This window comes from Shewanella metallivivens (genome assembly GCF_028750675.1).
In the GTDB taxonomy this organism is placed as follows: domain Bacteria; phylum Pseudomonadota; class Gammaproteobacteria; order Enterobacterales; family Shewanellaceae; genus Shewanella; species Shewanella metallivivens.
In genome coordinates this window covers 346,029-576,714 of the sequence record NZ_JAQQPZ010000013.1, presented here as the reverse complement: position 1 = coordinate 576,714, position 230,686 = coordinate 346,029, and the positions used below count along the sequence as shown (strand labels likewise).

At 42.1% G+C, this 230,686-nt stretch carries 182 protein-coding genes, 3 tRNA genes, 7 rRNA genes and 3 pseudogenes (2 of these 195 only partly in view); 126 read left to right on the top strand and 69 right to left on the bottom strand.

Annotated features, from left to right (window positions below):
- From PQR79_RS15160 to PQR79_RS15150, 3 genes are all read right to left on the bottom strand, one after another.
- On the bottom strand, positions 1–563 hold the beginning of the coding sequence (locus PQR79_RS15160) for a DUF2339 domain-containing protein (protein ID WP_368389132.1). It extends 2,524 nt beyond the left edge of the window; 563 of the gene's 3,087 nt are visible here — the first part of the coding sequence; its start codon is at positions 561–563; its stop codon lies off the left edge, out of view.
- A gap of 146 nt (positions 564–709) precedes the next feature.
- The gene (locus tag PQR79_RS15155) at positions 710–1,894 is read right to left on the bottom strand and encodes a flagellar assembly protein T N-terminal domain-containing protein (protein ID WP_238107809.1); all 1,185 of its coding nucleotides are present in this window, start codon (positions 1,892–1,894) and stop codon (positions 710–712) included.
- 3 nt (positions 1,895–1,897) lie between these two features.
- Complete coding sequence (locus PQR79_RS15150) at positions 1,898–2,626, bottom strand: flagellar basal body L-ring protein FlgH (protein WP_238107808.1); 729 nt, start codon at positions 2,624–2,626, stop codon at positions 1,898–1,900.
- 594 nt (positions 2,627–3,220) lie between these two features.
- On the opposite strand from PQR79_RS15150, the gene PQR79_RS15145 reads away from it, so the two are divergent.
- On the top strand, positions 3,221–4,015 hold the full coding sequence (locus PQR79_RS15145; protein WP_238107807.1) for a hypothetical protein: 795 nt from the start codon (positions 3,221–3,223) through the stop codon (positions 4,013–4,015).
- 70 nt (positions 4,016–4,085) lie between these two features.
- Positions 4,086–4,541: an LPP20 family lipoprotein gene (locus PQR79_RS15140; RefSeq protein WP_238107806.1), complete on the top strand. Its 456-nt coding sequence runs from the start codon at positions 4,086–4,088 to the stop codon at positions 4,539–4,541.
- 83 nt (positions 4,542–4,624) lie between these two features.
- Here the strand turns inward: PQR79_RS15140 and PQR79_RS15135 are convergent, their stop codons facing one another.
- From PQR79_RS15135 to argE, 3 genes are all read right to left on the bottom strand, one after another.
- On the bottom strand, positions 4,625–5,164 hold the full coding sequence (locus PQR79_RS15135; protein ID WP_238107805.1) for a YceB family lipoprotein: 540 nt from the start codon (positions 5,162–5,164) through the stop codon (positions 4,625–4,627).
- Entirely contained in the window at positions 5,161–7,809 is a 2,649-nt protein-coding gene (gene ppc, locus PQR79_RS15130; RefSeq protein ID WP_238107804.1) for a phosphoenolpyruvate carboxylase, read from the bottom strand. The genes PQR79_RS15135 and ppc overlap by 4 nt, the downstream gene beginning before the upstream one ends.
- Before the next feature lie 152 nt (positions 7,810–7,961).
- Positions 7,962–9,113, bottom strand: coding sequence for an acetylornithine deacetylase (gene argE / locus PQR79_RS15125; protein ID WP_238107803.1), 1,152 nt, complete (start codon positions 9,111–9,113; stop codon positions 7,962–7,964).
- Positions 9,114–9,379: 266 nt separating this feature from the next.
- On the opposite strand from argE, the gene argC reads away from it, so the two are divergent.
- The 8 genes from argC to mdoH all read left to right on the top strand — a co-directional run bounded on the left by argC (position 9,380) and on the right by mdoH (position 20,910).
- Positions 9,380–10,360: an N-acetyl-gamma-glutamyl-phosphate reductase gene (gene argC, locus PQR79_RS15120; RefSeq protein ID WP_238107802.1), complete on the top strand. Its 981-nt coding sequence runs from the start codon at positions 9,380–9,382 to the stop codon at positions 10,358–10,360.
- A gap of 30 nt (positions 10,361–10,390) precedes the next feature.
- Positions 10,391–11,170 (top strand): acetylglutamate kinase, encoded by a 780-nt coding sequence (gene argB, locus PQR79_RS15115; protein WP_238107801.1) that lies wholly within the window; start codon positions 10,391–10,393, stop codon positions 11,168–11,170.
- 15 nt (positions 11,171–11,185) lie between these two features.
- Positions 11,186–12,103, top strand: coding sequence for an ornithine carbamoyltransferase (locus PQR79_RS15110; RefSeq protein ID WP_238107800.1), 918 nt, complete (start codon positions 11,186–11,188; stop codon positions 12,101–12,103).
- A 64-nt stretch (positions 12,104–12,167) separates the two neighbouring features.
- Positions 12,168–13,391: an argininosuccinate synthase gene (locus PQR79_RS15105; RefSeq protein WP_238107799.1), complete on the top strand. Its 1,224-nt coding sequence runs from the start codon at positions 12,168–12,170 to the stop codon at positions 13,389–13,391.
- Positions 13,392–13,576: 185 nt separating this feature from the next.
- The gene (argH, locus tag PQR79_RS15100) at positions 13,577–14,941 is read left to right on the top strand and encodes an argininosuccinate lyase (protein ID WP_238107798.1); all 1,365 of its coding nucleotides are present in this window, start codon (positions 13,577–13,579) and stop codon (positions 14,939–14,941) included.
- Between the two features lie 211 nt (positions 14,942–15,152).
- Positions 15,153–16,556, top strand: coding sequence for a methyl-accepting chemotaxis protein (locus PQR79_RS15095; protein ID WP_238107797.1), 1,404 nt, complete (start codon positions 15,153–15,155; stop codon positions 16,554–16,556).
- A gap of 488 nt (positions 16,557–17,044) precedes the next feature.
- Positions 17,045–18,715, top strand: a complete 1,671-nt coding sequence (locus tag PQR79_RS15090; RefSeq protein ID WP_238107796.1) for a glucan biosynthesis protein G — start codon at positions 17,045–17,047, stop codon at positions 18,713–18,715.
- 11 nt (positions 18,716–18,726) lie between these two features.
- Positions 18,727–20,910: a glucans biosynthesis glucosyltransferase MdoH gene (gene mdoH / locus PQR79_RS15085; protein WP_368389135.1), complete on the top strand. Its 2,184-nt coding sequence runs from the start codon at positions 18,727–18,729 to the stop codon at positions 20,908–20,910.
- Between the two features lie 72 nt (positions 20,911–20,982).
- On the opposite strand, the gene PQR79_RS15080 is transcribed toward mdoH, so the two are convergent.
- The gene (locus PQR79_RS15080) at positions 20,983–21,864 is read right to left on the bottom strand and encodes a hypothetical protein (protein WP_238107794.1); all 882 of its coding nucleotides are present in this window, start codon (positions 21,862–21,864) and stop codon (positions 20,983–20,985) included.
- Between the two features lie 482 nt (positions 21,865–22,346).
- On the opposite strand from PQR79_RS15080, the gene PQR79_RS15075 reads away from it, so the two are divergent.
- Entirely contained in the window at positions 22,347–23,795 is a 1,449-nt protein-coding gene (locus tag PQR79_RS15075; RefSeq protein ID WP_238107793.1) for an MFS transporter, read from the top strand.
- A gap of 5 nt (positions 23,796–23,800) precedes the next feature.
- On the opposite strand, the gene PQR79_RS15070 is transcribed toward PQR79_RS15075, so the two are convergent.
- Complete coding sequence (locus PQR79_RS15070; RefSeq protein WP_438270831.1) at positions 23,801–24,505, bottom strand: sulfotransferase; 705 nt, start codon at positions 24,503–24,505, stop codon at positions 23,801–23,803.
- Between the two features lie 594 nt (positions 24,506–25,099).
- Between PQR79_RS15070 and PQR79_RS15065 the strand changes: the two genes are divergently transcribed.
- From PQR79_RS15065 to PQR79_RS15040, 6 genes are all read left to right on the top strand, one after another.
- Positions 25,100–25,456, top strand: coding sequence for a hypothetical protein (locus tag PQR79_RS15065; RefSeq protein WP_238107792.1), 357 nt, complete (start codon positions 25,100–25,102; stop codon positions 25,454–25,456).
- A 75-nt stretch (positions 25,457–25,531) separates the two neighbouring features.
- On the top strand, positions 25,532–26,881 hold the full coding sequence (locus PQR79_RS15060; protein ID WP_238107791.1) for a TolC family protein: 1,350 nt from the start codon (positions 25,532–25,534) through the stop codon (positions 26,879–26,881).
- Positions 26,878–27,804: an efflux RND transporter periplasmic adaptor subunit gene (locus PQR79_RS15055; RefSeq protein ID WP_160056945.1), complete on the top strand. Its 927-nt coding sequence runs from the start codon at positions 26,878–26,880 to the stop codon at positions 27,802–27,804. The genes PQR79_RS15060 and PQR79_RS15055 overlap by 4 nt, the downstream gene beginning before the upstream one ends.
- 90 nt (positions 27,805–27,894) lie before the next feature.
- Entirely contained in the window at positions 27,895–31,020 is a 3,126-nt protein-coding gene (locus tag PQR79_RS15050) for an efflux RND transporter permease subunit (protein ID WP_150139015.1), read from the top strand.
- 82 nt (positions 31,021–31,102) lie between these two features.
- Positions 31,103–31,417: a P-II family nitrogen regulator gene (locus tag PQR79_RS15045; protein WP_160056947.1), complete on the top strand. Its 315-nt coding sequence runs from the start codon at positions 31,103–31,105 to the stop codon at positions 31,415–31,417.
- Positions 31,418–31,447: 30 nt separating this feature from the next.
- Positions 31,448–31,807, top strand: a complete 360-nt coding sequence (locus PQR79_RS15040) for a DUF6488 family protein (RefSeq protein ID WP_160056949.1) — start codon at positions 31,448–31,450, stop codon at positions 31,805–31,807.
- A gap of 174 nt (positions 31,808–31,981) precedes the next feature.
- Here PQR79_RS15040 and PQR79_RS15035 read toward each other — a convergent pair whose 3' ends face one another.
- The 3 genes from PQR79_RS15035 to PQR79_RS15025 all read right to left on the bottom strand — a co-directional run bounded on the left by PQR79_RS15035 (position 31,982) and on the right by PQR79_RS15025 (position 33,568).
- On the bottom strand, positions 31,982–32,662 hold the full coding sequence (locus PQR79_RS15035; RefSeq protein WP_206194594.1) for a transglutaminase-like domain-containing protein: 681 nt from the start codon (positions 32,660–32,662) through the stop codon (positions 31,982–31,984).
- 31 nt (positions 32,663–32,693) lie between these two features.
- Positions 32,694–32,876, bottom strand: coding sequence for a hypothetical protein (locus tag PQR79_RS15030; RefSeq protein WP_238107790.1), 183 nt, complete (start codon positions 32,874–32,876; stop codon positions 32,694–32,696).
- A 65-nt stretch (positions 32,877–32,941) separates the two neighbouring features.
- Positions 32,942–33,568, bottom strand: a complete 627-nt coding sequence (locus PQR79_RS15025) for a helix-turn-helix transcriptional regulator (protein ID WP_238107789.1) — start codon at positions 33,566–33,568, stop codon at positions 32,942–32,944.
- An 869-nt stretch (positions 33,569–34,437) separates the two neighbouring features.
- Here PQR79_RS15025 and PQR79_RS15020 point away from each other — a divergent pair.
- The 16 genes from PQR79_RS15020 (at position 34,438) to PQR79_RS14945 (ending at position 51,413) form a co-directional block, all read left to right on the top strand.
- Positions 34,438–34,872: a DUF2057 family protein gene (locus PQR79_RS15020; protein WP_238107788.1), complete on the top strand. Its 435-nt coding sequence runs from the start codon at positions 34,438–34,440 to the stop codon at positions 34,870–34,872.
- 120 nt (positions 34,873–34,992) lie between these two features.
- Positions 34,993–35,463 (top strand): MerR family transcriptional regulator, encoded by a 471-nt coding sequence (locus tag PQR79_RS15015; protein ID WP_160056747.1) that lies wholly within the window; start codon positions 34,993–34,995, stop codon positions 35,461–35,463.
- A complete protein-coding gene (locus tag PQR79_RS15010) occupies positions 35,463–37,709 on the top strand; it encodes a heavy metal translocating P-type ATPase (protein WP_238107787.1) in 2,247 nt (748 codons plus the stop codon). The genes PQR79_RS15015 and PQR79_RS15010 overlap by 1 nt, the downstream gene beginning before the upstream one ends.
- Positions 37,710–37,719: 10 nt before the next feature.
- Positions 37,720–38,070 (top strand): cupredoxin domain-containing protein, encoded by a 351-nt coding sequence (locus PQR79_RS15005; RefSeq protein ID WP_011918418.1) that lies wholly within the window; start codon positions 37,720–37,722, stop codon positions 38,068–38,070.
- 193 nt (positions 38,071–38,263) lie between these two features.
- Positions 38,264–38,647: a cation transporter gene (locus PQR79_RS15000; protein WP_438270823.1), complete on the top strand. Its 384-nt coding sequence runs from the start codon at positions 38,264–38,266 to the stop codon at positions 38,645–38,647.
- Between the two features lie 170 nt (positions 38,648–38,817).
- Positions 38,818–39,204, top strand: a complete 387-nt coding sequence (locus PQR79_RS14995) for a hypothetical protein (protein ID WP_238107786.1) — start codon at positions 38,818–38,820, stop codon at positions 39,202–39,204.
- 123 nt (positions 39,205–39,327) lie between these two features.
- Complete coding sequence (locus PQR79_RS14990; RefSeq protein WP_188926857.1) at positions 39,328–40,761, top strand: TolC family protein; 1,434 nt, start codon at positions 39,328–39,330, stop codon at positions 40,759–40,761.
- Positions 40,758–42,296 (top strand): efflux RND transporter periplasmic adaptor subunit, encoded by a 1,539-nt coding sequence (locus tag PQR79_RS14985; protein ID WP_150138785.1) that lies wholly within the window; start codon positions 40,758–40,760, stop codon positions 42,294–42,296. Before PQR79_RS14990 ends, PQR79_RS14985 begins: the two co-directional genes overlap by 4 nt.
- Positions 42,297–42,298: 2 nt before the next feature.
- Positions 42,299–45,427, top strand: a complete 3,129-nt coding sequence (locus PQR79_RS14980) for an efflux RND transporter permease subunit (RefSeq protein ID WP_160056759.1) — start codon at positions 42,299–42,301, stop codon at positions 45,425–45,427.
- Between the two features lie 194 nt (positions 45,428–45,621).
- Entirely contained in the window at positions 45,622–46,008 is a 387-nt protein-coding gene (locus PQR79_RS14975) for a hypothetical protein (RefSeq protein WP_238107785.1), read from the top strand.
- 137 nt (positions 46,009–46,145) lie between these two features.
- Entirely contained in the window at positions 46,146–46,661 is a 516-nt protein-coding gene (locus tag PQR79_RS14970; protein WP_011711622.1) for a DUF411 domain-containing protein, read from the top strand.
- Entirely contained in the window at positions 46,658–48,721 is a 2,064-nt protein-coding gene (locus PQR79_RS14965) for a copper resistance system multicopper oxidase (protein WP_274408562.1), read from the top strand. The genes PQR79_RS14970 and PQR79_RS14965 overlap by 4 nt, the downstream gene beginning before the upstream one ends.
- Before the next feature lie 11 nt (positions 48,722–48,732).
- Positions 48,733–49,446, top strand: a complete 714-nt coding sequence (locus PQR79_RS14960) for a copper resistance protein B (protein ID WP_160056767.1) — start codon at positions 48,733–48,735, stop codon at positions 49,444–49,446.
- A 114-nt stretch (positions 49,447–49,560) separates the two neighbouring features.
- Positions 49,561–49,983 (top strand): copper resistance CopC family protein, encoded by a 423-nt coding sequence (locus PQR79_RS14955; protein ID WP_160056769.1) that lies wholly within the window; start codon positions 49,561–49,563, stop codon positions 49,981–49,983.
- A gap of 14 nt (positions 49,984–49,997) precedes the next feature.
- Positions 49,998–50,894 carry a CopD family protein gene (locus PQR79_RS14950; protein WP_160056771.1) on the top strand — a complete coding sequence of 299 codons (897 nt, stop codon included), beginning with the start codon at positions 49,998–50,000 and terminating at the stop codon, positions 50,892–50,894.
- Between the two features lie 75 nt (positions 50,895–50,969).
- Positions 50,970–51,413: a YybH family protein gene (locus tag PQR79_RS14945; RefSeq protein WP_160056779.1), complete on the top strand. Its 444-nt coding sequence runs from the start codon at positions 50,970–50,972 to the stop codon at positions 51,411–51,413.
- 185 nt (positions 51,414–51,598) lie between these two features.
- Here PQR79_RS14945 and PQR79_RS14940 read toward each other — a convergent pair whose 3' ends face one another.
- Positions 51,599–52,144 carry a CueP family metal-binding protein gene (locus PQR79_RS14940; protein WP_160056773.1) on the bottom strand — a complete coding sequence of 182 codons (546 nt, stop codon included), beginning with the start codon at positions 52,142–52,144 and terminating at the stop codon, positions 51,599–51,601.
- Between the two features lie 436 nt (positions 52,145–52,580).
- Between PQR79_RS14940 and PQR79_RS14935 the strand changes: the two genes are divergently transcribed.
- Both PQR79_RS14935 and PQR79_RS14930 read left to right on the top strand, forming a co-directional pair.
- Positions 52,581–53,801, top strand: coding sequence for an OprD family outer membrane porin (locus tag PQR79_RS14935; RefSeq protein WP_238107783.1), 1,221 nt, complete (start codon positions 52,581–52,583; stop codon positions 53,799–53,801).
- 814 nt (positions 53,802–54,615) lie between these two features.
- A complete protein-coding gene (locus PQR79_RS14930) occupies positions 54,616–54,882 on the top strand; it encodes a hypothetical protein (protein WP_160054376.1) in 267 nt (88 codons plus the stop codon).
- 57 nt (positions 54,883–54,939) lie between these two features.
- On the opposite strand, the gene PQR79_RS14925 is transcribed toward PQR79_RS14930, so the two are convergent.
- Together PQR79_RS14925 and PQR79_RS14920 are read right to left on the bottom strand one after the other, a co-directional pair.
- The gene (locus tag PQR79_RS14925; RefSeq protein ID WP_238107781.1) at positions 54,940–56,355 is read right to left on the bottom strand and encodes a DEAD/DEAH box helicase; all 1,416 of its coding nucleotides are present in this window, start codon (positions 56,353–56,355) and stop codon (positions 54,940–54,942) included.
- Positions 56,352–56,861: a VspR family transcription factor gene (locus tag PQR79_RS14920; RefSeq protein WP_238107779.1), complete on the bottom strand. Its 510-nt coding sequence runs from the start codon at positions 56,859–56,861 to the stop codon at positions 56,352–56,354. Before PQR79_RS14920 ends, PQR79_RS14925 begins: the two co-directional genes overlap by 4 nt.
- A gap of 101 nt (positions 56,862–56,962) precedes the next feature.
- On the opposite strand from PQR79_RS14920, the gene PQR79_RS14915 reads away from it, so the two are divergent.
- Positions 56,963–57,199 (top strand): helix-turn-helix domain-containing protein, encoded by a 237-nt coding sequence (locus tag PQR79_RS14915; protein WP_150139088.1) that lies wholly within the window; start codon positions 56,963–56,965, stop codon positions 57,197–57,199.
- Between the two features lie 192 nt (positions 57,200–57,391).
- Here the strand turns inward: PQR79_RS14915 and PQR79_RS14910 are convergent, their stop codons facing one another.
- The 3 genes from PQR79_RS14910 to PQR79_RS14900 all read right to left on the bottom strand — a co-directional run bounded on the left by PQR79_RS14910 (position 57,392) and on the right by PQR79_RS14900 (position 59,421).
- A complete protein-coding gene (locus PQR79_RS14910; RefSeq protein ID WP_229785903.1) occupies positions 57,392–57,754 on the bottom strand; it encodes an AbrB/MazE/SpoVT family DNA-binding domain-containing protein in 363 nt (120 codons plus the stop codon).
- A 103-nt stretch (positions 57,755–57,857) separates the two neighbouring features.
- Positions 57,858–58,409 carry a hypothetical protein gene (locus PQR79_RS14905; RefSeq protein WP_238107777.1) on the bottom strand — a complete coding sequence of 184 codons (552 nt, stop codon included), beginning with the start codon at positions 58,407–58,409 and terminating at the stop codon, positions 57,858–57,860.
- A gap of 484 nt (positions 58,410–58,893) precedes the next feature.
- The gene (locus PQR79_RS14900) at positions 58,894–59,421 is read right to left on the bottom strand and encodes a DUF4377 domain-containing protein (protein ID WP_238107776.1); all 528 of its coding nucleotides are present in this window, start codon (positions 59,419–59,421) and stop codon (positions 58,894–58,896) included.
- Between the two features lie 201 nt (positions 59,422–59,622).
- On the opposite strand from PQR79_RS14900, the gene PQR79_RS14895 reads away from it, so the two are divergent.
- Complete coding sequence (locus PQR79_RS14895) at positions 59,623–60,678, top strand: M12 family metallopeptidase (RefSeq protein ID WP_223419428.1); 1,056 nt, start codon at positions 59,623–59,625, stop codon at positions 60,676–60,678.
- Between the two features lie 655 nt (positions 60,679–61,333).
- Here PQR79_RS14895 and PQR79_RS14890 read toward each other — a convergent pair.
- The 7 genes from PQR79_RS14890 to PQR79_RS14860 form a co-directional block, all read right to left on the bottom strand.
- Positions 61,334–62,311, bottom strand: a complete 978-nt coding sequence (locus PQR79_RS14890) for a transposase (protein ID WP_188740194.1) — start codon at positions 62,309–62,311, stop codon at positions 61,334–61,336.
- A 652-nt stretch (positions 62,312–62,963) separates the two neighbouring features.
- Positions 62,964–69,539, bottom strand: a complete 6,576-nt coding sequence (locus PQR79_RS14885; protein WP_188923216.1) for an FG-GAP-like repeat-containing protein — start codon at positions 69,537–69,539, stop codon at positions 62,964–62,966.
- Positions 69,540–69,585: 46 nt separating this feature from the next.
- Positions 69,586–69,930 (bottom strand): hypothetical protein, encoded by a 345-nt coding sequence (locus tag PQR79_RS14880; protein ID WP_188741251.1) that lies wholly within the window; start codon positions 69,928–69,930, stop codon positions 69,586–69,588.
- 351 nt (positions 69,931–70,281) lie between these two features.
- Positions 70,282–70,407: a hypothetical protein gene (locus tag PQR79_RS14875; protein ID WP_268237051.1), complete on the bottom strand. Its 126-nt coding sequence runs from the start codon at positions 70,405–70,407 to the stop codon at positions 70,282–70,284.
- 739 nt (positions 70,408–71,146) lie between these two features.
- Positions 71,147–71,851, bottom strand: a complete 705-nt coding sequence (locus PQR79_RS14870; protein ID WP_238107775.1) for a Clp protease/crotonase-like domain-containing protein — start codon at positions 71,849–71,851, stop codon at positions 71,147–71,149.
- Complete coding sequence (locus tag PQR79_RS14865) at positions 71,823–72,929, bottom strand: pepsin/retropepsin-like aspartic protease family protein (protein ID WP_238107774.1); 1,107 nt, start codon at positions 72,927–72,929, stop codon at positions 71,823–71,825. The genes PQR79_RS14870 and PQR79_RS14865 overlap by 29 nt, the downstream gene beginning before the upstream one ends.
- Before the next feature lie 175 nt (positions 72,930–73,104).
- Positions 73,105–73,623 carry a hypothetical protein gene (locus PQR79_RS14860; protein ID WP_238107772.1) on the bottom strand — a complete coding sequence of 173 codons (519 nt, stop codon included), beginning with the start codon at positions 73,621–73,623 and terminating at the stop codon, positions 73,105–73,107.
- Between the two features lie 651 nt (positions 73,624–74,274).
- Here PQR79_RS14860 and PQR79_RS20305 point away from each other — a divergent pair.
- The 4 genes from PQR79_RS20305 (at position 74,275) to tnpC (ending at position 76,804) form a co-directional block, all read left to right on the top strand.
- Entirely contained in the window at positions 74,275–74,472 is a 198-nt protein-coding gene (locus PQR79_RS20305) for a transposase (RefSeq protein WP_368389134.1), read from the top strand.
- Positions 74,473–74,542: 70 nt separating this feature from the next.
- A complete protein-coding gene (locus tag PQR79_RS14855; protein WP_238107813.1) occupies positions 74,543–74,884 on the top strand; it encodes an IS66 family insertion sequence element accessory protein TnpB in 342 nt (113 codons plus the stop codon).
- Positions 74,881–75,231, top strand: a complete 351-nt coding sequence (tnpB, locus tag PQR79_RS14850) for an IS66 family insertion sequence element accessory protein TnpB (protein WP_238107771.1) — start codon at positions 74,881–74,883, stop codon at positions 75,229–75,231. Before PQR79_RS14855 ends, tnpB (PQR79_RS14850) begins: the two co-directional genes overlap by 4 nt.
- 91 nt (positions 75,232–75,322) lie before the next feature.
- Entirely contained in the window at positions 75,323–76,804 is a 1,482-nt protein-coding gene (gene tnpC, locus PQR79_RS14845) for an IS66 family transposase (protein WP_238107812.1), read from the top strand.
- On the opposite strand, the gene PQR79_RS14840 is transcribed toward tnpC, so the two are convergent.
- On the bottom strand, positions 76,723–77,115 hold the full coding sequence (locus tag PQR79_RS14840) for an IS66 family insertion sequence element accessory protein TnpB (RefSeq protein WP_274408561.1): 393 nt from the start codon (positions 77,113–77,115) through the stop codon (positions 76,723–76,725). The genes tnpC and PQR79_RS14840 overlap by 82 nt on opposite strands.
- Before the next feature lie 591 nt (positions 77,116–77,706).
- Here PQR79_RS14840 and PQR79_RS14835 point away from each other — a divergent pair.
- The gene (locus PQR79_RS14835) at positions 77,707–78,969 is read left to right on the top strand and encodes an SIR2 family anti-phage-associated protein (RefSeq protein WP_238107769.1); all 1,263 of its coding nucleotides are present in this window, start codon (positions 77,707–77,709) and stop codon (positions 78,967–78,969) included.
- Positions 78,966–80,798, top strand: a complete 1,833-nt coding sequence (gene herA / locus PQR79_RS14830; RefSeq protein ID WP_238107768.1) for an anti-phage-associated helicase HerA — start codon at positions 78,966–78,968, stop codon at positions 80,796–80,798. Before PQR79_RS14835 ends, herA begins: the two co-directional genes overlap by 4 nt.
- A 14-nt stretch (positions 80,799–80,812) precedes the next feature.
- Here herA and PQR79_RS14825 read toward each other — a convergent pair whose 3' ends face one another.
- The 3 genes from PQR79_RS14825 to PQR79_RS14815 form a co-directional block, all read right to left on the bottom strand.
- Positions 80,813–81,064, bottom strand: coding sequence for a hypothetical protein (locus tag PQR79_RS14825; protein WP_150138997.1), 252 nt, complete (start codon positions 81,062–81,064; stop codon positions 80,813–80,815).
- A gap of 466 nt (positions 81,065–81,530) precedes the next feature.
- On the bottom strand, positions 81,531–82,481 hold the full coding sequence (locus PQR79_RS14820) for a hypothetical protein (protein ID WP_238107767.1): 951 nt from the start codon (positions 82,479–82,481) through the stop codon (positions 81,531–81,533).
- A gap of 112 nt (positions 82,482–82,593) precedes the next feature.
- The gene (locus PQR79_RS14815; protein ID WP_160054391.1) at positions 82,594–83,097 is read right to left on the bottom strand and encodes a hypothetical protein; all 504 of its coding nucleotides are present in this window, start codon (positions 83,095–83,097) and stop codon (positions 82,594–82,596) included.
- Between the two features lie 166 nt (positions 83,098–83,263).
- On the opposite strand from PQR79_RS14815, the pseudogene PQR79_RS14810 reads away from it, so the two are divergent.
- Positions 83,264–83,414 (top strand): annotated as a pseudogene (locus PQR79_RS14810) (IS110 family transposase); the annotation flags it as partial.
- Here PQR79_RS14810 and PQR79_RS20315 read toward each other — a convergent pair.
- From PQR79_RS20315 to PQR79_RS14780, 7 genes and pseudogenes are all read right to left on the bottom strand, one after another.
- Positions 83,409–83,656: pseudogene (locus tag PQR79_RS20315) on the bottom strand (IS3 family transposase); the annotation flags it as partial. The pseudogenes PQR79_RS14810 and PQR79_RS20315 overlap by 6 nt on opposite strands.
- 437 nt (positions 83,657–84,093) lie before the next feature.
- Complete coding sequence (locus PQR79_RS14800; RefSeq protein WP_160054393.1) at positions 84,094–84,549, bottom strand: hypothetical protein; 456 nt, start codon at positions 84,547–84,549, stop codon at positions 84,094–84,096.
- Positions 84,542–86,344 carry a tyrosine-type recombinase/integrase gene (locus PQR79_RS14795; RefSeq protein ID WP_160054394.1) on the bottom strand — a complete coding sequence of 601 codons (1,803 nt, stop codon included), beginning with the start codon at positions 86,342–86,344 and terminating at the stop codon, positions 84,542–84,544. Before PQR79_RS14795 ends, PQR79_RS14800 begins: the two co-directional genes overlap by 8 nt.
- A gap of 4 nt (positions 86,345–86,348) precedes the next feature.
- On the bottom strand, positions 86,349–88,379 hold the full coding sequence (locus PQR79_RS14790; protein ID WP_238107765.1) for a site-specific integrase: 2,031 nt from the start codon (positions 88,377–88,379) through the stop codon (positions 86,349–86,351).
- A complete protein-coding gene (locus tag PQR79_RS14785; protein WP_188919566.1) occupies positions 88,369–89,487 on the bottom strand; it encodes a tyrosine-type recombinase/integrase in 1,119 nt (372 codons plus the stop codon). The genes PQR79_RS14790 and PQR79_RS14785 overlap by 11 nt, the downstream gene beginning before the upstream one ends.
- A 509-nt stretch (positions 89,488–89,996) precedes the next feature.
- A pseudogene (locus PQR79_RS20310) lies at positions 89,997–90,107 on the bottom strand (nucleotidyl transferase AbiEii/AbiGii toxin family protein); the annotation flags it as partial.
- Positions 90,108–90,112: 5 nt separating this feature from the next.
- A complete protein-coding gene (locus PQR79_RS14780) occupies positions 90,113–90,886 on the bottom strand; it encodes a type IV toxin-antitoxin system AbiEi family antitoxin domain-containing protein (RefSeq protein ID WP_238107764.1) in 774 nt (257 codons plus the stop codon).
- 413 nt (positions 90,887–91,299) lie between these two features.
- Here PQR79_RS14780 and PQR79_RS14775 point away from each other — a divergent pair, with 413 nt between their 5' ends.
- Positions 91,300–92,421 (top strand): Fic family protein, encoded by a 1,122-nt coding sequence (locus PQR79_RS14775; RefSeq protein ID WP_238107763.1) that lies wholly within the window; start codon positions 91,300–91,302, stop codon positions 92,419–92,421.
- 143 nt (positions 92,422–92,564) lie between these two features.
- On the opposite strand, the gene dcm is transcribed toward PQR79_RS14775, so the two are convergent.
- Entirely contained in the window at positions 92,565–94,241 is a 1,677-nt protein-coding gene (dcm, locus tag PQR79_RS14770) for a DNA (cytosine-5-)-methyltransferase (protein WP_238107762.1), read from the bottom strand.
- A gap of 155 nt (positions 94,242–94,396) precedes the next feature.
- Here dcm and PQR79_RS14765 point away from each other — a divergent pair, with 155 nt between their 5' ends.
- Positions 94,397–95,590 (top strand): type II restriction endonuclease, encoded by a 1,194-nt coding sequence (locus PQR79_RS14765; RefSeq protein WP_238107761.1) that lies wholly within the window; start codon positions 94,397–94,399, stop codon positions 95,588–95,590.
- Between the two features lies 1 nt (position 95,591).
- On the opposite strand, the gene PQR79_RS14760 is transcribed toward PQR79_RS14765, so the two are convergent.
- The 5 genes from PQR79_RS14760 to PQR79_RS14740 form a co-directional block, all read right to left on the bottom strand.
- Positions 95,592–95,774 (bottom strand): hypothetical protein, encoded by a 183-nt coding sequence (locus PQR79_RS14760; RefSeq protein WP_238107760.1) that lies wholly within the window; start codon positions 95,772–95,774, stop codon positions 95,592–95,594.
- A gap of 246 nt (positions 95,775–96,020) precedes the next feature.
- Positions 96,021–96,350 carry a hypothetical protein gene (locus PQR79_RS14755; protein ID WP_238107759.1) on the bottom strand — a complete coding sequence of 110 codons (330 nt, stop codon included), beginning with the start codon at positions 96,348–96,350 and terminating at the stop codon, positions 96,021–96,023.
- Between the two features lie 247 nt (positions 96,351–96,597).
- Positions 96,598–97,914, bottom strand: coding sequence for an anaerobic C4-dicarboxylate transporter (locus PQR79_RS14750; RefSeq protein ID WP_238107758.1), 1,317 nt, complete (start codon positions 97,912–97,914; stop codon positions 96,598–96,600).
- Between the two features lie 196 nt (positions 97,915–98,110).
- Positions 98,111–99,295 (bottom strand): winged helix-turn-helix domain-containing protein, encoded by a 1,185-nt coding sequence (locus PQR79_RS14745; protein WP_238107757.1) that lies wholly within the window; start codon positions 99,293–99,295, stop codon positions 98,111–98,113.
- 181 nt (positions 99,296–99,476) lie between these two features.
- Positions 99,477–100,340 carry a YicC/YloC family endoribonuclease gene (locus PQR79_RS14740; protein ID WP_238107756.1) on the bottom strand — a complete coding sequence of 288 codons (864 nt, stop codon included), beginning with the start codon at positions 100,338–100,340 and terminating at the stop codon, positions 99,477–99,479.
- A gap of 242 nt (positions 100,341–100,582) precedes the next feature.
- On the opposite strand from PQR79_RS14740, the gene rph reads away from it, so the two are divergent.
- Positions 100,583–101,296, top strand: a complete 714-nt coding sequence (gene rph / locus PQR79_RS14735; RefSeq protein WP_238107751.1) for a ribonuclease PH — start codon at positions 100,583–100,585, stop codon at positions 101,294–101,296.
- 71 nt (positions 101,297–101,367) lie between these two features.
- A complete protein-coding gene (gene pyrE, locus PQR79_RS14730; RefSeq protein WP_238107750.1) occupies positions 101,368–102,009 on the top strand; it encodes an orotate phosphoribosyltransferase in 642 nt (213 codons plus the stop codon).
- A 168-nt stretch (positions 102,010–102,177) separates the two neighbouring features.
- Here pyrE and folE read toward each other — a convergent pair whose 3' ends face one another.
- The 5 genes from folE to coaBC form a co-directional block, all read right to left on the bottom strand.
- Positions 102,178–102,828 carry a GTP cyclohydrolase I FolE gene (folE, locus tag PQR79_RS14725; protein ID WP_101088524.1) on the bottom strand — a complete coding sequence of 217 codons (651 nt, stop codon included), beginning with the start codon at positions 102,826–102,828 and terminating at the stop codon, positions 102,178–102,180.
- A 177-nt stretch (positions 102,829–103,005) separates the two neighbouring features.
- Entirely contained in the window at positions 103,006–104,955 is a 1,950-nt protein-coding gene (locus PQR79_RS14720; protein ID WP_238107748.1) for an alpha/beta hydrolase family protein, read from the bottom strand.
- Between the two features lie 157 nt (positions 104,956–105,112).
- Positions 105,113–105,706 (bottom strand): nucleoid occlusion factor SlmA, encoded by a 594-nt coding sequence (gene slmA, locus PQR79_RS14715; protein WP_160054458.1) that lies wholly within the window; start codon positions 105,704–105,706, stop codon positions 105,113–105,115.
- Positions 105,707–105,741: 35 nt separating this feature from the next.
- A complete protein-coding gene (gene dut, locus PQR79_RS14710; protein WP_238107747.1) occupies positions 105,742–106,200 on the bottom strand; it encodes a dUTP diphosphatase in 459 nt (152 codons plus the stop codon).
- Entirely contained in the window at positions 106,184–107,389 is a 1,206-nt protein-coding gene (coaBC, locus tag PQR79_RS14705) for a bifunctional phosphopantothenoylcysteine decarboxylase/phosphopantothenate--cysteine ligase CoaBC (protein ID WP_438270822.1), read from the bottom strand. The genes dut and coaBC overlap by 17 nt, the downstream gene beginning before the upstream one ends.
- A 218-nt stretch (positions 107,390–107,607) precedes the next feature.
- On the opposite strand from coaBC, the gene radC reads away from it, so the two are divergent.
- The 5 genes from radC (at position 107,608) to PQR79_RS14680 (ending at position 111,117) form a co-directional block, all read left to right on the top strand.
- A complete protein-coding gene (gene radC / locus PQR79_RS14700; RefSeq protein WP_188919513.1) occupies positions 107,608–108,285 on the top strand; it encodes a RadC family protein in 678 nt (225 codons plus the stop codon).
- Between the two features lie 121 nt (positions 108,286–108,406).
- Positions 108,407–108,643 carry a 50S ribosomal protein L28 gene (rpmB, locus tag PQR79_RS14695; protein ID WP_160054466.1) on the top strand — a complete coding sequence of 79 codons (237 nt, stop codon included), beginning with the start codon at positions 108,407–108,409 and terminating at the stop codon, positions 108,641–108,643.
- 6 nt (positions 108,644–108,649) lie between these two features.
- Positions 108,650–108,823 carry a 50S ribosomal protein L33 gene (gene rpmG / locus PQR79_RS14690; protein ID WP_055025224.1) on the top strand — a complete coding sequence of 58 codons (174 nt, stop codon included), beginning with the start codon at positions 108,650–108,652 and terminating at the stop codon, positions 108,821–108,823.
- A 361-nt stretch (positions 108,824–109,184) separates the two neighbouring features.
- On the top strand, positions 109,185–110,504 hold the full coding sequence (gene argA / locus PQR79_RS14685; RefSeq protein WP_238107745.1) for an amino-acid N-acetyltransferase: 1,320 nt from the start codon (positions 109,185–109,187) through the stop codon (positions 110,502–110,504).
- Positions 110,505–110,577: 73 nt separating this feature from the next.
- On the top strand, positions 110,578–111,117 hold the full coding sequence (locus PQR79_RS14680) for a PH domain-containing protein (protein ID WP_238107744.1): 540 nt from the start codon (positions 110,578–110,580) through the stop codon (positions 111,115–111,117).
- Here the strand turns inward: PQR79_RS14680 and rarD are convergent.
- Together rarD and PQR79_RS14670 are read right to left on the bottom strand one after the other, a co-directional pair.
- Positions 111,114–112,031 (bottom strand): EamA family transporter RarD, encoded by a 918-nt coding sequence (gene rarD, locus PQR79_RS14675; protein ID WP_238107743.1) that lies wholly within the window; start codon positions 112,029–112,031, stop codon positions 111,114–111,116. The two genes, PQR79_RS14680 and rarD, sit on opposite strands and share 4 nt — an antisense overlap.
- Positions 112,032–112,163: 132 nt before the next feature.
- Positions 112,164–112,628: a thioesterase family protein gene (locus PQR79_RS14670; RefSeq protein ID WP_238107742.1), complete on the bottom strand. Its 465-nt coding sequence runs from the start codon at positions 112,626–112,628 to the stop codon at positions 112,164–112,166.
- Between the two features lie 188 nt (positions 112,629–112,816).
- On the opposite strand from PQR79_RS14670, the gene recQ reads away from it, so the two are divergent.
- Positions 112,817–114,664 carry a DNA helicase RecQ gene (gene recQ, locus PQR79_RS14665; RefSeq protein ID WP_238107741.1) on the top strand — a complete coding sequence of 616 codons (1,848 nt, stop codon included), beginning with the start codon at positions 112,817–112,819 and terminating at the stop codon, positions 114,662–114,664.
- A gap of 46 nt (positions 114,665–114,710) precedes the next feature.
- Here recQ and PQR79_RS14660 read toward each other — a convergent pair whose 3' ends face one another.
- The gene (locus PQR79_RS14660; protein WP_238107740.1) at positions 114,711–116,531 is read right to left on the bottom strand and encodes a hypothetical protein; all 1,821 of its coding nucleotides are present in this window, start codon (positions 116,529–116,531) and stop codon (positions 114,711–114,713) included.
- 530 nt (positions 116,532–117,061) lie between these two features.
- Here PQR79_RS14660 and leuA point away from each other — a divergent pair.
- From leuA to glpK, 6 genes are all read left to right on the top strand, one after another.
- A complete protein-coding gene (gene leuA / locus PQR79_RS14655) occupies positions 117,062–118,630 on the top strand; it encodes a 2-isopropylmalate synthase (protein WP_238107739.1) in 1,569 nt (522 codons plus the stop codon).
- Complete coding sequence (gene leuB, locus PQR79_RS14650) at positions 118,627–119,721, top strand: 3-isopropylmalate dehydrogenase (RefSeq protein ID WP_238107738.1); 1,095 nt, start codon at positions 118,627–118,629, stop codon at positions 119,719–119,721. The genes leuA and leuB overlap by 4 nt, the downstream gene beginning before the upstream one ends.
- Positions 119,721–121,133, top strand: a complete 1,413-nt coding sequence (gene leuC / locus PQR79_RS14645) for a 3-isopropylmalate dehydratase large subunit (protein ID WP_238107737.1) — start codon at positions 119,721–119,723, stop codon at positions 121,131–121,133. The genes leuB and leuC overlap by 1 nt, the downstream gene beginning before the upstream one ends.
- A 19-nt stretch (positions 121,134–121,152) precedes the next feature.
- Entirely contained in the window at positions 121,153–121,758 is a 606-nt protein-coding gene (gene leuD / locus PQR79_RS14640) for a 3-isopropylmalate dehydratase small subunit (RefSeq protein WP_238107736.1), read from the top strand.
- A 482-nt stretch (positions 121,759–122,240) separates the two neighbouring features.
- Positions 122,241–123,593, top strand: a complete 1,353-nt coding sequence (locus PQR79_RS14635) for an outer membrane protein transport protein (RefSeq protein ID WP_238107735.1) — start codon at positions 122,241–122,243, stop codon at positions 123,591–123,593.
- 214 nt (positions 123,594–123,807) lie between these two features.
- Positions 123,808–125,319, top strand: a complete 1,512-nt coding sequence (glpK, locus tag PQR79_RS14630) for a glycerol kinase GlpK (RefSeq protein WP_238107734.1) — start codon at positions 123,808–123,810, stop codon at positions 125,317–125,319.
- Between the two features lie 110 nt (positions 125,320–125,429).
- On the opposite strand, the gene PQR79_RS14625 is transcribed toward glpK, so the two are convergent.
- Complete coding sequence (locus PQR79_RS14625; RefSeq protein ID WP_238107733.1) at positions 125,430–125,750, bottom strand: hypothetical protein; 321 nt, start codon at positions 125,748–125,750, stop codon at positions 125,430–125,432.
- A gap of 886 nt (positions 125,751–126,636) precedes the next feature.
- On the opposite strand from PQR79_RS14625, the gene mraZ reads away from it, so the two are divergent.
- The 15 genes from mraZ to lpxC all read left to right on the top strand — a co-directional run bounded on the left by mraZ (position 126,637) and on the right by lpxC (position 143,642).
- A complete protein-coding gene (gene mraZ / locus PQR79_RS14620; RefSeq protein ID WP_238107732.1) occupies positions 126,637–127,095 on the top strand; it encodes a division/cell wall cluster transcriptional repressor MraZ in 459 nt (152 codons plus the stop codon).
- Positions 127,096–127,119: 24 nt separating this feature from the next.
- The gene (gene rsmH / locus PQR79_RS14615) at positions 127,120–128,061 is read left to right on the top strand and encodes a 16S rRNA (cytosine(1402)-N(4))-methyltransferase RsmH (RefSeq protein WP_238107731.1); all 942 of its coding nucleotides are present in this window, start codon (positions 127,120–127,122) and stop codon (positions 128,059–128,061) included.
- Positions 128,062–128,075: 14 nt separating this feature from the next.
- Positions 128,076–128,390, top strand: coding sequence for a cell division protein FtsL (gene ftsL / locus PQR79_RS14610; RefSeq protein ID WP_238107730.1), 315 nt, complete (start codon positions 128,076–128,078; stop codon positions 128,388–128,390).
- Positions 128,391–128,401: 11 nt separating this feature from the next.
- Positions 128,402–130,150 carry a penicillin-binding transpeptidase domain-containing protein gene (locus PQR79_RS14605; RefSeq protein WP_238107729.1) on the top strand — a complete coding sequence of 583 codons (1,749 nt, stop codon included), beginning with the start codon at positions 128,402–128,404 and terminating at the stop codon, positions 130,148–130,150.
- A complete protein-coding gene (gene murE / locus PQR79_RS14600) occupies positions 130,134–131,627 on the top strand; it encodes a UDP-N-acetylmuramoyl-L-alanyl-D-glutamate--2,6-diaminopimelate ligase (protein WP_238107728.1) in 1,494 nt (497 codons plus the stop codon). The genes PQR79_RS14605 and murE overlap by 17 nt, the downstream gene beginning before the upstream one ends.
- Positions 131,624–132,997: a UDP-N-acetylmuramoyl-tripeptide--D-alanyl-D-alanine ligase gene (locus PQR79_RS14595; RefSeq protein WP_238107727.1), complete on the top strand. Its 1,374-nt coding sequence runs from the start codon at positions 131,624–131,626 to the stop codon at positions 132,995–132,997. Before murE ends, PQR79_RS14595 begins: the two co-directional genes overlap by 4 nt.
- On the top strand, positions 132,998–134,080 hold the full coding sequence (mraY, locus tag PQR79_RS14590; protein ID WP_238107726.1) for a phospho-N-acetylmuramoyl-pentapeptide-transferase: 1,083 nt from the start codon (positions 132,998–133,000) through the stop codon (positions 134,078–134,080). It begins immediately after the preceding gene.
- Positions 134,081–134,101: 21 nt separating this feature from the next.
- Complete coding sequence (gene murD, locus PQR79_RS14585; protein WP_238107725.1) at positions 134,102–135,424, top strand: UDP-N-acetylmuramoyl-L-alanine--D-glutamate ligase; 1,323 nt, start codon at positions 134,102–134,104, stop codon at positions 135,422–135,424.
- Positions 135,414–136,628: a cell division protein FtsW gene (ftsW, locus tag PQR79_RS14580; protein ID WP_238107724.1), complete on the top strand. Its 1,215-nt coding sequence runs from the start codon at positions 135,414–135,416 to the stop codon at positions 136,626–136,628. The genes murD and ftsW overlap by 11 nt, the downstream gene beginning before the upstream one ends.
- The gene (gene murG, locus PQR79_RS14575) at positions 136,628–137,731 is read left to right on the top strand and encodes an undecaprenyldiphospho-muramoylpentapeptide beta-N-acetylglucosaminyltransferase (RefSeq protein WP_238107723.1); all 1,104 of its coding nucleotides are present in this window, start codon (positions 136,628–136,630) and stop codon (positions 137,729–137,731) included. Before ftsW ends, murG begins: the two co-directional genes overlap by 1 nt.
- Position 137,732: 1 nt before the next feature.
- Positions 137,733–139,199: a UDP-N-acetylmuramate--L-alanine ligase gene (murC, locus tag PQR79_RS14570; protein ID WP_238107722.1), complete on the top strand. Its 1,467-nt coding sequence runs from the start codon at positions 137,733–137,735 to the stop codon at positions 139,197–139,199.
- A 112-nt stretch (positions 139,200–139,311) separates the two neighbouring features.
- A complete protein-coding gene (locus PQR79_RS14565; RefSeq protein ID WP_238107721.1) occupies positions 139,312–140,082 on the top strand; it encodes a cell division protein FtsQ/DivIB in 771 nt (256 codons plus the stop codon).
- Entirely contained in the window at positions 140,079–141,314 is a 1,236-nt protein-coding gene (gene ftsA / locus PQR79_RS14560) for a cell division protein FtsA (RefSeq protein WP_101088499.1), read from the top strand. Before PQR79_RS14565 ends, ftsA begins: the two co-directional genes overlap by 4 nt.
- Positions 141,315–141,340: 26 nt before the next feature.
- The gene (gene ftsZ / locus PQR79_RS14555) at positions 141,341–142,510 is read left to right on the top strand and encodes a cell division protein FtsZ (protein ID WP_188919458.1); all 1,170 of its coding nucleotides are present in this window, start codon (positions 141,341–141,343) and stop codon (positions 142,508–142,510) included.
- Positions 142,511–142,721: 211 nt separating this feature from the next.
- On the top strand, positions 142,722–143,642 hold the full coding sequence (gene lpxC / locus PQR79_RS14550; protein ID WP_238107720.1) for a UDP-3-O-acyl-N-acetylglucosamine deacetylase: 921 nt from the start codon (positions 142,722–142,724) through the stop codon (positions 143,640–143,642).
- Between the two features lie 3 nt (positions 143,643–143,645).
- Here the strand turns inward: lpxC and PQR79_RS14545 are convergent, their stop codons facing one another.
- Complete coding sequence (locus tag PQR79_RS14545; protein WP_238107719.1) at positions 143,646–144,098, bottom strand: DUF721 domain-containing protein; 453 nt, start codon at positions 144,096–144,098, stop codon at positions 143,646–143,648.
- Between the two features lie 27 nt (positions 144,099–144,125).
- Here PQR79_RS14545 and PQR79_RS14540 point away from each other — a divergent pair, with 27 nt between their 5' ends.
- The 14 genes from PQR79_RS14540 to rrf (PQR79_RS14475) all read left to right on the top strand — a co-directional run bounded on the left by PQR79_RS14540 (position 144,126) and on the right by rrf (PQR79_RS14475) (position 161,288).
- Positions 144,126–145,025, top strand: coding sequence for a M23 family metallopeptidase (locus tag PQR79_RS14540; RefSeq protein WP_238107718.1), 900 nt, complete (start codon positions 144,126–144,128; stop codon positions 145,023–145,025).
- A gap of 58 nt (positions 145,026–145,083) precedes the next feature.
- Positions 145,084–147,807 carry a preprotein translocase subunit SecA gene (gene secA, locus PQR79_RS14535; RefSeq protein WP_238107717.1) on the top strand — a complete coding sequence of 908 codons (2,724 nt, stop codon included), beginning with the start codon at positions 145,084–145,086 and terminating at the stop codon, positions 147,805–147,807.
- A 609-nt stretch (positions 147,808–148,416) separates the two neighbouring features.
- Positions 148,417–149,959: ribosomal RNA gene (locus tag PQR79_RS14530) — 16S ribosomal RNA — on the top strand.
- 217 nt (positions 149,960–150,176) lie between these two features.
- Positions 150,177–150,253 (top strand) — tRNA-Ile (locus PQR79_RS14525).
- Between the two features lie 138 nt (positions 150,254–150,391).
- Positions 150,392–150,467: transfer RNA gene (locus tag PQR79_RS14520), tRNA-Ala, on the top strand.
- A 534-nt stretch (positions 150,468–151,001) separates the two neighbouring features.
- A 23S ribosomal RNA gene (locus PQR79_RS14515) occupies positions 151,002–153,894 on the top strand.
- 138 nt (positions 153,895–154,032) lie between these two features.
- Positions 154,033–154,148: ribosomal RNA gene (rrf, locus tag PQR79_RS14510) — 5S ribosomal RNA — on the top strand.
- Between the two features lie 29 nt (positions 154,149–154,177).
- Positions 154,178–154,253, top strand: a tRNA-Thr gene (locus tag PQR79_RS14505).
- A 37-nt stretch (positions 154,254–154,290) separates the two neighbouring features.
- A 5S ribosomal RNA gene (gene rrf, locus PQR79_RS14500) occupies positions 154,291–154,406 on the top strand.
- 179 nt (positions 154,407–154,585) lie between these two features.
- On the top strand, positions 154,586–154,927 hold the full coding sequence (locus PQR79_RS14495; RefSeq protein ID WP_238107437.1) for an IS66 family insertion sequence element accessory protein TnpB: 342 nt from the start codon (positions 154,586–154,588) through the stop codon (positions 154,925–154,927).
- Complete coding sequence (gene tnpB / locus PQR79_RS14490; RefSeq protein WP_238107438.1) at positions 154,924–155,124, top strand: IS66 family insertion sequence element accessory protein TnpB; 201 nt, start codon at positions 154,924–154,926, stop codon at positions 155,122–155,124. Before PQR79_RS14495 ends, tnpB (PQR79_RS14490) begins: the two co-directional genes overlap by 4 nt.
- Positions 155,125–156,048: 924 nt before the next feature.
- Positions 156,049–157,591 (top strand): 16S ribosomal RNA (locus PQR79_RS14485).
- A 549-nt stretch (positions 157,592–158,140) separates the two neighbouring features.
- A 23S ribosomal RNA gene (locus PQR79_RS14480) occupies positions 158,141–161,034 on the top strand.
- A gap of 138 nt (positions 161,035–161,172) precedes the next feature.
- Positions 161,173–161,288: ribosomal RNA gene (gene rrf, locus PQR79_RS14475) — 5S ribosomal RNA — on the top strand.
- Together the 16S, 23S and 5S rRNA genes with 3 tRNA genes alongside form the textbook arrangement of a ribosomal RNA operon.
- Before the next feature lie 434 nt (positions 161,289–161,722).
- Here rrf (PQR79_RS14475) and mutT read toward each other — a convergent pair.
- The 9 genes from mutT to nadC form a co-directional block, all read right to left on the bottom strand.
- Positions 161,723–162,121, bottom strand: a complete 399-nt coding sequence (mutT, locus tag PQR79_RS14470) for an 8-oxo-dGTP diphosphatase MutT (protein ID WP_238103103.1) — start codon at positions 162,119–162,121, stop codon at positions 161,723–161,725.
- An 11-nt stretch (positions 162,122–162,132) separates the two neighbouring features.
- Positions 162,133–162,342 carry a DNA gyrase inhibitor YacG gene (gene yacG / locus PQR79_RS14465; RefSeq protein ID WP_238103105.1) on the bottom strand — a complete coding sequence of 70 codons (210 nt, stop codon included), beginning with the start codon at positions 162,340–162,342 and terminating at the stop codon, positions 162,133–162,135.
- Positions 162,343–162,424: 82 nt separating this feature from the next.
- Positions 162,425–163,159: a cell division protein ZapD gene (gene zapD / locus PQR79_RS14460; RefSeq protein ID WP_238103106.1), complete on the bottom strand. Its 735-nt coding sequence runs from the start codon at positions 163,157–163,159 to the stop codon at positions 162,425–162,427.
- On the bottom strand, positions 163,152–163,781 hold the full coding sequence (coaE, locus tag PQR79_RS14455) for a dephospho-CoA kinase (RefSeq protein ID WP_238103107.1): 630 nt from the start codon (positions 163,779–163,781) through the stop codon (positions 163,152–163,154). Before coaE ends, zapD begins: the two co-directional genes overlap by 8 nt.
- A complete protein-coding gene (locus PQR79_RS14450; protein WP_238103108.1) occupies positions 163,778–164,704 on the bottom strand; it encodes a prepilin peptidase in 927 nt (308 codons plus the stop codon). Before PQR79_RS14450 ends, coaE begins: the two co-directional genes overlap by 4 nt.
- 28 nt (positions 164,705–164,732) lie before the next feature.
- Positions 164,733–166,001, bottom strand: a complete 1,269-nt coding sequence (locus PQR79_RS14445) for a type II secretion system F family protein (protein WP_238103109.1) — start codon at positions 165,999–166,001, stop codon at positions 164,733–164,735.
- A 106-nt stretch (positions 166,002–166,107) separates the two neighbouring features.
- Positions 166,108–167,814, bottom strand: coding sequence for a type IV-A pilus assembly ATPase PilB (gene pilB, locus PQR79_RS14440; protein WP_238103111.1), 1,707 nt, complete (start codon positions 167,812–167,814; stop codon positions 166,108–166,110).
- Positions 167,815–167,903: 89 nt separating this feature from the next.
- Positions 167,904–168,332, bottom strand: coding sequence for a prepilin-type N-terminal cleavage/methylation domain-containing protein (locus PQR79_RS14435; RefSeq protein ID WP_274408560.1), 429 nt, complete (start codon positions 168,330–168,332; stop codon positions 167,904–167,906).
- An 869-nt stretch (positions 168,333–169,201) separates the two neighbouring features.
- Complete coding sequence (nadC, locus tag PQR79_RS14430; protein WP_238103112.1) at positions 169,202–170,080, bottom strand: carboxylating nicotinate-nucleotide diphosphorylase; 879 nt, start codon at positions 170,078–170,080, stop codon at positions 169,202–169,204.
- A 196-nt stretch (positions 170,081–170,276) separates the two neighbouring features.
- On the opposite strand from nadC, the gene ampD reads away from it, so the two are divergent.
- The 8 genes from ampD (at position 170,277) to PQR79_RS14390 (ending at position 186,412) form a co-directional block, all read left to right on the top strand.
- The gene (gene ampD, locus PQR79_RS14425; protein WP_238103113.1) at positions 170,277–170,837 is read left to right on the top strand and encodes a 1,6-anhydro-N-acetylmuramyl-L-alanine amidase AmpD; all 561 of its coding nucleotides are present in this window, start codon (positions 170,277–170,279) and stop codon (positions 170,835–170,837) included.
- A gap of 59 nt (positions 170,838–170,896) precedes the next feature.
- Positions 170,897–171,748 (top strand): beta-lactamase regulator AmpE, encoded by an 852-nt coding sequence (gene ampE / locus PQR79_RS14420; RefSeq protein ID WP_238103114.1) that lies wholly within the window; start codon positions 170,897–170,899, stop codon positions 171,746–171,748.
- 278 nt (positions 171,749–172,026) lie between these two features.
- Positions 172,027–172,779, top strand: coding sequence for a pyruvate dehydrogenase complex transcriptional repressor PdhR (gene pdhR, locus PQR79_RS14415; protein ID WP_238103115.1), 753 nt, complete (start codon positions 172,027–172,029; stop codon positions 172,777–172,779).
- A gap of 70 nt (positions 172,780–172,849) precedes the next feature.
- The gene (aceE, locus tag PQR79_RS14410) at positions 172,850–175,516 is read left to right on the top strand and encodes a pyruvate dehydrogenase (acetyl-transferring), homodimeric type (protein WP_238103116.1); all 2,667 of its coding nucleotides are present in this window, start codon (positions 172,850–172,852) and stop codon (positions 175,514–175,516) included.
- Between the two features lie 11 nt (positions 175,517–175,527).
- Entirely contained in the window at positions 175,528–177,480 is a 1,953-nt protein-coding gene (gene aceF / locus PQR79_RS14405) for a pyruvate dehydrogenase complex dihydrolipoyllysine-residue acetyltransferase (RefSeq protein WP_238103117.1), read from the top strand.
- Between the two features lie 174 nt (positions 177,481–177,654).
- Positions 177,655–179,088 carry a dihydrolipoyl dehydrogenase gene (gene lpdA / locus PQR79_RS14400; protein ID WP_238103118.1) on the top strand — a complete coding sequence of 478 codons (1,434 nt, stop codon included), beginning with the start codon at positions 177,655–177,657 and terminating at the stop codon, positions 179,086–179,088.
- 487 nt (positions 179,089–179,575) lie between these two features.
- Complete coding sequence (locus PQR79_RS14395; RefSeq protein WP_238103119.1) at positions 179,576–184,027, top strand: EAL domain-containing protein; 4,452 nt, start codon at positions 179,576–179,578, stop codon at positions 184,025–184,027.
- A 120-nt stretch (positions 184,028–184,147) separates the two neighbouring features.
- Entirely contained in the window at positions 184,148–186,412 is a 2,265-nt protein-coding gene (locus PQR79_RS14390) for a patatin-like phospholipase family protein (protein WP_438270821.1), read from the top strand.
- A 96-nt stretch (positions 186,413–186,508) separates the two neighbouring features.
- Here the strand turns inward: PQR79_RS14390 and hxpB are convergent, their stop codons facing one another.
- On the bottom strand, positions 186,509–187,174 hold the full coding sequence (gene hxpB, locus PQR79_RS14385) for a hexitol phosphatase HxpB (protein ID WP_238103121.1): 666 nt from the start codon (positions 187,172–187,174) through the stop codon (positions 186,509–186,511).
- A 406-nt stretch (positions 187,175–187,580) separates the two neighbouring features.
- Here hxpB and acnB point away from each other — a divergent pair, with 406 nt between their 5' ends.
- Positions 187,581–190,178 carry a bifunctional aconitate hydratase 2/2-methylisocitrate dehydratase gene (gene acnB, locus PQR79_RS14380; RefSeq protein ID WP_238103123.1) on the top strand — a complete coding sequence of 866 codons (2,598 nt, stop codon included), beginning with the start codon at positions 187,581–187,583 and terminating at the stop codon, positions 190,176–190,178.
- Positions 190,179–190,273: 95 nt separating this feature from the next.
- On the opposite strand, the gene PQR79_RS14375 is transcribed toward acnB, so the two are convergent.
- From PQR79_RS14375 to priA, 8 genes are all read right to left on the bottom strand, one after another.
- Positions 190,274–190,579 (bottom strand): helix-turn-helix domain-containing protein, encoded by a 306-nt coding sequence (locus PQR79_RS14375; RefSeq protein WP_238103125.1) that lies wholly within the window; start codon positions 190,577–190,579, stop codon positions 190,274–190,276.
- A complete protein-coding gene (locus tag PQR79_RS14370; RefSeq protein ID WP_238103126.1) occupies positions 190,572–190,949 on the bottom strand; it encodes a type II toxin-antitoxin system RelE/ParE family toxin in 378 nt (125 codons plus the stop codon). The genes PQR79_RS14375 and PQR79_RS14370 overlap by 8 nt, the downstream gene beginning before the upstream one ends.
- Positions 190,950–191,474: 525 nt before the next feature.
- Positions 191,475–191,861: a gamma-butyrobetaine hydroxylase family protein gene (locus tag PQR79_RS14365; RefSeq protein WP_160053571.1), complete on the bottom strand. Its 387-nt coding sequence runs from the start codon at positions 191,859–191,861 to the stop codon at positions 191,475–191,477.
- A 149-nt stretch (positions 191,862–192,010) separates the two neighbouring features.
- Positions 192,011–193,336 (bottom strand): ATP-dependent protease ATPase subunit HslU, encoded by a 1,326-nt coding sequence (gene hslU / locus PQR79_RS14360; protein ID WP_238103128.1) that lies wholly within the window; start codon positions 193,334–193,336, stop codon positions 192,011–192,013.
- A gap of 25 nt (positions 193,337–193,361) precedes the next feature.
- Positions 193,362–193,886 (bottom strand): ATP-dependent protease subunit HslV, encoded by a 525-nt coding sequence (hslV, locus tag PQR79_RS14355; protein ID WP_238103129.1) that lies wholly within the window; start codon positions 193,884–193,886, stop codon positions 193,362–193,364.
- Between the two features lie 158 nt (positions 193,887–194,044).
- Entirely contained in the window at positions 194,045–194,653 is a 609-nt protein-coding gene (locus tag PQR79_RS14350) for an SPOR domain-containing protein (protein ID WP_238103130.1), read from the bottom strand.
- Positions 194,654–194,655: 2 nt separating this feature from the next.
- Positions 194,656–196,401, bottom strand: a complete 1,746-nt coding sequence (gene argS / locus PQR79_RS14345; protein WP_238103131.1) for an arginine--tRNA ligase — start codon at positions 196,399–196,401, stop codon at positions 194,656–194,658.
- A 184-nt stretch (positions 196,402–196,585) separates the two neighbouring features.
- On the bottom strand, positions 196,586–198,781 hold the full coding sequence (gene priA, locus PQR79_RS14340; RefSeq protein ID WP_238103132.1) for a primosomal protein N': 2,196 nt from the start codon (positions 198,779–198,781) through the stop codon (positions 196,586–196,588).
- Between the two features lie 82 nt (positions 198,782–198,863).
- Between priA and PQR79_RS14335 the strand changes: the two genes are divergently transcribed.
- The 28 genes from PQR79_RS14335 to PQR79_RS14200 form a co-directional block, all read left to right on the top strand.
- Positions 198,864–199,646 (top strand): FimV/HubP family polar landmark protein, encoded by a 783-nt coding sequence (locus PQR79_RS14335; RefSeq protein ID WP_274408559.1) that lies wholly within the window; start codon positions 198,864–198,866, stop codon positions 199,644–199,646.
- Between the two features lie 260 nt (positions 199,647–199,906).
- Complete coding sequence (locus PQR79_RS14330) at positions 199,907–201,121, top strand: FimV/HubP family polar landmark protein (RefSeq protein WP_238103134.1); 1,215 nt, start codon at positions 199,907–199,909, stop codon at positions 201,119–201,121.
- Positions 201,122–201,273: 152 nt separating this feature from the next.
- The gene (gene rpmE, locus PQR79_RS14325; RefSeq protein WP_188917011.1) at positions 201,274–201,486 is read left to right on the top strand and encodes a 50S ribosomal protein L31; all 213 of its coding nucleotides are present in this window, start codon (positions 201,274–201,276) and stop codon (positions 201,484–201,486) included.
- A gap of 464 nt (positions 201,487–201,950) precedes the next feature.
- Positions 201,951–203,198: a malic enzyme-like NAD(P)-binding protein gene (locus tag PQR79_RS14320; protein WP_238103136.1), complete on the top strand. Its 1,248-nt coding sequence runs from the start codon at positions 201,951–201,953 to the stop codon at positions 203,196–203,198.
- 262 nt (positions 203,199–203,460) lie between these two features.
- Positions 203,461–205,374 (top strand): RNase E specificity factor CsrD, encoded by a 1,914-nt coding sequence (gene csrD / locus PQR79_RS14315; RefSeq protein ID WP_238103137.1) that lies wholly within the window; start codon positions 203,461–203,463, stop codon positions 205,372–205,374.
- Positions 205,375–205,668: 294 nt separating this feature from the next.
- A complete protein-coding gene (locus PQR79_RS14310; protein WP_238103138.1) occupies positions 205,669–206,550 on the top strand; it encodes a biogenesis protein MshI in 882 nt (293 codons plus the stop codon).
- Complete coding sequence (locus tag PQR79_RS14305) at positions 206,547–207,167, top strand: PilN domain-containing protein (protein WP_274408558.1); 621 nt, start codon at positions 206,547–206,549, stop codon at positions 207,165–207,167. Before PQR79_RS14310 ends, PQR79_RS14305 begins: the two co-directional genes overlap by 4 nt.
- Positions 207,164–207,820 (top strand): MSHA biogenesis protein MshJ, encoded by a 657-nt coding sequence (locus tag PQR79_RS14300; RefSeq protein WP_238103140.1) that lies wholly within the window; start codon positions 207,164–207,166, stop codon positions 207,818–207,820. The genes PQR79_RS14305 and PQR79_RS14300 overlap by 4 nt, the downstream gene beginning before the upstream one ends.
- A 4-nt stretch (positions 207,821–207,824) precedes the next feature.
- Positions 207,825–208,133 carry a SctD/MshK family protein gene (locus tag PQR79_RS14295; RefSeq protein ID WP_238103141.1) on the top strand — a complete coding sequence of 103 codons (309 nt, stop codon included), beginning with the start codon at positions 207,825–207,827 and terminating at the stop codon, positions 208,131–208,133.
- Positions 208,134–208,146: 13 nt separating this feature from the next.
- Positions 208,147–209,796 (top strand): pilus (MSHA type) biogenesis protein MshL, encoded by a 1,650-nt coding sequence (gene mshL / locus PQR79_RS14290; protein ID WP_238103142.1) that lies wholly within the window; start codon positions 208,147–208,149, stop codon positions 209,794–209,796.
- 29 nt (positions 209,797–209,825) lie between these two features.
- Complete coding sequence (locus tag PQR79_RS14285; protein ID WP_238103143.1) at positions 209,826–210,761, top strand: ExeA family protein; 936 nt, start codon at positions 209,826–209,828, stop codon at positions 210,759–210,761.
- Positions 210,761–212,110 (top strand): tetratricopeptide repeat protein, encoded by a 1,350-nt coding sequence (locus PQR79_RS14280; protein ID WP_238103144.1) that lies wholly within the window; start codon positions 210,761–210,763, stop codon positions 212,108–212,110. The genes PQR79_RS14285 and PQR79_RS14280 overlap by 1 nt, the downstream gene beginning before the upstream one ends.
- Positions 212,107–213,867 (top strand): GspE/PulE family protein, encoded by a 1,761-nt coding sequence (locus PQR79_RS14275; RefSeq protein ID WP_238103145.1) that lies wholly within the window; start codon positions 212,107–212,109, stop codon positions 213,865–213,867. Before PQR79_RS14280 ends, PQR79_RS14275 begins: the two co-directional genes overlap by 4 nt.
- Positions 213,868–213,869: 2 nt before the next feature.
- The gene (locus PQR79_RS14270) at positions 213,870–215,084 is read left to right on the top strand and encodes a type II secretion system F family protein (RefSeq protein ID WP_238103146.1); all 1,215 of its coding nucleotides are present in this window, start codon (positions 213,870–213,872) and stop codon (positions 215,082–215,084) included.
- Positions 215,085–215,116: 32 nt separating this feature from the next.
- The gene (locus PQR79_RS14265) at positions 215,117–215,701 is read left to right on the top strand and encodes a hypothetical protein (protein ID WP_238103147.1); all 585 of its coding nucleotides are present in this window, start codon (positions 215,117–215,119) and stop codon (positions 215,699–215,701) included.
- Positions 215,702–215,836: 135 nt separating this feature from the next.
- Positions 215,837–216,442: a pilin gene (locus PQR79_RS14260; RefSeq protein WP_238103148.1), complete on the top strand. Its 606-nt coding sequence runs from the start codon at positions 215,837–215,839 to the stop codon at positions 216,440–216,442.
- Between the two features lie 71 nt (positions 216,443–216,513).
- A complete protein-coding gene (locus tag PQR79_RS14255) occupies positions 216,514–217,032 on the top strand; it encodes a type II secretion system protein (RefSeq protein WP_238103149.1) in 519 nt (172 codons plus the stop codon).
- A 192-nt stretch (positions 217,033–217,224) separates the two neighbouring features.
- Complete coding sequence (locus PQR79_RS14250; RefSeq protein ID WP_274408595.1) at positions 217,225–217,737, top strand: pilus assembly FimT family protein; 513 nt, start codon at positions 217,225–217,227, stop codon at positions 217,735–217,737.
- Positions 217,727–218,251 carry a type IV pilus modification PilV family protein gene (locus tag PQR79_RS14245; protein WP_238103151.1) on the top strand — a complete coding sequence of 175 codons (525 nt, stop codon included), beginning with the start codon at positions 217,727–217,729 and terminating at the stop codon, positions 218,249–218,251. Before PQR79_RS14250 ends, PQR79_RS14245 begins: the two co-directional genes overlap by 11 nt.
- A complete protein-coding gene (locus tag PQR79_RS14240) occupies positions 218,251–219,078 on the top strand; it encodes a PilW family protein (RefSeq protein WP_238103153.1) in 828 nt (275 codons plus the stop codon). Before PQR79_RS14245 ends, PQR79_RS14240 begins: the two co-directional genes overlap by 1 nt.
- Complete coding sequence (locus PQR79_RS14235) at positions 219,068–219,523, top strand: MSHA biogenesis protein MshP (protein ID WP_238103155.1); 456 nt, start codon at positions 219,068–219,070, stop codon at positions 219,521–219,523. Before PQR79_RS14240 ends, PQR79_RS14235 begins: the two co-directional genes overlap by 11 nt.
- Before the next feature lie 61 nt (positions 219,524–219,584).
- Entirely contained in the window at positions 219,585–224,120 is a 4,536-nt protein-coding gene (locus PQR79_RS14230; RefSeq protein WP_274408557.1) for a DUF6701 domain-containing protein, read from the top strand.
- A 193-nt stretch (positions 224,121–224,313) separates the two neighbouring features.
- Entirely contained in the window at positions 224,314–225,363 is a 1,050-nt protein-coding gene (locus PQR79_RS14225) for a rod shape-determining protein (protein ID WP_188917049.1), read from the top strand.
- Positions 225,364–225,424: 61 nt separating this feature from the next.
- Positions 225,425–226,432: a rod shape-determining protein MreC gene (gene mreC, locus PQR79_RS14220; protein WP_238103157.1), complete on the top strand. Its 1,008-nt coding sequence runs from the start codon at positions 225,425–225,427 to the stop codon at positions 226,430–226,432.
- Complete coding sequence (gene mreD, locus PQR79_RS14215; RefSeq protein ID WP_188917053.1) at positions 226,429–226,920, top strand: rod shape-determining protein MreD; 492 nt, start codon at positions 226,429–226,431, stop codon at positions 226,918–226,920. Before mreC ends, mreD begins: the two co-directional genes overlap by 4 nt.
- A 46-nt stretch (positions 226,921–226,966) precedes the next feature.
- Complete coding sequence (locus PQR79_RS14210) at positions 226,967–227,554, top strand: Maf family protein (protein WP_238103158.1); 588 nt, start codon at positions 226,967–226,969, stop codon at positions 227,552–227,554.
- 91 nt (positions 227,555–227,645) lie between these two features.
- Positions 227,646–229,136: a ribonuclease G gene (rng, locus tag PQR79_RS14205; protein WP_238103159.1), complete on the top strand. Its 1,491-nt coding sequence runs from the start codon at positions 227,646–227,648 to the stop codon at positions 229,134–229,136.
- A protein-coding gene (locus tag PQR79_RS14200; protein ID WP_274408556.1) for a YhdP family protein crosses the window boundary here: on the top strand, positions 229,136–230,686 show its 5' portion. The gene runs 2,613 nt beyond the window's last position; 1,551 of the gene's 4,164 nt are visible here — the first part of the coding sequence; it begins with the start codon at positions 229,136–229,138; its stop codon lies off the right edge, out of view. Before rng ends, PQR79_RS14200 begins: the two co-directional genes overlap by 1 nt.

The window sequence follows — 230,686 nt, the reverse complement described above, 5'->3', positions numbered from 1 at the left end:
GTGATGATCCCTGCTACGGTCATCAAAAATACAGGGCCTAATCCTTTTGCTTGGTAGTGTTGATAGAATTGCTTTGCTTGATCGGTTAACCCAGAAAGAGGTGCTAATGCGGCAGAGCTAAATTCGGTAATAGCCTCTGCCAATTGGGTCACCATGGCGCTAAGGGCACTTTGTCTTGCCGGTCCTCGAGTGGGTGTTGATTGGGTCGAATCAGTAGCATGGTTGCCCCAAGCCGACGATGCATAATGCGATTTTTGTTGTTCGCTGTGGGCTGAATCGGAAAGTTGGCTGTGTAGTGGTTGCTGCAGAATGTTATTTGATAAATCGTGTTGTATATGCGGTAACACTTCATCATGGAGATTACTCAGTTCGTCACTATTACCATGGTTGCCAATATTGGCATCAGCTTGATACTGGGCTTGCACTTGATGCGTCAATGCATCCAATTGTTGACCAAATTTAGCAAGTTGCTGCGCCACATCAGCTTGTTGTGCTTGTTGCTGAGAGGTAAGTTCTGCTAATTGTGCTTTTAATTTAGCGACGTCATCCATTAACGGCATCATTTATCCCATGATTACTAAGAATTCCAATCGTGCCAGATGATTGTACGTGGTTCTGAATGATTAGGAAATGTTCAGTTATCTGACACTGGGGATAAACAAGGCGAGTGCACTCCATTGCACTCTGGTGTATCGATATGAAATGAGGACTACTTTTGCGGTACGGTTGTTACTACGTCATAGAGATCAATTTGATGTTGCTTCATACCATTAGGATCGGTATCAAGGGGCACTTGCAACAAACTTATCTTATTACTGACTTGAACCACTTTTAAGAGAGTCGGTTCGGTGGGTGGCATCAAGGTAGAAAGCACTGTGTGGTTTAAGGCAATACTATTAAGTTTGATATATTGAAATACATCGCCTTTATTTACGCCGTGTAAGGTACCAATATTAATCGTAATATATTGATCATCCTTATTGATTACCGTTGCTTTAGTGGCTTCGCAGCTTAAGGTTTCATTAATGTCTTTTGCTGCGTTAAACAGTGTATCAATAATGGTTTTGCCATAATCACTGCGCCAAAATAAGCTATTGGCTAAATCAACGCGACTAAAAGAGTCAAAGCTCCAGTCCCCCTCGCCGTGGTATTCATTCTCAACTAAAATGCTGTCACTGATCCTGTCGTACATAAACACTTTTATCGTAAAGTTTCGCTTCGGAGTTGTTGATTTACTTATGAGCCCTGATTTAGTTTCATTAAACAAGCCGATGTCACGGATGTAACCAAAGACTAGGTATTGGCTCTGATATTGGCCATTTAATGAGTGAGAAATACTTTTCACTGCTTTTAAATCGACGGTATCCATGTCTATTTCGGGCCTAAAGACCATTTCTGGGATCAGTTCTTCGACAAATACGTTAGGCTGGTTTATTAGCTCATTTTTAAAGCGAGAAACAACATGAAAAGGCAGGCTAAATACATCCCCTGTAGTAGCTTGTGCTGGGGTTAGTAGCGGAAATTGAGCAACAATAAGCTGTTTAAGGTAGCGATCTTTAGTGCAATTTAGGCTCGATTTTAGATTCACTTTGACATTAATAGTTAAGATGTCGTTTTTAAGTGACTCATTAAGGATTTTTATTTCACTGATTTGATGCTCGGACTGAATGCTGCTTGAGCTTTGGTTTAAAATACCATCGGTAACGGTGGACTCGATTTTGACAAAGCTATTGGCCTGCAATGAAGCATTTTCTATTGCTTGTTTAATGACTTTTTTACGGACATCATTGTAATCATCGTCATTTACAGCCATCGATGCCTGACCAACATACCATTGAGCCTGTGCCATTAATGGCATGAATAATAGCCCGAAAACAAATAACAGCTTGATCATTAGTTAGCCGAAAATATTGAGTAATTTACTGATAAGTGAAGGATCTTGGTTGTCTTGCTGATCGCCTTTAGCGCTGACCTCAATGATAGCATTGCCCACCATGTTTGAGTCAATAGAATGATCGGCAGCGACATCGGTTACTCTTATTTCGCCAGAAAATCTAACGTATTCGTCACCTTTATTGAGCTTAAGCCACTTTTCACCCGCCACAATCAAATTGCCATTGGGGAGCTTTTCTCTTACCGACACCGTAATTGTGCCAGATAAATAGTTATTTTGATTACTTTCTGCAGAACTATCAAAGCTTTTTTCTTGGCTGTAGTCGGCATCTAGGTTGTCGCTATTAATATTGATGCTACCGGCAGTAATCGATGGCGACAAAGTAAATTCGTTGGTGTTATCTCGTTGGTAGCTGATCGACTTTTTAGAGGTCATTTCTTCATTAAGTTTAATCATTATCATGTCACCGACTTCATAACGATTATTGTTTTGATATATACTATAGATATTATTAGGGTTAAATATTGAACCAGTAACTTGCGGCGCCTGTTGAATATTGTTATTTCTAACAGGGCGATAACGAGGGTCGCCTTGAATAATCTCTTCACTGTCTTCAACAACACTAATAGTCGTATTTTCTTTTGTTGGGCTTTTTATTTCTGCAACTTCTGTAGTTGAACAAGCAGATAGAAATGTTAAAAACACTAAGGTAAATGACAATGATTTATTCATTTTTATTATCCGCAAAGTTATCGACTGTTTAATTTTAACGACAATATTATGTTATTTTCTACGCGAAAAGTGCTTTCTTCTTGATGTTTACCTCCTTTTACCTGCGTTTACCGATCTTTACTTATGTTTACTTTGTATTGATTTATTATGTATTTGTATCTATATGTTCTTTCTGGTTATTAATTTATTTTTTGTGTTTTTTTGTACAAATTTTTTATTTATCGAGACATTGGTCACGTTTAATGTTTTCGACGAGGTGTCAATGTTCAGTCTTTTTAAATAAGTTTGGGTTTTACGTTTTATGATAATTTGAAATTAACATTTCACGTTGAGGTTAACGTTTTTACAATACAGTGTAAGTTAATTTATTGTAAATTTTTAATGTGTAACATAAGAGCTTTATCTTTTTTATATTGTTATTAGTTGAAATGTTAAAAAGTAATGAGTTCTTAGGTTTTTACAGAGAGTTGTTGCCTTTAATTGAGACTGTAAGATACATGGCGAAATTTATTTGCCTCGATTAACACGTTTTTATTACGAACGATATTTAACCAATAAATATCAACAGCCCTTAGCCTTGATTAGGAAATCACTTTGTCCTTAATAAATTCGTTAAATACTGCCGCCACCGCAGCTACAACAGCCGCAAGTACCGCTGCAAGTGCTGTGAAGACCATTACCGATCAGCAAGATGCTATTGCAGAAAACGGCCTTGGTCAAAGCACCTTTGGCGCATTGCTTAGCTCATTGTCGTCGGGTTCTGAGGCTATTGATTCATCATTAACTAACCTGTCAAATATTGAAGTGCTTTCTGTTGAAAACCTTCAAGATCAACTGTTGCAGCAAACTGGCTTAGGGAATGCAAATTTATTCTCCTTAGCCGTATCAGATGACTTAGTTTCACAAATGCAGCAAGAGTTATTATCTTCGTTACAAACTAGCATGATTAACAGTACTGCAGTGACTAGCGCAGTGTCTTCGGCCGTTTCTTCAGCATCGACCGCCATTCAAGCCAATAATCCTTTGCAATCAACTGTGGGCATTACACATGAAGAGTTAGCCATTACCAATGAAAACGCGAGCACTTTTGATGATATGTACTCGTTTTCATTTGGTGAAGACGGCTTAAATGGTAATGACTTGTTTGACTCGATTAACATATTAAACCATATCCCTGTTTTGTCTGATATTTACCAATTATCTACAAATACTGAAATTAGTCCTGTATCCAAATTGTTAGGTGGCATGTTGTACTCTGGTTATATTGGCGCCGGCGCGGCAGCCCTTGAGTTGGGTATGGATTATTTCACCGGTTATACAACCAAAGATTTAGTCGCCGATACGGGATTGTTGTCGTCTGATACTGACGACAATACTGATACACAATAACCCAAACATCACATGGCCGACGGCTGGTGGTGCCATTTTTAATTTGCGTGTTCATAGAGCGATTTTATACATGAGAACATTACTCATCATTGGCTGCATACTGCTTAGTGGTTGTAGCTTATTTCAAAGTGGTTTTAACCAATATCGTCCTAGCGTTTATCCAGTGCTTACTGCGGTAGGATATGCCCCGATAGACCGTCAACCGGCTGAGCGCCGAAGTGAGCAATTATTAATGGCGATGGAGTCGTCTAAAATTTTGGCTTACCGTGAGCTGACAGAGCAGGTATATGGTTTGCAGTTAAACTCAAGCACTGCGGTGCATGATTGGGCAATGAGTAATAGCGACACTAAAATATTAGTCTCTGGCTTAATTAAAGGAGCTAGAGTCGTGAAAACTTATCCGGTTGATGGGTTTTACGTTACTGAGTTAGAACTTGATTATAAGTTAGTGTGGGATTTGTATGAGCAATCTGAAAACCCACAACAAAATAGTATTTTGGTGATAGAGCCAGCACAGAACTTTTAGTCGCATTGTTTTGTGTCGATCAATCAATTGCCACATAAAAAAGCACCTCGAAAGGTGCTTTTTTAAAACTAAAAATTAAAGCGTTAAAACTTAACCACCAACTTTCCTTGCTGTACCGCGATTTCTTTGGTCATTTTGGCCATTAATGCTTGATTACTGTCGCGAGTGTCTAAGGTGTACACTGGCTGGGTTTCAAGGTAATTACGCAAAAATCCCATTAATTGTGGTGTTGCTTGGCTGATGTAACGTTCAATATCGGCTGGCTCAGACTCGACTTTGACTAAGTCTAACTGGCGAAGATAAATACTTTTCGTTTCACTGTCGTACCAAGGTACAGCCTCAAACGTGGTTTTCAATTTTGCATTGATCGGCATCAGTGGGTTGTTAACGGTTATCATGGTGGCTGCGGTTACGGCCATGGTATTAGGCTTATTGCCTAGCACCACCTGCATGTCATTGAGCTTAAGTGACACACCAATTAACTTATTACCCTGTTTGACTTCAAAATGCATGTCGCTGTTAAGGTATTGCTCTATTTCAGACTCGGTAATACTGTACTGACTGGCACAGCCAGTCAGTAGTAAAAGCAAACCAAGTCCAAGGCTTTTTGCCAAGGTTATCATCCAGTGTTTCTCATTCCTGCAGCAACGCCAGCAATGGTCAGCATAAGTGCTAGCTGAACAGATGCAGACGGTTCAACCTCTTTACGGGTACGAGCTAATAGTTCGGTTTGTAAAAAGTTGAGTGGGTCAATGTACGGGTTACGCAGTTTAACAGATTCGCGGTTCCAAGGAGTGTGCGCCATTAACTCTGTTGCTTGAGTGAGCGATAAAACAGCATCAATACCAAGCTGTAGGCGTTGACGAAGTTTTTCACCTAAATGATGTAATTCAGGTTTTACTAAGCACGACTCATAGTATTTGGCGAGATTAGGTTCCGCTTTGGTGTACACCATTTCGAGCATGGAGATACGGGTTTCAAAGAAGGGCCACTGTGCTTCCATTTCGCGTAGTAAATCAAGCTCACCGCGATCAGCCGCATCTTGTAATGCTTCACCGGCACCTAACCATGCGGGTAGCATTAAACGGTTTTGCGACCAGGCAAAAATCCATGGAATAGCACGTAAGCTTTCAATGCCTCCATCAACTTTACGTTTAGCCGGGCGACTGCCTAATGGCAGTTTACCTAGCTCCACCTCAGGTGTTGCCGCACGGAAGTAAGGTACAAAATCGGGCTCTTCGCGCACTATGCCACGGTAATGTTGTACCGACTCTTCAGCAATGCGTTGCATGCAATCGCGCCAGGCTTTTTTAGGCTCAGGTGGTGGTAACAATGTTGCTTCCATCACGGCAGAGGTGTATAGCGCTAAGCTTTGTACCGCCACTTTGGGTAAACCAAATTTAAAGCGGATCATTTCGCCTTGCTCTGTAACACGAATACGACCATCTACTGAACCTGGTGGTTGCGATAAAATCGCTTTATGTGCTGGTCCGCCGCCACGGCCAATAGAACCGCCGCGACCGTGGAATAGCATCAATTTCACTTCGGCTTTTTTACACACCGCGACTAACTGTTCTTGAGCACGATACTGCGCCCAAGCGGCAGCCATTACGCCGGCATCTTTTGCTGAGTCAGAGTAGCCAATCATCACCTCTTGCATGCCTTTGGTGTAACCACGGTACCAATCAATATTCAGTAACGCGGTCATACAAGCCGCTGCACCTTCAAGGTCAGCTAAGGTTTCAAATAAAGGCACTACGCGCATTGGGTTAGTGCAGCCAGCCTCTTTAAGTAACAACAATACAGTAAGCACATCAGAAGGCTTACTGGCCATTGAAATGACGTACGAGCCTAATGCATTAGCGGGTTGTTTTGCGACTAAGTTACAGGTTCTGATGACTTCTGCTACGTCGTCTGTTGGCTGCCAGTTTGTAGGAATTAACGGACGTTTACCGGTGAGCTCACGTAATAAGAATGCTTGTTTTTCGTTTTCATCCCAGTGGTTGTAATCACCTAAACCTAAGTAACGTGTTAGTTCGGCAATCACGTCACTGTGACGGGTTGCATCTTGACGAATATCAAGGCGCAACATGTGAATACCAAAGCAGGCTAGACGACGTAAAATATCTAATAATAAGCCGTTAGCAATTAACTTCATACCGCAATCGCTTAAGCTTTGATAAAGCAGCTCTAATGGTTTTAGTAAGTCGTCTTTATGCCAAATTAACTCGCTGGTGTCGGTATCTGGGTGTTTACCTTCAAGGCGTGCATTGAGGTAGTCAATGGTATTGCGCAATTGACAACGTAACTTGCGCAGCACGTCACGGTAAGGTTCTTTGCTGTTGTCTGTTAATGCTGATAACTCTTCATTAGCCTGTTCCATCGAGAGCTCGCCAAGTAGAGCAACAATGTCTTTTAGGTACAATCTGGCTGCAGCGTGACGATTACGGTCTAGCACTTCTTGCGTCACAGTTGAGGTCACAAACGGGTTACCGTCGCGGTCACCGCCCATCCAGCTTGAAAAGCGTATCGGAGAGACATCAATCGGTAATTGCTGACCGGTTTTTTGCTCGACTTGATCGTTCAACTGGCGCAAAAAGTCAGGTATGGCTTGCCATAAAGAGGCTTCAATTGTGCTTAAGCCCCAACGTGCTTCATCAACCGGAGTTGGGCGTTCATTACGGATTTCGTTGGTATGCCAAATTTGGGCAATTAACTGGCGCAGGCGCAAGGTGTTTTGTTTGCGTTCACGCTCAGAGAGTTGATTGTTTTCTTGCTCGGTTAAGCAATCCACCACTGCCGCGTACTTTTGGATTAGCGTGCGGCGAGAAATCTCAGTTGGATGCGCGGTGAGCACGAGATCAATATTTAAGTTTTTTAAGCCTTCAATAACGTCTTTTTTATCGAAGTCACTATCAAGCATGCGCCCAAGTAATTGTTCAACTGGGTCTGGCACGCACACGAGTTCGTCGCAATTGCGGCTTATGGTGTGAAATTGTTCTGCGATATTGGCTAAATTTAAAAATTGGTTGAAAGCTTTTGCAAAAGGCACCAGCTCTTCGTCTGGTAATGCGGTTAGTAATGCCAACATTTGTTCGCGTGAGGCTTCATCACCTTGGCGAGATTTTTTCGCTAAAATACGAATTTGTTCTACTTTTTCTAAAAATGCATCACCTAAATGGTTTTGCATTGTTTCGCCCAATATCTGGCCTAAATGCCCCACATTTGATCGAAGTGACGCATACATATCTGCCGTTTGCTCTGTCATACCTACTCCCGAAAAAAAGAACGATTTTGCCAATATCTCTAACATCACAATACCCAGCGTAGTAAAATCGGTCAATACGCTGGCATGTTGTTTTGTAATTTTATTTCGTAAAAATGTTACAATTCACGTTAACATTTAACGTATTTTGACGGTTACTTAATGCAAGCGTGGTAAATCATTTTTTTGATTAACTCAACCGTAGGCGTTAAGTATTCTAAGCCAATAAACTCATCTGGCTGGTGGGCTTGGTTAATACTCCCTGGCCCTAGCACTAATGTTTGGCAACCAAGCTTGTTAATGTACGGTGCTTCAGTAGAGTAGTTAACCACTTCTGCCTCATTGCCCGACAATTCTGCGACCAGCTTAGTCCAAGGGTTATCCGCTTTTCCGGCAAATGATTCTGCGCCTGGGTACAATGTGCTGACACTAATACTGCCAGGGTATTCTTTACTGATGTCAGATAAGTAGTTCAATACCATTAATTCAAGTTCAGCTAATTCCATACCGGGTAATGGACGAATATCTATATGTAAATCACAGCAACCACAAATCCGGTTGGCCGCATCGCCACCATGAATATGGCCGAAGTTCATTGTAGGGTAAGGCACAGTGAAGGCATCTTCGCGGTAGTTTTCACTTAAATGCTGTTTAAGCTTCATTAGTTGGCTAATCACTTTATGCATGACTTCAATGGCATTTAAGCCGCGAGCAGGGTCAGACGAGTGGCCACTGCGACCAATCACTCGGATACCTTGAGCTAAATGCCCCTTATGCATATAGACAGGTTTTAAGCTGGTGGGTTCACCAATCACTGCATAATCAGGCGCGACAGCTTTAGAGTCTGCAAATGCTTTGGCACCGCTCATGGTGGTTTCTTCATCTGCGCTGGCAAAAATAGTCAGTGGACGTTTAAATTGATCAAACGGCATGTCTTTTAATGCTTCAAGCACTAATGCAAAAAAACCTTTCATGTCGCACGTGCCTAGACCATACCAACGATTGTCTTTTTCAATCATTTCAAAAGGGCTTTGACTCCAGCGGCCTTCGTCAAAAGGAACCGTATCGGTATGCCCTGCGAGTAATAAACCGCCGCTGCCCTGACCAATACGAGCAATTAAATTTTGCTTATTGCGCGAATCTTCAACCGTTGGGGTTTCACAGTCAAAACCAAGCTCGCTAAACCAATTTTGCAACAAGTTGATAACTGCATGGTTACTCATATCGTCTTCAGCGTCGAGTGCGCTAACAGATGGCGCTGCAATCAGCTGTGTAAAACAACTTTTTAGATCAGGTAATGTGCTCATAGACTATCCTAAAAAATTATATGTGAAATACTTATTCACATATATTGCATAATTAATATTGTGTGTTAGTCTAGCAAACAGCATTAACCGACACCATTAATTGAACGTTACAAATGAAAATAAATATGTGCTTTTTGACTGCTAAATCCACTATACCAATTATCAACGCTAACTTCCTGCGACGATAGACCTTTATTAGGCGTCTCCTGCCTAAATGGGCTATGCTAAAAACTCTCGATAACTATCAATTAAGAAAAATCAAACTTATGAAAAGCATCGCAATTATTGGCGCTAGTGGATACACAGGTGCACAAATTACTTCGTTGATTAATGCCGACAGCAACCTTTCGGTTCAAGGCTTATATGTGTCGGAAAACAGTTTAGACAAAGGCCGTAAATTAGCCGACTTATACCCTACATACAGTCATATGGCTTATACGCTTTCTCCACTGACAGATGAAGCCAAACAACAAATCGTCGACCAAGCCGATGGCGTAGTACTGGCGACTGAGCATTCAGTCAGCTTAGAGTTAGCGGCATGGTTTTACAAAAAAGGCTTAGCGGTATTTGACCTTAGTGGTGCATATCGCTTTGCTGACGTTGCGCAATATCCTAAGTGGTATGGTTTTGAACACACTTATCCAGAAGTATTAGCCGAAGCCGTATACGGTTTAGCTGAATGGAATAGTGACAAAATTAAACAAACCAGAATGATCGCCGTAGCAGGTTGCTACCCAACAGCGTCACTAACGGCGTTAAAACCGCTTAAACCTTTTTTAACTGAAATGTACCCAGTGATTAATGCGGTCAGTGGCGTTACAGGTGCAGGGCGTAAAGCACAATTACACACTAATTTTTGCGAAGTCAGCTTAACGCCATACGGTGTATTAGGCCACAGGCACCAACCTGAAATTGCCACTCACTTAGGTCAAGAAGTGATTTTTACGCCACATTTAGGCAACTTTAAACGCGGTATTTTGGCCACTATCACAGTACAGCTAAAGCCGGGAACGACCGAAGCCGACATTGAAAAAGCGTACAGTGTGTATGACTGCTCACCTATCGTGACAGTGAAGCACAACATGTTCCCTAAAGTTGATGATGTGGTGCATACACCGAATTGTCATCTAGGTTGGAAGTTTGATGCCAATAGCGGTTACTTAGTGGTTGCCAGTGCGATTGATAATTTAATGAAAGGTGCTGCTAGCCAGGGCTTACAGTGCATCAAAATCCATTTCGGTGTGTAATCAAATCACATGAGTCAAGGAACAACAATAATGGCTACAAAAACTGTATTAGTGCTTAAAGTCGGCGGTGCATTACTGCAATGTGAAATGGGAATGGCACGTTTAATGACCGCAGCTGCAGAAATGATCGCAGCGGGTCAGCAAGTGTTGTTAGTTCATGGTGGTGGTTGTTTAGTTGATGAACAATTAACAGCTAACGGCAAAGAAACCATTAAGCTAGATGGTTTACGCGTCACGCCAGAAGACCAAATTCCTATTATTGTCGGTGCGCTTGCCGGTACCTCAAACAAGATTTTACAAGCCGCAGCAGCAAAAGCGGGCATTGTAAGCGTAGGCATGAGCCTAGGCGACGGTAATATGGTTAGCGCCAAAATTAAAGATGAACGTTTAGGTTTGGTGGGCGAAGTTGAACCTAAAGATGCCACTTACCTTAACTTCATTTTAAGCCAGGGTTGGATGCCGATTTGCAGCTCAATTGCGATTTCGAGCCAAGGGCAAATGCTAAACGTTAACGCCGACCAGGCCGCTACAGCACTGGCTAAGTTAGTTAACGGTACCTTAGTGCTATTGTCTGACGTTTCTGGTGTACTCGATGGCAAAGGTCAACTGATTAACAGCTTAAACAAAAGCGAAATAGAATACTTAGTTGCCCAAGGGGTGATTGAAAAAGGCATGAAAGTGAAAGTTGAAGCCGCATTAGAAGTTGCTCAATGGATGGGTAAGCCTGTACAGGTTGCTTCTTGGCGCGACGCTGAACAATTAAAAACATTAGTAAAAGGTGGGTCTGTCGGGACTCAAATACAACCTTAAATGGAGTAGTAGTATATGCAGCACCTATTGTCGATTAAAGAATTAACTCAAACTCAGCTGTTAGCCATCATTGAGCTGGCTAAAAAAATTAAAAGTAACCCTGCTGAGTACCGTCGTGCCTTAGATGGTAAAAGTGTGGTGATGTTATTTGAAAAACCATCACTACGCACCCGAGTCAGCTTTGACATTGGCATTAATAAATTAGGTGGCCACTGCTTATACTTGGACCAACAAAATGGTGCATTGGGCAAGCGTGAAACCGTTGCTGACTTTGCTACTAATATTTCTTGCTGGGCTGATGCAATTGTTGCTAGAACGTTTTCGCATACAACGATTGAACAACTTGCAGAACATGGTAGCGTCCCGGTCATCAATGCATTGTCTGATCTGTATCATCCTTGCCAAGCGCTAGCGGACTTTTTAACACTGTCAGAGCAGTTTGATGATGTAAGCAAAGCAAAACTGGCTTATGTTGGTGATGGTAATAATGTCACCCATTCGCTAATTTACGGCGCGGCTATTCTAGGCTTAACCATGACCGTTATTTGCCCAGAAGGTGCGTTCCCTGACGCACTTATCGTGACTGAAGCGCAAGCGTTGGCGCAAAAAAATGGCGGAAAGCTCATCTTAAGTGCTGACATTAATGCCATTGAAGGCCATGATGCTATTTATACCGACACTTGGATTTCAATGGGTGATGATACGCCGCTGTCTGACATTAAAGCGCGTTTTGCACCTTACCAAGTCAACGGTGAGTTAATGGCAAAAGCCGGTGCAAAATACTTTATGCATTGTTTGCCTGCACACCGAGGTGTAGAAGTCACCGATGAGGTAATGGACGGCGAAGGTTCATTGATTTTACACCAAGCGGAAAACCGCATGCATGCACAAAATGCAGTGTTGGTAACCTTATTAAGTGAGTCACAAGATTAAGTCATAATGCCAAAGGCGTTATGGCGTTTAAATAAACATAAATGATTGATTGTAGGAATTGAACATGTCTAATGCAGTGAAAAAATCCGGCGTTAAAAAAGTGGTACTCGCGTACTCAGGTGGTTTAGATACTTCAGCCATTATCCCATGGTTAAAAGAAACCTACGATAATTGTGAAATTGTCGCATTCTGTGCCGACGTAGGTCAAGGCGAAGAAGAACTTGTTGGCTTAACTGAAAAAGCATTAGCCTCAGGCGCTTCTGAGTGTCATATCGTTGACCTTAAAGAAGAATTTGTTGCCGATTACATTTACCCAACTATCGCGACAGGCGCAATTTATGAAGGGACTTACCTATTAGGTACGTCTATGGCGCGTCCAATTATTGCTAAAGCGCAAGTTGAAGTGGCCCGTAAAGTGGGTGCAGATGCGGTGTGTCATGGTTGTACCGGTAAAGGTAACGACCAGGTGCGTTTTGAAGGTTGTTTTGCTGCCCTTGCTCCAGATTTAAAAGTGATTGCACCTTGGCGTGAATGGGAAATGCGTAGCCGTGAAGATCTGCTTGCATACCTTGCTGAGCGTAATATTAAAACCAGCGCATCAGCGACTAAAATTTACAGCCGTGATGCTAACGCATGGCACATTTCGCACGAAGGCGGCGAGTTAGAAGATCCATGGAACGAGCCATCAAAAGGCGTATGGACATTAACCGTTGCACCAGAAGATGCGCCAAATGAGCCTGAATATGTTTCACTTGCCATTAAAAATGGTCGTGTGACTCATGTAAATGACGAAGCTTTATCGCCTTATGCTGCACTGATGAAGCTAAACGACATCGCTGGTAAGCACGGTGTAGGCCGTATCGACATTACCGAAAACCGTTTAGTGGGTATGAAATCTCGTGGTTGTTACGAAACACCAGGCGGCACCGTAATGTTTGCAGGCTTACGTGCCATTGAAGAATTGGTACTAGACAAAACCAGTCGTACCTGGCGCGAGCAAATTGCTGGCCAAATGTCGCACTTAGTATACGACGGCCGTTGGTTTACCCCGTTATGTAAATCACTTATCGCAGCGTCAGAATCATTAGCTGAGTCAGTTAACGGTGATGTGGTTATTAAGCTTTACAAAGGCCAAGCAACGGCCGTTAAAAAGCGTTCACCAAACAGCTTATACTCAGAGTCTTTCGCAACCTTTGGCGAAGATGACGTGTACGATCAAAAGCATGCTGAAGGCTTTATCCGTTTGTACTCTTTAGCAAGCCGTATTCGTGCGTTAAACACCAAATAAGCTTTACGCCAATACAATTAAGGCGCTGCAAAGCGCCTTTCTTATAATGACTTTTGCGTAATCTAAAGAGCCATTACAAGAAAGAAATAGTTAACCTGAGCTCTGGATAAGAGAATAGGTGACTTAACACCAATATTATTGAACACCCAGTTCTTAAAACAGTTTTCAACACAGAGGATACCGACATGGCGTTATGGGGCGGAAGATTTCAGGGCGAAACCAGTGCACTTTTCAAGTTATTTAATGACTCACTGCCAGTGGATTATCGCTTATTTGAACAAGACGTTGTCGGCTCAATCGCATGGGCAGACGCCATTGCCAGTGTAGGGGTTATTACAGCCCAAGAATGCACCGATTTAAAAGCTGCCTTAAACGAATTACTCCTTGAAGTGGGTAATGATCCGCAAGCCATTATCAGTAATGGCGCAGAAGACATTCACAGCTTTGTTGAACAAAAGCTGATTGCAAAAGTGGGCGATTTAGGTAAAAAACTCCACACTGGCCGTTCACGTAACGACCAGGTCGCGACCGATTTAAAACTGTGGTGCAAAAAAGAAGGTGCGGCATTACTTGAGCGTTTAGGGACGTTGCATGCCGAATTAATCGCATTAGCAGAGCGCGAAGTTGACGCAGTGATGCCGGGTTACACCCACTTACAACGTGCACAACCCGTAACATTTGGCCACTGGGCATTAGCCTATGTTGAAATGTACGAGCGTGACATTAGCCGCTTACAAGATGCACTTAACCGTGCCGACTCATGTCCGCTAGGTTCTGGTGCATTAGCCGGTACAGCTTACCCCATTGATCGTCACGCATTGGCAGCGGCATTAAATTTTGCTCACCCAACGTTAAACAGCCTCGACAGCGTGTCAGACCGTGACCACGTGGTTGAGTTATGCAGCGCAGCATCAATCAGCATGATGCATTTAAGCCGTATGGCCGAAGACTTAATCTTCTTTAACTCTGGTGAAGCTAACTTTATCTCACTAGCCGACGAAGTCACCTCTGGCTCATCGTTAATGCCGCAAAAGAAAAACCCAGATGCCTTAGAGCTTATCCGTGGTAAAACCGGCCGTGTTTATGGCAGTTTAATGGGCATTTTAACCACCATGAAAGCCTTGCCATTGGCGTACAACAAAGACATGCAAGAAGACAAAGAAGGCTTGTTTGACGTGGTCGACAGCTGGGCCATTTGTTTAGACATGGCAGCCTTAGTATTGTCGGGCCTTAAAGTGAATCGCCCACAAGCATTAGTTGCCGCTCAGCAAGGCTATGCAAATGCGACAGAACTTGCCGACTACCTTGTTGCTAAAGGCATGCCGTTCCGTGAAGCGCACCATGTTGTGGGTGAGGTTGTGGTATTTGCCATTAGTCAGCAAAAGCCGATTGAAGACTTAACCATTGCAGAGTTACAAAAGTTTGCCAAAGTGATCAGCAATGATGTGTATCCAAACCTCACCATTGAAGCTTGCTTAGAAAAACGTGACGTATTAGGTGGCACTGCCGTTAACCAAGTTCACGCTGCCATCGCTGCTAAAAAAGCGTAATTTTTTAGCGAGTCAGTTTTGAAAGGCCCTGTTGCTAAACCCAACAGGGCTTTTTGCGTGATCTAGGTGTCAGTTTTATAGCGTCAAACAATGCAAGCTTGAATAGTCAGCTATGCTGCAGTCAAGTTACCCCATTTTTTATCAATTTGGCCATTGAGCCATTTTATTCGCCGTTTAAGAGCATAAATGGCTTTTCTTTGGAGATATCGTTGTGAGAGAAGTTGCATTTCGTTGGATCGATAAATATTTAGTTAACGTCAAACTGCAGGAGAATTTTTTCGCGTTATTCTTCACCGCCTTATTAGCGATCGTGGTCATCAGCGCCAGCCTGATAGATGTGATGTCATCACAACATTCTACAGAAGCCCAAAATCAGGTCGATGTGGTGGCAAAGCTTGCTGCTTCTGCGCAAATCCCTTCTAGCGAATTAGCCACAGTACTGCAAAATACCAACCTGAGCATTGGCCAATACAGCGACATTTCGGCCACCGTTGTAGGCCAAGGTTACAGTATTAGTTATTTGAGTTCGCAAAGCTTGCTCGCTGGTTTAGGCTTTGGGCATATTATTGCAATAGCAGCTAGCTTGATATTGATGATTATGTGCTCGTACTACATTAAAACCTTTATTGGCGGTGGCTTGTTTCATATCTACGAAGCTTTACGCAAATTAGCTGAGGGGGATTTGGCATCGCGTATTGGCTATGCACCGTCTCGTAACGAATTTAACTTGATAGCCCGCACTGTTGACAGGGTGTCAGAGCGTGAGCATTTATTGGTTAAAACCACCCAAGAGGCGGTGGCATTAATCCAACAAATTAGTGCACAACTGCGGGTTCGCAGTGATGAAAATACTCAACTCGCCAGTGAGCAACAAGAGCGTATAGATTCGCTTGCCAGTGCAACCGAAGAGATGGCCGTGTCTATTCGTGAAGTGGCCAGCCATGCTCAAGAATCTTCAACCGAGATATCACATGCCACTCAAAAAAGTACCCAAGGACAAAGCCAGATCCAAAAAACCTTGGTTGAGATTAATCAGCTCGCTGTAGAAGTCCGCGAAGCCTCGGCAGCTGTATCGGAGCTAGATAACAGCGCGACTCAAATTGGTGAAGTGATTTCAACCATTAATGCTATTTCGGACCAAACTAACTTACTTGCACTTAATGCGGCAATTGAAGCTGCCAGAGCGGGAGAGCAAGGTCGTGGTTTTTCTGTCGTTGCCGATGAGGTAAGAACACTCGCGGGCCGAACTCAAGCCGCCACAGTAGAAATTCAAAAAATTATTGAAACCCTGCAAACGAATAGCCGAGGCGTGATGAGCGTAATGGCCAAAACGGTGACAGAAGCAGAATCAAGCCAACAGCTCATGATCAGCGCTAGCCAGAACATTGGTGAAATAGCGGAGCAAAACCAGCATATATCAGACCGAAGCTTAGAAATTGCCGCCGCAGCTGAACAACAAGGTGGTGTCGCTGACAATATTGCTAATGATGTCGATTCAGTTAGAGGCAGCTCTATTCAAGTGATGGCATTGGTGACAACAACCGCTGAAGAAGTAGAGCGCTTAAGTAAACAAGCGGATGTGTTAGAGGGACTCATGAAAGATTTGATTATTTAACCTATGCATCGGGCCACTAAGAGGGCCATGAGATATAAGCCGACAATATTTGTATTTGTCGGCTTTTTTATTACTCGGTTAATTTTAATACTAATCTCACTCTGATGTGGTCAAGTAAATCAGTACACAAACAAGCGTTGCGTATTAAGCAGTATAGAAGGCACATAACCCCGCCTCAAACTGAACAGTCTGAGTGACTCTGATAGGCCGTATAATTAGTGAAAATGGTATAAGTTGTTTTTTACAATCAACCTTTATCTTCAGTGTGTTAGGTAAATTATACAGACAAAATGTGATGTGATATTTGGATATATGATTAGATTAAAATGTTATAGGTGCCAATGGGTTTTATTGATGAATACTTGTGCAATTTTTTGGCATTCTGATATCGTTCGCGAAATAGAGCATAGGGTTGTGTACCAAGATATGGTGCTGCAATAACCGCTCTGGAACTTGCATATTAACGCTGTATTTTTAGGTAGCCTATTATGGTTAGCTTACTGAGTCGCCACACTTTGGTCTCATCTTTATCTGTAAAAAAAGGCCTAACATTTTTGCTGTTAGCCATTACCGTAGGGGTTTGTTTTCACCTTGCCGCGCAACAAGACAATACCCCACTCGTCGATCCAGTTTCTCCTAGTGCGATAAAGCTTAAAACCGAGGTTCAGCCTGCGGTTATACCACCTGTTAGCCAAGAACAAACGAGCAAAGCCCGGTTTGCCAAAACGGCTCGCTTTGCGCCAGATACCGTGGTTAACATTGCCCGTCGTTTAGCACAAAAAACCTATGTGGCATTAAAAGACCCATTACCCCCAACATTAGCTAACATTTCTTATGATGAATATCGCGATATTCGTTTTAAGCCAGAAGCATCCATTTGGAAAGCCGAAGGTTTACCATACCAAATGCAGTTGTTTCATCGAGGATTTTATTTTCAAGACTTGATTGAAATCGCCTTAGTAGAAGGCAAGCAAGCGACTCATTTAGCTTATAATCCCGACTACTTTAGTGCAGGTAATGTGCTCCGCCAACGTTTACCCACAGAAGACATTGGTTATTCAGGATTACGGATCCATTACCCGTTAAACACTCCTGCTTATTTCGATGAGCTTATGGTGTTTCAAGGTGCCAGTTATTTCCGTGCGCTGGGAAAAGGCAACGCTTATGGCTTATCAGCAAGAGGTTTAGCGCTAAATACCGCAGAGCCAGAAGGCGAAGAGTTTCCAATATTTAGGGCATTTTGGGTCGAGCGCCCAAATAGCGACAGCAATCTGATTGTTGTACATGCTTTATTAGACAGCCCTAGCGTGGTGGGTGCCTATCGATTTTCAGTTAGGCCTGGCGACGATACTCATATTGATGTTGAAGCGACATTATTTCCACGGGTGGATTTAATTAAAGTGGGATTAGCGCCAAGCACAAGTATGTTTTTACATTCGATGAATGGGCGCCAAAACACCGATGACTTTAGACCTGAAGTGCATGATTCTGATGCGTTATTGATGCTAAATGGTCGAGGTGAGCGCTTATGGCGTCCGCTTGCCAATCCTAAACAATTGCAAGTCAGTGCCTTTATCGATAACTCACCACAAGGCTTTGGCTTAATTCAGCGTGAACACAGTTTTGATGCCTATCAAGATCTCGAGGCGCAATACGAGCGTCGCCCAAGTTTATGGGTCGAACCCGTTGGCAATTGGGGCGCTGGCGAGGTGGTGTTAATCGAAATTCCTACCGATTCTGAAATCCATGACAATATCGTGAGTTACTGGAAACCCAAACAGGCTATTGCCGCTGGCACTGAGTTTCATTTTACTTATCGACTAATTTGGGGCGGCGAGCCCAAGCTTGATGACGGCACTGTGATTGTCGCGCGCACTGCCAGTGGCCGTGCCGATATCGCCAAAGCAACACCACGGCGTTTGTTTGTGATTGACTACCAAGTAAAAGAAGGCAATAACGATGAAATTCCGCTCGCTAGCGTGCAAAGTTCAGCTGGCAGCGTCACTCATGTGGTGGTATCTCGTCAGCCTAAAACAAACGGTTATCGCTTAACCTTTGAAATGGATCCGCAAGATGCGCAATTGATTGAACTACGTGCGGAACTTAAGTTTACTGGCCCACGTGAAGTCGAAACTTGGCTTTATCGCTGGACGCTTTAAGCATGAATACGATGCAATCTGAGTTTGATATGAACTCAAGTGAACCTACTTTGGTCGGTGGCGCAGCCATGCCAATAGAGCGACCAAGTCCGATGGAGCCGCAAAGTTTGCGCGCGCTGCCAGCAGGCATGCCACGTAAAAGTATTATCGCCAATGGGGTTAAGTCAGACGGATTACGCCGTCTGTTAGTGGTTGGCAGCGCATTAATCATGTCGATAATGGCGATTTACGAGATGACATCGGTATTTAATGTTGGCGGAGTAACACCACTTGAATACATTGTATTGGTGTTGTTTGCGGTTAACTTTTGCTGGATAGCATTGGCATTTAGTGGCGGTATTGCCGGCTTTATGATGCTCCTCAAAAAGCCGACAACAGATACCACCCACAGCATCAAACTGCATAGCCGCACCGCGATATTAATGCCAACTTACAACGAAGCACCCGATCGCGTTTTTGCTGCCGTAGAAGTGATGGCCATGGCGTTAGCTGCATCGGGTGACGCCCATGCCTTTGACTGGTTTATATTAAGCGATACCACCGATCCTGACATCGCGTTGGCTGAAGAGCAGGCGTTTTTGATTTTACGCCATAAAGTCAGTAACGATGCCCGAGTGTACTACCGCCGTCGGCGTAAAAACGATGCCCGTAAAGCAGGTAATGTCGCCGACTTTTGCAAGCGCTGGGGGGCTCAATACGACCATTTGTTGGTGTTAGACGCAGACAGCTTAATGGAAACGCATACGATTGTGAGCCTTGCGCAGCGAATGCAAGCCGACCCTGACGCTGGGCTTATTCAAACCATTCCATATTTAATTAACGGCAATACCTTAATGGCGCGGTTACAGCAATTTGCAGCGCGAATTTATGGTCCGGTAATTGGTACAGGTTTGTCTTGGTGGACCCACAAAGAGGGTAACTTTTGGGGCCACAATGCCATTATCCGCACCCAAGCTTTTATGAGCGCTGCAGGGTTACCGCATTTAACCGGTAAACCGCCTTTTGGTGGCCATATTATGAGCCACGACTTTGTCGAAGCGGCGTTGATAAGGCGTGCTGGTTGGAGCGTGGTCATTGCGGCAGACCTGCCAGGCTCTTATGAAGAATGCCCACCGTCTATTGTTGATTTAGCAGTGCGCGATCGTCGTTGGTGTCAGGGTAATTTACAACACACTCGAATATTGTTGAGTAAAGGGTTGCATTGGGTCAGTCGGCTGCATTTACTCACAGGGATCATGGCGTATTTGTCATCACCGTTTTGGCTCATGCTGATTTTGTCGGGCTTAATGCTGGCATTACAAGCACACTTTATTCGCCCAGAATACTTTACCGATCAGTTCTCGCTGTTTCCTACCTGGCCAGTAATGGACTCAGACCGGGCCTTACGGTTGTTTTATATCACCATGGGCATATTGTTTGGTCCTAAAATGCTTGGGATCATATTGTTATTAAAAAATAGCATCATGAGCAAACAGTTGGGTGGCAGAGGCAAAGCCATGATTAGCGTAATAGTTGAAGTGATATTGTCGGCACTGATTGCGCCAATTATGATGCTGATCCACTGCGGTGCAGTCATGTCTATTTTAGCCGGCCGTGACAGTGGTTGGTCACCACAACGCCGTGACGATGGCAGCTTGCCATGGTTAACCCTCATTTACCGTCATCGTTGGCACATGCTCATTGGTGCGTTATTAGGGTACGCTGCGGTACTTGATTCGCTGACATTATTGGCGTGGATGAGCCCAGCGTTAATTGGTTTATGGCTTGCTGTACCGCTTTCTGCCATGACAGGTTCAGAGCGCTTTGGTTTATGGGTAAAAGGCTTAGGTATTTTGGCCACGCCAGAAGAAGTTTGCGCGCCGCAACTTAGTGTAGACTCACAAGCGCGTCGTGCTGAGTATGTGCAAGCCATCGCTGAGCCGTGGACTTTATCGACATTGCTACAAGACCCTGCATTAATGGCGTTACATTTAGCCATTATTGACAAAAAGCCGCATCGTTTGCCTGGTTCAGCAGTTGAATCACTCGAAGCCATCACCCGAGTTAAAGTGCAAGAAGCACAGTGCCAGCACAATATTGTAAAGCTGTTTACCCGTCAAGAATTGGCGTATTTACTGGGTAACCCTTTATTGCTAAAACAGTTACAAAAACTGCCACAACTTGCCGACCCCGAAGGGTTTGTGTCCTTCTGTTAGGTGGCGAAGCTGTGCAAAAGCCCTGCCGGTTTATATCGACAGGGCTTTTGTGTTTAAGGAGTTTGACCGTAATTAGGCTTGGGGTGATGAACACCCAAGGTAATCATTCAGTGTTGCATTAAACAACGCGGCCTTTATGTCAGCTGATAAGTCTGTATTTTGAGGAACACCGTTTTTAGGTAAATGCTGCAACATATATTCTGGCGTATAGTTTGGTGCGTTCATCGCTTTAACCCATTCACACGTTTGTTGTTTTTGTTCTGAGGCAAGATACTCTGCTAGTTTCTGTTCAAAGTTTTGTTGCTCAAGTGCTGATAAGGTCCAAATAGAATCTTTTTTTATCAAATCGACGACAGCGTGTGACGGCTTGTGCGTAACACGTAAAGAATCAAAATAGGCATAAGCACCCGCTAAAAAGTAACCGTTGATTGCTGAGTTGTAATCTTGAGATTTTATACACGCGGCAACCGAATGTAATAGCACTACAGGTGTCGTTTGATTTGTCAGTTGCTCTTTGGCTAAGCAGCTAATATCGCCTGTCGGTTTAGCATAATCAGGGATGACGACCGCGACTTCAGGTTCTACTGGCGACGGCGTGCATGCCGGAATAAGTCTTTCATCTAATACTCTAATTTCCCAGTCATCTTTATTACCTGGGCCGTGTTGTGCGGTGACTACATACCGCATGCATTCTTTAGCAACCAGCGGATAAACCAATGTTGATGTGGCCTTTCTGCTGCGCAATGGGCCAGTGGTACTTAAATGGATGGTGTGATATCCCGGCTTAATATTTTTGGTGAGCTTGCCTGATTGAAATGCACCATCAATAGCGACAATTTCAACATTGTAATTGTTAGCATCAGAGACTTTACTCTGGCTGCCATCAATCATTGCGTATGGGGTGGATTTACATCCCGCTAAAATCAAACAGCTGATTATTAAAGGTAATTTCATTTTATTTTTGCTTTTTTAGAAAAAGTAAACACATCAACACTTATTTGCATGCCTTAAGCATTGGATAAATGGAGCATTGGTATAAATGAACGTATTACGGAAGGAGATAACACTAGGTGTTATAAAGCTGAACAGCAAAGCGGTAAGACTCGCTTTAAGGATCAAAGCACTTTCCATAGCACTCATTATTTGACTAATGTAAATTTTTTGTTTCGTTTTAGTCAAGGTAATTATTGGTTTATATAAGGATCTCAGTAAGCTAAATCAACTTATATCAATTTGCATTAATAAGTGACCACTCTCGCTGAGTCATCACTTATTAACGCATAATGGTATTACCATTCACCTCGCTTTACCTGTAAGGGTTTATGTTTATCGAGTTTCAAAATAGATGTTTATCTGAACGATATAGATTGTGAGCTCGATATTTATCAGCCATAATTTTGCTTCGTATTACATCAAGGACATGCAATAAGACCTTTATGTCTTCAGAGCATTCATCATCGATCAATCACCCTTGTTCGCGCAGCCGCGACAGGCTGTCGTGGCTTAGGTGCACGTTGCGTCGTAGCCAGCAAGAGGCGGTAGCATCGTCTACCATGACCGCCACCAGTGATAACTTTTTTAATGCTTATGCGATTTTTTTGGGCGCCAGTTTAGGCCAAATGGGGTGGGTCACTGGGTTACCGCAACTGTTCGGCGCCCTTGCTCAGTTATTGTCGGTGTGGCTAGCGAGCCACTTTAGTCGGCGGCAATTTATTGTAGTCTGTGCCACGCTGCAAGCCGGTGTGGTATTGGCAATGGGCGCGCTGGCGGCGTTTCAGCCTGACAATGCCGTATGGGTATTTATTGGCTTAGCGGTGCTATATCAAGGATTTATTAACTTAATTCAGCCGCATTGGCGCGCCTGGATGGGCATGATTGTTCCTCAGCGTCGTCGTGGCGCTTTTTTTGCGTCTCGTACTCGCTTAACCATGATGGCATCGCTGAGTGTGTTTTTTGTCGGCGGCGGCATATTAACCTTAACCGACTCAATGCACATGGCCTGGTTAGGCTTTAGCTTACTGTTTTCGATTGCCGCCATGGGCCGCTTTGCCTCAGCCTGGTTACTGTTGCAAATGCACGACCCCGAACCGACAGCAGCTAAAACCCCAGGGGTATTTAGCCAAACATTGTATAACTTTCAGCAAGCGTGGAAAGACAACACCTTTCGTCATTACAGTCTATTTGTTGCGGGTATGCAGTGCATGGTGGCCATATCGGCACCGTTTTTTGCGGTATACATGCTAGAAGACTTGCACTTTACTTACTTTGAGTTTGTATTATCGAGCGTCGCCTCCATTTTGACTCAATTTATGACCTTGCGCTTTTGGGGCCGCTTTAGCGACCTGTACGGTAATCGATTAGTGATGATAATTACCAGCTGCCTCATTCCGAGTTTGCCGTTATTGTGGCTTTTTTCAGACAGTTTTATCTATATTTTAGCGATTCAGGCTTTTTCTGGTTTAGCTTGGAGCGGCTTTACCTTAAGCACGGCCAACTACCTTTATGACATCCGCCCATTTCGCAGTGACTTTGCTACCTATGCGGCGTTGCAGGCGGCATTAAGTGCCGGTTTTGTGTTTGTAGGTGCCATGCTGGGAGGTGTGATTGCCTCTTATGCCGCAGAGTTTTTAGTTTGGACAGGGTTAAATGCCTGGTTAAGCAACCCAATATTTTTGGTGTTTACAATATCGACCATCATGCGCATGCTGGTGGCATTGTGGTTTATACCTCGCTCGGTAGAACCCAAAGCACGCCCACGGCCTGAGCTGCTCACCCTTATCTTCCGCATCCGTGGTTTTAATGCTATTTCGGGGGTCAGCCTAGACTGGCTTACCGTGGCCAAGAAAAAGCGCGCTAACGATAAAGAAAAACACAGCGATAAGTAACGCTTTTAATCAAGGCGGTAATCAAAAAATTTACGTTTATCTGGCCCAGAGGCATTGGCACTGATTTTATTGGGGTGTTTATACTCATCCCAACTGGCCACATTACGGCCCATATTTAACTGCGGAAAGTTTAACTGCGGAAAGCTTAGCTGTGGAAAGTTTAATTGCCCAAAGCTTGACGATTGGCACTCCTCGCTAGGCTGCTGCAAGGGCATGTTTAATAAATGCGGTAAATCGATAAACTGCAACAGCGTAGCAAGGCTACCATCGACACTGATATCAATAGAGATAAAATTGTCACGGCCTGCAAAGTAGCTCAATACTTGCTGCTGGTGGCGCTGATAACAAGCCGTTAAATGCGCGCTATCAAACACGTCATCCACCTGCCATATATCAAAACAATGATTAAAACTGCGTTTCATCACCGGATGAAAGCGGCCCTTATCTTTATCTAAATGTATTAGCATTCTGCCCAGTAACATTTGCATTGACGGCAGCCATTTATCTAACTGTCTGTCTAAATAAACAAACTTAGCGTTGGGAAATAACTTATCTAATTGCTGATAATCGCTAAAACAAGGCGCGTCAGACACCGCATCGGCCAACATAAACGCCTGCTTAGTAAACGCCTGATGAGCTACCGTTAAGCCCTGTTCAAGCAAGGCCACGCTTACACTGGTAGTGCCGGTACATGGTTTAGGAGGAGTTATTTATGTACATATATGCTATGAGTATTGATTTTAAGGGCTTCTACAATACATATGGTCCAATAACAACATGTATTATATTGGAGCGTTTATTAATAACATGAATTTTAATGTGTAATCAGTAGTCCTTCACTGCTAAAAGATTGCTTCGTGTTTAAGTTAACTTACGTGAATAAAGTAATGATAAAAATTTGTTCCAGTCACTGTAATATTCTTCAATAATGAGCTAGCTAATGATGATCGTTAGCTGCAATCCGATATGATGTGATTAAGTTGGCTTACTCAAGCTCGATATACCAGAAATCTCTATAAGAGAAACTGTTGCACTTACTTCAGCTCAGATTAATGGACAGTATTTATTTTGATAAAGTAACAAAATCAAGTTTTTGAAACGGAATGATGATACGTTAAGAGCTTGTATGCGAGTATTTAACTTTAATTTTAACTTTAAAATTTTATAGGCTCTCGTACATTCTTAAATAACAGGTTTAATATTCAGCGGATAAAACACCGCCATCAGCCTTGATAAGAGTTAAATATGCATTGATTTTTTTATGAGTAATGTTAAAGTGAGAATGTATTTAAATTGGGGTTAGTATGATTAAATTAGTATCGACATTTTTAATTTTTGCATGGGTTGTGTTTCAACCTATGGCAAATATTGTCGATGCTCACCCGCTAAAAGCTTATGCTGAGATTTTATCAAGTACACCAATCGATCATAATGCATCAGTTATCAAAACACCTCCAGTTCATGATTTATCTACTACTGATATTCCTTCTTCAAATGAAATATTTCACTGCCACCACCACAGTAGTCATTGCCATATCTATTTGTTAAGTGTCTATGAGGCTGAAACTGATATCCTCACGAAATACGCTCCATACGACTCATATCTATTTTCTGTTCCCGAAACTCCTTTTTCAACTTCAATCCGTCCTCCGATCGCCTAATTTTTATTTTAAGTCAATTTTTGCAAGCGATAGAGTTTGCGCATTTTTATATCTTAAATAATTAGGTATTACAATATGTTAATGTTAAATCGTCCTCCAAAACTAGTTTTGGAGCTCTTGAGTCGTATTTATAATATACGGATCATTTCGTGTGTTTTCCTTGTGGCATTCTCCTTTACAATCAGCGCAGCAAGAGCATCATCTGCAGATCAAGCTATATCGCTGTCAACAGCAATGCAGCGTTCACTATCACAAAATCCTTCACTTAAATTTTTTCCATATCGAATTGATGCTCTGAAAGGGCAAATGGAAACGGCTAAATTATCACCAGCTTATGAATTAGGCTTTGATACTGACAATATTGGTGGAACTGGAAATTACAACGGGATAAGTGGGGCTGAGTTCACTATAGCTTTATCCTCAGTTTTTGAAATGGATAACAAGCGTTTAGCTAGAATTGGGACTGTATCTTCTGAATTGTCATTATTAGAAGCAAGCAGGCAGGTTGAGTCACTGGCTTTACTTGGTGATGTTACTCGTCGTTATGTTGATGTACTTGCTGCACAAGAACAAGTTGTTCTTGCACAGGAGGCTACTCAACTAAGCATTGATACTTTGGATATTGTAAAAAAACGCGCTGCTGCAGGTGCTACACCCGATGCAGAAGTTAAACGGGCATTAGCAGCCTTAGAGCAAGCCAGGCTATCATTATTTGCCGAACAGCAACGCTTATCTTACTTAAAAGTTTCGTTATCGAGTTTGTGGGGATCATCCTCACCTGACTTTGAGAATGTTGAAGGGAATTTATTTCAGTTTGGTGAAGATATCTCATTTGAACAATTGTTTGAAAGAGTCAAACTTAACCCTGCAATAGAGATTTTTGCATCAGAAGCTCGTTTAAAAAATGCTGAAATACGTGTTGCTAAAACACAGTCAAAATCTGACATTAGTTGGTCTGTGGGGGTTCGTCGAACTCAAGATACAAACGATACAGCACTCGTAGCTGGCTTCAGTATGCCTTTATTTTCTGGCTCTAGGAATCAAGGTGCTATTTCAACAGCCATTGCAGAAAAAAATCAAGTATTTGTAAAACGTGATGTCATGTTATTGGATATGCATAATCAGTTATTTCGAGCTTTTTACAATAGAAAACAAGCTATTTTAGTCGTTAATTCATTGCGTTCCACCATCATCCCTTCTTTAGAGCAAGCACTGATTGAAACTCAAGATGCATATCAGCGCGGAAGGTACGGTTATCTGGATTATGTGAGCTCTCGTCAGGAGTTGTTAAGTGCAAGACGTACATTAATTGAAGCTGCAGCATCAGCATTAACTTATGGTGCAGAAATTGAACAATTGACATCAGAGCCTTTAGCTAGCTCGCAATATAACGAGAACATCAAATTATCAGGAATATCTCAATGAAATTAATTTCTAGTTTTACAAAAGTTCTATTCTTAACCAGCTTCTTATTTTTTACAGGGTCTATTTTTGCAGAGTCTGGTCATGGAGATGAATCAGAACATGAAGAGGAAGGGCATATAGAATTATCTAACGAGCAAATACAGCATGCCGGAATAGTGGTTAGCACCGTTGGTGCCAATGTTATTCGTGATGTGTTACCTGTTTATGGCTTGGTTGCTACTAATGCTGAAAGTTTGCAAGTGGTTAATGCCAGATTTGATGGTGTGGTACGTGATGTAAAGAAGAGCATCGGTGATCCGGTCCGTAAAGGTGAAACATTGTTAATTGTTGAAGCAAATGAAAGCTTGAAAAACTATCCAATAACTTCTGAAATTAATGGATATATCACACAGCGAAATATAAATGTTGGAGAGAAAACAAATGAAACTCCTTTACTGGTGATTCAAGATTTTTCTACTGTTTGGGTAGAATTAAGCATATTTCCGAAGGATCTTCCTTTGGTCAAATTAAATCAGACGGTTAACATACAAGGTACTGATTTAAAGAATATTTCAGAAGGTAAAATTATTTATATTTCACCATTTGGACAAGTGCAAAGTCAAGCCACTAAAGCTCGTGTTCTAATTGAAAACAGCAACAACATTTGGAAGCCGGGCTTATTTGTTAATGCCAACATTACACTTGATGAAATAAATGCGCCAGTTTCTATACGTAATGAAGCAATACAAGTTATTGAAAATAAAAATGTAGTTTTTGTCAAAGGTGAATCTGGGTTTGAACCACGCGAAGTGAGCCTTGGTCGAACAGATGGTCAATATAGTGAAGTTCTAACGGGTTTGTCGGTTGGTGAAATGTATGTGAGTAACAATAGCTTTGTTTTGAAGTCTGAGTTGGGGAAAGAGGATGCTGAACATGGGCATTAAATTTTTTATGCGTCTTCGTTTACCTTTATACCTTATTTATGTTTTTAAATTTAGACATAATCGGTTGTGTGCTTCAAATAGGAGTTTTAAATGATTGATAAACTCATTCAATTTTCCATAACCCGCCGGTGGTTGGTTATGTTTTTTGTTTTGCTAACGGGTGCACTAGGCGTTTGGAATTATCAACATCTTCCTATTGATGCTGTACCTGATATTACCAATGTTCAAGTTCAAATTAACACAGAAGCACCTGGGTATTCACCACTAGAAGTTGAGCAGCGAGTCACCTATTTGGTTGAAATGTCAATTGCAGGATTACCTTATGTTGAGAGTACTAGATCGCTATCTCGTTATGCACTCTCACAAGTGACTGTTGTGTTTGAGAAAGGAACTGATATTTATTTTGCTCGAAATCTTATTAACGAACGTTTGCAACAAGCTAAAAGTGAGATGCCGTCAGGTATTGAGCCCGTAATGGGACCTGTTGCAACTGGATTAGGTGAAATCTTTCACTATTCAGTTCATGCAGCGCCAGGGGCTTTGCAAGCAGATGGAAAACCTTACGACGCAACAGCTTTGCGTACATTGCAAGATTGGGTTATTCGTCCTCAATTGCGTTTGGTTGAGGGGGTTACTGAAGTAAATACAATCGGAGGGTATGAAAAGGAGTTTCATATTACACCAGAACCTTCAAAGCTATTGGCTTACCAAATAAGTTTTGATGATTTAGTCGCTGCGTTGCAGAAAAATAATTCGAATGTAGGTGCTGGGTATATAGAGAAAAATGGTGAACAATATTTGATCCGTGCTCCAGGTCAGGTTACTGATATTTCATCGATTAAGCAGATCATTGTTGCTCGTAGGGATGGAATTCCTATTACCGTAGGTGATGTTGCAGAGATTGGGTTTGGTAAACAGCTTAGGACTGGCGCTGCAACTCGCGATGGCGATGAAACTGTGTTGGGCACAGCTGTTATGTTGCTTGGCGGAAATAGCAGAACTGTTTCTCAGGCAGTATCAGCAAAATTGCTTGAGATTAATAAAACTCTTCCAGAAGGTGTGATTGCTGAACCTGTTTACGATCGTACTGTATTGGTAGATAAGACGATTGCAACAGTTCAGACCAATTTAGCTGAAGGTGCTGTGTTGGTCATTGTCGTTCTTCTAGTTATGCTGGGTAATGTTAGGGCTGCTTTATTAACTGCCATGGTGATCCCTTTATCGATGTTGATGTTGATGACTGGCATGGTAGAAACCAAAGTAAGCGCAAATCTCATGAGTCTAGGTGCACTTGATTTTGGGTTAATTGTTGACGGTGCTGTAATCATAGTTGAGAACTGTATTTTAAGGCTGGCAGGAAGACAGCATCACCTGGGGCGAATATTGACATTGGATGAACGTTTTCAGACCGTCTTTACGGCTACCCGTGAAGTGTTTACTCCAAGTCTGATAAGTGTTTTAGTTGTTATTATGGTCAATTTGCCAATTTTGGCGCTGACAGGTGTCGAAGGTAAAATGTTTACTCCAATGGCAATGGCCGTAATCATGGCTCTATTGTCTGCACTTGTATTGTCTCTCACTTTTGTTCCTGCGGCAGTCGCTTTGTTTATGACAGGCCATATAGAAGAAAAAGACAATTTTATCGTCAGTCAATCTAAACGATTATATCTGCCAATTTTATCGATTGTGTTGAGATTCCGAGTACTTGTAATTTCAATAGCATTGATATTTGTGATTTTAGTCGGATTTGTTGGAACAAAAATGGGAACCGAGTTTGTTCCTAATCTTGATGAGGGCGATATTGCGATCCAAGCACTTCGAATTCCAGGGACAAGTTTAACTCAATCATTGGATATGCAATTTCAGTTGGAGAAGGCAATTCTAGAGATTCCGGAGGTTAAAACATATTTCTCTAGAGTTGGTACTGCAGAGGTTGCGAGTGATCCTATGGGGCCAAATATATCTGATGGTTATGTGATGCTTAAGGATCATAGCGAGTGGCCAAATCCTGAAAAGACTAAGGCTCAACTTTTAGAAGAAATAAGTGAAAAACTAGCCTTATTACCAGGTAATGCTTTCGAAATAAGCCAACCTATCCAACTTCGGTTTAACGAATTGATTTCAGGTGTCAGATCTGACCTAGGTATAAAAATTTTTGGAGATGATTTATCTAAATTACTGAGTTCAGGTGCTGAAATAGCAAAGGTGTTAAGTAGCATTGAAGGGGCTGAAGGCGTAAAAGTAGAACAAGTTTCTGGATTACCCATCTTGTCAATTGATGCTGACAGAGCAGCTATGTACCGTTTGGGCTTAAACGTCTCGGATGTCCAAGATGTAGTTGCTGCTGCAACGGGAGGTGAGAGTGCAGGCTTGATTTTTGATGGTGATCAACGTTTATCAATCGTTGTAAGGGTTGACGAGAGGGTTCGAGTAAATTTAGAAGCGTTAGATCGTTTACCTATTCCGTTACCTGAAGGTGGTTATGTACCATTAAGAGAAGTAGCTAAACTTACTTTAGCACCTGGCCCTAACCAGATTTCACGTGAAAATGGAAAGCGTAGATTGGTCGTTAGCGCGAACGTTCGTGGTAGAGATCTAGGTGGATTTGTTGCAGAAGTACAAAGTAAGGTTGCTGAGCAAGTAAAATTATCTCCAGGGTATTGGTTAGAATATGGTGGTACTTTTGAGCAATTACAATCTGCCTCTGATCGTTTAACTATACTTGTACCTATAACATTGATAATGATATTTGCTCTTCTAATGATGACATTTGGTTCCGCAAAAGACGCAGCTTTAGTCTTTAGTGGGGTACCACTAGCCCTTACTGGAGGTGTCATAGCTTTATGGTTGCGTGATATCCCTCTATCTATTACAGCTGGTGTAGGCTTTATTACTTTGTGCGGAGTTTCTGTTTTGACGGGGGTTATGATGGTATCTGCATTTAGAGATGAGCTGGATCGTGGAAGTTCTGTCGAGCAAGCTATTCAAACTGGTGCAATGTTGCGATTAAGACCAATTATGATGGTTGCACTTGTTGCAGCATTAGGATTTTTACCAATGGCGCTTAATACTAGTACTGGTGCAGAAGTCCAGAGACCACTAGCAACAGTCGTTATTGGTGGGATCATTTCATCAACGTTCCTTACTTTATTAGTATTACCTGGCTTGTACAGACTTACTTGGCGAAAGACGAAAATCAGCCAAAATAGTAATTAAATTTTAAGTATGGAGAAGGGATTGCGGTGTTCGAGTTGTCCGTAATCCCTTTAAGTATAATTTCAAATTGACAGGTAAAAATATGAAAAAAATTAATGCATTAATTCACCATGTAAGGTCTGCAGATGTTATACAAGCATTACAAGATGCTGGCTTCGGAAATATATCAATATTTGATGTCAAAGGAACATTGAAAGCTCTTCAGGAAAGTGAGTTAGTATATTCTTCTGAAGCAGGTGTAACTATTTCCGAAGCTCAGCTGTCTCTAATATGTGAAGATGAACAAGTAGATGAAGTTATATCAATTATTAGAAAAATAGGTAAAATTGGAACGGAAATTTCTGGGTGGGTTTACGTTAGTCCAATTGAAAAAATTCTTCCAATTGGTGGCTTTTAGATGCTAAGTTTAAAATAATAAGGCATATTTATGAGGTATTTATTTTCTTTTATAGTTATCGTTATTTCTTTTAATTGTAATTATTCTTTTGCACATCCAGATAGAATGAAAAGTATGATCCATAAAAGACACTCTCATTTGAATGAAGAAAAGATAACAAACATTGTCATTAAAAAAATACATAAAATGATACTCGAAGATTTTGGTTATGATGCTGGTAAGCTAAAGTTTTCATGGGGAACCATTAAGAATGAAGATGTGAATATTATAAGTGTTAATGATGGAGTTTATGTTGTGAGTGCTACGAATTCTCACGATAATAAGACATTGTATTTTAGAGTAGATAAATATGGCGATGTTATAGCTGTAACTGAGCATAACCTTTTTTAATAAGGGCTATTTGCATTCTAGGATTGGATTCAACCCTAGAATGCAATTGTTACATAGCTCAAACTAACCATCGTTTGATTGGAATAGCTGTGAATTAGCACTAATAAATAACCTGTATATGTAGTGGCACAGTTACAAAATTAACTATGCTATGTGGTTTTTTAGATGTTTACCTCACATTACGCCATTAGAACGAATTTTTTTCACATTTATATTTATTAAATGACGTAGCGCATAACGAAAAAGAACCTTTTTAATCCCTGTAAGGTTACTACCGTGTTTTGAGTAAAAATCATCTGGCTGCTCATATATACCAAAGTCATCTGCAATGCCGTCACTTTGTATATAAGTATCTTTGCCTATCCAGTCCACATCGGGTCTTGCAAGACATTTAGTTGCAATACCAAAGCCTGAAAAGCACTTGCTTGGCTCAACAAAACGACTCTGAATTTGTTTAAGATAAGGCTTATCGATGATGTAACCTTCCAAGTTAATCCAACGTTCATTGTAAAAAACCTCAACCCAACTATGAAGAATACGTTTTGGTGCAAAGAAGAATATATAGTTCGGGATTGCACCACGTTGTAATTGGTTGTAAATAGTAAAACCATGCAAGCGTGCAGAAATACCAACAGCGCGTAACAACGCAATCAACAAAGTACCTTTAGTATTACACTGTCCATAACCATCACTAAATACTTGGCTTGCAGGTATTCGGTCATCTGCGTTATAGCCAAAACAAATTTCATCTCGTACATAGTTATAAATTTCGCCAATGGCATCATATTGCGATAAATCTCGCCACTGTCGTTGTTCAATCAAACTTTGAATTTGCGGATGGTTAAAATCCAACATTGGGGTATGTTTTAATAAATTTTTTGATAATTTAGTCACATTTACTCCCCTCTACACTGAATGCAGCCAAAGAAAGTCCAACTAAAAAAAAGATGGGGTGTAAAATCAGACCATGAAAAATCGATATATCAGCAATGATGCCGTGTATTAAGCTTGCCAATACGATTATCAATGCAACGATGATTAAAATAGATCTGCTTAGTTTGAGTTTCATGAGAAATTCCTATTCAATGAGTTTGTACTAGAATAACCAACCACTCAACAGAAAACTTGAATAAACTAGCTAACTTTTTTGAAAAGAGTATGAGCTTGCCTTATTGTCATACCGAAGTTATTTCGAAATGTTCGACTTAAATGAGCACTATCTGAAAAACCAGCCAGATGAGCAGCATCTGTAGCAGAGTTACCATTAATTAACGCTTGAATAGCACAGATCATTCTTCGCCATAATAAATATGGTCGCCACGCAATACCTAACTCTATACTAAATAAATGAAGAAAACGACTTTCAGATAAAGCTAATTGGTTAGCGACTTCAGAAGCTCGCCAATTAGTAGGTTTGATACAATCGCCATATAGACACTGATCTAATTCAATTAACAATTGTTGAATGCGTCTATCTTCCACTGTGCTTTTATTAACAACTAAGAACTGTTTTGTAAGTTTTAATTCGTCAAATACAGGTGTTAAAAATTCAATAAAATCGTCTGTTTGAGACGGTTTATTAACTGATTCTGAAAAAGTTGTTCTAAATGACTTAAATGGTTGACCCATTAATTTAGTAACCAACTCCCGTCCCAAATTACTTTTCGGTTCAATAAGTAACACCCAACCTTCAACCATTTCCAGTTGATGATCAACTTTTGAATCGATTACCGTTACACCTGTTATCTTTCTTCCATTCAAATTACAACGCGAATCACTGAAGGGCCATATCACTTGTATTGCATGATGCATATGAGCGTCAGCATCTATGCTAGAGCCATATATTGTGACAACACCAGGGTTAATCCAAACGGTAGGTTTAATAATTAAATACTCCTTTGCCCATTCTACGTTTTACTAAAGCAGCTTTCTTTATTGCATAACATCATAACAGTTATTTCCATAAGCATTGTTAACACTATTCTCTCGGTGGCCCTGAGTTCTGTGCTCTCTGCAATATCCCTTGGGTATATCTAAATAGTACTGAGCACATATCCCGCCCAGGTCTGCATCTCACCAGTGTTATGTCAAGTAAGGATTCATTGAATAGTTTAATAGACCTAGGATTGTGACTTACATCATGGAATTTGATTCTAAAATTTGCTAACGTAGTCCACATGATTAAATTGAGTATAATAGCATGATTAAGATTTTGCTAAATTTAGCAGTTATATTGACATTAATAACACAGTTATTAGTGCCAAGTAATGCTATGTCTAGCGATATGTCTGAATCAAGTATGCAATCTAACTCTATGTCACATTCAGTTATGATGGACAATGATTGTGATGACGATAACTGTTGTGCCGAAGATTCAAGCCACTGTATTAGCCATTGCCATGTAGTCGCTAATGCATTTGTTTTGTTATCGGGCTCAAATTTAATTAACAATCTATTCACAAGTTCTAAAGTTGACTCGACTTTATGGATATCAACTCCGGCTTCGCTTGGAAGTCAAAATCCCCCTCCAATTGCTTAATTCTTTATTTTAATTAATCACTTACTATTAATTTATAAAGATTTTTGTTGCTCGTTTACTTATGAGCATCATAAAGCTTCTGGAGTTTCTTATGAAAAAATTTATCGCAATTACACTTTTATCTTTAGCTAGCACAGTTTCAATGGCTGCTACTATTACATTACCTGATTATCTTATTTTTACTTCCGTTGATGGCCAGTCTGTGGCAAATAAGGGACAGATTGACATTGAACCTGGTCAGCATTTGCTTGAACTTAAGTTTTATGATGTTTACTCAACGGGAGCAGATGACACTAATTTTGTAAAATCTGATGCATTATATTGGAGTTTGAATTTAACTAAGAACGAAGATATTCAGGTTAGAGCTAAGGATATTTTCACTACAAAATCTGCTCGCAAATTTATCGACTCCCCTCAGATCACAATAGACACGGCTAGCTTAAAAGGCGAATCAGTTAAGCTGGTTAACCATGCAGAGTTAATGTCTATCATTATGAAACAACACAGTAAAATGATGAATCATTAATTGGATTAATAGGGCGCTATCATAGCGCCCTATCAATACCTAATATACTTCTTGAGCTGTGTGTTACACACAGAGTTATAGTTGAACTATCGTAGTTATTTATGATGGTTTGGAGGTTGTATGAAAGTGGCTCAACTCGCTAATAAATTGGGTGTATCCGCTGATACTGTGCGTTTTTATACTCGAATTGGATTACTCAATCCAAGCAAATCTCCCAATAATGGTTATAAAACATTCAACCATAAAGATATGGTGAGGATGCAATTTATTTTGAGTGCTCGAAATTTAGGATTTTCTGTCGAAGATATTAAAGTTATTTTTTCTAAGACTGATCTTGGGGATAGTGCATGTCAACTTGTACGCGAATTAATTAAAGTAAAGCTGCTTGAAACTGAGCAACAGTTCAACGAAATGGTGCAATTAAGAAGTAAGCTTTCTAAGGCGATACAAGATTGGTCTCAAATGCCTGACAACATACCCACAGGAAACATGATTTGCCATTTAATAGAGAATACAAATCAAGAGGATATAGTTTCAGAAGAATTAGGAGTTCCCCATTATGTTGATAAAGCTTCAATGGAGATTAAGTGATGACTAAAACAGGCCATACTACAATACAACTCAATATCCTCGGCGCAGGTTGCGCGAGTTGTGTTGGCAAAATTGAAAAAACGATTAACAGCGTGCAAGGCGTTGATTCGGCCGAAATGAACTTTGCCGACAGAACAGTACTTGTTTCGGGTAACGCATCTGCCGAGTTGATTATAAAAGCAGTAGAAAGCGCTGGTTATAATGCCACTCAAATACAGGCTGAGTCGGCAGAAGATGCCATGAACGAGAAAGAACAGGCTGATTTACAACATTATAAAAGTTTATTACGCCATACCATTATCGCCTTGTCCGTCGGTATCCCGTTGATGATTTATGGACTTTTTATTGGCGAAATGACGGTATCAACCCTATTAGAGCAAACTGTGTGGGGACTGGTCGGTGTGGTGACTCTGGCAATTATGCTTATATCAGGTAGGCATTTTTATATCGGCGCTTGGAAATCATTTTTAAACCATAATGCCAATATGGACACCCTCATTGCCTTAGGTACCGGTACTGCTTGGGTTTACTCGATGTTGATTGTTTCATTTCCACAATTGTTCCCCGAGATGGCAAGACATGTTTACTTTGAAGCGACCGCAATGATTATTGGTTTAATTAATCTTGGTTTAGCACTAGAAGTTAAAGCGCGCGGTAAAACCTCTGAAGCGATTAAGCGTCTCATTGGTTTGCAAGCTAAAACTGCTCGGGTTATCCGTGATGGGAAAGACCTCGACATCGATATTGCTCATGTATTACTTAATGATCATGTAAAAGTTCGCCCTGGCGAAAAAATTCCAGTCGATGGGGTGGTTTTTGAAGGTAACAGCACCATTGATGAATCAATGTTGACCGGTGAGCCAATGCCTGTTGAAAAAGTGATAGGTGACGATGTGGTCACTGGCACCTTGAATAAATCAGGCTCAATCATATTTAAAGCCACTCGTATAGGTAAGGATACCGCACTGGCTCGCATTATTAGTATGGTCAAACGGGCGCAAAACTCTAAGCCGCCGATTGGGCGTTTAGCAGATGTCATAGCCACTTACTTTGTACCCGCTATTATGATCATCGCTATAGTCAGTGCCATGGTGTGGTTTAATTTTGGCCCTGAGCCGTCAAGTGTATTTGCCATCGTGTCTGCAACAACAATATTAATTATTGCTTGTCCTTGTGCGCTAGGTCTCGCAACGCCAATGTCAGTGATGGTTGGCGTTGGTAAGGCCGCTGAATCGGGGGTGCTTATTCGTAACGGTGAAGCATTGCAAACCGCGTCTAAAATAACCGCCATGATATTAGATAAAACCGGCACCATTACTGAAGGTAAACCGCAAGTTACAGATATTATTTTGGTTAATGCCGACAGTGAAGAGCAGGTACTTGCCTTGTCTGCTGGAATCGAAAGTCACTCCGAACATCCACTCGCGCAAGCTATTGTAGAAAGTGCGAATGATAGAGGTATAGAAGCCATTGACACTGAGCACTTCAATGCCATTTCAGGTAAAGGTGTAGAAGCTGAAGTGGATGGCCAGACATTACTATTTGGTAATTTAAAACTGATGTTAGACAAACACATTGATATTGGCCTTCACGAAGCTAAGGCTCAAGTGTTAGCTGAAAATGCAAAAACACCAATGTATTTAGCGCTTGCAGGGCAATTACTGGCCATTATTGCGGTATCAGATCCGATAAAGCCTGATTCAATTGAAGCGATTGCGAGACTGAAACTCAATGGCATCAAAGTGATTATGTTAACCGGGGACAATAAAGCGACCGCAGCAGCAGTGGCTAAAAAAGTTGGTATTGATGATTTTTTCGCAGAAGTCATGCCAGAAGATAAAGCCAATAAAGTAGCTGAACTTCAGCAACAAAATGAAGTGGTTGGCATGACTGGCGATGGGATTAATGACGCCCCCGCATTAGCGTTAGCCGATGTTGGCTTTGCTATTGGAACAGGCACTGATGTGGCGATAGAAAGCGCTGATGTGACCTTAATGCGCGGATCACTTCATGGCTTAGCCGATGCGATAGCCATTAGTAAAGCAACGCTGCGCAACATTAAACAAAACTTGTTTGGCGCGTTTATATACAACGTCGCGGGTATTCCCTTAGCAGCAGGTGTGCTTTTTCCTGTTTTTGGTATTTTGCTAAATCCAGTGATTGCTGGCGCTGCGATGGCCTTTTCATCACTTACCGTAGTGAGTAACGCTAACCGTTTACGTTTGTTTAAAGCCAAGGAACACTAGGAGACATAATATGTTAATTAATTTACTGTGTATCGCATTAATCGGTTTTATCATTTGGTGGTTTTGGCTATATAAACCGGCAAACGATTCTAGTGTTGACGCTAGTACATTGATACTGGTTAAAGACGGTGTGTATACGCCAGCACGAATTAAAATTTCGGCTAATAGACCAACAGAGATAACCTTTTTACGCCAAGATAAATCCGGATGTTCAGCCACTGTCTTGCTACCCTACTTGGAGATTAGCCAAGATTTAGCGCTGGATAAAACGACGACGATAGCCTTACCGGCACTGGAAAAAGGTGAGTATCCATTTCATTGCCAGATGCAAATGTATAAGGGTGTATTGATTGTTGAGTAAACACTAGATATCTATGCGTACTTTTCAATATTTTGGTATCAGTGATGAATATAATAGCAGTATTAAAATGAGCATTTTTAACTTTGCCATCAATATCTTGATTCTAACCTAAGCTGTTTACGGTCTAGGTTAGAAAATTGACCGTTTTTTATTAATTACTTTTTACCTAAATCATCAGAAAAATGATGAGTTAATGATTAAGAGAGATATTATGTGTGATTTTGAACATAGACCGGGCGTTAAAGAAGCGACTTTAGTTGTCAGAAACCTAAGATTAACTGGAGTAGATAATCAAAATTTAGAAGCATTAAAGACTGAGATAGACAAACTGTTTGGCATAGACGAAGTGATTTATAATGACAAATCGGGATCTATTTATCTAACCTATGATGCCAGCCATATCAATTTAGAAGGTATTGAAGCGGTTATCAGAAAGCATGGTGCTAATATTCATAACGATTGGTGGACTCATGTGAAGGAAAGTTACTACCAATTTGTGGATAAAAACATCAAAGATAATGCAAATCATCAACCACATAGTTGCCACAAACCCCCACCAGGATCCAAGATAAGCTAAGACAATTAGATGTTAATTTTTATCGTTACTGACTATCTTTTAGTTAGAGCTTTTGAAGTGTGATCTATGTCAAGTATCAGTGGTTTAAAGTGAAAAAACACTACAGTTAACTAGGATTATTTAGGCAAGTAGAGTTAAAATTAACACAATTAATAATGTTGGAGTCTGTCTTGAATCGTATGAGAATTATCACAGTGATGCTTATCTTGATGACATTTGTCAGTCAAGCTTTTGCGTCTGTGATTTTGCCATGCCCCTCTGATATGAATTCAATGTTAAGTAAATCAAATCCAGTGAATACCGCTGCGACTAACGCTTGCCATCACCAATTAACATCAGATGTTGATGCCGTTAAAACATCTACCGCTGACATTCCTGATTGTTGTGATAATCAATGTGATTGTCCGATAGGTACTTGCTTTTCAATTGCCCTTGAAATGAAAATGGTCCAATCAGTAACCATCTCAAGTTTGAGTAGTTTTATATCTGGTTTGACTCAAAATACAACTCCGCAATATAACTCTTCTTTATATCGTCCTCCAATATTTTCTTGTTAGATAGGAAAGGCTTGATCAATTTTTGATCGTCTTCCTGTTCATTTATCTTTTTTAAAATAAATTAACAAGATATTACCTTTTTTCGAATTCAATTCGAGCATTGGTAACTAATTTGGAGGCTTTATGTCTTTAATTTACAAGAAATTGGGTGAAATTTACACTCAATATATTCTAATCGTAGTGATGTCCTTTATTGGTATTAGCGCTGCGGTATATGCGGCAGAACCAGTACAGACATTATCACTGGAAGAAGCCGTTTATCTCTCTCAGTCGAACGATCCCTGGTTAGTCAGTAATCAATTTCAACAAGATGCTATTAAATCTGAAAGCATAGCGGCAGGAACCTTACCAGATCCAAAAATCAGTGTTGGTTTAGCGAATTTGTCCATAAACACTTTTGATTTTGGACAAGAAGCAATGACTCAATTGAAAATTGGTGTCACTCAAATGTTTCCGCGAGGGGATAGCTTAAGTTTACGCCAACAGCAACTTGAGTTAACGGCGGAGCAATACCCATTTTTAAGACAAGATAGACGAGCTAAGTTAAGTGTCACCACCGCTCAAATTTGGTTTGATATATATAAAACGCAAGAGAGTATTGCACTGATTGAGCGTAATCGGAACTTATTCGAACAATTATCTGATGTCGCAAAAGCAGGATATTCATCTGCTCTTGGTAAATCTAATCAGCAGGACATCATTCGTGCTCAGTTAGAGGTGACCCGTCTCGAAGATAAGCTGACCGTCTTAGCTCAGGAAGAAAATATGCTTAAGCAGAAATTATCTGAATGGGTTGGTAAGGCATTCGTTGGTGAGTATAGAAGAGAGTATGAACAAGACTATGAGTTGTCATTTTCGACGTTTACCGTCCCAAATACACTTCCTCAAATTAAGCTAATTAATTCTAATTTATATCTAGATGAGGAAAAAAGCCCAAATTATCAACAATCTTTATATGAAGCATTTTCTGACCATCCACTTCTATTAGCTTTGGAACAAAGAATTGAATCAAGCCGGAAAGGTGTAGAGTTAACAAAGCAATTATATAAGCCTGAATGGGGGCTAAACGCTGGATATAGTTATCGAGGCGATGATCCTATGGGTAATTCTCGCGATGATTTGTTGTCAATAGGTGTGAGTTTTGATTTACCAATATTTACTTCTTCAAAGCAAGATAAGCAAGTTCAAGCCGCTATTTCTCAGTCAGAGTCAATTAAAACAGAAAAGTGGTTACTGCTTCGAAACATGATGGCGTCATACGGTACTGCGAAAGCGCAATTTCTTAAATTGGAACAACGTCAGAAGCTCTATAACGATTTTTTATTACCTCAAATGCAAGATCAAGCAGATGCGTCACTAACGGCTTACACGAATGATAAGGGAGATTTCGCTGAAGTCGTTCGCTCCCTCATTGCTCAATTGAATACTCAATTAGATGCTTTGGCTATTAACGTTGATTTACAGAAACTTAAAGTTCAATTGAACTATTTTTTTACCCCCAATGTGGGTCCAGTTAGCATCTCACATAAATCTTATGTTGATGGAGAAGTAAAATGAACAACAATTTAAAAATGATCAGCATATTAGTTATCGGTATTCTTACTGGTATTAGTGCATCAATCTTATATACACCGAAGAATGAAATAGCTTCAGAGGACAGCGCAAAAGCTAAGCCATCATATTGGGTCGCACCTATGAATCCTAATTATCGTAGTGATAAACCAGGGAAATCACCAATGGGTATGGATCTTATACCTGTATACGAAGATGGCACCGATTCGACAGATTTTGGACCTGGTGCCGTTAAAATATCACCTGCAGTGATTAATAAACTTGGTATGCGGACATCCGTAGCAACGTTTGGCACACTACAAACAAGCATTAAAACAGTTGGATATGTTCAATATGATCAAGATCAACTTATTCATATTAATCCAAGAGTCGAAGGATGGATTGAAGAACTTTATGTAAAAGCTTCAGGTGATCCGGTTATTAAAGGGCAACCTATATATTCGATTTATTCTCCTGCTTTAGTTAATGCACAAGAAGAAATGTTATTAGCTTTAAATCGAAATGATCAGCGTTTGATTACAGCTTCTGAAGCTCGGTTGAAAGCATTATTAATACCAAGCGAGGAGATTAAAGCGCTACGAAAAAATAGAATAGTCAAACAAAATATTACGTTTTATGCTGATCAAAGTGGTGTTATTGATAATTTGAATGTAAGGGAGGGCTCGTTTGTAAAACCGGGTATGACAATGTTTTCAATTGGTTCATTAACACAAGTATGGGTTGAAGCTGAAGTTTTTGAACGTCAAGCAAACATGGTTAAAGTTGGGCAAGAAGTTGAAATGAAATTAGATTATTTACCTGGTCAATCTTGGCAAGGAAAAGTCGATTATGTCTACCCCGCATTAGATAGTAAAACAAGAACGCTAAAAGTGAGATTGCGCTTCGATAATACCAATGCTGCATTAAAACCGAATATGTTTGCACAAGTGTCGATAAAAACACGAAGTGATGAGGATGTATTACTGCTACCAAGGGAAGCAGTGATTAGAACAGGAAACTCAGACCGAGTAGTACTTGCCCTCGGTGAAGGTAAATATAAATCTGTAGCAGTAACGTTAGGACGATTCGATGATGATAAAATTCAAATAAAATCAGGCCTGTATGACGGAGATGTTGTTGTCTCGTCAGCACAATTCCTATTGGATTCTGAATCAAATAAAACCTCTGACCTTAAACGTATGAGAGCACCTGACGATGAGCAAGAAAATATTCAAGCCATCACTCCAGAAACTGCTTGGGTAGAAGCAAAAGTAAATAGCTTAATGGCTGCACATCGAATGATTAATGTGGACCATCAAGCTGTCAGTGAATGGGAATGGCCACAAATGACCATGGACTTTACTGTTGATGACAGTGTGGATTTCTCTGTATTTACCGTTGGTGCTGTGCTTCATATTGAATTAGAAAAAACATCAGACGGCTTGGTCAAAGTGGTAAATATACACAATCCCAAAGCTACTGATGATGTATCTAATACAACACATCAAGCAGATCATTCAGGAATGGAGATGGGAGAATAACCATGATTGAATCAATAATACGATGGTCTGTAGCAAACAGATTTTTTGTTTTGCTCGCCAGTGCAATTCTCGTCGGCGCGGGTTTATTTTCACTTAAAAATACCCCTATTGATGCTTTGCCTGATTTATCTGATGTTCAGGTAATTATTAAAACAAGTTATCCAGGTCAAGCCCCACAAGTAGTTGAAGATCAAGTCACTTACCCTTTAACTACGGCTATGCTGTCTGTGCCTGGTGCGGTAACGGTCAGGGGATTCTCTTTTTTTGGTGATTCATATGTCTATGTCATCTTTGATGAAGAAACCGATTTATATTGGGCTCGTAGTCGTGTGTTGGAATATCTTAGCCAAGTCGTTTCAACGTTACCTGATAATGCAAAGCCTCAATTAGGACCTGACGCAACAGGTGTGGGCTGGGTATATTTATATGCACTCGTAGATAGAACCGGTAAACACGATATTAGTGAGTTACGCAGTCTACAGGACTGGTTTTTAAAGTATGAATTACAAACTGTCCCAGGGGTTTCTGAAGTGAGCGCTCTAGGGGGGATGGTTAAACAGTATCAGATTAAGGTTGACCCTGATAAGTTGCGTGCCTTTGGTATACCTTTAAATGCTATTCAAATGGCGATTAACCGTGGAAATCAAGAAATTGGTGCCTCTGTTGTCGAACTCTCAGAAGCTGAATATATGGTTCGTGCTACAGGATATCTTGAGAATAAAGAGGATATCGGCAATATCCCATTAGGCGTGAACAATAATGGCACCCCATTACTGCTAAAAGATGTTGCGGATATCGGGACTGGACCGCAAATGCGCCGAGGCGTCGTTGATCTAAACGGTGAAGGTGAGACGGTCGGTGGCATTATTGTGATGCGATTTGGTGAAAATGCCCAAAAGACAATTGATGGCGTTAAAGCTAAATTAGAGACATTAAAAAAGGGCCTTCCTGAGGGCGTGGAAGTTGTGACGGTTTATGACCGCAGTGGCTTAATTGAGAGAGCTGTATCAAACTTAGGGTTTAAACTGCTAGAGGAATTTTTAGTTGTTGCTTTAGTTTGTATGGTTTTTTTGGCGCATGTAAGATCATCACTTGTGGCGATTGTTAGCCTTCCAGTTGGTATTTTAACGGCATTTATTATTATGCACTTGCAGGGTTTGAATGCCAATATCATGTCTTTAGGCGGTATTGCAATTGCAATTGGTGCCATGGTCGATGGCGCCATTGTCATGATTGAAAATATGCATAAACATATGGAACGAACGCCATTGACGCCAGAAAACCGTTGGCAGGTTGTAGCTCGGTCTGCCAGCGAAGTTGGCCCTGCTTTATTTTTTAGTTTACTGATTATTACTGTTAGTTTTTTACCGGTATTTACCCTAGAAGCACAGGAGGGAAGGATGTTTTCACCGCTTGCGTTTACTAAAACGTACGCAATGGCTGTGTCATCAGCGTTAGCTATAACATTAGTTCCAGTGCTAATGGGTTACTTTATTCGCGGAAAAGTACTTCCTGAGCACAAAAACCCGGTTAATCGACTTTTAACAGCAGTATATGTGCCTGTGTTGAGAAAAGTACTGGCGTTTCCGAAGATAACGCTGTTATTTGCATTATTTGTGTTGTTGATTGGTGTGTGGCCACTAAATAAAATTGGTAGTGAATTTATGCCTCCATTAGATGAAGGTGATTTAATGTACATGCCGACAACTTACCCTGGTATTTCTATTGGTAAAGCACGCCAATTAGTGCAACAAATGGATAAGTTAATTTACACTGTGCCCGAAGTTAAAACTGTATTTGGTAAGGTTGGTCGAGCAGACTCCGCAACGGATCCTGCACCTCTGACAATGGTGGAGACGTTTATTCAACTTAAGCCCAAAAGCGAGTGGAGAGAAGGCCTGACTACAGAGAGTTTAAAACAAGAACTAGACTCATTAGTTAAGTTACCAGGTGTGACTAACGCATGGGTAATGCCAATTAAAACCCGAATAGATATGTTGGCGACAGGGATCAAAACACCTGTAGGCATTAAAATTGCTGGACCTAATCTCAAGGAAATTGAAAAAATTGGTAAACAGTTAGAAGAAATCCTTAAAGATGTTAAGGGGACTTCGTCAGTTTATGCTGAAAGAGTTGCAGGCGGACGTTATATTAAAGTTGATATCCAGCGTGAGAATGCTGCTCGATATGGTTTGAATATAGCGGATGTTCAACAGGTTGTGGCCACAGCGATTGGTGGTATGAGTATTTCACAAACCGTTGAAGGGTTAGAGCGATACCCCATTAACCTACGCTATCCTCAGGATTATCGCAATTCACCTGAAGCATTAGCCTTATTGCCTATAGTGACTCCGCAAGGTTTGAGAATTTCTTTGGGTGACGTTGCGGACGTTATTATTGAAAATGGACCTCCGGGTATCAAAAGTGAAAATGCTCGCCTTAATGGTTGGGCTTACATTGATATTGAGGATGTTGATATTGGTAGTTATGTTGATATAGCACAAAAAGTTGTGGATGATAAATTGATATTACCTGCCGGTTACTCTATTACTTGGGCTGGTCAATATGAGTATATGGAAAGAGCTAAAGCAAAGCTTACTTACGTAGTACCATTTACTTTATTTATTATCATTATTTTATTGTTCATGAATTTCCGCAATGTTGTTGAAGTTGGAATTATTGTGGGGACATTGCCTTTTGCCATGGTGGGCAGTATTTGGTTAATGTATTTACAAGGTTTCAATTTTTCAGTTGCAGTAGGAGTCGGTTTTATTGCATTGGCGGGTGTCGCTGTCGAAATCGGCGTCATTATGCTTGTTTATTTAAACCAAGCCTATAGAGAAGCGATTGATCATAGTTCACAGCAGCTAGAAAAATTTGATGAACTAAAGTTGACTCAATCTGTTATTCAAGGTGCAGGTATGCGCGTACGTCCTGTAATGATGACGGCAGCAGCAATCATAGCTGGATTATTGCCTATCCTTTATGGTACTGGAACCGGTTCCGAGGTGATGAGTAGGATTGCTGCACCAATGGTCGGCGGAATGGTTAGTGCAATCATACTGACACTATTAATTGTCCCCGTTGTATTCTTTTTATGGCGTCGTACTAAATTGATACATGAGGAATGATAATATTTAGTTGATTAGGATAACGATGCAGATAAAAATTTGCATCGTTATTTTATATTAGATTGATTTTTATCATATTTTTTTATTTTAAAATGTTATTTTTATTTTCATTAAATTATGTTTTTCAAATAAATTTTCATTGCTAAATGCAGTATTTTTCACTACTATTATTTGATAATCATTGGAGATATATTTTGCGTAGAATCCACTTAATCATGATGTTTGTTTTACTGACGTTTGTCGGTCAAACTTTTGCGTCTGTGATTATGCCTGGTACTATGCCAATGAATTCAATGACGACTTCAAATATGCCTGCTGAAAATGGCAAAGCATGTCATGACGCTAGTATGCAAATGAACATGAACATGAACATGAACATGGATATGAGTGATGATGCGGATGATAGTTGCTGCGCCCAAGCGTGCCATTGTCCTGTCGGATCATGTTTATCAGTCGCTTTAACGATGGCGATGCCAACGCTTAAATCAGAAGTCAGCTTAGTTAATGCTGCAACAATGTTTACCTCAGCACTAATGCCTCAGTATCGTTCTTCTTTATACCGTCCTCCAATATTTGCCTAACATAGGCACAGTTACGCCTTTTTTTTTGCTAGCTGTCCTAGCCAATCATGTAGTTTCAATTTTTTAACCTTTTGGTTAATAAACTGACATTAAACCGCGTTGTTTAATGTGACGAAATTTGATTTGGAGGCAATATTATGTCTGCTCTATATCGCAATTCTATTAGTTTTTTTCGTGTCATAGGTACTATTTTTATTCTGCAAACTATGGGAGGGATATTAATTGCCCGTGCAGCAGAGCCCGGCACTACGGAGCCATTACTCACCGTTTATAAAGATGCTAATTGCGGCTGTTGTGAGAAATGGCTAACGCATATTAGTGAGCGTGGATTTAGTGTTAGTGCCCACAATATTAACAACCTTTATGAGTTTAAACAGTCAAAGGGCATTCCTGCTTCAATGCAATCTTGCCATACCGCAGTGTCATCTCAAGGTTATGTGTTTGAAGGACATGTCCCTGCAAAATTCATTAGTCGTTTTTTAGCCACCCCTCCTAAAGATGCTATCGGCTTAACCGTACCCGCTATGCCAGTGGGCAGCCCTGGCATGGAGTACCAAGATAAATTTATGCCATATCAAGTCTTACTGTTGAAAAAAGATGGCAGTAGTGAAGTTTACGCCCAAGTGAACTCTCTTGAGGAGTCTGTGCAATGAATTCGCAATACATGATAAAACCGATGATTCAAACGCCAGACAGTGACCCCAACCACAGCCGACGCCGGTTTGTATTTGGTGCATCCGCCATGTTGGCATTGATGTCGATCCCTTACCCTAAAAATGCCATTGCCAATGCGTTAAGCCAATCGTTGAGCCAGCTCTCTGGCAAAGTGTTTGACTTATCAATTGACTATAAAATGGTTAACTTTACCGGAAAATCTGCTCGGGCCACTGTGGTCAACCAACTACTGCCCGCGCCGTTATTACGTTGGAAAGAAGGTGAAACTGTCACTTTAAGAGTAAAAAATAATCTCGACCATGATAGTTCTATTCACTGGCACGGTATTATTTTACCCACTGAAATGGACGGTGTGCCTGGCTTTAGCTTTGATGGTATTAAACCAGGTGAAACATTTGAGTATCAATTTACCGTCCAGCAAAGTGGCACATATTGGTATCACAGTCATTCAGGCTATCAAGAACAAACCGGTTTATTCGGCGCTATTGTGATTGATCCTGCGACCCCCGATCCGGTCATATATGATCGTGACTATGTGATCATGCTGTCTGATTGGTCTGACGAAGCCCCTGAAAACATTTATGCCAAATTAAAGAAACAAGCCGATTACTATAATTACCGTGAGCGTACGGTAATGGATTTTTTCTCTGACGTAGATAAAAATGGCTTAGCCAATACGTGGAACGCTCGTTCGATGTGGAATAACGCGCGCATGAGTGACAGAGACATATCTGATGTGACGGGTTCAACTTACACCTATTTAATGAATGGCAATCCTCCGCAACAGGGCTGGCAAGGGTTGTTTGAACTAGGTGATAAAGTGCGCTTACGCTTTATAAATAGTTCTGCGATGACCATATTTGATGTGCGTATACCGGGTCTTAAAATGACTGTTGTTGCCAGTGATGGTCAGAACATTCAACCGGTGTCTGTGGATGAATTTCGAATAGGTGTTGCTGAAACCTATGATGTGGTTATTGAGCCAGAGGTTGATAATGCCTATTGTATTTTTGCTCAGAGTATCGACCGCACCGGTTTTACGGTAGGTAACCTTACCTCAGATCCCAGTTTACATTCTCCTATTCCCCCAATGGATCCAAGGCCTGTCCTTGGCCACAGTGATATGGGTATGGACATGAGTGACATGGATATGTCAGGCATGGACCACAGCAAGATGGCTATGGGCGGCGGCGATATGTCAGGCATGGACCACAGCAAGATGGCTATGGGCGGCGGCGATATGTCAGGCATGGACCACAGCAAGATGGCTATGGGCGGCGGCAATATGTCAGGCATGGACCACAGCAAGATGGCTRTGGGCGGCGGTGATATGTCAAGCATGGATCACAGCAAGATGGCTATGGGCGGCGGTGATATGTCAGGCATGGATCACAGCAAGATGGCTATGGGTGGCGGTGATATGTCAGGGATGGAACACAGCAAAATGGCAATGGACGCTGCGAAAGCGACAGTCTCAGGACTAGGGCTTGCAGGCTTTGGCAGTAACAATGAAATTAAACACATTGACACCGAGTTCGGCCCACAAGTGGATATGCGTGCCGATGCCCCAAAAAGTGGCTTACACGACCCCGGGATTGGATTGCGTGACCATCAACAGCAATTTAACCGCAAAGTATTAACTTATGGCGACATTAAAGGCTTACATCCTACCTACGACACACGCCAACCTAGCCGCGAAATTCAACTGCATTTAACCGGCAATATGAACCGCTATATGTGGTCTGTGAATGGGGTGAAATTTATGGACGCCGCGCCATTAGAGTTTGAATACGGAGAAAGACTGCGGATCACCTTAGTGAACGACACGATGATGACTCACCCTATGCATTTGCATGGTATGTGGAGTGAGTTAGAGACAGGCGACCCTGATTTTATTCCCCGTAAGCACACTGTATTAGTTCAGCCGGGTTCTAAGATCAGTTACTTAGTCACCGCCGATGCAAAAGGGCAATGGGCATATCATTGCCACTTGTTATTCCACATGCCAGGCATGTTCAGAAAAGTCGTGGTGAAATAAGGGGAATACAGATGAATAAAACGAATTTAATGGCCTTGGGACTGTTGAGTCTGAGCGCCACATTGACTAGCTCAGCTGTGTTTGCCGGCGGTAATGATGACCCTCTATTAACAAAAGTCATGCTGGATCAATTTGAAAAAGGCGTGGATCCGCAAGATCCCACCCAGTTTAGTGCACAAGCCTGGTTAGGTTACGATTTGAATAAGTTGTGGCTTAAAACTGAAGGTGAATATTCAAATAGTGATAAGCAAGATCTTGAAATTCAGGCTCTTTACAGTAAGCCCATCGCACCATACTGGGATGTACAATTCGGTATTAAAACCGATATCAAACCGACGCCGACTCGTAATTGGGCTGTGATTGGGGTTCAAGGGTTAGCGCCATATTTCTTTGATATTGACGCGGCCTTATTTATAGGTGACCAAGGCCGTACGGCTATGCGCTTGAGTGCGGAATATGAACTCTTAATCACTCAAAAGTTGATACTCACACCTGAAGTAGAAGTTAATTTATTTGGTAAGGACGATGCTGAACTTGGAATAGGCTCTGGCTTATCTGACGTCAGTGCAGGGCTGCGATTGAGATACGAGATTGTTAGAGAGTTCGCACCCTATATCGGTGTGGATTGGCGTCAGAAACTCGGTAATACCGCCGAATACAGCCGAAATGAAGGGGAAGATACACAAGAAACCCAGTTTGTTATTGGTTTTAGAGCGTGGTTCTAAGACCTCGTTCGTACACTGAGTTATAAGCTTGGTGCCAATATGTTAGCTCAGCCAATATTTAATCATTTATGTAAACCGTTTTCGATCGTTAAAAACAATATAAAAGGAAATATCATGAAATTATTTAACAACGTTTTAGTCGTAACAAGTCTATTCTTGAGTGCTTCAGCATTTGCTCATGTCGGACTGAGCAGTTCTATGCCCGCTAACGGTGCCATGCTAAGTCAAGCCCCAACAACGCTTGAACTGACCTTTACGGCTCCGGTACGTTTGGTCAAATTAACAATGCAAGATGAGAAGCAGCAAAGCGTACCGTTAACATTACCTTCAAGTGCGGCCAGTCAAGCTGAATTTTCATTCGCCCTACCAGCATTAAACGCAGCTAATTACACAGTTAACTGGATGATCATGGGTGACGACGGTCATAAGATGAAAGGCAACATGAGCTTTATGCTACATAACTCTGGTATGAACACTCGCAGTGCAACGCCTATGACAATGGAGCATGAGACTAGCGAGCACACTGCACATCAATAAGTGGATGAGTAAACATGATATTAACCGTGTTTGACATATCGGTGTTGATATCTAAATGGGTTATTTATCTTAGTGTTGCCGCCGTTATTGGCGGCACATTGATGCAATATCTCATTAAGGGCCAACCGAACCTAGGCATTAGCGTTACAAAATATACCGGCCTAGGTGCTGTTTTGGGGTTGATTGCCGTTAGTATCAATTATTTTGCGCAAATAGGGGCTTTTGCTGAAAACGGCTTGATGGGAATGTTCGATGCGCAGATGCATGCTTTTCTGTGGCCAACCCAGGTAGGGCAAACTGTGCTTTGGCGCTTAATCGGTTTTGGGTTAATGCTAGTGGCTAGTGGTTTACTGTTACATAAGAACCGCTATCTCAAAACGTTTTCTGCGGTATTAGCCATTATCAGCAGTCTGTTAATTGCTGTCACGTTTACTCTTATTGGCCATAGCACTGAACTGGGATTGCTTGCTCAAGGCTTGATATTGATACACGTTTTGATCATTGGCAGTTGGATAGGCGCTTTTTATCCATTATGGAAATTATGTAGCACCGATGACAACATCGTCATAAAGAATGTCATGGATACATTTGGTCGTTTAGGCATAGTGATTGTCATTCTAGTGTTGCTTTCAGGCATGGGAATGGTGTGGATGTTGTTTGATAGCCCCACTGAATTATTCAGTTCCGATTATGGTATCGCGGTCACCATCAAGCTCTGTTTGGTGGCTATCATTTTGCTTATAGCAGCATGGCATAAATTGGTTTTAGTACCGAAATTAACGATTGCGCCTCCATCATTTGCAAAACAAAAACTACAAAAATCGATTGGATTAGAAGCATTAATAGCAGTACTGATATTAGCGACAACAGCGGTACTTTCGAGCGTGCTTGGTCCTATGAGTCTTGGATAATCACTATAAATTGACAGAGAGATAAAAATGAAAAATAGACCTTTAACAATACTCATAACCACCGGGATATTACTGATGTCCGCAGGACAAAGCTCATTGAGTTTTGCCCATGGTGATGAAACTCACCCTATAGAACAAAAAGCGTTTATCGGTGTTGATTCCGCCGCGGGCAATGTCGTCAAACAATTTCATGCTGCATTACAAACGGGCAATGAGGTTATTGTTAGGCAGTTATTAGCAGCCAATGTTCAAATTTATGAAGGTGGAAAAGTAGAGCGTTCACTTACAGATTATGCCAATCATCATATGCTTGCGGATATGGCCTACTTAAAAGGGTTAACCATAACGCCAAAAGAACACCAAATAACGATTACGGGTGACGTTGCCATTTCAACGTCAATAAGTCACGCCCAAGGTGAATATAAGGGTAAAAGTATTGACTCGATGGCCATGGAAACGCTTGTGTTAATTAAACAAGTGGATGGTAGTTGGAAAATAACCCACGTGCACTGGTCGTAACTAATAACAATTTCATCAACCAGATAAAGGATTATCTTGAGTTCCTTTGTAGGTGCTCCCAAGAAAACCACAAAGACTCAGGTCATGTTAATGCATGATATTTTATGGAAAAGGATTTCCATTTTTTATATAAAAAAGACCGGAATAATTCCAGTCCTTTTACAAGCCATATTTAAATATTAACTTTAAATAAGTTTCATAGTTGTAATGCAAGTTCTATCGTTATTGAAAGTAGACAATACTTCTCTCGCCACTCTTTTGCTTCCGTCTTTTGGTTCATAGTAAATATTAAATGCTAAATTGCTATCTTTTGGAACCCAAAAGTCTATAAATCCATCACTTTGTGTCGTCATTTTTTTGTCTATTAATGTTTCACCTGTGTCAGTATCAATCATGACAACTTTCATTGTTTGATTTTTTATCTCACCGGTACAACCTGTTAAAACATGATTGGTACATGGGTGAGAACTATTAATGTAAGGAGCTATTGAAAGAAAGAATTGATCTTTTGGTATAGCTACAGAACTACTTTTTCCATCTGCGAAAGTTGCAACTATTTTGTTGGGTAGAACTTTTATCATTATCCCATCATTATTTTTGTATAGTGTATGAGCTGTCGTGACAGCACTTTTGTAATCTAACTTTTTGAATGATTCAGAATCTATCGTTGTAGCATATGATTGACTTGAAAATGCAACTATAAGTGCTAATAGAATGTGTTTTTTAATCATGGTCTGAGTTTTCCTATATAGTGTATAAAATATTTTTATTTAAACGTGCCTCGCTTATTTTTATTGTAACGTTTGTGGTTTTATATATATTGATCTAATTAACATTATTGATATCGGCCTGATATTTTTGGTTGTTTGTTTTTTTTGTTTTTTAAATATATGCTTTAACGCTCTATTCTCCTAGGTTTTTAACTCAGGTTTTAAACTTGCGTCTTTTTTAATTTTTCTACCTAAGTTTTTAACTTGGGTTTTAAACCTATGTCTTATTTTAAATTAATATTTATGTCGGTTTGATATTTTTTGTTGTGAAATAGATCACTGTTAAAAATGTTCTAGTTTGTATTATCGATTGGGTTTGTAATTTATTTGTTTATCTTTGGTTTTAGTTTTACTTAATATGGTTTCTTATTTGTAACTTAACGTTAATAAGGTTTGTATGTTTAAATATAATAAATATGTTTTGGTGCTATTAGCAATGAGTAATAATGCATTCTCTAATGGTGATATTGAAAGTTTTTCTGAATGGATACACAATGGTAATGTTGGAGGTACAGCGAAATCGTACTATTTCGAACAAGATTTTGACGATTCAAATGCAGAGAATAGCTCGATTTGGGTGAATGGTGGTAATGTTACTTTTAATACATCAGAGTTTAATGGGTTTAAATTGGGAGGAGAAGTACAGGGATCATACGTTAGTAACATCAATGATGATGATGATAGAACTGCGGGCAGTATAAACGCACAAGGTCTTGTATTATCGGAAGCTTTTTTGAGGTATCAGTTTGGTGATACGGTGTTTTCTGGAGGTAGGCAACACTTTTCATCACCCTTGATCGCTAACTCAGGTTCAAGATTAATAAAAGAGTCTTTTGAAATGTATCAGGTATCTTCAAGTCATTTTGAGGATACTGATATTTCGATTGGTTATGTGACTAAATATCAGACTCGAACAGATAAATCATTTTATGTTGATAATGAATTTGTTGATTTTGATTATAATGGTTCTGGTTCCCCTGGCGACTTTTATAAAATAGGCAATGATGGCGTCTTTTTCGCACAAGTTAATAAACGGATAGCTAAAAAAGTTAAAATTAACTCACAGTACGCAAATGTAATAAATGAAGTCCAAGCTCTCTATGCGGATGTAGAATATACATTGCCAACTAACTTTAACAGTTATATTGCGTTGCAGTACTACAAAACTAAGTGGGATAAAAATGAACTAGTTGATAATGATCTTTTGGGCTTTAAAGTAGGTTTTAGCCAGGGGGGAGTAGATTTTTTCGCTGGTTATACATTAGCTGGAGGAAATGAAGGAGAAAATAGAGTTTTTAGAGGCATAGGTCAAGGAGCTTATTATCAGTTTACTGCAACTACTAAAACTGCGGGTGTTGCTGCATTTGAAGCGGGCACAAATTCGTATCAACTGGGGTTAGGTTCTACTATCTCTAATGTTAAAGGTAAATTATTTTATACATCTTTTGACAATCCCATAGTTGGAAAAGATTTAAATGAATGGACGGTTAACCTTGCATATCAATTGGATGGTAAACTCGAAAATTTCGGTATATCAATTGATTTTTCAATATTGGATTATGAAAACAATCAAAAAGACGCTACAGATTTAAGAACGAAATTCACTTACAGCTTTTAAAGATTGTAAATGCTTTTGACAAATGTTAATTCCCTAATAATTATATTGTAATTGTAAATTCAGGTCGTGTTAATGTGCTTGGGTTTACAATTTTACATGAAAAATACGTCTAGATGATTAAAGTTGAAAAACTTGTTATTTGATAATTTATCAATATCTACGTTTACAAAAAAATTCATCTTGAATGTATTTTAGAACCAGGGGGTACAAACATAAGGGTGTTTTATGATTTTTTTAGATCACTAACAGTAGTGGCTAAAAAATATCAGCTGCTACTTTATAAGACAGCTTTAGAGAAATAGCTAAATATAATGTGACCAAGTTCGCTAATTACTACTTTCATACACGTAGTGTTCTCTATAATCTTTAAGGTAAATATCATTGTTCCTCAAATAAGTCCCGTAGTTATGGACAATGTAATTTGAGAACAGTGTTTGATTTTGATTATTTGAAGCTTTGATGTCGGTTCTAATATTTTGCATGCCAGATCGCCTATTAATACTGATGTACATTAGAAAGCGTGTTTGAAGATGAATCAAAAATAAACTCAAAAACGGTATTGAAAGTGCATTTATTTATCGTAGTTTTTTTTCCAATGATGGGATTAAAGAGTACTCATATCGGACGATTACTTGTTAGCGCAATAAATGTGCAATTCTCAAAAGATTACAGCCATACATAAATATTTACCTCCATCTTCCTAATTTAAAAGCATGCAAAGCCATCCCTCATCATTAAAAGTATTGAGACCCTCTTGATTCTGTAATTTATTCAAGGTATTTTGATTATGTAACAAAACCAAGGTGGAGTTTACATGTCTGAAGAAAAAGCTGAGCACAAGGTAAAACATGGCGGATTTCGAACTGGTGCAGGTCGAAAAACTAAATACGAAAAAACAGTCGTGATGCGGGTTCCTGAAAAATACAAAGACGCTATAAAAAGTTTAATTAAACATTTAGATGATTGTGAAATGATAGATAAAAACTACTCAGGAGTGAAGTCCGAACCTATTTTTATTCGATCTCTTCAGGACAAACCACAAAAAATAACTTTTATTGTTAATCCAGTTTCAAAATCTTGATTAAGTAACGATATCAAGTTGTATAATGATAAATAATCTAGATTGAAGTAAGTAAAGTTACTTCAACTCTCCTAACCCTAACCCTAGGCCTATGGTTTCTTGTTTGAAGCGACCGAATATATTCATCACTTGGTCATATGAAGTTGATAAAAAATCTTCATCGAACAAGCTATCAATGTTTTCATTGAAATCATTTAGTTTAATTTCATTACCGGACAAATCAATACTTGGCCCTTTCAACGAAATTGTTTTGTTTTGACTAATAGTCTCATCGCCGACGAGCAGTGATTGCATTGTTTCAAATTTTACAACATCAGCCTCAACAGGCACGTCATGTCTAACTCTATAAGCATACTCTAGTAACTTGGGTTCCGCTGGCATATAAAGAATTGCTTCTTGATTAGTAGTGTCTGTAACTCTAAGAATTCGTCCTAGTGTTTGCCTAAAATACATTTCAGTTTTTATGTTTGAGAGATAACAACACACTTGTAGGCGAGGGATATTAGTTCCCTCACTAATCATTCCAACAGAAATAATCCACTTGGATTCTGAATGTCTGAATCGCTGAATAATGGCTGTCGGGTCATTTTCCTTATAGGTAGCTACAACCGCTTCTTCTTCAAGCCATTTTTTTACAAATGTTGAAATTCTATTGGCCTGTTCTATCGATGACGCTACGATTAAGCCAGCGGCATTAGAGTTTTCAAGTCTTATAAAATCTAGCTTTTTACTAGCCGAAGTGATGATATGTTTTATTACATCCTCATTTTCGATTACGTCCTGGTATGCAACTTGGGAGTTAGACAGTAGGTCATCAAAGCTTTCGAAAACGACGGTTTCATTACTTTCTATTACTGAAATATGATTGTTATCAATAGCGATTATCTGAGGTACGCGACAAACACCGTCTAAAATGGCCTCATGAAGCCCATAGACGTAATCACATGAGATTTCACCATCTGGTGAGGCGTAGCTAGCAAAAACGATAGGGGCCGTATCTGAGCGCCAAGGCGTGCCGGTTAATGCCATGGTGAATCGAGCTTTGTTCTGAATGTTCAGAATTATATGCTCTCCCCATGAATTCGCATTATCGACAGTAGATCCTGCACAATGATGGATTTCATCGAAAATAACGAATACTCGATATTTTTCAAATAGCTCCCAAAAAGCACCATCTAAGTACTGCAAATGTTGATAAGTATAAGCTCTGCCCTTTGAACCAATTAGCCCGTCAAAACGTTCATTCGATCTTAATTGTAAGCACTCAGCAAAATCCATGGAAACTATCGAAGATGGGGAAAAACAAAAGATTAAATCAACAAGGTCATTCTTCAATAGATGGTTTGATAAAACAGAGGCCATCAGAGTCTTTCCTGAGCCAGGCGTCGCTAAAACCAAGAAATGAGACTGTCCATTAAGGTATTGTTTTAATGACGAATCTATACATGCATTTTGCCAACGTCTAAGTCTCATATATTTCTCTGTTCGATGATCGCTTCAATGGCCCTGATTTTCCCCAACAATTTAGTGCTATTTTCCCTCGCTAAATTGTACTTGGGTTGTAACTCTTCAGCTAAATCAGGCAGCTCTAAGTATATCTCTTTATATGCCTCTGATTCACCTAAGCTCAATAATAGTTCTGATTTATAGTAGTTTAGTTTTGCGCTCAATTTCTTATGTTTATCAATGCCTTCAATATCAGAAATAGGTAATAAAGCCATAGGCTTAACAGGAAGGTTTGTGGCATCAAAATGAACTGTTTTTTTGAATCTAGTCTGTCCCTTTTGCTTTTGTATATTCCTCTCTAACCAGCCTTTTTTTACTAACTTCATTAATTCTGCATAAATCATTCTTCTGATCTCTGCGCTATCCAAAGAGGGATCTTTTTTTAATGCAAAATATGCAGAGCGGACATCACTTGTTGTGAACTTATCAAAGTTTTCTGCTTTAATGATTTGAGCTACGAATGGGTCTAACATCAAAAACAGATCCTAATAATTTATCTCGAATGGGTATTATAGGGCGTGGTGGCTTGTACCTCAATATGAAAATCTAATCATTTTACCTGGAGTGTTGATAGGTGAGTGATTTAGTAATTGAATTTGGCGAGAAATTAAGATACCTAAGAGTTAATGCTGGCTATTCTCAAGAGGCATTTGCAGCATATGTCGGTATTGAAAGAGGTAATTACGGGAAAATGGAAAGAGGTTGCGTCAACATCAAACTGGAAACTCTATACAAAATCGTTAATGCACTTGACTGTGAGTTTGATGAAATTCTACCAGCCAGACTCAAATATAAAGTACAACTAGATTAGTGCTAATGCTTAAAGTGAGCCTCATTAATTTATACCTATAGCAGCAGTGATAATTAGTAGTAAACTTATAAGATTATTAACTAAGGTTATGATGGAGCTGATATGTGTTTATTTAACTCGGAAATGGACATTTCTGCGTTACAAAGAGCGAACAAAGTTAGGTTTTCAGATAACTTCTAGTCTCCCAATTACCTACAACTCGTCTAATAACTGATCACCAAAATCAATTTCTACACTTTCAACTAAACTTTCAGCACTTCTACGCATACTTGCTGTGAGCGGCACTAATTTGTCGGGGTGTTGTTGCATGTCATTTTCAAGAATAGATAAAAAACCTTCCAATTCAGCGGTATTAGGTATTGCATCAAACAATCCTTCGATTGTCTTTAAAGCGGCACGATATTCATCATCAGAACTCAGAGATATCTCATCGTGACCAGTAATAATTTCATTTCCGACAGAAGGAGAATCAAGCCATGCAGTTAAATCATCAGGAACTGGTGCCGTTGCGTCACATTTTAAAAGCAATATATTGAGTTTAGTATTCTTCATCATCAATTCCTCTCTTTGAATCGTCACTATTAGAGTAGCAACTCCCGACTCTGTGGTATTACTAAAATTTGATCGACTGATTTGTGCTTAGTTTCTTATTGCTAAGCTATCCTGTCACACTTTTGGACAAAAACGTTTTAGCGCTTAACCATAGATAGTTTATTGTATTTTTTTTGATTAAACAAAGAGGGGTATAGTTAGGCTGCTTTTGGTCGGCTTTTAACAAATTTATATAGCCATTATTATCGTCAATGAGTGAAGCATACGACTCATGAATTAATATATGATTATGCTTGGTTGGATGGACCTTTATTGACATTGAGACCGACTTAAAGGGGCTTGGATTTGTAGGTGCTCCCCTTACTCTCGGTCCACGTTTAGAAAAGTTAAAATTTAATATATTATCTTCAGATGGCGATGCCGTTCCATCACTTGTAGATCCCAGCCCCAAATTTAACACCCTTGGTGCGATAGCAGTATAACCTTCACTCTGAAGACTAATTTCAAGAAAAACATCGTTATTATTTATATTAGAATTTAGGGTACAGTCAACTCCTTCTGTCGCTAAATACTCCCCTTCATAATTATGATTACCCCACAATAATGACAAACCTAAGACTGACAAACCTAAGACTGTAACTGAGATTACCTTTTTCATTGAAAACACCTCGACCTGAAAATCGTATAGAATTTGTACAGTGCGCATGCGCACTTATTGGGATTAACACGCATGTGAATTTGCCACGTAAAAGAAGACTAAATACGAATTATTATTCAATATACTTACAATAACTTACTTCAAATACCCCAAATATACCAGCCGACTACATGTGCATGGGAATTCTGCTTGAAAGCTTAAACATCATTGGCTTTATTTTTGGGTACTATTACTCAATATTTGATTTTGCATAATTAGGAGGGAAACAAACTTTGGGGAAATGAGTCACCACCCTAAACCGTTTATGGACATTTCTGAGTTACGAATGCCATCAGTGTATGCCTTGTTCGCATAACATGTGAAGTAATGGTGATTCAATACGGCTAATATTTATCGGCCGCTACAAAAATTGATTGTTACTAGAGCGAATTTATCACTTATAATTGCACTATAATGGCTTCCTTATTTGCAAATTGATAGATTTCTAATTCCATGAAATTAAATTGATAACACCATTCCCCATATATTTAAAAGTGATTGTCACTATTCCACCTGAGTTATTCATATTTAATAAAGACTCACACAACGCTGTATCTTCACACTCAAATGATTGACTTAAAAAAAAGTACTCACCATCATTCATATGAATTGTTGAGTCAAGAAGTTCAACATTATCAATGACGTACTCCACACCCAATTCATCTTCAACCGATGAGTTGATACTAACCAATGAATACTGTTTACTTGAAGCGTCCGCAGAAGGTGAGCCATCCTCATTGACTTCGACTGTAAGCTCATAAGTATACCCCCACATATAAGTAAAGCCTTCAATTTCGTCATAAAAGAGCTTGCCATCAGCCACAACGCAAAGCATTTGATTTACACCTGTGCACGGTTGCATATAAGAAGCTATGGAGGTTGACTGTTCATATGATGAAGCGTCTTTTTCGTCTGAATTGTTACAAGCTGACGCGAACATAAGGCAAACAACAAACAAAAATTTAGATTGCATAACACTAATCCTTTAGTTTTATTGGATATGAATAAACATAATTATAAAATTTTATATTAGCAACAAAATAAAAACAGTAAATAGATTCAGATCATATCTTGGTAACAAAATTTTTACATATGTTACTGTCTTTATTTCTAATTAAATTTCTGAATAAAAACCAATTTCGGATTTTTATTGATTGTAAATAGGATCGAAGGAATGAAATTATTTAACTATTTAATCTTATCTTCATGCATTACACTGTCACTAAACTCACACTCGAAAACGTATGATATATTGGTAGAAGGCGCCGATGAAAATAATGTGTTGGTTCACAAAACTCTAACAGTTGAGAGATCAAAAGGTGAATATATTTTTGAAGGAGATATCATTGTCACTGAGCATATTGAAACTCTAAACACTCCAACTCCTTATTCCGTTATCATTAGCGGTAGTCAATATAGATGGGATTTGGGTGTAATTCCTTATACCATTTCAACAAATTATAGCACCAGTCAAATAAATTCAATTCTTCAGGCGATGAGTGATATAGAAGATGTTTCAGGTGTTATTTTTGTCGAACGCTCGAATCAAGCGGACTATATCTCTATATACAAGGGCTCAGGTTGCAGCTCTCAAGTAGGGAAGCGAGGTGGCTCTCAAAATGTTAGTTTAGCAGATGGTTGCTTTAGCGGCGGAACACCTACACATGAACTCCTACATGCTGCAGGCTTTTGGCATGAACAATCACGGGAAGATCGTGATTCATATATTACAATTAATTGGGAGAATATTATATCCGGGAAAGAGCACAATTTTGAACAACATATTTCTGATGGGGAAGATGTTGGCCCCTACGACTATAATTCTATAATGCACTATCACTCGACCGCTTTTAGCTCTAATGGTCAAGCAACTATTTCGAGAAATGACGGTATGTCTTCTCTAGGTGGTTCTGTTATGACTTCGACAGACATTTCTACTCTTCGAGAAATGTACGGTTATCTTCAAGAAGTTGATTTAAACGTAAATTACCATTATTGCTACGGCGAAAACTCTCTCAATTGGGCATCATATAATGATGATGCTGATTATTATGAGATTCAGATAAATTCAGGGTATGCGTTTTCAAACTTCGCAACAACTACAAATAAAGCATATCAAGTAAGTGTTAATCAAAATACAGAGTTCAGAGTTCGAGCTTGCAATAATGAGGGGCAATGCTCGAAGTACTCTAACAGCGTTACAGCCAAATATGCATCAGTTTGTATGTGATTTAAATAGTTGAAAATTGGCTGAATTTTAAGTGAAGACTAAACATTCTGGGCTTTCTGGCTTGGTAGCTTAACTAAAATTCAGCCTATCTAACTGCATCGATTCAACATCAAGTAATATTTCTATAGCATAGTCAATTGGAAAGTTAACTTGAATCAGGATTAAATATTTTGTTATCCATTCTTGCTGTTGAGACTGTATCCATAGATAGACAAGCCACTGTATTATTTAAATCGTCACAGAAATAGTAAACACTTTGGTGCATTATCTGGAGTGGACCTAGTTCAATGGACACTCTGTAGCATTACTAAAATTAGGCCAACAGGCCAGTATCAAGCAAATCTAATCTAGGCATGCGAAACAAGCTTTGGGGCACGAACGTGTCAGCTTCATTCCTCTGACACGTATATGGACAAAAGTTTGTTAGAACTGAGGCTCTAAAAGTAACTACTGGGATTAGAAAATGTATGGTAATCAAATAAAGTTTATACTGACCCAAAATGCAATAAAGCGGTTCAAATGGACGGTTCATGAGTAACGAAATAAGCAAATATCAGTGAAAAATAGAGATTTCAGGCAACAGTATCCCACCCCATGCAGTTTCAGCGGCCTAAGCAGTCATTGATGCACTTAGATGTTGAATTCGAGATTTAAGTCAGCCCGCTTTTAAGTGCTGGCAACAACTGGCGAAGTGTCGTCGGCGTTTTTCTAGATGCTCACAATAGTGGGTAAGTTCTTGAAGTGTGCCGACTGGGCCGTGAAATAGCTTACCGAACTCGGTGGTGAGTTTGAGCCAGTTATCTTGAGGGATATTCAATCTTGTGAGTAACTTAGCGCTATATGTGCTAATAGCGCCACGCTTATCGTTGCGAATAATGCGTCCCGTATCATCAACCAATCCAAGATAATCTTGCAGCGAAAATGCGATGCCCTTGGGTTGGTCTTTACGATCATTACCAATGAAAGGCAGTAGGCTCTGTGGTTGCTCACCTTTCAGCGCAGCCCTAATTCGTAGTTGAATACTGGTATGGTCTGATTGCTCTGGCGTGTCTGCCATATTTGCCCGAATGGGATTGAGGTCGACATAAGCCATGCAGGCTAATACTGCCGCCTCATCGAGCAGTGCTTGCGATTTAAAACGTCCCTCCCAGAAGCGGCCAGTGCAGTTATCTTCTTGATTTGCTTGCCTTGCTATCGGTTCGTTCAATGCCCGCATGAACCAAGAAATATCGCTTAATCGGCTGCGATATAAAGCAACTGTGTGACTAAGCTGCAACTGTTCATAATCTTCAAGCGTTTCACCATGAGCAAACTTTTGGCTTGTATCAGTACCCTTAAATAACTGATGCCAATGACTTATTACCTCGGCATCAGACCAACTGTTGGCTTGATATATGTCGATACTGAGCACAACATGCAGATGATTACTCATCACTGCATAGGCCGCAACATCAATAGCGAAAACCTCCGCAAATTTAAGCAGCTGAGCATCTACCCAAGCACGTCTGTGGTCGTAGTTTTTACCAGAAAACTTGTCATCGCCGCAGAGAAAAGCACGGCGAATAACGCGACTACAACAATGGTAACAGGGGGTGTCTTCTAGGCTAATTTGGCTTCTACGAGGGCGCGGCATCATAACCTCCTTGTTAATGTCTGTTCAGATTTTAAGCTTAGTTTAAAATCTGGAGACTCTCCAGTAACATGGATGGCACCTTATTCTTTTGCTCAGTCCAACCAGTGCTAGCCCGAATAGGCCAAGGATAAGGTAAACCTAATCCGCATAGGTGTTTTACAATTAAAGGCGCAATGGTACGGATTTCATTAGGGGCGCAGTGCTTACTGTTAAGCCCGTATATATGGCAGTACAACCGCTTCTAGCGGTAAATGAGCACATTAAAAGCAACGATAAGTGTGAAGTAATAAAATAGAAAACTAAGGCCAAAAAGCTTTGGGTGAGCAGATTATTGCCTTGACTCACCGGGAGCGTCCATATATGTCTTATTTATTAACCCTTTTTATTTCAAGTAATTTTCAGTTAACAAAGAAAAAAGATATGAGGAATAAAAGTATTAAGAATATCCTTATTCTCTTAAATAAAGTCATTTTTTTATATTCTTCAGTCTTGATTAACCCACTATATTTGTTGCCAGACTTAATTGCTGACTTGACATCTTCAAGCGTTATTTTGTTATCCTGAAGCGCTAATCTAGCATGAATCTGAGATGCGAAAATACCTTCTAAAAATATCAAAAACAAAAAGGTGAGCACACAAATTATTGTAAAAATCAAAAGAATCCCCGCCCAATAAGCCATGTATGATTCACAAAACCATAGGCAGCATAACCGACATTTAAACCGGTGCCAATGTCAGCCCCAGCACCGTCACCAGTAAATGTAAAATCACCCTTACCAGCAAACATGCCCATACCACCTACTGTGCCACTGAAACCTTCCAATGTAGATAAATCTCCCTGCCATGTCCCGATCGAGTAACTCATGCCGCCACCAAGGCCAGCAAAACCTCCACCAGAGAGGGTGAAAAAAGTACCTAACTCGTAGTACTTTGAAAAAGCCAACGAAACGGTAGACTCCACCCCTACACCAAGCGCTCCACCCGTCAAAGAAGCATCAAATTTTACATTAAGTCCTTTGCGCAACTTACTAGCGATAAAGTCGCCAGCACTTTCAAGTTTTTCAGAAGCATAGTCATACAAATCGGAAGACATGTCTTTCATTGATAATAGCGCTTTTTTCCCAGCATCCACGACTCTGCTTCTAACTGATTGGTGATGAGCTTCATCATTAAACATCCGAGAAAAAGCTCCTGTAAGTGCGCCATTTGCGAATTTCCCACCAGTTAATTTTGAAATTGTCCCACCAACAGTCGCTGCTGCTACAATTCTTCCAATGCTAAACCTAGCAGAACTAATGCCATTGATACTCTTCTCAAACCCTTGTGTTACACCAGCAGCTAAGAAGCCATGACCAAACTTACCTCCTTGCAGTATGCTAGTTATTCCACCGACCATAGCGTGAGCTGCTATCTTTCCTACAGTTGCAGCGGTAGTTAACTCTCCTCCACTGAAGCAAGATTGACAATTTGCTTGCGAAAATGCTTCACCAACCTGATAAAAAGCCATCGCGGTAAACGCTCCCCTCAATGCACCTGTAAATACGTTACCACCATTAGCAGCAGCTCCTGCGGCACCTGAGGCAGCACCAACAAGGGCATATCCTGCTTGCCCGCATTGCACATTACCACCACAAATATAAGTGCCAATTGCAGCAACTATAATCCCAACATAAGGTCGTATTTTTTTCCACGTTTTACTCCACCAACTATACCCACTCGGATCGGTTAACGTCAGCGGGTTATTTCTCACATAAGCATAACGATTGTAACTTTGTGAATCCGTAGGCGCTTGGATCAGCGGATCAGCCTGCAAGAATCGCCCCAAGGTTGGATCGTAGATGCGGCCGCCCATATGAATAATATCTAAATCTTTGATGTGCTTATGGCCTGTATATCCTCTGTCTGTCGGTTCGCTAGTCGTAAAACTAGCAAACGAACTGTGGAGAAACACAGCGGTACGTTTACCCCAAGGGTCGTAAATCGCTTGCGATACCACTGCGCCACTGGCATTGGTTGTGGCGATGACTGAGCCTTGATGGTCTTTGTGTAGATAAAAAGTATCACTTGAACCATTGCTTCGTTGGGTATAGACAATATCGCCAACATAAAACTTATGCTCGGTTAATGTACCTGCGCCACCCGTACGATATACCTTTTCATAATTGCCTAAATAGGTTGTCTGATAAGTCACATTTTTGCCATTTTCGACATACGTATCAGATTTATAAATAAGCTCACGTTCAGGCCCATATTTCATGGTAGAACTACTGCCAGCTTTCGTGATTAATGTTGGCTTGTCGTAACTGCCATAATTAAAGGTACGAGTACCATCTGTTTTACTATTGCCGTTGGCATCATAGAAAAACTTATACAATTGCGCTCCAGAGGCTGATTTGACCTCATTAAGCTGGTGCGGTTTAGTTGCATAGTAGGTGTAATTGCCCACACCCGTTTTAAATTTAATATTACCCCAGTCATCATAATTATAATCTTGATACGTTTTAAAATTAGCAGGCAAGATAGCACTGCCAGTGGCAATACTAATCGTGCGGTCTTCTAAACGGTTTGTCAGGTAGTCATAGCCATAGGTTTCTGTAAAGTCGGTAATGCCTCCAGGAATTGAACCAAATTTAGTCCAGCGACTGGTTACGTTGCCGATATCATCATGCACGACATCAGTGTAAGCAAGCTGAGCACTACCCTTTTTAACGTCAATACTTGATAACCAGCCAGTGTCATCTTCAAACATCGCTGTGGTAGTCACATTGTTACCGTAAGTGACTTCGTCGACTTGGTTTCGCGCGGTCATTGAGTCAACACGTTTTAATAATGCCCCTGTCACATTATTTCTCACCTCAGTAAGATACCCTGTTGTGGTTGAGTAGTGATTCTTAACTGAAAACGCCGCAGTGCCTGTAGGGTAAGTGGTAATACTTGGACGACTGTAACTATCGTAAGTTTGACTTTGCGTGAACGTATTACCCTCTATTAAGGTTGTTGTGGTTTTAACTAAGCCATCTGGATAATAAGTAAAGCTATTTTTATACGTTGGATTGCCAGTAGCACACGTTGCAACTGCTGCATCAAATTTTTCGACTGAAAGCAGTCTGCCTTTATCGGTCGCTGTACCATAATTCCAACAAAGCGTGCCTTCTGATGGCTCATAGCTTTTTATTTTGCGTCCAAGTAAGTCATATGAAAAAGTGAAGGTATGGCCTCTAGCGGTCTCCTGGGTCATTAACTCACCAAAAGCATTATAGGTGTACTTCCATAGGCCTTTTGACGGGTCATTGGTGGAGAGTTTCCTGCCCCAGTCATCATAAGTCACGGTGACAATGTAATTACTGCCTTCTCCGGTTGTGTCTGTAGTCACAACATTGCCTTGAGCATCATAAGTAAAAGACACTGTATTACCGATTGCATCTTCAGTATAAGCCGTTTCACCAAAACCATTTTGATATACGCTTGTCGTTATACCGACTTCATTAGTGGTTCGACTTTCAAAGCCAAATAACTCATTTGTGACTGTTGTGCCATTGGGCTTTGTAACAGTATAAGGTCGATTTAATTCATCGTATTCAAATAGTGTAAAACCAGTTGAGTTTGGCTCATACACCATTTTTTCTCGGCCTTGCTCATCGTACTCTTTGATGACCTTGTTCCAGCCACCGCTAAAGCTTGTGGTTTGCGCGATAACCTCGCGCCCCCATTTATCAAAATACACTTCCTGGGTGGGATTTCCGGTTACCGTTGTTCTAACGTAATAATAGGCATTACTAGAGCAGCTACTGCAAAAAGCTTGAGTAACGGTTGTTGTTTTTGCGTCAGGATGGTCAATGGTTTTTAGTCGGCCTAAATCATCAAAATATTCTATTTTTGCGACATTATTGGCATCGGTAGTTTTTATTGAAGTGATGACACCTGTTACAGAGTCTGCATCAACATTGTTATACTTAAAACTGGTTCTAAACCCCATCGCATCATCTGTGTAACTCAGGTAACGCCCTTTAGCACCATAATTGCTACTCGTACTGCGAGTAATATTTGTGCCTGTTGCTGTGCTATAACCCGTTACTGCTTCAGAGGTTTTATTTCCCCAGGCATCATACCCATAAGTAGTTGTGAGTTTAGTGGCTGCTTGATTAGGTGATAATGTGCTCGATTTCAACATCAAATTTGAATAGTAATCAAATGTGGTTTCTCGGACATGTGTTTTAGGGTCGCCTGTTCGTGTTTTTGTGACAACAGAAGAAGCTAAACGGCCATATCGTTCCCAGTCACCTGAACCATAGGTATTAACATTGTTGGTAGTGAGTACGTCATTAGAGTATTCATCAGAAATTTCAATGTTACTTTCAAGTAAGTTACCCCAGTCATCATATTGATTGGTCGTGAGCGTTACGCTTGACAGTGTGCTACTCAGATTACTGTCTAGTATGTAACTTTCTTCTTCTGAAGATGCAATATAAGGTGAAATACCACCATTAGCGGTTTGGATGACGTCTAGCGTGTTACTCGCCCTTGAAAGCATCTGAGTATCAAGCATTTGAATGGTTTCAATAGGCATGCCTGCATGGGCAAACGTTAATTCACCATGCTCTTGACTGTATTTGGTTTCGGTCACAACATTGGTTTGGTTATCGATGGTTTTTAACATCTGAAAGCCTAATGAACCACGGCCCTTTTTATGGATAAGAAAACCACCGTATTGATAGTTGACCGATACTTTGCCATCAACACCAATATTGCTTTGTGTTTCTACTTTACTGACGAGTTGCATACCTGAGTGAGGTGAGAACGTATCTGTTGTTGTGTCTGCATCTGAGAAATTGGTCACATACACGGATGAGTCTGTCATCGGTTTGTAGGTCACCGTTGTCGCAACACCAAAGCCATTGGTAATGGTATTGATGGCGAACTCTTTAATCCCTTTACGGTTATAGTATTTTTTCCAACTGCTGCCTGTTGAAGTCAGTAGGTTTAATTTACCATCGCCATCCGTATCACCAAAACGAACCGTAGCATTGGCGTCAAAATCCATAAAGCCACGGTTCTCAAATGAAATCCATTCACCCGAATTTGTGGGGCGAGAGAAGAAAATAGCCCAATTAGACGTGGAAGTTGCATGTAACACGTCCGCGCGGCCGTCATTGTTTAAATCAACAAATTGGTCAAGGTATTTTTTAGTACTCGATGTAGCTAACCCCGCGTCTCTAGACGCTAAGAATTCAATACCGTTAGAGAGTCGATACCACCATTTATCGCCACTGACAAATAACAAATCACTCAAGCCGTCACCATTTAAATCGGCTATACGGAAGGTGTCTTCATAGTTACCAAGGGTCTGCTGTAAGGTTAAGACCGGATTTGCCATGGTGCCTGATGCAACAAAAAGCATATGTTTTGTTGAAGTACTGCTGGTCCAAGTGCCAGCCCAATCTCTTTGACATTCATCTCTAGTGCGAATAGAAGCATTTAATACACCACGAACATAACAACCGGATGTTGTCGACGTCACTTTCATCACAAGGTCTGAGCGGCCATCACCATTAACATCAACGGCACTGGCAGATTTCATATCAGCAGTTTGAGATTGCACTCCCATATTTAACTCAGCCGATGCAACGGTATCCGTAAAGGTATAGAGGGTTTTATTCGCAGTAAAAGTACCATTGCCATTGTTTACATGAGCCTTAATCGTATTGCCCGTTCGAAAAACAATGTCTTCATTGCCATCACCATTGACATCCATAACTTGCGCACCGTTCTCAAGCCCGGTGGCGACGACATTAAGGTTGGTTAACGTGTATTCAGAGGTTATAATTTTAGTAACACATTGCTCCCACTTAGCACATGCCTCAACACTTTCGCTAGCCTGAAATGATAATGCATGCCAATTTGCTGTTGCAGAGTTGGCAACAAGTAAATCCCTTACACCATCACCGTTATAATCAATATTAAGTGCATATTCCTTTTTTGATGTACCAATCGATGTCATCGTTTTGGTGGAAGTAAAGTAAGGGCCGAGCTTCACAGCCCACGAACTACCACTGACGTAAACAATATCTTGATACCCATCACCATTGACGTCAAAAACTTGAGAAGTACTAACGTTGGCAGATCCACTCGCAACAGAGGTGGGATTCTCAAATGGCTTAAAATCAGTTGATGTGGGTACATCATGACAAAAGTCAGGCCCAGCAGGCTCTGACTTACACAGATATTGCATGCTACTGCTAGATAGATTGGGGCGTTGCCAACCAAACGTTGTTTTGGGTAAGCAATTACCAAAGTCAGTATCATTATCGGGACATTCTTGAACGGATGTTAATAAGGTGCGCTCTTCTATAAAATTACTGTTCTCATAGTTCAAAAAGTAAGAGCGGTAGTTGCTACCGTCAACCGATGAGTCAATACGCTTTAGTATTTTGTTATGCTTTGCAATAGCCCCCGCTTGATAACCTAAAAAACCCTTACCGTAGTCTTCGTAAACAAATTTAACTTTATTGAAAGCAGTACTGTCGCCCAATTTTGCTGAGTACTGAATGCTATCAATGTAAAATGTCCCATTCGTTTTACTGTTGTTGTAATTAAACAGAATATAGTTATCTTTAATATCTTTGATGACTTTAACAGCCCATGTTTTTGCCATTCCAGTCTTATTGCTTGGCTCAACAAATGCGTCCGCTTGATTTGTACTGACAAGACCCGTTAAACCGGGATTACCATAATAATAAGTTTCACCGGCTTTCGTTTTGACTTCAAAATAACTAGGCCCATTAGCTTGGCTACCGCCCATAGCAGTAACAATTGAGAAGTCATCAATTTCTTTAATGTAAGTTGAATAAGGTGCACCGTAGGTACCCGCAAGCAATATCAATCGTTGACCATCAAGACAAAACCTATCACTACTGGTAAAATTTACACCTGTAATCGCATTGTCATTAATTGGCGTTTGTGGGCAGCGAGAAACGGCTGAAATACCGCCAACACTCCAACCAATACCTACAGGGCCATCTTGAAGGTTATTACTTGAATAGTTTAACGACACTTGCGGCGTTACGCCTGCTCGACCTTCAGGTATGTTAATGGGTACTGAGTATGTGGCGGCACCACTCTCATCAACCCTAAACTCACCTGAAGACAACCCTACAACTTCGGCCTTCGAAGATGCACTTACTCCAAGAATAATGAGCATTATTGGAAGCAATAATTTATGGCGAGACATGAGGCATCCTTACTTTCACGTAATAATAAAGGTTGATAATTGGAATTTAAAAGGGGGTAAGGGCTACATCGATACGTTCAATGCACTCTTGTAGCTCAAAGACAAATACAGCACTGCCTGGACCGTGTTCAACATCTTTCCTTGTTAGCTCATAAGACCGACCTGAGTTAACAGCGGAAACAATTAACTGACCAACGTTCGATTCGACTAAATCATACTCAACAGAAATGGCAACTTCACCGGAATAAGGGCAGCCGTCATAACTGGTGTTGTTTAATACATCGAAAGATACAGATTGATTAGCTGCAATAGCAGGTAATCCTACAAAATAAAAAAACACCAAACCTATGTTCAATCTTCTTAATGTAGGGCAAAACATCCTTTTGTGCATATATTGAAATCCATTTGCAAGCTAAAGTTGCTGATTCTAGAATTTGAAGAAAATATGCCCAATTTTACATTCTGTCAACATAATAAAATCAACGTTTCAAAATTATTTTTTAACCACTAATCGAAGATAAAATCAAAGCGTTATCGATGATCGAGTTCTAGGTGAGTCACCATTAAATTTGTCGTTTTGCTATTGGTTATAATTAAATTTAATCGCCACATGCTCATGCTTTCTCTAAGTAGTGTTGTCTTGATACCTAGGTAAAACTGAGGGATCATCAAATTGATTATTATTCACTTCACTAGGCCTAATTGTTACTCATAACCGATTAGGGTTATTGAAGTATTTCAGCTAATTCAATGCTGCCGTCTCTAGTTGGCTTTTGGTGGTGGCTATCCAGCCACCCAATCCTGGATTGCCATAATAGTAAGTCTCTCCCGCCTTAGTGACGACTTCAAAATACTGAGGGCCATTCACTTGGCTGCCGCCTTTAGCCGTGATTTGCGAGAAATCATCGATCGCTTTTACATAGGTCGATTCTGGCGCACCATAAGTGATTAAAATTGGGATGCCGAATAAAATGCAGATTAGATAGATGAATTTTGCATGAGAAAATATAGGTCAAATGTAATCACTATTACGAACTTGAAATATCAGTTCTAACGAGGAATGGGGCACGAACGTGTCAGCTTCATTCCTCTGACACGTATATGGACATAAACAAATTAACAAAGGCGGAGCATTAGATTAAAGATGACGCCATATAACTAAACAGTGTAAAAAAATCAAACTCTAAAATCGGCTATCAGAAGAGATAACATAGCAAGTGTTAGTAAGTTCGTTACCGAATTACAGTACATGCACGTTTGAGCGCCAACGTCCCGTGTTCCATAATACCTTAACAGCTCTCCTAAGTGGTTAGCATTAGCCTTACGTGATATAAGGCAGGCTAGCACAACTATAATCACCACAATGATTAAGTCTGAGAACCGAGTTATGTATAAGAAGGTGCAAGGTCAGAAACCATTAATAATGGTGATACTTATATAGTAAATGTGAGAGCTATCCACTTTGTATATCATACAGTATAGTTAGTACGATAGCCCCCGTTGCGATCGACAATGTTAATTGGAACAAGCTAGAAAACTAGCATCATAGGTTCAGACAACTAAAAAGTTAAGCTTACTTATGATAACAATTTTAATCCCGTACTTTCTTAACAATAACTTGCGCGAAACACCCCTTTAAAACTATGATTCATCGTTCCTAACCAATTAACTCCCGAAATAACTATATTATCAATCCCAAAGCTCCTCATATCCTTTAATGAATAATCATAACCTTTGAGATTGACTATATTTAAATTGTGCAAAATAGTCATACCGATTGGCACCTGTGATAAACCACAAATTGAAATGCGGTGTTCAACTCCAATTTTTTCAAAAAATTCAACTTCTTGGCTTCGCCACTTGTTTGCAAACTCATCCCCAGAGTTTACTAGAGAACTTATACCTTCCTGAAAAGAGCTCCCATGCCACAACAATAGTGAATGCTCTTGAAGAATTTTTTTATTTCCAGCAGTGAATATATAATTTGCACATGAAGAAGCACACAGAGCACCTATCTTAACATCCAAATTGTTAGCGATAATCCAATTGCCTAATTCCATACTAGCAAAAACATCCCCGCCTTCGCTATTTATTTCTAACATCCCAATATTGTCGTTTGAATTAAATAATTTAAACAAGACTTCATTCTTACCCTGAGTAATTTCACCCTCATAAAACAAGATGTTGACAGAGGTATAAACTTCTGACTCTAATGCTTTTTCAAAATGCGGCTTCTGTGAAACGCATGAGCAAAGAACAAAAACAAAGCCCAACAAAAAAAACCTACTTAATATAAATGATTTTCTTTTCAAAGCTAATCTCCTTAAAATGCTCTAAAATTAAATCTCTACCAGCGATAACATCACAATGAAACCAAGGTGTTCTATCAATAAAAACAGGAATTTTTTTAAATGTATGAGTCCTGCCTCCGATGCTTATATCAAACGAATCAAGCATCTTCCCTCTAATATTATAATTCCCTTTAGAGTTACTTGACTGTACAGCTTGTGTTTTTAATTCAATAAGTTTGTTAAAGTGTTTACGGTAAAACTTAAAGTTTACCGATGACTTAGATGAGCCAGTGTCCAAGCAAACATTTACTTCTGAATCATCATAACCTGTTTTTGAGAGAAAGAATATTGTATCGAAGTCAAAATATAACTTTAATTCATTCCCAAGCACTCTAGCTGTTCCCGATGATTTTTCAGGTTTAAAAATTATGCGTTCATATAAAGAAAGATGTATAAGCCCTAATATGTCTTTAGGGTAATTAAGATATGGAAAATTATCATCATCGCAAACCACAAAGGTTTCATGGCTGTTGAGTAAATAATTAACTTTCGAGGTTGATATAGCATTGATGCACTTTTTTTTCCTAGTATCAAATATACTACCTGTGTCAACTGCAAACTTCCCTAGCGTTAACTCACCTTTGTTGTTAACGCTTAAGTGAGCTTCAGAAATTTTATGAAATTCCAGGTTTTTTACATAGCTAGTGAGCCCGTTAAAAGCTTGTATATCAAAACCAAGTCTAACCAACTCTTCTTTATACTTAAGAGTTTCAATTAGCGATTGATATGCCTTGGCATATTTCCCCATCCATATGAATGATGATGAAGTTATTTTATGGCAGTAATAAAGTGCCACAACATTGGTCTTATCATCACAAATAGAACATGATTTCACTTGAGCCTCTACGGCTTCAAAATCTCCTCGAGATAGTCTCTGATAAGACTGATATAGACAGCTCTGAGCAACATCAGGTTCAGGGTTTTGCTCTCCAAGCATCAGACTATTTAAAACTCTTTGCTCATAAGTTAAATCGCTACCACTAGCAAAAGAGTAGAACGAGGAGACTACCGCAAAAACAAAAAACAGACACGATTTCATAATCCCTCAAGACTAGAGAACAAGCTTCTTATATTTATGCCAGAAAGAGGCTATAGCTTTAAATAGCTCCCTTGCCATCGATTAGGCTCGCTGAGCAAGTTGAGAACATGCTTAACTTGCTCAGCAGAGTTCAATAAACTCGAGCTATGCCTCTTATAATCGACTAAAAGTAGATTTATGGCTCTTCATAACAAATGGAGCCTTCACAGTAAGCCTCACCCTTGTAGTAAGTTGACGCTGAAGCTTTTGAAATATTATTTTCTACAGCGGCAACAGTTATTACTCCGGACGATTGCTTTTCTAAATCAAATTTCACATCTGTATAATCAGCAACATCAACAAAATTATATGCCCAATTTTTCACAGAACTAGGATCTGAAAAATAATAGTCATCATTCAATCTGTGAACAGAAAAACTTTTCGCGCCAATTTGAGCGCCGCCTTGATACACTAAAACCTGAACCTCATCATTTTTAACACTAACAGTTGAGCCATTAACGCGTAAAGAAAAATCACTAAAATCAGTAGATGACCAGTCTTCAAATGTATAGCCCATAGTCTCTGCCAGCATATTTACTGAAGGCCTAAGAAAGTTCATAGCTTGCTGATACCATACCCCTTGTATCTTACAGCTAGCTGATGGCCCATTCCCCCCCCCCACTAATTTGACAAGACCAAGAACCAGTTGTTGCACAACCAGCAAGAGCCAATGAAAATAAGCTGATAGATAATAACTTTGTTTTAATCATAATTCCCTCTTGATTTACTTTAAACTTCCACTTAAAAATTCAGCTAGCATACCGTAGCAAAAAAAATAACTTTGTCAACCAGGCTTTCTTCACTTCAAATAAAATTACTAGGGTTAAATTTGATGAAAAACAATAGTATTCAATGATTTTATCAATACCTAGCACCGACATTTTTCATCTGCAAGCCAGGATGTAAGTAATTAGACTTATTTTTTCACCCGCAATATGAAAAAGTGAATTCATTAGGCTTTTTAGGTATAAATAGTTAGCCATACACCACAGTCTGAAAAATAGCGTGTAACTAGAGGTTATCCATTGGCAACGTTAAAACTTGTCAATGTAATCTTTTGCATAGCTAATTTATACTTCTAAAAGTGATTCAATAGTTTTCATCAATAACCTCCTCTAAGATCTCAGTAATAACAGAGATGCAAAATAGATGTAAACTTCTATTTAAACTTTCTAGTTTCAATTTTATGTAACTATGACGATTGGACGTGATAAGACCCCGATCTTATACACACTTAATAATTATATAATTGACCAAACTATGAGGTGTTCAGATGAGTGTTAAACATTACCCAGAATAATTTAAAATCCAGGCTGTTGAGCAAGTAACAAAGTATGGCCATCCATTAAGCTCCACTGCTGAGCGCTTAGGTGTCAGCTACAGATCGCTTTGTGATTGGGTAAAAAAGTACGATAAGCCTGAGAAGCTACGAAAACAAGAAACAGACCAAGCTGAAGAAAGCAGATCTAACGCGTGTCACCATGGAAAGAGAGTAACCGTCTAGCGAACCACACCTCGCATCGTTAATCTGCCTATTTGAAAATACCTGCTCAATGATAAATTCGGAGTAGGTGATGAAAACATACAGAACAGCGGCACAGTGGTTAGCGCTACTTCAGCAGCGCAGTAATTTTAAAGGCACTAATATTGAATTCTGCCAACACCATAATATCGCTATTACCACTTATTACAAACAGCGCGCCCTACTGGTTAAGCAGTCAAATCCAAACCTACCGCAGCAAACACTTAATGCCACTTCATCACGCTTTATTCAGTTAAAACAAACCACCACTGAAGTCTGCGCGCAAACTCATCAAAATGTGGTGCAGTTTGATATTTATACAGGCCAGTTAATGTTTCCAGCCAATTTAGCAACGAACGATATCGTTGCCATTATTAAAGGGCTAACGGCATGAAGATGTTTGTTGATGTGCCCACCGTTTATTTATGTGCCGATGTGGTCGATTTTCGTAAATCGATTAATGGATTAGCCGCCTTAGTGGAAGCAGAGCTTGAACTACCGGTGCTCAGTGGTGCGCTATTTGTGTTTTGTAATAAAGGCCGTGATAAACTCAAACTGCTGTACTGGGATAACACTGGCTTTGCCCTGTGGTATAAGCGATTAGATAAACATAAGTTCAAATGGCCTAAACTCATGTCACCCATCATGACATTAACCGAGCAACAATTACACTGGTTATTGTCGGGTTATGATGTGATTGGTCACAGCAAAATTGATGTCGCAGGTAAGCAAGTGCTTTAATTATTCAAAAGAGTTGGCGATCGATTGATGATCATCAAAAGACGTTCAGTTGGCACTGGAAAGCCTTTTGTTATGCCTTAAAATAGGCGTTATGAAAAATGAACTCGCCCTTAAACAGCGTATTGCTGAACTTGAAAAACTGTTAGCGCAGAAGGATGCACAAATCGCAGCCTTGGAAGAGCGCTGGCGTCTGGCCCAACAAAAACAATTCGGCAAAAGTGCTGAAGGCTTTGTAGGGCAAGGCGAGTTATTCAATGAAGTGGAAGAGATTATTGAAGCCGCTGAGGCTGAGCAACAATCCATTAGCTATACCCGTAAAAAGCCGGTGCGTAAGCCACTGCCAAAAGACTTACCCCGTGAGCAGGTTATTCACGATATCGAAGATAAAACCTGTCATTGTTGTGGCGGTGAATTACATAAAATGGGTGAAGACAAGTCAGAAAAGCTTGAGTTTATTCCCGCTCAAATCAAAGTGATTGAGCATATTCGTCCTAAATACGCTTGCCGTCACTGTGATAAATCCTCGACTCATACACCGATAACGCAAGCCTCAATGCCTGCCATGCCTATCAACAAAGGCATTGCAACGAGCAGTTTGCTCAGTCAGCTTATCACCAGTAAATACCAATATGGGTTACCGCTTTATCGCCAGGAAGCGATGTTCAAGCAATACGGTATTGAGCTCAGTCGCCAAACCATGAGCAGCTGGATAGACAAATCCGCCACACTCTTCGCGCCACTCGTTGAGCGGCTTAAAGCCGAACTGCTAAAGCAGCCCACGTTGTTTGCCGATGAAACGCCATTAAAAGTGGTGAAATCAGATAAAGTGAACAGCTACATGTGGGTGTATTGCTCAGGTAGGGATTCACCAGACCCGAATAATCCTATCCCTAATATCGTGCTTTACGACTTCCACAATAGTCGCGCTGCCGCGTACGTGGTCAATTACCTTGATGGATATCAAGGGTATTTACATGTGGATGGTTATCAAGCTTATGAAAAAACACAGGCAACCTTAACTGGCTGTTGGGCGCATGCTCGTCGTAAATTTATCGACGCGAAAAAGCTACAAGGGAAAAATAAAACCGGCAAAGCCGATGTGGTATTGAGCCTTATCCAAAAACTGTACGCTGTTGAGTCACGTGTTAAAGATAAATGTGCGGCTGATAAATACACGACAAGACAACAAGTCAGTGTGCCAATACTGGACAAGCTCAAAGCATGGCTTGAGCAAAACCAACCGAATTTAGTAGGTAATACCAAACTGATAGAGGCGGCTAATTACCTGGCTAATCAATGGCACAAACTCATTTGTTATGTTGATGATGGCAGACTGAGTATTGATAATAATCGTGCAGAGCGAGCGGTAAAACCATTTGTGATAGGCCGCAAAAATTGGTTATTTAGCCACACGGCAAATGGGGCTCATGCTAGTGCAACACTTTACAGCATTGTGGAAACCGCAAAGGTAAATGGCTTAGTGCCATTTGATTACATCATGGCTTGCCTTAATGAGCTGTGCCAGACAGCACCTAATATCGACAGCCTGTTACCATGGAATGTTAAAAAGTAGGTGTAGATGCCCAGACGCTTACGAAACATTAACTGGCCTGTGCGGATATCAAACTGCACCACATTTTGATGAGTTTGCGCGCAGACTTCAGTGGTGGTTTGTTTTAACTGAATAAAGCGTGATGAAGTGGCATTAAGTGTTTGCTGCGGTAGGTTTGGATTTGACTGCTTAACCAGTAGGGCCCGCTGTTTGTAATAAGTGGTAATAGCGATATTATGGTGTTGGCAGAATTCAATATTAGTGCCTTTAAAATTACTGCGCTGCTGAAGTAGCGCTAACCACTGTGCCGCTGTTCTGTATGTTTTCATCATCTGCTCCGAATTTATCATTGAGCAGGTATTTTCAAATAGTCAGATTAACGATGCGAGGTGTGGTTCGCTAGACGGTTACTTTTAAGATGGAGTTTATCTTGTCTCATTTTTCCATTGACCGATTATTACCTTTCCCCGTTACACCTTGTTAACTCATTTTGGGGCATTAATGCGTTAGTGCAAAGGATCTAAAAATGGGTAGTGGGATTAGTAAATGTATGGGTATCAAATAAAGTTTACACTGCCCCCAAATATCTACCATCGCTGCCGTAGACAAAGCCTGTGACTGTCCCGTTTATGTTACTGGAGCTGCTAGGGCCGCAGCCCGTGATGGTTAATGGCTTGTCCATGGGTCGTAGGTCATGGTCTAGGAATGTTTACCCTGACCCCACTAAATTTTTGATATGAGCATCCAGCTTTAATACCTTTAAATCCTATTGGAAAACATACCCAATCATCGTTATAGCCATAAAACTATAAGGTCCATTATCCTGAATCGCGATTGGTACTAAAGAGTTGGATAAGTCATTGTATTAAGATTACAAAAGAAGCACAATTCTAACATAATTTGATTGTTATCACGGAACGAAAATGAGTGAATTTATCTACCAAGGAAGTAGCCATATCTCTGAAAAAGACTTTAAAAGTCATTTAGGCTCTTTATGCCAATTAGAAAACATAGGAGTCCTTCTTGGCGCTGGTGCATCAGTAGGGTGTGGCGGCATGACAATGAAAGATGTATGGCTTGATGCAATAGATAGTACGCCTAATCTACCCACTGAATTACTTGTTTTTAAACTCATAACTCAAGAAAATGTTAATAATCAAGATGTAAATGTGGAGCAACTTTTAGATCAAGTAACTCAATATTTATCGGTATACAAAAAAACATCACCATTAAACACCGAGACAGATTTTGAGTCCCAACCAGTAGGCAAGCTTCAGAAAATCTTACTTTGCTTATATCAATCAGTAACCAAAGCTGCACTACTGGTAGGGCAAGAAGCCTTCGGAGATGAAGGCCTAGGATCACAAGATAAATTCAAATATCACCGAGAGTTACTTGAAAAACTAATTTCGAATCGCCAACCTGGTCAAGCGGCTCCGATGCTATTTACCACCAACTATGATCTTTCTTTAGAGTGGGCAGCTGAAGAAATAGGCATTCAACTTGTTAATGGTTTCTCAGGACTTCACACAAGAACTTTTCAGCCCCAAAATTTTGATTTGAGCTTTAGAAACGTCAATGCTAAAGGTGAGGCTAGATTTGGGCACTATCATGCCTATTTGCATAAATTACATGGTTCACTATCATGGATTCAAGAGCATGACCGCGATATTAAGGAGATTCCTTCTGCTCTAGCGAAAAGCCGTTATATAGATCCATTGTTAAGTGGTGAATCTGTATATGATAAGCAATTCTTAATTTATCCTGGTGCTAATAAGTATCACCATACAATCGGCTTTGTATATGGTGAGATGTTTCGTCGTTTTAGTGAGTTCCTCTCAAAGCCTCAAACAGCTATTTTTGTAAACGGATATGGGTTCGGCGATTACCACATTAATAGGATAATTCTTGGAGCTCTGCTCAACCCTTCACTTCATATTGTTATTTTCTATCCTGAACTCGATACTATATCGACGACCCTGAATTTGAACGAAGCTCAAAAATGTATCAAAAAACTTAAATCTTTGTCATTAAATCAAATCACAATTGTAGGCGGAGATGCAAAAGCTTACTTCGACTCATTTGTTAAATACATTCCAAAACCAGTATTATTTCCCAGAGATACTTCCACACAAGAGCTTATCTCCGCTATAAATGATTTAGTTCAAAGTGGTAATCAGATATGAGCATAGAAACCGTCGATTCTATTGGGTATGTGGTTGCGCTTGAAGGTACAAAAATTCGCGTTAACTTACTTGAGGGTCACAAAGGTCAATTAGCATCTCACCGACGAGGGGTAAGCTCGGTCTCTCAACCTGGCGATTTAATTGGATTAGATGCTGGCACTAACCTTGTTATTGCTAGAGTCACTGATATGGCATTTGTTGATCCCGACAAGGCTCATTCATCTAATGTGGGCACAATGAATGTAACAGATACCCCTCTAAGGCAACTCATTGCATATTCTGTTGGCTATGTATTTCAGGAGGGTGACACTCGAAAATTTATTTCAGAGAACTGGAAATTACCAACATTAGGTGCAAAAGCTATTCCCCTTTCGAGCGACTATCTAGAAACTATCTATGGCGTAAATGAAGATGAAAAAGGCTCAACAATTGAACTAGGGAGAGACTCAAGAACTAAAACGACGAGTATCAATGCTGGCCTCAACTCTCTACTTTCAAGACATTTGGCTGTTCTTGGTAGTACAGGTTATGGGAAATCAAATTTTAATGCACTGTTATCACAAAGAATACGTGAAAAATTCACAAAATCCAGAATCGTTATTTTCGATATAAATGGTGAATATACTGATGCATTTATTGGTCAAAAACGAGTCAAAGAGACCATATTAGGTAGTATCTCACCTCCTTCAACTAATTCGGCTGGATTTGCACCAGTAGCGCCACCTCCTATTTTTGATGGTAAATACCCTGTCTATCATCAAATACCTTATCAAGCATTTGGCTATGCAGGCTTAATAAAATTATTAAGACCAAGCGATAAAACACAATTACCAGCTCTACGCAATGCATTGAAGTCACTTCATATGGTTTGTACGTGTCAGAACGGATTGATATGGACCGCTGAAACAATACCACCTTCGACAACTGCAAATTGGTTCGAGTTAGTTGATGACTGTCGACAAGATGGACAAGATCACTTAAGTCAGTGGTTGAAAAAGTTGAGAAGCAATGCACTTGGACATTTCCCAACTTGGCCTCCTTTTAAAGCGCTAGCAAACCTTGTTGCTGAGTTCGGATGTCAAGCATTCACACCTCAAGGCGCAAGCAAAAGAGATGCTTTTAGTTATGGTAATGTATTGCCATTAGTTAAGATTATCCAGCAACTCGTAGATGACCCTAGATTCAACAATGTAGTTAACTTATCTGGAGGACAAGCAATTACGAACCCAGCGACTATGTGGAATAAAGAAGTTGAAAATGAAGTTGATTATATTTTTGGTAAAAAATCTGGGGAGCCACAAGATTGGGATGTTCATATCATTAACTTAAAAAACATAGCAGATGATCATGCCCCAATGATTTTAGGTTCACTTTTAGAAATGTACTCTGATGTATTATTTAAAAGAGGCCAAGATCAGAATTATCCAACCATGCTTCTTTTAGAGGAAGCCCATCACTACCTTAGAGATCCCTTCGCAGAAGAAGGAACTCAGCTTAAAGCATACGAAAGGCTTGCAAAAGAAGGGCGTAAATTTAATTGTTCTTTACTTGTTAGCACTCAACGCCCATCAGAGCTCTCTTCGACAGTGCTGGCCATGTGTTCAAATTGGATCTCTCTGCGCTTAACTAATGAGCGAGACATCAATGCATTAAGACATGCGATAGAAAATGGCAATGAGTATACTCTCAGCGAAATATCTGGTTTACCCAGAGGTGACGCTATCGGTTTCGGCTCGACATTCAATATTCCTGTTAGGTTTACGATTGATAAAGCGGAGCCTAGCCCTAAGTCTTCAGATGCTGCATTTGCTTCTATATGGTCGACATAAATTATTTTGATATATCAATTGGGATCCATTTGTTTTAGCACCTCATAAGCCTGCTTAAGCTCACTAACCTGAGAACCAAATATCTCAGCATAAGCTTTGGCCGCGACATCTGGCATATAGCCCTCAAATGGATCGCTTTCGTTATAGCTTTCCAAAGCGGTGAAATATAATTTTTGGGTTTCTAACAAGTTAATCAATTTATCGAGCAACATATAGCGCCAAAGAGCCTCATCTAACGATGCACTTTCCCCAATTGTTACTTCCATATTTCTCCAAACCTCAATGTAAACATAACGTTTGATTAGTGTGCGCGTTTATCTCATTAGAACAGTGAAAGCGCGTATAGTTAACTATATGTATTGCAGAGAACTTATCAGCTTTCCATCAAATACACCAACTGGAAAAACGTGCAAGCTAATGAGTTTAAAAACACTCAAAACCCATTAGGCTTTAATACGACTATATACCTATCCAGTTTCTAACAATCCAATAAAGAGCTAAAAGCAGGGTTAATAGATGAGACTTTGTAGGGTAACTCATTCGTCAGTTTGCGATTGTTCAAAGGTGTTCTAACAAGCTTTGGGGCAACAAAAGCGTGTTAGATTCTCAACTCTAATTTTTGGATATCGCATTAAAATTTCTATGGGTAACCTTTTGCTAAAAACGCAATAAAATAGCTGGCAAAAAACAAGTAAAAGCCAGCTGTTATTTTCCGTTTGAGCAACTTGATACCTATTCTTCCTCGTAACTTTCATCTATTTCTCGTGCAATACTTTCGAAGCTTTTGTGATTTTCTTGTAGGTAGTACAAGTAAATTCTGGCGTCATGCTCAGAAAAATCCTTAGTATTTGAGTTGGTCAAATAATCTTTTACTCGCTCAATGCCATGAAAATATTCATCAAGGTCGTACTTAGTATAATCAGTAAGCTCGTTTCTTTCTTGCAGTGCACCTTGAAACTCATTATATGTTTTTTTAATCGACTCAAGCATTTTAAAACCAAAGGAGACATTTGAGCTCGAAGGCGAGTAAATAGCTTGTCCTACTTTCTCAAACATATATCTCATTGTTGAGTCAAGGATGTCTACTAGCGGTTTTTCCATAAATTTAGCCTTATGCTTTTCGTCAATTTCTCGAAGCCTTTCATTAATTGATAGATATGCTGTATTGATGCCCATCAGCTGTGTTTCTGCAATTTCCGAAAAATCTACGTCGATGAATTCACTTTTACCCTCATCGTAGAAACGAGCAAGGGTGAAACCACCTTTGCTCATAGAAATACGAGATATGTGATTAAAGTACGTTGTTTTCTTTACGTGATTCTTTGTTGGGTGACCTATTGAGGCATTTCTAACTGCTCTAATACCTTTTAATTCTTCTGACAGTTTATATGGTACATCAAATGCTTCTGATAAATGATTCATTGCATCTTGCTGTATAAATAACGCTTGTAGTAGCCCGTATGTATAGATATACGATAATCCAGTTTCATCAGGATATTCCGATTTAAAGTAGCTTTGCAATGCCAAGCCAGTGTCACCAAGGGTATCTAATGAACTACATATTTGATTCCAGTTATCTAACTCTGAAATCAAAACCTTCTGATATCTATGAGTATTTATATGATCACGTACCTGTTTTTCGATATCGAAGAATATGGTAAGACTTTCTTCAATTTTGCTCATCTATCGCAAATCCTTTCAATAGGTATAGTGCCTTAAAAATTGGCGAAAATTGTGGGCTAAACTTGAGCGTAGCGAAAATAGACTGCGGTTTTTAGTCTAATTAATCAAATTGTTATAAACCTTTGATTAATGACTTCCAATCTACGTATTTACCTATGTTTTTGAGGTTTGAATCGTCAATATGACGACCTTTTAACTCATTACGACAATCATCGACGTATGAGCAAATCGTTTGGTAGATTTCTGCGTTTGTTGCCTCTTTGTAAAACGAATTCTCAGGAGCTAATTTATGAGTTACATATTTGAACTGCTTAGTTCTCGATTTAACAAACCGTTTTTTATCATCTTGCCAATATTCGCCTCTAATTTGTGAACCTAAAATATGTAGTTTAATAAAACCTATTATCTCATTATATTCCCAAGCTCCACCATAATTTTCATGTATTGCATTTTTATAATTACTTAAATAATCTGGATTATCTTCACAATACTTCCTTTTAAATTCAGCATCCGAACCACCAAAGATCCTATTTTCAGTAAATATACTTCTCTGTTCGTAATATATTTCACGTTTAATTCTATAAACAGGTATTGTCATTAAATCAATTTGATACATTCAGACTCTCAGTTACGAATTAGGTGTATAACGCTTTGCTCACCGGAAAAGTAGGAGCGCATGCGAGTAATTTTCCGAGTGCAGCAACTTGATACTTATGAGCCCTCTCCCTAGCAAGCCGCATCAGTAGTATGCTTAAGGTGACTAAACAACAGGAGAAAGCTCAATGAAATTTTATAATAACTCACATCCATACTACTGTGGTATTGATTTACATGCACGTTTAATTTCGTCTGTATCATTGATTCTAAAGGGGAAGTTGTAGGCCATAAAAAATAGGTGCCTGTAAAGATGACTTACTGCTCATTTTGGAACCGCTGTAACGTTCGTATGGATAAGCCAATTTCTTCACAGGCCCTCTCTTTTCTTGCGCCTGAGGTAACAGCTTCATCAATCAAGGATGCGTAATGCTGCCTATCTGTGAGTGAGGTTAACTGTCCTCGTCTTCCCCCCAGTAGGCATTTAACTTTTTTTTCAGTACCAATGATGCTGCGGTTTCAGCAAGCGCTGCATCTTTACGCTTTAGTTCTCTTTCTAGCTCTTTAATCCGCTTATGATCGGCCTTTCGCTCTTGGGCTAATTGCTTACGCACCTGAGCTTGCGTTTGATCAACCGCAATACAGCTTTGCTTCCACTCTTTAACTTGTTCAGGGTAAAGCCCTTTTTCACGGCAATACTGACTTAATTCAATTTCGCTCAATGCTGCCGTTTCTAAAACAACTGAAAACGTTTGCTCTGGTGACCAATCATCAGAACGATTACTACCTGCCAAACCCGCACCTGCTTTTAAATACTTATTTTGCCAAGAATACAAAGTCGATAAGTTGATATTCTCGCTTTGCGAATTGACTTAATGATAAGCCACTTTCAAGGAGCTTTCTAACGGCGTTTGGCATCCAATTTGCGGTCAAAACTGCTTCTTGCCTGCTAGTTTTTATAAGTTTACTTCTTGATTCAAGCCGAAAGAACGATTTCAAAAAATTGTGTGAAGCATGATTATCTGCTCATCATTAATCTATCAACTTTTAACTTTAATATTTTAACCTCTTGCTCGAGGTCATCCCTTTCTGCTTGATAGAAAGCAATACTTTGTAAAGCTTTGTCACGCTGCCTTGTCATATCCTTTAGTTGATTTCGTAAGTACCTATTGTCATCTCTTAAAGATCTGTGCTTATTCGTTTCGAGAAATTTATTATGGCTATACCCCTCTTTAATCAGTTTATTATGTGTCTCAATGGCTTCTCGAATGTGCGCATTCCAAGGGCTATTTAGCGCCATATTACTTTTTAGACCGGCACCACTCCATATTTCCTTATACGTCCATGTAACCTCAGGCTTAGCTTTATGCAGTAGCTCTACCTGTTGCCATAAAGCTTTAGTATTATTATGTTTTGTTTCTTCTCTGTTCTTAAGTAGGCCGTTGTGATTACCACGTGACAAAGATTTAGACATTAATGACCTCAGCTTTATCTAGCTGTTCAATCAGCTTGTTAATTTCAATGTTCCTAGAGTTTAAATAGGATGTCTTAGGCAAACTTGATTTAAAAAATGTTAACAATCTCTCATTTTCACGTTTACGCCACAATAGGGTTCTGCGCATACCATCCGCTGATATTACTGAATTATTACAATCAGCGGGCCTGCAAGCCGTTTTATCACCACCACAAAGAGCCTTTTGTGGTCTATACATACATAGACCATCATCCGTTTGCTCAATAAGAGCTTTATTAGGAAGACTTTGCAGAAAAATTTCACGTTCAGCCTTAGTCATCCCTTTAAACTCTTTTCTAAGTTGCTTTACCTCATCGGCACCGCCACCAATTATAGGTATTTGATTCGAATAAAGTTCTGCATATAGTTCTTCAGAAAGTATAAATTTTTCTTGTTGTAACTCAATATAAATGTTTGGGTCACCGTATATTTTAGTCATTTCGGGGTCATAGTGTTTGAGTTGATCTTGGATGGCTTTGATTCCCAAGCCTTGTCGAGTCATAATTCTAGCGAATTTTTTCCTAAACTGGTGGCTTGCTATGTACCAGACCTCATTATTATATGTAATGTTATTGTGATTGAGGTATTGACGTAACATAGTATTCATACTCATATTCGATACTTGATATGGACTTCGATTAGCCTTTTGAACAAATAAATAGTCCTTATTTGAGGTGTAACGGTTACTCAAGCCTAGTTTTAATTTATCCATTATTTGTTTAATAAAAGGCAATGTTTGCCATTTATACTTTGTCGGTTCTGCTTCTAGTTTCGTTGTTTGTGAAATAACAAAACTAATAACCTGTTCGTATCCATTGTGGTTCAAAGTTTCAGATTTGAAATTGTGTTCATTCCTGATACGCAAAATCTCATGGATTCTCATGCCGGTAAACAATGCAATGAGAATGTAACCAGCTGACATCAATCTGTTTTGAAAAGAATTTATTTCATGATGGTTTGTAAACCCGAAATCGGAATATGGAAATGTTTTTTTAACAATGGGTTCGTAGTATGCGGTACCGTCATCTCTGTATTTCTTTTTGTATTTTCTAATAGATATAAATTTTTCTCTTGCTAGGTTCACTTCATGTAATATTTTGTAAGTTTCAATATCTCTGATAGCAGCATGATAGAGTTTTTTGGCTACAGAATCAGGCATTTCAGATGTAGTTCTTTCTTGTCGACCAATTACCTTATTTGCATTAATTCTAGCCCATTCAGATTCAGACATACCTTCTAGCAAGTGAACCGTCAAACCGTCTCTCATCTTGTGAGATTGCTTTTGTAAATGGCCAAACCCACGAACTCGACTCAATAAAGTTCTGTTTGTTATTTCAAGGCCATTTTTATGAGTTTCATTCAGAATTTCACTTTGAATACATGAGGCATCAAATTCAGTAATATCTGATAATTTTAAAATTTTATTATCATACATATATGAAAGTATACGTTTTAACCCATGAGTGAGTAATTTTGTCAATGTTGATGTTTTGGGGTTGGAGGGGAGGGGGTTAAAGATTAATTGCTCTATAAAATCCTTTGCAACAGCAAGATATTGTTCATTATGTTGACTACATACGTTTGTTCCATCGTTAAATACTAACTTTTCAAAATTAAATGTCACATCACATTTTTTTAATTTTGGGTTCTCGTAACTAAAGTCCCACTTATTATCAGAATATTTAGAGTGTTTTGAAATCTGCTTATTTTTTATCTCTGGTGCTGCATTTCTCTCTTGATTCGATATGTTTATCATGGGCTTAACCTATATTTTTAATCGACCATTCAGGAACAGGGTTGTGGATTGCATCGTTGCGAATCATTTCAACAATAGATTTATCATATTTAGGGAGTATATATGTATCCCACATATACTGTTTCTCCTGAGTAGCTAAATTAAATTCATCTTGTTTAATTTCACCTAATGCTAAAAGGGTTTGGTGATAGTTTAAATAACTGAAATATTTTTTTATATCAAGCTGTGTAATAACAAGATTTTGACAACCAAGACAAGTCTCTGTCGCTGAGCTACAATATACTCCTACAGATTGATTCTTTTGAGGCGAGTTTAAAGGATCTTTACAATGATTTAATAGATTCTCTTGAGGTTTATCTATTTCAGCTGGTAATCGAGAGAATGGGTCATCATTATCGCCTTCCAATCCAAGTAACATAGCTTCTAGATGGAGTCCTCTTCGAGCCTTAAATATGGGGTCGTTAAGCTTTCTCAAGTAATCTGATGTAGTTTTTAACCTAGTATGCGCTAAGAGTGCTTGTAAGTATGTTAAATCCTCTGTACGAAGGTATTCTTGCCAAGCCATTGTAGGTCGAAATAAACTTGCTTGTAACGTAATGGGCTTGCTATCACTGGGGCGTTTTAGGTTAAGCTGCACTCCAAAATCGTAAATAGCTTGCTGAAATCTTTTTACTGTTATTACTCTGGGAACTTGATCAGAGCTAGCATTACTAATCCATAACGCTTGTTGTCCTTTAGGTCTATACGATTCAGTGATTTTTATTACTCGTTGAATTATTCTAATCGGCCAACTATCACTTCCTTTTATTAATGGGATTGTTTTATCCTTTTTGTTGGAACGGTACTTCTCCCACCGAATAAACATTCTATTAGAATCCAGAGGGTCTACTTCAAGGCAGTCTAATGTAAGTCTAGAGATAGTGCTTGGATTTAATCCAGTTCGAATAAGTAACATTAGGTAATAAGGGACTAAATCTGATGCAGAGACCCAAAGCTTAAGGTTGTTCTCATTATAGAATGCGGTTAACCAACCTGGTTGTCGGTGTCTGAAACCATGATAAAACAATGGGTACTTTTTAAGGGTATCGGCATCACTTAAAACCTGACATTGCATAATATTTTCCCAGTACCAAACCAGGTAATCAGTCTTTTGCCAAGGTGAATTATACTTAATTGGAGACGGTTTTCCTGCAAAATTATTTATGTAATAGTCAGTATCACTGACACTTTTATAGAATTTTTTTAGTGCTTTGGCGTAATAAGTTGTTCCATTAGATATCCCTTTCAAAAAAGATTGACCTCTAGGTATTTTATAGAGACTTTCGATATTTAATTTTTCACAGTGCAGTTCATTTACCCAAAACCAAATACAATAATCTTTGCTTGCCCATACGGAACGCTTTTTTTTATTTGTGATAACGGGTGCAACATCAGTAATAGGAGGTTCCTTTCCTAGCCATTGTGGTTTATATGTTGATTCAAGACGCTTCGATGTGATAACTAGTGATTGTTGTACAGCTGTTGATATTTCCCTTATTTCTTCCATATCGTATCCTTCATTACTTGAAGATAACCCACTACTTTTGGGGAACATATTTTCCGGAATTATAAATGTTGGAGAAATCGATTTATGCTTTTGCCATTGTTTAAAAATACTGCTTATAGAACGAAACAGACTTCCTGCTGTAGAGTATTTTAGGCCGGATTCGTTCTTTAGCCAAAGGCAAAAATTTATGAGGACCGTGCCATCGAGATCCGAAGGAGATGTAATATCATGCAAGGAGGCAAATTGGAGGAACTTTTGAAATTTCTCTATAACAGATATGCGTGTGAAATGCCCTTGAGAGTGTCTATTTTTGTACATAGCCCATGAAAAAAGGCTGATAATTTTTTTAGAGCCCAATTCGCACTTATTGTTAAGATTATAGGTATGTGGGTGACCAGTGTTTTTGCACTTTATGGTAAATTTTAAATCACGATATGCTCGAGCTTCATCAGCAGTGATTTTAGTAATTTGTACGTACTTAATTGTCACTAATAGAATCCTCTGTCACTATATCAATTTGACGTTGAAAAGCATTATATGAGCCAGAATAAGCTATTAAGGTGGCTATATGCACGTAGTATGTTCTAGTTGTTTCTTCACTTGCATGGCCAAGTAGTTTACTAAGACCAGTTAGGTCGTGGTTAAGTAAATAATGATATGTCCCAAAAGTGTGTCTTAGAAGATGCGGGTGAGCTTTAACTCCAATGTGCTTACTGGTTTTTCTAAATAGTTTTTGAACCCAGTTAATGCTCAATGGTTGTCCATCTATGGTGATAAATAATGTAAGGCAATCTTTCGGATCTATGTGTGCAATAGCATCGATTTTTTTCTCTCTGTCTATGTCTACATACTCCCAAATTTGGTAAAGTAAATCATTAGGTATTAATATCACTCTTGCCTTTCCGCCTTTTCCAATAACTCTAGCTGGCGTAAATTTTCCTCGACTATTCACTTCTGGTAGATCACGAAGAGGAAAGTTACAGGCTTCAGATATTCTTAATCCTGTCTGGAGCATAAATGATGTCAACAATACATTTCTTTTTTTCACTAGCGCATTTCTTTTTCCTGAGATCTTTCCGACTGAAGAGACAAATCTTAAAGCATCCTCTAATAGCATGAACTTAATAGGTTCTGAAACAGCTTGAGAGTGATGCCCTTTAGATTGATATCGCTGACTCAAAGATAGTTTTAAACTTTGTATTTCCTGTGGATTAAGGTAAGGGGACAACCCCTTTTCATATGACCAAATAAGATAGCGGTAAGCACCAGCTACTCTAGAGTTAATTGTATTCCAAGAAAGTCTTTCTCCATTATTTTTTGTGTATTCACATAATGCATCAATGTAAAAGTCGAATGTATCGTCTGTTATTGAACCAATGTTATTCAATGATGAATTAGCCCAAAGCAGAAATTCTTTAAGATGCTCAGCGTTTGTTTGTAAGCTCTTGGGCTTATTTTTTAAAGCTAATTGTCTCAGATACTGATTTACTTCGACACATGGTGAAGTGTCATTATTGAACATCTGTGGAATGTCACCCTTCAATCTTGCCAATTTTGAACGTTTTGACGTTGTGAAATTACAGTACACAATATTCATTTTATAATCTCTTTTTTACCATGTGTATCAGTAGACTAGCCAAAGACATACTGATTTTAACTGAATTAGATATAGTAGCTAATTTTCCATTGTGTTACTTAATTCACCTCAATTGTATAGCATAGAAATCTTTATAAGTTAAATAAATGTAGTTTTTATATGGTCATTACTACAAGTTAGATGGAGTAAGGAATTGTAAAATTTAAACGTATATGTACATCAAGTGTAGGTACTACTAACGCGGCAAACCGATAATAAATACTTTATTATCCTGCTTACTCGTCATAGTGGGTTTGGGCATATCGGCTTGTGCTGATGTCGATAGTTCAGTCTGCTTGGATATCATTAATTACAGTCGCATTGAGTGATAAAAATTGAAGGTTATTGAATCAGTAAATGATTATACCGAAATGCCAGCCAAGGTGTTATCGAGCTTGCTAGTAGGAGCTATGAGGTAATTAACCATGTTATTCGCCTCATACGGTGAGGCGAATAAATTGCTATTTTTACAAATTGATTGCCGTCCCTCCTTTAAGAGCAAAACAATCGTGCTGGGCAACAAAGGGAATAACTTGTAGTAACAGTTGGACCTGTCGATAGTAATGGCTTTTTCTATCCATCTTGGTTACATCTCCTTGGGTATAGTGATTTGCCAAGTTGGCTCTAGTTTGCCGTTTTGTGCGATAAGTCGCTTGCCTGTTCCTAGGTCATATTGTTCAGGTGTCAGATACTTAAACCAGGCATGTTGTTGTCTATTTGCCAGCCAAAGAAATAGCCGTTTAATTTTGATGCTGCAGCAGGCTTTAAGTAAGACATCCAATTTACGTGGTGAAAGGTTGCTCAACCCCTGCATAATTTGATCCGCGTGTTCAAAGCTAGTGTGTTGGGGCACTGTGGTTAAGAGCTCAAGAATCGCTTTTTCTGGACAAGAATAAAAAAGCGGAGGGAGTGATTCTCTCCACGTGTTTTGTCGTAGATATTGACTATTGTGCATCAGTGTTTCTGGCCATATACGTTTTGTGCCATGCCATTCAAACTCTGCTGAAATATCGATTCTGTCCAGCCAACGAGGTAATGCGGAATGAGCATAAAGCTGTATTTTAGGTTTATCGCCGATAGATACATAATGCCCTAACCCCTCAAGCTCTAACGCTGTTAAGCCGCCCACATGAATAGGACTATCTGACATACGTTGTACAGAAGCAACAAGACCTTTCCAGGAGAGATTTGCCTCCAGTCTTACATAAACCCCAGCAGTGAGGGGAATTAAAGTTCGGCTACGTACAGCATTGTCCAGAAAGTGCAGGCTGAGCCCTTGTGCTTCAAGCCATGGTTTTGTGGCTACCATATCCAAAGGCAGTGCATTCTGTAGTTGTGTTCTGGCTTTAGTATTCAGCATGTTCGACTATCGCATCTGGTTTGATTAGGTTTAAATATACGTTGATTATTGACGTGTTTTGTTCATTATTCAAACTTTATTATCTATAAAAGTTTAAGATTTGTCATTTTCACGTTAATCATTGCCGTAAAAATTTAGTTTTTCAAACTGAGTTTTTTACTTTTCAACGTTTGTTTAGAGCCAGCAAGATGTGGTGATACAGATAAATCAGTCAGCTTAGATGCCATTAACTTGCTATCGCTTCGGGGGTTGTTGAGTCGGTAAATGATGATACCGAAATAGCTGTTTAACGTGTTATTGAGGTGACTGGTACTGTTGTGAGGCGAATAAATTGCTATTTGCCTCATATGGTGAGTCGAATAGGTTATTGTTTGCATCACAACAGTATTTAAGTCAGCTAAACAGAGGTTAATATGTGGATTTGGCAACAACAAGAATGGCCTGATTTTGTATGGGACCATACCCGTATTAATCCTTTATTACGTCAAATTCAATTTAATCAAGGTTTGTTACTGGGTAAGGTAGGCACTGAATCTGTTAGTCAATTGACACTCGATACTATGATCGCCAACATAGTTCATTCAAGTGCGATAGAAGGCGAAACGCTCAACGCATTGTCTGTACGTTCATCTTTGGCCAATAAACTTGGGGTGATCGAAGAAAACCCTTATCCCACTACTGCACAAACCGATGGTTTAGCTGATATCACCTTAGATGCGCTACAAAACTGGCAACAGCCACTTAGCCTAACGCGTATTTTAGATTGGCATGCTCTGTTGTTTCCGAGTAACCAAGCCGTGTTTAATCCTGTTATTGCCGGTAAGTTACGCGGCGATGAACCTATGCAGGTGGTATCGGGGCGTTTAGACAAACCGACAGTCCATTTTGAAGCGCCTCCTCGAGGTACGCTAGACCAAAGTTTAACGCAGTTTATTGAGTGGTTTAATCAATCACGAAAACAGGCTGACCTTGATCCGCTAGTACGAGCAGCCATCACTCATTTGTGGTTTGTCACCTTGCATCCGCTTGATGATGGTAATGGACGTATCACCCGTTTGCTCACCGATTTAGCACTAGCGCAAGCTGAACATCGTTCGATTGATTTTTATGCTATGCCAGTTAGCATACTTGAGCGACGTAAAGCTTATTACGCGATATTAGAGTCTACCCAGCAAGGTGGCTTAGATATCACACCGTGGTTGCTGTGGTTTTTAGACACCTTAAATGACGCTATTCAACACACGCTCAATATCATTGAGCAAACTACTGCTAAAACCCAGTTTTGGCGTCGAGTTGATCAACACTTACTCACTCCAGCGTTAACCACAGAACAAGTGAAAGTGCTGAATAGGTTACTCGATGGTGACTTTAGTGATGGAATAAGCAGTAGCCAATATCAAAAAGTCGCTAACGTCAGCCGCGCCACTGCCACCCGACATTTGGCTCAACTTGTGGATCAACAGTGTTTGGTCAAGACTGGCGCGGGTGGTAGAAGCACAAGGTATGTGTTGGCACTTACTATTAATGATGAATGAGTATTGCTAGTTTTTTAACATACGATTATGAGTCTACAAAACACTAACTACTAAGTTGATGTTTTGTAGGCTTAGCTTTATTGAATTGTATATTAACCAATTGTTAGCAAATTGGACTGTAAGTAAGTTCGTTGTTGTTTTAGCTAGTCATCTGTTTTTGTCATTTCAATGACGGGATTTAGCAGTTTAGCTACAGCTCTAAACACAGGCACAACAACAGAATTACCGAATTGTTTATATGAACTAGCATTAGCACAAACGATTTTAAAATCATGATCCTTTTCTGTTCGGTCAAATTTAGGTTTTTCAAACCCCATCAATCTAGCGCATTCCCTTGGGGTGAGGCTTCTAGGTGTTTTATATAAAGGATCAAACTCGGCGGTATAGCGGCCAAAAATTTCATCGTAAGCCTTTTCCCCTTGCTTTATCAATTCCTTGCATTGTTGCGATTGATCTATTTCATTTAGCGATTTTAGAGCGTGGTCAATTGCAAATTTTTCTCTTTCTTGGTTTTTGAAAATACCGTGTTGTTTTTTTTCTTCTAAGTATTCATTTTCTAGGCCTTGGTGATTTACTAGTATTTCTGAACCATCTTTGTAATATCGGGCAGAAAGAGTCCTAGTTGTAACCTGTTCATCTCTTGGATCCACAAGACCAAAACCGAAGCCATTACCTTTGGTTTTGTGTTTTAAAGCATAATGATAGAGATAATTCCACAGGTTTGGAGTTAACGTGTACCTATTAACCTCTGCTTCTGTTAGGTCGGACAATATTTCACTAAGAGTATAACGACTTTCTGGTTTTTCTATTTGAGACAAGGATAGGTTCTTTAAATCAGGATATTTTTGAATAAGATCATTCCTGATTCCAACTAGAACGACACGCTCACGATGCTGTGGTGTGAAATGAATGCCATCAATAATAGTCGGTTCAACTTTTCTTTTTCTCACATTTACAATCGCATCTTCAATATCTTTGCCTGCATTACTTATATCAAGCAACCAGTATCCTAATTTGTCTAATGCTCTGATAATTGTTGCGAATGTATTACCTTTATCGTGACTTTTAAGATTTTTTACATTCTCAAGAACAAAGAATTTTGGTTTTCTTGCTTCAATTATTTTTTCAACATCAAAAAACAAAGTTCCTTGTGTATCACATTCAAAGCCATGTGCTCTACCTAATGATATTTTTTTCGATACGCCGGCAATAGAAAAAGGCTGGCAAGGAAAACCGGCTAAAAGAACATCATGATGAGGCACATGCTGGCGAATGTTGTTTGTTTTTTCTATTTCAGAGAGTGATGTGTTCTTACTTTGTGTAACTTCAGTTATATCCATAAATGAAGTGTTTTTATGCGGGTTTTCCTCAACTTCATCAATAAAGTATGGCAGGTCGAGTTTGTCAACATAGTAGTTTGCCAAATAAGTCTTTCTTGCTTTTCTATCCAATTCGCTTGTGAAAACGCATTTACCACCAATATCTTCGAAACCTTTTCTAATACCTCCAATACCTGCAAATAAGTCGATAAATTCAAATGAAGCATTATCCCAGTGCTGAGGCTTAGGTGGGAGAAGTTTACTTTCTATGTATTGTCTAGTTTTTGCGTCGAGGTTAATACTTACAGAATCATATTTCTTCGACCATTTGTTTAAATTCTCGCGACTGACATGAATACCAATTTCATTTAACTTGATAGCTAAATTTTTTTGATCATAAATTTCAATTAGTAACTTAAAGAGTAGACGAGTAGCCAATTCATCATCTTTGTGAAAATGCTCGTTCAGTTCGTCGCCTAGAGTAACAATATCTTTAACCATGATCATTCTAAAAAGGGTGAATTTGATGCGATATTAACACACAATTTTCCCATACTGCTCAATTGTTGGTAAGTATCGACTTTAAAAGCTGACTAATAGGAAGTTGTATTGTAGATTATCGTTTTATGGAAATTGGTACGATGGAGCAATAAAAAATGGAATTTTCTAGTTGGTTATCAAGCCTTTCTGGGGGTGATTGTTCACTTTACATAAAGCGCTTATCAGCTAATGATACTGGAGCTAGTGGCGGACACCAAGTTGGTGTTTATGTACCAAAGGTCGTAATGGATGAGCTTTTCCCATCACTAAATGTAATAGATGTTAAAAACCCTAGTTTATATTTAAAAGCCATAACTAAGTCACATAAGTTTGATGATAAACAAGTGAGGGCAATCTATTACAATAATTACTTTTTCGGTAAAACTAGAAATGAAAAACGTATCACTGGGTGGGGTGGGCGTCATTCTCCGCTTCAAAATCCTGATAATACGGGGGCACTAGCTATTTTTGCATTTGAGAGAGTTAATTATCGTGATAGTACATCGGTGCAAGTTTGGGTTTGTACAGATATCAAACAAGAAAGCTTTCTAGAATCGCAAATTGGAGAAGTCATACCAGGCGAGTGCCTTTTCGGACCGTCAAATGATTTATTGAATGGTTTTAAGTCTTTAAATATAAAAAAGAAAGACTTGTATGATATACCTTCTGCTTGGAAAATTGCTTTTCCATCTGGTGAGGAGTTAATAAAGCATCTTTCTGACGTATATAGATTTAAAGCTACAGAGCCTGATGATCTCCTTATTGAGCGAAGAGATGTTGAATATAGTGCTTTTAAAAAAATAGAAGAATTTCATGTGCTTGATAGAGTTAGAGATGGATTTGATTCTGTTGATGAATTTATTTCTTTAGCTAATTCAGTAAGTAACCGGCGTAAATCACGTTCAGGTAAATCTTTAGAATTGCATCTCGAAAATATTTTTATTGAAAATGGAGTTACTGATTTTACTTCGCAATGTGTAACAGAAGCTAATAAAAAACCAGACTTCATTTTTCCATCTTGTTCTTCTTACCATAATAAGCAATTTCCAAGAGATAAGCTAAGGATGCTTGCTGTAAAAACAACTTGTAAAGATCGGTGGAGACAGATACTTAATGAAGCTGATGACATAAGGATTAAGCACTTATTCACATTGCAAGAAGGGGTTTCTGTTAATCAATATTCTGAGATGAAACAAGCAGGAGTCAGATTAGTAGTACCGAGATCTTTACATCGGTGTTACCCAGCTTCAATTAGACCTGAAATTTTATCACTTATAGATTTTATAGTGGAAATAAAAGGTATTCCTTAAGCTAAGAATTTACGAGTTTTTTTGCATCATTTATTGAAAAAACCACTCCAGAATCTAATTCTGCACCTTCTTTCGAAACCGACCAGACAAAGCCGCCTCGGTATTGGTCGGGATTAGGCTCAATGTAAATATCAAAGCCATTAATAGTCTCTTCGATCACTTGTATATATGAATCATCAAACATAATGCTACCTCCAATTAATTTATGTGTATTGTCGGTGCAATAGGCTTGGGAGTCTACGGACTATGAGTCACATTAGCCGCTGAAACATACAATGAGATAACCCTAATTTGTATTATCTGATTGATTAAGATGAGCTTGCAAGAGCCAACCATATCGGCATAGGCAACTGTTGAAAACAGGATGTTTTCGTCAAGCCCCCATGGATGGGTTTACGGCGTGTTGCATAGGGTGATGTGGTGGGCGAGTTTACTGTGAAGATAGTAGATTAAGATGAGCGATAAGATGTTCGCTTGTTTCGCAATCAAAAATGATAATTGCGTCAGAACCTGCATAGATTTCGGGTGCTTCATCCGTTCCCTCGTTCGTTGCGGACTCAATAGTGTACCGTGCACCATTTTCTTCACGGTCATCGGCCATTTCATGATCAACCCACAATATCCTGTATTGTTCGCCTTGTTTAAAATAGAAACTGACACAAGTGTCGTTACCGTAGCTGTTATCGATTAAAAAGGGGTAATCATTAGGGTTAAATCCTAAATTAAACTGGGTTCCAAAAGCTTGTAAATATGGCTGCATAATGAAATCTCGCTCGTTTCAGAGGTTAGTTTATTATAGTCTAAACTTAGTTTTTTGCAGGTTTGCAGCTAATTTTTAAGTGAAAAGAGAGTTTTGCTACTTTTGGGCTTTAAGACGAACCTCAAATAACCCTGCTGATAACCAAGTCACCCATCTTGGCGCTTTAGGCCTTTCATAACGCTTAAAAACAACAATGGCAGCCACGTTGACTGCCATTGTTGATTGTTACTGCTCTACACGACCGATATTAGTTAATCGCCATCGATAAAAAGTAACCCACAAATGTTGCGGTGATGACGCCGATAAAGCCTGGAATGATAAAGCTGTGATTGAGCACATACTTACCAATGCGAGTGGTACCGGTTCTGTCAAAACTAATAGCGGCTAAATCACTTGGGTAGAATGGGAAAAAGAAGTAGGCATAACATGCAGGTAATACACCAATTAATACTGGTGCTGGGATGCCTAACGAAAACCCGAGAGGCAACATAATGGTTAATACCGCCGCCTGACTTTTTAAGAAGATTGATGACACAAACATCGCGATGGCAAATGTCCATGGGTACACACTCACAATGTCGCTTACCGCGCTGACTAAATAACTTTTGTGGTGCTCAATAATGGTGTCACTCATCCATGCAATACCAAAAATAATGATTACCGCAGTCATACCAGCGCTAAACACATTGCTGGTGGCAATCTTTTTAGGTGAGATATTGGTCGCCAGTAATATGATGCCACCAACAGATAGCATCATAAACTGAATGGCGACTGACATTTTCACGCCTGCGGGCAGTATTTGCTTGCTGAACATCGCCACAATAATTACCGCAAGAATACCCAGTAAAAATACCATTAAGCCTTTTTTCGCAGTTGATTGTGCCTGTGGGGTTTCGGCATCGTCATCTTGTGGGTCAATTAACGACTCACGAAATTCTTTATCAACTAAGCGTGCTTGAAACTCTTCATCTTTATCTAAATCTTTGCCGCGTTTTAAGCTCCAGGTACACGCCACAAGTAAACCAGCCAACGTGGCAGGAATGGTCACCATAAGCACGTCGATTAAGCTGATATCAAGATTGTTATCAACCGCCGTTGCCAATACTACCGCAGCAGCTGCGGCAATTGGGCTGGCGGTAATACCCATTTGCGACGCCACCGTTGCCATGGCTAATGGGCGCTCTGGGCGAATGCCTTTTTTGTACGATACATCGTAAATAACCGGCAGTAATGGGTAAACCGAATGGCCTGTACCAACCAATACGGTTAAAGAATAAGTACATAAAGGGCCTAAAAACACGATATGTTCTGGATGTTTACGCAGTATTTTTTCAGCAAATTTAACTAACAGATTTAACCCGCCAGTGGCCTCAAGTGTTGCAGAAGCCGCCACGACCGCAAGAATAATTAACATGACGCTGATAGGCGGTGAACCAGGCGCGATACCAAACACAAACGCCAACACCGATACGCCTAAACCACCGAGTAAACCAAACGCGATACCGCCATGGCGGATACCAACAAATATGACCGCTAATAACAGCAGCATGTGTATATAAAACATCGTGTATTCCCCATGTAGGTTGTAATTTTTTTTGACCTTCTGAAGGTATCTCACAACGAGTTTGCGGTTAGTGACTTATTTCAAGCTATTGAATTAGCAAGTTGAAAAATGTTTAAAACGTGAACAAGGTTACATACTCAATGCAACGCAGATCTTGTCAGGCAGGGGAAAGGTGTTTTGAAACATTCAGGGTTAATTATTGGCAGGCGCTGAGCAACATCTTACCTATGGTTTTGTCGTTACACGCAATAAGTCGCCAATGCTGGCAGTTATTGAACTTGCTGTAATGATCAATGGCATCGATAAGCGCGGGTACAAAAGCGTCTGTGCTTAATGCTTCTGCACTAAATGCATCTGCCTCAAAATGGAGTTGTTGCAGTAACAAACATTGGTTTTTACGGTCGGCTTTTACATCCACCCGGCCAACAAAGCGATCGCGCCATAAAATAGGCAGAGCATAATAACCGTATTGGCGTTTAGCCTCAGGCACATAAACTTCGATTTGATAATCAAACCCAAACCATTGTTTAAGCTTTTGCCGCTGAATCACTAAATTATCAAACGGATTTAGTAACCAGACTTTATTGGGTATGGTGCTGGGGAGGGTGAGTTTGGGCAGATAAAAATAAACTTGTTTGGAGTTTGGCTCGGTAAAACGGGCAATGTCGCCTTGCTCGCACAGTTGTGCCAATGTTTGCGTTAAAATAGGTTTAAGGCCTTTACGCAGGTACTGAATCTGCTGCAAATTGCCAAAGCCATGCGCCACCAAATAACGAGTAATTAAATGCTGAGCAAACTCGCTGTCGCAGGGCACTGTGGTATCTATATGGTTTGGTAAAACGCGCTCGGTTAAGTCATACACCTTTTGAAACTTGTCACGTTTAGCCACCATTAACTCGCCTTGCATAAAGAGTTGCTCAAGCGCTTTTTTGGCGGGTTTCCAATCCCACCAGGTGCCATTTTTATTGTCGGCGTCGTGCTTAAATTGGCTAGCTTTTAATGGGCCTTCTGCTGTGATGCGAGCTTTTACTTCGCGCATCACTTTGTGTTCTGGCTCAAACCAATGTTTGTCGCCTTGTTGCAGTTGTTGCTTGCGATATAAGCTAAATCGATAGTCTTCAATGGGCAGGTATGCCGCCGCATGGGACCAATATTCAAAAATGGTGTTATCACTCATCGCCTCATCTAACATACTGGTGGCGTAGTGTGGCAACCGGCTATGCAGTACATGATGATGCGCGCGTTCAACCACATTAATAGAGTCTATTTGCACATAACTTAATTGCTGCAATAGCGCTGGTAATGACCCTAAAGGCTGCAACAAACCTTGCTGCTGCATACTGAGCTGTAACCATTGTGCGGCTGAGTAAGGGTTGGTCATCAAACGCCCTTGTGGAGTGTGGTAAGCGAGTTACGCAGTGATAGGCCATGCTCACCGAGTTTGATACGAGTGTGCGTCTCGCATAAGATATTCAGAATTAGATAAAAAAGCCAGAATGAAACCCTCAATAATTAAGCCCAACAACCGTTGGGCTTAATGTGTTTATGCGTGAGCGTTAAGCCTACTCAACGTTTTGGATCTGCTCGCGCATTTGCTCAATCAATACTTTTAACTCAACCGCGGCTGAGGTGATTTCTGCGCTGATTGATTTTGAGGCTAGGGTGTTTGATTCGCGGTTAAACTCTTGCATCATAAAGTCTAAACGGCGGCCTTCGCTGCCGCCTTTTTTCAGGATGCGACGGGCTTCGGTTACGTGGGCTTCAAGACGATCCATTTCTTCGGCGACATCTTGCTTTTGCGCCAGCAAGACCATTTCTTGCTCAATACGTGCAGGGTCAAGTTCACCGGCAATATCTGCCAAACGGTTGGTGAGTTTGTCGCGTTGGTATTGCATGACGGTTGGCATGTGCTCGCGCACAATGTTTACTTGCTCCATTACGCCGTCTAAACGGGTTAGTAGCATGTCTTTAATGGCTTCACCTTCACGGCCGCGCGCTTCGATAAACTGATCGATTGCCCTGTCAAAGGCTGTCATTAGCTCGGCGCCAATGGCGTCCATGTCTTGCTCGGCTGAGGCGAGCACGCCAGGCCAGCGTAATACATCTGTTAAGCTTAATTCGCCTTGCCCGGCTTCTTGCTTTAACCAGTTTGCTGCGCTTAATAATTGCTTGGCTAACGCTTGGTTTAGCTGTAATTCATTACTGCTATTGTCGGCGAGTTCATAACGAAGGTTCACTTCAACTTTACCGCGATTTAAGCGTTTACGTAGGCGATCGCGTAAGACAGGTTCAAAGCTGCGAAACTGCTCAGGTAAGCGCAAGTAGGTTTCTAGGTAGCGCTGGTTGACTGAACGAATTTCCCATGAGGCAGTGCCCCATTGTGCTTTGTGCTCAATACGAGCATAGGCTGTCATGCTTTGGATCATGAAGTGTCCTGTTATGTTATTACGCAAATGTGGGTTGATTATAGCCGCTTTAGGCCTCTGGATTAAAGGATTAGTGCGCAGATTTGTGCTGTATCTTGGCCGATATCAAGCATATGGAGATTAAAATACCTGGGGGTATATGCTAGTGATAACGATTAGGGTGGGTTTGTCGTGGCATCTGGCGGCGCGAACCTCTATAATATGCGCTCAAATCTGATATGAATTCGACTACAGGACTTTTCATGCGCCCAAGTAACCGTACACCAGCTCAAACTCGCCCTATTACTATTACGCGTTCTTTTACTGCACATGCTGAAGGCTCTGTTTTAGTTGAGTTTGGCGACACAAAAGTATTATGTACTGCCAGCTTTACTGAAGGTGTACCACGTTTTCTTAAAGGCCAAGGTCAAGGCTGGGTAACGGCTGAATACGGTATGTTACCGCGTTCAACCCACAGCCGTATGGACCGTGAAGCTGCTCGTGGTAAGCAGTCTGGTCGTACTCAAGAAATTCAACGTTTAATTGGTCGCTCGTTACGTGCTGCAGTGGATATGAAGCTGTTAGGTGAAAATACGATTGTTATCGATTGTGACGTGATTCAAGCCGATGGCGGTACACGTACTGCGGCGATTACTGGTGCTTGCGTGGCGTTAGTGGATGCCCTGAACTGGGCCCGTGGTAAAGGCATTATTAAAGCCAACCCACTTAAGTTTTTAATTGCTGCTGTGAGTGTGGGTATTTACAAAGGCGAAGCAATCAGTGATTTAGAATACCTTGAAGACAGCGCAGCTGAAACTGACATGAACGTTGTGATGACTGAGACCGGCAAGATTATTGAAATTCAAGGTACTGCAGAAGGTGAGCCATTCAGCCATGAAGAATTGATTGAACTACTTGGTCTGGCTAAAAACAGTATTCGCGAAATTGTCGATGTGCAAAAAGCCGCATTAAGTTAATATGCTGTTGAAAATGAGGACCGATTACGGTCCTTTTTTTTAATCTAAATTTTGATTATAGAGGAACGCACGTGAAAGCCTATCAACGCGAATTTATTGAGTTTGCTTTAGCCCGTCAAGTATTACGTTTTGGTGAGTTTACCCTTAAATCTGGCCGTACGAGCCCGTACTTTTTTAATGCTGGATTATTTAATACGGGTAAAGACTTAGCGCGTTTAGGCCGCTTTTACGCCGCAGCGTTAATGGATTCTGGCATTGAGTTCGACTTGTTGTTTGGCCCAGCTTATAAAGGCATTCCGATTGCCACCACTACAGCGGTTGCCTTGTGCGATCATCACGATGTGGATATTCCTTACTGCTTTAACCGCAAAGAGGCTAAAACCCACGGCGAAGGCGGCAATTTAGTCGGCAGCGAGCTTAAAGGTAAAGTGATGCTGGTGGACGATGTGATCACTGCGGGTACGGCTATCCGTGAGTCGATGGACATTATTAATGCCCACAATGCTCAACTTGCAGGCGTATTGATTGCGCTTGATCGTCAAGAAAAAGGCAAGGGTGAGCTGTCTGCGATTCAAGAAGTTGAGCGCGATTTTGGCTGTCAGATTGTGTCGATTATTAAGCTGGCCGATTTAATCAGTTACTTGTCTGAAAAGCCGGGCATGGAAGCTGAGCTTGCTAGCGTCAGGGCTTACCGTGAGCAATATGGTATTTAACTTGAGTAAGGATCAGGTTAAATAGTCCTTTGTCTTTCTCACGGCGTTGAATGAACTTCCACTTGGCTAGGTTTAAACTGATGCGCTGAAGCTGGGAAACTAAAAAAGCTGCATAATAGTCATATTGATGCAGCTTTTTATTGCTCTTTTTAGCGTAATACGAGCACGTTATTTCACTTGGTGTAAAAACTCAGCACGGGTAGCCGGATTTGATTTAAAAATACCGCCAAGCGCTGTGGTGGTGGTTGAACTGGTTGAGTCCATTACCCCACGAGATTTAACGCAGTAATGTACCGCATCCATTTTTACGGCAACATCTTTTGTTTCAAGCAAAGTTTGCAACGCCACTAACACTTGTTGGGTTAAACGCTCTTGTACTTGCGGACGTTGTGAAAAGAAGCGCACGATGCGGTTAATTTTAGATAAGCCAATAATTTTAGTGCGCGGTAAATAAGCCACAGTCGCAAAGCCGTCGATGGTCACTAAATGATGTTCGCAAGTGCTGGTTAAGCTAATGTCTTGTACGCGCACCATTTCATCCACGCCCATTTTATTTTCAATGACGGTGATTTTGGGAAAGTTTTCGTAATCAAGCCCAGAGAAGATCTCGTCGACATACATTTTTGCGATACGGCGCGGCGTGTCAGCCAAGCTGTCGTCGGTTAGGTCGAGTGACATTAAGGTCAAAATTTCACGCATATGGTGTTCAATTTTAACTTTACGTTGTTCAGGCGTGGAAGTTTTTGGCAACATTGGGGTTTCTAGCCCACGATCTTTTAGTGCTGCTTGTACTTTAATTGCGGCTTCACTGAGTGCCATATATCCTCCAACGACTCGATATCACTGTTTTTTATGAGTGTACGCTAAAACGTGCTTAGCTGCTGCTAAGGGACGAGGAGAATAGCGCGATTTGCTGTAAATTAATACTGCGACCAATAAAAAGCCGACCCTTTTAGTCAAGTATCGGCTTTTGTTGATTAAACGGTTAGGTAATTGTTACTTAACGTTTAAGTTTTCTTTGATAAACTTAAGCATGATTTCATAATATTTAGCGCGGTTTTCGGCGTTAAAGAAACCATGGCCTTCTTTTCTCCAAATTTCTTTTTGGAAAGGGTAGTTAGCTTGCTCTAGCGCTTTTGCCATTGCTTCATATTGCTCGATAGGTGCGCGCTCATCTTCTTCACCATGAATTAATAGCACTTTGGCTTTTAACTTATTGACGTTGTGAGTCGGTGACATTGCACGTAGTTGTTGAATATCAGTGCCTAACACTTCTTCTAAGTATGCTCCGCCACTATATGATTCAGGTACATCACCTGTTTTATACATTTGCTCTAAATCATAAACACCGGCAACACCCACAGCACATTTAAACATATCTGGTGCTAGCATTGGGCTCATGAGCGCTGAGTAGCCGCCAAAGCTGCCACCTGAAATACACACTCTGTCTTTGTCGGCATAACCTTGGTCAATAACATATTGAGTAGCATCAATTATGTCATATTGAATTTTGCTGCCCCAAGATAAATAGCCAGACTCTTCAAATGCTTTACCGTATCCACCAGAACCACGGAAGTTAACTTGCAGTACTGCAATACCATTTTGTGCTAACAGTTGGTTTTCTGAGTTAAACACCCATAAGTCGCGCGGGCCATGTGGGCCACCGTGAGGATTAACCACAAGCGGCATATTTTTATGCTCTTTCATGCCGACGGGTAGTGTTAAATAACCATGAATGGTCACGCCGTCACGGTTAGTAAAGCTAATTGGGCGTACTTCTGACATGTCGCTAGGGTCTAGCTTTGCGTTTTCAGCAAATAAGAATTTGAGTTTAAGCTTTTTACGGTCAAATAAGTAATAGTCACCTGAGTTTCTATCATTCATCGCCATCACAATAAGCGTGTTACCATCGACGGTTTCACTCACAATACGAATGCGATGATCTGGAATTGCATCCATTAACTGTCGCAGGGCTTTGGCTTTATCGCTTTGAGTGTCGACAAAGCGATACTCAGGGTAACCGTTTTCAAATTCAACCGCGTAAAGGGCATTGGTTTGGTCACTGACCCATGTCATCAATGGATCGACAACGTCATGCTGGATAATTTTTTTATGTTTAGCTGTGGCGAGTTCAACTTCATAAATTGCGCGAGTTGCACCTTCACCATTTGCTAAAGCGTAAATTGATTTATTGTCTTCAGTGAACGAAAGCGGGTAGAAATTGGTGAGTCCGCCTCTAATTTTATCTGCATCAACCCATTCACCATCTTCATAGTAGAAGAGTTGTTCATTGTTTTTCTTATCATTGGCGAAACTAAAGCGTACATTTTTGTTGTTATCAACAAGAAAGCCCGCATTAGCAACAGGTGATGTAGTTAGGCGTTTGCGCTTACCTGAGTAGACGTCGACGCGATAAACTTCTGTATATGCATAATTTTGCTTATTCCAAGGATAAGCCATAACTAGGATATCGTCTTCATTATCCTTTAAAGTATCGAGTACGAATGCACTCGCTTGAATACCGCCATTACTTTTTATTTTAGTACTTGCTGATGTATCACTGTTATAACCAAACAAGTATTTTGATTTACTGCCATCATAATTGACAGCCAATAACTCACCATAATAGTCTGATGCTTCGCGTTGAGCGTGTTTATAGAGTTTTTGTAATACAACCCGCTCGTCATTAACCCAATAGTAGCCACCGACTTCTTCATCGCCACTGAATTTTACCGCATAAGTCGGCTTCATTGATTCAAGATTTAAAATCAATAATGTGCGCTTTTCATCTTCAATAAGGATCACACCGAGGTGTTTACCATCGGGTGAAATTTTTACGCCAGAAAACTCAGAATCAGCACTAAAATCTTTAATTGATGGAGAGGCAAAGGTGTGGGTAGTGAATAAAATAAACAAACAGCAAGTGAGGTATAAAATGCGCAGCATGAATACAGTCCGTGTAATAAATGTTAAAAATGTAACGGCATTGTATTTTATCTGAGTTTTTGGAGCAAGGTATATGGGGTAATTATGCAATTAGATTAAACAGATTTTGGCAGGCAAACTAGAGCTACATACACATTGCATATAGCCCTAATGTTGGTTAGCTTCTCAACAATTGCTGTTGAATAAAGGTCCATTGCTCATCAAAATGTTGAGTGGGCTTTTGTTTAAACTCACTGCGGACAAACTGTGAAATTCTGCCTTCGGCAAACGCTAATAACAAGTTAGCGAGTATGGCTTCATCGAGGTTAAAACCGACGCCTTCACGTAAGGTTTTTTCGCGCAGAATTTGTTTGATTTGAGTTTCTATTTTGGCAAACAATACGTCTATTCTGCTGCGTAAACGTTCGTTTTCACCTAATAGGGCATCGCCGTTTAATACCCGTGAAATACCTGGGTTGCGTTCAGAAAATACCAACAATAGCTGTAATACTAATTGGCAACGGGTCATGGTGTCTTTTTCTTCGTCCATGATGATGTTTAAGCGTGACAGAATCGCATCTTCAATAAATTCGATTAAGCCTTCAAACATCCGGGCTTTGCTCGGGAAATGACGATATAGCGCGGCTTCTGACACACCCACTTCAGCGGCGAGCTTGGCGGTTGTGATCCGTTGGCCTGGGCTGGTCTCAAGCATTTGCGCTAAGCATTGTAAAATATGCTCACGACGGTTTATTTTTGGGCTTTCGGCCATTATGTGTTCCTTGGCTCAGTGACTACTTGAAAAGGTTACTTGGTACCTGAGTGACCAAATCCGCCTTCTCCACGATCTGAGCTATTAAACTCATCCACTAGGGTAAATTCTGCTTGCACAACAGGGACAAACATTAATTGGGCTAAACGATCGCCAATGTCGAGTGTGAATGGTTTATCACTTCTGTTCCAACATGACACCATGAGTTGTCCTTGGTAATCAGAGTCGATTAAACCGACCAAATTACCCAGGACAATGCCATTTTTATGGCCCATACCTGAGCGCGGTAAAATGACCGCTGCCAGGCTTGGGTCGGCCACGTGAATGGCGATGCCCGTTGGAATTAACACTGTTTGACCCGGTTCGATAACCATTGCCGTGTCGGTCATTGCGCGTAAATCCATACCTGCGCTACCGGGAGTAGCATAAGCTGGCAGCGGAAATTCACTGCCAATACGCGAGTCGAGAATTTTTAGTTCAATGGGTGTTTTCATGATTTTTTAGTTGTTGTTCTATCAATGTAAGTAATTGGCGTGCCAGTGTCAGTTTGTCTGTTGCGGGCAGTTGTTGGCTACCGTCTTGCCAAAATACTTGTAGTGCATTGCTATCGGCATTAAAGCCTAAGCCTTGAATAGAGACATCGTTAGCGGCAATCATATCCAGCTTTTTACGCTGTAGTTTACCACGAGCGTATTGCTCTACATCGTTCGTTTCAGCAGCAAAACCGACGGTAAAAGGCCGTGTTGTGTGCTGAGCTACCGTGGCTAAGATATCAGGATTACGCACCAGCGCAAGCTGCATTTTTTCTGCTGATTTTTTGATTTTTTGATCGGCGACATCGGCAATTCGATAATCCGCTACTGCAGCACAACCAATGAAAATATTATGCTGCTCAACCTGTTGCATTACGGCGTCGAGCATTTGCTGTGCAGATTCAACATCAATACGCTTAACACCAGCTGGTGTGGCAAGGTTGACTGGTCCCGAAACCAGTGTCACTTCTGCGCCCATTTCTGCTGCGGCTTGTGCAAGGGCAAAGCCCATTTTGCCTGAGCTATGGTTGGATATATAACGAACTGGGTCAATTGCTTCGCGGGTTGGCCCTGCTGTGAGTAACAATTTATGCCCTTGTAAAGACTTTGGCCCAAAAAATTGCACTAATTGCTCAGCTATGGTGACGGGCTCTTGCATACGGCCTGGGCCGACTTCACCACAGGCTTGATGACCAGATGCAGGTTGCCAGATTAATAAGCCTTTACGGGCTAGATTTGCCATGTTTTCTTGGGTAGCGACGTTTTGATACATCTGTTGATTCATGGCTGGGCATACAATGATTGGCGCGCTAGTGGCTAAACATGTGGTAGTGAGTAGCTCGTCTGCCATGCCGGCATTGATGCGTGCCATTAAGTTTGCGGTAGCAGGAGCAAGTAACACTACATCTGCCCAGCGTGCAAGCTCAATATGTCCCATTGCGGCTTCTGCTGCTGGGTCGAGTAAATCAGAAGCCACGGGATGGCCTGAAAGCGCCTGAATGGTTAATGGCGTAATAAACTCCATGGCGCTTTGGGTCATGATGACACGCACATCTGCGCCACGTTCTTTTAAGCGGCGAATTAAATCGGCGCTTTTGTATGCGGCAATACCGCCGCCAATTCCGAGTAGTACTTTTTTATTTGTCAGCATGTTGTGCATTATCCGCCTCAAATCTCATTGCGGCTAACAATATCACAAACCTATGACAAGTTGCGTGGATCCAATCTCAAAAATATCAACCATACTGTGTAACTCATTTAAGAGCGTGTTTTTTAAAACACAATAACTCAATATTGACGTGGTGGTAGCGAATTGATGGAACGGGATTCGTCGGTGTTATAACGTCTCGCGGTTAACAAGGAGTTTGCATGGGGATTAAAGATTGGCCTCAAGGAGAAGGGCCACGTGAAAAACTATTGCTTAATGGTGCAGGGCAATTATCTGATGCGGAACTATTAGCGGTTATTTTGCGAAATGGCCTAGCGGGTCAAAATGCGGTGGATTTAGCCCGCAACATGATAAATCAGTTTGGCGGTTTACGCAGTTTGTTAAGTGCTTCTAAGAGCCAGGTGTGCCAATTAGCTGGGGTTGGGCCGGTAAAATATGCTCAATTACAGGCTGCGGCCGAAATTTCTAAGCGAATTGCGCATGAAAATCTACAAAGAGGGCAAATTTTGACAAATCCTGATTTAACTCGGGACTATTTAATGAGACAATTAGCAGACCGATCCTATGAAGTGTTCGCCTTACTATTGTTGGATACCCAACATAGAGTCATTCAATTTGTAGAATTATTTCGTGGCACCATCGATTCAGCTTCTGTTTATCCTCGCGAGGTTATTAGCCTTGTTTTGGAGAAAAAAGCAGCGGCGGTGATAGTGTGTCACAATCACCCGTCTGGCATTGCTGAGCCAAGTCAGGCTGATCGGCGAATAACTGAGCGAATAAAAAATGCATTGGCAACCATAGATGTTTCTTTGTTAGATCATATGGTTGTAGGTGATCAGGAGATAGTCTCCTTTGCTGAGCGAGGATGGATTGTGTAAACACTGCTTGATCTTATATGGTCAATCGTGTATAAAATGCGCCCTCTTTGTGCCTCGGGCGACGGCCATACGAGGCACATTAATGCTCGAGCGTTAAAAATTTGTTTTGGAGAAGATTGACATGTCAAGAGTATGCCAAGTAACTGGCAAGAAGCCAATGGTTGGTAACAACCGTTCGCACGCAAAAAACGCGACTCGTCGTCGTTTTTTACCTAACCTACAAAACCACCGTTTTTGGTTAGAAGAAGAAAAGCGTTTCGTACAATTACGTGTATCTACTAAAGGTATCCGTATTATCGACAAGAAAGGTATCGAAGTAGTTGTTGCTGAACTTCGTGCCCGTGGCGAGAAGGTATAATAGAAAATGGCTAAATCTAAAGGTAATCGTGAGAAGATCAAATTAGTATCTAGTGCTAAAACTGGTCACTTCTACACTACTGAAAAGAACAAGCGTAACATGCCTGAGAAAATGGAAATCAAGAAATTTGATCCAGTTATTCGTCAGCACGTTATCTACAAAGAAGCTAAAATCAAGTAATTGATTTTTGAATCTTAAAAAAGCCCCTTAATTGGGGCTTTTTTTATGCCTGCGAAAAATTAACCTATACTGGTACTCATTCTCGAGTGCTTATGATGTAGCCATAACACTGCATTTGAGTATGAGACAATTTACGTCGTTTTACGTAAAGTTGCATTGACGTTAACATTTAACTAACTTTTTGGCTGTAATGAATTTTTCACACAAAAATGACAAAATACTTTTTGTTAAAAGTGAAATAAAATGCTTTAAAAGTGAATTAAAATGCAATACCATCGTGTATTCGTACAATATGTTCGCTTGCAAGGTGAGTACACTCGCAAGCTTTTTAATACTTACCAACACCGAGGTGAATTTGCCCGTGAGAACCACTGAACTGGTTGATGGATTTCGTCATTCTGCTCCTTATGTTAATGCGCATAGAGGTAAAACGTTTGTTGTCATGTTAGGTGGCGAAGCATTAGCGCATTCGCAATTTCGCGGCATTTTAAATGATGTTGCCTTGCTGCATTCACTTGGGATTGAAGTGGTTTTAGTTTACGGCGCAAGGCCGCAAATTGACGCAGGATTAAAAGCTGCTGGTATTGAACCTGTTTACCACAATGGCATCCGTATTACTGATGAAGAAAGCCTGAAAATTATTAAACAGGTTGCTGGTGCAACACAGTTTGATATTACTGCGAGATTGTCGATGAGTTTGGGGAATACCCCAATGCAAAATGCGCAAATCAACGTGGTGAGTGGCAACTTTGTTATTGCTCAGCCATTAGGTGTCGACGACGGTGTTGATTTTTGTTTGAGCGGCAAGGTGCGTCGTATCGATGCGCAAGGCTTACGTCGCCAGCTAGACAATAATGGTATTGTGTTAATGGGCCCTATTGCAGCGTCTGTTACGGGTGAGAGTTTTAACTTAACCGCTGAAGAAGTGGCGACACAAGTGGCGATTAAGCTCAAGGCAGACAAAATTATTGGTTTTAGTGACACTAACGGCCTTATCGACAGTAATGGTGAGGTGATTGCTGAGCTAATGCCTGATGATATCGAAGAAATGCTTAAAACCATGTCTGAGGATGATCATACTTCAGTGGGCAAAATGGCGTTCTTAAAGGCCAGTGTTGAGGCTTGTCGCCGTGGTGTACCTCGTTGTCATTTAGTGAGTTATTTAGATGATGGCGCATTACTTCAAGAGTTGTTCTCTCGTGAAGGGATTGGTACTCAAATTGTGACTCAAAGCGCCGAGCGTTTGCGACGTGCCACGATTGGTGATATTGGCGGTATATTAAACTTAATTCGCCCATTGGAAGAACAGGGTATTTTAGTGCGTCGCTCTCGTGAGCAGCTCGAAATGGAAATAGAACAGTTTATGTTGGTCGAGCGCGATAACTTAGTGATTGGTTGCGCGGCGCTGTATCCGTTTGAAGAAGACAATGCCGGTGAGTTTGCGTGTTTAGTGGTGCATCCTGATTATCGTGATGCTGACCGTGGCAGTATTTTATTGAATAATATTATTGGCCAAGCCCGAGTGCGCGGTTATTCACGTTTGTTTGCATTAACGACACGCAGCATTCATTGGTTTTTAGAGCATGGCTTTAATATTGTTGACGTTGAAGAGTTACCTAACAAGAAAAAACAGCTATATAACTATCAGCGCCGCTCAAAAATTCTTGCCCTAGACTTATAAATTCATTGTGTTCAAAATGCCGGTTATTCCGGCATTTTTTATGTCAAAAAACACACTCTTAGAAAGAGGTTATATGAATGCTATCGAGCTGGCTCCTCTTGATTCAGGAGCCATATACAGTTTTATTGCACTGTTGTTAGGGTTACTTGGTTTAACGGTATTTATTTTTTTCAAACCCATTCCCAGTAACGCTAAGTATTTAACGTTGGGGATAATGTTACCTTTAATGGGCTTATTTGTATTTACGTTTTATCAGTCGTTTAGTAGTACAATTTCGTGGGATGACAAACAGTTGCAGGTTAATATTCCACTGTATTCAAATACCATTGAGATTAATCAAGTGCACTTTGCACAAGCTCGCGTCGTCAACCTGCTTAAAGAGCCTGAATACGCGGCCAAGTGGCGCACAAATGGTTTGGGTATGCCAGGATATTCTTTGGGATGGTTTTCATTAAATAATGGCGATAAAGCCTTATTGTCGGTAACGAAGCCTGCTCAGGTGATTATGTTACCCATTAGCCAAGATAAAATGATTATGGTTAGTGTCATCGATGCAGATAAAGCGCTAGTAACGTTGCATGCCAGCGCTTTAGCATCAAAGCCTATTGATTAAGCCTTTGCGGCGGCTTTTTTCGTGGCAACATGTTGACGCTGGCGTTGCAGTACCATGTCGCTAATAAATATCACCAGTGCTCCCCAGATAAAGCAAAAGGTAATGCCTTTCTCTATGTCGAAAGGCTCATCAAACAATTTGACCGCTAAGATAAACATGATACTCGGGCCAATGTATTGAAAGAACCCCAAAATCGAAAATGGAATTCTGACTGCGGACCCCGCAAAACATAAAAGGGGAATGGTGGTAACAATGCCCGCGGCCACTAAGAGTAAATTGAGATTGAGGTCATTGGTTAGCATGCTAACAGGTGAACTGTCTATCGTTATCAATAAGTAGCCGAGTGCAACGGGTAATAAAATGGCGGTTTCGACCAATAAGCCAGATTTAGCATCAATATTCACTTTTTTACGCAATAAGCCATAAAAACCAAAGCTTGCCGCAAGAGCCAAAGACACCAGCGGAATTGAACCAAACGAGATCAACTGTACCAGTACCCCCACGCTCGCTAACGTGACTGCAAGCCATTGTAATTTGCGTAAGCGTTCGCCTAAAAATACCATTCCTAACAGTACGTTAAACAATGGGTTAATAAAATAACCTAAACTGGCATCAAGCATGTGGTCGTTATTGACTGCCCAGATAAAAATAAGCCAGTTTGCTGCGATTAATATCGATGTCGTTAGCAAAATGAGCAGTTGTTTGGGTTGTTTGAGAATGAGGCGTAAGCGGCTGAATCCACCTATAAATTGCATCAAAATTATCATAAAAAGGAATGACCATATAACACGGTGCATTAAAATGTCAGTGGCGGGGACATGATGTAATAATTTGAAATATAAAGGGGCGACACCCCAAATGGTGTAAGCGCAAATCGCGAGGAAAACCCCTTTACGATATTCTAAATCCGGCATAATGAATCAACAATGGCAACAACGAAAGAGGGGCGATTGTAGGTCGCCCCCATTGATGATACAAGTTATTAAGCAATTTGTTTTATTGGTGAACTGTCACTTTAACGTGGCAAAAGGACTACCACTGCCGAGTTAGCCCACCATGTAAGTACCTGTACCAAAAGCAATATGAGTGCCTAACTCATTGTGCAATTCCATCTTGCAAACCGAGACTCGATTGCCTGCTCTGATAACCGTACCAGTACCGGTAAATGTTTCACCACGGCCTGGACGTAAAAAATCAACCCGCATGTCAATGGTGCCTAAGGTCGTTAAGCGCTGTTGCAACTCTTCCATTGACCAATCATCACGGCTGGCGACCAAGCCTGCAAAGGCTGTCAGACCGCCAACGACATCGAGTAACGTTGCAGTAACGCCACCATGAAGGATGTTTTGATGGATGTTACCAATCAGTTCAGGTTTCATTTTAATCACGACTTCAACCCCATTGATGTCGTAATGTTTAATGTCTAACCCGAGTAAGTTATGGAATGGAACATGTTGATCAAAAATATCAGCCACTTGTTTTAAGGCTTGATCTTGAATAGATGAAGTCATGCGCTATCCTTGTCTTGTTTATTATTTTTGTATTTATTTTCAGCGTGCATAGAGTATTTAATCTAACGCTAAAGTGCGCAATACTCAATCATCATCGGCTAGCAAGGTTGGACATTTGCACTTTGTTTCAAGACATCTGTGCCCGAGTGCTTTAAAATGACCGTCCGTTAAATGACATCATAGTGTGAATGGATATTCTGACTTCAACGCCAACATCTACCGCAGACAGCCTAACAGCAGAGCAGGACGTATTAGCGACCAGCTTGCAGCAGGTCTTTGGATATCGCGCCTTTCGTCAAGGACAGCGAGAGGTCATTGAACACAGTTTACAAGGCCAAGACACCTTAGTGATTATGCCTACTGGTGGTGGTAAGAGTATGTGCTACCAATTGCCTGCTCTCGTCTTGCCTGGGGTTACGGTTGTTGTTTCACCATTGATATCGTTGATGAAAGATCAAGTCGACAGTTTGTTACAAAGTGGCGTGGCGGCGGCTTATCTCAATTCATCACTGCCGCGTGAACAAAGCGCTGATGTATTGCGTAAATTGCATGCCGGTGATATTAAGCTGTTGTATGTCTCGCCTGAGCGATTGTTAAGGCCTGATTTTATTGAGCGCTTGCAGTCAATCGATATTGCCATGTTTGCCGTAGATGAAGCTCATTGCATTAGTCAGTGGGGACATGATTTTAGACCAGAATATGCTGCATTAGGCCAGTTGAAAGAGTATTTTCCGTATATTCCATTAATGGCGTTAACCGCGACCGCAGATCATGCAACTCGCGTGAGTATTTGTGAGCGGCTGAATATTACACCATATACTTTATTATCGAGCTTTGATCGGCCTAATATTCGTTATACGGTGGCCGAGAAGTTAAATGCGGCCAATCAATTGCGTCAGTTTGTTACTGTGCAAAATGGTGCCAGTGGTATTGTATATTGCAGTAGTCGTCGCCGGGTTGATGAAGTGGCAGAGCGGCTACGCTTGCAGGGTTTTAATGCGCAAGCCTACCATGCCGGAATGAGCCAAGAAGAACGCGCTGATGTGCAAGACAGATTTTTAAAAGATCAGGTTGATATTGTCGTAGCCACAGTAGCTTTTGGTATGGGGATTAATAAATCTAACGTCCGTTTTGTGGTGCATTATGATATCCCTAAAAGTATTGAAGCCTATTATCAAGAAACAGGTCGTGCGGGCCGAGATGGCTTAGATGCTGAAGCTTATATGTTATTTGACCCTGCTGACATTGGCCGAGTAAGACACTTGATTGAGCAGTCAGAGCCTGGGCCGCAACAACAAGTTGAGTTTCACAAATTACATACCATGGCCGCTTTTGCTGAGGCGCAAACTTGTCGTCGCCAAGTATTACTGCATTATTTTGATGAGGTGGCATCAGAGCCTTGTGGAAACTGCGATATTTGTTTGGACCCACCAAAACGCTATGACGGTACTGAAGATGCACAAAAAGTGTTGTCGTGCATTTATCGCTTACAACAGCGGTTTGGTATTCATCAAGTGATTGATGTACTCAGAGGCTCTAAAGCTGCAAATGTGGTTGATAGAGGCCATGACAAACTAACGACTTGGGGGATTGGTGCTGATAAATCGACAGAGTATTGGTTGAGTGTCATTCGTCAGTTAATCCATTTGGGTTTAGTTAGCCAAGATATTACCCGCGGTTCATCGATTAAGTTAAATCCGGCGGCAAGGCCAGTATTAAAAGCCGAATTATCGTTAATGTTGGCAGAGCCGCGCATTCAGTTAATTGATGTAAAACGTAAAACTAATCCTCGGGCACCACAACAATATGATAGAAAACTGTTTGCTCGCTTAAAGTTGTTACGCCGCGAATTAGCAGAGCAGCATGATATCCCACCTTACTTGGTCTTTAACGATGCGACTTTGGCAGAAATGTCTGCCATGCTCCCAACCAGCCCAGGTGAAATGCTTGCGGTTAACGGTGTCGGCCAAATAAAACTTGACCGTTTTGGCGGTGAGTTTTTAGATGAGATCAGCGATTACCTGACAAAAGGCTAGGGTTATGTCTAGCCGGTTTCTTGTCGAAAATGTTGTTGAACAGGGTTTACTGGTTTTCTTGTGGCTTCATTTTACTTAATTGATTTAATACTGCCTTTTTCATTAGCCCTTCAAATGTATCTAGCTGCTGTAAGCTCGCGACTCCAATACTGGATTTCATGTCTGATGGCCATTGGTTTAATACCGTTTCAATTTGATGTACTACACGAGTCGCACCAATGGCTGAGGTGTGCGGTAAGATAATGATGAGTTCATCAAGATTATGGCGAAAGAGTTGGTCTTGCTCTCTTAACGTTAGCTGAAGTTGCTGCAATAAATTGGGTACATCGACTTGGCGAATATGGTTGATATTAATTAATAACAGGCTTAATTGGTAATGGCCTTGTTTAGCATTATTAAGCATGGCATTAATGATCTGTGATTGGCTTTGTTCTTTTGATTCGTCATTAGCGTACAGAGGCTTTCTTCTTAAAAAAAGCACCAAACCGACAGACAGTAAGAGGATAATCAGTGCGGCAATAGACAGGCTTTGATTTATATTATTGGTCGTTGGTTTTTCATTTACGCTTGGTTCATTTTGAGTCGATAACCTTGCTTTATATTGCATAAAATGGGCATTATTTAATTTATTATTGGCTTGTTTAGCAGCATTATAGCGTTGTATTTGATAATGGTATGCTGACTCAAATTGTTGTTTATCGGCATAGTATTCGCTGACGATTTGATTAAACTCTTCAAGATCTGAATACTGCTTAAGCTCCGCTGCCTGCGCAATAATCTCATTGAGTAGTGTTAATGCTTGATTGTCTTTTTGCTGGGCTATATAGACTTGAGCTAATGTGCGCTTTATACGCATCACGTAAATAGGTTCTTGATATTTATTGAATAACTCTATGCTTTGTAATGCTTGTTGCTGTGCAATGTCGTGATTACCAACGTATAGGTTAATGATTGCAAGTAGCGCATTACCAACTGCAAAATCTCTTTCTGCTGTATTTTTGTTATGCTCCGCTTCAGCTTTTTCAAGATAGAAAAGTACATCCTTTGAGTTTTTTAATACAATATTTATGCGTGCTAAATTGATAGAAAATGCGAAATTAAGCTTTCCGAAAGTTGAAGGGTCTGTTGCTGCGATCTCTGCAAAATGAAGTGCTTCTTCAAAATCACCCATTGAAAAAAAGACATTAGATATTTCGGCCTGTAGATACGATTTTGGTAATAAATACCATGGCTGAAATTGCTGTTTCGCTTGATCATAAATATCAAGCGCTATGCGCAAGTCTTCAATTGATTGATTGTAGTTTTCGAGGTTAGTGTTTTGCCGACTGCGTACATATAAACTACCAATAATCGCTTGTTTTTCTGAATAACGTTTAGCCAAGCGTAAAGATTCTTCTGTGAGCAGCTGTTCTTGTAAAGTATTGCCAAGACTCTGATAGGCTGTAGCGCCACATTGCATAAAATAAGGGCGAGCTACATCGTACTTTAACTCTCTGGCAGTCTGTTCGCCTTGAGTCGATAAGGTGATTGCTTGTTCAAAATGGCCAAACTCTAATAAATTGAAACAGCGTAATAAACGTAAACGAAGGGTTTGTACATCAGATAATGGCTGCTCTACACTTTGTTGCTCAAGCCCTTCAATCAGTATTTTTGCTTGCTCCGAACGTTGAGTATTGATGTCGTGAATCACATCTAATTGTTCATTTACGCTAAGTTGTTGAGTGTTGATTACAACGTCTTCTGCTGTTAAAAATGATTGTGTTACTTGAGCTGTAGCAGGCGATGCCAGAGAAACAATCAATAATCCTAAAACAAAGCCAAAAATCAGGCTTAATTTATTCTCACTCGTGTTTCTCGATCGTGTCATCGTTAATATCTACTCATATTGGGTTGTTGGCAGTATACGATTTTTTAAAATATGATACATAAATATATAATTGATGCAGCGACTTATGTGCGCGAATTTTGATCTAGCTCATCGGTTTAATCTTCTCGATGCCAGATTTTTTGTTGTCTATTTAGCGAGTGTGTTCAGTGACAACAGCTGTCATGAGGTACTAGTACATCGTAATCTTTCTCAAGTTAATCAATTTAAGGTTGACAGTGGAGGCTGGTCGCGTTAAATATTACTCATAGAGAAAATTTATACAGAATATCTATTTACTAAAAGTGAATATTAAAGCCATGAATACACAATTATCTTTACTCGGACTCCTTCTCCTCTCTGGCATAATCTGCGCGGAGTCCTTTGTGTTACATGCAAAATAAATCATTAAGCATACACAAACCCCGCGCTAATAGTCGCGGGGTTTTTTGTTTATAGCCCTTTTGAAACGAGCCGGTTGTGATATTTGCAGTTAGGTGAAATACATACAAGATGGTCGATGGAGAAATTCGATGTCCAATAGAGTCTTAATTTTTGATACAACATTGCGTGATGGTGAGCAAGCACTTGCTGCCAGCTTAACCGTTAAAGAAAAGCTACAAATCGCGCTGGCTCTTGAGCGTTTGGGCGTTGATGTGATGGAAGTGGGCTTTCCGGTGTCGTCTCCTGGCGATTTCCACTCCGTTCAGACCATTGCTAAAACCATTAAAAACAGTCGCGTGTGTGCTTTATCTCGTGCGTTAGAAAAAGACATTGATGCCGCTGCGCAAGCTTTGTCTGTGGCTGAGCAATTCCGTATTCATACCTTTATTTCAACATCAACTATTCATGTTGAAAGCAAATTAAAGCGCACATTTGATGATGTGTTAGATATGGCAGTGGGTGCAGTTAAATACGCAAGACGTTTTACCGATGACGTTGAGTTTTCGTGCGAAGATGCTGGACGTACCCCAATTGATAATTTGTGCCGTATGGTTGAGGCGGCAATTAAAGCCGGTGCTCGCACCATTAACATCCCTGACACTGTTGGTTACACGGTGCCTAGTGAGTTTGGCGGTATTATTCAAACGTTATTCAATCGCGTTCCCAATATTGACCAGGCTGTGATTTCAGTGCATTGCCATGACGATTTAGGGTTGTCTGTGGCTAACTCTATTGCTGCTGTTGAAATGGGAGCTCGCCAAATTGAATGCACCATTAATGGTATAGGCGAACGTGCAGGTAACTGCTCATTAGAAGAAATCGCAATGATTTTAGCAACGCGTAAAGGGTTGTTAGATTTGGACACCGGCATTAATGCCAAAGAAATTCACCGTACATCATCGTTAGTGAGTCAGCTTTGCAATATGCCTATTCAAGCAAATAAAGCGATTGTCGGCACAAATGCATTTTCGCATTCGTCAGGTATTCACCAAGACGGTATGTTAAAAGCCAAAAACACTTACGAGATCATGACCCCAGAAAGCATTGGTCTTAACCGTAATAACCTAAACATGACTTCACGCTCTGGTCGTCATGTTATCAAACATCGTATGGAAGAAATGGGCTATCAGCCTGGCGATTACGATATGGACAGTTTATATGAGCAATTTTTAACACTTGCTGACAAAAAAGGGCAAGTGTTTGATTATGACCTTGAAGCGTTAGTGTATATGGAGTCACAAGCGCAAGATGACGATCAATACAAATTACAACATTTAATGGTGCATTCAGATTCTACAGAAGGTGTGGCAACAGCTACTGTGCGCATTGCGGTTGATGGCAAAGACTTTACTGAAGCAGCAACGGGCAATGGTCCTGTTGATGCCGCTTATAATGCTATTGCGCGCGCCACTCAGCGCCAAATTAATATTACCAATTACAAGCTTGGTGCTAAAGGCGAAGGTCAAAATGCGCTAGGTCAGGTTGATATTACTGCAAAATACAATGAACAAATGTTCCATGGTGTCGGTTTAGCAACCGACGTCGTAGAGGCCTCTGCTCAAGCGTTAGTGCATGTGATGAATTTAGTGTATCGCGCAGATAAAGTGGCTGATTTTAAACAACAGATCCATAAAGAAAGGGAGTTAGGTGGCGTATGAGTTATCAAATAGCAGTTTTGTCGGGTGATGGTATTGGTCCTGAGGTGATGGCAGAGGCGCGTAAAGTGCTTAATGCTGTTGAAACACGCTTTGGGCTAGACATTAACTACAGCGAATATGATGTTGGCGGTATTGCCATTGATAACCATGGTTGTCCATTACCTGAGTCTACATTAAAAGGCTGTGAAGCAGCCGATGCCATTTTATTTGGTAGTGTTGGCGGCCCTAAATGGGAGCATTTACCTCCAAATGATCAACCTGAGCGCGGAGCTTTGTTGCCATTACGTGGTCACTTTGAGCTATTTTGTAATTTACGCCCAGCAAAATTACATGACGGCTTAGAACATATGTCACCACTACGTAGCGACATATCAGCACGCGGGTTTGATGTGTTGTGTGTGCGTGAGTTAACCGGCGGTATTTACTTTGGCAAGCCCAAAGGGCGTCAAGGTGAAGGTGATAGCGAAGAAGCGTTTGATACCATGCGCTATAGTCGCCGTGAGATCAGCCGTATTGCGCGTATTGCTTTTGAAGCTGCACGTGGCCGTAAAAACAAAGTCACCTCGGTAGACAAAGCCAACGTGTTGGCGTGTTCAGTACTATGGCGCCAAGTGGTGGAAGAGGTCGCTAAAGACTTTCCTGATGTTACCTTAGAGCACATTTATATTGATAACGCGACCATGCAGCTATTACGTCGTCCAGACGAGTTTGACGTGATGTTATGTTCAAATTTATTTGGTGATATTTTGTCAGATGAAATTGCCATGTTAACGGGCTCAATGGGGCTATTATCATCGGCAAGTATGAACAGCACCGGGTTGGGATTATTTGAACCTGCTGGTGGCAGTGCGCCTGATATTGCTGGGCAAGGTATTGCTAACCCGGTCGCACAAATTTTATCTGCAGCATTAATGTTACGCCACAGCTTAAAGCAAGAAGAGGCAGCAAGTGCCATTGAGCGTGCAGTCACTAAAGCATTATCTAGTGGCTATTTAACCGGTGAATTATTAGCAGCAGATAAGCGTAGCGAAGCAAAAACGACAGCACAAATGGGCGATTTTATCGCTCAAGCAATTCAGGAAGGTGTGTAATGGCCCAGGTAACAGGTAAAACTTTATACGAAAAAGTGTGGGATGCGCATATTGTTGCAAGCCCAGAAGGCGAGGCGCCGATAGTATATGTTGACCGTCATTTAGTGCATGAAGTGACATCACCACAAGCCTTTAGTGGGCTAAAAGTGGCTGGTCGTCAATTACGTGCGCCGCAAAAAACCTTTGCCACCATGGATCATAACACCTCGACTCGTAGCGCAAGTTTAGATGCACTAAGCCCAATGGCGCGTACGCAAGTTGAAACCTTAGCGCAAAACTGTAAAGAGTTTGGCGTACGCTTATACGATATTCACCACCCAAACCAGGGTATTGTCCATGTAATGGGGCCCGAGTTAGGTATTACCTTACCCGGTACTGTGATTGTATGTGGTGACTCGCATACCGCGACTCATGGCGCATTTGGTGCATTGGCATTTGGTATTGGCACATCAGAAGTAGAGCACGTGCTTGCCACTCAAACTCTGCGTCAGCTTAAAGCTAAAACCATGAAGGTTGAAGTGCGTGGTCAGGTCACTGACGGCGTGACTGCAAAAGATATTGTACTGGCGATTATCGGCAAGCTTGGTATGGATGGTGGTACCGGTTACGTGGTTGAGTTTTGTGGCCAAGCCATTGAAGCGTTAAGCATGGAAGGCCGTATGACCTTATGCAATATGGCCATTGAAATGGGTGCCAAAGCCGGTATGGTGGCACCTGACCAAACGACCTTTGATTACCTAAAAGGCCGTGAGTTTGCGCCAAAAGATGACGTTTGGGAACAAGCGGTTGCTGCGTGGTCACAGCTTAAAACCGATGCAGATGCTGTGTTTGATGCCGAAGTGGTATTAGATGCTAAAGACATTGCTCCGCAATTAACCTGGGGGACAAACCCTGGTCAAGTTGTGGCGATTGACGGTGTGGTACCTAATCCTGAACAAGAATCTAATTTGATAAATCAATCTAGCATGATTAAAGCATTAGATTACATTGGTTTAACGCCAGGTACCAAAATGACAGACATCAGCATTAATAAAGTGTTTATAGGTTCTTGCACTAACTCCCGTATTGAAGATTTACGCTCTGCGGCAGTGCATGCCAAAAACCGCAAGGTGGCTGATGGTGTTGTGGCTATCGTTGTACCGGGGTCTGGCCAGGTAAAACTTCAAGCAGAAGCGGAAGGCTTAGATAAAATCTTTATCGATGCAGGTTTTGAATGGCGTTTACCGGGTTGTTCAATGTGTTTGGCGATGAATGATGACCGTTTAGAAGCGGGCGATCGCTGCGCATCAACCAGTAATCGTAACTTCGAAGGGCGTCAAGGTCGCGGTAGTCGCACGCATTTAGTGAGCCCTGCCATGGCTGCCGCTGCTGCCATTGCCGGTCACTTTGTTGATATTCGCAAACCTTACTAAACCGAGATAGGAGAAACACATGCAAGCATTTACTGCCCATACCGGTTTAGCGGTAGCCATCGACAGTGCCAATGTCGACACGGATCAAATTATTCCGAAGCAATTTTTATCTAAAGTAACCCGTGATGGCTTTGGGGTGCATTTATTCCATGACTGGCGTTATTTAGATGATGCTGGCGATAAGCCTAATCCTGAGTTTGCGCTAAATAAACCGCGCTACAAAGGGGCGTCGATTTTATTAGCCCAAGAAAATTTTGGCTGTGGTTCATCACGTGAACATGCACCTTGGGCGTTGGCTGACTTTGGTTTACGCGTGATTATTGCCCCAACATTTGCTGATATTTTTTATGGAAACTCCATTAATAATGGTCTGTTACCTGTTAAGTTACCTGCACAGCAAGTACAGCAATTAATGGATGAAGTCGCTGCAACTGAAGGCGCGCAAATTACCGTGGATTTACAAGCTTTAACGGTAACCTCACCTTCTGGTGAAGTGTTTAATTTTAGCCTAGTTGATTCAGCAAGGCATAAGCTATTAAACGGACTTGATGCGATTGGCTTAACCTTGTCATTTGAACAAGATATTAGTGATTATGAAACTCAAATACCGCAATGGTACGCATAACCATTAGCCCGTATTTAGCTCTCAATGGGTAAATAGCGGTTAGATGGATTGTGTATAAAACCTCTTTTTGCTAGCAAAAAGAGGTTTTTTTTATTTTTATTTGTAAATTAATTAATGTAACAAAATTGCTAAATGATTGATTTTAAATCGAGAACAACGAGGTTACTTGTTATATACAAGCTAACTGGTGTTTCATTTGATGGTGGCTAAGGTAATGTTTTTTAAACTGAAAGTGACATATTGACCCGTTAGTGCAAAGGTTGAGCGTACAGTCATGTTTTTTTTCATCAAAATTTGAACATGTAAATTACAAATGTTGCACTGGATCACAGTTTCAAACTGCACATTTCAAAGGTCATATTGAGTTCCCACCTAGTTGCAAAGCCGTTTTGGATCAGTACACTTATGCGCTCATTTAAGTCGAGCTTTTGCTCTATTGAAGCCGATTTAAGCGGGATGAATCTACAGCACAGAGAATGATAATGAAAAAAACAGTGTTAACATTGGCCATTAGTGCCATTGTCTTTGGGGCAACAACTCAAGTCAACGCAGCAGGTTTTCAACTTGCCGAATCTTCAGCTACCGGTTTAGGTCGTGCATTTGCGGGTGAAGCCGCCATAGCAGATAACGCTTCAACTCAAGCGCGTAACCCGGCAATGCTATCTTACCTCGAAGGCCGTCAGCTTTCTGCTGGTGGGATTTATGTTATGCCTGATATTGATGTACTGGGCGACGTTAGCATTGAATCTTCATTACTGGGCTCAGATGCTATTGTCATTGACGCTAACGCGATTGATGTAGCAGACGATGCTCTGGTACCGAACTTTTATTACTCTAATCAATTAAACGATCAATGGACCTGGGGTCTTGCCGTTAACTCAAACTATGGTTTAGCGACTGAGATAGATTCAACCAGCGCCGCGGCTATTTTTGGTAATCACACCTCTATCACCACAGTGGAGTTTAATCCAAACATTGCTTATCGTATCGACGATGAATTTACTGTGGGAGCGGGCCTGCGTATTGTCTATGGTGAAGGTGAAATTAGCGCGACAACACCATCTTGGATTGATGCGATTAAAGCCAACCCGAATGTACCTGAAAGCATTGCAGAGCAGTTACCTGCAGCTGGTACAGAGCTAAAGTCGATGGAAGGTGATGACATTAGTTACGGCTGGAAAGCGGGTGCAAGTTGGCAGATTAATAAAAATCACCGTATTGGTTTAGCTTACCACAGCGGTGTTGAGTTAGAGCTTGATGGTAGTGCCGCTGGTGTGGTCTATGACGGTGGTCAAGATGTGGAAATTGATGGTTACTTGCCGATTGAACTCCCTGCTTTTGCTGAACTTGCTTCTTATCATCAATTGACCGATAACTGGGCGATGCACGGTAGTGTAAACTGGACAGAATGGAGCGTGTTTGATCAGCTTGTGGCATACTTTCCTGGTGATGTAAAACCAACTGGCGATCTTGAGTCAGATGTTGTCAAAGAAGAGAACTTTAAAGACAACTGGCGCTATTCGATTGGTAGCACATACACTGTGAATGATCAGTGGACATTACGTGCCGGTGTTGCACTTGATAAAACTGCAGTAGACGACGAGCATCGCACAACGACCATTCCAGACTCTGACCGTTTATGGTTTAGCATGGGTACCGGCTACCAAGTCACTAAAAACCTGAATGTTGACCTTGCTGTGACTTATATCCGCATGCACGGTGATGCACCAATCACTGAAACTCAGGAACTATTAAGTTTGGCTTCTGTTGGATTTAATGGTGAAGCGACAGGTCATGTATGGTTAACAGGTTTGCAAGTTAGTTATAAAATGTAATTAGCCTGCTGTTTACAGCTGTTGATTTTATATAAGCCTCGCATTTGCGGGGCTTTTGCTATTTTGGGCGTTGAATAAGCAAAGTCATCGTTATTTTTGTTAAGATCTAACGCTTGCATGCCGCTGCATTAAATGTCGATGTAGCATGCCATACTGAGCCAGTTAAGCAGAAAATCTTATAAAATAATGATGAAAAAATGATACAGGAAATCCGATGGTTGATAAAAAATTCATTGTCGCATTAGATCAAGGTACAACGAGTTCTCGGGCGATTGTGTTTGATCACCAAGTCAATATTGTTGCCGTTGCTCAACGAGAGTTTACTCAACATTACCCTCAAGCGGGCTGGGTAGAGCATGATCCTATGGAAATCTGGTCATCGCAAAGCTCAGTGTTGGTCGAGGTGTTAACGCGTGCAGGTATTGGTCGCCAAGATGTCGCAGCCATTGGCATTACTAACCAACGTGAAACGACCATTGTTTGGAGCAAGCGTACCGGTAAACCAATATATAATGCGATAGTGTGGCAATGTCGTCGAAGTCAGAGTATTTGCCAGCAACTTAAAGCCCAAGGGGCTGAAGACATGGTACGCCAAAAAACCGGTCTTGTATTAGATCCGTATTTTTCAGCATCTAAAATTAAATGGATTTTAGACAATGTTGACGGTGCACGTGAACTTGCCCAAGCGGGTGATTTGTTATTTGGTACTGTAGACACCTGGTTAGTTTGGAAGCTCACTCAAGGTGAAGTGCATGTCACTGAACCAACTAATGCATCTCGCACTATGTTATTCAATATTCATACTCAAAAGTGGGATCTAGAATTACTGGAGTTATTTGATATTCCCCTCGCTATGCTGCCAGAGGTTAAGCCGTCGTGCGCCATATACGGTTATACCGAACTGACAGGCAACCATGTGCCTGTCGCTGGTATGGCTGGCGACCAACAATCGGCACTCTTTGGTCAGTTATGTATCGAGCCAGGTATGGCCAAAAATACTTATGGTACTGGGTGTTTCTTATTAATGAATACCGGAGAAACAGCGGTTGAGTCGACTCATGGGTTGCTCACGACAGTCGCTATTGGTGCAGATGCTAAAGTCAATTATGCCATAGAAGGTTCGGTCTTTATGGGCGGGGCTGTTATTCAATGGTTGCGTGACGAATTAGGCTTAATTACAGATGCGTGTGACACCCAATATTTTGCCGAAAAAGTTGATGATACCAATGGTGTGTATTTAGTGCCCGCGTTTGTTGGTTTAGGAGCACCATATTGGGATGCCGACGCTCGTGGAGCGATTATTGGGCTGACTCGTGGTGCCAATCGGAATCATATTATTCGTGCCGCTTTGGAAGCGATTGCGTATCAATCTCGTGATGTGCTTGATGCTATGAGTAAAGATTCGGATGTGCCATTAACCGAAATTCGAGTCGACGGTGGTGCAGTCGCAAATGATTTTTTAATGCAGTTTCAAGCCGATATTACTGGGGCGAAAGTCATTCGCCCAACAGTGACAGAAACCACCGCCATGGGCGCGGCATTTTTAGCTGGTTTAGCCGTGGGGGTGTGGCGGTCTACAGACGAGTTAAAATCGATGTTATCGACAGAGCGCGTATTTACAGCAAATATGCCGCATGAACATAGAGCTAAGATTTACGCTGGCTGGAAACAGGCGGTATTACAAGTGAGTCCTAACAGCGAGTCACAGTCACAGTCACAGTCATAGATATTATACCCATCGGCATTAAATACGTGGCCACTCAGAATGCGTCCTGTCGTTTTTGATTAAGGCGTCGCTATGTAGACATGATTGTTCACTTTCAAATAGTGATGGTATTACACTTCGATATCAATGTGCTGACTTGCGGTTTCTCCACGAGTAGAAAATCGCTCGTCAGTATTCATTCTTCTTAAGCGGTTGCCGGTACTTTTTTTGCCATCAACGGTGCGTAATGTTAAACGGCGCTCTTTACGTACCAATGCTTTTTTGGTTGTAACAGGTTTGCGGGCAATATGCGGGGGCAGTTGCGACTGTGGTGTTTCATGACTGTCGGCGTTTATGGCACTGGTCTTATTTACCTGCTCGACAACTCTGCGATGTTCACTGACGGCGCGTACAGGTCTAGCAAGCATGGCATAAATGCTATCAATACTCATGTCGCGCCCTCCTGTGCAGATAAAAAGATTAGGTATATACCATTAACTATACTTGTTATCGGCACCTCGCGGTTAAAATTTAATCATAATTCATCTTGGCGTAATTTAAGATAGTCCATCAGGTTCTTACTCATTGGGTTTGGTTTGTCGCAGTTTCTTGGTTGATTTGTAACGACGTTGACGATAATCCATTTACGCTTAGGTTAACACCACTCTTCAACATGTTATTTACCGCTTTAGATGCTCCAATGACTATGAAAAATCTTGAAATATCAGTAAACCCTAATGTTGGCATTAAGAATAATTAACTGTGATTGCGAGCTGAATTGATAAAATGCCTGCCCTTGATATTGAGAGAGGCAGATACGATTAACGTCTGGGCAGTGTTGCTGTAATTAAGCCGGTAAATCATTTATCGACGTTAATGCTCTAGCGTTGACTACGTCGTACAAGAAGGTCATTGAGTATAAAGCGTTGCTATTGCAATCAAATAAGAATGTTTTTTTAACCGCTTTTCTCGATCAAGATCGACAATTTGTGAGTTTTAATGCGGAGAAGTCCCTTGCTAACAGGCTCATAATTCAATCTAAAGGTGGAGTATTTAGATAATTAACACACTTTAATTAAAATAACCGCGGTTATTTTCGCTGATAAAATGAGCGTTATGTCTCTGGTTTAACTCATTTACCCTGATTTTAAGCTGTTTTTTACAGACGGCTTTGTCATTCTTCCTGCTTGAGATCAATTTGCTGCTAACCCGCTTGGCGTCTGGATTTAATATATCTGTCCATCCCTTGACAACACTTGCCTTGAGTCCCTAAACTTAGCATTTGTGGGAAAAAGTGGATCATTGTGGATCAAATGCTAACAAAAAGGGTGTAATAAAGTGTTTCGAGGTGCCAGTGCTATTAACATGGACGCTAAAGGACGGATCGCAATTCCTGCGAGATACCGTGACGCGTTGCGTGTGGAGCATGCCGGTACAGTGATTATTACCGTAGACATAAATGCCGCCTGTTTGCTGATTTACCCATTGCACGAATGGGAGCAAATTGAAGCAAAACTCAGGTTACTTTCTGATACAGATCCGCTTGAACGTTCCTTTAAACGAAAATTACTGGGTCACGCACAAGATTGTGAACTAGACAGCCACGGACGCATTGTGATCCCGCCGGCTTTGCGAAGTTTTGCCAGCTTAGAAAAGAAAACCATGCTGGTGGGCTTACTGAATAAATTTGAACTGTGGGAAGAGTCTGCTTGGCAGCAACAAATGGATGATGGCAACGAGCTTATCCATAGCCAAGATTTAGCCAGCAATGAACGTCTGGCACATTTTTCACTGTAGCGACCAATAAGGTTAACAAAACCAATGAGCCAAGAGTTTGCCCATTTATCTGTATTACTGAATGAGACTGTAGAGGGTCTCAATATCCAAAGTGATGGCATCTATATTGATGGCACATTTGGCCGTGGTGGACATTCTCGTCATGTATTAAGTCATTTAGGGGCTAATGGTCGATTGATTGCCATTGATCGCGATCCACAAGCCATTGAAGCCGCTAAACAGTTTGCCGATGATTCACGCTTTCAAATTGTGCACGGTGGTTTTGGACAGTTAGCACAGTATGTTGAAGAGCTAGGGCTTACAGGCAAAATCAACGGTGTGTTACTCGATTTAGGAGTGTCGTCACCACAGTTAGACGATGCCGAACGTGGTTTTAGCTTTTTACGTGACGGCCCGTTAGACATGCGTATGGACAATAGCCAAGGTCAAACTGCAGCGCAGTGGATTGCTCGCGCTGAAATAGAAGATATGGCATGGGTATTTAAAACCTATGGCGAAGAAAAAAATGCGCGACATATTGCCCGCTGTATTGCGGCCGATCGCGAAAAAACACCGTTTTTACGTACCAAAGATTTAGCGGATTTAATTGCGCGTATTACCAAAAACAAAGAGCGTAATAAGCACCCGGCGACTCGAGTGTTTCAGGCTATTCGAATTTATATTAATAGCGAATTAGAGCAGATTGACCAAGCACTAGAAGGCGCGTTAACGGTACTCGCTCCACAAGGACGCTTGTCAGTTATTAGCTTTCATTCATTAGAAGATCGTATGGTGAAACGTTTTATTCGTCGCCATAGCCAAGGTGAGAGTGTACCGCATGGGTTGCCCATCACAGAAGCTGAGATCAATAAAAGCCGTAAGTTAAAAGCGATTGGTAAGGCAATGAAGCCTTCTGATGTTGAATTAGAACAAAATCCACGTGCCCGCAGCTCGGTGTTACGAGTTGCTGAGCGCTTAGATTATTAAAGACCGAGGATAATGTGAGCCAATCACCATTAAGTTTACCTCGTATTGTGTTGCTCGACCTCTGGCATCATAAATGGATTGTGCTGCTAGGTTTGTTTGTTGTCGCCAATGGCATTGTGGTGGTTTACACCAGCCATGTGACACGGCAGTTGACCTCTCAATGGGATCAATTACTGCAAGAGCAGGACAGGTTAGACATTGAATGGCGCAACTTATTATTAGAAGAACAATCGCAGTCAGAACACAGTCGTGTGACGCGAATGGCAACAAAAGAACTTAATATGGCTCGACCGCTTCCTAAAGAGGAAGTCATTATTCGAGTTCAGTGAGCATAGGGACTATGGCTAGACAAGCAAAACGAAAACTGAATCACGAACTTATACCATGGCGTTTATACGTTGTGGTTGGCTTCGTTTTGTTATTATTTTGCAGCTTAATTGCTCGCGCAGCCTATATTCAAATTATTGAGCCTGACAAACTGCGTCACGAAAGCGATATGCGCACCTTACGCACCACCAGTAATCAGGTGCAGCGTGGTTTAATTACCGACCGTAACGGCGACATGCTCGCGGTGAGTGTGCCAGTTCGTGCGGTGTGGGCCGACCCTAAACATGCATTTGATCAAGATGCATTTAAAGATATGCGTCGTTGGCAAGCGCTTGCTGATGTTTTACAAGAGCCTGTAGATGAGCTTGTTCGTAAAGTAAAAGGTAACCCTAAAAAGCGTTTTGTGTATTTAAAGCGTCAAGTGACTCCTGCCGTAGCAGATTATATTGAGCAGCTTAAAATTGGCGGCATTTACCTTAAATCTGAATCTCGCCGTTACTATCCCGCGGGTGAAATTGCTGCTCAACTTATTGGTATTACTAATATTGATGACGTGGGGATTGAAGGTATCGAAAATACCTACAACACTTGGCTTACGGGCACACCCTCAAAACAAAAAGTACGTAAGTCACGCGACGGCAGTGTCGTAGAGCGTTTAGATATGGTGCAAGAAGGCGAAAGCTCAAATGACCTAGTGCTAAGTATCGATCAACGTATTCAGCAGTTAGCATACCGTGAACTCAAACGTGCGACTGAAATGTATCAAGCAACATCAGGTTCAGTCGTGGTGATAGACGTCAACACGGGTGAAGTCTTAGCAATGGCGAATACGCCATCTTATAATCCAAATTCTCGCGACAACTTGCAGACTCATCGCATGCGTAATCGTGCATTAACCGACACTTTTGAACCAGGCTCTACTGTAAAACCGTTTGTGGTTGCTGCGGCATTAGAAGCTGGCACGGTGAAATCCAATGAGTTAATTCAAACCTCGCCAGGTTGGATGCGAATTGGTGGTCGCCAGGTGCGTGACTCTAATAATTATGGCGACATGTCGCTGGCAAAAATTCTCGTTAAATCAAGTAACGTAGGTATCAGCAAGTTGGCGTTATCTATGCCAGTTCAGCAATTGTTAGGTACTTATCAGTCAATGGGATTAGGTAACTATTCTGGCATCAATTTAACCGGTGAAAGCGCGGGGTTAATTCATGACCGTAACCGTTGGTCTGACTTTGAACGCGCCACTTTATCATTTGGTTATGGTTTTACGGCCACGCCACTGCAAATTGCGCGTATGTACGCCACGCTCGGCAGCGGTGGCATATTATACCCAGTGTCGATTTTAAAACTGAAACAAGCCCCTAAAGGCGAACAAGTGATTTCCACACAAGTTGCCAAAGATGTAATGCAAATGTTAGTAGGCGTTACTGAAACGGGTGGCACTGCCAGAAAGGCCCATATTGACGGTTATCCCGTAGCGGGTAAAACCGGTACCAGTCGTAAGGCTGTAGCCGGTGGGTATGGTGATGATTATGTCGGATTGTTTGCCGGTGTTGCGCCGGTTCATAATCCCCGTTTAGCGATTTCGGTGGTGATTAACGAACCTAAAGGCGACAAGTATTACGGCGGTGACGTTGCGGGTCCTGCATTTGCCAAAATTATGTCTGGGGCATTGCAAATGCTGAATGTAGAGCCAATTTCAGAGCGAGAGGCTATCCATTTAGCCACTGCGCAAGGAGCGCAGCATGATGTTATTAAATGATCTTCTAGCGCCCTGGTTTCATTACGCTGGGGCAGAGTCGATAAACGATTTAACCCTTGATAGCCGCAGTGTTAGCAAGGGCGATTTATTTGTAGCGCTACCGGGCCATAAAGTGGATGGTCGCCAGTATATTGCGCAAGCCATTGACGCGGGCGCGACAGCAATATTAATTCATACCGATAACCCTGAGCAGCATGGTGTTGTTGATGTTCAGCAATACTCAGTGCCCTTGGTGTATTTTTTCCAACTCGGACGCCAGTTATCTGCCGTTGCAGCACAGTTTTTCTCAACTCATACTCACTCACTGGCATTAATTGGTATTACTGGCACAAATGGTAAAACCTCGGTCAGTCAGATTATCGCGCAAATTGTACATTTACTTGGGCACCAAGCTGCCGTTATGGGCACCTTAGGTAACGGTGTTTGGGGGGAATTGGTCGACAGTGGTAATACGACAGCCGATGCTATCACGGTGATGCGCCAGCTCGCGTCATTCAATGCCCAAGGGGTCGATGTGTGTGCCATGGAGGTATCGAGCCATGGCTTAGTACAAGGTCGAGTCGAAGCCGCACCATTTTCGACGGCAATATTTACTAATTTGAGCCGTGATCATCTTGATTACCATGGTGACATGGACGCCTACGCGGCAGCAAAGAAACGCTTGTTTCATTTTCCGACTTTAAAACATGGTCTGATCAACATCGACGATGCAACCGGTGCGAAATGGTTTGCTGAGTTAGCGTGTCACCCAATTAAATCGTTCAGTACTCAAGGCGATACCAGTGCCCATTTTCATTGTACCGATGTGCAATATCACGATGCAGGAGTGCGTGCTACTTTGCATTATCCGGCAATCAATGGGCAAACCTGTTTATCTACAAAAATCGAATCCCCCTTGCTTGGTGCGTTTAATTTGTCAAATTTAGTGGCTGCCATCGCTGCACTGTATCTACAAGGCGTTGCAATGGACACCATATTAACAGTAGTGCCACAGCTCGTGCCTGTTGCAGGGCGAATGGAGCGCTTTTCTGCACCAAACAAAGCCACGCTCGTGGTTGATTATGCTCATACACCAGATGCTATTGAGCAAGCGCTAAAAGCATTGCGAGTGCATTGCAAAGGAACCTTATGGTGCGTATTTGGTTGCGGCGGTGATCGCGATAAAGGTAAGCGTCCATTAATGGCACAGGCTGCGGAGGCGTTTGCAGACAAGGTGATGATCACTAGCGACAATGCGCGTAGCGAAGATCCACAGACCATTATCGATGATATTTTACAAGGCATTAGTCAGCCTGCAAATGTGCTGACCCATGTTGACCGTATTGAAGCCATTACTGAAGTTGCCACATTAGCCAAACCAGATGACATTGTTTTACTTGCCGGCAAAGGTCATGAAACCTATCAAGAAGTCGCAGGCAAACGTATCGATTATGATGAACGTGCTTTAGCACTTGCTTTGTCTAAGGACGCATTATGATTAGCTTATCGCTTGCTCAACTCGCTGAGCACTTACAAGGTCAGTTGCACGGTAACGACCAAGCTATTTCAGCAGTGAGTACCGATAGCCGTAAAATAGACATAAAGTGCTTATTTGTTGCGTTAAAAGGTGAGCGCTTTGATGGCCATGATTTTGCTAAAACGGCGGTTGATAATGGCGCGGTGGCCTTACTTGTCGATCATGTTTTACCTTTTGATGTTGCGCAAATTGTGGTGACAAATACTCAAAAAGCTATGGGCAACATTGGCGTGCTTGTGCGTCAAAATGTTCAGCCCATTAGTGTCGCCTTGACGGGATCAAACGGTAAAACCAGCGTGAAAGAAATGGTTGCCACCATTTTATCGCAACAACACAAGGTGTTATTTACTGCCGGTAACTTTAATAATGAAATTGGCGTACCGTTAACCTTATTACGGTTAACTCAAGGTGATGAATACGGCGTGTTTGAACTCGGTGCCAACCACCGTGGTGAAATCGATTACACCTCATCATTAGTGCAACCAAAAGTGGCGCTAGTGAATAATATTGGCAGTGCTCATCTTGAGGGCTTTGGCTCGTTAGATGGCGTTGCGCAAGCAAAATCAGAAATTTTTAATCATTTAGCCACAGACGGCACCGCAATTATTAATGCAGATGATCAATATGCTGAGTTTATGTTGCAACGCTCAAAAGGGCACAAGCAATTACGTTTTTCCCGCCAAATAGACACCGCTGCAGAAGTAAAGGCGAGCGCGATTGAAGCGGATGCGAATGGCTGTTGTCGATTTACCTTAACGTATGGCGCCCAACAAACTGAAGTGCAATTACCGCTTGCCGGCTTGCATCAAGTGAGTAATGCATTAGCGGCAGCATCGATATGTATTGCGTTAAATATCCCGCTTAATGTTATTGCTCAAGGTTTTGCGTTACTCCAACCTGTTAAAGGGCGAATGCAACCGTATGAGCTTGGACGGATACTGTTAATTGACGACAGTTACAATGCAAATCCCACTTCTGTTAGTGCGGCGATCAATTGGTTGCAACAACGTGATGATTATCGTTGTTTAGTGCTGGGAGATTTAGGGGAATTAGGCGACAATGCTGCCCCTTTGCACGCCAGCGTTGGATTGCAGGCGAAAAATGCAGCAATTGAATCATTATTTTGTTGCGGCCGGCTCTCGGCCCATACCAGCGAGGCATTTGGTAGCGAGCATTTTTCAGCACAAGACACATTAATTATGGCATTACAACAACACCTAAAAGAGGTTGAAGGTAAGGTCACTATTTTAGTTAAAGGTTCTCGCAGCGCCGCTATGGAGCGAGTTGTCGACAGTTTATTGAATGCCTTTGGGCGTGGGGAGTTAGTGTAGATGCTGGTTTATCTAGCCGAGTATTTAACCCAGTTTTATAGCGGGTTTAACGTTTTTTCGTATGTAACGTTCCGGGCTATTTTGGGCTTGTTAACTGCATTAGTGTTTAGTTTGTGGTGGGGCCCGATTTTAATTAAGCGTCTACAAATGCTCCAAATTGGTCAGGTTGTGCGTGATGACGGTCCAGAATCACATTTTAGTAAGCGTGGCACGCCGACAATGGGTGGCATTTTAATCCTAGCAGGTATTTTTATCAGTGTGCTGCTGTGGGGGGATTTGGCTAATCGTTATGTGTTGGTAACCTTATTTGTTTTAGGCAGTTTTGGCGCGATTGGCTTTATTGATGACTACCGCAAAGTGGTTAAAAAAGACTCTAAAGGGCTCATTGCTCGTTGGAAATATGCGTTGCAATCTATTGCTGCAATTGTTGTCGCGGTGTTTTTATACAGCTCTTCAACCATGGGCGGAGAGACTCAGTTGGTGGTGCCATTCTTTAAAGATGTCATGCCGCAACTGGGCTTTATGTTTATTTTACTGGCTTATTTCACCATTGTCGGAGCCAGTAATGCGGTGAATTTAACTGATGGTTTAGATGGTTTGGCGATTATGCCGACCGTGATGGTGGCTGCGGCGTTTGCATTAATTGCTTATTTGTCTGGCCATGCTCAATTTGCCAGTTATTTACATTTACCCCATTTACCGTTAGCGGGTGAACTGGTGATTGTGTGTACTGCAATGGTCGGTGCTGGTTTGGGCTTTTTATGGTTTAACACTTACCCTGCACAAGTGTTTATGGGCGATGTAGGCTCATTGGCATTAGGGGCAGCATTGGGTGTTATTGCTATTTTAGTTCGCCAAGAGATTTTGCTCGTCATTATGGGTGGCGTATTTGTGATGGAAACCGTGTCAGTGATCTTACAGGTAGGTTCATACAAGTTACGTGGGCAGCGTATTTTCCGTATGGCGCCAATTCACCACCATTATGAGTTAAAAGGATGGCCAGAACCGCGCGTTATTGTTCGTTTTTGGATTATCTCATTGTTTTTAGTGTTATTGGGTCTTGCGACGCTAAAACTACGCTAAGCAATTATTAAGGTAGATATTATGCATACTCGTTACACGCACATCGTTTTAGGCTTGGGAGCTACTGGGCTTTCAGTCGTGCGTTTTTTAGCAACTAAAGGCATTAAACCTTTGGTGATGGACAGCCGTCGCAATCCTCCGGGAGCAGAAACGCTGGCCCAAGAGTTTGCTGATATTGAATTAATTGCCGGTGGATTTGATTGCCGTTATTTAGTGCAAGCGAGCCAAATTATTATTAGTCCAGGTGTGCCGATTGATACACCAGAAGTGCGCGCAGCACTAGACATGGGGATTGAGGTCATTGGCGATGTGGAGTTATTTGCCCGTGAAATTGCCGATCGCAAACCTTGTGTTGTTGGTATTACTGGGTCAAACGGTAAATCGACGGTGACCACACTGGTTTACGAAATGCTCCAAAAAGCCGGTTTGTCAGTCGCTATTGGTGGCAATATCGGTACGCCGGCATTAGATTTGCTCGAGCAAAATGCAGATTTTTATGTGCTTGAGTTGTCGAGTTTCCAACTTGAAACCACACATTCATTAAATTGTATTGCAGCAACCTGTCTAAACATTAGTGAAGACCACATGGACCGCTACAGCGATTTAAACTCATACCGTGAAGCCAAATTACGTTTGTATCCACAAAGTCGCTTTGTGATGTACAACCTTGATGACGAGTTAACGTATCCGCTGGAACCGATGAACCAAAATCACTTTTGTTTAGGCGTTCCAGAAGGTGATGCATGGGGCTTAAGTGACGGTAAGATTTTCCACGGTGACAGTGAAATCGTTAATTTAAATGAAGTGACACTCATTGGTAGCCATAACCACGCTAACTTACTTGCGGCAATGGCGCTAGCCTATGCCTGTGGCGTTGATAAAGAGTCGATGGTTGAAGTGGCTACCCATTTTGTGGGGTTAAGCCATCGTTGTGAGCTTATAGGTGTAAAGCAAGGCGTGTCTTATATCAATGACTCTAAAGCGACCAATGTCGGCGCAACGGTTGCTGCGCTTGAAGGGCTAAGTTCACACCTTGGTGATTTGTATTTAATTGCAGGCGGCGATGGTAAAGGCAGTGATTTTAGCCCGCTTACTGAGCCTTTGGCCAACATTACGCAGTTGATCACTCTAGGTCGTGATGGCCCTAAAATTGCCAAATTAAAAGCGGACTCTATTCAGGTCACTAGCATGGCAGAAGCTGTGGCAAAAGCGGCAGAGCTTGCGTCGTCGGGAGATATTGTATTGTTGTCCCCTGCCTGCGCCAGTTTAGACATGTACAAAAACTTTATGGCTCGTGGTGACGACTTTAGACAATGCGTGGAGTTGTTAGCCGATGGCGAGTAATGAGCAGCAACTGAGCTTGTTTAAGCAAGGCATAAATTGGGCTTTACCGTCATTGTTGTCTGATGACAGCGCCCCAGGAATGCAGCTGTATGATCGTAGTTTTTTAGTCGCTATTGTTGGATTGATGTGTTTTGGGTTTGTGATGGTGATGTCGGCGTCAATGCCTGAGGCCACCAAACTAACCGGCGATCCGTTTCATTTTATGTATCGCCATATATTTTACTTAGTCGGCTGTATTGTTATTGCATTTGTGGTGCTGAAGTTTGATGTCAGTTACTGGGAAAAAAACAGCGGTATGTTAATGCTTGGGGTATTGGTTTTACTGATTGCCGTGCTGTTCATTGGCACCTCGGTCAATGGAGCAAAGCGTTGGTTGTCCATCGGACCGGTACGTATCCAAGTAGCCGAAATGGCTAAGTTTGTATTTATTGTATACATGGCGGGATATTTGGTTCGCCGCCATGGTGAATTACGTGAAAACCGTAAAGGTTTTATTAAACCCATTTGTGTATACGGTTTGTTTGCATTACTGATTTTGTTGCAGCCAGACTTGGGTACCGTGGTGGTGTTGTTTGTGTGTACGGTCAGTTTATTGTTTTTGGCTGGTGCTAGAATCATCGACTTTATGGCACTCATCCTGCTAGGGGTGGTGACGTTTATACTACTGGTGTTGTTTGAACCTTACCGTATGCGACGCGTCACTTCGTTTATGGACCCATGGGAAGATCCATTTGGAAGTGGCTACCAGTTAACGCAATCATTAATGGCATACGGCCGCGGTGATTGGTTTGGCCAAGGACTCGGTAACAGTATTCAGAAGTTAGCGTATTTACCCGAGGCACACACCGACTTTATTTTTGCGGTTATCGGTGAAGAGCTCGGTTTTGTTGGCATCATTATGGTGTTACTTGCATTGTTTTTTGTCGCTATTCGGGCCATTAGGCTAGGCAATTTATGTTTAAAGATGCAACGACCATTTGAAAGTTATGTCGCATACGGAGTGGGTATTTGGGTGTGTTTCCAAACCGTGGTTAATGTGGGAGCCAGTATTGGGATGTTGCCTACTAAAGGCCTTACGTTACCGTTTATTAGTTACGGTGGCAGTAGTTTATGGGTGATGACCGCAGCAGTAATGCTACTGGTTCGAATTGATTACGAACGCCGACTGAGTCTGGTGCAGGCTGTGCAAGGGAGAACAAGTTAATGAATAGCAATGTAAGTCGTTCTCCACGCATTTTAGTGATGGCAGGCGGTACGGGTGGGCATGTATTTCCTGCTTTGGCAGTGGCAAAGCATTTAGCTGAAAAAGGCTGGCAGGTACGTTGGTTGGGTACTGCCGATCGGATGGAGGCGCGTTTAGTGCCTCAACATGGCTTTGATATTGAATTTATCGATATTAAAGGCGTTCGCGGTAATGGATTAATCCGTAAATTAGCGGCGCCGTTTAAAATCATACGTTCGATTATTCAAGCCAAAGCAGTGATTAATGATTTTAAGCCCAATGTTATTTTAGGCATGGGCGGCTTTGCCAGCGGCCCAGGTGGCGTAGCGGGTAAGTTGTCTGGAGTACCAGTGGTGTTGCATGAGCAGAATGCCATCCCTGGAATGACCAATAAATTGTTGTCTAAAATCGCCAAAAAGGTGTTGTGTGCATTTCCGAATACCTTTGGCAGTGAAGTCGCTAATGTGGAAGTGGTGGGTAATCCTATTCGCCAAGAGCTTATCGTATTAGGCGAACAAACTAAAACTGCACAAGTCGATGCGTTAAGAATTTTAGTTGTAGGCGGTAGTTTAGGTGCCAAAGTGCTTAATGATGTGATGCCAGCGGTTGTTGCACAGTTAAGCAAGCAGCATTCGATTACTGTGTGGCATCAGGTGGGTAAAAACAATCACGCCGCTGTAAAAGCCAGTTATCAGCAGTTAGGCCAGTTAGACACAGTTAATGTGGCTGAGTTTATTGATGACATGGAGGCGGCTTACCGCTGGACTGATGTGGTGGTTTGTCGTTCTGGAGCGTTAACCGTGTCTGAACTGGCAGCGGTTGGGCTTCCAAGTATTTTGGTGCCATACCCGCATGCCGTTGATGACCACCAAACCGTCAATGCGTCGGTATTAGTTGATGCTGGTGCTGGCTTTTTATTACCACAAACGATTTTAAATGCAGATAACTTAGCAGAGAAATTACAGTTGTTTGCTGAACATAGAGAAGAACTCGCCCAAATGGGCCGTAAAGCCAGAGGCGTTGCAGTGTTAGATGCCACTCAACGAGTAGCAGATATTTGCGCCTTAGTAGCAACAAAGGGTTGAAATGACAAAGACAGAAAGATACGCACAGCTTCGTAGCATGATCCCAGAAATGAGACGGATCAAGCGCATTCACTTTGTTGGCATAGGTGGTGCCGGCATGGGTGGTATTGCCGAAGTATTAGTTAATGAAGGCTATCAAATTAGTGGTTCTGACATTGCTGTCAACAGTGTAACAGAACGTCTGCAGCGTTTAGGCGCCAAGATTATTATAGGTCATCAGGCCCAGAGCGTTGAAAATGTTGATGTTGTGGTGGTGTCTACTGCGATCAACCCGCAAAACCCTGAGATTATAGCCGCCAAAGAATTACGCATTCCCATTGTTCGCCGGGCTGAAATGTTGGCAGAACTGATGCGTTATCGTCATGGTGTGGCGATTGCTGGTACTCACGGTAAAACCACCACCACCAGTTTAATTGCCAGTGTGTATGGTCAAGCAGAGCGCGACCCGACATTTGTTATCGGTGGGCTGTTAAACAGCGCTGGCACCAATGCGCGTTTGGGCACTAGCCGTTATTTGATTGCCGAGGCGGACGAAAGCGATGCTAGCTTTTTGCATTTGCAACCCATGGTCAGTGTGATCACCAATATTGAAGCCGACCATATGGATACTTACGGTGGTGATTTTGAAAAGTTAAAAACGACCTTTGTCGATTTTTTACATAATTTGCCGTTTTATGGTGTCGCTGTGATGTGCATCGACGACGAGGTGATCCGTGAGATCATGCCGCGTATTGGTCGCCAAGTCGTGACCTATGGTTTTAGTGACGATGCCGATGTACAGGCGATTAATTTTGCTCAAAACGGACATCAGTCAAGTTTTACGGTTAAACGCCATGCTAAAGAAGATTTAGACATTGTGCTTAATTTACCCGGGCAGCATAACGTACTTAATGCGTTAGCAGCAATTGCTGTAGCCAGCGAAGACGATATTGACGATGAGGCAATTGTACAAGCATTAGCTGAGTTTGAAGGCATTGGCCGTCGCTTCCAGCATTTAGGTGAGTTTGCCACCCCTAACGGTAATGTCATGTTGGTCGACGATTATGGTCATCACCCAAGTGAAGTGTTAGCAACGATTAAAGCTGCACGTGCAGGTTGGCCAGATAAGCGCTTAGTCATGGCTTACCAGCCGCATCGTTACAGTCGTACCCGTGATTTATATGAAGACTTTGTCGATGTGTTATCGCAAGTCGATTGCTTACTGCTACTTGATGTTTACGCAGCGGGTGAAGCTGCAATTCCTGGCGCCGATGGGCGGGCATTATGTCGCTCAATTCGCTTACGCGGTCAGATAGATCCTATTTTTGTGGCTAGTCCTGATCAACTTGCTGCCGTGTTACCAGATGTATTGCAACAAGGGGATTTATTTTTAACCCAAGGCGCAGGCAATATTGGGGCATTGTCGAAAGAGTTAGCTATCAGCGAGCTAGGTTTTAAAGTGCAACAAGAAGAACAAGGAAATGATTGATTTATCGTCAATTATTGCGTTTAAAAATCGAGCTTTAATCCTCAAGGATTGGTCGATATAATGGCCGATCTTTTGGGGCAACCCCCGGAACAACGTCAGAGGCGGAACTAAGGTGTCGTGGAGCGATAAAGGGCGCCAACTAAAACATAATCTAGCCCGTGTAAATTGGTATTTTTGCACTGGCGTACTGTTTTTGTTGAGTGTGCTCGGCACAGTAGCTTGGGGTGGTGTACAACTTCATAACCTGCTCAATGACGCAGATGCCTTACCTATTGAGGCGGTCGCACTGAAAGGTGAGCGTGTTTACACCACCGATGACGAGATTAAAAATGCGCTGCAATCGTTAATGCAAAACAGCTTTTTTAGCGCAGATGTTGTTGATGTACAAAAAGCATTAGAGGCATTGCCGTGGGTTTATCATGCTTCTGTAAGGCGCGAATGGCCGGCTAAGTTCAAGGTAACACTGCAAGAACAACAAGCCGTAGCACATTGGAATAATACGGCTTGGTTAAATGTAAATGGTGAAGTATTTGAAGCGCTTGCCCATGCAGAGCATGCAACTTTGCCTATGTTATCTGGCCCAGAAGGCACAGAGCAAGAAGTGTTAACCAGTTTTCAACAGTTAAATGATTTGCTCACAATTAATGGTTTTACCTTGGTCAATTTACGATTAAGTCCGCGTCACGCTTGGCATGCTGTTTTAGCTAACGGGATAGAGATTGAACTAGGGCGAGAAGATAAAATGTCACGGATACAAAGATTTATTAATGTGTATCCTACTTTGAAGCAAAGTAATAAACCAGTTGCAACCGTTGATTTACGATACGATACCGGGTTTGCAGTAGGCTGGGATGATCCAAAACAGAGAGCCGACAATAAATGACCAAGAATCAGGAAAGAAACCTCATCGTGGGGCTAGATATAGGGACATCCAAGGTCGCAGTGATCATTGGTGAAGTATTACCTGATGGTGAGATTAGTGTCATTGGTTTAGGTAACCATCCCTCACGCGGAATGGACAAAGGCGGTGTTAACGATCTTGACTCGATTGTACGCAGTGTACAGCGCGCATTAGACCAAGCTGAGTTAATGGCAGATTGCCAAGTATCGTCAGTGTACTTAAGTATTTCAGGTAAACACATTGCTTGCCAAAACGAAAATGGCATGGTGTCGATTAATGACGAAGAAGTGACACAAGAAGACGTCGACAATGTTATCCACACTGCACGTTCGGTAAAAATACCAACAGAACGTCGTATTTTACATGTGTTACCGCAAGAGTATTCAATTGACGTGCAAGATGGCATTAAAAGCCCAATCGGTATGTCAGGTATGCGCATGGAAGCCAAAGCGCACATCGTGACCTGTGCAAACGACATGGCAAAGAACATCACCAAAAGTGTTGAACGTTGTGGTTTAAAAGTCGACGACTTAGTGTTTTCTGGTATTGCGTCGGCCGACTCTGTCTTGACCAACGACGAAAAAGATTTAGGGGTATGTATCGTCGATATTGGTGGTGGAACAACCGATATTGCTGTATACACCAACGGCGCACTTCGTCACTGTGCGGTTATCCCAGTAGCGGGTAATCAAGTCACCAGCGACATCGCCAAAATATTCAGAACACCGTTAACACATGCTGAGCAAATTAAAGTGCAATTTGCCAGCGCAAGAAGTTCAACGGTGAGCCGCGAAGACAGCATTGAAGTTCCGTCAGTGGGCGGTCGTCCTTCGCGTAGTATGTCCAGGCATACATTGGCTGAAGTTGTAGAGCCAAGATACCAAGAATTGTTTGAGCTTGTGCTCAAGCAGCTGCAAGACAGTGGGTTAGAAGATCAAATTGCAGCAGGCATAGTACTCACCGGAGGCACGTCCTCAATATCAGGTGCAGTTGACATTGCCGAGGCAACATTTGGTATGCCAGTTCGTGTGGCATCACCATTGCCTGTAAAAGGGTTATACGAATATGTGGATCAACCTATTTACTCAACAGGAATAGGCTTGCTTCATTATGGCGCAAGGCGAGTTATCGAACGTCAGTTTGAGCGACCTGAGCGTCAAGGGGTTACCAGCTTTTTGAATCGGGTAAAAAGTTGGTTTAAGGGTGAATTTTAATAACGCAGACATACGGAGATCAGACAATGTTTGAGATCATGGACACTCATTCAGACGAAGCGGTGATTAAGGTCATCGGCGTCGGTGGTGGTGGCGGAAACGCCGTCGAACATATGGTAAAACACAGCATCGAAGGTGTTGAATTTATCGTCACAAATACAGATGCCCAAGCATTACGTAAATCAAGCGCGGGTTCAACAATCCAGCTTGGTCGTGATGTAACCAAAGGTCTTGGGGCTGGCGCAAACCCTGATGTGGGGCGCCAGGCTGCTGAAGAAGATCGTGAAAACATTCGCGCAGCGATTAAAGGATCTGACATGATCTTTATCGCAGCCGGTATGGGTGGTGGTACCGGTACTGGTGCTGCACCTGTCGTTGCAGAAATTGCACGCGAAGAAGGTATCTTAACTGTTGCTGTTGTGACCAAACCGTTCCCATTTGAAGGCAAAAAGCGTATGGCATACGCTGAGCTAGGGATTGCAGAGTTAGCTAAGCATGTGGATTCGTTAATTACTATCCCCAATGAAAAGCTGCTAAAAGTACTTGGCCGTGGCACATCATTACTTGATGCATTTGCTGCTGCTAACAACGTACTTCTTGGTGCGGTTCAAGGTATTGCTGAGCTTATTACTCGTCCAGGCTTAATTAACGTCGATTTCGCCGACGTTAAAACGGTAATGTCAGAAATGGGCAATGCCATGATGGGTACCGGTGTGGCAACAGGTGACGACCGTGCAGAAGAAGCTGCAGAAGCAGCGGTTGCCAGTCCATTACTTGAAGATATTGATTTAGCTGGTGCGCGCGGCGTGTTAGTTAACATCACCGCCGGTATGGACATCAGTATCGAAGAGCTTGAAACCGTGGGTAACCATGTTAAAGCTTATGCGTCAGACAACGCGACAGTGGTTGTTGGTGCGGTCATCGATCCTGAAATGAGCGAAGAGTTACGCGTAACAGTGGTTGCTACAGGTATTGGCGCAGAGAAAAAGCCAGACATTCAATTGGTTTCTAAGCCAGTTGCGCGTCCAGAGCCTGTTGCCATTGAGCCTCGCCCAGAGCCAGTTGAAGAGGTTGCTCCTCAAACTAGCTATACAGCGGCACCAAAAGGCAATGCGGTTCCACAGCCACAACCTACTCAACGCCCAGATGCTGACTATCTTGATATTCCAGCATTCTTGCGTAAGCAGGCTGACTAAAACTCGGATAAAACGTGATGTTTTCGCGTGATTAATGAGTACGCTGTTGTGAAAAAGATTATTTTGTAGGTCGGTTCACGATTTTGCTACTGAGTGAGTGATTTTTTTGTGAAAATCCAAACTTATGATAGCATGTCATACCAGATCTGCATGATAGTCTCAGGCTATTTTTGCAACTATTTGTTTAATATTGATATTTACGGGTTACTGAATGATTTTTCAAAGAACTGTTCAAAAAATGGTGAAGAGCACTGGTGTCGGATTGCATTCTGGCAACAAAGTGACTCTATGCATTATGCCCGCACCAGTAAATACAGGGATTGTACTTAAACGTACCGATCTTAGCCCCGCTGTGTCGATTCCAGCCAAGGCGGATATGGTGCGTGAAACAACCATGTGTACAGCCTTAGTCAACGATGCTGGTATTAGAATTTCAACGATTGAGCATTTGTTTGCAGCACTTGCCGGCTTAGGTATCGATAATGCTATTATCGAAGTCGATGCACCAGAAATCCCGATTATGGATGGCAGTGCAAGCCCGTTTGTGTTCTTACTGCAAAGTGCAGGGATCAAAGAACAAACGGCACCGAAAAAATACCTTAAAATCACTAAGCCTGTGCGTGTTGAAGATGGCGATAAATGGGCAGAGCTAACGCCTTTTAAAGGTTTTAGAGTTAATTTTAAAATTGACTTTGCTCACCCTGAAATTGCCCGCAGTCAACAACACATGATTATGGATTTTTCGACTTCAGCGTTTGTAAAAGACATTAGTCGTGCCAGAACATTTGGTTTTATGCGTGATATTGAATACCTACGTGCAAATAACCTTGCATTAGGTGGCAGCATGGAAAATGCCGTTGTACTTGACGAATATCGTGTATTAAACCCTGATGGTCTGCGTTATGAAGACGAATTCGTTAAGCATAAAATTCTCGACGCATTTGGTGACTTGTACGTTGCAGGTCATGCGATTGTGGGCGAGTTTACGGCATTCAAAACCGGTCATGCACTTAACAATCAACTTGTTAGAGCGTTACTTGCCCAGCAAGATGCATGGGAACTAGTCAGCTTTGATAAAGAGGCTGATGTTCCCGTCAGCTTCATGGTTCCGGGTGCGCTGGCGCACGCTTAACCGTTAAGATTGCCTATTACGGCTGGCTAATGCAGCCAGCCGTTTTAGTTTTTCACCTAGCGTACCATCGACATGCTCCGCTAATGCTTCAATATGTTGTGCCGCAGTTGAACTGATTGCATTTTGATTAGTTGTGGGTTTTGGTCTCGCTAAGGCAAGTCTAGGATTGACTTTTACCTCAATAGCGGTAAGCATCGGAAGCGTGTCAACTTGAAGCTGTAGTAATAGCTTCTGCTTTTGGAAATTAATTCTCGCGGCCCATGCCGCTGAAGTGGTTTCAATTACAAGAACACCCTGGCGGAGATTAGCAACTTTAAGCTGCTCAGCCACAGGACCAGTTAATGTCTGTTTTACATATTGATTCAGACTATTTAATAGTTCTGCTTTCTCGGCAAGTTCAGGCAGTCGCCCTGACACATGAACTAAATTGCTGAGATCTTGAGGGGGCTTTTTCATATGATAATAAGATGGCTGAATTAGGCTATGAGTGTAACAGTTTTTATCCAAGGTCGAAATGGTGTAACACGTTGGCAACCCAGCAAGCGTTGGTTACTCTTACCTATTATTCTAATGGCTACAGGCACAGGAATATATCAATACAACACAGAGCGATTTGCCAGCCAACAGGCTAAAGTTGACGAAAATAAACAATTACGTGAACAGCAAAAGCAGCAAGTGTTAAAACTCAAAAATGCCACCGAAACCCAGTTAGCAACTCTTGTTGCTCACGTGGCGAAAATGCAAGCCAAAATTACCCGACTTGAAGCCCTAGGCCAACAAGTAGCACAAAACAACCTTCTTGATGATCAATTCGACTTCTCTGCAGAAGTGGGCATTGGTGGGTTAAGTGAAATGGGTAATGGCGTCGAATTAAGTCAGCTTATGGACGAAATGAATAAGCTGGCATTCAGAATTGATAATAATAATGTTCAGCTAACACTACTTGAAACAGTGTCATCTAATCTCCATATAGATGAAGAGCGTTATATATCAGGGCGACCAATCGACAAAGGTTGGTTATCTTCGCCCTATGGTTTACGAAATGACCCTTTTAATGGCCGTCGAACAATGCACAAAGGTATTGATTTTGCCGGTAAAGAAGGGGCAGATGTTATTGCGACTGCAGCAGGCGTAGTAACATGGTCAGGAAGCATGTTTGGATATGGTGAGTTAGTCGAAATTGATCATGGAAATGGTCTTCGTACTCGTTATGGTCATAATAAATCTCTGTCAGTAAACGTAGGTGACGTCGTTGCCAAAGGCGATAAAATTGCCAGTATGGGAAGCACAGGCCGTTCAACCGGCCCCCATGTGCATTACGAAGTGTTGCGCGGTAAACAGCAAGTCGATCCACAAAAGTACGTCTACCGCAAAGCAAGTTAATAATATTAACGGTTAATGCGCTCAAATGAGCCAAACCTACAACAGATAAGTGATTAAGATGTTAGGCAAACTACTGACAAAAGTATTCGGAAGTCGCAACGACCGTACCCTGAAAAGTCTCGGAAAAATTGTAAACCAAATTAATGCATTAGAAGCTGATTATGAAAAGTTATCTAATGACGAATTGAAAGCCAAAACCGATGAGTTTCGTAAGCGTCTTGACGGCGGTGAAACGCTTGATGACATCATGGCAGAAGCCTTTGCTGTCGTTCGTGAAGCATCAAAGCGTGTATTTGAAATGCGCCACTTTGACGTACAGTTACTCGGCGGTATGGTATTAGACAGTAACCGCATTGCTGAAATGAGAACCGGTGAAGGTAAAACGTTAACCGCAACATTGCCAGCATACCTTAACGGATTAACTGGTAAGGGTGTACACATCATTACCGTCAATGACTACTTAGCGCGTCGTGATGCTGAAAACAACCGCCCATTATTTGAGTTCTTAGGTCTAACGGTTGGTATCAACGTAGCCGGCCTTGGCCAGTTTGAAAAGAAAGAAGCTTATAATTCAGATATTACTTACGGTACTAACAACGAATTTGGCTTCGATTATCTTCGCGATAACATGGCTTTTTCACCGCAAGAACGTGTGCAGCGCCCACTGCACTACGCACTGATTGATGAAGTCGATTCAATTTTAATCGACGAAGCGCGTACACCATTAATTATTTCTGGCGCGGCTGAAGATAGTTCTGAGCTCTACACTAAAATTAACCTGTTAATCCCAAGCCTAATTCGCCAAGATAAAGAAGACACTGAAGATGAAATTGGTGATGGCGACTACAGCATCGATGAAAAAGGCAAGCAAGTTCATTTAACTGAGCGTGGTCAAGAAAAAGTCGAATTACTGCTAATCGAAAAAGGCATGCTTGCCGAAGGTGATTCACTGTATTCAGCAACTAACATTTCGTTACTTCACCATGTTAATGCGGCATTACGTGCGCACACTTTATTTGAAAAAGATGTCGACTATATTGTACAAGACGATGAAGTCATCATCGTTGATGAACATACAGGCCGTACCATGCCTGGTCGTCGATGGTCTGAAGGATTACACCAAGCTGTTGAAGCTAAAGAAGGTGTTAAAATCCAAAATGAAAACCAAACACTCGCCTCTATTACCTTCCAGAACTACTTCCGTCAGTATGAAAAGCTGGCTGGTATGACTGGTACAGCGGATACAGAAGCATTCGAATTTCAGCACATCTACGGTTTAGATACTGTAGTGGTACCAACAAACCGCCCGATGGTTCGTAATGACATGGCTGATTTGGTCTATCTAACGGCGCCAGAAAAATACGCTGCAATCATTAAAGACATCGAAGGCTGTCGAGAGCGCGGTCAGCCAGTTCTTGTTGGTACTGTATCTATTGAACAATCCGAGCTTTTAGCCAGCTTACTTAAAAAAGCAAAAATACCTCATAGCGTATTGAATGCTAAGTTCCACGAAAAAGAAGCTGAAATTGTTGCCCAAGCAGGTCGGATTGGCGCTGTGACTATTGCAACAAACATGGCTGGTCGTGGTACAGACATCGTTTTAGGTGGTAACTGGAAGGTAGAAATCGAAAACCTTGTAAATCCAACTGACGAACAAATTGCCAAAATTCGCAGTGACTGGAAAATTCAGCATGATAAAGTTCTCGAAGCCGGCGGTTTACACATCTTAGGTACAGAGCGTCACGAATCTCGCCGTATCGATAATCAGTTACGTGGTCGAGCTGGTCGTCAAGGTGATGCAGGTTCATCACGATTCTACTTATCTATGGAAGATAGCTTAATGCGTATCTTCGCATCAGACCGTGTATCGGGCATGATGAAAAAGCTGGGTATGGAAGAAGGTGAAGCGATTGAACACCCATGGGTATCGCGCGCTATCGAAAATGCTCAACGTAAAGTAGAAGCACGTAACTTCGATATTCGTAAACAACTTTTAGAATATGACGACGTGGCAAATGATCAACGTCAAGTCGTCTACGCTCAACGCAACGAACTAATGGACGCAGAAAGCATCGAAGATACCATTAAAAACATTGAACAAGATGTTATCGCTGGTGTTATCGATCAATATATTCCACCACAATCATTAGAAGAGTTGTGGGATGTTCCAGGTTTAGAGCAACGTTTATCAAATGAGTTTAATCTTAAACTCACCATCCAAGAATGGTTAGATAAAGAAGAAGACCTTCACGAAGAAACATTGCGCGAGCGTATTGTTGATACCTGGACCCAAGCTTACCAAGCTAAAGAGCAAATGGTTGGCGCACAAGTGCTACGCCAATTTGAGAAAGCTGTCATGCTTCAAACGCTTGACGGCCTATGGAAAGAGCATCTCGCGGCGATGGATCATTTACGCCAAGGTATCCACCTCCGTGGTTACGCGCAAAAGAATCCAAAGCAAGAGTATAAGCGTGAGTCATTTGAATTATTCCAACAAATGTTGGAGACATTAAAAAATGATGTCATTAGCGTATTGTCTAAAGTGCAAGTGCAAGCCCAATCAGATGTCGACGAGATGGAACAGCGCCGTCGTGAAGAAGAAGCTAAAATTCAACATGCTTATCAACATGCAGCCGCTGAATCACTCACTGGTGGTTCAGAAGAGCCAGTACCAGAAGCACCAAAAACAGTTGTTCGTGATGGTGAAAAAATTGGCCGTAATGATCCATGCCCATGTGGTTCCGGTCTAAAGTACAAACAGTGTCACGGTAAGCTCAGTTAATTTATCGAATTCATTGTGAATAAAGGCAGCGTGTATACGCTGCCTTTATTGTTTGTATAGGATACAAAATATCAACAAAATAAAGCCGTTGTGGATAACTTTGGGGGTAAATGGTGAGTATCGTGTAGTTAAGTAACCAAACGCATAAAAGATCGTAAAAAGATCATTTTTTTGCACAAAAGCGCTTGCACTAAATCTTATGGTGCCTATAATGCGCATCCACTGACACGGCAGACAGCGAAAGCAGAAACCGGTGAGTGTTATCAAGCTACTGAGGTAGCGAAGATAACGGCAAAAAGAAGTTTGAAAAAACACTTGACGCCATAAAGGGAATGCGTAAAATACGCAGCCCTGACCTACTGAAACGGTCAACGCTCTTTAACAATTTATCAAGTAATCTGTGTGGACATTCACAGGTATTGAGTTATTCGAAATTGTCTTCTTGTTCTTCGGAATGTAGGCAATCAAAAAATTTAACTCAATGATGAGAATGTTCATAGTTATATGACACTGCAGCAATGTAGTGAATAATTCGTGAGCTCTTTGAGCGAAGCGAATTATAACAGTAGAATTCATTGAGCCGTTCGACGTAGTCGAACAAAAAAACTTTAATTGAAGAGTTTGATCATGGCTCAGATTGAACGCTGGCGGCAGGCCTAACACATGCAAGTCGAGCGGTAACACAAGGGAGCTTGCTCCTGAGGTGACGAGCGGCGGACGGGTGAGTAATGCCTAGGGATCTGCCCAGTCGAGGGGGATAACAGTTGGAAACGACTGCTAATACCGCATACGCCCTACGGGGGAAAGGAGGGGACCTTCGGGCCTTTCGCGATTGGATGAACCTAGGTGGGATTAGCTAGTTGGTGAGGTAATGGCTCACCAAGGCGACGATCCCTAGCTGTTCTGAGAGGATGATCAGCCACACTGGGACTGAGACACGGCCCAGACTCCTACGGGAGGCAGCAGTGGGGAATATTGCACAATGGGCGAAAGCCTGATGCAGCCATGCCGCGTGTGTGAAGAAGGCCTTCGGGTTGTAAAGCACTTTCAGTAGGGAGGAAAGGGTATTGCTTAATACGTAATATCTGTGACGTTACCTACAGAAGAAGGACCGGCTAACTCCGTGCCAGCAGCCGCGGTAATACGGAGGGTCCGAGCGTTAATCGGAATTACTGGGCGTAAAGCGTGCGCAGGCGGTTTGTTAAGCCAGATGTGAAATCCCCGGGCTCAACCTGGGAATTGCATTTGGAACTGGCGAACTAGAGTCTTGTAGAGGGGGGTAGAATTCCAGGTGTAGCGGTGAAATGCGTAGAGATCTGGAGGAATACCGGTGGCGAAGGCGGCCCCCTGGACAAAGACTGACGCTCATGCACGAAAGCGTGGGGAGCAAACAGGATTAGATACCCTGGTAGTCCACGCCGTAAACGATGTCTACTCGGAGTTTGGTGCCTTGAGCACTGGGCTCTCAAGCTAACGCATTAAGTAGACCGCCTGGGGAGTACGGCCGCAAGGTTAAAACTCAAATGAATTGACGGGGGCCCGCACAAGCGGTGGAGCATGTGGTTTAATTCGATGCAACGCGAAGAACCTTACCTACTCTTGACATCCACAGAAGATTGCAGAGATGCGATTGTGCCTTCGGGAACTGTGAGACAGGTGCTGCATGGCTGTCGTCAGCTCGTGTTGTGAAATGTTGGGTTAAGTCCCGCAACGAGCGCAACCCCTATCCTTATTTGCCAGCACGTAATGGTGGGAACTCTAGGGAGACTGCCGGTGATAAACCGGAGGAAGGTGGGGACGACGTCAAGTCATCATGGCCCTTACGAGTAGGGCTACACACGTGCTACAATGGCGAGTACAGAGGGTTGCAAAGCCGCGAGGTGGAGCTAATCTCACAAAGCTCGTCGTAGTCCGGATTGGAGTCTGCAACTCGACTCCATGAAGTCGGAATCGCTAGTAATCGTAGATCAGAATGCTACGGTGAATACGTTCCCGGGCCTTGTACACACCGCCCGTCACACCATGGGAGTGGGCTGCAAAAGAAGTGGGTAGTTTAACCTTCGGGAGAACGCTCACCACTTTGTGGTTCATGACTGGGGTGAAGTCGTAACAAGGTAGCCCTAGGGGAACCTGGGGCTGGATCACCTCCTTACCTATACGACTAACTCAATACCTAAAATGCAGCAATGCATGTGAGTGTTCACACAGATTACTTGATAGAAAGAAAGAGAAAGATATCGAAAGGTATTTTTTGCGGATTTTGATTGTTAATCAAGGCGCTTGAGGAATGAGGAAGGATGTGTAGTTCGCTACATAACGACCGAATGACGAAAGCAACGCTGAGTAACGATTAAAAGACCAAAAAGAATGGGTCTGTAGCTCAGCTGGTTAGAGCGCACCCCTGATAAGGGTGAGGTCGGTGGTTCAAGTCCACTCTGACCCACCAAATCTTCTTTAACTCTGCGTTAATTTATCCCTCGTTTAGCAAGCTAAACGTCGGCATAAATAGCCTTGATTTAAATCGATTTGGCTTCGCCAATCTTAGTGATTGGATACCGGATATCAATCTCAACTGCATGTAAATGGGGCTATAGCTCAGCTGGGAGAGCGCCTGCCTTGCACGCAGGAGGTCTGCGGTTCGATCCCGCATAGCTCCACCATTTACTTGTTGGTTCAATTGGTTTGGTCAATACGCTATAAAAAGCGGTTCGATCCCACTCACATTGCTCCACCATGACATGCATTGGTTAGAGATGCCAAAGATAAACAAAATTTATCTTTGGCTTTTTTAAGCCCGCTCTTTAACAATTTGGAAAGCTGATAGTATTTAATTGCATGAGTCTGTCATGTGATTAATTACAAATCGTTTGATGCGNCACTTTATTTTAGGTGACGTATCAAACATTGAGTTCTCAAAACACTGTTTAAGTGTCTTGAATATTCTAAAAACTAAGGCGATTTCGTGTGCGAAAGTGCATGAATTATCAAAGTAAAAACCAGCTAGTTGCAATGCAACTCAAGTTTTTCTTATCTTTTGTTTAGGCAAAGGGTGAGCGCAATTAATCGCTTATTAGGCAAGGCTTGAAGTTGAACGACGAATGAGTGTAGCAGCGCTACATGATTGAAGAGTGAAACTGAACACGCCGCATAATAAGATGAGTAACAAGCGTAAGAAAGACCCATTTGGGTTGTATGGTTAAGTGACTAAGCGTATACGGTGGATGCCTTGGCAGTCAGAGGCGATGAAGGACGTAGTAACTTGCGAAAAGCGTTGGCGAGCTAGTAACAAGCATTTGAGCTAACGATGTCCGAATGGGGAAACCCACTCACATAAGTGAGTATCTGTACATGAATACATAGTGTGCAGAGGCAAACCCGGGGAACTGAAACATCTAAGTACCCGGAGGAAAAGAAATCAACCGAGATTCCCCTAGTAGCGGCGAGCGAACGGGGATTAGCCCTTAAGTCAGTGGGGTGTTAGTGGAATGTGTTGGAAAGCACAGCGGCACAGGGTGATAGCCCCGTACACGAAAACTAACCATTGATGAAAACGAGTAAGGCGGGACACGTGACATCCTGTTTGAATATGGGGGGACCATCCTCCAAGGCTAAATACTCCTGACTGACCGATAGTGAACCAGTACCGTGAGGGAAAGGCGAAAAGAACCCCTGTGAGGGGAGTGAAATAGAACCTGAAACCGTATACGTACAAGCAGTGGGAGCGGTTCTTGAGACCGTGACTGCGTACCTTTTGTATAATGGGTCAGCGACTTACATTTTGTAGCGAGGTTAAGCGAATAGCGGAGCCGTAGGGAAACCGAGTGTTAACTGCGCGTTTAGTTGCAAGGTGTAGACCCGAAACCCGGTGATCTAGCCATGGGCAGGTTGAAGGTTGAGTAACATCAACTGGAGGACCGAACCGACTTATGTTGAAAAATGAGCGGATGACTTGTGGCTGGGGTGAAAGGCCAATCAAACCGGGAGATATCTGGTTCTCCTCGAAAGCTATTTAGGTAGCGCCTCGTACGAACACCATTGGGGGTAGAGCACTGTTAAGGCTAGGGGGTCATCCCGACTTACCAACCCTTTGCAAACTCCGAATACCAATGAGTGCTATACGGGAGACAGACGGCGGGTGCTAACGTCCGTCGTCAAAAGGGAAACAACCCAGACCGTCAGCTAAGGTCCCAAAGTGTATGTTAAGTGGGAAACGATGTGGGAAGGCTTAGACAGCTAGGATGTTGGCTTAGAAGCAGCCATCATTTAAAGAAAGCGTAATAGCTCACTAGTCGAGTCGGCCTGCGCGGAAGATGTAACGGGGCTAAACATACCACCGAAGCTACGGGTGCATTTCATTAGAGATGCGCGGTAGAGGAGCGTTCTGTAAGCGGTTGAAGGTGAAGGGGTAACCCACACTGGACGTATCAGAAGTGCGAATGCTGACATGAGTAACGATAAAGGGAGTGAAAAACTCCCTCGCCGAAAGACCAAGGGTTCCTGTCCAACGTTAATCGGGGCAGGGTGAGTCGACCCCTAAGGTGAGGCCGAAAGGCGTAATCGATGGGAAACAGATTAATATTTCTGTACTTCTGCTAACTGCGATGGAGAGACGGAGAAGGCTAGGCTAGCGCGGCGTTGGTAGTCCGCGTTTAAGGTGGTAGGCTGATTTCTTAGGCAAATCCGGGAAATCTTAAGGCCGAGAGCTGATGACGAGTCACTAAGGTGATGAAGTAGTTAATGCCATGCTTCCAGGAAAATCTTCTAAGCTTCAGGTTAGTAGGAATCGTACCCCAAACCGACACAGGTGGTCGGGTAGAGAATACCAAGGCGCTTGAGAGAACTCGGCTGAAGGAACTAGGCAAAATGGTACCGTAACTTCGGGAGAAGGTACGCTCTTGGCGGTGATGAGACTTGCTCTCTAAGCTGCTGGGAGTCGCAGATACCAGGTGGCTGCAACTGTTTATCAAAAACACAGCACTGTGCAAAATCGCAAGATGACGTATACGGTGTGACGCCTGCCCGGTGCCGGAAGGTTAATTGATTGGGTTATCGCAAGAGAAGCTCATGATCGAAGCCCCGGTAAACGGCGGCCGTAACTATAACGGTCCTAAGGTAGCGAAATTCCTTGTCGGGTAAGTTCCGACCTGCACGAATGGCGTAATGATGGCCACGCTGTCTCCAGCCGAGACTCAGTGAAGTTGAAATTGCGGTGAAGATGCCGTATACCCGCGGCTAGACGGAAAGACCCCGTGAACCTTTACTATAGCTTGGCACTGAACATTGAACCTACATGTGTAGGATAGGTGGGAGACTTTGAAGCATGAACGCTAGTTTGTGTGGAGTCGTCCTTGAAATACCACCCTTGTAGTTTTGATGTTCTAACTCTGACCCCTAATCGGGGTTGAGGACAGTGCCTGGTGGGTAGTTTGACTGGGGCGGTCTCCTCCCAAAGAGTAACGGAGGAGCACGAAGGTTGGCTAAGTACGGTCGGACATCGTACGGTTAGTGCAATGGCATAAGCCAGCTTAACTGCGAGACATACACGTCGAGCAGGTACGAAAGTAGGTCATAGTGATCCGGTGGTTCTGAATGGAAGGGCCATCGCTCAACGGATAAAAGGTACTCCGGGGATAACAGGCTGATACCGCCCAAGAGTTCATATCGACGGCGGTGTTTGGCACCTCGATGTCGGCTCATCACATCCTGGGGCTGAAGTCGGTCCCAAGGGTATGGCTGTTCGCCATTTAAAGTGGTACGCGAGCTGGGTTCAGAACGTCGTGAGACAGTTCGGTCCCTATCTGCCGTGGGCGTTGGATGATTGAAGGGAGCTGCTCCTAGTACGAGAGGACCGGAGTGGACGAACCGCTGGTGTTCGGGTTGTTATGCCAATAGCATTGCCCGGTAGCTACGTTCGGAATCGATAACCGCTGAAAGCATCTAAGCGGGAAGCGAGCCCTAAGATGAGTCATCCCTAGGTCTTTAAGACCTCTAAAGAGCCGTTCGAGACTAGGACGTTGATAGGCATGGTGTGTAAGCGTTGTGAGGCGTTGAGCTAACATGTACTAATGACTCGTGAGGCTTAACCATACAACCCAGATGGGTTTTACTGATACTTAGTATTAGAATAGAGCGCTTAAATAGTGTAGAGAAACTCAAACAATCAGCTTTCCGAATTATTATTTAATGCCTAATGAAGAATTGGTGCGTTAAATAAACAATTTTTTGTCTGGAAACCATAGAGCTGTGGTACCACCTGATCCCATTCCGAACTCAGAAGTGAAACACAGTATCGCCGATGGTAGTGTGGGGTCTCCCCATGTGAGAGTAGGTCATTTCCAGACGCCTAATAAGCTCAATATGTACAGAGTTTGCTGATATGGCTCAGTCGGTAGAGCGCATCCTTGGTAAGGATGAGGTCCCCAGTTCGATTCTGGGTATCAGCACCATGAATTATCTAGTGAATTGCCCTAGAACAAAAACTTGTCTGGAAACCATAGAGCTGTGGTACCACCTGATCCCATTCCGAACTCAGAAGTGAAACACAGTATCGCCGATGGTAGTGTGGGGTCTCCCCATGTGAGAGTAGGTCATTTCCAGATGCCTAAATATACGAAAAAAGCCCTAGCAGAAAACGCTAGGGCTTTTTTCGTTTATTTGCCTGGAAATGACCACTCGAACGCAACCGTCGTAACCGTCGTAACCGTCTAGCGAACCACACCTCGCATCGTTAATCTGACTATTTGAAAATACCTGCTCAACGATAAATTTGGAGCAGGTGATGAAAACATACAGAACAGCGGCACAGTGGTTAGAGCTACTTCAGAAGCGCAGTAATTTTAAAGGTACTAATATTGAATTCTGCCAACACCATAATGTCGCTATTACCACTTATTATAAACAGCGCGCCCTACTTGTTAAGCTGTCAAACCCAAACTTACCGCAGCAATCACTTAATGCCGCTTCATCACGTTTTATTCAGGTAAATAAAACTACCACTGAATTCTGCGCGCAAACTCATCCAAATGTGCTTCAGTTTGATATCCGCACAGGCCAGTTAATGTTTCCTGCCAATTTAGCAACGACCGATATCGTTTCCATCATTAAAGGGCTAACGGCATGAAGATGTTTGTTGATGTGCCCACCGTTTATTTATGTGCCGATGTGGTCGATTTTCGTAAATCGATTAATGGACTAGCCGCCTTAGTGGAAGCTGAACTTGAACTACCTGTACTCAGTGGCGCACTATTTGTGTTTTGTAATAAAGGCCATGACAAACTCAAACTGCTGTACTGGGATAACACTGGCTTTGCCCTGTGACCGTCATGGATGGCGAGAAGTAGAATAACGCAGGAGCAGTTGTCGAGTATAAGCGATTAGATAAACATAAGTTCAAATGGCCCAAACTTATGTCACCCATGTAACCCTCCCTTAAAAATCAGAATATTTTAAATTGAGTTTTCTATTTACACTAAGCCAAATGGAGAATCACATCAAAAAGACACGTTTTACTGAAAGCCAAATGAAAAACGCTATTTTCAAAATCACCCATTAATACAGTAATAGTCTTTTCTTCGCTAAGCAATTGTTAGTATCGCTCGTTCATGTCGTTTTGCTAGTGCAGTTGAGTAGTTATGCAAGTTCCTAATGACTCATATTATATGCCTCAGAATATAGAGGCAGATAAACTTATTACGTCCCTTTGTGGATAAAGTTGTGGGTAACGTGTTTCTAAATTGGTGTTAACTAGAGTATAAAAATTAAATGAGAAATTACTTAAAAAAGGGGTTGCACTAAATCTTATGGTGCCTATAATGCGCATCCACTGACACGGCAGACAGCGAAAGCAGTCACCAGGTTAAGTTGAATTAAGTGCTTCAAAACACTCGATTCAACAGCGAAAAGAAAGTTTGAAAAAACACTTGACGCGAAGATGGGAAAGCGTAAAATACGCAGCCCAAGCCGACGACCTAGCGTCCAAGGCGATGCACGAAACACGGCATCAACGCTCTTTAACAATCTAAACAAGAAATCTGTGTGGACATTCACAGGTATTGAGTTATTCGAAATTGTCTTCTTGTTCTTCGGAATGTAGGCAATCAAAAAATTTAACTCAATGATGAGAATGTTCATAGTTATATGACACTGCAGCAATGTAGTGAATAATTCGTGAGCTCTTTGAGCGAAGCGAATTATGACAGTAGAATTCATTGAGCCGTTCGACGTAGTCGAACAAAAAAACTTTAATTGAAGAGTTTGATCATGGCTCAGATTGAACGCTGGCGGCAGGCCTAACACATGCAAGTCGAGCGGTAACACAAGGGAGCTTGCTCCTGAGGTGACGAGCGGCGGACGGGTGAGTAATGCCTAGGGATCTGCCCAGTCGAGGGGGATAACAGTTGGAAACGACTGCTAATACCGCATACGCCCTACGGGGGAAAGGAGGGGACCTTCGGGCCTTTCGCGATTGGATGAACCTAGGTGGGATTAGCTAGTTGGTGAGGTAATGGCTCACCAAGGCGACGATCCCTAGCTGTTCTGAGAGGATGATCAGCCACACTGGGACTGAGACACGGCCCAGACTCCTACGGGAGGCAGCAGTGGGGAATATTGCACAATGGGCGAAAGCCTGATGCAGCCATGCCGCGTGTGTGAAGAAGGCCTTCGGGTTGTAAAGCACTTTCAGTAGGGAGGAAAGGGTATTGCTTAATACGYAATATCTGTGACGTTACCTACAGAAGAAGGACCGGCTAACTCCGTGCCAGCAGCCGCGGTAATACGGAGGGTCCGAGCGTTAATCGGAATTACTGGGCGTAAAGCGTGCGCAGGCGGTTTGTTAAGCCAGATGTGAAATCCCCGGGCTCAACCTGGGAATTGCATTTGGAACTGGCGAACTAGAGTCTTGTAGAGGGGGGTAGAATTCCAGGTGTAGCGGTGAAATGCGTAGAGATCTGGAGGAATACCGGTGGCGAAGGCGGCCCCCTGGACAAAGACTGACGCTCATGCACGAAAGCGTGGGGAGCAAACAGGATTAGATACCCTGGTAGTCCACGCCGTAAACGATGTCTACTCGGAGTTTGGTGCCTTGAGCACTGGGCTCTCAAGCTAACGCATTAAGTAGACCGCCTGGGGAGTACGGCCGCAAGGTTAAAACTCAAATGAATTGACGGGGGCCCGCACAAGCGGTGGAGCATGTGGTTTAATTCGATGCAACGCGAAGAACCTTACCTACTCTTGACATCCACAGAAGATTGCAGAGATGCGATTGTGCCTTCGGGAACTGTGAGACAGGTGCTGCATGGCTGTCGTCAGCTCGTGTTGTGAAATGTTGGGTTAAGTCCCGCAACGAGCGCAACCCCTATCCTTATTTGCCAGCACGTAATGGTGGGAACTCTAGGGAGACTGCCGGTGATAAACCGGAGGAAGGTGGGGACGACGTCAAGTCATCATGGCCCTTACGAGTAGGGCTACACACGTGCTACAATGGCGAGTACAGAGGGTTGCAAAGCCGCGAGGTGGAGCTAATCTCACAAAGCTCGTCGTAGTCCGGATTGGAGTCTGCAACTCGACTCCATGAAGTCGGAATCGCTAGTAATCGTAGATCAGAATGCTACGGTGAATACGTTCCCGGGCCTTGTACACACCGCCCGTCACACCATGGGAGTGGGCTGCAAAAGAAGTGGGTAGTTTAACCTTCGGGAGAACGCTCACCACTTTGTGGTTCATGACTGGGGTGAAGTCGTAACAAGGTAGCCCTAGGGGAACCTGGGGCTGGATCACCTCCTTACCTATACGACTAACTCAATACTTGGTAGGCAATAAACTGCATCCGTGCGTTTATTGCACACAGCACATCCATGTGCTTGAGTGTTCACACAGATTGCTTGTTAACTTCTTCGGAAGTAGAGCGAAAACACACCGCAAGCCGGTTAAGTGTTGTTATTTAACAATTTGGAAAGCTGATAGTATTTAATTGCATGAGTCTGTCATGTAATTAATTACAAATCGTTTGATGCGGCACTTTATTTTAGGTGACGTATCAAACATTGAGTTCTCAAAACACTGTTTAAGTGTCTTGAATATTCTAAAAACTAAGGCGATTTCGTGTGCGAAAGTGCATGAATTATCAAAGTAAAAACCAGCTAGTTGCAATGCAACTCAAGTTTTTCTTATCTTTTGTTTAGGCAAAGGGTGAGCGCAGTTAATCGCTTATTAGGCAAGGCTTGAAGTTGAACGACGAATGAGTGTAGCAGCGCTACATGATTGAAGAGTGAAACTGAACACGCCGCATAATAAGATGAGTAACAAGCGTAAGAAAGACCCATTTGGGTTGTATGGTTAAGTGACTAAGCGTATACGGTGGATGCCTTGGCAGTCAGAGGCGATGAAGGACGTAGTAACTTGCGAAAAGCGTTGGCGAGCTAGTAACAAGCATTTGAGCTAACGATGTCCGAATGGGGAAACCCACTCACATAAGTGAGTATCTGCACATGAATACATAGTGTGTAGAGGCAAACCCGGGGAACTGAAACATCTAAGTACCCGGAGGAAAAGAAATCAACCGAGATTCCCCTAGTAGCGGCGAGCGAACGGGGATTAGCCCTTAAGTCAGTGGGGTGTTAGTGGAATGTGTTGGAAAGCACAGCGGCACAGGGTGATAGCCCCGTACACGAAAACTAACCATTGATGAAAACGAGTAAGGCGGGACACGTGACATCCTGTTTGAATATGGGGGGACCATCCTCCAAGGCTAAATACTCCTGACTGACCGATAGTGAACCAGTACCGTGAGGGAAAGGCGAAAAGAACCCCTGTGAGGGGAGTGAAATAGAACCTGAAACCGTATACGTACAAGCAGTGGGAGCGGTTCTTGAGACCGTGACTGCGTACCTTTTGTATAATGGGTCAGCGACTTACATTTTGTAGCGAGGTTAAGCGAATAGCGGAGCCGTAGGGAAACCGAGTGTTAACTGCGCGTTTAGTTGCAAGGTGTAGACCCGAAACCCGGTGATCTAGCCATGGGCAGGTTGAAGGTTGAGTAACATCAACTGGAGGACCGAACCGACTTATGTTGAAAAATGAGCGGATGACTTGTGGCTGGGGGTGAAAGGCCAATCAAACCGGGAGATATCTGGTTCTCCTCGAAAGCTATTTAGGTAGCGCCTCGTACGAACACCATTGGGGGTAGAGCACTGTTAAGGCTAGGGGGTCATCCCGACTTACCAACCCTTTGCAAACTCCGAATACCAATGAGTGCTATACGGGAGACAGACGGCGGGTGCTAACGTCCGTCGTCAAAAGGGAAACAACCCAGACCGTCAGCTAAGGTCCCAAAGTGTATGTTAAGTGGGAAACGATGTGGGAAGGCTTAGACAGCTAGGATGTTGGCTTAGAAGCAGCCATCATTTAAAGAAAGCGTAATAGCTCACTAGTCGAGTCGGCCTGCGCGGAAGATGTAACGGGGCTAAACATACCACCGAAGCTACGGGTGCATGCCATTAGGTGTGCGCGGTAGAGGAGCGTTCTGTAAGCGGTTGAAGGTGAAGGGGTAACCCACACTGGACGTATCAGAAGTGCGAATGCTGACATGAGTAACGATAAAGGGAGTGAAAAACTCCCTCGCCGAAAGACCAAGGGTTCCTGTCCAACGTTAATCGGGGCAGGGTGAGTCGACCCCTAAGGTGAGGCCGAAAGGCGTAATCGATGGGAAACAGATTAATATTTCTGTACTTCTGCTAACTGCGATGGAGAGACGGAGAAGGCTAGGCTAGCGCGGCGTTGGTAGTCCGCGTTTAAGGTGGTAGGCTGATTTCTTAGGCAAATCCGGGAAATCTTAAGGCCGAGAGCTGATGACGAGTCACTAAGGTGATGAAGTAGTTAATGCCATGCTTCCAGGAAAATCTTCTAAGCTTCAGGTTAGTAGGAATCGTACCCCAAACCGACACAGGTGGTCGGGTAGAGAATACCAAGGCGCTTGAGAGAACTCGGCTGAAGGAACTAGGCAAAATGGTACCGTAACTTCGGGAGAAGGTACGCTCTTGGCGGTGATGAGACTTGCTCTCTAAGCTGCTGGGAGTCGCAGATACCAGGTGGCTGCAACTGTTTATCAAAAACACAGCACTGTGCAAAATCGCAAGATGACGTATACGGTGTGACGCCTGCCCGGTGCCGGAAGGTTAATTGATTGGGTTATCGCAAGAGAAGCTCATGATCGAAGCCCCGGTAAACGGCGGCCGTAACTATAACGGTCCTAAGGTAGCGAAATTCCTTGTCGGGTAAGTTCCGACCTGCACGAATGGCGTAATGATGGCCACGCTGTCTCCAGCCGAGACTCAGTGAAGTTGAAATTGCGGTGAAGATGCCGTATACCCGCGGCTAGACGGAAAGACCCCGTGAACCTTTACTATAGCTTGGCACTGAACATTGAACCTACATGTGTAGGATAGGTGGGAGACTTTGAAGCATGAACGCTAGTTTGTGTGGAGTCGTCCTTGAAATACCACCCTTGTAGTTTTGATGTTCTAACTCTGACCCCTAATCGGGGTTGAGGACAGTGCCTGGTGGGTAGTTTGACTGGGGCGGTCTCCTCCCAAAGAGTAACGGAGGAGCACGAAGGTTGGCTAAGTACGGTCGGACATCGTACGGTTAGTGCAATGGCATAAGCCAGCTTAACTGCGAGACATACACGTCGAGCAGGTACGAAAGTAGGTCATAGTGATCCGGTGGTTCTGAATGGAAGGGCCATCGCTCAACGGATAAAAGGTACTCCGGGGATAACAGGCTGATACCGCCCAAGAGTTCATATCGACGGCGGTGTTTGGCACCTCGATGTCGGCTCATCACATCCTGGGGCTGAAGTCGGTCCCAAGGGTATGGCTGTTCGCCATTTAAAGTGGTACGCGAGCTGGGTTCAGAACGTCGTGAGACAGTTCGGTCCCTATCTGCCGTGGGCGTTGGATGATTGAAGGGAGCTGCTCCTAGTACGAGAGGACCGGAGTGGACGAACCGCTGGTGTTCGGGTTGTTATGCCAATAGCATTGCCCGGTAGCTACGTTCGGAATCGATAACCGCTGAAAGCATCTAAGCGGGAAGCGAGCCCTAAGATGAGTCATCCCTAGGTCTTTAAGACCTCTAAAGAGCCGTTCGAGACTAGGACGTTGATAGGCATGGTGTGTAAGCGTTGTGAGGCGTTGAGCTAACATGTACTAATGACTCGTGAGGCTTAACCATACAACCCAGATGGGTTTTACTGATACTTAGTATTAGAATAGAGCGCTTAAATAGTGTAGAGAAACTCAAACAATCAGCTTTCCGAATTATTATTTAATGCCTAATGAAGAATTGGTGCGTTAAATAAACAATTTTTTGTCTGGAAACCATAGAGCTGTGGTACCACCTGATCCCATTCCGAACTCAGAAGTGAAACACAGTATCGCCGATGGTAGTGTGGGGTCTCCCCATGTGAGAGTAGGTCATTTCCAGACGCCTAATATACGAAAAAATCCCCAGCACAGCGTGTTGGGGATTTTTTCGTTTAGCTGCCTGTAAATGACCACTCGAACATGGGATATAGAGAGTACATGCGTAGCATGCTGCCATACCATGTGATAGGCCAAAATTGTCCCAACAATTTAAGGCACTTCCCACATCTTTGTGGGTCGTAGGGTGAGTTTTTTGTGTTTATAAAGCTGCGCTTTTTGCAAGTTAACGAACACTAAGGACTTGTCCGCAGCTGGCCATGACAGACGCCTAATACACGACAAAGCCCTAGCAGAGAATGCTAGGGCTTTGTCGTATATTCGCTTACCTAAATTGTTCCAGACAATTTATGGCATCCCTGGAGGTCAACGCTCTGATTTTCTACTAAATCAGTAGACATTTTTTATTCAAAAGCCATCTAAATCGATGGCTTGTTAGTTTATAAATCTAAATTGTATAACTTTTCTAGAATGGGTTTATTCGCTTCAGGAAACTCATACTCGCTTAGCGATTGTACTTCTACCCATTTAACTTGTTGGCCTTCCATACCAGTAGCATTACCACTGAAATCTGTAACGAGGTGAATATCGAGTCTGACGTGCTTGTCTGGATAGTCGTGGCTGATGTCCATAAACTCAGTTGTACTGCTTACCTCTAAGTTAACTTCTTCTTTAAGCTCACGAATTAATGCATCGCTGACTGATTCATTGGCTTCTACTTTACCACCTGGAAACTCCCATTTACCGCCTTGATGGAGATGTGCGTGACGTTTTGCAAGCAGGATTTGTTTTTGGGTATTTATCACGATGCCAACGGCGACATGTATTCTCTTTGACATAAAAGCTCTTGTTATTGTTTAAAGAAGTCTTCTTCATCATAGCCAATATCATCGATCATATCTGGGTCGATATTGTCTTTCACAGGAATGCTGTGTTTTTCACTTGCCCAATCGCCAAGATCGATAAGTTTGCAGCGTTCACTACAAAACGGCTTAAATAAAGATGTGGTGTTCCACTCAACTGATGTACTGCAAATAGGACATTTAACGGTTAACGGCATAGTGTTATCTGCTTCTCCACTGCCTAATCATCAGTGATGACTAGTGGTGTTATTAATTGATCATGGTTTAATGGTAAAGCGTTTAACCACAGGTTGCTAGTGAGAACTCAATAGTTTCGTGGGTATGGCGGTGTAAACTGAAATCAACAAAGTGGATAGCGTATCTATTTTTGTGGCCACTTATCGTTGGATAGCAGTTATAACTGGGATCAATTTTAACGCGGATTAATGATAAAGGTTGTGGTGAATCACCTTGATAAAAGCCTGCTTGAGCGCTTATGTGAGTAAACTCAGCAGTATTACGATATATGTTCAACAAGAGTGTGATAGGCGCTAGAATCGGCTTAAATTGCTCTAGCCAGTACTGAATATCTTTTTTTCTTTGTGGCCAGTCTTTTCCTAACCAAAAATGCAGCTGTGGTAAGTCAAAATTACAGTAGGCACCTGTCATGTTAAAACGCTGTCGTAAAGCCGTAATAAATTTATCTTGTTTGAGTTTGTAGCCAATTCTTTCGGGTTTCTGTAATGGTGTTTTTAGTGAGTTGAGTTGTTGGATAAGTTGATTAACTTGTTCGCTATCGGCTTGTTGTAAATAACATATGCTTCGAAGTTGTTGCACCTGTCGGTCTATATCTTTCAATAGTTCGGTGCGGTAATCACAACGTTCGGTCAGTTCTACAAGTGAAAATAAAGGGAAAAAGCATTGATGTTGTTGATCTTGAGTGACATTATTTTGTAACTGTTGTGCTAAATTTTCTAAGCGTAAATAGCTGCGGACTTTTTCATTTAAGGGTTGTTCGTAAATTAAATCAGTCATTGGGTTTAATCGTCAACTCAGCAGCTTGTTGTAAAAATAGTTGATGCAGACGAGCAACTTGACTGCGCAACAGGTTAATGTCTCCTTGATTATCGATGATGTGTTCGGCTTTATCTAAGCGTTGCTGTCTGCTCATTTGGCTCGCAAGTATATGTTCAACTTGCTGTCTGCTAACGCCATCACGTTGCATCGTCCTTGATATTTGCAATTCTGGTGAAATATCTACCACCAAAGTTGTAGTTACTAAACTATCTAAATGATTCTCAAATAGCAAGGGCACAATCATAATCACATATTTAGATGTTGATGCTTGCACTTGCTCTAACATCTTTTGGCGGATCATTGGGTGTAGTAAGTTGTTGAGCCATAACCGCTGTGTTTCGTTATTAAACACTTGGTTACGTAGAGCCGCTCTATCTAGTTGACCATCGGCAAGTAATATTTCATCACCAAAGTGTGCAACAATGGCTGTAAGCCCTGTAGAGCCTATTGCAACGACTTCTCTGGCAATTACATCAGCATCAACTAGCTCAATACCGAACTCTGCAAACAGATTCGCCACGGTGGTTTTACCACTGGCAATTCCGCCAGTAAGACCAACAACAAACTTTTGACTTATCATAAGGTGCTTAGATACCAATTAAGAATATCTTGTCCCCAGACGAGCGCTATCCAACCTGCTGCGGCTATGTAGGGGCCAAACGGGATTGGATTGCCCTTATTCAGCTTTTTAGTGATGATCATTAAGATGCCGACAACAGCGCCTACAAGAGATGATAGTAATATAATGAGTGGCAACATTTGCCAACCGAGCCAGGCACCAAAAACGGCTAATAACTTAAAGTCGCCATAACCCATCCCTTCTTTGCCAGTAACAAGTTTGAATAACCAAAAGACTGACCATAAACTCAAATAACCAGCAGCTGCGCCAATAATGGCATCTTGTGGGCTGGTATAAATACCTTTAAGGTTTATCACTAAACCTAGCCATAATATCGGCAAGGTGAGTTGATCGGGTAAGAGCATTTCATCTAAATCGATACCGGTGAGTGCTACGAGCACAAACGTTAATATACTGGCATAGACAAATTGCCATGTTGGCCCCAAATGCCAGGCAAGAGTGGCAATCAATATACCGGTTAATAATTCAATAATTGGATAGCGTGCAGAAATGGCGGTTTTGCAGTTTGCGCATTTACCTTTTAATGATAACCAACCCAGAATAGGTAAGTTATGCCAAGGTTTAATGTTGCTGTTACACTTTGGGCAGGCAGAACCCGGCACAACTAAGTTGTACTTTGTTGGGAACTCATCAATGGGTTTATTTAAACGTTCATTACCCACTTGCTTAACAATATCTGGGTGATATTCATTTAGGTAAAAGTTACATTCACTTTGCCATTCACGTTTCATCATCACAGGTAAGCGATGAATCACTACATTGAGAAAGCTGCCAATGGTGGCAGCAAAAATAAAGCTAATAATCACAAACACCCAAGGATACAGGTGCATTGTTGTCACAAAAGTAGAGATAAATTCAGTCATTTTATTCTTATTATTCTAGTCCTAACCACTAGCCACCAACAACATTACCCATTTGGAAAATAGGTAAATACATACCAACAATTAAGCCACCGACCACGGTACCAATGACCACCATCATAATCGGTTCAATCAAACTTGATAAGCCATCAATAGCATCGTCAACTTCCATTTCATAAATATTGGATACCTTATTAAGCATTTCATCTAGGCCGCCAGACTCCTCACCAATCATCACCATTTGAATCAGCATGTCTGGGAATAAGCCTGTGGTGCGCATGGCCACATTCATTTGCATGCCAGACATGACTTCTTGTCGTACTTTAAGTAGTGCTGTTTTATACACATAGTTACCAGAAGCACCTGCCGCCGACTCTAAGCCATCAATTAATGGTACACCTGCCGCAAATGTAGTGGCTAAAGTCCGAGCAAATCGAGCCATAGCAGCCTTATGTAAAATCTCACCTACAATGGGGATTTTTAGAACTAATTTATCAATTGAATCTCTGAATGACTGGGAGTTTCTATGTGTTCGCACAAATAAGAAAACTCCAGCAATGATTCCTATAGCAAAAAAATACCAAGAATCCTGTAACCAACGTGAAATATTGATTAGGAGCTGTGTAAAAGCGGGGAGTTCCGCCCCAAATCCCTTGAAAATTTCTTCAAATTGAGGCACCACAAAAAGTAATAATAATGCAGTAACAGCAATGGCTACAATAACAACTGCAGCTGGATAAAACATAGCTTTCTTAATTTTAGATTTTAACTGTTCCGCTTTCTCACGGTATATAGCAATTCGATCAAATACTGCATCTAGTGAACCAGAATGTTCCCCTGCAGCAACTAAATCAACATAGAGGTCATCAAAGTAGCGTCTATGTGGTCTTAAGGAGTCAGATAAAGGAATACCAGATTGTACATCCGATAATATTGTTGCAAGTAGCTCCCGTACTTTGGCTTTTTCATGACCGCGCCCCAATAATTCAATCGTCGTCACTAATGGAACCCCTGCAGAGAGCATGGTGGCTATTTGGCGAGTGATCATTGCAATGTCCATTGCAGTGATCTTTTTTTCCGATTTAAATAATGGGGCAGACTTTTTACGCACGCCTTTAGGTGTTACACCTTGAGCTTTTAGTACACTGCGGATTTCAGCAATGCTTGAACCACGCAACTCACCCGAAGTCCTTGCACCATCACGGTTTACTCCTTTCCACTCAAAAGTAAACACTTTGGGTTGGTGTTTTTGGGTTTGCTTTTTAGTTTTAGGCTTTCTTTTTGCTGTTGCAGTGGCCATAGAGCCAAGTCCTTTTATTATCGAGCTCTCACTTAAAAAATGCAGTTAAGAGCATTGCTGCAAATAGGAATGAATTTAACCAGTTAACTTACTCACTGTAGACTATTTAAAAGCTGGTGACACGGTTTATTTCTGCAATACTGGTGACGCCATGGATGACTTTTAACAAACCTGATTGGCGTAAATCGCGCATGCCCTGTTGCTTTGCTTGTTTGGCTATTTGCAGTGAATTACCACCTTCCATAATGGTGCGGGCAATTTCATCACTCATTTTCATTACTTCATAAATACCGACACGGCCTTTATAGCCGCCAGAGCATTGATCACAGCCTACGGGCTTGAATACGCTGAAACCATTGTCAATGTCACTTTGCTGAAAGCCTAAACGTTGTAATTCTGTTTGCGGGATATCTTCTGCTTGTTTACATGCAGGACATAAGCGTCTAGCAAGACGCTGGGCAATAATTAAGTTGACTGAGCTAGCAATGTTATAACCGGGCACGCCCATGTTAATTAAACGGGTTAAAGTTTCGGCCGCGGAATTTGTGTGCAGTGTCGATAGCACTAGGTGACCTGTTTGTGCCGCCTTAATGGCAATTTCAGCGGTTTCAAGGTCACGGATTTCACCCACCATCACCACATCGGGATCTTGGCGTAAAAATGAGCGTAAGGCCGAGGCGAAGGTTAAGCCGGCTTTTAAATTAATGTGAACCTGGTTAACGCCTTCTAGGTTAATCTCGACCGGATCTTCGGCGGTGGAGATATTGCGCTCTTCAGTATTAAGGATATTAAGCCCAGTATATAGGGATACGGTTTTACCTGAACCTGTTGGGCCTGTGACTAAAATCATCCCTTGAGGCTTGGCGAGCATCTCTTCGTATAATAAGCGTTGATCATCTTCATAACCGAGCTTTTCAATACCAAGCTGCGCAGAAGATGAATCCAAAATACGCATTACAATTTTTTCGCCCCAAATTGTGGGCAGAGTACTGACACGGAAATCAATTGATTTGGTGCGCGACAGCTTCATTTTAATGCGGCCATCTTGCGGCACGCGGCGCTCGGCAATGTCCAGTTTCGACATGACTTTTAAACGAGCTGAAATACGCCCGGATAAATTGACTGGTGGCTCGGAGACTTCATGCAAAATACCGTCAATACGAAAACGAATGCGGTAGCGTTTCTCATAGGGCTCAAAATGTAAATCTGAGGCGCCTTTGCGAATGGCATCGGTGAGGATTTTATTGATGTAGATAACAATTGGCGCATCGTCGCTGCTATCAGTTGATGGTTCATCATCGCGAGAGGTGTCTGTAACTTCTATACCTGCTAACGCATCTTCATCTATACCCTCTAACCCTAAACCACTGATGTCTTCTTCTAAAATTTTCTCTAGGGCTTTTGTTAGTTTATCGTCTTCTACTAAAATTGCTTCAGCATGCAAACCTAAACTAAATTGAAAGTCTTCCAGTGCGGTAATATTGGTAGGGTCAGAGGTAGCGATATAGAGGCGATTACCACGCTTAAATAGTGGCAAACATTTATGTTTACTTATTAATTTTTTATTAAGTAGCTCATCAGAAATGTTTAAAATATCAAATTCATGTAAATCTAATAAAGGTGTACCATATTCTTCATAGCAGAGTTCTGCAATTTCACGCGCTGATAATAATTTACTCGAAACAATTGAGCTAACCAGCGAAGTCTTATTTTTTCTGGATGTAGAAATTAACGCCGTGATTTGCTCCTCTGTTAGGAGTTGTTTGCGAATAAATAAAGTTGATAAACCTAAATTTAGAGCAGTATTAGACATGTTTTTTAGTTACCAATAAAAAGGGTAAATGCTTACGAGTATTTACCCTTTATTTGTGAATTGAGCAACTTAATTGTTAAGTATAATTATTAAGGTGCTACTAAGTTTGCACCTTTGTAACATAGTGCTAGATCACCTGTTTGAGCATTTGCGCCAGCACTCATTGTGAAAGCTACGCCACCAGTTGCATCATAATCTGCTTTTAGCACACACTTAGGCTCAGTCCAAGTTAGGGCAAATGCTGTATTCTCTGACGGATCGGATACCGTACCAAATTTAGAGTTTTTACTCGCTTCAGTGCCAATACCAGTACAACCGATACCTGTAGTAATGCAAGTTTGAACTTTAGTTGAGAAAGAGGTAACCCCCTTCATTGCCGCGCCACCTTGTGCAGATGTCACATAATCTTTATAAGCAGGCAGTGCGATTGCTGCAAGAATACCGATGATCGCGACTACGATCATTAATTCAATAAGAGTAAAACCCTTAGCGTTTTTGATTTGGTTGATACCTTTCATTTTTCTCTCCGTAAAATTAGGCTGGGGGGTAGTATCAATCCTCGATGGCTGCTGCTTAAGCTAGTGTTAAATCTAGGCATAAGTTAGTAGCTGGCATTCCATTTGCCGAAAACCTTAAAGCACAATTGTGTGGTACTGGATGTGAGTTCCGCGCACCACGTTTTTAGTTTTTGCGTACATTATAGCGTTCACCTGTTAATGAACGACCCATACATAGCGGGTATATCATAATCATGTTAGCGCATATTATGTTAGCAGATATTTTCTGACTGACATTTCGGCTGAGCAGTAACACGAGGGCAAACACGCTGTCGTTAGCAAGTTATTGGCGACATTTGACTTACACAGCAACCCAAATGTTAATAAAATGATAATTTATCAGTGTAGGTTTGTCATCGAGCGATTACTGTACATGGCCGAAAGGCCAACTCGCCTACGATAAACGTTAGTATAATTTGTTACAAAATGGAATAGCCTTATTGTACAAATATAAAATAAATGTCTAAAAATGCTCTAATTTCACATTTTCAGGACATTATACGATAAAAATAATTTGACGGTCGACTAGCACAAATCATTTTTTTGACAAAATGATAACAATGTTAGTTTGTTGACGGTTTTTAATGGCGTTTGTTATGTCTGAATGGAATGCTATGTAAGATAGTTTGGTGCGTGACAAGTGACAAGTGACAAGTGACAAGTGACAAGTGACAAGTGACAAGTGACAAGTGACAAGTGACAAGTGACAAGTGACAAGTGACAAGTGACAAGTGACAAGTGACAAGTGACAAGTGACAAGTGACAAGTGACAAGTGAGTCGCATGGGTGCGAGTCAGCTTATGGCGGCCTCGCACCCAATGGTTTAATGGTTAGGCTTTTAAGCGTAGTGACAAGTCGAGCGCTTTAACATGTTTGGTGAGTGCACCAACAGAAATATAGTCAACGCCGGTTTGGGCAAATGTGGCTAGGGTGTCAAGGGTCACGTTACCTGACACTTCGAGTTTAGCGCCTTTGCCTTGATCTTTATAACGGTTATTGAGACTCACCGCATCGACCATCATGGTCACGTCGAAATTATCGAGCATGATAATGTCAGCCCCACCGTCGAGCGCTTGAGTGAGCTCGTCTAATGATTCGACCTCTACTTCAACAGGCTTACTGTTATCTAATACACGGGCTGCACTAATGGCTTGTGAAATGCCGCCGCAGGCCATGATGTGGTTTTCTTTAATCAGAAAGGCATCGAATAACCCAATACGATGGTTTTTACCGCCGCCACAAGTTACCGCATATTTTTGCGCGGTACGTAAACCAGGAATGGTTTTGCGGGTGTCGAGTAAGCGGGTATGAGTGCCAGACAGTTTATCGACATAGTGTTTTGTGAGGCTAGCCACGCCAGACAAGGTTTGAATGAAGTTCATGGCAGTGCGTTCGCCAGTTAAAATGGCGCGAGCAGGGCCTGATAACTCACACAATACTTGATTAGGCACAACTAAGTCGCCGTCGTCTACATGCCAATGCAAGACAACTTCGCCGCCGAGTTGGTTAAACACTTGCTCGGCCCAAGCTTTACCACAAAATACGCCATCTTCGCGGGTGATTAAGCTGCCTGAAACGTGTTTATCAGCAGGAATGAGTTGTGCAGTAATGTCTGCCGTGAGCATGTCTTCGATGCTGTTATGAGTACTGTAGCCTAAGTCTTCGTTGAGTGCTGTTTTTACGGCGTGGCGGATGTCATTTTCTAACATAAGCAAAGTCCTTGCTAAAGAGCGTGATAGGGTAAAACGACTCGCGATAAATAGCGTGGTCAATTACCAAAAAGCATTTGTACAAGATTACCATATTTAAACGAGGGACTGACACTCACTAATGAGCAATTTTTAACATTGGTATTCAGGTTTATAACTGTTAAATTTACCGTATTGATATTGAGTAAAGGTTGTTATGGCTATTGGATTATTAGTTGATGGTTGGTTGAGTGGCGCGCGTCAGTGTATTTCGCCTCATTTTAATCAACGGCCAGGTGGCGAGGTCAGTTTGTTGGTTATCCACAATATTAGTTTGCCTGCAGGTTGCTTTGGTTTACCGCACATCGATGGGTTGTTTCAGGGCTGCTTAGATATTGAAGCTGATGACAGTTTTGCCGAGTTAGCGGGGTTACAGGTATCGGCACATTTTTTAATTCGCCGCGATGGCGAAGTGGTGCAGTACGTCAGCTGTGATGATCGGGCTTGGCATGCGGGCGTATCAAGCTTTAACTCACGTACTGGGTGTAATGATTTTGCCATTGGCATTGAAATGGAAGGCACCGACACCAGTGGTTATACCGATGCGCAATATCAACAATTAACACTGTTAACTTTGGCGTTAATGGCGCACTATCCTATGATTAAGTTACCCAATATTGTGGGACATTGTGATATTGCTCCTGGACGCAAAACCGATCCTGGTGACAGCTTTGATTGGGCGCGCTATAAACAAGCTATTGTCGCTGCAACCGCTTGATACAGTTATCACCGACTGTTGAACATTTTTAAGATATAGCACAGGTAAAAAGGATATTTATGGCGTTATTTTCATTATTGGTCGCGATTTTAGTTGAGCGCTTAAAATTATTGCCCAGTAGCTGGCAGTTTGATCATTTGATGCAACGTTACCATAAACAATTTTGGGACGATGAATCATTAGGGTCTGAGTTTGGTGTAACGATGGCGTTAGTTTTGCCAGCATTAGTGGTGTTTGTGATTAGCCATTTATTGCACGGTATTTTCTTTGATTTGCTTAGTTTGCTGTTTTGGTTATTGATATCGATAGTGTGCTTTAGCCATCAAAGCTTGCGAGTGCTGTTTAAACAATATATTCAGGCTGCTTGTCGTGGCGATGTGCAGGCTTGCTACCGTTATGCGGGGCAACTTGATTGTGCTGAATGCCTTGATGTTGTTGATGAACAAGATTTAGGCCAAAAGGTCGGCCAAACAGTGGCGTGGATTAATTACCGTTATTATGGTGCTGTGGCGTTATTTTTGATTTTTTTTGGGCCAGTAGGCGCCGTATTATATTGTAGTGTGCGTTTTTACAGCGATTTTAATATTAAGCACAACAAAGACATGCCGTTAGTTAATGATTTACAGATGTTGCTCGATTGGTTGCCTAGCCGCTTATTTAGCTTTGGGTATGTATTAAGTGGCCAATTTAGTAGTGGATTAGGTGCATGGCGCCAATATGCCTTAAGGTTAAAGTGTGATGCTAAAATTATTGTCACCGAAACCGCTGTTGCTGCTGAATCATTGCCTGAAGCTGGCAATGCGCCGATTAGTTTACAGTCTACTTTAGCGTTGCTGGCATTAAGTAAACGTAACTTTGTTTTGTTATTAACGTTAGTGTCACTATTAACTATTTTTGGATTTGTCAGCTAACCTTGTTAGTCCTGTTAACTGATAAAAAATTTGTGGCAGATAAACAGAGGATATACACGTTAAGATTGGTTAGACTAATTAACAATGGCATTAAATGGTCTGACCCCTTTTATACAAATATCAGTTATGCTCGGGGATTGAGCGTTTTAAACAAACTTTTATGACATTGTCAATAAGCTGACAACTAGACATGGCCTGTATGATTTGATAAAGTGCGCTCTCTCATATTAATTGGTAAGACCAATTGACAATTGCTTGTTTAGGGAGCAGGGCGCCAGATGGCTTATAGTAAGATTAACCAGCCAAAAATATCCGATGTGATCATGGAGCAGTTAGAGCGCATGATCCTTGAAGGTAGTTTACAGCCGGGTCAGAAACTGCCTCCCGAGCGTGAACTTGCCGTGCAATTTGAAGTGTCTCGTCCTTCATTGCGCGAAGCTATTCAAAAATTAGAAGCAAAAGGGTTGCTCATGCGTCGTCAAGGCGGTGGCACCTACGTCAAAGAACAACTCTGGCAAAGTCTTGCCGATCCCATCGTTGAATTAATGCATAACGACTCTGAAAGCCAGTACGACTTACTGGAGTTTCGTCACGCCACAGAAGGCATGATGGCGTATTTTGCTGCGCTGCGCGGCACAGATGCGGATATGAAAAATATCAACAAACGAATTGTAGAAGTTGAGTCGGCAACCAATATTGACACTAAGGCCGATGCCATTGTGCGTTTTTATCGTGCAGTTGCAGAAGCGTCACACAATGTTGCCATGCTTCATCTAGTATTAAGTTTAACCCCTGTGCTGCATAAAAATGTAGCGCAAAATTTGGAACTTTTGAGCAGACGCGAAGAAACTTCCGCTACGGCAAATGATCACAGAAGAGCCTTACTCGCTGCGATTGTGCGCCGGGACCCAGACGCTGCACGTGAAGCTTCGAATGAGCACTTAAGCTACATCGAAGAAGTCATGTTGTCAGTAAGAGAAGAAGACAGTCGGTTGCAACGTAGTTTGCGCCGTTTAAAGAGCGGCGTGTAACTGAGTTGTTGTGTCAACAAGCAACAACGAATGCCGAAATATAACTCCGTATATAAAGAAGGACTGCGAGATGTCTGAAGATATGCTTCAAGATTTAGACCCATCAGAAACCCAAGAGTGGGTTGATGCTCTGCAAGCTGTGTTAGAGCAAGAGGGGCCTGAACGTGCACACTTTTTACTCGAAAAACTTATCGACAAAGCACGTCGTAACGGTACTCACTTACCGTACAATGCGACGACTGCGTATTTAAATACCATCCCTGCTGGCCAAGAGCCCAATATGCCTGGCAACCAAGAAATGGAGCGTCGTATACGCGCCATTATTCGTTGGAACGCATTAGCCATGGTATTACGTGGTTCTAAGAAAGATTTAGAGCTTGGTGGTCATATTTCAAGTTTTGCGTCTAGTGCGACGATTTATGATGTGTGTTTTAACCACTTTTTCCGTGCTCCTAATGAACAAGACGGTGGCGATTTAGTGTATTTCCAAGGTCATATTGCCCCTGGTATTTATGCTCGTTCATTCCTTGAAGGCCGCATTACTGAAGAGCAAATGGCTAACTTCCGCCAAGAAGTAGACGGAAAAGGCTTGTCTTCGTACCCGCACCCTAAGTTAATGCCTAGCTACTGGCAGTTCCCTACGGTATCGATGGGTCTTGGTCCTATTCAAGCAATTTACCAAGCACGTTACTTAAAGTATTTAACTGACCGTGGCTTAAAAGATTGCTCTAAGCAAACTGTTTACTGTTTCTTGGGTGACGGTGAGTGTGATGAGCCAGAAGCATTAGGTGCCATTGGTTTAGCTGCGCGCGAAGAATTAGATAACTTAGTGTTTATCGTTAACTGTAACTTGCAGCGTCTTGATGGCCCTGTACGTGGTAACGGCAAAATTATCCAAGAACTTGAAGGCGAATTCCGCGGCGCAGGCTGGGAAGTGGTTAAAGTGATTTGGGGTCGTTACTGGGATCCATTATTGGCCCGTGACACCAGCGGTAAGTTACTGCAGTTAATGGAAGAAACCGTAGATGGTGAATACCAAAACTGTAAAGCCAAAGGTGGCGCTTGGACTCGTGAGCACTTCTTTGGTAAGTACCCAGAAACCGCAGAAATGGTTGCTAACATGTCTGATGATGACATTTGGCGCTTAAACCGTGGTGGCCATGACCCAGTTAAGATTTATGCTGCGCTTGAACATGCACAAAAAACCAAAGGTCGTCCTACGGTTATTTTAGCTAAAACCGTTAAAGGTTATGGCCTTGGTGATGCTGGCGAAGGTAAAAACATCGCTCATAACGTTAAGAAAATGGACATCGGTGCCATTCGTTACTTCCGTGACCGCTTCAATATTCCGATCCCTGATGACAAGTTAGACGACATGCCTTTCTATCATCCAGGCCCAGACTCTGAAGAAGTGAAATACTTAAAGAGTCGTCGTGAAGCGTTATTAGGTTACTTACCACAACGTCGTGAGAAGTTTACCGAAGATCTTGACGTGCCATCATTAAAGATTTTTGATTCGATTTTAAAAGGCTCTAACGGCCGTGAAATCTCCTCAACCATGGCGTTTGTTCGCGTATTAACTGCATTGTTAAAAGACAAAGGCATTGGCAAGCGTATCGTGCCAATTATTCCTGACGAAGCGCGTACTTTTGGTATGGAAGGTTTATTCCGTCAAGTGGGTATTTATGCTCATGAAGGCCAAAAATATGTACCACAAGATTCAGATCAAGTGGCGTACTACCGTGAAGATAAAACCGGTCAGGTTTTACAAGAAGGTATTAACGAATTAGGTGCAATGTCGTCTTGGGTTTCAGCTGCAACCAGCTACTCAGTAAACGACATGCCAACGATTCCGTTTTATATCTACTACTCTATGTTCGGTTTCCAACGTATTGGTGACATGGCATGGGCTGCTGGCGACATGCGCGCACGTGGATTCTTGGTAGGTGGTACTTCAGGGCGTACAACATTGAACGGTGAAGGTTTACAGCATCAAGACGGTCACAGCCATATTTTGGCTAACACCATCCCTAACTGTATCTCTTACGATCCTACATACGGTTATGAAATCGCTGTGGTTGTACAAGATGGTATCCGTCGTATGTACGGCGAAAACCAAGAAGATGTTTTCTACTACTTAACCACCATGAACGAAAACTACGTTCAACCAGAAATGCCAGCCGGTGCTGAAGACGGTATCGTAAAAGGTATTTACAAGCTGGAATCTGTTGCCGGTAGTGGTAAAGGTAAAGTACAGCTAATGGGTTGTGGCACCATTTTAGAAGAAGTGCGTAAAGCGGCTCAAGCATTAGCGAAAGACTTTGGTGTGAGTTCAGATGTATTCAGCGTAACCAGCTTTAACGAGTTAACTCGTGACGGCCAAGCTGCGGAGCGTTGGAACATGCTGCACCCAAGTGAACAGCCTAAGCAAGCCTATATTAGCCAAGTATTATCTGCTGATGCTCCAGCCATTGTCGCCACTGACTACATGAAGATATACGGCGAGCAATTACGTGCTTACGTACCAACAGATTATAAAGTACTGGGTACTGATGGTTTTGGTCGTAGTGACAGCCGTGCAAACTTACGTCATCACTTTGAAGTTGACGCCAAGTTTATTGTTGTTGCAGCACTGAAGTCACTTGTTGAGCGTAATGAAATGCCTGTTGATGTGTTAATTAAAACCATCGCTGAATACGGCATTGACGCTGACAAGATCAACCCACAGTTCGCGTAAGGGGATACAAAATGGCTGATTTAAAGGAAGTTTTGGTTCCTAATATCGACACTGACGCTGTACAAGTTATTGAGATTTGTGCCGCAGTGGGTGATTTTCTTGAAAAAGAAGCATCAATCATTACCGTTGAAAGCGATAAAGCGACCATGGACATTCCAGCGCCTTTTGCTGGTACGTTAGCAGAACTGAAAATCGCAGTAGGCGATACAGTGTCTGAAGGAACGTTAATTGCAATGATGAGTGCAGCTGATGCTGCACCAGCAAAAGCAGAAGCGGCTCCAGCACCTAAAGCTGAAGCACCAGTGGCACAAGCTGCTGCACCTGCACCGGTAGCCCCTGTTGCTGCGCCTGCTGGTGGCTCTGAAGTTATCGAAGTGAAAGTGCCTGATATTGGCGGTGATACTGATGTTTCTATCATTGAAGTATTAGTGGCAGTTGGCGATAGCATTGATGTGGATACTGGGTTAATTACCCTTGAAACAGACAAAGCAACCATGGACGTACCATCACCTAAAGCCGGTGTGGTTAAAGAAGTTAAAGTGGCCTTGGGTGACAAAGTTTCTGAAGGTTCATTGGTGATTTTATTAGAAGTGGCTGGGTCAGCAGCTGCTGCACCGCAAACTCAAGCCGCTCCAGCTGAGCAAGCCGCTCCTGCAGCAAGCACTACTCAGGTACAAGAAGTTCACGTACCCGATATTGGTGATGCCGCCGATGTGGATATCATTGAAGTATTAGTGTCAGTGGGTGATGAAATCACTTTAGATCAAGGTTTAATTACCCTTGAAACTGACAAAGCAACCATGGAAGTACCTGCGCCGTTTGCTGGGAAACTTGTGTCGCTGACTGTTAAAGTGGGCGATAAAGTGTCTCAAGGTAGCTTAATTGCCACCATTGAAACCACAAGCTCAGCACCTGTGGCACAAGCTGCACCTGCACAAGCGCCTGCGCCAACAGCTCCTGCAGCGCCAGCACCAATGGCTACAAGCCGTCCGCCTGTGCCGCATCACCCAAGTGCTGCAGCGCCAACGTCTACAGGTGCTGTGCATGCATCACCGGCAGTACGTCGTTTAGCGCGTGAGTTTGGTGTCGATTTAACTAAGGTTACAGGTAGTGGTCGTAAAGGTCGTATTTTAAAAGAAGACGTGCAAGCGTTTGTTAAGTACGAGTTGTCACGCCCTAAAGCTTCTGCAGCAACCAGCGTTGCTGGTGGTGCGGGTGGCTTAAATGTAATTGCTGCGCCTAAAGTTGATTTCAGTAAGTTTGGTGAAGTGGAAGAAGTACCATTAAGCCGTATCCAGAAAATTTCTGGTCCTAACTTACACCGCAACTGGGTGACCATTCCACATGTAACCCAGTTTGATGAAGCAGACATTACTGAGTTGGAAGCATTCCGTAAGCAACAGAATGATTTAGCTGCGAAGAAAAAAGCAGACTATAAAATCACTCCGCTTGTGTTCATGATGAAAGCCGTAGCGAAAACATTGGCAGATTTCCCAGTGTTTAACTCTAGCTTAAGCCATGACGGTGAATCACTTATCCAGAAGAAGTACTTCCACATTGGTGTTGCGGTTGATACACCAAACGGATTGGTTGTTCCGGTTGTGCGTGACGTTGATAAGAAAGGCATTGTTGAGTTGTCTCGTGAGCTTACTGACATTTCTATCCGTGCGCGTGATGGCAAGCTTAAGTCTGCAGACATGCAAGGCAGCTGTTTTACTATTTCAAGTTTAGGTGGTATTGGCGGTACGGCGTTTACGCCGATTGTTAACTACCCAGACGTGGCAATTTTGGGTGTGTCTAAATCTGAAATTAAGCCAAAGTGGAACGGTAAAGAATTTGAACCTAAATTAATGCTACCACTGTCGCTTTCATACGACCATCGTGTGATTGATGGTGCCATGGCCGCACGCTTTAGTGTGACCTTGTCAGCTATCTTATCTGACATCCGTACCATGATTTTGTAAAACAAATAGGGCCGCTCATATCGAGTGGCCTTTTTTATGTTGATGATTATCACCAATGTTTGATTGTGATTGTCATCAAACAAAGGGTAAAATGCTGGCAGCTATCACAATCTGGCCACATGGATTGTTGAATCGGTTTTGTCCGCCAACATATGCAAAAGAATAGAGGAAAACATGAGTAACGAAATTAACACTCAGGTAGTTGTATTAGGATCTGGCCCTGCAGGCTATTCAGCAGCATTCCGTGCCGCTGATTTAGGTTTAGATACCATTATCGTTGAACGTTTTAGCACCTTAGGTGGTGTATGTTTGAACGTAGGTTGTATCCCATCTAAAGCATTACTACACATTGCTAAAGTGATTGAAGAAGCTAAAGCAGCTGCGAGTCACGGTGTGGTATTTGGTGAGCCAACAATCGATTTAGAAAAGTTACGTGGATTTAAAGAGAAAGTGGTTGGTCAGTTAACTGGCGGGTTAGGCGGAATGTCTAAAATGCGTAAAGTTAATGTGGTTAATGGCTTTGGTAAGTTTACAGGCCCTAACACGCTTGAAGTGACCGCTGCTGATGGCACTGTGACTGTGGTTAAGTTTGAACAAGCTATTATTGCCGCTGGTTCACGTCCTATCCAATTACCATTTATTCCGCATGAAGATCCACGTATTTGGGATTCGACTGACGCACTAGAATTGAAAGAAGTGCCTGGTAAGTTATTGGTGATGGGCGGTGGTATCATTGGCTTAGAAATGGGTACTGTGTACTCGTCGCTAGGCAGTGAAATTGACGTGGTTGAAATGTTTGACCAAGTTATTCCAGCTGCTGATAAAGATATCGTTCGTGTGTTCACTAAACAAATCAAGAAGAAGTTTAACCTAATCCTTGAAACTAAAGTGACTGCAGTAGAAGCCAAAGAAGATGGCATCTACGTCTCAATGGAAGGCAAGAGCGCTCCAGCAGAACCAGTACGTTACGATGCAGTATTAGTCGCGATTGGTCGTACACCAAACGGCAAGCTTATTGCGGCTGAAAAAGCAGGTGTTAATGTTGATGAACGTGGCTTTATCAATGTCGATAAGCAATTACGCACTAACGTGCCACACATCTTTGCTATCGGTGATATCGTTGGTCAGCCAATGTTGGCTCACAAAGGCGTGCATGAAGGCCACGTTGCAGCAGAAGTGATTGCCGGTATGAAGCACTATTTCGATCCTAAAGTGATTCCTTCAATTGCTTATACTGACCCAGAAGTAGCGTGGGTTGGTTTAACCGAGAAAGAAGCAAAAGAGCAAGGTATTGCTTACGAAACTGCGACTTTCCCATGGGCTGCAAGCGGCCGTGCAATCGCATCAGATTGTAGCGAAGGTATGACCAAGTTAATTTTCGACAAAGACACTCACCGCGTGATTGGTGGTGCAATTGTTGGCGTTAACGGTGGTGAGTTATTAGGTGAAATTGGCCTCGCGATTGAAATGGGTTGTGATGCAGAAGATTTAGCATTAACCATTCACGCTCACCCAACCTTACATGAGTCAGTAGGTTTAGCTGCTGAGTTATACGAAGGTTCAATTACTGATTTACCTAACCCTAAAGCGGTTAAGAAAAAAAAGTAATATCGCGTTATAATTAACGATTAAAGCACTCCACAAATGGGGTGCTTTTTTTTGGAGTTTTTTTGGGGATCTAGTCTAGGCTTAATCTCATTACCTGTTTGGGTCGCGGCCAAGGTAGGCTAGGAAGGAAAGTGAAATAGATGCTAACAAAAAATGTTCTGATTTTAATTTAACGTTAATACATAACAAATAGTGCTATCTATCGAGGTGTAACTCAATGAATATTATGACTTACCTAAATACCGTACTTCTGACGATATAAAGAGAGTGTTTTTACTGTACTGTCAAAGGCATAGTTTGAGTTGAATACCTTAAATAAACATGTGACTTTGCTAAGGTAATAATGTTAAAACAATAAAATATATATAAAAATATGATGTAACTTAATTGTTGGCACTCATGGTGTTTATCTCAATATTTTTTGAGTAGGTTGGGTGTTATTTAGGGTATTTACCTATGAGTGTTATTAGAGGAATTGACTGAATTTATGAGCAGAACGGTGTTATTAAGCCTAAGTTATTGGATATTTTTTCTCTTCGCCGTTACGCCCGTTTATGGAGCTGATATTGTTCAGCGGGTTTTCAACGCTAAAGATGGTTTAGCTAATGCAAGAATTCAAGATATCAGCTTTGACCGTTATGGTTATGTGTGGCTAGCGACTCAAGAGGGCTTATACCGGGTTAGCAACAGCAAAGTAAGGCGTATTGACAAGGTGGGTTTTGATTCGGTATTGGACGATGAACTGATTACCTCAGTGATGAACTCCGGCCCTGATCATTTATTAATTGGCACCCAATCTTCACTCTATCTATACAGCATTCTCGACAATCAATTTAGTTTGCTACTGAAACCTGAAGGCGATGATATTACCAATATTAATAATAGCATTCGGGTCGTAGCCTATCAGCGTCAATTAGATAATCAATTGCTGCTGTTGGGCGATTCAGGCAAGGTTTATTATTTTGACGATGACACCAAGTCATTAAGACTTTCATTAAAGTATCAATTAAGCCCCGACTTAAACTGGACAAATGTGTTGCAGTTACAAGATGGCAGATACCTATTCTCTACCCGAGATGAACTGCAAATTCACCAAACTGACGGTAGCGTTATTGGTCATTTTCCTTGGACGAATAAAAAGGGTTCAATCAGAAAAATATTTCAAGATACGCAGCAACGCATTTGGCTACTTACATCAAAAGGATTATACCGAGTTAATCCTGAGTCGTTGACTGTTCAAGTTGTTCCCGAGATACCTTATTACGTTGATCAAATGGCTGAAGACCTTAATGGTGATTTATGGATATCAAGCCGGAGCGGGTTACTGTTTTGGGAGCAAAGAAGTAACACATTTACATTGTACCCAGATGAATTAAAGCAACGGGCTAACATTGATTATATTCATGATATTGCAGTAGATACCGATGGGCTTTTATGGGTGGCAGGTTCGGGTGATGGCTTGGCTGTTATTGCCGGTACGCCATCATTTTTACTTGAGAGCTATTCTAAAAAATCGTTTTATAAGCTCAAAAATGAAATGACATGGTCTATCTATGTCGAAGGCGAAAAAATATGGCTTGGTACTGATGGTAGCTTATCCGCCATTGACCGTACAACTGATGAAGCATCGGTAACCATTATTCCCCCAGGATTAAAGATCAGCGACAGTATTTATTCACTTGGGTCGTTAAATGAAGATCATATCGTTTTAGGCACAACTACAGGCCTATACGTTGTTAATAAGACCACTAACGAAAGCAGTAATTTTGCGTCTTGGAGTGGCGGTAAAGAATCCTTAAGTGATAGAGTTATTTATAATATTTATCGAGATAAGCTGAACCCTGAACGACTGTGGTTTGGCACGAATAAAGGGTTATATTATTGGCAAGATGGTAATGACGACTTGGTGCTCGAGCCGTTATCTGATGGCCAGCAAACGTTAACAAATACTTCGTATCGTGATTTTTTACGCGAAAATGAAGACAGACTGTGGATTACCGGGGCTAAGATTTTTGGCTATGTCGATTCTACTGGTGAGTACCATTCTAAATTAAATCTCTTTAACGATTTTGCCATTACACCCATGGTTAATTCGATATTGCAAGTCGCGCCAGATATCCTCTGGCTAGGGACAACACAGCAAGGCATTATTGAACTCAATACACAAACCAATGCGATTAAATCACTTGATCAGCAATGGAAAATTGATTGTAAGGTGGTGTACTTTTTAAATGATAGCGCCACCGACCATATTATTGGTTGTGCAAGTTCACTGATTAAGATTAACAAGCTCAACGGCAAAGTCAGTTCATTTAGTCATAAAGATGGTTTTATATCGGATGAATTCAATGAAGCCGCTGAGTTTTATGACCCTAAAAAAGGCTTTTTTATTGGCACCCCAGATGGGGCGATGCTTATTGATTTAGATAAATTAGTTCCTCGCACGGTCAGTGATAAAGTCATACTCGAATCGGTATCGGTTTATTACGACGACAGTACTGCCGTGTACTTAATTCCCAGCCAATTACCCCAAGTTGACCCCGGTGCCAGCCTAATTAGTTTTCATATTGCTTTATTAGATTATTTAGATGACAGCCCAATGACGTTGCAATATCGACTGGCGAAAGAGGGGGATGATCCTGGGAATTATTTGCTGCTGCAAGGGCAGTCTCAAATCAATATTACGGGCTTGAGTGCAGGAGATTATATTTTAGAGCTCTTGTACAAACGCAACGGCGTGTGGTCCAGCGAACCGTTTCAATATCCATTTAGCGTAAAACAATATTGGTGGAAGTCGCAACAGTTTAAAGGTGCATTGAGTTTTTCATTATTGCTGATTGGCGGGATTCTATTACTGTATAGGCAACAGCAAATTAATCGCTTTAAACACATTAACTCAGCGCTACAAAAAAGTGATGAGCGGTTGCATCAAGCACTTAAAGGCAGTGATTCTGACTTGTGGGAGTGGCATGACAGCAGCCAACTGTTGTCGCTAGATAATAGGGGCGGAGTGCTTGGGACTGAGCCTGCTTTTACCTTAGCTATTGCAGACTTACCTTTGCATCCAGCCGATATGGAGCGATTTAATAAAACATGGCGTGAGTTTCACTCTTGTCAAACGGATGTATTGGACATTGAGTATCGTTATTTGCACCCACAAGATTGTAGATGGCATTGGTTGCGGATCCATGGTCGCGCCATTGAGGTCGATCAAGAGCTAGGTAAAGTCCTTCATGCGGCGGGAATGTATACCGATATTAGCCAAAAGCGTGCACTTGAAAGTGAAGTTAACTTGCTTGCTCAAGCATTTGAAAACACGTCAGAAGGGATGTTGATTTTAAATGCCAATAAAGACATTAAAATTAGCAATGCTGCTGCAAATTTGATTTTAGCGTCGCACAAAGGAGATTTAGCTGGTAAGCCTTTTATTGAATTAGTTGCCGAATCGACTGACCCCTTCGACATGGATGATGTGTTTGATAAAGAGCGCTTTTGGACTGGCGAGTGTGAGTTTTATTGCATTGATGGTAGCCGCTGCCCGGTATGGATGAACGTGTCTACCATGATCAATGATAGCGCTGAGTCACTGTATTATGTTGTGGTTTTTTCTGACATTACCGAGCGTAAGCACAGTGAACAACACCTTAAACGTTTAGCTAACAATGATACCCTAACGGGGCTTGCGAATCGGTCGATGTTTTCGCGTCGTTTAGGTCAAGTTATTGAAACCGCAAAACAACATGATGAAACTCTCGCGTTGTTGTTTTTAGATTTAGACCGTTTTAAGCATGTCAATGACTCATATGGCCATGGCATGGGAGATGCCCTGCTGGTCGAAGCGGCCAGCAGGTTACAAGCTTGTTTGTCTGATGAGCACCTATTATGCCGTTTTGGTGGCGATGAGTTTGTTATTTTGCTGCGCGATGCAAAAGATATCGACACTATCAATCACATTGCTAAGCAACTGCTCAATCAAATAGAAATGCCGTTTAAGCTGTATGGTAGAGAGTTTTTTATTTCTACCAGTATTGGTATTAGTATTTGGTCTGGTGATGACCAAACCCCTGAAACCTTAATAAAAAATGCAGACTTAGCCATGTATCACGCAAAAGAAGAAGGCCGGGGTAATTTTCAATATTACTCAGCCGAGCGTAATGCTGAAGCGCTATATCACTTACGTTTAGAAGCCGACTTACACAAAGCCATTGCTGGCAATGAATTTGAGATTTATTACCAACCGCAAGTTAACGTTGAGAAAAACCGCTTAGCTGGTGTAGAAGCATTGATCCGCTGGCATCACCCATCAGATGGTTTGGTACGCCCTGATGTGTTTATTGGGATTGCAGAATCGTGCGGATTAATCGTCGAAATCGATCGCTGGGTATTGACCCAAGCCTGTATAGATGGTGCTCGATGGTGTAAAGAATATCAGCAAGATTTGTTGGTGTCGGTCAATGTTTCTACCATGCATTTTAGGCAACCTGATTTTATCGATTTTATCACCGCAACCTTACATAAAACGGGGATGCCAGCGAAGTGTTTATCTATTGAAATCACCGAAGGCGTATTGATGCGAGAAATCGATATTGCCACTCAACATTTATTAGCATTAAAACAATTGGGTGTTGATGTGGCTATTGATGATTTTGGCACGGGTTATTCGTCATTGGCTTATTTGCGTACATTTAAAGTCAATACCCTTAAAATTGACCGTTCTTTCTTAATTCATCTCGACCAAAACCAGGCTGACCAAGCTATTGTGAGCAGTATCATCGAGCTTGCTCGAAATTTATCTTTAGAGGTGATAGCTGAAGGGGTTGAAACTCCAGAGCAACTGGCCCAAGTCGTTAAACGTGGTTGCCATATTATTCAGGGGTATTACTTTGCGAAACCTATGCCCAAAGCCGAACTTGAACAGCACATGAAACAGTACCTATAGGCATTGACGAAATTAGCGATATCAAGCACAAATATTGATGAGTCGGCTGGAGTCAATTAGTTTGGGTATGGATCAAACCTTGGTAGAATGCGTTGTTTTTATTTAATTGCGGAATGATTTATGCGAACAATTTTGTGCCTTAACCCACTAAGCTGGTTTTTGTTAAGCTGCTTTTGCTTTAGCGTGGTGTTACAACCCACAATGGCGGCTTCCAAAATCGCGAAAGAAAGGCCAACTATTGGCCTTGTGCTCAGTGGTGGTGGCGCAAAAGGAACCGCACATATTGGGGTCTTAAAAGTTCTCGAAAAAAACCGAATTCCTGTCGACTATGTTGCTGGCACCAGTATTGGCGCTTACGTAGCAGGCATGTACGCGCTCGGTTATAACGCGGATCAAATCGAAAAAATCATGCTTAGTGGTGAATGGACTAAAGGCTATTCGGACACTATTCCGCGTGAAAGTTTAAGTTACCGTGATAAACAACAGCGTGACCAATTTAATATTCCACTGACCGTTGGTTATAACGACAACAGCTTGACCTCTCCAAGTGGGTTGTTACGTGGGCAAAGTATGTCGTTATTGCTTAGACATTCCACAGATCTGGTTGAGCAATTTGGCGACTTTGATGATCTGGCTATTCCATATCGAGCGGTCGCCACCGACTTAGCAACCAGTGAGGCTGTTGTATTGTCCAGTGGCAGTGTGGTGCAAGCGATGCAAGCATCGGCAACGGTACCTGGCGCGCTTCAACCAGCGATTATTGACGGTCGTTTATTGGTTGATGGCGGCATCGCAAATAATATGCCTGTTGATGTGGTTAAAGCCATGGGGGCCGATATTGTTATCGCAGTGGATATTGGTTCCCCCTTAGTGGGGCAAGACCGTCTTGACAGCACTGTAGCCGTGCTTGAACAGTTGTCAACTATTTTGACTCAAGCCAGCACCGCTCGACAAAAGACGTTACTGACAGAGCGCGACATTCTTATTCGCCCCGCCATTGATGTACTCAGTACCACGGATTTTTCGATTATGCCGTTGGCACTCAAGTTAGGCGAAGATGCCGCGAATATTCAATTAGCAAAACTCAAGTCATTATCGATAAATGAGTCTGCTTATTTGGCTTACCAAGCTGAAAAAGCACAACAAAGTCAGCAATGGAATGACCCGCTTAAAAAGCCCATCTATAAAATTGCTTTTGACAATCAATCTAAGGTGAGCGAAAAGCTATTACGTGAGCGTCTGGATATCAAAAAAGGCGATGTGCTCACTAAAGAAGACTTAGCCGATGCCATTAACCGTGTTTATGCATTAAATAAATTTGAGCGCGTTGATGCTGAATTTGAAGACGCAGCACAAGGGCGTATTTTAACCGTTACCACTAAAGCTAAGTCGTGGGGGCCTAATTATTTTCAAGCAGGTTTTAACTGGGAAGATGACTTTAGTTTAGACTCAGCCATTACACTCGGTTTAGCGTTTACCATGACCGACCTCACCTCAAAAGGTGGCGAGTGGCGTAATGAAATTGAATTAGGCTACCGAAAACTGATCGCAACTGAGTTTTATCAACCATTAGATCGAGACCAAACTTTTTACAGTTTGTCGCGTTTACAGTACCAAATGTTAAATTGGGATGTTCTTGATCAAGAGAGCAGTTATTTGTTGCTTGAAAATAACGTCGCGCAGCTTGAGTTGGGATTAGGCTACAACTTTAACTCTGATGGCATCATGGAACTTGGTTTTATTGGTGAAAATGGTCATGTAAAAAGTGAGGTGAATACACAGGATTCAATTAGTTATCACTCAACAGGCGCTTATTTTAAAATCAGCTACGATACCCTAAACAGTATTAGCTTTCCAACTGACGGGAATCGATTCACCTTTGTCAGTTATTTAAGAGATGAATCTTACAGTGGTGAAGCAAGCAACAGCACCACATTTAGTGACGACCTCGCATGGCAATTTGAAGCCGACTGGAAAGGGGCATTAAAGCTGGGCAATCATGCAATTGTGGGGAAAGTGGAGTTTGCTACCACTGAAAATGACGGTAATTTTACCTTACACGTAGCAGAGTTAGGCGGATTTTTAAACTTATCGGGTTACCGTAAAGATACGCTTGTGGGAGCGCATAAAATATTCAGTGCAGTGATTTACCAATATGACCTAGGCCGTGATGTACTCATTACCGATTTACCTTTGTATTTAGGCGTGAGTTTAGAAGGTGGCAATGCGTGGTTCGAGCGCAGTGAAATGGATGTAGATGACTTAATTTACGCGAGCAGTTTATATTTGGGTACTGATACGGACTGGGGGCCTGCGGCACTTGGTGTAGGGGTAACAGACCGCGGAGACACCGCATTTTATCTGTTTTTAGGTAAGAATTTTTAAGTTCTTTATCGCGATAAAAGATAACAACGGCAGCCGAGGCTGCCGATTTCGAATATCCCAGCTAGACACTAAGCCGAAGAGATTAAGTCGTAGAGATTATGCGCAGACGGTTTGCAGTAAATCAGGCAGCTGGCTTGCATCGGCAAGTTGGTGGTGGGCTATGATCCATTTGGCTTGGTTAATGGTATGAGGTGCGGGGATCGCCACGGCTTGCATAGTGGCAGCGCGGGCAGCAATTAAGCCATTAAACGAGTCTTCAATAGCGATACATTGGCTTGGCGCAACGCCTAATGCGCTAGCACAATTTAAATAGACTTCAGGATGCGGTTTACCAAAAGCTAAATTTTCAGCAGACTCGAGCGCCTCAAAATAATGGCCAATATTGAGTTTATCGAGTACGGCATTAATGATCTTTGTCGATGATGATGTTGCCAAACCAATTTTAAGACCCCGTTGTCTACAGGCTTCTAGTGAGTCAATCACTCCCTTCATCGGCTTGCCATGAGTATTGATCTGAGCAATCACTTCATCGACAATTTTATTCGCGGTAGCGGTATTATCATAATTTGGCCAAGGAAAGCGCTGATACCAATAACTTACAACATGGTCAATACGCAGCCCGGTAGTTTGCTCTACCTCTTCAAGAGTTAAATTAAGCCCAAAGCTATTTAGCACCGTTTGCTCAGCTAACTGCCAAGCGGGTTCAGAGTCGATTAAAATTCCATCCATATCAAAAATAACCGCTTTTATTTGGGTCGACACTGCATTGGCTCCTTAAATAACACCGTTTAGGCTGCCAATTATCGTGATCTTGTGGTTTAGATACAACTCATACTCAAGTTTTTAAAAAATATTTCATCTCAAAAGTCGATCTTTAGTTGCGCAGAAGTTTAATCGGCGGGTTATGTTTAAGCTTATGTATTTAAATGTTTTTTAGCCTGTTTCAAACTATTGTCTAATTTTAATTTATTCATGGAGCGATTAAATTGATTATTAGCTAGATAAATCGAGTTGATTTCATGCCTCTAACAGTGTGAGCTGATTCATACTTTTATAAAGCTGTAGTATACTGAATGTCGGATTTCAAGCCCGAACCTGTGGAATTATCAGCGTAACAATACGTGCGCTGAGTTTCGCCGTTAGGCGTCAAACAAAGAGGAATGTTGCCGTGCTAGAAGCATATCGTAAACACGTCGCAGAACGTGCTGCAGAGGGTGTTGTCCCTAAGCCATTAGATGCACAACAAGTGGCTGAATTAGTAAAATTAGTCGAGACTCCACCTGCGGGTGAAGAGGCTGTTGTCCTCGACTTATTAGAAAACCGTATCCCACCAGGTGTTGATGAAGCTGCCTATGTGAAAGCGGCATTCTTAGACGCAGTGGCAAAAGGCACTGTAAAATCACCTATCTTATCAGCTGAACGTGCGGTTGAATTATTAGGTACTATGCAAGGCGGTTACAACATTGAGCCGTTAATTGCGCAATTAGACACCCCTGCATTAGCGCCACTGGCGGTTAAAGCATTATCAAACACATTATTAATGTTTGATGCATACCACGATGTGGTCGAAAAAATGCAAGCTGGTAATGAGTCTGCTAAACAAGTGGTTGAGTCATGGGCAAATGCAGACTGGTTCTTAAACCGTCCAAAACTTGCAGACAAAGTGACCTTGACTGTATTTAAAGTGGCGGGTGAAACCAACACTGATGACCTGTCTCCAGCACCAGATGCATGGTCTCGTCCAGATATCCCATTACATGCATTAGCCATGTTAAAAAATGCCCGTGACGGTATCGTACCTGATGTGTCTGGCGAAGTCGGTCCAATCAAAGAAATCGAAGCCCTAAAAGAAAAAGGTCATCCACTTGTTTATGTTGGTGACGTTGTGGGTACCGGTTCATCACGTAAATCAGCCACTAACTCAGTATTGTGGTTCATGGGTGATGATATCCCTTACGTACCGAACAAGCGTGCTGGCGGTTTCTGTTTAGGTAACAAAATTGCCCCGATTTTCTTCAACACTATGGAAGATGCGGGCGCATTACCGATTGAGCTTAACGTTGACAAAATGGACATGGGCGATGTTATCGACATTTATCCATATGAAGGCGTTGTTAAGCGTGGCGGTACTGACGAAGTTATCTCTACGTTCGAACTTAAAACTGACGTATTGTTAGACGAGGTTCGTGCTGGTGGTCGTATTCCATTGATCATTGGTCGTGGCTTAACTGACCGCGCACGTGAAACGTTAGGTTTACCAGCATCTGACGTATTTGTACGTCCACAAGATGTTGTTGTGACTAACAAGGGCTTTACCCTTGCACAGAAAATGGTTGGTAAAGCATGTGGCGTGAAAGGTATTCGTCCTGGCCAATATTGCGAACCTAAAATGACCTCTGTGGGCTCGCAAGACACTACCGGCCCAATGACACGTGATGAGTTAAAAGACTTAGCTTGTTTAGGCTTTAGTGCCGACTTAACCATGCAGTCATTCTGTCACACCGCGGCTTATCCAAAGCCAGTTGACGTTGATACGCACCACACATTACCAGACTTCATTATGAACCGTGGTGGTGTTGCATTGCGTCCAGGTGATGGTGTTATTCACTCTTGGTTAAACCGTATGCTACTGCCTGATACTGTTGGTACTGGTGGTGACTCACATACTCGTTTTCCAATTGGTATTTCATTCCCAGCAGGTTCTGGCCTAGTGGCCTTTGCTGCAGCAACCGGTGTGATGCCTCTTGATATGCCAGAATCTGTTTTAGTGCGCTTTAAAGGTAAAATGCAACCAGGTATCACGCTACGTGACCTAGTGCATGCTATTCCATTGAAAGCGATTGAAATGGGTCTGCTAACGGTTGAGAAAAAAGGCAAAATCAATGCTTTTTCTGGCCGTGTATTAGAAATCGAAGGTCTTGAACAGCTGAAAGTTGAACAAGCATTCGAGCTGTCTGATGCTTCTGCTGAGCGAAGTGCTGCTGGTTGTACTATTAAGTTAGACAAAGAGCCAATCATTGAATACCTAAACTCTAACATCGTGATGTTAAAGTGGATGATCAGTGAAGGTTATGGCGATCGTCGTACCATTGAACGTCGTATTACCGCAATGCAAGAGTGGATTGCTAACCCAGAGTTGATGGAAGCTGATAAAGATGCAGAATATGCTGAAATTATCGAAATCGACTTAAATGACATTAAAGAGCCAATCCTTTGTGCACCAAACGACCCTGATGATGCAGTATTATTATCAAGCGTTGCACAAACTAAGATTGACGAAGTGTTCGTGGGTTCTTGTATGACTAACATTGGTCACTTCCGTGCTACCGGTAAGATGTTAGACAAGTTTGCTAAAACACTGCCAACGCGTTTATGGATTGCGCCTCCAACTAAGATGGACCGCGACCAGTTAACGGAAGAAGGTTACTACTCTATCTTCGGTCGTGTAGGTGCTCGCATCGAGATCCCTGGTTGTTCTCTGTGTATGGGTAACCAAGCGCGTGTTGCAGAAGGTTCAACGGTTGTTTCAACCTCTACTCGTAACTTCCCTAACCGTTTAGGTACTGGTGCAAACGTTTACTTAGCATCAGCCGAGTTGGCAGCAGTAGCAGCATTGTTAGGTCGTTTACCTTCAGTTGAAGAGTATCAAGAATACGCTAAAGAGTTAGATGCAACAGCAGCTGATACTTACCGTTACTTGAACTTCGATCAAATCGACTCTTACACTAAAAAAGCCGATAGCGTGATTTTCCAATCTGCTGTTTAAGCTTAGCTAGTTAATTGTTGAATTAAAAATGCCAGCAGAAATGCTGGCATTTTTGTTTGGGTTTCGAGGCGAGGGTTTGATGATCGAATTACTCGTTACGCTTTAAGTAAATCAAAACCATTTTTTTGCACTAGATGTAGCAGTTTTAAAGCGGGCCCTTCTGGATGGCGTTTGCCTTGTTCCCATTTTTGGACACTCGATACCGAGACATTAAGACCTCTAGCAAATACGGGTTGGCTAAGTCTATTGGTGACTCGGATATGTTTGATTTCAGCAGCAGATAATTCGTTCACTTCAGGCAAGCATAGTTCATCAAGCTCACGCATGGTGGCTGTTTTCATTACCCCTGCATCATGTAAGCCTTGTGCTGTGTTATGAAGTGATTTTAATAATCTACTCATCTCGTATTACCTCAAATAGTGCTTTGTGTTTCAATGCTTTTGCTAATTGCTTATTATCGTAAGCGAGTAATTCTTTAGCCATAATCTTTAATGCAGTCTTTTCTTTCGCAGAAATATTTGCTTTTTCATTCTTGGAAAAGCCAAACATAAAAAACGATTTATCATCAACTTTAAAGGCAATAATGGTTCTAAAACCCCCACTTTTACCTTGGTCAGTACGAGCAATACGTTTTTTAATAACATTGCCACCGAGTTTGGCATCTATTAGCCCATTTTCAATCTCTTGAACCGCAGTCAATAAGGCCGAATCATCTACACTTTCATCTTTAGCCCAAGATGTAAAATCAGGTGTTTTGAATATTCTGCCCACTTAACACCCTTTAAGTATATCACTGAGTCATACAGTTTATGTTAACATTTGAGTGTTTTCTAAGCAAGAATCGGGTGGCGTTAAGAATAAGCTAAGGTTTTTATTGGTTATAAGGTATGTCCAACGGCAAGCAATGGATACAAATTAATACAAGTAAATGCCAGCAAAATAGCTGGCACTTATATTAACGTCATTTAACGTTTTCGAATGATGACAACATCTTTTTTATGGACGTTATCAACGTTGATTATGTTATATGCCGTTGATTTTACGACGATCGCTTTTTGGGGCACGACTTTATTTACAGGGGGCAGTATGTGTCCATGGTGAAAAAATGGAGCGCAACCACTTAAGCTAACCAAGGTTATTATGACTAATAATGCTTTAACTTTTGATGCAGGTCTGTGGGTTAACTGTTTCATAAAAACCTCATTATGATTGAACCATAACACCTAGATTAATCGTTTGAGTGTCAACCGCTGACCATGATGTGTAAAGTTTCGCAAAGCGTTAACGCGACTCATACTACGAATATTTAATATTCATATCAATTAATGGCTCGCGTGAACCTTTTTCTGCCCGCAATCTGGCCAAATATTGCTGCCATAACTCAGCTTGATTACTGCATAAGTTGTATAGCACCTGCCAAGAATACAAACCGGTATCGTGACCATCATCAAAGACAATTTTCACCGCATAATGGCCTACTGGCTCAATCGCAGTAATGTTTACGGCTTTCTTATGGGTGACTAAAATGGGGTTGCCATGACGTTGTACTTCAGCCGACGGGGAGAATACTCGCAGCATTTCACAGCTGATATTGTAGGTTTGGCCGTTATCAAATGTGACTTCTAATAACTTAGATTGACGCTTAAGTTTAATGCCGCTTACTGTTGGCGTTGATTGAGTCATGGAGGTACCTATAAAAAAAGGATTAACGCTAAATCGCAGAATATCATCATACGCGATTTTGCTGTTAATCCTATTGTTGTTACGCCTATTTGTGACGTTCAATGGCTATCATCTTGTGTATCGATACAAGCCGAATTTAAGTTTAAATCTTATAAAATAAAGCGACTTAAATCTTCATCTTGTACCAACGTATCAAGGTGGTCATTAACGTATTGCGCATCAATGACAAACGTTGAACCTGATTTTTCAGAGGCATCGTAAGAAATTTCTTCCATCAGTTTTTCCATCACAGTATGTAAACGACGCGCCCCAATGTTCTCAGTACGCTCGTTAACTTGCCATGCGGCTTCTGCAATGCGCTCAATGCCTGACTCTGCAAATTCTATCGTGACGCCTTCGGTTGCCATTAATGCGATGTACTGTTCAGTTAACGATGCATGTGGCTCAGTCAGAATTCGCTTAAAGTCGCTGGCGGTGAGGGCGTCTAATTCAACACGAATAGGTAAACGACCTTGAAGCTCAGGGATTAAGTCCGATGGTTTTGACATCTGGAATGCGCCCGAGGCAATAAATAAGATATGATCGGTTTTAACCATGCCGTGCTTAGTGGTTACAGTGCAGCCTTCAACTAACGGCAATAAATCACGTTGTACACCTTCACGAGATACATCTGGGCCAGAGCTTTCACCGCGCTTACAGATTTTGTCTATTTCGTCTAAAAATACAATGCCATTTTGCTCAACAAGTTCGATGGCTTGCTCTTTAAGATCTTCTTGATTAACCAGTTTCGCAGCTTCATCTTCAACTAACTGCTTGTAAGCATCTTTAATTTTAAGCTTTTTGCGTTTTGAGGTGCTTTGACCAAGATTTTGGAATAACCCTTGTAGCTGGTTGGTCATTTCTTCCATACCTGGAGGCGACATGATTTCAACACCAATTTGTGGCGCAGCAACATCGATTTCAATTTCTTTGTCGTCTAGTTGACCTTCACGCAATTTTTTACGGAAAATTTGACGGGTGTTTGAATCGTCTTTTGGCTCTGTGTCCCAATCATCTTTGGGTTTAGGTAATAACGCATCTAAAATACGTTCTTCGGCCATTTCCTCTGCGCGGTGACGGCACTTTTTCATTTGCTGCTCGCGGGTCATTTTCACCGCTGAGTCAGTTAAGTCGCGAATGATTTGCTCTACTTCTTTACCGACATAACCTACTTCAGTAAATTTTGTGGCTTCCACTTTAATAAATGGTGCGTTAGCTAATTTGGCTAAACGACGGGCGATTTCGGTTTTACCGACACCGGTAGGGCCAATCATTAGAATGTTTTTTGGGGTGACTTCGTGACGCAATGCTGGCTCAAGCTGCATACGGCGCCAGCGATTACGCAGGGCGACGGCGACTGAGCGTTTGGCATTTTTTTGGCCGATAATATGCGAGTCTAGTTCGTGAACAATCTCGCGTGGAGTCATTTCAGACATAACTGTTCCTTTATTAACGCTCGAATTAGTAGTCTAACTTTTCGATAGTTTTGAATTGGTTAGTAAATACGCAAATATCGCCAGCAATGGTCAACGATTTGTCAGCGATTTCTTCAGCGCTGAGTTCGGTATTTTGCAATAGAGCGAGTGCTGAGGCTTGGGCATAGTTACCACCTGAGCCTATGGCCACTAGGTCATATTCTGGCTGCACTACATCGCCGTTACCGGTAATAATGAGTGAGGCTTCTGCGTCAGCAACCACAAGCATGGCTTCGAGTTTGCGCAGCATTCTGTCGGTACGCCAGTCTTTGGCGAGCTCAACAGCTGACTTTAATAAATGGCCTTGATGCATTTCGAGCTTAGCTTCAAAGCGCTCAAAAAGAGTAAATGCATCGGCTGTACCGCCTGCAAAACCAGCTAACACCTTATTATGATACAAGCGACGCACTTTACGCGCATTGCCTTTCATGACGGTATTGCCTAAAGATACTTGGCCATCACCTGCGATGACAACTTGATTATTGCGGCGTACGGATACGATAGTAGTCACGGTAAATCCTCTTTTAATGCATCAACGAATGCAATTGTTGATTCATGATTAAAGTGGATATGGGGTCAAAATGAGAGATATCAAGGACAGCATAAAAAAAGCCCCGTTCAAGTGAACAGGGCTGATAAATCGTTATCGGATTGATAGACTATAAAGCGCTATTGCCATAACCAAATTTGGCAGGTGTTAATGCCTGACTTTTGCATTTTATGGCGGTTGGTTTCAGCTTCGCGTTTGTTCGGGAAAGGGCCTAATACTACGCGGTACCAAATACCGTTAGTGCCTTCGCTGCGACGCACTTGTGCTTCCATCCCTTGAAAAGCAATGCGGGCTTTCATTTCATTTGCCTGTGACTCTTGTCTAAATGAGCCACATTGCATTTGATAAATGCCGCTTGAAACCACACCTGTGGCAGGTAGGTCAATTTCAACTTCTTTGTTTTCTAGCTCTTCAAGATAGGTCCACTCTTCTTGAGGCATGGGCGGCAAAGCGTTGGGATCGGGCTTGGCTGCTTTTTTTGTCGCTGGTGTGGGAGCCGTTTGTGCTTGCGAGGTTTTCTTTTTCGGTTGTTGCACAGGCTCAGTCACTTGAGTATCAGAGCTGCCTTTGATTGACCATAAAAAGTAGCCAAAGCCAGCGACTAGAGCTAAAACAACAATAACAGGCAAATACGGGAAGCTACGCGCCGGCGCTTTTTTACGCTTTGTAGCACGGCTTTTGGTGGCTTTGCTTGCCTTAGGTTTGCGGTTTGCGTAGTCGCGACTCATGGTTACATCCGCTCTAAAGTTTCAATGCCAAGCAAGGATAAGCCCGTTTTTAGCGTATTAGCGGTTAATTGCGATAACAGTAAACGGCTTTGTTTTTGTGCTTCTGTGTCAGCGGCTAATACTGGGCACGCCTCGTAGAAGCTTGAGAATTCACTGGCAAGTTCGTATAAGTAACCGCATAACACATGCGGTAAGCCTTTGTCGGTCATGCGGGTTAAGACTTCACCGAACTGGGCTAACTTGGTGCCTAGGTCTTTTTCTTTTTCGTGTTCAAGGACGATTTTTGCTTGGCTTAAATCGATGTCTTCAGCACGTTTAAAAATACCCGCCACACGGGTGTAAGCATATAACAAGTATGGCGCTGTGTTGCCTTCAAAGCTTAACATTTGCTCAAAACTGAAAATGTAATCGCTAGTGCGGTTTTTCGATAAATCAGCGTATTTAACTGCGCTGATACCGACTACGCGGGCAATTTCAGTGAGTGTGTCTTGGTCCATGTCTGGGTTTTTGCTGCGTACCAGTTCAAGTGCGCGCACGTTAGCTTCATCTAATAAGTCGACTAACTTAACGACACCGCCAGAGCGGGTTTTAAATGGACGACCATCTTCGCCGTTCATAGTGCCAAAGCCGGTGTGCTCTAGCGACATCTCTGGACGAACAAATTTGGCTAACTTGGCAAGGCTAAACACCTGTTGAAAGTGAAGCGCTTGGCGCAAGTCAACAAAGTACATTGCGCGGTCGGCTTTCAGGACGTTTGAGCGGTAGCGCATTGCGGCTAAATCAGAGGTAGCGTACAAGTAACCGCCATCGGCTTTTTGGATAATAACCGGTAAGGGTTCACCTTCTTTGGTGCGAAACTCTTCCTGGAAGACCACTTTGGCGCCATTACTTTCGCTTAATAACCCTTGGGCGTCTAAATCGTTAACCACCTGGGCAAGGTCGGCGTTATAAGCACTTTCGCCGTGCACATCGGCGCGGGTTAAGCTCACCCCTAAACGTTGGTATACGTCATGACAGTGGCTAAGCGAGATGTCGTTAAACTCACGCCACAGTTTATTGCAGTATTCATCGCCCGATTGTAAGGCAACCACTAATTGGCGGGCGCGAGTAGCAAATTCGCTTGACTCGTCAAAACGCACTTTTGCTGCACGGTAAAAGCTTTCTAGGTCAGACAATTCCATTTTGGCTTGCTCGCCATTAGCTGCACGTAACTCTTCCATATAAGCCAATAGCATACCAAATTGTGTGCCCCAGTCGCCTACGTGGTTTTGGCGGATCACGTTATGACCTAAAAACTCAAGCGCACGTACAACACTGTCACCAATAATGGTTGAACGTAAATGGCCTACGTGCATTTCTTTGGCTAAGTTTGGTGATGAATAATCGACAACGATAGTTTGCTTAGCCGGTAAGGTCACGCCTAAGTGGTCATCGTTTAATGCTTGTTGTAGCTGATTCGCTAATGCATTGTCATCAATAAAGAAGTTAATAAATCCTGGGCCTGCGATTTCAACTTTAGCAACATGAGATGACGCCGGTAGGGTGTCGATAATCAATTGGGCTAATTCGCGAGGGTTCTTTTTGGCCACTTTGGTCAACATCATTGCAAGGTTAGTCGCTAAGTCACCATGACTTTTATCTTTAGTGCGATCGACCTGAATGCGCGCTTGAAAATCAGCAGGCACAATGCCTTGCTGTTTAAAAGATTCGAGGGTTTGTTCTAGTAAAGATTCAATATGTGATTTCATGGGCGTTTGCTTGCACTAATTCGTTAAATGAATGACATGACGGAACCGCGTATTTTAGCCGTTTATGGGGTTAAATTGCTATCTGCTTTAGCGGAAATATTGGTTTTTTTATCATAAACCTGAATAACAATCTCAGTGAATGGTATTACAGAGGTTATAAGCAATGATGACGCAGTGGTTGGTATTACATTAAATCTTGTGGGTCGCGATCAATCGTCCAGCGACAGCGTTTACTTTCAGGGAGTCGTTCAATTTGACTCAGCACCTGCTCAAATACCGTTTGTAATTGCTGGCGGTTTTTAGCTTGTAGCATTAATTGGCGTCGATATTTGCCGGCTTTACGGTCTAATGGCGCAGGAATTGGGCCAATCACTTCGAGTTCGTTACTTTGCGGGATAAGTTGGCTTATTTGAGCTAAAAAGGCATCCGCGTCTTGAGCCAAGTGGGCCTCTGCTCGAATTAACACCATGTGCCATGCGGGTGGCAATAGTGCTTGTTGGCGCTCAGTTAGCTGGCTGCGGGCAAATTCGCCGTAACCCCGTTGCAGTAAATCGCGCAAAATAGGGTTGTCACTTTGGTGGGTTTGCAGTAGCACTTTACCGGGTTTGTCAGCGCGACCAGCTCGGCCAGACACTTGGGTGTAGAGCTGGCCAAAGCGCTCAGGCGCACGAAAGTCGGCACTAAATAACGCACCGTCAACATCCAGTAGTCCCACTAACGTCACATCAGGGAAATGATGCCCTTTAGCCAGCATTTGGGTGCCCACTAGAATCTTATATTTACCCATGTATATCCCTTGTAGCTGTTGTTCAAGGGAGCCTTTGCGTCGAGTGGTATCGCGGTCGATGCGCACCACCGGATGCTGTGGGAACAGCTTAACTAGCTCTTGTTCAAGTTGTTCTGTGCCTAAACCGTGCCCCATTAACATGGTGCTACCGCACTGATGGCATTGTTTAGGAATAGCATATTGATTGCCGCAGTGATGGCAGCAAATTTCGTTTAATCCTTGGTGCACGGTAAAAAAGGCATCGCAGCGATCGCATTCATGTAAATGGCCGCATTCGTGGCACAGTAAGGCTGGGGCAAAACCGCGGCGATTTAAAAACAATAATACTTGGTTGCCGGCATCAAGGTGCATGCGCATTTCATTAATTAACGATGCTGACATGCCAGCTTTTAATGGCTGTGAGGTAATATCGATGATGCCTTGCTTTACTTTTTGCGCCACACCAGCTCGTTCACTTAACTCAAGGTGATGATAGCGGCCTGATATCGCATTTTGTAGTGTTTCAAGCGAAGGTGTTGCTGATCCAAGTACCACTTGAATATCTTCTAGATGGCCGCGCATGACGGCAAGATCTCGGGAATGATAGCGCACACCTTCTTGCTGTTTAAAGCTGCTGTCGTGTTCTTCGTCTAAAATGATAAGACCAGGAAACGCCATCGGGGTGAACAGCGCGGAACGAGTGCCAATAATAATCGCTGCTTCGCCCACGCGTGCTTGTCGCCAGGCTTCAAGGCGTTGATTGTCGGTTAGTCCTGAGTGAATCACCGCCACTTTTACTTCAAAGCGGCGTTTAAAGCGATTAATGGTTTGTGGGGTTAAACCGATTTCTGGCACCAAGATAAGTGCCTGTTTACCTTGTTTTAAAATGGTTTCGAGCAAGGTTAAATAGACTTCGGTTTTACCCGAGCCGGTTATACCTTCTAGTAAGGTGCAGTGAAACCCTTGTTGTTGCGTGAGAACAGAAACCGCCACCGCTTGCTGTTTATTAAGCTTGTGTGGTGACTCATTCATTTGCAGCTTGTGACGCCAGCTTAAGTCGTGAGTTATCAGCGCGCTTTTTTGTTCGATCCACTGTTTATCCTGTAATGCCTTAAGCGCGGATTTACTCAATGCTTGGGTGGTAAGCTCATCTTGAGTTAAGGGGTTTTCCAGCAATAACTCAAATAATTTCTTTTGTGCTGGGGCGCGTTTTAACACATTCGGATCTAACTGACGGCCTTGTTCTGTGAGGTGGTATTCTATAGTTGATTGAGGTGAAGCATCGAGGCCTTTTCTTAGCGCCACAGGCAATGCCTGGCTTAGCATTTGCCCTTGGGAGGTAAAATAATATCGTGCGGCCCAAAGTGTCAATTTGTATAGCGACTCGGGCAGTAATGGGGCATCATCTAATACTGCGGTAATCGACTTTATTTGTTGTGGTGCTAGGTCGCAAGAGTCAGTAATGGCGGTAATTAGGCCAACCAGTTGTTGGCGCCCAAAAGGGACTTTTACGCGCAGTCCTATTTGCAATGATGTTTGCTGCTCGTCTTTTACGCGGTAACTAAAGTTTTGGCGTAGTGGGACGGGTAAGGCGACTTCAACAAACACGGGCATAGGACTTCATCATTATTTAATGCTATCTAAGATTGTGGATCAGTTTACCTCTAAGTGTCATCAAAGTGATAGGGCAAGTGTTATGTATAAAAGACTTATTATGCTCTTGTTTGTTGTAAGCGGAATGTGTGTGATTCATGTTTTTGCTCAAGTCAGTCATGTGAGCATTAATAGCCGTCAATTTGATGTGGGCCAACAAGCGTTATTAAAAATGAATTTAGTTGTGCAAAATGATGATGGGGCAGCACTCAACTTTTACACTCGCCAACAAATCGATGGCGAGATGCAACAACAAAAGTTAATGGTTCAACCTATTAATCGATTTTTAGTGCAGCTCAGTGGTCAACAAATTATAACCGATCCCAAAGCCCAGTTAGTGGTCACAATGAATGGCCATGATGGTGTTATTTTATTAGCCGTGCTGGCGTTATTTGATGCGCCGTTGTCATTTAACAGTGCCCAGTTAACAAAAGTGCCAATGCCCTCAGGGTCAGCAGTGATAGTCAATCAATCTGCATCCGTTCGCGTGGGCGTGACGAGCAATAATGTTGAGCAGGCGGATGTCGCCAGCGAATCCCATTTACAATCTCAAATACCAGAGCATTGCCAAATAATAAAAGATAATTCAGATACCTTATGGCGTATTGCTGATCGTTATAAAGGGCAATGGAATACCAGTGTTTATGGGGCGATGTTAGCGATTTTTGAGGCGAATATGTTGGCATTCTCAAAACAGAAAATTCATTTACTGCTTAAAGGTGTCCCATTGCACTGTCCGTCGCCGCAAATATTGGCGCAATACAATAATCAGGCAGTTGATAGAAAAGTGTTTGAAGTTATCCAAGCTAAACATGCCTCCGAATAGAGGTATTCGCAATTTAAGTGTGACAAAGTTAAATAAAGCTTGAGTAATTACTCTGGTATGTCAGTAATTGGTTGCAGCAATGAATGTTAATTTATATAGTTGTTTGCGTTAATAGTGGTTGCCCATAAAAAAATAGAGTAAGTGCAAAATAGTGCAGCAATATTAAATAGATAATTACTAACAATAATAATGAATATATTAAATGGATTTTCAGCGTTAAGACGCTGTTTTAAAGCTTTGCATAAGTGAAGGATGATTGGATGAAAGGCGTAAAGTTGCTAGTCATATTGGCATTATTGGCGGCAGGGCAGGTTTCAGCTGTCGTTGCTGAAGTTAGCCATATAAGTATAGATACTGCAGCTTTTGAACGTGGAAAATTACCTACGTTAACGGTCAATGTAGTAACTGAACATCATGATTTATCTAGATTAACGTTTTACTTGCGTCAAATTTATCAAGATAATATTGTACTAGAAAAATTAGACGTAGAACGCCAAGGTAACGACGTATTTTTACTCAATGGTAAAGAACAACTTCGCGACCCAGACGCCGCGCTAATCGTATCTGAGTATCGCAATGCCAAATGGCAACAATATTCACCGGTTCCGTTATTTAGTCCGGTATTGCATGCCAGTAATCATCATCCCGTCGCGATAAAAAAAATGAAATTGCCGGCAGCATCTACACCAAGCCAAGTCACAATGAGTCGAGTTGTCGATTCTACTCCCGTATTATCCCAAACTCAGGAACTGCTAGAAGGATGTAATATCCTTAAGCAACCCGATGACTCTTTATGGAAAATTGCCGTTAGGTACCGTAAGCAATGGAACTCTAATATTTACGGGGCAATGTTGGCATTGTATCAAGCTAATCCTCAGGCTTTTTCTCAAGGAAAAATTAGCATGTTGCAATTAGACAGCTCATTACGTTGTCCGCCTGCAGATATTTTAGTTAAGTACCAGAATGTTAAAGCTGACAGAGTGACCTTTGATAACTTAGTTGCCAGTCAACAAGGTAAAACCGCAACTGTCGCGCCAGCCTTAACCACTACAGATAACACAAATGCAACCACTAAACGCACACCTCAACCTGAATTGTCAATTGAGGCTCCTGGCAGTGAACTTGATGTACATCCTCAAGTCGCCACGATAGATAAAAACGTGGATACAACGACTGAAAAAGTGGCTGATATTGAGCGAGCTGACTCATCACTATGTGCTATTGATAAGCGGCCTGAAGATAATTTATGGCGCGTTGCTGTGCGTAACCAAAAACAGTTACATACTAATGTTTATGGCACCATGTTGGCGATTTACGATGCTAATCCGCAAGCGTTCTTTAAAAGTAAGATTTATTTGTTAATGGCTGAAAGTCATTTAGTTTGCCCCTCAGAAGCTATCTTGCAGCGGTATCAGGATGCGGAAAAAGATCAGTTAACTTATGAGGCGCTTGAGCAAAAGCAAAGACAGTCTTAAAACAACAATCTTAACAATGCTTAGAAATTCTACTTGTTTGATCTTAGTAGACACTGTATTATCTCGCGCCTAAAACATATTGTTATTAACTGCATGTGGTGTCCAACTTCGGGTTGTGATAGCGACATGGCCTTCAATTTAAGGTACTCCAAATGAAACCTGGTATTCACCCAAATTACGCTGAAATCACTGCAACTTGTACTTGTGGTAACGTTATCAAAGTAAATTCAACTGTAGGTAAAGACTTACACTTGGACGTATGTGGTGCATGTCACCCATTCTACACTGGTACTCAGAAAGTTGTTGACACTGGCGGTCGTATCGACAAGTTCAACAAGCGTTTTGGTATGCTTGGCAAGAAGTAATTGCACTGCAATTAACTTCAAAAAGGCGCCTTTGGCGCCTTTTTTGTTTTTCGCCGCCGTTAATGCTAGCCAGATTGATGTCTGTACAACACCTCAATTGATTTTTTTAATAGTGAAAACTTATTTTTTCACTGTAAACAATTAAAAAAAGCCTCAATGCCCCTTTATTGTTATTTAAGCAAAATAAATAACAAATAATGCTGCGAAAACACGTTATGATCGGTAAATCTTGTTATTTTCCTACATTTTTAACTCTTTGATTTATATATATTCATGTTCGCTTATTTTGATTAACAAAACTTAGCCCCATTTTAAACGCGCTACACATCCTATCACTGAGTTTTTGATTTCTATCGACACTGTAATAGCGTATCGTTACAAAACTTTCGATGACTTAGCATAATCAATGGTATTTGAGGCGCGAGTCACAATTTTATTACATAGCGCATTTCAGGAAATATAAAATGTCGGATATTCGTCAACAAGCACTCGATTATCATGAATTCCCAGTACCAGGTAAAACGGCCGTGTGCCTGACCAAACCTGCCCAATCAAGCCATGACCTAGCACTCGCCTATAGCCCAGGTGTTGCAGAGCCGGTGAGAGAGATCGCTTCTAATCCTGAAAACGCTTATCGCTACACCAATAAAGGTAACACCGTTGCTGTTATTTCTAATGGCACAGCCATTTTAGGCTTAGGGAATTTAGGCCCTTTGGCATCAAAACCCGTTATGGAAGGTAAGTCACTTTTATTTAAACGATTTGCCAATATTGATTCAATTGATATCGAAGTTAAACACCGTACAACTGAAGATTTCATCAATACCGTGGAAGCCATCGCCGACACTTTTGGCGGCATCAATTTAGAAGACATTAAAGCGCCGGAGTGCTTTGAAATTGAGCGTGAATTGATTAAACGCTGTAACATCCCTGTGTTTCATGATGATCAGCATGGCACTGCCATTGTGACCGCAGCGGGTATGATTAATGCGTTAGAGATTCAAGGCAAAAAAATTGAAGATGCGGTATTTGTTTGTTTAGGTGCAGGGGCTGCCGCAATTGCATGTATGAGCATGTTTGTTAAATGTGGAGCCCTGCGTGAAAATGTTTATATGCTCGACAGACAAGGGGTTATTCATACTCGCCGTGAAGATTTAAATGAATACAAAGCACTATTTGCTAATAATACTGACAAACGTACATTGCAAGATGTGATCAAAGACGCTGATGTGTTTTTAGGCTTGTCGGGGGCAGACTTATTAACTGCTGATGATATTGCATTAATGGCACCTAATCCGGTTATTTTTGCTTGTTCAAACCCCGATCCAGAAATCAAACCAGAATTAGCTCATGCTATTCGTCATGATCTGATTATGGGTACAGGACGCAGTGACTATCCCAATCAAGTGAATAACGTATTGTGTTTCCCGTTCATTTTTAGAGGCGCATTAGATGTACGTGCTGAAGTGATTAACGACGAAATGAAGTTAGCAGCGGTATATGCCATTGCCAATTTAGCTAAAGAACCTGTACCTGCAGAGGTATTAGCAGCGTATCCTAAAGTGAGTTCTTTGAGTTTCGGCGCAGAATATGTGTTACCAAAACCAATGGACCCAAGGTTATTGCCAAATGTGGCTCGCGCAGTATCGCAAGCTGCAATTGATTCTGGTGTTGCTAAAATCACCACGTTACCTACGGAATATAAAGTGTAACGTTTGTTGATAAATTGACGCAGAAAAATAAAGGGGCTTAAGCCCCTTTATGTTATCTATATCTAATCAACCTGAAATAGAGCATCTTCAGGTTGAGTGGGTATAAGTGTTATTGGCGATACCGTTATGATTAAGGTGAACATAAGTCATTGGGTTGGGCTTAGAGGTAAACGAGTAGTGAACTTACAGAGCACAATCGTTATACTGATACGGATTGAATTGAGCTAGACCATAATAATAAATCCAGCAGGATAGCGGATAAATGCAACTCACTAAGATCCTTACAAAAAAACTTACCAGCTTTTGGTTACTGTCGTTAGCTGCCGTCGCGTTTGTGTTTCTTCTAAGCGCAGTGATGAGTTTTATCCAGCTCACATATAGCTTTCAACAACAAAAAGTGGCCGAATTAGAAACGATGTTGGTTGCGCATCACAAGCTACATGGTGATAGTCAGCTCGATACTTGGTTGCCTCCTTTATTGTCAGCGTATAATGCCGTCGATTTTACCTTGACTCACGACAAGCAAGTCATATATCAACTTCATCAAGACAATCCAATTCTGCCCGAGAGCAGCTTAACCTTGTATCAACGTCAGTTAGAGCATGGTCTCAGTTTGTCGCTCACCTTGCCTGCCCCCTTTGTTTTATACCATTTAGGTTGGTCAGAGTCAGTTATTTTACTTATCGGTTTTATTGCTATTGGCCTCTTTGTGCGCTTTGGGCATCGTTGGTATTCACGCGAACTCGATGGCATTGAGCAACTTGCTCAACGTAGTAAGTTAATTTTAGAGGGCAATTTAGCCCAAGCCGCGCAGTTACCCACAAACGGCAAGCCTCGTTTGATTAACCGAGCGTTGACTAAGCTCCTTACCGATTTAGACGATGCCCATAAGGAACGCGGTCGCTTAGATCAGTTTATTCGGAAAGACACATTTTTAGATAAACAAACTCAAATTGGTAACGGCATCTTTTTTCAAAATCGCCTAGACGCATTAAGTCATAACCACCAAATGATCGCCCATGGGGTGCTTATGCTGATTGAGTTTGACGATGTTGACTTAGTAGAAGACAAATTGGGTGAGAGCGATTTAACAGCGATGCTAACCTTAACTACTGAAGCCATCACCGCGGTACTGGCACAATACGAAGACAGTATTTTTGCCAGAAGAAGTTACCAACAATTGGTGATTGTGGTGCCTCAGCTCTCGTTGGCAGAGGCTGATCAGTTGGCTCAGCGAGTACTGAAAGCCTGTTTAGCGCTACCATTTTATGGCATCGGTAATCCAGAAAACTTTTTACATCTAGGGAGTGCATTTTTTAAAGCAGGTGATTTGCAGGTGCAATTAATCGATGAGGCTGAAATGGCCCTTCGTGCCGCGCAGTTACAACAGGTAAACAATTGGTTTATGTACGATAAAGGCGCTGTCGATGAAGAGATTGCCAAAGGCTCTGTTCGTTGGCGCAGTTTTTTAGAAAACGCACTCGTCAGCAAACGTTTTTTTACCTTGCAGCAAGCAGTGGTAGACAATGATAACAGCATTTTACATTATGAGGTTTTCAGTCGTGCTCGTGACCATCAAGGTAAAGATGTTCGCGCCACCTTATTTATCCCAATGGCAAATAAGTGCGGCTTAATGCCACAGATAGAACGGCAAATACTCGAACAAGTGTTATTTACCTTAATGCCACAAAACGATGCGACTTATTGTATTAACCTCAGCTTAGATACCTTAGTTAGCCGAGCCTTTGTACGTTGGATACAGTCAACGCTGTTAGAACATCGGCCCCTAGCGGCACGACTTATTTTTGAAGTGTCTGAAGACATTATCGTGAAACATCAAAAAAACACGGCTTTAGTGAAATCTCTCGACATGTTACGAAAAATGGGCGCCAAACTCGCTGTTGATCATGTTGGTCAACATGTTGTCGGCACACATTATATTCAGGAGTTCCACTTCGATTTAGTTAAATTGCATCGCTCAATTGTTCGCCAAGTACACCAACGCTCAGAGAATCAATTGTTTATCCGCAGTTTAATTGGCGGTTTATATCGTGCTGAAGTGAAGGTCATTGCTGAAGGTGTAGAGAGTTTTGAAGAATGGCAAACCTTAAAGATTTTAGGGGTAAGTGCAGCTCAAGGTGAGTATTTAGCACAAATAACTGAGACGGAAGCTTGAAAAATAGCCTATTTACGTTGTTTGGGGTGAATAACCCTTGTTTGCGCTGCAATTGCATTCTATTTTAATGAGGTATGCTATATTGTAATTACTAACAAAATTAAAACATTAGCCGTGTTGTATCAAGAGCCGACTTTTGACAACGCTCCGGCTAAAAAGTCTAAAATTAAAGGGGCAATACTAACAAGTATCTTTATTAATGGTTTTTCGTGACGAAACAGGCTTATTTTTTTCTTCATCTTATATCAAGCCAGAACCTAAATAGTGATCACTTTAGTGTGCATGGGACGCGTAATGAGCAATGGTTTTTTGAGTAAACTGGCCTTTTGGCAATCATCCCAAATTTCAGGAGATGTTGGTGTATTTATTACCAACAACGCATTGTGGGTTTGTTATGACGAAACTGCCGACTCTACTCAAGTCGTTAAACAAATACCCATAATCAAGCATGATTGGAAGCAAGCATTTGAACAGCTTAAAGCCTTGTGTGGTAAAGCTAGAGTGCAACTCGTGCTGTCTTTTGCACATTACCAACTGTTACAAGCCGATAAACCCAGTGTTGAATCATCTGAAATTGCCCAAGCATTAATTTGGGCAGTGAAAGACATGGTGTCAGAGCCTGTCGCCAATATTCATTTAGATTACTTTGAGTCGAGTGTCACCTCTAGCGCTAAGGTCAGCGTTGTTGTTACCAGTCGTGATTTACTGATGCAATTAGTTGCAGCATGCGAAGCGAGCGGGTTAAGTATTGTGGGCATTAGTGTCGAAGAGTTAGTGTTGCGTCATATACTGCCTAATGACAGCATGGCACATATGTTAGTTGCGCATGCACCTCAAGAAGAGCTGTTACTTATGGCGGTTAAAGCGGGAGAGGTGTTAATGCAGCGCCGTGTTCGTGGTTTTAACCAACTGAATAAGGCTACATTCCAAGAATTACAAAACAGTATTGCAGATAACTTAAGCTTAGAGATCCAACGCTCAATGGATTATTTTGAAAGTCAGCTACGTCAGGCTCCAGTGTCTTCAATCACCATTGTCACAGATGGTGACAGTCCTGCGCTAGCTAACTTAGTGGCTGCTAATTTTAACCAAACAGTACACGCAGTAAATCATGATGGAGTTAGCGGTTTATTTGCTCAACTAGCGTTACAAGAAATAGCGCGAGGTGAAGCGTGATAAAAAACAGTATCAATTTATACAGCGCCGACTTATTACCACAAAAGCAGCGATTGACGTTATCACGCTTGATGCAAATGTTAGTATTGTTGGTGATTGTCAGCATTTGTTTTTATGCTTTTGGCTTATGGCAACAAAACGAGTTACAAACGTTACAGCAGCAAGCTAACAATAAAAAAGCCCAATTAAGCGCTGAAAAAGTACAACTAGAAGCTCAAATAGCTGCACGTAAACCGAATACCGCCTTAGCTGACCAAGTCGAATTAGAAGAGCAACGGTTAGCGCTTAAACAGCGCTTAAAAGATGAGCTGAGTCAGCGTAAAAACTTAATTAGCCAAGGTTACTCTCCTTTATTAACGGATTTAGCTGCTGTAGCAGACGCCAATCTGTGGTTAAGTCATATTAGTATTGAACAACAAGATAATGCCCCTCAACGCATTCAATTTGAGGGGGTTGGTCGTACACCGCAAAGTATTCCATTATGGATTGATAAGCTAAAAAATACTGTCACCTTAAAAGGATATGCTTTTTCGGCAATGACCATGAACCGAGGTGATACACAGCCATTAATGTTTAAGCTTACCAGTAAAACAGTGGATAAGGAGCCCTCACAATGAAGCAACAATGGGCAACTTGGTCAGAACGTTTTAACCAACTCAGCCAGCGAGAACGGCTATTAATCTCTCTTGCCAGTATCGTGGTGATTGGGATGTTGCTGTATTTACCATTGGAATCAATTTGGAAACAACAGCAATCGATACAAAACCAATTGAACGCAATACAGCAAGAAAACGACATATCATTGCAACAAATTGATTTGTATCAGCAACGTTTACAGTTAGACCCAGATAAAGATTACCAACAACGCTTACAATTAGTTAGTGAACAAATGTCAGCTATTGATGCTGAATTAGACGCGCAAATGGTTGATATGGTGCCAGCGGATTACATGCCGACAGTGCTCGCTAATTTACTGGGTAATGTGAAAGGTGTGACACTGAAATCTTTTGCTTCTATTGAGCCTACCCCGTTATTAAATATGGGAGAAAATAGCCAAGTAAACTTGTATAGCCATGGTATTAAGCTGGTTTTACAAGGTGATTACTTTGCTATTTTAGATTTTGTCTCTGCGGTTGAAAACATGCCAGACAAATTGTATTGGAAACGTATGGATTACCGGGTTGAGACTCACCCAAAAGCGTTAGTAGAATTAGAACTTTACACACTCAGTGTGAATAAGGACTTTATTAGTGTTGCTAAACAGAATTAACGCTATGGCATTGGCTATTGTTGTAACGAGTCTATTGTTAGTGGCGAGCGTGAATGCACAAACGTTGCGAGACCCAACCTTACCTGGTCAAGGGTATGCCGTTGTTAGTCAGCCCCAAAACATGACTCAACAAAGCTTGGTACTCAATAGTATTGTTAATGGTCAAAATGCTTATGCCGTAATCAACAATAAAATTGTGGCAGTTGGTGATACGGTCAACGATGGATTAACCGTATCTTCAATCGGTCAGGATAATGTAACTTTGTCAGATGGTAGAAAACTTCAGTTGTTTCAGTCGATAACAGAGCGATAGGATAAGAATAAAAATGAAAGTAATTAAATATGTTACCCCTCTGATGTCACTGTGCTTGATTGCTTGCCAAACGACAGATAGACCTGAACCACAAAACGCCAAATCAACATTGTCTGAATCAATTCAACAATCACAATCTAATACCAATACAACGCCACCGCCTGCGATGATGCCAGCGGAAGTTCAACGTGAATTAAATGGTAATAATGTATTGGGAACAACAAAAGCGTTACCTGCAGAGCGCCGCTTTGATGTTTCTGCTAATGATGTTGATGCCAGAGTCTTTTTCCCGAGTCTTGTAAAGGATTCGCCGCTCAGTGTGGCGGTTCACCCGGAGGTTACAGGTACGATTTCATTATCGTTAAAAGCCGTGACTTTGTCTGAAGCGTTACAGGTTGTAGAAGACATTTATGGTTATGAAGTTAGCCGGCAAGGTCGTATCTTAAGAGTGTTCCCATCTGGAATGCGCACAGAAACCATCCCATTAAACTACCTTTATATGCAGCGTGAAGGCTTGTCGTTAACGTCAGTAAACTCTGGTCGTATTTCGGATGATAATGACAACTCAAGCAGCAGTAGTAATAGCAGCAATAGCTCTAGCAGTAGCTCAAGTAGCAGTAATTCAAGTAATAGTGAAAACACCAACGGTACTTTTATCAGTTCAACCACCAAAACGGATTTTTGGGGTGAGCTGCAATCAACATTAGTATCAATCATTGGTGAGACGGGAGGCGGACGTCAAGTGGTGGTGACTCCTCAGGCTGGGTTGGTGACTATTCGGGCTTATCCTAATGAATTACGTCAGGTTCGCAGTTTCTTGAAAACAGCAGAAAGCCATTTACAACGCCAAGTTATACTTGAAGCTAAAATTTTAGAAGTCACATTATCTGATGATTATCAACAAGGTATTCAATGGGAAAGTGTCTTAGGCCATGTGGGTAACACTAATATCGACTTTAGTACCTCATCTGGACAAGGTTTAACTAATACGATTTCATCGATTATTGGCGGAGTGACATCGATAAACGTTGAGGGTACAGATTTTAGTACCATGATTAACTTACTCGATACGCAGGGCGATGTTGATGTATTGTCGAGCCCACGTGTTACTGCATCTAACAATCAAAAAGCCGTCATTAAAGTCGGTACTGACGAGTATTTTGTGACAGATGTGTCGACAACCACAGTGTCTTCTACCACAACGGTTACCACTCCAGATGTCGAGCTGACTCCGTTTTTCTCTGGTATTGCGCTTGATGTAACTCCACAAATTGATGAAAACGGCAATGTGCTTTTACATGTTCATCCGTCGGTGATCGATGTTCAAGAACAAACTAAAACTATTGAAATCAGTGATTCAACGTTAGAGTTGCCTCTCGCGCAAAGTGAAATTCGTGAGTCTGACACCATTATTCGTGCCGCATCGGGTGATGTTGTCGTTATTGGTGGCTTAATGAAGAGTGAAAACATTGAAACCGAATCGAAAGTGCCTTTCTTGGGCGACATTCCATTTTTAGGGCAAGCATTCACGAGTCGTACTAAGTCAAAACAAAAAACAGAATTAATCATTTTACTTAAACCAACCGTGGTTGGCGCAAATACGTGGCGAGATGAGTTAAAGCGTTCACAAGAATTAATTGAGCGTTGGTACCCATCTAATTAATGATGGCCAATAACGGAACTTAATTCATTATGTATTTGCAGCACTTTGGCATGGGACAGTTACCCTTTACGCTGACCCCTAACACAAGCTTCTTTTTTGGGTTAGCTCCCCATGTAGAGGCCTTGCAAGTGTTGCAAACCGCCTTAGAAACTGGCGAAGGTTTTATTAAGGTTACTGGCGAAGTCGGAACGGGTAAAACATTAATCTGTCGCAAGCTACTTAATGATTTACCGGCTCAATACCATTGTGCTTATTTGCCTAATCCCTATTTGTCTCCAAAAGAGTTACGTTTTGCTGTGGCAGGTGAGTTAGGCCTAAATTTACCTAACAAAATCGATCAACAGCAATTAACGCGACTTATCCACGAGCGTTTGTTGGAGCTAAATCATCAAGGGTTTCATGTCTTGTTAGTGCTCGATGAAGCACAAGCGCTACCCGATGACAGCATTGAAGCATTACGGTTATTTACCAATTTAGAAACCGAAAGCCGTAAGTTGTTGCAAGTGGTGTTATTTGGTCAGCAAGAGTTAGATGAACGATTGGCTCAAGCTAAATTTAGGCAGCTACGTCAGCGAATTACCTTTAGCTACCATTTGCGACCATTAAGCTGGGATGAAATCCAAGCCTATATTCAATATCGATTGGTCACAGCCGGTTATCAAGGTCCTCAGTTATTTAGTGTCAGTGACATTAAGTTGTTAGCTAAAGCGGCTAGGGGGATCCCTCGGTTGGTGAACATCTTGGCCCACAAAAGCTTATTGTTGTGTTATGGCGAAGGCGCTAATAAAGTCAAAACAAAGCATTGCCGTGCGGCCATTAGGGATACTGAAGATATAAATTTAACTGAACGGTCAGGTTTTTCACGTTTAAGCACGCTCGTTATTATTTTGTTGTTAGCGCTCATGCTAACGATAGGATTAACGGATGTCAGCGGTGATTGGTTAACACGGATAAGTGAGCATTAATGAGTGTGATAATAAAGATGCTGCGCGATTTAGAGCAGCGCCAACAATCAGGGGCTGACCAACCAGAGCTCGACAAATCAGAGCTTGATAAGACAGAGTCTGATAATGCGCCTTCTCAACGGAAGGGCGAGTTTGTTCGTCCGCAAGTTCAATATTATCCTACCGAAAAATCTCGTGTACCTTTGATTGCTTCAGTGGTGTGCGTACTCTTATTCGTCCCGGCCGTTTGGTATGGGGTGTCAATGTATCAACATACTGCTGCCCCCATGGCTGAATCCCAGTTGACGGCTAACAATGCCGATGAGCCATTAACCATAACCAACGACACAGCAACGCAAATCGCGAGCAACGTTGAGCCGCAAAGCACTGATGCAGAACACAGCAATGACAACGCGTTACTCGCCAACCAACAATCGATTGTGAATGATAATACTGAGCCCAATACGGTTTCACCAGGTGCTGAGAGTGTTGCTGCTGTTAATGTCCCCTCAACAGCAGAGTTAGTGGTGATGAAACCCTCCACTCAGGCCCAAGAGCCAATTGAGCAAACATTCAGTAACGATGAGGTCGAGTTAACGTTAGCAGTAACAAGCCAAGCTATCACAGAAGGTGTTGACCAGGCTGTAGACTTGGTGGAAACCCCAATCGTGATGAAAGATAAACCTTCAGTTCAACCTACTACGCAGGTTAGCGCTCCTGAAAATAGCCCTAAAATAGCGAAAACCTCATCGACTTCAAATGATATGACAGTAAAAGAAGTGGTGATCAGTAAAGCTGACATGGCGCAGATACAATACCGCAAGGCAACCGATGCAGAAAATGCACAACGGTTAGAAGAAGCAGCCAGTTTTTATTTAGAAGCCATTATTTTACAGCCAAGCTTACACAAAGCACGTAAGCAATTGGTGGCGATTTATTACGGACAAAACAACACCACAACAGCCATGCGCTTGTTAGAAAGTGGTATTAGTATGTTTCCGCAAGAGTGGGAGTTTTACGTGATTTTGTCACGGCTTCAAACTGAAACGAACGCCTTTGACAGTGCCCAGACAACTTTAGCGATGATCCCAGATAATTCTAATTGGGCACGTGACAAATGGGTTGTGCAAACGGAATTAGCCCAACGCACACAAGACTTTGTGTTAGCAGAGCAAGCGTATCGTCAATTATTACAAGCCGAATCGACGCAGGCGCGTTGGTGGATGGGACTGGGTTATGCATTAGATTCCCAGCAAAAATATATCGCAGCGGCTCAGGCTTATCGCTCTGCATTAAGCTATGAGGGACTATCAACCTCTGCGATGGACTTTATTGAAAACAGATTAGCTCAGCTAGGAGAACCCAAATGAAACCTAAATTGAAGATGCGCTTAGGTGACCTTCTAGTACAAGAGTTGATTATTAGTGAAACGCAATTACAACAAGCACTGGCAGAACAACGTAATAGTGGTAAAAAACTCGGTCGTACATTAATCGACTTAAAATACATTACTGAAGTTCAATTGCTTAAGTTTTTGTCACAGCAGTTAAATTTACCTTATTTGGATATTAGTCGTCGGCCGATCCCTGCCGAAGTTGTCAATATTTTACCCGAGGTGCAAGCTCGTCGTTATCGGGCCTTAGTGGTAGAAAGCGGCCCAGATCATGTGCTGATTGCTATGAGCGATCCTGCCGATTTACAAGCCATTGATAATTTAGAAATCTTGGTCGCACCTAAGCAATTAATGCTTGCAGTAGCGCCCGAGCAACAACTGTTAGATGCGTTTGATAACTTATACCGCCGCACAGGGCAAATTGCTGAAATCGCCGGTAAGCTTGAAGAGGAATATGCCGCTGATGACATGTTCGATCTTAATGGCTTAACAGAAGGCGACAGTGATAATGAAACTACGGTGGTTAAGTTATTACAGTCTATTTTTGAAGATGCGGTACAAATGCGCGCGTCGGATATCCATATCGAGCCGGGTGAAAAAGTGCTGCGTATTCGCCAACGTATTGATGGCCAACTGCATGAAAACACCCTTGGTGAGGTCAATATTGCCGCTGCTTTGGTATTGCGTCTTAAATTAATGGCAGGTTTAGATATTTCAGAAAAACGTATGCCGCAAGATGGCCGTTTTCATATGGAAATTAAGGGGCATAAAATCGATGTGCGTATGTCGACCATGCCCATTTACCACGGCGAATCAGTGGTAATGCGTTTATTAGATCAAACGACTGGGCTGCGCACTTTGGATGAAACCGGTATGCCACCGCATATTGTGGCGCGGATCCGTAAACAAATTAAGCGCCCTCACGGGATGTTATTGGTGACCGGACCAACGGGTAGCGGTAAAACCACGACGCTGTATGGTATTCTTAGCGAGCTAAACACGCCAGACCGAAAAATTATTACTGTTGAAGACCCTGTGGAATATCAATTACCGCGGATTAACCAAGTGCAGGTTAATCATAAAATTGGTTTGAACTTTTCCAATGTGTTGCGTACCACCTTGCGTCAAGATCCCGATATCATCATGGTGGGGGAGATGCGTGACCAAGAAACGGTTGAAATTGGTTTGCGAGGCGCATTAACTGGTCACTTTGTATTATCAACACTGCATACTAATGACGCGGTAACCAGCGCCTTGAGATTGCTCGATATGGGGGCTGCCAGCTATTTGGTTGCCAGCGCACTTAGGGTGATTATTGCACAGCGATTGGTGCGCCGTGTATGTCAAAACTGCGCCGTGGCATATCAACCTAATGCATCAGAGCGCAGTTGGCTTGAGAGTGTGACCCAAAAAGACATGACGACAGCGACCTTTAAAGTGGGCAGTGGATGTCAAACTTGTAATGGCTCAGGCTATCGTGGGCGAATTGGTATTTTTGAAATATTAGAGCTCGATGAAAACATGATCGACGCTATGCGCACCGGTAATCCACAAGACTTTGCTCGCGCTGCATTGCGCAGTCCAAACTTTGTCCCGTTAGCGCATTCGGCCATGGAGTATTTATTTCAAGGCACCACCACGTTAGAAGAAGTTGCCAAATTAGTTGAAGATGTTAGCGAGTCAGCTGTTGCTTTATCAGTTGATATTACTAGTCAATCAGGTCTTGGGGCATAACGATGCCAACGTATCAATATCGCGGACGTAACGCCCAGGGAAAATCGGTGACCGCTCAAGTGGAGTCAGCCAATGAAAGTGCTGCGGCTGATTTATTATTGTCACGCGGCATTATCCCGTTAGAGCTAAACGAAGTTAAGACTAAACAGTCATTTTCAATGGCATTGTTTCAGAGTCGAGTCTCGTTAGAAGAGTTACAAATTTTTACCCGCCAAATGTACTCTTTAACGCGTTCAGGTATTCCTATTTTACGCGCTATTGCAGGTTTGTCTGAGACCACACATTCACATCGAATGAAGCAGGCATTAGATGATATATCAGAACAATTAACCTCTGGCAGACCTTTATCTTCAGCAATGAACCAGCATCCTGACGTGTTTGATTCGTTGTTTGTGTCGATGATTCACGTGGGTGAAAACACCGGTAAATTGGAAGATGCATTTATTCAGTTGTCACATTATATTGAACGCGAGCAAGAAACCCGCCGCCGTATTAAAGCAGCAATGCGTTACCCTATCTTTGTCCTTATTGCGATCACCATCGCGATGGTGATCCTCAATATTATGGTGATCCCAAAGTTTGCTGATATGTTTTCGCGCTTTGGGGCAGATTTACCTTGGGCCACAAAAATCCTCATCAACACCTCTAATCTGTTTGTTAATTATTGGCCGCACATGCTGGTGGTGTTAATGGGGGTCATTGTCGGGATCCGTTATTGGCACCATACCGACAAAGGCCAAAAGCAATGGGATTTATGGAAGTTACATATTCCTGTGGTGGGATCGATTATTGAGCGTTCTACTTTGTCGCGTTATTGCCGTAGCTTTTCAATGATGCTCAGTGCAGGTGTTCCCATGACTCAAGCATTAAGTTTGGTTGCGGATGCGGTTGATAACGCTTATATGCACGACAAAATTGTGGGGATGCGCCGTGGTATTGAGTCAGGTGAATCGATGCTAAGGGTTTCAAATAGCAGCCATTTGTTTACGCCTTTAGTGTTGCAGATGGTGGCGGTGGGTGAAGAAACCGGCCAAATTGATCAGTTATTGAATGATGCCGCTGACTTTTATGAGGGCGAAGTCGACTACGATTTAAAAAACTTGACCGCCAAATTAGAACCTATTTTAATCGGATTTGTCGCGGTTATCGTATTAATTCTTGCGCTAGGTATCTATTTACCTATGTGGGACATGCTAAAAGTGGTTAAAGGTGGTTAAATTGCAGCGCCTTTGGTTTATTAGGTAACAGTATGTTAAGTCAGCAAAAAGCCGATGATGATTTACTTAAAGTCTATGGCAAGGTGATGGCAATATTAGTGTTAATTATTTTGGTGGGCATCTTGGGTGGCCGCTATATCAATACTGCGCCAAATTTAACCAGCCAAGGCTTGGCTTTTGAACATAATCGGCTTTTAAATGTCTTAGCTATGGTGCGCAGCCAATGGTTAGCCTCAGGAAGACCGAGCAAAATGTTATTGTCTTGGTACGATATGGCACCAAATGTGCAGGCACAAGATAAGCAAGATACTAATGATAAATCGTCAAAAAATGGACGATTGGCAGCTTCAGCGCAAATAGATAATACTGAAGCGGAGTTAGTAGGCACTAATAATTGGATTCAATTGTCATCAAATGGTTGGCCTTTGGTTGAGACCTACGATGAAGACGGTTGTAAGCGTCTATGGCAACAATTGTTGGCAATCGATGTAGATGAATTAGGGTTACATGTGGTTTATCAAGTAAAAGATAAAGTCTGTCGTTTTATTTCTACCAATCAAGCCAGTTTAAGCTACCAGCTACAAACCGGCAGAATAATTTATTTAGCTGCTGAGTAGTAAAAAAGTCTACCCTAGGTGCTAAAATTCTAATAAGCTGCTAATATCTGACGAGTTATGGCAGCACGTTTAGCAGCAAGAGTGGTAGCAAGTATGTTATTTTTGTTGCGAATACATTTAAATGAGTGAGGTATTATGAAAGTTAAACAACAAGGTTTTTCATTAATCGAGTTGGTCATTGTTATTGTGATTTTGGGACTGTTAGCGGCAACCGCTATTCCTCGCTTTTTAAATGTAACTGATGATGCCGAAGACGCAAGCGTAGATGGTGTTGCAGGTGGTTTAGCAACAGCAGTCAGCTTTGTGCGTGCACAGTGGGAAGTCGATGGCCGTCGTAACACGAGCGTGGTTCTCGATGGAACAACCATCTCTTTAGACTCGCGTTTTGGTTTCCCAACGGGCACAACCAATACCAGTGCAACAGCGATGACTACCACTCGATGCCAAGAAGTATTTGACTCGGTATTACAAAATGCACCAAGAAACGTGTTAGTTAATCAAGATGCAAGCGATGTACGTTATATCGTGAGTGTGCAAGGTGGCTCAGGTGGCTCTTCAACCAGTATTGATGGTGTAACCGTAAACAACCTTGATGTGTGTGTATATCATCAAGTCGCCTCATTAGCTTTAGATGACACAAGCGGTGTGGCTACACCAACACCAGATTTAACAACTGCCGGTGCCAAAGGCGTGACATACAACCCAGGTACTGGACAAGTGGTTGCTTTTAGCAACAACTAATTTATTAACCACCCAATCGATTGATCCATTTATCAATGGATAGAGATTTATATTAATAGAGGTATTTTTATATGCAAAAGCAACAAGGTTTTACATTAATCGAATTAGTGGTTGTGATCATTATTCTTGGTATTTTAGCGGTAACTGCAGCGCCTAAGTTTATAAACTTACAGGGTGATGCTCGTGTTTCGGCGTTAAGTGGTATGAAAGCGGCAATTCAAGGTGCGAATACCCTTGTTTATTCGAAAGCGGCTTTAGCGGGTGAAGAAAAAACAGCTAAAAATGATTCTACCCCTCCTTCTGTTGACCTTGGTACAGGCACTGCAGCAGTGACTCAATATGGATATTTACAAGGCCTTCAAGCTGAGCTAGAAAATGCATTAGATGTTACTTTTAATGTAGGCACAAGCGCTACAGATTCTACTGTTGCAACCGACAATGGTGCTGATTGGACAATTTTTGTCAATAGCGGAGTAGCTACCATTTGGCAAGTAGGCGCGCCAGACGCTTGTAAGCTAACGTATACAGAGGCTTCAAGCGCTACAGTGCTACCAACTTATGTAGCAGAAACTGATCCTGACAACTGCTAATATATTAGTAAATTACTAAAACCTGCTTCGGCAGGTTTTTTTTTGAGTTTTTAACAATAAAAATCAACCTTTACGACAACGACTAACAGCGTGAATACACAAATAAGCAGACAATATTGGCTGTTTTTGCCATACTGGATCAGCTAGTATAAGTCTCTGACACTCTTATGGTTTAGTTTGGCCAGTGTCAAAATGTTTAGTGGCGAAATAGAGGGTATCATCTACGTGAGTCAGCAGCGCAAGGTTCAACTTGGCTTTACTCTAGTTGAATTAGTCACCACCATTATCTTGATTGGCATAATTGCCGTGGCGGTGTTACCGCGTCTATTTTCTGCTTCATCCTACAGTGCTTATACCCTGCGTAATGAGTTTATTAGCGAGCTAAGACACGTACAGCTAAAAGCCATTCAAAATACCGATCAATGTTATCAACTCGATGTCAGCGCCAATGGTTATACCTTGCGTTACTTTAATGACCGCATTGGCAACAGTTGCAGCGATGTGTTTCGTGAGGAGCAGCCCCAAAGCTTTAATGCTAATGCTTATATCACCCTAGCCAGTGATGCCAGTCAGGTGTTTTCAATTACGTTTGACAGCCTTGGGCGAATGATTTCCCCTGCGTGTTCTGGCCATTGCTTTAATGCGGTGGCAGATGAAACCTTAGCCATCGCGGTGGAGTCAGAGGGGTATATTTATGCTCAATAAGCTTCAACTTCAGCACACTCTACACACTAAGGGTTTTACCTTAATCGAATTAGTGATTGGCATGATGGTCATTGGTGTTGCAATCGTTATGTTGACCAGCATGCTATTCCCCCAAGCAGATAAAGCGTCGGCTACGTTACAACGAGTTAGATCGGCAGAGCTTGCTCATTCGGTAATGAATGAGATTTGGGGCAAACGTTATGATCAAAACACTAATGCCAATGGCGGTGTACCAGCCTGTAATTCAGGTGCAGGGTTAACATGTTCGACATCAATGGGTAACGACGGTGAAAGCCGGGATGCGTTTAATGATGTTGATGATTACCACGGGCTGAATGAAACCAGCAATATGCTCGACTCAAGCCAAACCTATGCACAGGCTTACTCCGGCTTTAAATTAGCTGTTACGGTGAGTTACCTTGATACCACGCAAGCCGAAAAACTGATTACTGTAGATGTCACTACACCCAGCAATGAAGTGATTACTTACCAAACGGTAAGGAGTAATTACTAATGGCGCGATATTCTCAAGTCAAAGCAGCTGGATTTACCTTAATCGAAATGGTGACTGTGATTTTGATTTTGGGCATTGTGATTGTTGGTGTCAGCAGTTTTGTGATTTTTGGCACCCGTATTTTTGTTGAATCCAGTGCGGTCGATCAGGTGTTGAGTCAGAGCCGCTTTGGAATAGAGCGTATGACCAGAGACATTCGTCGTGCAGTGCCTAACAGTATCCGAGTGCTCACTGCCACAGATGGCAGTTATCAATGTATTGAATTACTGCCAATTGCAGCCAGTACCTCATACCTTGACGCGCCATTTGTACCTGAGACTGCGCGCAATAGCCTTACCGCGATCAAAAGCATTAGGCCGATTAGTGCGGGGCAGTCGACGTTGATTTATCCGTTAACCAATGCTGAGGTGTATAACCCTCAAGGAACAACGGCAAAACGATTTACTGTGCAAAGTGTGGCTGAAGCGAGCGACTTACTAACCATTACCTTAACCCAATCGGTGCGATTTACTGAAGCTTCACCATTAATGCGTTTATATGTTGCCGATAGCCCGTTAAGCTATTGCTTTGTTACCTCTGCGAGTTCGGTTGAATTGCGGCTTTATCAAAACTATGGTTATCAGGCCACTCAACCCACGCCAACAACAATGGGCGCAGGGGTGTTAATGGCCCAAAATGTAGCGAATAACTTAAGTACCAATCCTGCAATTATTTTAACACCGGCGACCTTAGTGACTAACGCCATTGTGCATTTACAGCCACTGTTTGCGGTTAATGGTGAGACGTTTCAATATCAACATCAAGTGCAGGTGATGAATGTTCCCTAAGTATCCGTTAGCTCAACATTCTCAACGCGGCAGCGCATTAATCATCGGTATTTTTGTGATTACGGTGATGTTTGTTATTGCAGCCAGTTTAATCCGCATCGTTGGCGATGCTGATGAGTCGGTGAATATGGAAGTGTGGGGCACTCGGGCATTGTTTAGTGCTAACAGTGGCGCAGATGCCGCTTTAGCACAGCTATTTCCGCTCGATGGCAGTGCTGCAACGTGTAGCGATGTGGCTTCAACTTGGACGCCACCGAGTAACGCGGTGGGATTTCATCGTTGTAGCGTGAGCATTAACTGTAATACTGCCAGTGTCAGTGGTGTGACTCAATATAGAATTAATAGTTTAGCGGTATGCGAAACGGGGGATTGTGCTGGAGACTCGAGTAGTTCAACGTGTTTACGAGTGAGTCGCCAAGTGGAGGTCGAAGCACGTGGGAATTAAAACAAGATTTTCTAAAAATTCAAAATTAATTAATTTTTTAAAAATTTTTACATTTGCTTGTATGTGTTTCATTGTACCAGTATCAGCAGCATTAGCCGATTGGAGTGACACATTTAAAGCCGGCGTAAATAACGTTAATACGACTGGCACGATTTATTTAAATACAGCCACCATTATAAATGCGCCAAGTAACGGTAAATTACCGACAGATAATTATACGCAAGGCGGAGATAGTTCTTTTAATTCATGCATACGTGCTAATGGTACCTCTAGGACGTGTCGAGATGGTGGTACACTGGCTGAATTACCACCTTCACGGATTGATTTTGCCCAATGTCAATCAAGCAGTTCTGTTGATTTGGGTCCTCCTGTTTACGGTAATGAAACGGTCAATGTACCAGAGGGAGAATACAATAATGTATCAGTCGCCAATGGTAGCGATAAAAAGATTATTTTTACGACCGATAATGGTAAATATAAAATAAAAAACCTATCAGCGACTTCAGGTACGATTGAATTTTCTGCCGGTCAGTACTGGATTGAAACAATGGACATTAATAACGGTGTCGATTTGATTTTTCCTGATACAGGAACGGTATCATTCTTTATTAAGAATGATTATCTCCAAAGAAATTTAACCTTAGCAAGTTCACCTGAAAAATTATTATTTTATGTATATGGAAAATTTGAAATTCAAGGCGGTGCCAGTTTAAATGCTTATGTTGTGTCAGAAGATACTGTCACCATAAATGGGTCCGCAAAAATTACAGGTTCAGTGACAGGGCAAGATATTATTTTAAATGGCAGCTCGTCAGTGGCGTTTGCTGATACTGGTAATCTAATTGATGTCGTGCCAGATTGCACAATTGATACACCACAGCCGGAATTCCATATTCAATACGGTAAAGCTACGGCCACTAGCATCACGTTTGACAGTGCTTTTCCTGATGATGTCACCCCGTTAATTTTCTTAATGCCGACCATCGAAGACGATAACAGTGATGGCCCCGCATCAGTATTCCTTGAGAGTGTATCGGCACAAGGTTTCACTTGGTCACAAAACGAGCCTACATCCACTAATAATCGTTATGTTGCGTCCGAGAATATGCCAGAGGTGCATTGGATAGCGGTGACTGCGGGTACATATGATCTAACCGACGACATCACATTAATTGCTGGTTCGGTTGATTATGATCAAGCCATCTTTGGCTCTAGCGATCCTTATACACCAGTGACTTTGCCCTCAACTCAAAACGTGGTGTTAAACCAAATACAAACGCAAAATAATAAGTGTTGGTTTACCAGTACATCAGAGACCACGAGTTCTGGGATTCAACTTGGGATAGATACGTCTGAAGTTTACGATAGAAATAATGAACAATGCCTGCCGGGAGGTTTAAATAATAGCCAAATTGCAAATGAAACCATTGGCTATTTATCGTTAACCTCGGCAAGCGGTACCATGATATTGAATGGTGTTGAAACAAATTATCATTTTGGCCAAGCGCAAACGTTTACCGCCAGTGGCACCAAAGATATTGAATATCAATGCGGAATCACCACAACGTTAGAAGGCTTTACTGACACCCCCACATTAGTTGCAGGTAAGAATAGTCGCTTAGGTGGTGATGGCGGCTGGCTCCGCCGTTGTAAGCTCACTAACGACACGGTAAGTATGGTCGTTGATGAAGATACTTATAAAGATAATGATCGTAAACATCGTTGGGAAAATTACAGCTTTGTTGCTTTTGAAAATGTTGAGCCGGTATTCCAATGTTTTACGGATAATTTTGACCGCACAGACCTTGGTGATGATTGGGTTGTTTCCAATAGTCGAGGCAACTTTACGCCATCCATTGTGAGTAATCGCTTACAAGTGACTCAAGCGGTAACAAATCAAGCCACGTCATCTACTTTCCAACGGCTATTTCCTGCAACCGACAATTTCGTCACCATAGAATTTGATCATTATGCTTATAACGGTAGCGGTGCCGATGGTATTGCTTTTGTGTTGTCAGATAGCACTATTACCCCTCAAGCAGGCGCTTATGGCGGGCCGTTAGGTTATGGTGCTCGCTCAAATCAAGATGGTTTTGCAGGTGGCTGGTTAGGTTTTGGTATTGACGAATACGGTAACTTTTCTAGAGAAGGTGGCTCGGGTGGCCCTGGGCGTCGTCAACAGTCTGTTGCCATTAGAGGCTCAGGCTCTGGTACTTCTGGTTATCCTTATTTACGTGGTACCTGCAGCAATGGTACGACTAATACGAGTGGCAGTTGTTTATCGCCAACCGTTGATGACAATAATACCTCTCCTGCCCACCGTTATCGTATTACCGTCGATTCGCAAGTTGCCAGTCAATCGCTAGTAAAAGTTGAGCGTGATACTGGTGATGGCTATGTTGAAATTATTTCTGAATTTGATGCCGCCTCTTACGCAAGCCAAGCTGCTTTACCTGAGAATTTTTTATTGTCATTGACAGGCTCTACTGGCGGGGCAACGAATATTCATGAAATTGACAATGTTGAAATATGTGCATTAAATTCAAGCCCCATCGGTGTGCAAATTGATCACTTTGAGTATTCGTATTCAGGGACAGGGTTAACCTGTACTCCTAAAACGTTATCCATTAAAGCTTGTGCTAATGCAGAGTGTACAGAGACGGTTAATGACAGTGTTACCGCAACGCTAACGCCAGCAAGTGTGGCTAATGGCGGATGGATTGGTGGTAATGTTGTGACATTCTCTGGCGGGGAAAAAGCAGATTTACAATTAAGGCATAACACGGTTGGCACGGTAACATTGGGTGTTTCAGGCTCAACGCCAAGTACCAAAGCATTTAGTGAGACGCTTTGCCGTATTAATGGTAGCTCAGCAACGGCTGCAAACTGTGATTTAGTCTTTGCCGACAGCGGCTTTATTTTTGATGTGCCAGACAAGCTAGCAAACAAACCTACGGGTAATATTTCAATCAGTGCGGTTAAAACTTCAGATGAAACCTTAGAATGTGTACCAACATTTGCAGACACAACTAAAAGCGTTAGCTTTTGGAGTACTTATCTGGCGCCTACATCGCCGGTCAATGGCCAATCTGTTACTGTTAACGACACGACCGTGGGTAAGCAAAGCTCGGCGGCCACATCAATAGCGTTAGATTTTGATGCCACTGGCACGGCAAATATTGATGTTAACTACCCCGATGCAGGCAATATGCAACTCGATGCTCAATATACCGGAACTGGCGATGAAGCCGGGTTGGTGATGCTGGGTTCAGACTCATTTGTGAGCTTTCCTGTTGGGTTATGTATCACACCTAAAGACAGCGTTGCAGAGTGCTCTGCAGGTAATAGCAGTTGTGATGTATACAAAAAAGCCGGCGAGTCGTTTGATTTAAATATTCAAGGTAAAGCTTGGGAGTCTGACTCCGATACTGATTATTGCGATAACATCAATACGCCCAATTATGCCCAGGATGACATTGTTTTAGGGCATCAATTGGTGGCGCCATCAGGCGGTATATTAGGCGATGTTGGTACTACAAAATACAATCATGTTGCGCAAACGACCAACAGCAATACGGTGACTCAATCGGTGACCGAAGTGGGTGTATTTACATTTACCGCCAATCCTCCAAGTCCATATTTAGGATCCAGTTTTTACGATATACCGCTTGCTGAATCAGCCAATATCGGCCGCTTTGTGCCGGCCAGTTTTGCGGTTACTAGCTCCAGTGTGTTGCCAAGCTGTGGTGTTTTTACCTATATGGATCAACCCTTTGATTTAACGCTGACCTTAACTGCTTACAATACTGCTGACAATATTACCCAAAACTATCAGGGTACTTTTGCTAAAGCGACAGCCAGTTTAGTTGGAGAAAATCTTAATGATGGCGTTGATTTAAGTAGCCGCTTAAGTGCTCTACCTATTGATGCGAGTTCGTGGAGTTTAGGTGAAGCAAGTGTGGGCATAACGTATCAAGCGGGTTTGAGCCGTACCCTTGCGCCGGGCGTCGATGGGCCTTTTGGTCAATTAGATATTGGTGTGCAGGTTGATGATAACGACACCGCTATTTCATTTATTCACGCACCTGACATGCGCGCAGATAGTAGTGATATTTGTGCCGACAGCAGCTCTTGCAATGCAAAACAGATATCGACACAAGATTTTCGTCATGGCCGAATTGTTATGGACAATACCTTTGGCCCCGAAACCGAAATATTACGCATGCCAACGTATGCACAATATTGGAATGGAACAGGGTGGATAACCAACATTAATGACAGTTGCAGCCAAGTTGTCGATCCACTTGATGGCACTGAAGCCTATGATCCTGTATTGGCGTCAAACCAAACGGTCATTCGCAGTGATGGCGGCACTACGGTGAGTGGTGGTCAACTCACTTTATTATGGCAAAACACAGGTTCTGATGCATATCGTGGTCAAGTGACAGCACCATTGCAAGTCGACGATTGGCTCAAGTGGTATTGGAATTGGGACGATACAAGTCCAAGTGTATTGTATCCCCCAAGAGCGAGCGCTTTTTTCGGTCGCTACCGAGGCCATGATCGGATCATTTACTGGCGTGAGGTCGGGCAATAAACCGCATAATAAAGCGTCAGTTTTGCGCTTTTTAGGATTAAATTTGTCCGTTTCGTGTTTTTTTACAGGCTTTTGTAAAAAAAAACGCCAGATTAGCAATTGTTAACCTGTTCGGTCTTGTAGAATAGGGGTGTCATTGATAAAGTTAGCTGATTTTTCTTTCTTCTGACTCCACAGAATACAGGCCTGATACATGTTCAAAAAGCTGCGCGGCATTTTTTCTAACGACCTATCGATCGATTTAGGTACGGCAAATACACTTATTTATGTTCGCGATGAAGGCATCGTGTTGAACGAACCCTCAGTGGTTGCCATTCGCGGCGAACGCAATAGTAATGGGCCAAAGTCCGTTGCTGCAGTCGGTACAGATGCAAAACAAATGCTGGGCCGAACGCCAGGTAATATTCAAGCTATTCGTCCAATGAAAGACGGTGTTATTGCCGATTTTTATGTGACAGAAAAAATGCTTCAGCACTTTATTAAACAAGTGCACAACAACAGCTTCTTCCGCCCAAGCCCTCGTGTGCTTGTGTGTGTGCCAGTAGGTGCAACACAAGTTGAACGTCGTGCTATTCGCGAATCGGCCATGGGTGCTGGTGCCCGTGAAGTTTACCTCATTGAAGAGCCAATGGCGGCGGCAATTGGTGCGGGTTTACCAGTGTCTGAAGCGACAGGTTCTATGGTGGTTGACATTGGTGGTGGTACTACCGAAGTGGCAATCATTTCGTTAAATGGCGTTGTGTATTCTTCTTCTGTGCGTATTGGCGGTGACAAGTTTGACGATGCCATTATCAACTATGTACGTCGTAATTACGGTAGCTTAATTGGTGAAGCCACCGCAGAACGAATTAAACACACTATCGGTACCGCTTATCCAGGCGAAGAAGTGCTCGAAATCGAAGTGCGTGGTCGTAACCTTGCTGAAGGTGTGCCAAGAAGCTTCACGCTAAACAGCAACGAAATTTTAGAAGCACTGCAAGAGCCTTTATCGGGTATTGTGAGTGCTGTGATGGTGGCATTAGAGCAATCTCCACCAGAATTAGCATCAGATATCTCTGAGCGTGGCATGGTATTAACGGGCGGTGGTGCATTATTGCGCGACTTAGACCGTTTACTTATGCAAGAAACTGGTATTCCAGTGATGGTTGCTGACGACCCGCTGACCTGCGTGGCTCGTGGTGGTGGTAAAGCGCTTGAAATGATTGACATGCACGGTGGTGATTTGTTCTCAGAAGAGAATTAATGATTAACTGCAATGCGGCTTTATTACTCAGCAAATGCGCCAATAAAGCCGCGCACAATTTATGAAACCAATTTTCGTTCGTGGCGTCTCTAATCAATTTAGACTGACACTGGCAATTTTATTGTCGGTGGCTTTGCTTGTCGCTAATGATCGCCTCGATCCCATCCGCCAATCACTCTCTTCTGTATTAAGCCCTCTACAGTATTTAGCTAATGTCCCCGGTGTCATATTAGACTGGTCAGCTGAAGCATTTGCCACACGTAATATGCTTGAGGTGCAAAACAAAGAGCTGCTTCGTCAACAATTGGTAATGTCAGAGCGTTTACAGCGCTTTGAGCATGTGCGCCAAGAAAATGAACGTCTACGCGCATTACTCGGCTCTCCTGTGCATATGGATTCCCGTAAAGTGGTGGCAGAAGTCATGGAGGTTGCTAGCGATCCATTTCGTCAATTTGTGGTGCTAAACCATGGCTCGCAAACCGGTGTTTATGTTGGTCAACCGGTGGTTGATGCCCAGGGCGTTGTTGGTCAAGTCATCGAGGTGAGCGAGTTTACTAGCCGTGTGTTGATGGTCTCAGACAGCACCCATGGCATTCCGGTGCGAGTGACGCGTAATGATGTACGGGCAATTGCTAATGGTACAGGTGATATTGATCAAATAGAGCTTCGCCATGTGGCAAAAAGCACCGACATTATTGCCGGTGATTTATTAGTGACCTCTGGTTTGGGTAATCGCTTTCCTGAAGGCTACCCAGTGGCCCGGGTAATAAGCGTATCTCGTGATGACGGTCAAAGCTACGCGGTGATAAACGCTCAGCCATTAGCGGCATTGGACCGTATTCGTTATGTGTTATTGATTTGGCCTGATGAAACAAAACCCTTCACATTACCTGCTGATTTAGTCGGTGTACCGGCCGAAACATCAGGTAATGGCGCGCCACAATCTCAAGCTATACAAGGTAATACCACACCCGCGACCACGGGTGCTGATAACCCAACCACACAAAATGTGAATCAAGCAGTGACTCCGCCCGCGACTCAGTCAAATAGCAATGAGGTGAGCCAATGAGTGCACACATCGCCAATGGCCGCTTAGTGGTATGGCTGACACTTTTTATCGGAATGATGTTCCAAATCATGCCATTACCGACTATGGTCGAGGCATGGCGCCCAGATTGGCTGTTAATGGTGTTGGTGTATTGGGCCATGGCATTACCCCATCGCTACAGTATTTTAACTGCGTGGATATTGGGTGTGTTGCTTGATGTGTTACTTGGTGCGACCCTCGGTATTCGCTCATTAGCGTTGTCGCTGGTGATTTATATTGTCGTATTATTATGTCAACGCTTGCGCAACTATCCGCGCTGGCAACAGTCATTAGTGATAGCGGGATTGATTTGTATCTATCACGCATTGATATTTTGGGTTCAATTTGTGGTGGTGGGAGCAACACCGTTTGATTTCTCCATGTTTTTACCGGCCATTTCGAGCTTATTTATTTGGTGGTGGGTATTTTGGATTTTACGCAATATGCGCCGTCGATATAAAGTACGTTAATTAGGTTTACTTCCCGACTTAATAACCTTAAATAGAGTGAATACACATGACGTGGGTACTGGCTTCAACCTCGCCAAGAAGAAAAGAACTACTGGCACAAGCCGGCTTTAGTTATACCGGGTTTAACTTCGAACTTGTTGCGCCTGATATCGATGAAACCCCGCAAACAGATGAGCAAGCTGCAGATTATGTGTGTCGTTTGGCCGTCGAAAAAGCCCAAGCAGGTTTACGGCTAAGCCAACAATTTAGCCATGCAAAAGTGTTAGGTTCAGATACCATAGTGGTACTCAATGGCGTGATATTGGGCAAACCTGTAAATGCCGAGGATGCCAAGCGCATGCTGTCATTACTCTCAGGGCAAACTCATGAAGTGATGACCGCGGTTGCACTCACTGATGGCAAGCAAACATTGACGCGTTTTTGCATCACGCAAGTCAGCTTTTGTGAGTTATCAGCCGCCGACATTGATGCTTATATTGCTTCTGGTGAACCCATGGACAAAGCCGGTGCTTATGGTATTCAAGCATTGGGTGGCAGTTTTGTTAAGTCTATTGCTGGCAGTTATTCTGCAGTGGTGGGCTTACCGTTAGTTGAAACACGAGAATTATTAGCCTGCATGATGCAGCACAATTAACTTTTGCTTTAATCGGTTTTCATACGGTGGCTTCAGTGCTGTCAACATTACGATTGGAGCATGACCTGAATAACAGGCGGCCTAGAACGGTATGAATATAAAAGCACAGCGTAAAAAAGGCACTGAGTTACTGATTAATGTCACACCAACCGAAGCGCGTGTAGCATTAGTTGAGCATGGTGTTTTGCAAGAAGTTCACATTGAACGCCGCATGAAGCGTGGTTTGGTGGGTAATATTTATAAAGGTAAAATCAGCCGTGTACTGCCAGGTATGCAAGCCGCCTTTGTGGATATTGGTTTAGACAAAGCCGCTTTTTTACATGCTTCCGATATTGTCCCCCATACCGAATGCGTTGCCGATGTTGAAAAAGGCAATTTCGTCGTGCGCGACATTGCCGAACTCGTGCGTCAAGGCCAGGACATTATGGTGCAAGTGGTTAAAGATCCTCTTGGCACCAAAGGTGCACGCCTCACCACTGACATAACTTTGCCATCGCGTTATTTAGTCTTCATGCCGGGCTCAAGCCATGTTGGGGTATCACAACGTATTGAGCTTGAAGAAGAGCGTCAACGCCTTAAAAACATCACCTTGCCCTATGTTGATGATGATGGCGGGTTTATTATCCGCACCGCAGCAGAAAATATTGGTGAAGAGGAGCTTGCGCAAGACGCGGCTTTTTTACGCCGAGTGTGGGCTAAAGTCAGTGAACGCCGTAAACGCAAAGGCGCCACACTCTTGTATCAAGACCTTGCCTTACCCGTGCGGATTATTCGTGATTTTGTGGGCACTGAACTTGACCATATTCAAGTTGATTCTCGCAGGACATATGCCGAGCTACAACAGTTCGCCCAAGAATTTATGCCTGAGATTGCGGACAAAATTGAGCACTACGCTGGCCCAGCCCCCATTTTTGAATTGTACGATGTCGAAAACGAAGTGCAGCGCGCTTTAGGGCGTAAAGTTGAGCTTAAATCGGGTGGTTATTTAATTATTGATCAAACGGAAGCGATGACAACCGTGGACATTAATACCGGCGCCTTTGTTGGCCATCGCAATTTAGAAGAGACCATCTTTAATACCAATCTTGAAGCAACTCAAGCGATTGCCCGCCAACTGCGTTTACGTAACCTCGGCGGTATTATCATTATTGACTTTATCGATATGCTCAACAATGAACATAAGACGCGAGTACTAGAGAGTTTAACTGCTGCACTGGCACTTGATCGCGTGAAAACTAGCGTGAGTGGATTTTCGGGGCTAGGTTTAGTCGAAATGACCCGCAAACGTACCCGTGAAAGTCTTGAGCATGTGGTGTGTGGTGAATGTCCGTCATGCCAAGGCACTGGTACCATGAAAACCATTGAAACCGTGTCATATGAAATCTTTCGTGAGATTATTCGCTTAAACCGAGCTTATAAAGCCGATGAGTTTTTACTGTATTGTTCACCCGCGGTTTACATGAGTCTTAGTGGTGACGAATCGCATTTATTAGCCGAGCTCGAAGTGTATATTGGCAAGCGTATTCGACTACAAAACGAACCTTTATACATTCAAAGCAAATATGATGTGGTGATGATGTAGTGTCAACAACTAGGGCAGCGACTTTCAACAGGATCTGTTGGCAAATATTGGCGATTACGCTGGTGCTTTTTGCACTGGCAGTTAGCCTTATTCGTGGGTTATTGCCTCATGTACCAGAAGTGCGCACAGAGCTGGTGAGTTATCTTTACAGTGAATACAAACTGCAAGTAGAAGTTGAAGCCTTAAGCGCCGAATGGCAAGCGTTTGGCCCCGCGCTGAGCATTAAAAATGTCACTTTGCCGCCACAAGAGTCATTACCCATAACGGTTATCAGCAAAAATGTTCATATTAAACTCGACTTTTGGCAATCGCTGTTTACCCTCAGTCCACAAGTCGAAACCGTGGTATTTGACGGGATAAGTGTTGCGTTAAATCTTGATCAAATCGCCGACAATAACAACAGTGATAATAGCCAAACTAAAGCCAATTTAGATTGGCTCTATGGCTTGCTGTTAGAGCAATTGGAACACTTTTCGATCACTGATGCGTCATTACAATTAATCAGCAGTGAACATGATTATCGACCTATTTTTGTGGATATGCTTGAATGGCAAAACACGCCAGACCGTCATCAGGCACAAGGTATGATCCATGTTGATCAGCTTGAGTCTCAACATGAACAATTAAGGTTACAAATCGATCTTAGTGGCGATGGCTATCAGCCCGACACCGTCACCGGACAATTGTATGTGTCGGCTGAATCATTAGATCTCGGTGAATGGGCCTCTCGACAACATATTACCCCTAAAAACACCAATAACATTGCGATGCAAGGTGTCATAAATCTTGATGCGTGGATGACCTTCGCTGATCGAAAAATACGGGATGGCTTATTAGTCTTTAAGCCGAGCTGGCTAGAGTGGGGAGATACGGTTAATCAGCAAAAAATTGCGATTGACTCAGGGGTGTTGCAATGGACACCTGAGCAGGGTGGCTGGAAAATAGAAAGTCACGATTTAAGCTTATCAACTAATGAGCAAGCCTGGCCGCAATTAAAGCTGGCTTTTGGCGCTCGTAATGGCGATTTGTTTGGTTATATCAATCAAATCATTCCACCATTACTTAAACCTATGTTACCGCTGATCCCTGATTTAGGCCTAGAGCAAGTTGATACCTGGCAACAGCTTAATCCTCAGGGCGCCATAGGCCCCATTAGGTTATACAAACAAGCGCAGAAACCGTTAATCGCCACCGCAGATATTCAGCAGTTGCAATGGCAACCTTATGCGAGCATTCCAGGGTTAAACCCCATAGATTTACAATTAACTTGGGCTAATAATCAACTCGATTTTACCTTGCCGCCGCAAGTTTATCAGTTTGATTTTGGTGATAGTGCAAATCAACCGTTAGCCTTGCAAAGCGAAGTCATTCAAGGGCGTTTAGATGTTGAACACAATCGGCTAACCATTGCTAATATCAATTTAATCAATGCTGATATTGCGTTACAGGCTGGGATAAACCTAGACTTTAGCCCTTCAAAACACCTTGCATTAGCGGCAGATGTGAGCGTGCATGATGTCTCGCGTGTTGAACGCTATTTGTCTTTAATG

Bases quoted from the DNA above. Each gene is read 5' to 3' on its own strand.
- PQR79_RS15155 (WP_238107809.1), bottom strand. From the start codon at position 1,894: ATGATCAAGCTGTTATTTGTTTTCGGGCTATTATTCATGCCATTAATG.
- PQR79_RS15150 (WP_238107808.1), bottom strand. From the start codon at position 2,626: ATGAATAAATCATTGTCATTTACCTTAGTGTTTTTAACATTTCTATCT.
- PQR79_RS15140 (WP_238107806.1), top strand. From the start codon at position 4,086: ATGAGAACATTACTCATCATTGGCTGCATACTGCTTAGTGGTTGTAGC.
- PQR79_RS15135 (WP_238107805.1), bottom strand. From the start codon at position 5,164: ATGATAACCTTGGCAAAAAGCCTTGGACTTGGTTTGCTTTTACTACTG.
- ppc (WP_238107804.1), bottom strand. From the start codon at position 7,809: ATGACAGAGCAAACGGCAGATATGTATGCGTCACTTCGATCAAATGTG.
- argE (WP_238107803.1), bottom strand. From the start codon at position 9,113: ATGAGCACATTACCTGATCTAAAAAGTTGTTTTACACAGCTGATTGCA.
- argC (WP_238107802.1), top strand. From the start codon at position 9,380: ATGAAAAGCATCGCAATTATTGGCGCTAGTGGATACACAGGTGCACAA.
- argB (WP_238107801.1), top strand. From the start codon at position 10,391: ATGGCTACAAAAACTGTATTAGTGCTTAAAGTCGGCGGTGCATTACTG.
- PQR79_RS15110 (WP_238107800.1), top strand. From the start codon at position 11,186: ATGCAGCACCTATTGTCGATTAAAGAATTAACTCAAACTCAGCTGTTA.
- PQR79_RS15105 (WP_238107799.1), top strand. From the start codon at position 12,168: ATGTCTAATGCAGTGAAAAAATCCGGCGTTAAAAAAGTGGTACTCGCG.
- argH (WP_238107798.1), top strand. From the start codon at position 13,577: ATGGCGTTATGGGGCGGAAGATTTCAGGGCGAAACCAGTGCACTTTTC.
- PQR79_RS15090 (WP_238107796.1), top strand. From the start codon at position 17,045: ATGGTTAGCTTACTGAGTCGCCACACTTTGGTCTCATCTTTATCTGTA.
- mdoH (WP_368389135.1), top strand. From the start codon at position 18,727: ATGCAATCTGAGTTTGATATGAACTCAAGTGAACCTACTTTGGTCGGT.
- PQR79_RS15080 (WP_238107794.1), bottom strand. From the start codon at position 21,864: ATGAAATTACCTTTAATAATCAGCTGTTTGATTTTAGCGGGATGTAAA.
- PQR79_RS15075 (WP_238107793.1), top strand. From the start codon at position 22,347: ATGTCTTCAGAGCATTCATCATCGATCAATCACCCTTGTTCGCGCAGC.
- PQR79_RS15065 (WP_238107792.1), top strand. From the start codon at position 25,100: ATGATTAAATTAGTATCGACATTTTTAATTTTTGCATGGGTTGTGTTT.
- PQR79_RS15060 (WP_238107791.1), top strand. From the start codon at position 25,532: ATGTTAATGTTAAATCGTCCTCCAAAACTAGTTTTGGAGCTCTTGAGT.
- PQR79_RS15055 (WP_160056945.1), top strand. From the start codon at position 26,878: ATGAAATTAATTTCTAGTTTTACAAAAGTTCTATTCTTAACCAGCTTC.
- PQR79_RS15050 (WP_150139015.1), top strand. From the start codon at position 27,895: ATGATTGATAAACTCATTCAATTTTCCATAACCCGCCGGTGGTTGGTT.
- PQR79_RS15045 (WP_160056947.1), top strand. From the start codon at position 31,103: ATGAAAAAAATTAATGCATTAATTCACCATGTAAGGTCTGCAGATGTT.
- PQR79_RS15040 (WP_160056949.1), top strand. From the start codon at position 31,448: ATGAGGTATTTATTTTCTTTTATAGTTATCGTTATTTCTTTTAATTGT.
- PQR79_RS15035 (WP_206194594.1), bottom strand. From the start codon at position 32,662: ATGTTGGATTTTAACCATCCGCAAATTCAAAGTTTGATTGAACAACGA.
- PQR79_RS15030 (WP_238107790.1), bottom strand. From the start codon at position 32,876: ATGAAACTCAAACTAAGCAGATCTATTTTAATCATCGTTGCATTGATA.
- PQR79_RS15020 (WP_238107788.1), top strand. From the start codon at position 34,438: ATGAAAAAATTTATCGCAATTACACTTTTATCTTTAGCTAGCACAGTT.
- PQR79_RS15015 (WP_160056747.1), top strand. From the start codon at position 34,993: ATGAAAGTGGCTCAACTCGCTAATAAATTGGGTGTATCCGCTGATACT.
- PQR79_RS15010 (WP_238107787.1), top strand. From the start codon at position 35,463: ATGACTAAAACAGGCCATACTACAATACAACTCAATATCCTCGGCGCA.
- PQR79_RS15005 (WP_011918418.1), top strand. From the start codon at position 37,720: ATGTTAATTAATTTACTGTGTATCGCATTAATCGGTTTTATCATTTGG.
- PQR79_RS15000 (WP_438270823.1), top strand. From the start codon at position 38,264: ATGATTAAGAGAGATATTATGTGTGATTTTGAACATAGACCGGGCGTT.
- PQR79_RS14990 (WP_188926857.1), top strand. From the start codon at position 39,328: ATGTCTTTAATTTACAAGAAATTGGGTGAAATTTACACTCAATATATT.
- PQR79_RS14985 (WP_150138785.1), top strand. From the start codon at position 40,758: ATGAACAACAATTTAAAAATGATCAGCATATTAGTTATCGGTATTCTT.
- PQR79_RS14980 (WP_160056759.1), top strand. From the start codon at position 42,299: ATGATTGAATCAATAATACGATGGTCTGTAGCAAACAGATTTTTTGTT.
- PQR79_RS14970 (WP_011711622.1), top strand. From the start codon at position 46,146: ATGTCTGCTCTATATCGCAATTCTATTAGTTTTTTTCGTGTCATAGGT.
- PQR79_RS14960 (WP_160056767.1), top strand. From the start codon at position 48,733: ATGAATAAAACGAATTTAATGGCCTTGGGACTGTTGAGTCTGAGCGCC.
- PQR79_RS14955 (WP_160056769.1), top strand. From the start codon at position 49,561: ATGAAATTATTTAACAACGTTTTAGTCGTAACAAGTCTATTCTTGAGT.
- PQR79_RS14950 (WP_160056771.1), top strand. From the start codon at position 49,998: ATGATATTAACCGTGTTTGACATATCGGTGTTGATATCTAAATGGGTT.
- PQR79_RS14945 (WP_160056779.1), top strand. From the start codon at position 50,970: ATGTCCGCAGGACAAAGCTCATTGAGTTTTGCCCATGGTGATGAAACT.
- PQR79_RS14940 (WP_160056773.1), bottom strand. From the start codon at position 52,144: ATGATTAAAAAACACATTCTATTAGCACTTATAGTTGCATTTTCAAGT.
- PQR79_RS14935 (WP_238107783.1), top strand. From the start codon at position 52,581: ATGTTTAAATATAATAAATATGTTTTGGTGCTATTAGCAATGAGTAAT.
- PQR79_RS14930 (WP_160054376.1), top strand. From the start codon at position 54,616: ATGTCTGAAGAAAAAGCTGAGCACAAGGTAAAACATGGCGGATTTCGA.
- PQR79_RS14925 (WP_238107781.1), bottom strand. From the start codon at position 56,355: ATGAGACTTAGACGTTGGCAAAATGCATGTATAGATTCGTCATTAAAA.
- PQR79_RS14920 (WP_238107779.1), bottom strand. From the start codon at position 56,861: ATGTTAGACCCATTCGTAGCTCAAATCATTAAAGCAGAAAACTTTGAT.
- PQR79_RS14910 (WP_229785903.1), bottom strand. From the start codon at position 57,754: ATGATGAAGAATACTAAACTCAATATATTGCTTTTAAAATGTGACGCA.
- PQR79_RS14905 (WP_238107777.1), bottom strand. From the start codon at position 58,409: ATGAAAAAGGTAATCTCAGTTACAGTCTTAGGTTTGTCAGTCTTAGGT.
- PQR79_RS14900 (WP_238107776.1), bottom strand. From the start codon at position 59,421: ATGCAATCTAAATTTTTGTTTGTTGTTTGCCTTATGTTCGCGTCAGCT.
- PQR79_RS14895 (WP_223419428.1), top strand. From the start codon at position 59,623: ATGAAATTATTTAACTATTTAATCTTATCTTCATGCATTACACTGTCA.
- PQR79_RS14890 (WP_188740194.1), bottom strand. From the start codon at position 62,311: ATGCCGCGCCCTCGTAGAAGCCAAATTAGCCTAGAAGACACCCCCTGT.
- PQR79_RS14885 (WP_188923216.1), bottom strand. From the start codon at position 69,539: ATGTCTCGCCATAAATTATTGCTTCCAATAATGCTCATTATTCTTGGA.
- PQR79_RS14880 (WP_188741251.1), bottom strand. From the start codon at position 69,930: ATGCACAAAAGGATGTTTTGCCCTACATTAAGAAGATTGAACATAGGT.
- PQR79_RS14865 (WP_238107774.1), bottom strand. From the start codon at position 72,929: ATGAAATCGTGTCTGTTTTTTGTTTTTGCGGTAGTCTCCTCGTTCTAC.
- PQR79_RS14855 (WP_238107813.1), top strand. From the start codon at position 74,543: ATGAAAACATACAGAACAGCGGCACAGTGGTTAGCGCTACTTCAGCAG.
- tnpB (WP_238107771.1), top strand. From the start codon at position 74,881: ATGAAGATGTTTGTTGATGTGCCCACCGTTTATTTATGTGCCGATGTG.
- tnpC (WP_238107812.1), top strand. From the start codon at position 75,323: ATGAAAAATGAACTCGCCCTTAAACAGCGTATTGCTGAACTTGAAAAA.
- PQR79_RS14840 (WP_274408561.1), bottom strand. From the start codon at position 77,115: ATGATGAAAACATACAGAACAGCGGCACAGTGGTTAGCGCTACTTCAG.
- PQR79_RS14835 (WP_238107769.1), top strand. From the start codon at position 77,707: ATGAGTGAATTTATCTACCAAGGAAGTAGCCATATCTCTGAAAAAGAC.
- herA (WP_238107768.1), top strand. From the start codon at position 78,966: ATGAGCATAGAAACCGTCGATTCTATTGGGTATGTGGTTGCGCTTGAA.
- PQR79_RS14825 (WP_150138997.1), bottom strand. From the start codon at position 81,064: ATGGAAGTAACAATTGGGGAAAGTGCATCGTTAGATGAGGCTCTTTGG.
- PQR79_RS14820 (WP_238107767.1), bottom strand. From the start codon at position 82,481: ATGAGCAAAATTGAAGAAAGTCTTACCATATTCTTCGATATCGAAAAA.
- PQR79_RS14815 (WP_160054391.1), bottom strand. From the start codon at position 83,097: ATGTATCAAATTGATTTAATGACAATACCTGTTTATAGAATTAAACGT.
- PQR79_RS14800 (WP_160054393.1), bottom strand. From the start codon at position 84,549: ATGTCTAAATCTTTGTCACGTGGTAATCACAACGGCCTACTTAAGAAC.
- PQR79_RS14795 (WP_160054394.1), bottom strand. From the start codon at position 86,344: ATGATAAACATATCGAATCAAGAGAGAAATGCAGCACCAGAGATAAAA.
- PQR79_RS14785 (WP_188919566.1), bottom strand. From the start codon at position 89,487: ATGAATATTGTGTACTGTAATTTCACAACGTCAAAACGTTCAAAATTG.
- PQR79_RS14780 (WP_238107764.1), bottom strand. From the start codon at position 90,886: ATGCTGAATACTAAAGCCAGAACACAACTACAGAATGCACTGCCTTTG.
- PQR79_RS14775 (WP_238107763.1), top strand. From the start codon at position 91,300: ATGTGGATTTGGCAACAACAAGAATGGCCTGATTTTGTATGGGACCAT.
- dcm (WP_238107762.1), bottom strand. From the start codon at position 94,241: ATGGTTAAAGATATTGTTACTCTAGGCGACGAACTGAACGAGCATTTT.
- PQR79_RS14765 (WP_238107761.1), top strand. From the start codon at position 94,397: ATGGAATTTTCTAGTTGGTTATCAAGCCTTTCTGGGGGTGATTGTTCA.
- PQR79_RS14760 (WP_238107760.1), bottom strand. From the start codon at position 95,774: ATGTTTGATGATTCATATATACAAGTGATCGAAGAGACTATTAATGGC.
- PQR79_RS14755 (WP_238107759.1), bottom strand. From the start codon at position 96,350: ATGCAGCCATATTTACAAGCTTTTGGAACCCAGTTTAATTTAGGATTT.
- PQR79_RS14750 (WP_238107758.1), bottom strand. From the start codon at position 97,914: ATGTTTTATATACACATGCTGCTGTTATTAGCGGTCATATTTGTTGGT.
- PQR79_RS14745 (WP_238107757.1), bottom strand. From the start codon at position 99,295: ATGACCAACCCTTACTCAGCCGCACAATGGTTACAGCTCAGTATGCAG.
- PQR79_RS14740 (WP_238107756.1), bottom strand. From the start codon at position 100,340: ATGATCCAAAGCATGACAGCCTATGCTCGTATTGAGCACAAAGCACAA.
- rph (WP_238107751.1), top strand. From the start codon at position 100,583: ATGCGCCCAAGTAACCGTACACCAGCTCAAACTCGCCCTATTACTATT.
- folE (WP_101088524.1), bottom strand. From the start codon at position 102,828: ATGGCACTCAGTGAAGCCGCAATTAAAGTACAAGCAGCACTAAAAGAT.
- PQR79_RS14720 (WP_238107748.1), bottom strand. From the start codon at position 104,955: ATGCTGCGCATTTTATACCTCACTTGCTGTTTGTTTATTTTATTCACT.
- slmA (WP_160054458.1), bottom strand. From the start codon at position 105,706: ATGGCCGAAAGCCCAAAAATAAACCGTCGTGAGCATATTTTACAATGC.
- dut (WP_238107747.1), bottom strand. From the start codon at position 106,200: ATGAAAACACCCATTGAACTAAAAATTCTCGACTCGCGTATTGGCAGT.
- coaBC (WP_438270822.1), bottom strand. From the start codon at position 107,389: ATGCTGACAAATAAAAAAGTACTACTCGGAATTGGCGGCGGTATTGCC.
- radC (WP_188919513.1), top strand. From the start codon at position 107,608: ATGGGGATTAAAGATTGGCCTCAAGGAGAAGGGCCACGTGAAAAACTA.
- rpmB (WP_160054466.1), top strand. From the start codon at position 108,407: ATGTCAAGAGTATGCCAAGTAACTGGCAAGAAGCCAATGGTTGGTAAC.
- rpmG (WP_055025224.1), top strand. From the start codon at position 108,650: ATGGCTAAATCTAAAGGTAATCGTGAGAAGATCAAATTAGTATCTAGT.
- PQR79_RS14680 (WP_238107744.1), top strand. From the start codon at position 110,578: ATGAATGCTATCGAGCTGGCTCCTCTTGATTCAGGAGCCATATACAGT.
- rarD (WP_238107743.1), bottom strand. From the start codon at position 112,031: ATGCCGGATTTAGAATATCGTAAAGGGGTTTTCCTCGCGATTTGCGCT.
- PQR79_RS14670 (WP_238107742.1), bottom strand. From the start codon at position 112,628: ATGACTTCATCTATTCAAGATCAAGCCTTAAAACAAGTGGCTGATATT.
- recQ (WP_238107741.1), top strand. From the start codon at position 112,817: ATGGATATTCTGACTTCAACGCCAACATCTACCGCAGACAGCCTAACA.
- PQR79_RS14660 (WP_238107740.1), bottom strand. From the start codon at position 116,531: ATGACACGATCGAGAAACACGAGTGAGAATAAATTAAGCCTGATTTTT.
- leuA (WP_238107739.1), top strand. From the start codon at position 117,062: ATGTCCAATAGAGTCTTAATTTTTGATACAACATTGCGTGATGGTGAG.
- leuB (WP_238107738.1), top strand. From the start codon at position 118,627: ATGAGTTATCAAATAGCAGTTTTGTCGGGTGATGGTATTGGTCCTGAG.
- leuC (WP_238107737.1), top strand. From the start codon at position 119,721: ATGGCCCAGGTAACAGGTAAAACTTTATACGAAAAAGTGTGGGATGCG.
- leuD (WP_238107736.1), top strand. From the start codon at position 121,153: ATGCAAGCATTTACTGCCCATACCGGTTTAGCGGTAGCCATCGACAGT.
- PQR79_RS14635 (WP_238107735.1), top strand. From the start codon at position 122,241: ATGAAAAAAACAGTGTTAACATTGGCCATTAGTGCCATTGTCTTTGGG.
- glpK (WP_238107734.1), top strand. From the start codon at position 123,808: ATGGTTGATAAAAAATTCATTGTCGCATTAGATCAAGGTACAACGAGT.
- PQR79_RS14625 (WP_238107733.1), bottom strand. From the start codon at position 125,750: ATGAGTATTGATAGCATTTATGCCATGCTTGCTAGACCTGTACGCGCC.
- rsmH (WP_238107731.1), top strand. From the start codon at position 127,120: ATGAGCCAAGAGTTTGCCCATTTATCTGTATTACTGAATGAGACTGTA.
- PQR79_RS14605 (WP_238107729.1), top strand. From the start codon at position 128,402: ATGGCTAGACAAGCAAAACGAAAACTGAATCACGAACTTATACCATGG.
- murE (WP_238107728.1), top strand. From the start codon at position 130,134: ATGATGTTATTAAATGATCTTCTAGCGCCCTGGTTTCATTACGCTGGG.
- PQR79_RS14595 (WP_238107727.1), top strand. From the start codon at position 131,624: ATGATTAGCTTATCGCTTGCTCAACTCGCTGAGCACTTACAAGGTCAG.
- mraY (WP_238107726.1), top strand. From the start codon at position 132,998: ATGCTGGTTTATCTAGCCGAGTATTTAACCCAGTTTTATAGCGGGTTT.
- murD (WP_238107725.1), top strand. From the start codon at position 134,102: ATGCATACTCGTTACACGCACATCGTTTTAGGCTTGGGAGCTACTGGG.
- ftsW (WP_238107724.1), top strand. From the start codon at position 135,414: ATGGCGAGTAATGAGCAGCAACTGAGCTTGTTTAAGCAAGGCATAAAT.
- murG (WP_238107723.1), top strand. From the start codon at position 136,628: ATGAATAGCAATGTAAGTCGTTCTCCACGCATTTTAGTGATGGCAGGC.
- murC (WP_238107722.1), top strand. From the start codon at position 137,733: ATGACAAAGACAGAAAGATACGCACAGCTTCGTAGCATGATCCCAGAA.
- ftsA (WP_101088499.1), top strand. From the start codon at position 140,079: ATGACCAAGAATCAGGAAAGAAACCTCATCGTGGGGCTAGATATAGGG.
- ftsZ (WP_188919458.1), top strand. From the start codon at position 141,341: ATGTTTGAGATCATGGACACTCATTCAGACGAAGCGGTGATTAAGGTC.
- lpxC (WP_238107720.1), top strand. From the start codon at position 142,722: ATGATTTTTCAAAGAACTGTTCAAAAAATGGTGAAGAGCACTGGTGTC.
- PQR79_RS14545 (WP_238107719.1), bottom strand. From the start codon at position 144,098: ATGAAAAAGCCCCCTCAAGATCTCAGCAATTTAGTTCATGTGTCAGGG.
- PQR79_RS14540 (WP_238107718.1), top strand. From the start codon at position 144,126: ATGAGTGTAACAGTTTTTATCCAAGGTCGAAATGGTGTAACACGTTGG.
- secA (WP_238107717.1), top strand. From the start codon at position 145,084: ATGTTAGGCAAACTACTGACAAAAGTATTCGGAAGTCGCAACGACCGT.
- PQR79_RS14495 (WP_238107437.1), top strand. From the start codon at position 154,586: ATGAAAACATACAGAACAGCGGCACAGTGGTTAGAGCTACTTCAGAAG.
- tnpB (WP_238107438.1), top strand. From the start codon at position 154,924: ATGAAGATGTTTGTTGATGTGCCCACCGTTTATTTATGTGCCGATGTG.
- mutT (WP_238103103.1), bottom strand. From the start codon at position 162,121: ATGTCAAAGAGAATACATGTCGCCGTTGGCATCGTGATAAATACCCAA.
- yacG (WP_238103105.1), bottom strand. From the start codon at position 162,342: ATGCCGTTAACCGTTAAATGTCCTATTTGCAGTACATCAGTTGAGTGG.
- zapD (WP_238103106.1), bottom strand. From the start codon at position 163,159: ATGACTGATTTAATTTACGAACAACCCTTAAATGAAAAAGTCCGCAGC.
- coaE (WP_238103107.1), bottom strand. From the start codon at position 163,781: ATGATAAGTCAAAAGTTTGTTGTTGGTCTTACTGGCGGAATTGCCAGT.
- PQR79_RS14450 (WP_238103108.1), bottom strand. From the start codon at position 164,704: ATGACTGAATTTATCTCTACTTTTGTGACAACAATGCACCTGTATCCT.
- PQR79_RS14445 (WP_238103109.1), bottom strand. From the start codon at position 166,001: ATGGCCACTGCAACAGCAAAAAGAAAGCCTAAAACTAAAAAGCAAACC.
- pilB (WP_238103111.1), bottom strand. From the start codon at position 167,814: ATGTCTAATACTGCTCTAAATTTAGGTTTATCAACTTTATTTATTCGC.
- PQR79_RS14435 (WP_274408560.1), bottom strand. From the start codon at position 168,332: ATGAAAGGTATCAACCAAATCAAAAACGCTAAGGGTTTTACTCTTATT.
- nadC (WP_238103112.1), bottom strand. From the start codon at position 170,080: ATGTTAGAAAATGACATCCGCCACGCCGTAAAAACAGCACTCAACGAA.
- ampD (WP_238103113.1), top strand. From the start codon at position 170,277: ATGGCTATTGGATTATTAGTTGATGGTTGGTTGAGTGGCGCGCGTCAG.
- ampE (WP_238103114.1), top strand. From the start codon at position 170,897: ATGGCGTTATTTTCATTATTGGTCGCGATTTTAGTTGAGCGCTTAAAA.
- pdhR (WP_238103115.1), top strand. From the start codon at position 172,027: ATGGCTTATAGTAAGATTAACCAGCCAAAAATATCCGATGTGATCATG.
- aceE (WP_238103116.1), top strand. From the start codon at position 172,850: ATGTCTGAAGATATGCTTCAAGATTTAGACCCATCAGAAACCCAAGAG.
- aceF (WP_238103117.1), top strand. From the start codon at position 175,528: ATGGCTGATTTAAAGGAAGTTTTGGTTCCTAATATCGACACTGACGCT.
- lpdA (WP_238103118.1), top strand. From the start codon at position 177,655: ATGAGTAACGAAATTAACACTCAGGTAGTTGTATTAGGATCTGGCCCT.
- PQR79_RS14395 (WP_238103119.1), top strand. From the start codon at position 179,576: ATGAGCAGAACGGTGTTATTAAGCCTAAGTTATTGGATATTTTTTCTC.
- PQR79_RS14390 (WP_438270821.1), top strand. From the start codon at position 184,148: ATGCGAACAATTTTGTGCCTTAACCCACTAAGCTGGTTTTTGTTAAGC.
- PQR79_RS14375 (WP_238103125.1), bottom strand. From the start codon at position 190,579: ATGAGTAGATTATTAAAATCACTTCATAACACAGCACAAGGCTTACAT.
- PQR79_RS14365 (WP_160053571.1), bottom strand. From the start codon at position 191,861: ATGACTCAATCAACGCCAACAGTAAGCGGCATTAAACTTAAGCGTCAA.
- hslU (WP_238103128.1), bottom strand. From the start codon at position 193,336: ATGTCTGAAATGACTCCACGCGAGATTGTTCACGAACTAGACTCGCAT.
- PQR79_RS14350 (WP_238103130.1), bottom strand. From the start codon at position 194,653: ATGAGTCGCGACTACGCAAACCGCAAACCTAAGGCAAGCAAAGCCACC.
- argS (WP_238103131.1), bottom strand. From the start codon at position 196,401: ATGAAATCACATATTGAATCTTTACTAGAACAAACCCTCGAATCTTTT.
- priA (WP_238103132.1), bottom strand. From the start codon at position 198,781: ATGCCCGTGTTTGTTGAAGTCGCCTTACCCGTCCCACTACGCCAAAAC.
- PQR79_RS14335 (WP_274408559.1), top strand. From the start codon at position 198,864: ATGTATAAAAGACTTATTATGCTCTTGTTTGTTGTAAGCGGAATGTGT.
- PQR79_RS14330 (WP_238103134.1), top strand. From the start codon at position 199,907: ATGAAAGGCGTAAAGTTGCTAGTCATATTGGCATTATTGGCGGCAGGG.
- rpmE (WP_188917011.1), top strand. From the start codon at position 201,274: ATGAAACCTGGTATTCACCCAAATTACGCTGAAATCACTGCAACTTGT.
- PQR79_RS14320 (WP_238103136.1), top strand. From the start codon at position 201,951: ATGTCGGATATTCGTCAACAAGCACTCGATTATCATGAATTCCCAGTA.
- csrD (WP_238103137.1), top strand. From the start codon at position 203,461: ATGCAACTCACTAAGATCCTTACAAAAAAACTTACCAGCTTTTGGTTA.
- PQR79_RS14310 (WP_238103138.1), top strand. From the start codon at position 205,669: ATGAGCAATGGTTTTTTGAGTAAACTGGCCTTTTGGCAATCATCCCAA.
- PQR79_RS14300 (WP_238103140.1), top strand. From the start codon at position 207,164: ATGAAGCAACAATGGGCAACTTGGTCAGAACGTTTTAACCAACTCAGC.
- PQR79_RS14295 (WP_238103141.1), top strand. From the start codon at position 207,825: ATGGCATTGGCTATTGTTGTAACGAGTCTATTGTTAGTGGCGAGCGTG.
- mshL (WP_238103142.1), top strand. From the start codon at position 208,147: ATGAAAGTAATTAAATATGTTACCCCTCTGATGTCACTGTGCTTGATT.
- PQR79_RS14285 (WP_238103143.1), top strand. From the start codon at position 209,826: ATGTATTTGCAGCACTTTGGCATGGGACAGTTACCCTTTACGCTGACC.
- PQR79_RS14280 (WP_238103144.1), top strand. From the start codon at position 210,761: ATGAGTGTGATAATAAAGATGCTGCGCGATTTAGAGCAGCGCCAACAA.
- PQR79_RS14275 (WP_238103145.1), top strand. From the start codon at position 212,107: ATGAAACCTAAATTGAAGATGCGCTTAGGTGACCTTCTAGTACAAGAG.
- PQR79_RS14270 (WP_238103146.1), top strand. From the start codon at position 213,870: ATGCCAACGTATCAATATCGCGGACGTAACGCCCAGGGAAAATCGGTG.
- PQR79_RS14265 (WP_238103147.1), top strand. From the start codon at position 215,117: ATGTTAAGTCAGCAAAAAGCCGATGATGATTTACTTAAAGTCTATGGC.
- PQR79_RS14260 (WP_238103148.1), top strand. From the start codon at position 215,837: ATGAAAGTTAAACAACAAGGTTTTTCATTAATCGAGTTGGTCATTGTT.
- PQR79_RS14255 (WP_238103149.1), top strand. From the start codon at position 216,514: ATGCAAAAGCAACAAGGTTTTACATTAATCGAATTAGTGGTTGTGATC.
- PQR79_RS14250 (WP_274408595.1), top strand. From the start codon at position 217,225: ATGTTTAGTGGCGAAATAGAGGGTATCATCTACGTGAGTCAGCAGCGC.
- PQR79_RS14245 (WP_238103151.1), top strand. From the start codon at position 217,727: ATGCTCAATAAGCTTCAACTTCAGCACACTCTACACACTAAGGGTTTT.
- PQR79_RS14240 (WP_238103153.1), top strand. From the start codon at position 218,251: ATGGCGCGATATTCTCAAGTCAAAGCAGCTGGATTTACCTTAATCGAA.
- PQR79_RS14235 (WP_238103155.1), top strand. From the start codon at position 219,068: ATGTTCCCTAAGTATCCGTTAGCTCAACATTCTCAACGCGGCAGCGCA.
- PQR79_RS14230 (WP_274408557.1), top strand. From the start codon at position 219,585: ATGTGTTTCATTGTACCAGTATCAGCAGCATTAGCCGATTGGAGTGAC.
- PQR79_RS14225 (WP_188917049.1), top strand. From the start codon at position 224,314: ATGTTCAAAAAGCTGCGCGGCATTTTTTCTAACGACCTATCGATCGAT.
- mreC (WP_238103157.1), top strand. From the start codon at position 225,425: ATGAAACCAATTTTCGTTCGTGGCGTCTCTAATCAATTTAGACTGACA.
- mreD (WP_188917053.1), top strand. From the start codon at position 226,429: ATGAGTGCACACATCGCCAATGGCCGCTTAGTGGTATGGCTGACACTT.
- PQR79_RS14210 (WP_238103158.1), top strand. From the start codon at position 226,967: ATGACGTGGGTACTGGCTTCAACCTCGCCAAGAAGAAAAGAACTACTG.
- rng (WP_238103159.1), top strand. From the start codon at position 227,646: ATGAATATAAAAGCACAGCGTAAAAAAGGCACTGAGTTACTGATTAAT.